General features: G+C 69.8%; 164 protein-coding genes, 2 tRNA genes and 2 pseudogenes (1 of these 168 running past the window's edge). 75 read left to right on the top strand and 93 right to left on the bottom strand.

Translation table 11 applies throughout. The annotated features are described in order from the left end of the window. Window positions 1-179: 179 nt before the first annotated feature. From G6O68_RS02910 to G6O68_RS02885, 6 genes are all read right to left on the bottom strand, one after another. A complete protein-coding gene (locus tag G6O68_RS02910; protein WP_165244552.1) occupies window positions 180-830 on the bottom strand; it encodes an SLOG domain-containing protein in 651 nt (216 codons plus the stop codon). Beyond that, window positions 827-2,122, bottom strand: coding sequence for a toll/interleukin-1 receptor domain-containing protein (locus G6O68_RS02905; protein ID WP_165244550.1), 1,296 nt, complete (start codon window positions 2,120-2,122; stop codon window positions 827-829). The genes G6O68_RS02910 and G6O68_RS02905 overlap by 4 nt, the downstream gene beginning before the upstream one ends. 53 nt (window positions 2,123-2,175) lie before the next feature. Further along, complete coding sequence (locus G6O68_RS02900) at window positions 2,176-3,135, bottom strand: CBASS cGAMP-activated phospholipase (RefSeq protein WP_165244548.1); 960 nt, start codon at window positions 3,133-3,135, stop codon at window positions 2,176-2,178. Continuing rightward, complete coding sequence (locus G6O68_RS02895; RefSeq protein WP_165244546.1) at window positions 3,132-7,781, bottom strand: toll/interleukin-1 receptor domain-containing protein; 4,650 nt, start codon at window positions 7,779-7,781, stop codon at window positions 3,132-3,134. The genes G6O68_RS02900 and G6O68_RS02895 overlap by 4 nt, the downstream gene beginning before the upstream one ends. Window positions 7,782-8,365: 584 nt before the next feature. Next, window positions 8,366-9,388: a hypothetical protein gene (locus G6O68_RS02890; protein WP_165244544.1), complete on the bottom strand. Its 1,023-nt coding sequence runs from the start codon at window positions 9,386-9,388 to the stop codon at window positions 8,366-8,368. A 32-nt stretch (window positions 9,389-9,420) separates the two neighbouring features. Next, window positions 9,421-12,510, bottom strand: a complete 3,090-nt coding sequence (locus G6O68_RS02885; protein ID WP_165244542.1) for a HEAT repeat domain-containing protein — start codon at window positions 12,508-12,510, stop codon at window positions 9,421-9,423. Window positions 12,511-13,167: 657 nt separating this feature from the next. On the opposite strand from G6O68_RS02885, the pseudogene G6O68_RS33805 reads away from it, so the two are divergent. After that, window positions 13,168-13,942: pseudogene (locus G6O68_RS33805) on the top strand (IS3 family transposase); the annotation flags it as partial. A 28-nt stretch (window positions 13,943-13,970) separates the two neighbouring features. Here G6O68_RS33805 and G6O68_RS33160 read toward each other — a convergent pair. Both G6O68_RS33160 and G6O68_RS02875 read right to left on the bottom strand, forming a co-directional pair. Next, window positions 13,971-14,093 (bottom strand): hypothetical protein, encoded by a 123-nt coding sequence (locus G6O68_RS33160; RefSeq protein ID WP_261345584.1) that lies wholly within the window; start codon window positions 14,091-14,093, stop codon window positions 13,971-13,973. 64 nt (window positions 14,094-14,157) lie between these two features. After that, on the bottom strand, window positions 14,158-15,147 hold the full coding sequence (locus G6O68_RS02875) for an IS66 family transposase (protein WP_165244538.1): 990 nt from the start codon (window positions 15,145-15,147) through the stop codon (window positions 14,158-14,160). 131 nt (window positions 15,148-15,278) lie between these two features. Between G6O68_RS02875 and G6O68_RS02870 the strand changes: the two genes are divergently transcribed. Further along, a complete protein-coding gene (locus G6O68_RS02870; RefSeq protein WP_165244536.1) occupies window positions 15,279-16,112 on the top strand; it encodes an IS5 family transposase in 834 nt (277 codons plus the stop codon). 70 nt (window positions 16,113-16,182) lie between these two features. Here G6O68_RS02870 and G6O68_RS02865 read toward each other — a convergent pair whose 3' ends face one another. The 4 genes from G6O68_RS02865 to G6O68_RS02850 form a co-directional block, all read right to left on the bottom strand. Further along, a complete protein-coding gene (locus G6O68_RS02865) occupies window positions 16,183-17,337 on the bottom strand; it encodes a sialidase family protein (RefSeq protein ID WP_165244534.1) in 1,155 nt (384 codons plus the stop codon). Beyond that, window positions 17,334-21,371, bottom strand: a complete 4,038-nt coding sequence (locus G6O68_RS02860) for an efflux RND transporter permease subunit (protein WP_165244532.1) — start codon at window positions 21,369-21,371, stop codon at window positions 17,334-17,336. Before G6O68_RS02860 ends, G6O68_RS02865 begins: the two co-directional genes overlap by 4 nt. Before the next feature lie 15 nt (window positions 21,372-21,386). Then, a complete protein-coding gene (locus G6O68_RS02855; protein WP_240910993.1) occupies window positions 21,387-22,997 on the bottom strand; it encodes an efflux RND transporter periplasmic adaptor subunit in 1,611 nt (536 codons plus the stop codon). 283 nt (window positions 22,998-23,280) lie between these two features. Further along, window positions 23,281-23,754: a hypothetical protein gene (locus G6O68_RS02850; RefSeq protein WP_165244528.1), complete on the bottom strand. Its 474-nt coding sequence runs from the start codon at window positions 23,752-23,754 to the stop codon at window positions 23,281-23,283. Between the two features lie 321 nt (window positions 23,755-24,075). Between G6O68_RS02850 and G6O68_RS02845 the strand changes: the two genes are divergently transcribed. Then, window positions 24,076-25,659, top strand: coding sequence for a TolC family protein (locus G6O68_RS02845; RefSeq protein WP_165244526.1), 1,584 nt, complete (start codon window positions 24,076-24,078; stop codon window positions 25,657-25,659). Window positions 25,660-25,667: 8 nt separating this feature from the next. Here G6O68_RS02845 and G6O68_RS02840 read toward each other — a convergent pair whose 3' ends face one another. From G6O68_RS02840 to G6O68_RS02830, 3 genes and pseudogenes are all read right to left on the bottom strand, one after another. Continuing rightward, window positions 25,668-26,162 (bottom strand): hypothetical protein, encoded by a 495-nt coding sequence (locus G6O68_RS02840; RefSeq protein WP_165244524.1) that lies wholly within the window; start codon window positions 26,160-26,162, stop codon window positions 25,668-25,670. A gap of 166 nt (window positions 26,163-26,328) precedes the next feature. Then, entirely contained in the window at window positions 26,329-26,991 is a 663-nt protein-coding gene (locus G6O68_RS02835; RefSeq protein ID WP_165244522.1) for a DUF1559 family PulG-like putative transporter, read from the bottom strand. Between the two features lie 178 nt (window positions 26,992-27,169). Then, window positions 27,170-27,427, bottom strand: a pseudogene (locus G6O68_RS02830) (transposase); the annotation flags it as partial. A 1,171-nt stretch (window positions 27,428-28,598) separates the two neighbouring features. On the opposite strand from G6O68_RS02830, the gene G6O68_RS02825 reads away from it, so the two are divergent. From G6O68_RS02825 to G6O68_RS02790, 8 genes are all read left to right on the top strand, one after another. Continuing rightward, a complete protein-coding gene (locus G6O68_RS02825; protein ID WP_165244520.1) occupies window positions 28,599-28,802 on the top strand; it encodes a hypothetical protein in 204 nt (67 codons plus the stop codon). Beyond that, on the top strand, window positions 28,795-29,976 hold the full coding sequence (locus G6O68_RS02820; protein ID WP_165244518.1) for a hypothetical protein: 1,182 nt from the start codon (window positions 28,795-28,797) through the stop codon (window positions 29,974-29,976). Before G6O68_RS02825 ends, G6O68_RS02820 begins: the two co-directional genes overlap by 8 nt. A gap of 107 nt (window positions 29,977-30,083) precedes the next feature. Continuing rightward, complete coding sequence (locus G6O68_RS02815; protein WP_165244516.1) at window positions 30,084-32,102, top strand: AAA family ATPase; 2,019 nt, start codon at window positions 30,084-30,086, stop codon at window positions 32,100-32,102. 64 nt (window positions 32,103-32,166) lie between these two features. Next, entirely contained in the window at window positions 32,167-32,490 is a 324-nt protein-coding gene (locus tag G6O68_RS02810) for a hypothetical protein (RefSeq protein WP_165244514.1), read from the top strand. A gap of 29 nt (window positions 32,491-32,519) precedes the next feature. Continuing rightward, window positions 32,520-32,846 (top strand): hypothetical protein, encoded by a 327-nt coding sequence (locus G6O68_RS02805; protein ID WP_165244512.1) that lies wholly within the window; start codon window positions 32,520-32,522, stop codon window positions 32,844-32,846. A gap of 63 nt (window positions 32,847-32,909) precedes the next feature. Next, complete coding sequence (locus G6O68_RS02800) at window positions 32,910-33,494, top strand: DUF45 domain-containing protein (protein WP_165244509.1); 585 nt, start codon at window positions 32,910-32,912, stop codon at window positions 33,492-33,494. Window positions 33,495-33,553: 59 nt separating this feature from the next. Next, the gene (locus G6O68_RS02795; RefSeq protein ID WP_165244507.1) at window positions 33,554-33,916 is read left to right on the top strand and encodes an HNH endonuclease; all 363 of its coding nucleotides are present in this window, start codon (window positions 33,554-33,556) and stop codon (window positions 33,914-33,916) included. A gap of 377 nt (window positions 33,917-34,293) precedes the next feature. Continuing rightward, window positions 34,294-34,578 (top strand): DUF1580 domain-containing protein, encoded by a 285-nt coding sequence (locus tag G6O68_RS02790; protein ID WP_165244505.1) that lies wholly within the window; start codon window positions 34,294-34,296, stop codon window positions 34,576-34,578. A gap of 7 nt (window positions 34,579-34,585) precedes the next feature. On the opposite strand, the gene G6O68_RS02785 is transcribed toward G6O68_RS02790, so the two are convergent. Together G6O68_RS02785 and G6O68_RS02780 are read right to left on the bottom strand one after the other, a co-directional pair. Then, window positions 34,586-35,773 carry a tyrosine-type recombinase/integrase gene (locus G6O68_RS02785; RefSeq protein ID WP_165244503.1) on the bottom strand — a complete coding sequence of 396 codons (1,188 nt, stop codon included), beginning with the start codon at window positions 35,771-35,773 and terminating at the stop codon, window positions 34,586-34,588. Window positions 35,774-35,890: 117 nt separating this feature from the next. Next, window positions 35,891-35,962 (bottom strand) — tRNA-Gly (locus tag G6O68_RS02780). A gap of 278 nt (window positions 35,963-36,240) precedes the next feature. Between G6O68_RS02780 and G6O68_RS02775 the strand changes: the two genes are divergently transcribed. The 11 genes from G6O68_RS02775 (at window position 36,241) to G6O68_RS02725 (ending at window position 48,184) form a co-directional block, all read left to right on the top strand. After that, window positions 36,241-38,487, top strand: coding sequence for an ABC transporter ATP-binding protein (locus G6O68_RS02775; RefSeq protein ID WP_165244501.1), 2,247 nt, complete (start codon window positions 36,241-36,243; stop codon window positions 38,485-38,487). A 103-nt stretch (window positions 38,488-38,590) separates the two neighbouring features. Continuing rightward, window positions 38,591-38,664, top strand: a tRNA-Arg gene (locus G6O68_RS02770). Between the two features lie 245 nt (window positions 38,665-38,909). Continuing rightward, window positions 38,910-40,292, top strand: a complete 1,383-nt coding sequence (locus G6O68_RS02765; RefSeq protein WP_165244499.1) for a formylmethanofuran dehydrogenase subunit B — start codon at window positions 38,910-38,912, stop codon at window positions 40,290-40,292. Next, window positions 40,289-41,953, top strand: a complete 1,665-nt coding sequence (locus G6O68_RS02760) for a formylmethanofuran dehydrogenase subunit A (RefSeq protein WP_165244497.1) — start codon at window positions 40,289-40,291, stop codon at window positions 41,951-41,953. Before G6O68_RS02765 ends, G6O68_RS02760 begins: the two co-directional genes overlap by 4 nt. A gap of 35 nt (window positions 41,954-41,988) precedes the next feature. Continuing rightward, on the top strand, window positions 41,989-42,885 hold the full coding sequence (gene fhcD, locus G6O68_RS02755; RefSeq protein ID WP_165244495.1) for a formylmethanofuran--tetrahydromethanopterin N-formyltransferase: 897 nt from the start codon (window positions 41,989-41,991) through the stop codon (window positions 42,883-42,885). A 184-nt stretch (window positions 42,886-43,069) separates the two neighbouring features. Then, window positions 43,070-44,065, top strand: coding sequence for an SPFH domain-containing protein (locus tag G6O68_RS02750; RefSeq protein WP_165244493.1), 996 nt, complete (start codon window positions 43,070-43,072; stop codon window positions 44,063-44,065). A gap of 3 nt (window positions 44,066-44,068) precedes the next feature. Further along, the gene (locus G6O68_RS02745; RefSeq protein WP_165244491.1) at window positions 44,069-44,923 is read left to right on the top strand and encodes a formylmethanofuran dehydrogenase subunit C; all 855 of its coding nucleotides are present in this window, start codon (window positions 44,069-44,071) and stop codon (window positions 44,921-44,923) included. Between the two features lie 13 nt (window positions 44,924-44,936). Continuing rightward, complete coding sequence (mch, locus tag G6O68_RS02740; protein WP_165244489.1) at window positions 44,937-45,887, top strand: methenyltetrahydromethanopterin cyclohydrolase; 951 nt, start codon at window positions 44,937-44,939, stop codon at window positions 45,885-45,887. A 10-nt stretch (window positions 45,888-45,897) separates the two neighbouring features. Continuing rightward, window positions 45,898-46,785, top strand: a complete 888-nt coding sequence (locus tag G6O68_RS02735) for an ATP-grasp domain-containing protein (protein WP_165244487.1) — start codon at window positions 45,898-45,900, stop codon at window positions 46,783-46,785. Next, on the top strand, window positions 46,782-47,663 hold the full coding sequence (locus tag G6O68_RS02730; RefSeq protein ID WP_240910987.1) for a triphosphoribosyl-dephospho-CoA synthase: 882 nt from the start codon (window positions 46,782-46,784) through the stop codon (window positions 47,661-47,663). The genes G6O68_RS02735 and G6O68_RS02730 overlap by 4 nt, the downstream gene beginning before the upstream one ends. A 29-nt stretch (window positions 47,664-47,692) precedes the next feature. Then, complete coding sequence (locus G6O68_RS02725) at window positions 47,693-48,184, top strand: 6-pyruvoyl trahydropterin synthase family protein (protein ID WP_165244485.1); 492 nt, start codon at window positions 47,693-47,695, stop codon at window positions 48,182-48,184. On the opposite strand, the gene G6O68_RS02720 is transcribed toward G6O68_RS02725, so the two are convergent. After that, a complete protein-coding gene (locus tag G6O68_RS02720) occupies window positions 48,173-48,925 on the bottom strand; it encodes a HisA/HisF-related TIM barrel protein (protein WP_165244483.1) in 753 nt (250 codons plus the stop codon). The genes G6O68_RS02725 and G6O68_RS02720 overlap by 12 nt on opposite strands. Between G6O68_RS02720 and G6O68_RS02715 the strand changes: the two genes are divergently transcribed. From G6O68_RS02715 to G6O68_RS02700, 4 genes are all read left to right on the top strand, one after another. Beyond that, window positions 48,912-49,994, top strand: a complete 1,083-nt coding sequence (locus G6O68_RS02715) for an ATP-grasp domain-containing protein (RefSeq protein WP_165244481.1) — start codon at window positions 48,912-48,914, stop codon at window positions 49,992-49,994. The two genes, G6O68_RS02720 and G6O68_RS02715, sit on opposite strands and share 14 nt — an antisense overlap. Beyond that, entirely contained in the window at window positions 49,991-51,028 is a 1,038-nt protein-coding gene (locus G6O68_RS02710) for a hydantoinase/oxoprolinase family protein (protein WP_165244479.1), read from the top strand. Before G6O68_RS02715 ends, G6O68_RS02710 begins: the two co-directional genes overlap by 4 nt. Continuing rightward, entirely contained in the window at window positions 51,012-51,647 is a 636-nt protein-coding gene (locus tag G6O68_RS02705; RefSeq protein ID WP_165244477.1) for an amino acid kinase family protein, read from the top strand. Before G6O68_RS02710 ends, G6O68_RS02705 begins: the two co-directional genes overlap by 17 nt. Before the next feature lie 130 nt (window positions 51,648-51,777). Next, the gene (locus tag G6O68_RS02700) at window positions 51,778-52,089 is read left to right on the top strand and encodes a hypothetical protein (protein ID WP_165244475.1); all 312 of its coding nucleotides are present in this window, start codon (window positions 51,778-51,780) and stop codon (window positions 52,087-52,089) included. Window positions 52,090-52,107: 18 nt separating this feature from the next. Here the strand turns inward: G6O68_RS02700 and G6O68_RS02695 are convergent, their stop codons facing one another. From G6O68_RS02695 to G6O68_RS02675, 5 genes are all read right to left on the bottom strand, one after another. Beyond that, window positions 52,108-53,526, bottom strand: coding sequence for a DUF1501 domain-containing protein (locus tag G6O68_RS02695; RefSeq protein ID WP_165244473.1), 1,419 nt, complete (start codon window positions 53,524-53,526; stop codon window positions 52,108-52,110). A 32-nt stretch (window positions 53,527-53,558) separates the two neighbouring features. Continuing rightward, on the bottom strand, window positions 53,559-56,561 hold the full coding sequence (locus tag G6O68_RS02690; RefSeq protein WP_165244471.1) for a PSD1 and planctomycete cytochrome C domain-containing protein: 3,003 nt from the start codon (window positions 56,559-56,561) through the stop codon (window positions 53,559-53,561). 88 nt (window positions 56,562-56,649) lie between these two features. After that, the gene (locus G6O68_RS02685; RefSeq protein ID WP_165244469.1) at window positions 56,650-57,768 is read right to left on the bottom strand and encodes a D-TA family PLP-dependent enzyme; all 1,119 of its coding nucleotides are present in this window, start codon (window positions 57,766-57,768) and stop codon (window positions 56,650-56,652) included. Continuing rightward, window positions 57,765-59,087 (bottom strand): amidohydrolase, encoded by a 1,323-nt coding sequence (locus tag G6O68_RS02680; protein ID WP_165244467.1) that lies wholly within the window; start codon window positions 59,085-59,087, stop codon window positions 57,765-57,767. Before G6O68_RS02680 ends, G6O68_RS02685 begins: the two co-directional genes overlap by 4 nt. Before the next feature lie 23 nt (window positions 59,088-59,110). Further along, on the bottom strand, window positions 59,111-59,431 hold the full coding sequence (locus tag G6O68_RS02675) for a hypothetical protein (RefSeq protein WP_165244465.1): 321 nt from the start codon (window positions 59,429-59,431) through the stop codon (window positions 59,111-59,113). Window positions 59,432-59,646: 215 nt separating this feature from the next. Between G6O68_RS02675 and G6O68_RS02670 the strand changes: the two genes are divergently transcribed. From G6O68_RS02670 to G6O68_RS02650, 5 genes are all read left to right on the top strand, one after another. Then, the gene (locus tag G6O68_RS02670; protein ID WP_165244463.1) at window positions 59,647-60,423 is read left to right on the top strand and encodes an alpha/beta fold hydrolase; all 777 of its coding nucleotides are present in this window, start codon (window positions 59,647-59,649) and stop codon (window positions 60,421-60,423) included. A gap of 105 nt (window positions 60,424-60,528) precedes the next feature. Further along, a complete protein-coding gene (locus tag G6O68_RS02665; RefSeq protein ID WP_165244461.1) occupies window positions 60,529-61,737 on the top strand; it encodes a ribonuclease D in 1,209 nt (402 codons plus the stop codon). Window positions 61,738-61,739: 2 nt separating this feature from the next. Further along, window positions 61,740-62,576 carry a sugar phosphate isomerase/epimerase family protein gene (locus G6O68_RS02660; RefSeq protein WP_165244459.1) on the top strand — a complete coding sequence of 279 codons (837 nt, stop codon included), beginning with the start codon at window positions 61,740-61,742 and terminating at the stop codon, window positions 62,574-62,576. A gap of 179 nt (window positions 62,577-62,755) precedes the next feature. Then, window positions 62,756-63,514 carry a CvpA family protein gene (locus G6O68_RS02655; RefSeq protein WP_165244457.1) on the top strand — a complete coding sequence of 253 codons (759 nt, stop codon included), beginning with the start codon at window positions 62,756-62,758 and terminating at the stop codon, window positions 63,512-63,514. A gap of 82 nt (window positions 63,515-63,596) precedes the next feature. After that, the gene (locus tag G6O68_RS02650) at window positions 63,597-65,588 is read left to right on the top strand and encodes a DUF6798 domain-containing protein (RefSeq protein ID WP_165244455.1); all 1,992 of its coding nucleotides are present in this window, start codon (window positions 63,597-63,599) and stop codon (window positions 65,586-65,588) included. Here G6O68_RS02650 and G6O68_RS02645 read toward each other — a convergent pair. Next, window positions 65,546-66,175, bottom strand: coding sequence for a hypothetical protein (locus G6O68_RS02645; protein ID WP_165244453.1), 630 nt, complete (start codon window positions 66,173-66,175; stop codon window positions 65,546-65,548). The genes G6O68_RS02650 and G6O68_RS02645 overlap by 43 nt on opposite strands. Window positions 66,176-66,225: 50 nt before the next feature. After that, a protein-coding gene (gene prfB, locus G6O68_RS02640; RefSeq protein WP_240910984.1) for a peptide chain release factor 2 occupies window positions 66,226-67,348 on the bottom strand; the annotation gives its coding sequence in 2 pieces (ribosomal slippage) (window positions 66,226-67,278 and window positions 67,280-67,348; 1,122 coding nt in all). Between the two features lie 153 nt (window positions 67,349-67,501). On the opposite strand from prfB, the gene gluQRS reads away from it, so the two are divergent. Next, window positions 67,502-68,461, top strand: coding sequence for a tRNA glutamyl-Q(34) synthetase GluQRS (gene gluQRS, locus G6O68_RS02635; RefSeq protein WP_165244449.1), 960 nt, complete (start codon window positions 67,502-67,504; stop codon window positions 68,459-68,461). Between the two features lie 317 nt (window positions 68,462-68,778). Here the strand turns inward: gluQRS and G6O68_RS02630 are convergent, their stop codons facing one another. From G6O68_RS02630 to G6O68_RS02615, 4 genes are all read right to left on the bottom strand, one after another. Beyond that, window positions 68,779-70,542, bottom strand: coding sequence for an Ig-like domain repeat protein (locus tag G6O68_RS02630; RefSeq protein WP_165244447.1), 1,764 nt, complete (start codon window positions 70,540-70,542; stop codon window positions 68,779-68,781). Window positions 70,543-70,545: 3 nt separating this feature from the next. Then, window positions 70,546-73,491 carry a hypothetical protein gene (locus tag G6O68_RS02625; protein WP_165244445.1) on the bottom strand — a complete coding sequence of 982 codons (2,946 nt, stop codon included), beginning with the start codon at window positions 73,489-73,491 and terminating at the stop codon, window positions 70,546-70,548. Between the two features lie 386 nt (window positions 73,492-73,877). Then, the gene (locus G6O68_RS02620; protein WP_165244443.1) at window positions 73,878-75,035 is read right to left on the bottom strand and encodes a DUF362 domain-containing protein; all 1,158 of its coding nucleotides are present in this window, start codon (window positions 75,033-75,035) and stop codon (window positions 73,878-73,880) included. A 119-nt stretch (window positions 75,036-75,154) separates the two neighbouring features. Continuing rightward, on the bottom strand, window positions 75,155-75,685 hold the full coding sequence (locus G6O68_RS02615) for a hypothetical protein (protein WP_165244441.1): 531 nt from the start codon (window positions 75,683-75,685) through the stop codon (window positions 75,155-75,157). A gap of 124 nt (window positions 75,686-75,809) precedes the next feature. On the opposite strand from G6O68_RS02615, the gene G6O68_RS02610 reads away from it, so the two are divergent. Further along, window positions 75,810-76,307 (top strand): hypothetical protein, encoded by a 498-nt coding sequence (locus tag G6O68_RS02610; protein WP_165244439.1) that lies wholly within the window; start codon window positions 75,810-75,812, stop codon window positions 76,305-76,307. Window positions 76,308-76,728: 421 nt separating this feature from the next. Here the strand turns inward: G6O68_RS02610 and G6O68_RS02605 are convergent, their stop codons facing one another. The 4 genes from G6O68_RS02605 to G6O68_RS02590 form a co-directional block, all read right to left on the bottom strand. After that, window positions 76,729-77,484 (bottom strand): SDR family oxidoreductase, encoded by a 756-nt coding sequence (locus G6O68_RS02605; RefSeq protein ID WP_165244437.1) that lies wholly within the window; start codon window positions 77,482-77,484, stop codon window positions 76,729-76,731. A 30-nt stretch (window positions 77,485-77,514) separates the two neighbouring features. After that, entirely contained in the window at window positions 77,515-79,878 is a 2,364-nt protein-coding gene (locus tag G6O68_RS02600; protein ID WP_165244435.1) for a hypothetical protein, read from the bottom strand. Window positions 79,879-80,316: 438 nt separating this feature from the next. Beyond that, window positions 80,317-81,300 carry a hypothetical protein gene (locus tag G6O68_RS02595; protein WP_165244433.1) on the bottom strand — a complete coding sequence of 328 codons (984 nt, stop codon included), beginning with the start codon at window positions 81,298-81,300 and terminating at the stop codon, window positions 80,317-80,319. A 24-nt stretch (window positions 81,301-81,324) separates the two neighbouring features. Then, window positions 81,325-82,056: a hypothetical protein gene (locus G6O68_RS02590; RefSeq protein WP_165244431.1), complete on the bottom strand. Its 732-nt coding sequence runs from the start codon at window positions 82,054-82,056 to the stop codon at window positions 81,325-81,327. A 339-nt stretch (window positions 82,057-82,395) separates the two neighbouring features. On the opposite strand from G6O68_RS02590, the gene G6O68_RS02585 reads away from it, so the two are divergent. Further along, window positions 82,396-83,409 (top strand): threonine ammonia-lyase, encoded by a 1,014-nt coding sequence (locus tag G6O68_RS02585; RefSeq protein ID WP_165244429.1) that lies wholly within the window; start codon window positions 82,396-82,398, stop codon window positions 83,407-83,409. Window positions 83,410-83,464: 55 nt separating this feature from the next. Here the strand turns inward: G6O68_RS02585 and G6O68_RS02580 are convergent, their stop codons facing one another. The 5 genes from G6O68_RS02580 to G6O68_RS02560 all read right to left on the bottom strand — a co-directional run bounded on the left by G6O68_RS02580 (window position 83,465) and on the right by G6O68_RS02560 (window position 90,010). Then, window positions 83,465-85,033 (bottom strand): hypothetical protein, encoded by a 1,569-nt coding sequence (locus G6O68_RS02580; protein WP_165244427.1) that lies wholly within the window; start codon window positions 85,031-85,033, stop codon window positions 83,465-83,467. A gap of 144 nt (window positions 85,034-85,177) precedes the next feature. Next, window positions 85,178-86,521 carry a hypothetical protein gene (locus tag G6O68_RS02575; RefSeq protein ID WP_165244425.1) on the bottom strand — a complete coding sequence of 448 codons (1,344 nt, stop codon included), beginning with the start codon at window positions 86,519-86,521 and terminating at the stop codon, window positions 85,178-85,180. A 154-nt stretch (window positions 86,522-86,675) separates the two neighbouring features. Continuing rightward, on the bottom strand, window positions 86,676-87,659 hold the full coding sequence (locus tag G6O68_RS02570; protein WP_165244423.1) for a diguanylate cyclase: 984 nt from the start codon (window positions 87,657-87,659) through the stop codon (window positions 86,676-86,678). 175 nt (window positions 87,660-87,834) lie between these two features. Continuing rightward, window positions 87,835-89,565: a WD40 repeat domain-containing protein gene (locus G6O68_RS02565; RefSeq protein ID WP_165244421.1), complete on the bottom strand. Its 1,731-nt coding sequence runs from the start codon at window positions 89,563-89,565 to the stop codon at window positions 87,835-87,837. A gap of 172 nt (window positions 89,566-89,737) precedes the next feature. After that, entirely contained in the window at window positions 89,738-90,010 is a 273-nt protein-coding gene (locus G6O68_RS02560) for a hypothetical protein (RefSeq protein ID WP_165244419.1), read from the bottom strand. A 172-nt stretch (window positions 90,011-90,182) separates the two neighbouring features. On the opposite strand from G6O68_RS02560, the gene ybaK reads away from it, so the two are divergent. After that, entirely contained in the window at window positions 90,183-90,671 is a 489-nt protein-coding gene (gene ybaK / locus G6O68_RS02555; protein WP_206107995.1) for a Cys-tRNA(Pro) deacylase, read from the top strand. A gap of 46 nt (window positions 90,672-90,717) precedes the next feature. On the opposite strand, the gene G6O68_RS02550 is transcribed toward ybaK, so the two are convergent. Genes G6O68_RS02550 through G6O68_RS02540 form a run of 3 tightly spaced genes read right to left on the bottom strand, consistent with a single transcriptional unit; the run spans window position 90,718 to window position 93,843 of the window. Continuing rightward, the gene (locus tag G6O68_RS02550) at window positions 90,718-91,962 is read right to left on the bottom strand and encodes an NAD(P)/FAD-dependent oxidoreductase (protein ID WP_165244415.1); all 1,245 of its coding nucleotides are present in this window, start codon (window positions 91,960-91,962) and stop codon (window positions 90,718-90,720) included. Further along, window positions 91,959-92,912 (bottom strand): 4-hydroxyproline epimerase, encoded by a 954-nt coding sequence (locus tag G6O68_RS02545; protein ID WP_165244413.1) that lies wholly within the window; start codon window positions 92,910-92,912, stop codon window positions 91,959-91,961. Before G6O68_RS02545 ends, G6O68_RS02550 begins: the two co-directional genes overlap by 4 nt. A gap of 22 nt (window positions 92,913-92,934) precedes the next feature. Continuing rightward, window positions 92,935-93,843: a dihydrodipicolinate synthase family protein gene (locus G6O68_RS02540; RefSeq protein WP_165244411.1), complete on the bottom strand. Its 909-nt coding sequence runs from the start codon at window positions 93,841-93,843 to the stop codon at window positions 92,935-92,937. Between the two features lie 135 nt (window positions 93,844-93,978). Between G6O68_RS02540 and G6O68_RS02535 the strand changes: the two genes are divergently transcribed. Continuing rightward, window positions 93,979-96,258, top strand: a complete 2,280-nt coding sequence (locus G6O68_RS02535) for a S9 family peptidase (RefSeq protein ID WP_165244409.1) — start codon at window positions 93,979-93,981, stop codon at window positions 96,256-96,258. Between the two features lie 22 nt (window positions 96,259-96,280). On the opposite strand, the gene G6O68_RS02530 is transcribed toward G6O68_RS02535, so the two are convergent. The 13 genes from G6O68_RS02530 to G6O68_RS02470 all read right to left on the bottom strand — a co-directional run bounded on the left by G6O68_RS02530 (window position 96,281) and on the right by G6O68_RS02470 (window position 113,481). After that, complete coding sequence (locus G6O68_RS02530) at window positions 96,281-96,970, bottom strand: hypothetical protein (RefSeq protein ID WP_165244407.1); 690 nt, start codon at window positions 96,968-96,970, stop codon at window positions 96,281-96,283. 20 nt (window positions 96,971-96,990) lie between these two features. Further along, complete coding sequence (locus G6O68_RS02525; protein ID WP_165244405.1) at window positions 96,991-97,791, bottom strand: hypothetical protein; 801 nt, start codon at window positions 97,789-97,791, stop codon at window positions 96,991-96,993. Window positions 97,792-97,899: 108 nt separating this feature from the next. Further along, a complete protein-coding gene (locus G6O68_RS02520) occupies window positions 97,900-101,985 on the bottom strand; it encodes a HEAT repeat domain-containing protein (protein WP_165244403.1) in 4,086 nt (1,361 codons plus the stop codon). Window positions 101,986-102,040: 55 nt separating this feature from the next. Further along, entirely contained in the window at window positions 102,041-103,549 is a 1,509-nt protein-coding gene (locus G6O68_RS02515; RefSeq protein ID WP_165244401.1) for an amino acid permease, read from the bottom strand. Window positions 103,550-103,670: 121 nt separating this feature from the next. Then, complete coding sequence (locus G6O68_RS02510) at window positions 103,671-104,741, bottom strand: lysylphosphatidylglycerol synthase transmembrane domain-containing protein (RefSeq protein WP_165244655.1); 1,071 nt, start codon at window positions 104,739-104,741, stop codon at window positions 103,671-103,673. Window positions 104,742-104,785: 44 nt separating this feature from the next. Continuing rightward, the gene (hisB, locus tag G6O68_RS02505; RefSeq protein ID WP_165244399.1) at window positions 104,786-105,382 is read right to left on the bottom strand and encodes an imidazoleglycerol-phosphate dehydratase HisB; all 597 of its coding nucleotides are present in this window, start codon (window positions 105,380-105,382) and stop codon (window positions 104,786-104,788) included. A 72-nt stretch (window positions 105,383-105,454) separates the two neighbouring features. Continuing rightward, window positions 105,455-106,465: a histidinol-phosphate transaminase gene (gene hisC / locus G6O68_RS02500; protein WP_165244653.1), complete on the bottom strand. Its 1,011-nt coding sequence runs from the start codon at window positions 106,463-106,465 to the stop codon at window positions 105,455-105,457. Between the two features lie 82 nt (window positions 106,466-106,547). Beyond that, a complete protein-coding gene (locus G6O68_RS02495) occupies window positions 106,548-107,081 on the bottom strand; it encodes a GNAT family N-acetyltransferase (RefSeq protein ID WP_240910980.1) in 534 nt (177 codons plus the stop codon). Between the two features lie 33 nt (window positions 107,082-107,114). After that, window positions 107,115-108,473 carry a histidinol dehydrogenase gene (gene hisD / locus G6O68_RS02490; protein WP_165244397.1) on the bottom strand — a complete coding sequence of 453 codons (1,359 nt, stop codon included), beginning with the start codon at window positions 108,471-108,473 and terminating at the stop codon, window positions 107,115-107,117. 106 nt (window positions 108,474-108,579) lie between these two features. After that, a complete protein-coding gene (locus tag G6O68_RS02485; RefSeq protein WP_165244395.1) occupies window positions 108,580-109,452 on the bottom strand; it encodes a hypothetical protein in 873 nt (290 codons plus the stop codon). Then, window positions 109,430-110,770 carry an ammonia-forming cytochrome c nitrite reductase subunit c552 gene (locus G6O68_RS02480; protein ID WP_165244393.1) on the bottom strand — a complete coding sequence of 447 codons (1,341 nt, stop codon included), beginning with the start codon at window positions 110,768-110,770 and terminating at the stop codon, window positions 109,430-109,432. The genes G6O68_RS02485 and G6O68_RS02480 overlap by 23 nt, the downstream gene beginning before the upstream one ends. A gap of 369 nt (window positions 110,771-111,139) precedes the next feature. After that, window positions 111,140-112,183: a collagen-binding domain-containing protein gene (locus tag G6O68_RS02475; protein ID WP_165244391.1), complete on the bottom strand. Its 1,044-nt coding sequence runs from the start codon at window positions 112,181-112,183 to the stop codon at window positions 111,140-111,142. Window positions 112,184-112,434: 251 nt separating this feature from the next. Continuing rightward, the gene (locus G6O68_RS02470) at window positions 112,435-113,481 is read right to left on the bottom strand and encodes a collagen-binding domain-containing protein (RefSeq protein WP_165244649.1); all 1,047 of its coding nucleotides are present in this window, start codon (window positions 113,479-113,481) and stop codon (window positions 112,435-112,437) included. A gap of 376 nt (window positions 113,482-113,857) precedes the next feature. On the opposite strand from G6O68_RS02470, the gene G6O68_RS02465 reads away from it, so the two are divergent. The 4 genes from G6O68_RS02465 (at window position 113,858) to G6O68_RS02450 (ending at window position 119,825) form a co-directional block, all read left to right on the top strand. Next, window positions 113,858-116,776, top strand: a complete 2,919-nt coding sequence (locus tag G6O68_RS02465; protein WP_165244389.1) for a TPM domain-containing protein — start codon at window positions 113,858-113,860, stop codon at window positions 116,774-116,776. Between the two features lie 94 nt (window positions 116,777-116,870). Further along, window positions 116,871-117,638 carry a PspA/IM30 family protein gene (locus G6O68_RS02460; RefSeq protein WP_165244387.1) on the top strand — a complete coding sequence of 256 codons (768 nt, stop codon included), beginning with the start codon at window positions 116,871-116,873 and terminating at the stop codon, window positions 117,636-117,638. 54 nt (window positions 117,639-117,692) lie between these two features. Next, window positions 117,693-119,498 (top strand): ATP-binding protein, encoded by a 1,806-nt coding sequence (locus G6O68_RS02455; RefSeq protein WP_165244385.1) that lies wholly within the window; start codon window positions 117,693-117,695, stop codon window positions 119,496-119,498. A 24-nt stretch (window positions 119,499-119,522) separates the two neighbouring features. Beyond that, window positions 119,523-119,825: a hypothetical protein gene (locus G6O68_RS02450; protein WP_165244383.1), complete on the top strand. Its 303-nt coding sequence runs from the start codon at window positions 119,523-119,525 to the stop codon at window positions 119,823-119,825. A gap of 22 nt (window positions 119,826-119,847) precedes the next feature. On the opposite strand, the gene G6O68_RS02445 is transcribed toward G6O68_RS02450, so the two are convergent. Together G6O68_RS02445 and G6O68_RS33155 are read right to left on the bottom strand one after the other, a co-directional pair. Next, complete coding sequence (locus G6O68_RS02445; RefSeq protein ID WP_165244381.1) at window positions 119,848-121,803, bottom strand: prolyl oligopeptidase family serine peptidase; 1,956 nt, start codon at window positions 121,801-121,803, stop codon at window positions 119,848-119,850. A gap of 592 nt (window positions 121,804-122,395) precedes the next feature. Beyond that, window positions 122,396-124,570, bottom strand: coding sequence for a beta-galactosidase trimerization domain-containing protein (locus G6O68_RS33155; protein WP_261345583.1), 2,175 nt, complete (start codon window positions 124,568-124,570; stop codon window positions 122,396-122,398). 346 nt (window positions 124,571-124,916) lie between these two features. Between G6O68_RS33155 and G6O68_RS02425 the strand changes: the two genes are divergently transcribed. The 6 genes from G6O68_RS02425 (at window position 124,917) to G6O68_RS33150 (ending at window position 132,051) form a co-directional block, all read left to right on the top strand. Then, on the top strand, window positions 124,917-125,921 hold the full coding sequence (locus G6O68_RS02425; protein WP_165244379.1) for a heme-binding protein: 1,005 nt from the start codon (window positions 124,917-124,919) through the stop codon (window positions 125,919-125,921). 220 nt (window positions 125,922-126,141) lie between these two features. After that, on the top strand, window positions 126,142-128,346 hold the full coding sequence (locus tag G6O68_RS02420; protein WP_240910977.1) for a KUP/HAK/KT family potassium transporter: 2,205 nt from the start codon (window positions 126,142-126,144) through the stop codon (window positions 128,344-128,346). 67 nt (window positions 128,347-128,413) lie between these two features. Beyond that, complete coding sequence (locus tag G6O68_RS02415; RefSeq protein WP_165244377.1) at window positions 128,414-129,442, top strand: nuclease-related domain-containing protein; 1,029 nt, start codon at window positions 128,414-128,416, stop codon at window positions 129,440-129,442. Window positions 129,443-129,675: 233 nt separating this feature from the next. Then, complete coding sequence (locus tag G6O68_RS02410) at window positions 129,676-130,317, top strand: CHRD domain-containing protein (protein WP_165244375.1); 642 nt, start codon at window positions 129,676-129,678, stop codon at window positions 130,315-130,317. Between the two features lie 165 nt (window positions 130,318-130,482). Then, on the top strand, window positions 130,483-131,892 hold the full coding sequence (locus G6O68_RS02405) for an L-lactate MFS transporter (protein WP_165244373.1): 1,410 nt from the start codon (window positions 130,483-130,485) through the stop codon (window positions 131,890-131,892). A 33-nt stretch (window positions 131,893-131,925) separates the two neighbouring features. Further along, on the top strand, window positions 131,926-132,051 hold the full coding sequence (locus G6O68_RS33150; protein ID WP_261345582.1) for an MFS transporter small subunit: 126 nt from the start codon (window positions 131,926-131,928) through the stop codon (window positions 132,049-132,051). 36 nt (window positions 132,052-132,087) lie between these two features. Here the strand turns inward: G6O68_RS33150 and G6O68_RS02400 are convergent, their stop codons facing one another. Further along, entirely contained in the window at window positions 132,088-132,384 is a 297-nt protein-coding gene (locus G6O68_RS02400) for a hypothetical protein (RefSeq protein ID WP_165244371.1), read from the bottom strand. Between the two features lie 1,111 nt (window positions 132,385-133,495). Here G6O68_RS02400 and G6O68_RS02395 point away from each other — a divergent pair. The 4 genes from G6O68_RS02395 to G6O68_RS02380 are packed head-to-tail and all read left to right on the top strand — an operon-like array spanning window position 133,496 to window position 139,301. After that, window positions 133,496-135,193: a M28 family metallopeptidase gene (locus tag G6O68_RS02395; protein ID WP_165244369.1), complete on the top strand. Its 1,698-nt coding sequence runs from the start codon at window positions 133,496-133,498 to the stop codon at window positions 135,191-135,193. Further along, complete coding sequence (locus tag G6O68_RS02390; protein WP_165244367.1) at window positions 135,193-137,064, top strand: ArnT family glycosyltransferase; 1,872 nt, start codon at window positions 135,193-135,195, stop codon at window positions 137,062-137,064. The genes G6O68_RS02395 and G6O68_RS02390 overlap by 1 nt, the downstream gene beginning before the upstream one ends. 48 nt (window positions 137,065-137,112) lie before the next feature. Further along, the gene (locus G6O68_RS02385) at window positions 137,113-137,556 is read left to right on the top strand and encodes a DUF4262 domain-containing protein (protein WP_165244365.1); all 444 of its coding nucleotides are present in this window, start codon (window positions 137,113-137,115) and stop codon (window positions 137,554-137,556) included. 47 nt (window positions 137,557-137,603) lie between these two features. After that, a complete protein-coding gene (locus tag G6O68_RS02380; protein ID WP_165244363.1) occupies window positions 137,604-139,301 on the top strand; it encodes an ArnT family glycosyltransferase in 1,698 nt (565 codons plus the stop codon). Here the strand turns inward: G6O68_RS02380 and G6O68_RS02375 are convergent. The 3 genes from G6O68_RS02375 to G6O68_RS02365 form a co-directional block, all read right to left on the bottom strand. After that, window positions 139,252-140,412 carry a glycosyltransferase family 4 protein gene (locus G6O68_RS02375; RefSeq protein ID WP_165244360.1) on the bottom strand — a complete coding sequence of 387 codons (1,161 nt, stop codon included), beginning with the start codon at window positions 140,410-140,412 and terminating at the stop codon, window positions 139,252-139,254. The two genes, G6O68_RS02380 and G6O68_RS02375, sit on opposite strands and share 50 nt — an antisense overlap. 80 nt (window positions 140,413-140,492) lie before the next feature. Continuing rightward, window positions 140,493-141,791 carry an NADP-dependent isocitrate dehydrogenase gene (icd, locus tag G6O68_RS02370; protein ID WP_165244358.1) on the bottom strand — a complete coding sequence of 433 codons (1,299 nt, stop codon included), beginning with the start codon at window positions 141,789-141,791 and terminating at the stop codon, window positions 140,493-140,495. A gap of 186 nt (window positions 141,792-141,977) precedes the next feature. After that, the gene (locus G6O68_RS02365; protein WP_165244356.1) at window positions 141,978-143,141 is read right to left on the bottom strand and encodes an FIST signal transduction protein; all 1,164 of its coding nucleotides are present in this window, start codon (window positions 143,139-143,141) and stop codon (window positions 141,978-141,980) included. 343 nt (window positions 143,142-143,484) lie between these two features. Between G6O68_RS02365 and lepA the strand changes: the two genes are divergently transcribed. The 4 genes from lepA (at window position 143,485) to lptB (ending at window position 149,710) form a co-directional block, all read left to right on the top strand. Beyond that, complete coding sequence (gene lepA / locus G6O68_RS02360) at window positions 143,485-145,290, top strand: translation elongation factor 4 (RefSeq protein ID WP_165244354.1); 1,806 nt, start codon at window positions 143,485-143,487, stop codon at window positions 145,288-145,290. A 91-nt stretch (window positions 145,291-145,381) separates the two neighbouring features. Further along, a complete protein-coding gene (lepB, locus tag G6O68_RS02355) occupies window positions 145,382-146,833 on the top strand; it encodes a signal peptidase I (protein WP_165244352.1) in 1,452 nt (483 codons plus the stop codon). Between the two features lie 68 nt (window positions 146,834-146,901). After that, a complete protein-coding gene (gene lepB, locus G6O68_RS02350; RefSeq protein ID WP_165244350.1) occupies window positions 146,902-148,662 on the top strand; it encodes a signal peptidase I in 1,761 nt (586 codons plus the stop codon). Between the two features lie 67 nt (window positions 148,663-148,729). Further along, the gene (lptB, locus tag G6O68_RS02345; protein WP_165244348.1) at window positions 148,730-149,710 is read left to right on the top strand and encodes an LPS export ABC transporter ATP-binding protein; all 981 of its coding nucleotides are present in this window, start codon (window positions 148,730-148,732) and stop codon (window positions 149,708-149,710) included. Window positions 149,711-149,845: 135 nt separating this feature from the next. Here lptB and G6O68_RS02340 read toward each other — a convergent pair whose 3' ends face one another. The 4 genes from G6O68_RS02340 to leuS form a co-directional block, all read right to left on the bottom strand. Continuing rightward, a complete protein-coding gene (locus G6O68_RS02340; RefSeq protein ID WP_165244346.1) occupies window positions 149,846-150,064 on the bottom strand; it encodes a hypothetical protein in 219 nt (72 codons plus the stop codon). A gap of 1,057 nt (window positions 150,065-151,121) precedes the next feature. After that, entirely contained in the window at window positions 151,122-151,670 is a 549-nt protein-coding gene (locus G6O68_RS02335; RefSeq protein ID WP_165244344.1) for a hypothetical protein, read from the bottom strand. 228 nt (window positions 151,671-151,898) lie between these two features. Beyond that, window positions 151,899-152,429, bottom strand: coding sequence for a hypothetical protein (locus tag G6O68_RS02330; RefSeq protein ID WP_165244342.1), 531 nt, complete (start codon window positions 152,427-152,429; stop codon window positions 151,899-151,901). 707 nt (window positions 152,430-153,136) lie between these two features. After that, on the bottom strand, window positions 153,137-156,022 hold the full coding sequence (gene leuS / locus G6O68_RS02325; protein ID WP_165244340.1) for a leucine--tRNA ligase: 2,886 nt from the start codon (window positions 156,020-156,022) through the stop codon (window positions 153,137-153,139). 542 nt (window positions 156,023-156,564) lie between these two features. Between leuS and G6O68_RS02320 the strand changes: the two genes are divergently transcribed. Further along, window positions 156,565-157,782 carry a peptidoglycan recognition protein family protein gene (locus G6O68_RS02320; RefSeq protein ID WP_165244338.1) on the top strand — a complete coding sequence of 406 codons (1,218 nt, stop codon included), beginning with the start codon at window positions 156,565-156,567 and terminating at the stop codon, window positions 157,780-157,782. A gap of 45 nt (window positions 157,783-157,827) precedes the next feature. On the opposite strand, the gene G6O68_RS02315 is transcribed toward G6O68_RS02320, so the two are convergent. From G6O68_RS02315 to pyrR, 7 genes are all read right to left on the bottom strand, one after another. Next, on the bottom strand, window positions 157,828-158,385 hold the full coding sequence (locus G6O68_RS02315; protein ID WP_165244336.1) for an NUDIX domain-containing protein: 558 nt from the start codon (window positions 158,383-158,385) through the stop codon (window positions 157,828-157,830). Further along, window positions 158,382-159,263 carry a succinate--CoA ligase subunit alpha gene (gene sucD / locus G6O68_RS02310; protein ID WP_165244334.1) on the bottom strand — a complete coding sequence of 294 codons (882 nt, stop codon included), beginning with the start codon at window positions 159,261-159,263 and terminating at the stop codon, window positions 158,382-158,384. Before sucD ends, G6O68_RS02315 begins: the two co-directional genes overlap by 4 nt. Window positions 159,264-159,347: 84 nt before the next feature. Then, on the bottom strand, window positions 159,348-160,601 hold the full coding sequence (sucC, locus tag G6O68_RS02305; RefSeq protein WP_165244332.1) for an ADP-forming succinate--CoA ligase subunit beta: 1,254 nt from the start codon (window positions 160,599-160,601) through the stop codon (window positions 159,348-159,350). 163 nt (window positions 160,602-160,764) lie between these two features. After that, a complete protein-coding gene (locus tag G6O68_RS02300) occupies window positions 160,765-161,490 on the bottom strand; it encodes an NYN domain-containing protein (RefSeq protein ID WP_165244330.1) in 726 nt (241 codons plus the stop codon). A 114-nt stretch (window positions 161,491-161,604) separates the two neighbouring features. Continuing rightward, the gene (locus tag G6O68_RS02295) at window positions 161,605-162,912 is read right to left on the bottom strand and encodes a dihydroorotase (RefSeq protein WP_165244328.1); all 1,308 of its coding nucleotides are present in this window, start codon (window positions 162,910-162,912) and stop codon (window positions 161,605-161,607) included. 46 nt (window positions 162,913-162,958) lie between these two features. After that, the gene (locus G6O68_RS02290) at window positions 162,959-163,972 is read right to left on the bottom strand and encodes an aspartate carbamoyltransferase catalytic subunit (protein WP_165244326.1); all 1,014 of its coding nucleotides are present in this window, start codon (window positions 163,970-163,972) and stop codon (window positions 162,959-162,961) included. A gap of 14 nt (window positions 163,973-163,986) precedes the next feature. Continuing rightward, window positions 163,987-164,550, bottom strand: a complete 564-nt coding sequence (pyrR, locus tag G6O68_RS02285; protein WP_165244324.1) for a bifunctional pyr operon transcriptional regulator/uracil phosphoribosyltransferase PyrR — start codon at window positions 164,548-164,550, stop codon at window positions 163,987-163,989. Between the two features lie 233 nt (window positions 164,551-164,783). Here pyrR and G6O68_RS02280 point away from each other — a divergent pair, with 233 nt between their 5' ends. The 3 genes from G6O68_RS02280 to ispH all read left to right on the top strand — a co-directional run bounded on the left by G6O68_RS02280 (window position 164,784) and on the right by ispH (window position 167,214). Continuing rightward, window positions 164,784-165,299 (top strand): hypothetical protein, encoded by a 516-nt coding sequence (locus G6O68_RS02280; RefSeq protein ID WP_165244322.1) that lies wholly within the window; start codon window positions 164,784-164,786, stop codon window positions 165,297-165,299. 57 nt (window positions 165,300-165,356) lie between these two features. Then, on the top strand, window positions 165,357-166,163 hold the full coding sequence (locus tag G6O68_RS02275) for an alpha/beta hydrolase family esterase (RefSeq protein ID WP_206107994.1): 807 nt from the start codon (window positions 165,357-165,359) through the stop codon (window positions 166,161-166,163). Window positions 166,164-166,251: 88 nt separating this feature from the next. After that, the gene (gene ispH / locus G6O68_RS02270; RefSeq protein ID WP_165244320.1) at window positions 166,252-167,214 is read left to right on the top strand and encodes a 4-hydroxy-3-methylbut-2-enyl diphosphate reductase; all 963 of its coding nucleotides are present in this window, start codon (window positions 166,252-166,254) and stop codon (window positions 167,212-167,214) included. A gap of 34 nt (window positions 167,215-167,248) precedes the next feature. Here ispH and G6O68_RS02265 read toward each other — a convergent pair whose 3' ends face one another. Beyond that, window positions 167,249-168,046 (bottom strand): hypothetical protein, encoded by a 798-nt coding sequence (locus G6O68_RS02265; RefSeq protein WP_165244318.1) that lies wholly within the window; start codon window positions 168,044-168,046, stop codon window positions 167,249-167,251. A 97-nt stretch (window positions 168,047-168,143) separates the two neighbouring features. Beyond that, entirely contained in the window at window positions 168,144-168,569 is a 426-nt protein-coding gene (locus tag G6O68_RS02260) for a hypothetical protein (protein WP_165244316.1), read from the bottom strand. Between the two features lie 321 nt (window positions 168,570-168,890). Between G6O68_RS02260 and G6O68_RS02255 the strand changes: the two genes are divergently transcribed. Together G6O68_RS02255 and G6O68_RS02250 are read left to right on the top strand one after the other, a co-directional pair. Continuing rightward, window positions 168,891-169,910: a 3-oxoacyl-ACP synthase III family protein gene (locus tag G6O68_RS02255; protein ID WP_165244314.1), complete on the top strand. Its 1,020-nt coding sequence runs from the start codon at window positions 168,891-168,893 to the stop codon at window positions 169,908-169,910. A gap of 34 nt (window positions 169,911-169,944) precedes the next feature. Then, the gene (locus tag G6O68_RS02250) at window positions 169,945-170,502 is read left to right on the top strand and encodes a hypothetical protein (RefSeq protein ID WP_165244312.1); all 558 of its coding nucleotides are present in this window, start codon (window positions 169,945-169,947) and stop codon (window positions 170,500-170,502) included. Between the two features lie 112 nt (window positions 170,503-170,614). On the opposite strand, the gene G6O68_RS02245 is transcribed toward G6O68_RS02250, so the two are convergent. Both G6O68_RS02245 and G6O68_RS02240 read right to left on the bottom strand, forming a co-directional pair. Next, a complete protein-coding gene (locus G6O68_RS02245) occupies window positions 170,615-172,333 on the bottom strand; it encodes a hypothetical protein (RefSeq protein WP_165244310.1) in 1,719 nt (572 codons plus the stop codon). A 386-nt stretch (window positions 172,334-172,719) separates the two neighbouring features. Further along, window positions 172,720-173,082, bottom strand: coding sequence for an STAS domain-containing protein (locus tag G6O68_RS02240; protein WP_165244308.1), 363 nt, complete (start codon window positions 173,080-173,082; stop codon window positions 172,720-172,722). A 353-nt stretch (window positions 173,083-173,435) separates the two neighbouring features. On the opposite strand from G6O68_RS02240, the gene G6O68_RS02235 reads away from it, so the two are divergent. Both G6O68_RS02235 and G6O68_RS02230 read left to right on the top strand, forming a co-directional pair. Further along, entirely contained in the window at window positions 173,436-173,912 is a 477-nt protein-coding gene (locus tag G6O68_RS02235; RefSeq protein WP_165244306.1) for a DUF2760 domain-containing protein, read from the top strand. A gap of 44 nt (window positions 173,913-173,956) precedes the next feature. Next, on the top strand, window positions 173,957-175,774 hold the full coding sequence (locus G6O68_RS02230) for an Hsp70 family protein (protein WP_165244304.1): 1,818 nt from the start codon (window positions 173,957-173,959) through the stop codon (window positions 175,772-175,774). A 22-nt stretch (window positions 175,775-175,796) separates the two neighbouring features. On the opposite strand, the gene G6O68_RS02225 is transcribed toward G6O68_RS02230, so the two are convergent. From G6O68_RS02225 to G6O68_RS02205, 5 genes are all read right to left on the bottom strand, one after another. Continuing rightward, window positions 175,797-177,281 (bottom strand): lipocalin-like domain-containing protein, encoded by a 1,485-nt coding sequence (locus tag G6O68_RS02225; RefSeq protein ID WP_165244302.1) that lies wholly within the window; start codon window positions 177,279-177,281, stop codon window positions 175,797-175,799. 164 nt (window positions 177,282-177,445) lie between these two features. After that, window positions 177,446-177,976 (bottom strand): diacylglycerol kinase, encoded by a 531-nt coding sequence (locus G6O68_RS02220; protein ID WP_240910968.1) that lies wholly within the window; start codon window positions 177,974-177,976, stop codon window positions 177,446-177,448. Between the two features lie 61 nt (window positions 177,977-178,037). Next, entirely contained in the window at window positions 178,038-181,751 is a 3,714-nt protein-coding gene (locus tag G6O68_RS02215; RefSeq protein ID WP_165244300.1) for a hypothetical protein, read from the bottom strand. Between the two features lie 258 nt (window positions 181,752-182,009). Further along, window positions 182,010-182,390 (bottom strand): hypothetical protein, encoded by a 381-nt coding sequence (locus G6O68_RS02210; protein ID WP_165244298.1) that lies wholly within the window; start codon window positions 182,388-182,390, stop codon window positions 182,010-182,012. 78 nt (window positions 182,391-182,468) lie between these two features. Then, window positions 182,469-183,071, bottom strand: coding sequence for an HNH endonuclease (locus tag G6O68_RS02205; protein WP_165244296.1), 603 nt, complete (start codon window positions 183,069-183,071; stop codon window positions 182,469-182,471). A 251-nt stretch (window positions 183,072-183,322) separates the two neighbouring features. Between G6O68_RS02205 and G6O68_RS02200 the strand changes: the two genes are divergently transcribed. The 3 genes from G6O68_RS02200 to G6O68_RS02190 are packed head-to-tail and all read left to right on the top strand — an operon-like array spanning window position 183,323 to window position 186,470. Beyond that, window positions 183,323-184,597, top strand: coding sequence for a competence/damage-inducible protein A (locus G6O68_RS02200; protein WP_240910966.1), 1,275 nt, complete (start codon window positions 183,323-183,325; stop codon window positions 184,595-184,597). Further along, on the top strand, window positions 184,594-185,772 hold the full coding sequence (truD, locus tag G6O68_RS02195; RefSeq protein ID WP_165244294.1) for a tRNA pseudouridine(13) synthase TruD: 1,179 nt from the start codon (window positions 184,594-184,596) through the stop codon (window positions 185,770-185,772). The genes G6O68_RS02200 and truD overlap by 4 nt, the downstream gene beginning before the upstream one ends. Further along, a complete protein-coding gene (locus tag G6O68_RS02190) occupies window positions 185,769-186,470 on the top strand; it encodes an RluA family pseudouridine synthase (RefSeq protein WP_165244292.1) in 702 nt (233 codons plus the stop codon). Before truD ends, G6O68_RS02190 begins: the two co-directional genes overlap by 4 nt. Here the strand turns inward: G6O68_RS02190 and G6O68_RS02185 are convergent. Next, window positions 186,394-187,989 (bottom strand): fused DSP-PTPase phosphatase/NAD kinase-like protein, encoded by a 1,596-nt coding sequence (locus G6O68_RS02185; protein ID WP_165244290.1) that lies wholly within the window; start codon window positions 187,987-187,989, stop codon window positions 186,394-186,396. The two genes, G6O68_RS02190 and G6O68_RS02185, sit on opposite strands and share 77 nt — an antisense overlap. A gap of 674 nt (window positions 187,990-188,663) precedes the next feature. Here G6O68_RS02185 and G6O68_RS02180 point away from each other — a divergent pair. Genes G6O68_RS02180 through G6O68_RS02170 form a run of 3 tightly spaced genes read left to right on the top strand, consistent with a single transcriptional unit; the run spans window position 188,664 to window position 192,463 of the window. Then, on the top strand, window positions 188,664-189,893 hold the full coding sequence (locus G6O68_RS02180) for a 4-amino-4-deoxy-L-arabinose transferase (RefSeq protein WP_165244288.1): 1,230 nt from the start codon (window positions 188,664-188,666) through the stop codon (window positions 189,891-189,893). Then, window positions 189,887-191,395, top strand: coding sequence for a hypothetical protein (locus tag G6O68_RS02175; protein WP_165244286.1), 1,509 nt, complete (start codon window positions 189,887-189,889; stop codon window positions 191,393-191,395). The genes G6O68_RS02180 and G6O68_RS02175 overlap by 7 nt, the downstream gene beginning before the upstream one ends. 51 nt (window positions 191,396-191,446) lie before the next feature. Next, window positions 191,447-192,463 (top strand): Gfo/Idh/MocA family protein, encoded by a 1,017-nt coding sequence (locus G6O68_RS02170; protein ID WP_165244284.1) that lies wholly within the window; start codon window positions 191,447-191,449, stop codon window positions 192,461-192,463. 7 nt (window positions 192,464-192,470) lie between these two features. Here the strand turns inward: G6O68_RS02170 and G6O68_RS02165 are convergent, their stop codons facing one another. From G6O68_RS02165 to G6O68_RS02155, 3 genes are all read right to left on the bottom strand, one after another. Then, on the bottom strand, window positions 192,471-192,659 hold the full coding sequence (locus G6O68_RS02165) for a hypothetical protein (RefSeq protein ID WP_165244282.1): 189 nt from the start codon (window positions 192,657-192,659) through the stop codon (window positions 192,471-192,473). Then, entirely contained in the window at window positions 192,659-193,198 is a 540-nt protein-coding gene (locus G6O68_RS02160) for a DUF6677 family protein (protein ID WP_206107993.1), read from the bottom strand. The genes G6O68_RS02165 and G6O68_RS02160 overlap by 1 nt, the downstream gene beginning before the upstream one ends. 107 nt (window positions 193,199-193,305) lie before the next feature. Continuing rightward, window positions 193,306-194,088 carry a type II secretory pathway protein ExeA gene (locus G6O68_RS02155; RefSeq protein WP_165244280.1) on the bottom strand — a complete coding sequence of 261 codons (783 nt, stop codon included), beginning with the start codon at window positions 194,086-194,088 and terminating at the stop codon, window positions 193,306-193,308. Window positions 194,089-194,197: 109 nt separating this feature from the next. Between G6O68_RS02155 and G6O68_RS02150 the strand changes: the two genes are divergently transcribed. Next, window positions 194,198-194,911 (top strand): RsmE family RNA methyltransferase, encoded by a 714-nt coding sequence (locus G6O68_RS02150; protein WP_165244278.1) that lies wholly within the window; start codon window positions 194,198-194,200, stop codon window positions 194,909-194,911. Here the strand turns inward: G6O68_RS02150 and G6O68_RS02145 are convergent. After that, complete coding sequence (locus tag G6O68_RS02145; RefSeq protein ID WP_165244276.1) at window positions 194,896-195,309, bottom strand: VOC family protein; 414 nt, start codon at window positions 195,307-195,309, stop codon at window positions 194,896-194,898. The genes G6O68_RS02150 and G6O68_RS02145 overlap by 16 nt on opposite strands. A 100-nt stretch (window positions 195,310-195,409) precedes the next feature. Continuing rightward, window positions 195,410-196,405, bottom strand: coding sequence for an alpha/beta hydrolase (locus tag G6O68_RS02140; RefSeq protein WP_165244274.1), 996 nt, complete (start codon window positions 196,403-196,405; stop codon window positions 195,410-195,412). A gap of 97 nt (window positions 196,406-196,502) precedes the next feature. Between G6O68_RS02140 and G6O68_RS02135 the strand changes: the two genes are divergently transcribed. Together G6O68_RS02135 and G6O68_RS02130 are read left to right on the top strand one after the other, a co-directional pair. Then, window positions 196,503-197,570, top strand: coding sequence for a glycosyltransferase family 9 protein (locus G6O68_RS02135; RefSeq protein ID WP_165244272.1), 1,068 nt, complete (start codon window positions 196,503-196,505; stop codon window positions 197,568-197,570). Window positions 197,571-197,691: 121 nt separating this feature from the next. After that, window positions 197,692-200,568 (top strand): Hsp70 family protein, encoded by a 2,877-nt coding sequence (locus G6O68_RS02130; RefSeq protein WP_165244270.1) that lies wholly within the window; start codon window positions 197,692-197,694, stop codon window positions 200,566-200,568. Window position 200,569: 1 nt separating this feature from the next. Here the strand turns inward: G6O68_RS02130 and G6O68_RS02125 are convergent, their stop codons facing one another. Both G6O68_RS02125 and G6O68_RS02120 read right to left on the bottom strand, forming a co-directional pair. Beyond that, a complete protein-coding gene (locus G6O68_RS02125; protein WP_165244268.1) occupies window positions 200,570-201,901 on the bottom strand; it encodes an alpha/beta hydrolase in 1,332 nt (443 codons plus the stop codon). Window positions 201,902-202,015: 114 nt separating this feature from the next. Continuing rightward, entirely contained in the window at window positions 202,016-203,710 is a 1,695-nt protein-coding gene (locus G6O68_RS02120) for a thioredoxin-like domain-containing protein (protein WP_165244266.1), read from the bottom strand. 305 nt (window positions 203,711-204,015) lie between these two features. Between G6O68_RS02120 and G6O68_RS02115 the strand changes: the two genes are divergently transcribed. After that, window positions 204,016-204,996 carry a ribose-phosphate diphosphokinase gene (locus G6O68_RS02115; RefSeq protein ID WP_165244637.1) on the top strand — a complete coding sequence of 327 codons (981 nt, stop codon included), beginning with the start codon at window positions 204,016-204,018 and terminating at the stop codon, window positions 204,994-204,996. Window positions 204,997-205,353: 357 nt separating this feature from the next. Further along, window positions 205,354-206,082 carry an SGNH/GDSL hydrolase family protein gene (locus G6O68_RS02110; protein WP_165244264.1) on the top strand — a complete coding sequence of 243 codons (729 nt, stop codon included), beginning with the start codon at window positions 205,354-205,356 and terminating at the stop codon, window positions 206,080-206,082. Window positions 206,083-206,091: 9 nt separating this feature from the next. Here the strand turns inward: G6O68_RS02110 and kdsB are convergent, their stop codons facing one another. Continuing rightward, window positions 206,092-206,850, bottom strand: a complete 759-nt coding sequence (kdsB, locus tag G6O68_RS02105) for a 3-deoxy-manno-octulosonate cytidylyltransferase (protein WP_165244262.1) — start codon at window positions 206,848-206,850, stop codon at window positions 206,092-206,094. A 668-nt stretch (window positions 206,851-207,518) separates the two neighbouring features. Between kdsB and G6O68_RS02100 the strand changes: the two genes are divergently transcribed. Next, a complete protein-coding gene (locus G6O68_RS02100) occupies window positions 207,519-209,246 on the top strand; it encodes a S8 family peptidase (protein ID WP_165244260.1) in 1,728 nt (575 codons plus the stop codon). Window positions 209,247-209,374: 128 nt separating this feature from the next. Continuing rightward, complete coding sequence (locus tag G6O68_RS02095) at window positions 209,375-210,109, top strand: SDR family oxidoreductase (RefSeq protein WP_165244258.1); 735 nt, start codon at window positions 209,375-209,377, stop codon at window positions 210,107-210,109. 70 nt (window positions 210,110-210,179) lie between these two features. Here the strand turns inward: G6O68_RS02095 and G6O68_RS02090 are convergent, their stop codons facing one another. From G6O68_RS02090 to G6O68_RS02075, 4 genes are all read right to left on the bottom strand, one after another. Continuing rightward, complete coding sequence (locus G6O68_RS02090) at window positions 210,180-212,153, bottom strand: ABC transporter ATP-binding protein (RefSeq protein WP_165244255.1); 1,974 nt, start codon at window positions 212,151-212,153, stop codon at window positions 210,180-210,182. A 149-nt stretch (window positions 212,154-212,302) separates the two neighbouring features. Beyond that, window positions 212,303-213,115, bottom strand: a complete 813-nt coding sequence (locus G6O68_RS02085) for an ABC transporter permease (protein ID WP_165244253.1) — start codon at window positions 213,113-213,115, stop codon at window positions 212,303-212,305. Between the two features lie 78 nt (window positions 213,116-213,193). Further along, the gene (locus G6O68_RS02080) at window positions 213,194-213,472 is read right to left on the bottom strand and encodes an acylphosphatase (RefSeq protein WP_165244251.1); all 279 of its coding nucleotides are present in this window, start codon (window positions 213,470-213,472) and stop codon (window positions 213,194-213,196) included. 307 nt (window positions 213,473-213,779) lie between these two features. Continuing rightward, window positions 213,780-214,148, bottom strand: the 3' end of a protein-coding gene (locus tag G6O68_RS02075; RefSeq protein WP_165244249.1) for a hypothetical protein. 984 nt of this gene lie beyond the right edge of the window; 369 of the gene's 1,353 nt are visible here — the last part of the coding sequence; its start codon lies off the right edge, out of view; the stop codon is at window positions 213,780-213,782.

Genomic DNA, 214,148 nt, shown 5'->3' with positions numbered 1-214,148 from the left:
GATTGCCAGTACGGATCGGCCATCCCCGGGGCCCCCTTGGATGCGGCCGAATAACAGATTCGATGCCAGCCTGGCTGGGACATGAATTGGGCGACCGAGGCGTCTTTCGGACGGGTCCGGCCGAGATGCAGACCGGCTGGGTTGTCGAATGTCCATTTCTCCGGTCGAACTCAACGGCATCAAGGCGGCAGCAGCGAGCGGAACACGAAGCGATAGCGGCGGTCGCGCTCCAGCAGGCGTCGCGCGGCCGGCGGGTAGATCTGCGCGGAGCCGGCGTCGTCTATCAGGAGGCGGGCCGCGCCGCCGGTGGAGGCGACCAGCAAGGCGGGGGCGTTCGGATAGCTCGCCCGGAAGAGCCGCCACTCGTCCTCGATCCCCTGCATCCCGCCGATAAAGACTCCGGCGGAGTACTCGGGGAAATCGGGCGGGGCCGAGGGGTCGAGGACCTTCGACTCGTCGAGGACGCGCCGGACGATCATCGCGTCCCGCATCAAGGCCAGCGAGGCGTCGCGGCCGGGCCGGTCGAGGGGGACGGCCGGGGTCCAGACGAGGCGGTCCAGGCCCTGGAAGAAATGGGCCTCCTTCGGGACCTTCGTGGCGAAAAGGCGGGATTGGTAGATGAAGACGTCCCGGGCGAGCCCCAGGCTGTCGGCGTCCTCCCAGACCATGGGCGAGATCGCGGGGTGCCCCCCGAAGACGAGCGGGCGCGCGGGCAGCATGGCGCCGACGAGGGCCCGGACGGCCTCGCGGACGGCGATCGGCTCGACCGAGTACTTATGCGGATCCTTGTCCGGGACGCCGGCCGAGAGGAAGATCGGTGCTCGGTTCATGCCGTCCCTCCCGCGGTCTTCGCGGAGCTCAAAGCCTCGAGCCAACGTCCCAGGGGGTCGCCGACGCCGGATCCGCCGGGCGTCGCGGGGCCCTGGCGGTCGATCGACAGGGTCTTCAGGGGCAGGTGGCCGTTGAGCCAGGTCAGGTGGGCGGCGCGTTCGCTACGGACGCCCAGGCCGTCGAAGACCGCCCGGACGCGGCCGTCCCGCACCATCGCCAGGAGCGTCGGGGCGTCGACGCCGAGCAGTCGGAGGAGCCGGTCGGACAGCTCCCGCTCGTCGCGGTGGAGCGACCAGGCGTCGGGCAGCCCGATGAAGGGGAGGACGAGGCCGAGGGGGGCGGCGTCGACGTCCGTCTCGGCGGCCTTGCGGACGATCAGCGGGCCGATGACCTGGACGTCGATCCGCAGGTCGGGAGGGATCCGGGCCACGAGCTCGCCGACGACGCGGGTCCGCCGCGCGGCCAGGGAGGCGATGCGCACGTCCTCGGCGAGCGCGACGACGCGGGCGATCGCCCCGTCGCCGAGGCGGCCAGCGGGGCCGTGATCGCCGTCGACGAAGTCGGACGACTCCAGCTGCAGGCGGGTGCTCAGCTCGGTGCCCCTATAGGGCGAGTGCCCCGGCCAGACGAGCTGAAGCACGCCCAGGCCCAGGTTGTTGACCCGGACCAGCTCGTCGTTGACCCATCGCGAGCTCAGGGCCTCGGGGCTGTCCAGCAGCACGAGCAGGTCCATGTCGGCGAGCCGGTCCCAGAGGACGTCCTGGAACGGCTCGGCCGACTCGACCGAGGCGGTGTCGAGGAAGACGCGGTACTTCCGGTGCGAGAGGGCCTCGAACAGGGCCTCGGCCGTCGGCCGGGCGTCGGTCCTGCGGTAGCTGACGAACGCCTGCCGCAGGTCGCGCGTCAGCCGGAAGGAGCGGAGCACGTCGGCGGCGACCTGGGCGTCGTCCCATCGCAGGCCGTTCGTCGGCCGGAGGACCTCGGGGACGAGCTCGCCGAAACGGCCGATGTCCTCGACCAGCGGCAGGATCGGGGCGCCGACGGCCCGCAGGCGTTCGAGCAGGTCGAGGTGGGCCGGATCGGCGTCGGCCTCGCCGCCGAACCAGAGGCCGGCCGAATAGGCGGCGTACTCGTCGAAACCGGCGAGGTCGGTCGGGTCGACGACCAGGAGGTCCTCGTCCGGGTCGAGGCCTAGGTCGGCGAACCCCTTCCTCAGGCCGAGGCCGACGGTGTCCGGGTAGCGGTCGGCCGAGGGGCCCAGCACCGCGAGTTGGTAGCGAAGATTCTTCACGCGGGTCCTCCGTAAGATCAGCACCGGCGTCGACGAGCTTCCTCGGCGGACGCTCACGCGAGCGGCGTGTACGGCTCGGTCGGGTCGCCGTTCAGGAACTGCTCTCGCACCACGCGCATGTTCTCGTTCAGCTCGGCGATCACGCGGCCCCTGGAGGCGACGTCCCGGGCGGCGGCGGCGGCGTCCATGCTGTACGCCTGGGCGGGCACCACGTAGTCGATCCTGTGGAACAGGCCGCGCTTCAGGAGGCAGAAGGCCGTGTTCACCGCCGACTGGGCCTGGCCGAACATGAAGGTGTCGACGAGCTTCGGCGCCCAGCCGAGCAGGCCGCGGAGCTTGCCGGGGTCGTCGATGAGGAACGGGTAGTTGGTCGTGCTGATGCTCAGCATGCGGACGTCCTCCGGGGCCCGGCCCAGGAAGTCCATCGCCTCGACCAGGCCGACGACGGCCGGGCAGTTCGCCCACATCCCGCCGTCGATGAACGTCCCCAGGCCGGGGATGACGTGCGCGGGGAAGAAGGTCGGGGCCGCCGAGGTCGCCAGCGCCGCGTCCAGCGCCGGCAGGTCCGCGTTGGCCCGGGCGTTCTCGTGATGCGGCGTCTTGAAGAGGTAGACCTTGCCCGTGTTCACGTCGTACGAGGGGATCACCAGCCGCGTCTTCGCCTCCTTCAGCGGCCGGTCGCCGACGACCCCCTCGACGGCCGCACGCAGCCCCGCGTTCGAGTACTTAGGCCGGAACAGGTCCTTCGCTCGCCCGATCCACCCTTGCATGCCCGTGCGCCTCGGGAAGATCTTCGGCCCCTCGGTCTCGTAGAAGGCGCTGATCTGCTCGGCCGTGGCCCCCATGGCCAGCCCGATCGCGATGATGCCGCCGGTCGAGGTCCCCGTAATCAGGTCGAAGTGGTCGACGACCCTGCGGCCGGTCGCCCGCTCGAACGCCGCCAGCGCCGCGGCCGGGAACGCCCCCATCATGCCGCCGCCGTCGATGCTCAGGATGCGGAAAGGCTTGCTCATCTTTCGCCTTCTTTTTCGAGGTGGTGATTCTCCCACGCCACGGCCGCATTCTTCTCTTCCCCGGTTAGGTCGTGCGGCCAGGGGTGGGACCGGATGGTGCGGCGGTAGGGGGCGCTCTGTGGGAAGTCCGGGAAGCAATCCGCCCATTCCGCCCGCGTGAAGTTGCGGTTGGCGATCGCTTGGGCTTGGCTGAGCCAGGAGGTAGGGTCAGCGTCGAGCAAGAACACCCCGTTGTTGACTGGGGATGTGGCGTTGTACCCTACCGCGAGGATCCCAGTCGCGTCGAAAGCCAGACCTCGGATGCTCCCCTTCTTGACGTCGAGCGACATGGTCCGCTGCCTACGGCCCTTGGCGTCGAACAAGACCACACCCCAACTGGCACCACCGACGCGTCCATACCCCACTGCCAGGGCGTCCTTCGGGCCGAACGCCACGGTGTTGACGTAGCCTTCTGGCACCGCCAAATACCTCGCAGCTGCCGATCGGTCGTCCATCTCGAACAGTGCGACGCCGCCACTCCCGCCGACTCCCCCGTATCCGGCCGCGAGTAGACCCGAGCGATTGATCGACACGCCGGTGACATATATCGTCGGGATCTCGGCAGTCCTTAGACGGCGGCCTTTAGTGTCGAAGAAGACGACTCCGCCACTCGGGAGGTCGCTTTCGCCCCCATCTCTGGAGTAGGCGACGGCGAAACCCTCACCTGGGCCGTACGCCACGCCGGTCACGTGGCCCTCCGGGACCTCCACGTTGCTGGTCAAGCGACCCGTCGCGTCGATCAAGGCGACGCCACCGCGAGCGTCGACTCCTTCGCCGGTTGCGTACGCCGCAGCCACGGTACCGCTCGAGTCGCAGGCTACGCTTGTAACCGGCCCCCAAGGAATTTCCAGGAGGCCCGACCGATGGACTTCGGCGTCAAATTGGACCACGCCGCCACGGGCGACGTCATTCTCGCATCTTTCAAATTCGACCCCGACGGCGAGGACTCCTCGCGGGCTGAACGCCACGCTCCTCACGTACCCCTCGTTGATCGCCGGAGATGCATCGCGGCCAGGCCGCCCGTCAACGTCCAGAAGCGATACGACATCCCCTCCTCGCTTGCGCCTGTGCCCCACTGCGAGAATCCCAGATGGATTGAAAGCGACGCTCGAAACGGTGCCCTCGAGTGGAGTTGCCGGCCGCTGTCGCCTCGCTGGATCTAGCAGAACGACTCCACCTAAACCATTATCTCGCAGGTTGGGTGCATAACCTGCCGCAAGGATCCCGCGCGGACCAAAGCTAACGCAATTGACGCGGCCCTCTGCTATCTTCATCGGGGCTGATCCAGACCGACGGCCCGCGGCGTCGAACACGACTATCCCGCCCCCACGGGCCGCATCGTTATATGTAACGGCGATGTCTCCGTTGGGCCCGATCCGGGCGTGGCCCACGTGGCCCTCCTCGACCCTCAGCGGGAGGTTCCCAACTCTGCGACCTTCGCCGTCGAAGCGGACGACTCCGCTGCCGGAGTCGGTTATGTAAGCTGCTGTGAGAGTCTCGCTCGGTCCAAAAGACACAGAGAGTACAAAGCCTTCGGGGACGTCGAGATGCTTGCGGCCGCCCGGATTGAATAGGATCACGCCACCGCGGGCCTCATGTCCCTCGCCGCGTGCGTAGCCCACGGCGAGGCCGGGATTCTCGCCCGACGCCAAGACCACGTCTCGAACGTAGCCCTCCGGAACGTCATGACTGGAGACTTTGCGACCGTTGATCTCGAACAGGATCACGCCACCGCCGGCCTCGGAGTCGTCTTCATGCCGAGGTCCGAAGCCGGCTGCGAAAGCCCCGGCCGCGTCGACAGCCACGCTGGTCACTGGACCCTCTGCGACGTCCACAGTTCTGAACAAGTGTCCAGACCGATCGAACAGCGCGACGCCTCCTCGGGCATCCGCCCCCTCGCCGCGGCTATAACCCGCGACGAGCATGAGATCTTTTCCTGGGGCGAATGCCATGTCTATAACATGAGCCTCCGCGACTAACAGGGGATCTAAATGGAGACGTTTTCCTTCCGAATCGAACAAGGCAATCGTCCCGCCTTGACTCACGGCGAGCGTGCCGCCCGAGTCGAAGGCCACGGAACCGACGCCACCCTCCGGGACGTGGCTGAAGCGAACCACTTCCGGACGCTCGTCCAAGGCATGTTGCAGGCTGGCGCGGGCTTCGATCGTGTCAGGGCCACGCGAGGCTTCGACAGCTAGAAGCAACGCCCGATCCAGCCGTAGCGGCCTCGCCGCCTCCGAGAGCGCCGCCAGTCGCCGCGACTCGGCGATCCTCTCGTTGCTCTCAGCGTCGATCCTTGCCGAGTTGGCCCAGTAACCCAGGCCGCAGGCGGAGATGAGGAGGAGGCACGCAGCCCCCGCCACGCGTTGGTAACGGCGACCGAGACGGCGTTCCCGTTCCGCCGCCCGGCGCTGGCCCTCCGCCGATGTGAGAGCCTCTTCGGCCCTCCGACGCTCGGCGTCCTCTCGTTTGACGGCTTCGGTGGTCGCCCTCTCGGCCTCCAACGTCCTCCCCTGTTCGGCCCTCTCTCGCGCCTCCGCCTCTCGGGCTCGAGCCGCCTCCGCTTCGGCCCGCGCCGTCTCGGCCTGCTGACGAAGTTCCGCCTCTTCGGCTCGTTTTCGCTCAGCCTCGGCCGCCTCCTCGGCCGCCTCACGCAGGCGACGCTGCTGCTCGGCTTCGTCCTGCGTCCGCTGTCGCTCGGCCTCCTCGCCGGTGCCCAGGAACGCAACCTCCAAGGCGCTGAGCTCGTCGCGGTGTGCGGAGGCCCACTCACGAGCCAGCGCCAGCTGCGCCCCCGCGTAGAGGTAATCGGCCTTGTGCTCGGAGGCGGCCCCGGACCACTCTCGGGCCGTCTCGGCCAGCCGGTCGCGGATGCGCATCCCGGCGCGGTCGGCCTCGATCCAGCCGCGGAGCCTGGACCAGCCGCGGATGAGGGCCTCGTGGGCGACCTCGATCGAGCCGCCGCCGCCGGCGTCCGTCGTGACCAGCCGGGCCGCGCCGCCGGAGAGGGCCTGGATCAGGCGGCGGAAGGCGGCGGCCCGCCCCGGGTCGTCGGGCAGCAGCCCGTCGTAGGAGATTCGCCGCTTGGTGTCCTCGGCCCCCTCGCCCGGCTGCACGAGTCGCAGGAAGAGGCGTCGGCTGAGCTCCTGGTCCTCGGGGTCGAGGCCGAGGTAGACTTCCTCCGCCCGATTCTCGAGCACCCGCTCGACGCCCCGGCGCTCGCCGTGCTCGTCGGTCCCCAGCGCCTCATACGACGCCAGGGTGAGTCGACGGACGTCTCGCTTCTTCCATAGCTCGGTCAGGGCGAACTGCAGGAGCGGCAGGGACCCCGCCTGGCCCCTCACGTCGGCCAGGAGGCGTTCGGTCAACGCCGGCTCGACCTCGCAGCCGGCCAGGAACGCCGGCCGCTCGATCGCCTCGCGAAGCTCAGCGGGCGTCATGAAGCCGACCAGCTGCTGATGGGAGCCGAGCGCGGCGGCGAGCCGGGGCGACGCCGCGCAACGGCCGAGGAAGTCGGAGCGCATCGTGAGCACGACGACTACGCGGCCCCCGGGGGCGGACGCCGCGTGGAGCAGGTTGGCGACGAAAGCGTCGCGGGACTTCTCGAATCGGGCCTTCGCGTGGTCGTCCTGCGGCCGATGCGTGAAGATCTCCTCGAACTGGTCCACGACGATCAGGAGCCGGCGGCCCTCGGGCTCCGGGGCGAACTTCAGGCCGGCGTAGCGGTCGAGCGCGGCCGGGGCCTCGTCCCCGTCGCCTTGAAGGTCGACGAGCAGCTCCTTCTGCTCCGCCGCCTCGGAGAGCGACGCGTCGGGCCGGACCTCCGCGCGCAGCAGAGGGACGAGCTTCTCGGCGAGGTTCTTCAACGGGTCGCCCCCGGGGCGGAGGATGGCGACAGGCCAGCTCGCGCTCCCTTCGATCGCCCCCTCTTTCAAGCTCGGCACAAGCCCCGCCAGGACGACGGACGACTTGCCGCTGCCCGATGGGCCGAGCACGGCCAGCAGCCGCACGCCGTCGGCCGAGCGGACCTCGCGCCGCAGTTCGCTGGCCAGCCAGCCTGTCAGCGCGGCGCGGCCGAAGAAGTACTTCGCATCCCCCGGCCCGAACGCCTCCAGCCCGCGATACGGGCACTTCCCCTCGTAGGGCGACACGTCCGTCGCCCGGGGCTTGACGCCCGTGACGCCCCAGACCAGGCCCCGGAAGGCCGCCTCGTCGTCGAGGGTCTTGAGGAACTCGACCCAGGAGGCGTTGATCAGGAACTCCAGGAGCGCTACGTCCCCGCGGCGCGGCCGCTCGGCGCCCGGCAGCAGCACCGGGACGACCGGGAACGACTCCTCGCGGGCCCGCCGGTCGATCGCGACCTGGAGCTCCTGCTTCTGCCAGGGCCCGAGGCCGCTGGGGCCGAGGAAGACCACGCAGGACTTGCTGTCGCGCAGGCCCTCGGCCAACGCCGCCTGGAACTCGCGGCCCGGGGCCAGCTCCCACTCCTCCAGGTACAGCTCCAACCCCTCGGCCCTGAGCCGCTCGGCGAGCTGACGCACGGCCGGGCGATCCGCCGAGTTGTATGACAGGAAGGCGTGGTAGCGCTTCTGATCGTTGTTCGACATGGCGGCTCGCTCGAAGTCCCGATCGAAAGTCGATTGATATGGCGGGAATCCGCCGTCGGCGCGGGTCCAGGATACGCGATCGATTGCACTCGGCACCACACAATCATCGCAAGAGTTCCGAATTCTTCGGCGAAGGATCACTTCGGAAGCGGCACCTTGCACAAAGTCGGCGGCCGGCCGCGAATGCCTGATCGTCGCCGTCGCGTTCTCCGAGGCGAAGTCCACGCGCGAGTCGCGAGCGGGCAGACCGGCGAGATGCTTGCCGGCCCTTCGCCTCGACTGCGAGAGGGGGGCGACGTCGACGCGCTGGCCGAGCATCATGCGGGCGAGGGCCTCCAGGGCACGCCTGAGCACCTTGTGGACGCCGTCAGCGGAGCGGACCGCCCACCAGCATCGCGCCTTGCGCGAGCCCGCCCTGGAGACGGCCTCCAGGCCCGTCTTCGACGTCTCGCGGATTGTCGCCTTCAACTCGCCCCGGGCGGCCTCGGCGGCGACGACCCCGCCGGGCTGGACGGCGGCCAGGCTGAGGGCGTCGGTCACGACGAAGCAGGCGTCGAGCAGGGCATGCTCGGCTCCGCCGGTGGTTATGGCGCAGCCGTAGCGGCCCTCCGCTCGAAAGCCAGACGTTCGAGTATTAGATCGGCGATCTCCTTGGCGGGTCGGTCTGCGATGAATACGTAGCCGTCGCCCGGGAGGACGCCCAGTTCATTCCCCTGCTCCTGACGAAGTAGCGATTCGTCGAAGGCGAGGAGCATGATGCGGTGTTCATCGACGGTCTGGATCAACTGGCGGATGGATCGCCACTCAAGGCCGCACCACCGCTTCCCCTCGTAGTCGCGATCCAGGAAGACAACGATCAATTCCGAGTCGATTTGATAGAGCTTCGGCAGATAGAGATCGAGGTTGAAACGGGCGAGTTCGGCCTCGTGGAAGCTGTCATAGAGAACCCTTCCCTTTCCCAGTCTTCCGGCGAGAATCGCGGCCAACTCGCCCACGAATCCGCGACGTTCGCCGGGGAACGAGAAGGCGACCGCGAATCGTCTATGAAGCCCGTCTTCCGCACTCGCCGACGGGGATCCATCAGGCTTCGGGGGCTCCTGTCGACGGGCCGGCCTCGGTCGTTGAAAGAACGGCGCGGATGGGAACATCATCAGGCCAATCGACAGGTAGAGGGGGACGCTCGAGAGCAAGAGGGCCGTGTCGAGCCGTTGCCGACCTAGGACTACGCCCGAGCGTAGGAGGGCGTAGGTGACTGCGACAAGTAGTGGGATCGCCGTTTTGAAGCCCATGCAAGCGTAGAAGCGAGCCCGCGGGATCGGGTCGTCCGCCGGCCCAAGCTGTAAGATCCGAGCGAGCCACGACGTGTGGAGCAAGAGAATCGGAATCGCCGCGAGATGCAGGAGCCACAACCCCTCGACGACCTCCTGCCAGCCGAGTGCGGGGGCGTCCGAAGCTTCGCCCTGCATCGCGATCAGAAGGAAGAACCCTGCGAGCAGCAAGAGGGCCCCAGCAGTCGCGACATAGGTCAGGCTCCTGCGACCCCGGTCTAGGCCGACGAAATTCTCGTGGGGCGAGGAGGTTGAGTCTCGGTTCACGGGATCGGCCATGGCATGCACTCCGATCGAACGGAGGCTTAATGTCATCGTCCAGAAGGCTGGAGGGGAGAGAGCAACTCGCCAAGTCCGGCATCCATGAGGTTCTTCTCCCACGTCTCTCCTCGCATCTTTGGGTCGATGCGCCCGGCTCGCGGCCGTTCAAGGTCGAAGACGACGACCCAGACCATGCCGTCGTCGATAGGATGCCCCTTCATCGAGCGAGGGAGAGCCATGACCACCGAGTTCATGTCGACGGCGGAGTTCCAGCCGAACGGGTTGAGCGCCATGTCGTCCGTCAGTCCTCCCGACCAGGTCGCGTCCACCTGGCTGGGAGGCCGGTCCGCGGTCGGCCTGATCATCACCATGACCATGCGATATCGCCCGGGTGCCTTGGTGATCAACCGGGTCAGGCATTCCTTCCACGTTCGAGGCGGATAGAGCTTCTTGAGCCCGACCAACTCGGCCCTTTCGCTGACACTGAGCCTCGTCCCGTCCCCGTGGATCGGTTCGATCTCGGTAATAAGCACCAGGCAGGTCTCGGGATCGATCGCCTCCGAGCTATCCCCATGAGCGCCTTTTGGGGAGGGTACCATATAGTAGATGTTTCCATATTCGCGGATCAAGAGCCTCGCGATTTTTACGATGACATCGTCCCACACGGCGTCGGGCCGTCCAATGGCCTCGTCTGGGAGAGGGATGGGCGTATTCCCGGGCGGCGGAGGCCAGAGCGGAGTCGTTCGAGCCGGAGCGGATGGGGCCTGAGGCGCAGGCGATATCGGCGCATCTGGATAGATCCATTGCCATATAGCCGCCTGGATCGCGCGGCGGACCGAGGGGTCTGGATCCGGAAGATGCTGCAACAGACGTGAGGCTTGACGGAAATCGAGGGTGAGGCCAAGTTGTACGAGCCCCTTCGCCGCCTTCAGACGTTCCGTTGGATCCGGGTGATCAAGCCGTTCGAGGAATTCGTCGGCCAATGCTCGTGAGATTGCGCGACTCTGTGGCGTGATGAAGACCGATACCAGGAAGCCACGGAAAATCCTCGGATCGAGATTCACGGGTGGCGGTTCCTCGGAAGCTGTCAGGGCGGTACGCCATGCATCTCGCACCGTCGGCGAGTCGCCGAGGAGCCGCTCCAACTCCGCGGCAAACCTTGACAGGAAGTGTCGGTCGCCGTCAAGATTCTGCACGGCCTGCCATGCCGCCATGAGCGGCTCGATCCGGCAACGCCGGATGGCTCCGGCATTCATAATGGCCGACGCCACGATTTTCTTGGTGGCGGCGTCTGCACCCTCCAACCCCATTGCCAGAGCTTCCAAAATTGCATCGACTCGCGCTTCGGCAGGGAGCGGGAACTGGGGCGCAACATTCGGAGGGGGTTGAAAACCATAGAGCCCCAACTCCCCGAGCATCTGGGCGGCCACCTGCCGATCCTTCATGTCGTCCGATGTCACACGCACTCGCAACCGACCGATTAAATCCTGCCAGACGCGATCGGACATCAGTCGCATTTGCGACTGTTGCACGGCGATTCCAAGGCGATCCAGCATCGCGTACAGCGCCGGCTCGCCGGCTCGCACATGATCGGCCAGCGCGTCGATGTATCGCGGCTGATGGTCGTCGTCCATACGGAACCCGATGGGCAAGGTCAGGACTATAGTCTCACGGACGGCCGGATCGGAATCGTTGAGGCCCTTGAGCAATGCGTCGAATAGCTGGCCGAGAATCCGTGAGCTCATAAGCGGCGAGCGGGCGGGAGGCTGCGGCCGATTCAAGTCGATGGGGAGACCCAGTGGGAGTGACGCTTTCTCGGGCTGTGACAGTATCGCCCACTTGACGAGGGTCGCGGAGATAGTGGCGACGATAGGGGGTTCTCTCCGGTCGAAGCGTTCGAGAACGGCGTGCAGTAGGGGACCTCGCTCGGCGTGGGAGAGGGACGGCATCAATACAGCGGCCTCGTGGAGCGTCTGGGGGACTTCCGCCGACGTCCCAGACTTGATCGACTTAAGTACGCCCGGCAAGAGGGGGCGGGCTTGATCGGGAGTGAGCGTCACGCCCAGAGATAATGCCAGGGGGATGGCCTGTTTCCGGAGGGCAGCATTTCCAGACGCGATCGCATTCGATAGGAGCCCGGCGAGATTGGGCCCGCTTCCGCGCCCGAAGACTGCAGCGTCGCGAAGCCATTCGTAGGCGATCTCGCCGACGAGTTGATCCGGGCCAGTGGCGGAAGTCCATAAAAGCGATACAGCCCCCGTATCGTCGGGGACCACGCGGAGCAGAGTCGCCTCGATATGAAGCCTGCGCAATGGGTCGGTCTCGGCGTTCGCCAGCCTTCGAAGCGTGGGCGTGCCCGACGAGGCGTAGACGCCCATGCGGCCGATCACCTCCAGCGTGGCGACACGTAGCTCGGGATCGGTCTGAGAGGCTTCGACACGCCCCAACAATGCATCCACGAGACGTCCGAGTTGTGCCGGTGATGAGGAGGTCAAGGGCTGCCAAGGGGCGACCTGGCCCGGCTTCATTGGTGGATCCGGCGGACGAACCCAAAATCGATGACGGCTCCAGGCGTCGACCGCGGGCAATACTCTCGCCCAGGTCGCGTCTCTCCCGTTCCCCGCCGCCCAGGCGAGACCAGAACTCGGGTCGAATCCGACCTGAACCGCCATCGAGACGATGGCCTGAGCGACGGCCGACGCGTCGGCACGGTCGGACGAGCGTAGGATGAGCCAAGCGGCCGGATCGGGGTGCCTGGGGTCTATTCTCGTCACGGCGATGGCCGTTCTGAACAGCCAATCGTCGTCCTTCGGATCCGGCGGGGGGCCTTCAAGGATCGGCAAGGCATCGGCTGCCGCAGCCGTCCCATATTCAGTCAGGGCCGCCAGTGCAGCCAGCCGGACAGCCGGCAGAGGATCCTTCAGCAGTCCCGCCAGGCGAGGCAAGGTTTCGGGCACGGCCCAGGGAGCCAACTCGCGTAGAGCCGAAGCCGCCTGGAACCGCGCCTCGGGGTCCGGATCAGTCAGATGCTCCGTGAGGTTAGGCACCAGGGTCGTGTTAAGCCAGCGACTGATCCTGATCCATCGAAGGCCTTCCGCCCAAACCCGACCATTCTTGTCGCTCAGGGCGGCAAAGATCACGCCCGGCTCTCGGAGCGACTTTCCGAATCTCGTCATGCCGTCACGCCGAACCTCATAGTCGGGGTCGCCTTGTGCAGTCCTTCGGAGGGCGGCCAGGAAGGGTTCATAGGTTGGGTCCTGCCAAGGATCCGGACGAATGATAGGAATCGGCAAGGTGTTTGGAGCTATCGGAGTTGCAACAATGGGCGCTTGGGCGACGGCCGAATCTCTGGAAATCACGTGCGAGCAAATCACCAGTACTGTCCAGAGGAAGGGCGGCGAGACTCTCGCCAAACCCCGGTCCGGCCGTAGTCGCCCGAAGTGAAAGGCCATGGTGGGAACTTCTCCGATGTCTCTCGGCCTGGAATGTTTAACGGAACGCGAATTCGACCGGCATGCTTCGGATCAGATCCTTCACACCCGCGACTTTCAAGCGATCGCACTCAAACATCATCGTATTTTAAACGCTCACGGGACGACAAGGCCGTGCCCCAAATCAAATGCAGACATCAATATATGTCATTTGTCAATCGACAGCCGGTCCGGTTTGATTGTGCGAGGTATTGGGCAACGCAACGACTAGGTTCTATCTGACGGCTTGAGGAGGCGGAAGATGGACTTCCCCACGAATGGCGAGCGCTCCGATAAGAGCGTAAGCTCAGCGTGAGGAGGACAGCGATGGCAAAGACACGACGGACGTTCACCCCCGAATTCAAGGTCCGGGCCGTCCAGTTCGTCACCGAGCAGGGCAAGAGCATCGCCGAGGTCGAGGTGCACGCGACCTCGACCTCGGCGAGAGCCTGCTGCGGAGCTGGAAGACGGCGCTCGCCGCGAGCGGCGCTCCGGCCTTCCCCGGCAGTGGCAACCCGCCGGCCCTGGAGGAGGAGCTGCGCCGCCTCCGGGCCGAGAACAAGCGGCTGACGATGGAGCGCGACTTCCTGAAAAAAGCGACGGCCTTCCTCGCCGGGGAGTCGTCATGAGGTACGACTTCGTCGAACGCCATCGGGGCCGATGGCCGGTCCGGCTCATGTGCCCGGTCCTGGCCGTCTCCCCGGGCGGTTGTTACGACCGGCGGGGGAGGCCGCGGAGCGACAGGACGCTGAGACGCGAGGCCCCGGCCGTCGCCATCAGGGTGGTCCATGCCGAAGTCAAGGCCCGTTACGGCGGCCCGCGCATCCGCGCCGAGTTGGCGGCTCGGGGCGAGGCGTGCTGCGTCGACACGGCGGCCAAGCTGATGCGCGAGCACGGGGTCGCCGCCAAGACCAAGCGGAAGTTCCGGTGCACGACCGACTCGAACCACGACCGCCCGGTGGCCGAGAACGTCGTGGGCCGGCAGTTCGAGCCGGCGGAGGCGAACCAGGTCTGGACGGCCGACATCACCTACATCCCAACCCGCGCAGGGTGGCTGTACCTGTCGGCGGTGGAGGACCTCTACTCCCGGCAGATCGTCGGCTGATGGAGCGACGATCGCAGGCCGAGCGTCAGGCGGCGAAAGCGGCCTGGTCGGACCTGAAGTCGTTCTGAACTCGGGTGCGGGCGCGGATCGCCGAGGCGACGCCGTCCGAGCGGCAGCGGATCTTGCAGCTGCTGATCGAGCGGGTCATAGTCGGGGAGGACTCGCTGGAGATCCGGCACGTGATCCCGCTGGGTCGGATCGGGGGGGAGCCGTCAGGCCCGGGCCCGGAGGAGCCGTCGAGGCCGAGCGATGGGGAGGATCGCGGAACCGAGGAGACGCCGGCGAATCGGCCGGTTTGTCGATTGCGTTCGGATGGTGTGGGCCCAACAGGCCTGGCGCCTCTCGGCCGGAAGGTGTGAGTACGCCGAGTAGCGGTCCGAGGTCACGACCCACGGCGGCGACCGGCCCATCAGCTCGGCGAAGGCGTCGCGGCCGCGACTCGCGGCGACCCGGAAGGCGGCCAGCCTCCTGGTCGTGGCCGTCCAGAGCCAGCCCCGGTCGCGCCCCTGGCGCCAGCTCGTCTCGTCGACGTCGGCGGGGAGTTCGCGGATATGTTCGACCACCTCGGCGTGGATCGGGGCCGGGGCCTCGGCCGTGCGACGCTCCAATTCGCAGACCGACGCCGGGCCGATCGGCAGGCCGAAGAGCCACTCCATCACGCGGGCGACGCGTCGCTTGCTCATCCGGCCGTCGCCCGCGAGCGCGGCGCAGACGGCCTGCGTCCGAGGCCCGTAGCCGAGTTCGGCCTCGTCCGGAAGTTCGCCGCAGCTCGACGCCCCGCAATGTGGACAGCTCAACCGGTGGGTTCGATATTCGACGACGCGCGGCCTGACCTCGGGGACCTCGAAGACCTGGCGGACGATCGGCCCGGGGTCGTCGCCGGCGAGGGCCTCGCCGCAGCGTCGGCGGCGGTCGGGCTTCGCGTCGACCACCTCGTCGGCCTCAAGCCGGATGCGATCGTTCCGCCGATGCCCAGGCTGCCCGCCCCGCCTTCGACCCGACGGCCTCCGCTGCTGGGCCGGCTTGAGATGCGGCGGGTCGCTCGACGGCGGCCGCGACGAGTTCGACGAGTCCTGCTCCAGGCTCGCCTTCAGATCGGCGATCTGGACCTCGAAAGCCGCGATCACGACCGCCAGGACGGCCTGCGCCTCCGGCGGGATCACGTCCCACGTCGCCTGCGGTATGCAACCTGGACGCTTCACGCCTCGAGGATTCTCAGGCCGCCGGACGCTTGTCAAGTACCGGCCCGTGAACGGTTACGGGTGCCGGGCGGGCGTGCTGAGTGACTGTCCCATAAGTGGACCGGACGGGTGTCGAGCGGCGTAGAAGGGCGATGAGAACGCACCACTACCCGAGCGACGTCACCGACGAGCAATGGGCCCTGATCGAGCCGCTCATCCCCGTCTATACCGGCGGACGGCCCCGCAAGACCGACGTACGGGACGTCCTCGACGCCGTGCTCTACCTGCTCCGGACCGGCTGCCAGTGGCGTTACCTGCCGGAGAACTTCCCGCCCCGGAGCACCGTCTGGAGATACTTCGACGAGTGGCGGTCGAATGGCACGCTCGACCGCGTCCACGACTCTCTACGCCGCAAGGTGCGGACGAAGGAGAAGCCGTACCGCCCCCGGACCACGGCGAGCGTCGACAGTCAGTCGGTCGACACGACTTCCGGCGGCGAGGAGCGGGGCCGCGACAACGCCAAGAACGTCGACGGGCGGAAGCGTCACATCGTCGTGGATTCCATGGGTTTGCTGCTGGCCGTCCTGGTCACGGCGGCCTCGGTCGACGACGCCAAGGCGGCCGCCGACCTGTCCGCCCGGCTGGACGGCCAGCCGATGGGCAAGGTCACGCGGATGTTCGCCGACTCGAAGTACCACAACTTCAAGCTCCACGAGTGGGTCGAGGAGCATGCGGGTTGGGAGCTGGAGATCATCCGCCGCCCCGAGGGGGCGAAGGGCTGGGTGCTCCTGCCGATCCGCTGGCCGGTCGAGCGGACGTTCGCCTGGCTGGGCCGCTGCCGCCGCCTGACCAAGGACCGCGAGAAGACCGTGCTGTCGTCCGAGGCGTTCATCAAACTGGCGATGATCCAACTGATGCTCCATCGGCTCCTCCCTTCGAACGTCGTCGACCCGGAGTTCCGCTATCCCCGGCCTATGGCGGCGTAGTTCCACATATGGGACAGACTCTTACGCCCCCGACCGGCCCTACCCCATGCCCGGCCGGGGCGTATTTCGTTCAGCGAGGGGCGTCTCCCCCACCCGTCGCGAGCACCCGGGCCGCGATGCCGCCCTGGCTCGATTTATCCTCCCAGACGGCGACCACCGGGCCGCGCCCGCCGGGGGCGGAGGCGACCACGGGATCGTTGGCGTTCTCCGCCAGGGTCGTCGGGGCCCCGCCCCGGGGCGTGAGGGCCAGGAGCCTTCCCGGACGTTGTTGGAGCCAGACCGAGTAGGCGCCGCCCGGCCCGGCCGCGGTCCAGCCCTGGACCCCGCGGCCCAGCTCGCGCTCGCGCTCGCCCGGCCTTGCGGCGAAGGTCGAGCCGGCCCTCATCCAGACCGTCTCGACCCGGCCGTCGGGCCCGACGGCGACGGCGCCGCCGTCCATGGGGCAGGCGTTGAGCGGCCAGGTGCCGCGGCCGAGCTTCGCCGCCGGGCCGAAGCTCTTCCCGCCGTCGGCGGAGCTCGCGAGGAACAGGTCGCGGGCCCCTGCGAGCGAGTTGCGCCACATCACGTGGAGAGCGCCGTCGGGGGCGAAGGCCGCCGAGGGGTGGCAGCACTCGCAGACGCTCTTCTCGGGCGAGCGGTAGACGAGGACGTCCGGCTCCCAGCTCTTGCCGCCGTCGTGCGACGCGGCACCGTAGACCTCGGTCCGCCCGTTCCGTAAGTCGAGCCAGGTGGCGAAGACCTTCCCGCCCGGGCCCGACGCCATCCCGTGGAGGCCTTCGCGGGCGGAGCTCGCGACGGAGTTCACCCGCGTCGGCCCCTCCCAGCTCTTCCCGCCGTTGGTCGAGCGCCAGGCGAGGACGTCCCCGTCCCGACCCCCGCCCTCATCGCCGCCGACGGCCGTGACGACCACCGCGTCCTCGGTCGCGGCGACCCGCGGCCCGCGCCGCATCCCGAGGGCCAGCGACCCGACCGAGTCGACCGTCGAGACCTGGAACGACCCCCCTCGGTCGGTCGAGACGGCCAGGCGCACGGTGCGGCCCACGCCGAAGGCGACGTAGATCCGACCGGCCGGGTCCACCGCCGCCTGCGGTTGCTTGCCCTCCCGGTCGGGACCGTCCGGGGCGACCAAGCGCACCGTCCCGCCGTCCCCCCGGCCCGCGGCGGAGGCGATCGCGCCGAGCCAGGCGAGCATTGCGGCCGGGAACAACACCCTTCGACGCATCATGAACCTCGGGATGAAGAGACCAGGGCCCCGTCTTCGGAGGCGGCCGGGACGACCCCGACGCGATCCTCGAAGACGCTCAAGTGATGGATCTTCCGCCACTGCCACTTCTTGACGGCGAAGTAGAGGACCGGGAGGAAGACGTCGATGACCTCGTCGGCGATGAGCAGGCCGCCCAAGACCGGCGCGGCCATGGGGCGGATGACCTCGGAGCCGACCCCGGTTGCCCAGAGCATCGGCGCGATCGAGATGATCGTGGTCCCCTCGGTCAGGAGCTTCGGCCGCAGGCGGTGGATGGCGCCGTCCAGGATGGCCTCCTTGAGCTCCGCGGTGGAGCCGATGCCCTCGAGCCCCCCTCGCTCCTCGATCGCCTCCCGGAGGTAGACGAGCATCACGATGCCGGTCTCGGTGGCCATGCCGAAGCAGGCGATGTAGCCGACCCAGACGGCGACCGAGAAGTTGAAGCCGAAGAGCCACTGGAACATCGCCCCCCCGGCGAGCGCCCCGAGCACGGCCGTCATCATCAGCATCGCGTCGATCCAGCTCTTGTAGGTCAAATAGAGGATGAGCACGATGACCGCGATGACCGCCGGGAAGACGAGCTGCAAGGTCTTGCGGGTCTTGAGCTCGTTCTCGAACTGGCCCGACCACTCGACGTACATCCCCGGGGGGAGCTTGACCTCGTCGGCGACGACGCGGCGGGCCTCCTCGACGAACCCGACCTCGTCGCGGCCCGTGACCGTGAGCTGGACGTAGGCCCGGAGCAGGCCGTTCTCGCTCTTGATCATCGACGGGCCCTCGACCACCCGGACGCTCGCGACCTGAGAAAGCGGGATCTGGGTCGGCTGGGTTCCGGATCCGGACGCCGGGGCGCCGCCGGAAGCCCCGGCCATGCCCATCCCGCCCGGGGCGTCCGAGCCCGCGGCGGCCGAGCCCCGGGCCGCGATGAGCGTATGCTTCAGGGCCTCCTCGTCGGTCCGGAAGTCCCGGGCGTAGCGGACCCGGACCGGGAACCGCCTGCGCCCCTCGACGGTCGTCGTGAGCGGCTTGCCGCCCATCGCCACCTCGACCACGTCCTGCACGTCGCCCACCTGGATGCCGTAGCGGGCCGCCTTCTCGCGGTCGATGTCGATCTCGACGTAGCCCTTGCCGACGATCTGGTCCGGGACGACGCCGTTGGCGCCCCGCACCCCGCGCAGCACCCGGGCCACCTCCTGGCTCACCCGCTGGATCTCGTCCAGGTCGTCGCCGAAAACCTTGACGCCGACAGGCGTGCGGACGCCCGTGGCGAGCATCTCGATCCGGTTGATGATCGGCTGGGTGAAGATGTTCCCCCAGCCGGGCACCTGGAGCGCCGTGCCCATCTCGTCGACCAGGTCCTGCTTCGACTTCTGCCAGAGGAAGAGCCGGTCGGAGAAGGGCTTCTCGAGCGAGGCCTGGAGGGCGGCGAGTCCTCCCGACGCGGCCGCCCTGAGCGTGAGCTTCTTGGCCTCGCCCCGCTTGACGAGCTCGTCCACCGCCGCCTCCGAGCCCACGGCCACGGCCCGGTCGAAAAGCTCCCAGTTGAGGGACTTCATCCGCTCCTCGAGCTTCTCCTCGTGGGCCCGGACGATCTGGTCGGTGATCCGGGTGAAGAGCGTCTCCCGGCCGGTGCCGAGGAGCTCGCCCGCCGCTTCGGCGGCCCGCTCCCAGGGCCCCGGCGGGGGCGAGAGGAGGTCCGGGCGGTCCTCGAGGGCCCCGAGGGCGATGAGCCGCTTCGATGCGTCCTTCACGAGGGCGGTCACGTCGTCGAACCGCGGCTCGAGCGTGAGCCGTCCGCCGTGGACGACGCCGAGTTCCTTCGCGAGGTCCTCGCGTTCCGTCGGCGTGAGCTTGCGGGGGACGAGGGTCGGGTCGACCCGGGCCAAGAGCGAGTCGACAGCCTCGCCCGCGAGCACGGAGCCGAGCGCCGGGCGGTATTCCTTGATCCGGAGGAGGGCCAGGTCCCGGAGCGACTGGTCGACCTTGGCGACGACCTCCATCGCCGCCTCGTTCAGGAGGACGTCCCGCTCCCCCTTGGTCGCCGGGGGCTCGAGCAGGCCCTTCGACTCGAGCGAGGCGAGGGCGGCCCTCGTCTGAAAGAGCGCGTCCTCGAACTCCATTTTCCGCTTCGGCCAGAGCCCGCGGTCGCGGAGGTTGATGATCGTCTCGACCATGTCGAGCGGCGACGGGTCGGTCGCCGTCTCCGCCCGCCCGGCCTTGCCGACCACCGTGAGCACCTCGGGGAAGCCGCGCAGGACCGCGTCCCGGGCCTTCAGGTCTTGCGCCGCCTGGGTCACCGACATCCTCGGGACCGAGGTCGGCATGTCGAGGATCGAGCCCTCGTCGAGCGGCGGCATGAACTCGCTCCCGAGCCGGGTCGAGGCGAGGTAGCCGCAGCCGAGGATCACCGCGAAAAGCCAGCAGACGAGCGTCGTCCGGTCCATCAGCCAGGAGAGCATCGGCTTGAAGATGGTGATCATCGTCCGCACCAGCCAGCTGTCGTCCTCGCCCTTGATCCGCCCCCGGAGGAAGATCGGGATGAGGGCCGGGACGAGCGTGATGGCCAGGACGGCGACGCCGATCAGGGCGAACGTCTTGGTCCAGGCCAGCGGGTGGAACATCTTCCCCGACCGGCCGGTCAGGGCGAACACGGGGAGGAACGAGAGGATGGTGATGAGGATCGAGAAGAAGATGGGCCGACCGACCGTGCGGCAGGCCGGGATGATGACGTCGAGCGCGTCGCCGCGAACGGGCTGGTCGCCGAACTTCCGCGTGAGGTGATGAGCGGCGTTCTCGGTCATGACGACGGCCTGGTCCTCCAGGATGCCGACCGAGATGGCGATCCCGGCGAGGCTCATGATGTTCGACGGGATGCCGAAGATCTTCATCATGAGGAAGCTGAAGAGGATCGCCAGCGGCAGCGTGATGGAGACGACGAACGCCCCGCCCAGGTGCCCCATGATGAGCACGATCATCACCGTCGAGATGATGATCTCCTCCTTGACCGTGTCCGAGACCGTCTCCAGCGCCTTGTTGATGAGCGGCGTGCGGTCGTAGAAGGGGACGATCCGGACGCCTTCGGGCAGGCCCGCCGAGAGGGTCGTGATCTTCTCCTTGACCCGACGCGTCACCTCCAGCGGGTTCTCGCCGAAGCGCATCATCACCACGCCGCCGACCACCTCCCTGCCGTCCTTCTCGAGCACGCTCCGCTTGAAGCCGGGGCCCATCTGGACCGCGGCGACGGTCTGCAGGTAGATGGGGACGCCGCCGCGCTCGGCGACCACCGTCTTTTTGAGGTCCTCGACGTCCTTGATCCAGCCGACCGAGCGGATGAGGTACTCGGCGTTCCCCTTGTGGATCACCCGGCCGCCCACGGCCGAGTTGGAGCGCTGGACGGCCGAATAGACCTCGCCCAGGCTGATGCCGTAGGAGCGGAGCCTGGTCGGGTCGAGGTCGACCTGGTACTCGCGCGGGGCCCCGCCGACCGAGGCGACCTCGGCCACGCCGGGGACGGAGTTCAGCTGGTAGCGGACGTACCAGTCCTGGATGGCCCGCAGCTCGCCCAGGTCGGTCTCGTCGCCCTCGACGGTGTACCAGAAGATCTGGCCGACGGCCGTGGCGTCCGGGGCCATGTAGGGGGTGACCCCCTCGGGCATCTCGGGTGCGACGGTCGCCAGGCGCTCCAGCACCCGCTGGCGGGCGAAGTAGTAGTCGACCGAGTCGTCGAAGATCACGTTGATCATCGAGAAGTTGAACTCGCTCGACGAGCGGACGACCTTCACCCCGGCCAGGCCCTGGAGCTTGGTGGTCAGGGGATACGTGACCTGGTCCTCGATCTCATGGGGGCTTCGGCCCATCCAGTCGGTGAAGACGATCACCTGGTTCTCGGACTGGTCCGGGATGGCGTCGACGGGCATCGTCAAGAGCGCGCGGACCCCCGCGATCCCGACGACGATCGACGCGAGGATGACGAGGAAGCGGTTCCTGATGGACCACTCGACGATGCCTTCGATCATGGCTAGGCCGCCTTGTCAGTGCCGGTGGGGCGCCGCGACGGGCGTCGCGGCCGACCGGGCCGCGGCGTCCTTCGGGGCGGAGGGCTCGTCGCGCCCCGCGGCGCTCTTCGGGTTCAGACGATTCTCGGCGTCGATGAGGAACGACCCGGCGGTGGCGACCTTCTCGCCCGAGGAGAGGCCGTCGAGCACCGGATAGCGGTCCCCGGAGACCGGGCCCAGGACGACCTCCCGCCCCTCGAAGACCCCCGGGTCGGTCTCGACGTAGACGACCTTCCGGGTCCCGGCGTCGATGACCGCCGACTCGGGCACGGTGAGCACCTCGTCCTTCGGCGCGGGCTCGAGCCGGGCGAGGTATCGGGCCGGTTCGGCCTTGAGCTTCGGCGGGCACGCCTCGCAGCACGTCCAGACCTTCGCGCCCTCGACGTCGGCGGAGACCGGATCCCCCATCGCCCCGAGCTTCAGGGTCGTCACCGGGCAGATCTTCTGCTCCTCCACGGTGAAGCTCGCCCGTTTCGTGCGGGGCTCCTCCGGGCCCGCGGCGGCGAGCCGGGACCGGAAGGGGGGCGTGTCCGCGACCGAGACGTCGAACTTCACCGTCGCGAACATCCCCGGCCGCAGGCGGAGGTCGGCGTTCTCGAGGTCGTAGCGGACGTCGACCGTGCGGGTCTGGGGGTTCAGCACCGGGGCGATGAACGCCACCGCCCCCCGGAAGGTCTCGCCGGGATAGGCCTCGACCGCGGCCTCGACCGCCTGGCCCACCTTCAGGAGCGCGAACTGGTCCTCGTAGACCTGCGCCTGGACCCAGACGCGGCTCAGGTCGGCGATCTCGAACATCGCCTCGCCCTCGGCGACGTACTGCCCCTCGAAGACGTTCTTGCGGATGACGACGCCGCCGATCGGCGAGAGGATTGAGACGTTCTGCTCGGCCTTGCCGCCGGCGAGGATCTGGTCGACCTGCTGCGCCGTGATGCCCCAGCGGGAGAGCTTCTCGCGGGCGTGGCCCACCATCTCCTCCTGGGTCCCGAGCAGCGTGCGGCCGAGGGCGCTCCGGGCCTGGGGCCGCTCCTTGGCCGAACTCTGGGCGAGCAGCAGCTCGCGGACCGCCTGGTGGAGCTCCGGGGCGTAGAGCTCGGCGAGCGGCTCTCCGGCCTTCACCGAGTCGCCGTTGAAGTTCACGTGGAGCTTCTCGAGCCGGGACAGGCCCTTGATCTTAGATGAGATCCGCGCGAGCCGCCGCTCGTCGTAGGCGACCGAGCCGACCGTGACGACCGACTGCGCCAGCGGGGCGTAGGAGACCTCGCTCGTCTCGATCCCGGCTTGGGCGACGCGCATCGGGGCCAGCGCCAGGCGGGAGACGACCCCCGGGGGGAGCGTCTCTTTCTCGCCGACCTTGCGCTTCGACAGCGGCATCCCGCAGATGGGGCAGCTCCCGGGCCCCGGCTGGACGACCGTCGGGTGCATCGGGCAGTAGTACTCGACGTCGGAGGCCGCCGCGTGGACGCCGCCCGGCGGCCGGGCCCACTTCTCGTAGTGGTTCCAGATGGTGTCCCAATAGCCGAACACCAGGCCCGTCCCGGCCATGAGCGCGATGAAGCGGAGCCGGAGCTCGACGACCTTCATCACCATCCGGAATTTCCGCCAACCGGTGAGCGGCGGCTCCGGCGGGGCCAGGGGGGCACGCGCAGCTTCATCGGGGAGAGCCGCGTCCGGCTCGCGAGCATTCGTTTCGGAAGGCATAGGGACCATCCCATGTGACGGCCGGAAGGCGCAGGCCCGGGCCGGGTTTCATCCGCGGTTCGAAGTAGAAATGGGCTTTAGCGGCGGGGTGCCGGAGCGTGACCCGCGGGCGGAGCGGGGACTCTGGCGCGAGGCGACGGGCGAGACGAGAGACGTCTTGCCGAGGAGGGGCTCAAACGAGCAGGTGGAGCGTGCGCAGATAGAGCGGGGACTTCGGCGGGCTCGCGTTGGCGGAAACGAGCCGGGACGCCGGTGGGGAGACCCGCGGGGTGGGGGCTAGGTACGCGACGGCTTCGTCGCGCCCCTGATCGTTGCGGCTCTCATCGGTGGAACGGGAGTCGGACTTCCTCGCCGGTGCGGCGGGAGTCTGTGCGCGGCACTCGCAGGAGGAGGCCGTCCGGGGCGCCTCGAACGTCGTCGAGGACGCCGACCATTCCATGCGCTCGGGGCGGTCGACCCCGAGGAGCGGAGCCGACGACTCGACCGGGCCGCAGCAGCGGCAATCGGCCGCGGGGCTCGCCGCACAGCACGCCTTGGGCGATGCGACTTCGGCGCACGCCTCGGCCGGGCGGCCGACCGACACCATCCCCGCGAACGCCAAGACGGCGAACAGCAGGAGCATCGGCGGTCGTTGGCGAGCGGTCATGTCGGACCGGCCCCTCGGGTGTGGAGCGGAGCTAGGAAAGGGTCGGGCGATGCAACTCATTCTACCGCGCAAGCCTTTGATGACAAGCTCGGTCTAATTTCGGCGGTTCTTGAATCAAAATCAGCCATGCCCGGAACGCCTTTATGCCTCCGGATTCGGCGTCGTTCGCGGCCCGCGTCAAACACGGGAAAATCGGCGCACTCGGGACATTCGTGCCAAGCGGCGACGCTCGTCCGGCCGATGTAACTCCGGGCTCATTGATATCGGCGTCGCCGGTTGCGCGGCAGTACGCGCGGGGCGGCACATGGAGGAAGCCCGGCGATGAGACGGAATCGGTTCCCAACCCTGGCCGGAGTCCTCTTCTTCGGGGCCGTCGGTTGCACGCAGGCGTCGAAGCGACCCGAGCCGCCGGTGGCCTCGGGCCTCCGGGCGAAGGCCGCCAAGTACGACGGGTCGGTCTCACCGACCGCCCTCCACCCGCCGCACGGACCCGGCCCGGGCGAGCCCGCGGCCGCCGCCCTCGCCCCCGCGGCGGAGGGGCCTTTCGAGCTCTCGGGGCCGCAACCGGTCGACGCCTACGTCCGCCGGGCGCTCGCCGAGAACCGGACCGTCCAGGCGGCCTATCACAACGTCCGGTCGCTCGAACACCGCATCCCCCAGGCGACGACGCTCGACGACCCGGTGGTCTCGAACACGATCTTCCCGATCCCCGCGGTCGCCCCCCAGTATTCGCTCATGGGGTACAACCCGTACAACGTCACCCTCGCCCAGCAGTTCCCGTGGTGCGGGACGCTCAGGCTCCGGGGCGAGGTCGCCGCGCGCGACGTGCAGGTCGCCCTGGCCGAGCTGGCCGCGGCGCAGCTCGATACGGCGGCGGCCGTCAAGCGGGCCTATTTCGACCTCTACGCGAGCCAGAGGACCGAGGAGATCCTGGCCGAGAACCGCGACATCCTCGAAGACTTCAGGACCCTCGCGAAATCCCGGGTCGAGACCGGGGGCACGGTGCAGGACGTGCTCCGGGCCGAGGTCCTGCTGAGCGAGCTCGACCGGGAAGCCGCCAACGTCCGCCAGGGGATCGCCACCGCCCGGGCGTCGCTCGCCCGGCAGCTCCACGCGAGCCCCGAGAGCGACCTGGCGACCCTGCCCGAACTGCCGCGGGCCGAGGCGCCCGTCGAGATGGAGCGGCTCTATCAGCTCGCGCGCGCCGTGCGCCCCGAGCTCAGGGGCCGACTCGCGGCCGTCGCTAGGGACGAGAAGGCGGTCGAGCTCGCCAAGAAGCGGTTCTATCCGAACGTCACGCTGGGGCTCACCTACATGGACATGCAGAAACGCAACGCCGAGATGCCGGAGACGGCCGGCGGCATGCCGAACGTCGGGCTCTTCGTCGGGTTCAACCTGCCGGTCTACCGGGACAAGTACAGGGCGGGGGTGCTCGAGGCCGAGGAGCGGACCAAGGCCGACGCGAAGCTCTACGAGGCCCAGCGCGACGAGACCTTCGCGGAGATCAAGGACTTCATGGTGCAGGCCAAGGTGCAGCAGGACGTCCTGAAGCTCCTGCGCGACCAGATCCTCCCCCGCACGAACTCCACGCTTGAGCTCGCGCGCAGCGACTACGCCAAGGGGAACGTCGACGTCGCCACGGTCTTCTCCGCCTTGCGCGAGGTGCTCCAGGTCCAGCTCCAGGCCGCCCAGGTGGAAGGTGAGCTCGGGAAGGCCTTGGCCTCGCTCGAACGCGCCGTCGGTGCCGAGATCAACGAGTATCCACCCGCGGCGGAGGCGGGCGCCGCGACTCCGACGCCGCCCCCGGCCGAGGGCCCGGGGCCGTTCCAAGCGGAGGCCCCGACGAGCCCTGAGGCGGGGGGACGGCCCGGGCCGGTCAAGCCCGAGCCGCTCGAGGCCCGGTAGGACCGGCGTCACATCGACATGCCCGCCCCGGGGGTCGCGGCCGGGACCGGGCTCGGCGGCTGGCGGAACGGGTAGCCGAAGCTCGGCGGCATCACCCCCATGCCGCCGAGGCCCGCGGGGCGCCGCCCCATCCCGCTCCCGACCCGCATCCCGCCCGGGGAGCCGAGGGACGAAGAGGCCCGGGCGCCGAGGTCTCGACCCATCCCGCCCGAGAGCGGGGAGAGGCTGAACGAGGTCCGGGCGGACCCCATGGCCGCGCTCGGCCGCGATCGGAACGCGAGCGAGTTTCCCCCGCCCTCCCGCGAGGGCATGAAGCCCTCGAACATCCCGCCGTACGGGATGATCATCGAGCCGCCGCCTCCCATCCCTGGATTCGAGTAGACGGGCGCGGCACCGTAGCCGCCGAGGGAGCCGGTGCTTCCGAGGCCCTGCGCCTCGGCCGCGGTGGAGGAGAGCGCCGCCGCGGCGAAAAGCGCCAGGGCCCTACGAGTGCGGAATTTCATGACGTCGTCCTTTGTCGAAGCCGGTCTTGGCAGCCGACCGGAAGCTCTGAGCCCCGGATAAAGGATCGGCAGACCCGATGCCAAACTCCTGACGTCGCAGCCGCGGGAACCGCCCGCCAAGGAACTCGCCCGCCCATCGGGCTCTCTCGTCCCCGGCGCCGCTCCCTTAATATTGGTCGGCCCCCACGACCTCGCCCCCCGCGCGGGTCGCCAGGGCCTGGTAGACGCCGGGCGAGATCGAATCCTTGACGAAACGGACCGAGCCGTCGCCGAACAGGAAATTCACGCCGCCTGGATGGCGGCTGTAATAGTCCTCGACGTGCGCCCTCGAGTGGTTCGGCGTGCGCGGCCCGTCCTCGGTGCCCACCGGGCCGAGGATCATGGTGAACGACTCCTCGGGGTCGACACTGTACTGGTCGTTGCCGCCCTCGAACGACGACGTCTTGTGGAGCCAGCCGCCGATCGCGCGGCCCGTCCAGGTGGCGTAGCTCAGGTTGTGGCTCCGCTCGCCCGCCATGAAGGTCGGGCTCGACCCGTCCCGGAGGTCGGCGAACGTCATGTGGCTGTTCCGGAAGAGCACGCCGTCGCCCGCGCCGGGGGCTTCCCCGACCTCGCCGGTGCCGTACATCCCCACGTAGTTGGCCGAGGCGACCGTGTAAACGGTGTTCGCGTTGGCCGCGTCGCGTACGGGGATCAGCTCCTTCACGCCGTCGGACGGGCAGAGATACGAGTTGAAGCGGACGAGCTGGGCGGTGGCGTTGGTTTGGTAGGTCATCGCCTCGAGGGCGTCGACCCGTGCCCGTGCGGTGACGACGACTCGGTAGGTCATCGCGACTTCTTCGCTTCGAGAATCTCCCTCATCTCGGCCAGCATGTCCTCGGCTGGAGAGACGCGGCCCGCCTTCATGTCTTCAACCGAGGCCTTCAGGGCGTCCATCCGCTCGACTCGCTCCGCTATTTCAGGTTCATCCGGCTGAAGCGTGCGCCGGACCGGCGTAGCCGGCTGTTTCATCCGACGAGTTCATAACGCGTCTCGTGCAACGCCAGGATCTTGAGCCTGAAGAACTCGCGGTCGCGGAATCCGTACGCCTGGCGTTTCATAGTCTTGATCTTGTTGTTGGTCCCCTCCAAGGGGCCTGACGTGATGTAGGCGTCGTAGTCGGCCAGAAGGCCGTCGGGGTGCATGTCCAGCGTCCGCGCCAGCTGCTCAAGCTGGGCGACGCCCGAAGCGTCGGCCCGTCGGATCCAATCGTTGAGGAACGCGGCGGCGAACCGTCGGCCGCGTGTCTGGCGTCAAATAGAATTCCCAGCCCCCTGGCCTCGACGGTGGCGAGTTCGAGCCAGCTGACGACGTGCCACCAGATCGACGCCCGCTCCGCCAGGAGCCGCTCGATCGCCGTCGGGTCCTCACCTTCCATGTCGACGCGGACCTCGTCGATGGTCTTCAGGACCGCCTCCCGGGCGAGGAGATGCCCCCCGGGCGGCTTGCGGGCGAGCGTCCTCCGGAGCCACTCGGCCGACGATCCGCAGCGTCGGGTCATCTCCTCCCCGTGGCCAAGGTCGGAGAGCAGGGCGTGGACCTGCGGGAGGCAGGATTCGTCCCGCTTCCCCTCGCGTACGAGGACTCGATTCGTCTCCGCCCCGGGGGGCCGGGGCCTTGACGCCCCCCTAGCGGCCGTCCGGACCGGTCGCAAGCCATGCCGATGGGCCGGCACGCCGCGACAGGAGGTGCGATCGTCCCCACGCCGCTCGCGTCCCCGCTCGGCCGCCGGCCTGGACGGCCCAGCGACGGGAGGGGGAAAGCCCTTCCGCTGGGTGCGCTTGCGCGCAGCCGTCTCCAAGCGGGCGGTCGGGGGGATGTCCCGAGGGCGGGAGATGGGGCGGGCCGGGAACGGGTGGGGGTGCTGGATGCGGGAGGTGGGAGGGGGCGAGAATCCACCGCGCCTATATATCCCATTGTGCATGACCCAGAACATGGAAAAGCCTTACGCGGCAATGACTTGTATTGGGTCACATCATTTCGGAACATCTGACCCATTTCCCCGACAGTTGTCAAACCTGGGTCCCTGGCTGGGCTGGCGGCCCTTCCTGCCTGACCCACCCCTGGAACGGCCGAAGATGGCGTCCGCAAATGTTCTGGGTCAGATGTTCATAAATGATGTGACCCAATACAAACCACCATCATGTAACACATTACGTCGGCTGGGTCATCAGACAAGGGGATCATAGGGAACCACCAATCCTGGGTACCGGTTCTCACCAGGATTGGCCTGGATCGGGCCGCCCGTCCCTGGTCCGGCGCCGGCTCGCCCTTCTCCGGGAGAAAGTTTCCAGAATTATCGTCCCCAATTCTTGTAATCCTTGGAAAGTACTGAGATACTATAAGTAGAGAGCAGTGACAACGACTGACAATCGACCACCACCAAGGAGTCCACCCATGTCCGACCCGACCCCCGACGCCCCTAAGCCGGCCCGCAAGGGAAGCAAGCAACGGCCGGTCGTTCTTTCCGAGGCCGACATGGTCGTCCTCGAACGCTGGATCCGGCACCGCTACCCGGGCGGGGCGTCGATGACCCAAATTTTCAAGGACTTCCTCTACGGGGCGATCCAATCGCTCCCCCCGGAGGCCGACCGTGGCTGAACAGGACCCCGCCCCCATCCGCCGCGGCCTCCTCCTGGAGTGGCCCGCCGTCGTCACGGACGACCCCCAGCTGCACTACAAAGCCCGCTCGGTCGTCCTGGCCAGGGCCACCTCCCGCGTCCCCATCCTTCTGGAAGAGGGCCTCCGCTGGATTGGGGCTGGGTACACGGTCCAACTCCTGATGCGTTGCATCGATGACGGCAAGCACCCTTACGACGAGGCCTGGCACCTCCGCGGGATCAACTCCGAGTCCGCCTTCCGGGCCGCCGTCAAGGAGCGCCCCTGGTCGAACCTGGCCGTCATCACCGGCCCCGGCACGGGTCCCGACGGCTCCTGGCTGGTGACCTGCGAGGCCGACGCTGACAAGGCCGACCCCTGGGGTCCGAGCCGGGCCGACGCCTTCGCCCAGCACGCCGACTTCCTCGGCCCGATGCCTTCGACGCCCGCCCTCGAGTCCAGGCGCGGTCCCAAGATCCTGGCGACGATCCCGACCGAGTTCGGCGCGGCCTTCCACGAGCTCCTCTCGAGTCCCACCTACGACAGCCACCCCCGCGTCGAGCTCCACCTCGGGGGATACAAGCGGAAGGGCGGCGAGCTGGTCAGGAAGGCGTCGAGCTACATCTGCGCCCCCTCCGAGTGCGGCCGGGTGGAACGGGTCACGACCGACCCGACGCTGGTCGCCGCCATGCTCCCCGACGAGCTCCTCGACCGGCTCGCCCGGATCGGCGGCGAGCTGCACGCCGCCGACGTCGCCGAACGGCTCGAGCGGGCCGCCAGGCGGGCCGAGCGGGGCTTCGACCTCGACGACCTGGACGACGACGAGGAGGCGTCCTGGAGGGCCTACCGCGACGCTCGGATCGAGGAGGACTTCGAGAAGAAGGTCGGGCCGGCGATCGAGGGCCACGGCGGCTCCAACGCGACCTTCCACGCGGCCTGCCTCGTGATCGAGGCCGGCGTCGAGGACGAGGACGAGCAGCTCGAGTTGCTCGAGCGTTACAACGACCTCTACGCCGACCCGCCGTGGGACGAGGAGGGCCTGCTTCACAAGCTCGAGGGCGCCAGGGCGGCCGTCGGCTCGAAGCGGGCGATGGAGGACCGGCTCCGGGAGGCCTGGGCCCGGGGCTACGCCCGGAAGTTCGACTCGGCCTCCGGGCGCTTCTCGGGCTCCTGGTAAGTTCGGAGGAACCCGGCGGCCACTGCGGCCGCCGCGAACGGATTCGCAAAGAAAAAATCCCCGGGCGCCTGTGGCGGGCGACCGGGGAAACGAAAGGAAAACCAGCTGTGATTGATCATACCACGCCCACCGCGTCCGGCAACGCGGAACACCGCGCCGATTCCGCAGCCCCCAACGGCCACCCCCACGCCGCCCCCGGCTGGGTTCCCCCGCCGCCCCCCTTCGGGGCCGCCGGCCGGACCGGCCCGATCCCCCCGCCGCCCGACGAGGGCCCCCCGCCGACGTCCGGAGGCTGGAAGGCCGCGGCCGAGGAGAAGGACCGCCGCGAGGCCGAAGCGAAGGCCGCCGAGGAGGCCGCCAAGGCCGCCCGGGAGTCGGCCAGGGCCGCCGGCGGCGACCGCAAGGCCCGCGAGGGCCGCAAGCACCGCGACGCCTTCGTGGAGTCCCTGAAGGCCTCGGGCTACAAGGGCCGCAAGCCGAAGCAGGTCGCCGAGGCCCTGGGCAGGCTCACGCACCTCTGGCCCGACTGGCTGATCCGGGGCGAGATGAGCATGCTCAAGTCCCCCCCGAAGCACGGCAAGACCCGGACGTACCTCAGCCTCATCAAGGCGATGCACCGGGACGACGCCTGGCCGGACGGGGCCCCCAACGAGCACGTCGGGGCGAAGGCCCTGATCCTGCCCTACGACAAGAACACGCTCGAGATCGAGGAGGAGCTGGAGCGGCTCGGGATCCAGGACGCCGTCACGATCCCGAACGACCCCGAGGACGAGACCGGGTCGCGGGTCTTCGACCTCGAGGACGAGAGGCTCCCGCTCACGATCGAGTACCTGGTCGACGACGACCCGAGCTACAAGCTGCTGGTCGTGGACACGCTGACCTACGCGTCCAACCTCAGCCTCAACAAGCCCGACGAGATGAAGCGGATGCTCGACCCGCTCATGGACGTCGCGACCCGGAAGGGCCTCTCGCTGCTCGTCCTGATCCACCAGAACGCCCAGGGCGGGGCCCTCGGCCGCCGCATCCTCGAGCGGGCCCGGATCCTCTGGTCGCTGGAGAGGTTGAACGAGGGCGACATCGAGCACCTCCGCCTGAAGGTCGACGAGACGAACCTCCCCCGCAGGCCGGCCCTGCTCGTCACCCACGCCGAGGCCGGAGTCGAGTTCTCGCCCGCCTACGACGACGGCTCCAGGCCCGCCGAGGCCGAGGACGCGTTCGCCCGGTGGCTCGTCGGGTACCTCCGGGGTCGCGACGAGGCGCCCAGCTACTACGACGTCCTGAAGGCCGCCGGCCCCGAGCGCGTCGGCGAGGCCGACGCCGACGGCCGCCCGAAGAATCGGAGGATCCTCGACCGCGCCGTCAAGCGGATCAACAGGGGGGCCCCCAGCCTCGCGGACCTGGGCCGGATCCGGATCGCCGAGGACCCCCGCACGCTGCCCGGCCGCACGAAGCCGCTGACCTACTACACGGTCCGCAGCCTCGACGCCGACGACGCCGTCGCCGCGTTCGCCCGGGTCGCCCTGGTCCCCGGACCCCCGACGCCCTGGGAGGAAGTCGCCTCGACGTACGACCGCTGGGCCTCGGAGGAAGGCAGGCCCCCCGTCGCGCCCAGCGAGGTCCGCTCCGGGGTCGTCGCCGCCCGTCCCGACGCCGCCGGTCGCTTCTGCCGGCTGTCGTTGGTCCCGGCCCCCACGACCACCGAAGCCGCCCCCCCGACGCCCCCTCCGGCCCCCCCGCCGGACCCCGACTCCCCCCTCGAGCAGGCCCGCCGCATCATGGCCCAGCGGGCCGCCGCCAGGGCCGCCGCCGAGCCCGTCGCCCCGACGCCCGAGCCGATCGTCGAAGAGGTCTCCGAGCCGGCCCCCGAACCGGTCGCCCCCGCCGCCAAGCTCCCTCGCTTGATCAAGGCCGGCCTCGACTGCTTCCCGGGCCTCCACCCCGAGCTCCGCCCCGACCACCGCGGCGGCTGGACGCTCCGGCTCCTGGGCGTCCCCGGGCACGTCCCGGTCTCGATCCCCGGCCACCTCTCCCCCGCCGACCAGGCCGACAGGATCGACCTGATTTGCCAGATGGCCGAGGAAGCCATGCCCCCCGCCGAGTCCGGCGACCGCGACCAGTCGTTCTGACCCTCCCCCCACGCCCCGCCCACGTCGGTCGGGGCCCTCCTCCTCGAACCAGGAGACCCGCACCATGGACCCCACCATCGCCGAACTCGAAGTCGAACACGCCGCCCGCCTCGCCGCCGTCTACGCCCGCAACAACGCCCGCCGCGCCGCCGACCCCGTCGCCTACGTCCTCGACTCCACCTGGCCGAGCGAAGTCGAATACGACGTCTTCTCGGGCTGCTTCGTCGAGATCGCCGGCGGCCGCCTCGTCGCCCGCCTCGACTACGAGGACGGCACGGCCCAGCACCTCAGCCTCCCGATCCAGCTCCCGGCCGACCCCGAGGCCGCCGCCGCCCTGGTCCTCCGCCTGCTCCAGGAATTCCACGAGCGCGTCCTCGCCTCGGCCTGATCCCTTCCCCCAACGAAAAGGAACAGACCATGTCCACCACCACCGCCCCCAGCGTCAGCCTCTACACCACCCCCGGCCACGTCGACCCCGCCCTCCACGGCGCCCTCGCGGCGAGGCTGGTCGAGGACGTCATGGACGCCGTCGACGAGGCCGCCCAGAAGTACCCCGACGTCCGCATCGCGGCCCGCGTCGTCCGCGAGATCGCCGGCCCGATGCTGGCCGTCGACTTCGCTAGCGACCCTTACTCCGACACCTGCCGGATGTTCCCGGCCGGCCTCCCGGGGTGCATCGTCCGCCGGGACGTCCTGGAGCAGGCCGAGAGCATGAACCCGAAGCCGACCGCCCCCTCCGCCTGACCCTTCTCTTCCCTCGCCCCGCCCATCCTGGGCGGGGCCCCCTTCCACCCCCAGGAGCCCGCCATGGACCCCACCATCGCCGAACCCGCCCCCCGCCACCTCCTTTACGCCCTGCCGCGCCACGGCATCCTGGGTGTGCAAGGCCGTCGGTCCGACCGCCTCCTCGCCCGCCGTCTCCGAACGGCCGTCCAGGCCGCCTGGCGTCGCTTCTCCCCTGGAGAGCGTCGCGGCATCCTGGATTACTGGGACGACGACTTCTACGTCGACTGGCGCAATCCCGACGGGTCGCCGTACGACCTCGAGGGGCCGCTCCCGTACATCTCCCTGGTCGACCCCGTCGACCTCAGGCACAACATCACGGGGGTCCATTGCTGGGGCGTGTGCAGCTGCGAGGGCCACGTTCTGCGGTTCGCGCGGGACGTGGCCGAGATGCCCGACCGGATCTTCGAGCAGATCGTCGCCCACGAGCTGCTCCACGTCGCGCAGTACGCCGAGGGGGTCGGCGCGAGGACGCCCGAGGAGCTGGCTGACGCCGAGTGCGACGTCCACCTGCGGATGCTCGACCACGACTACGACATCGAGGAGTACGCCGAATGGTGCGAGGACAACTGGTCGCTGGCCGCCCGGTTCGACCGCTCGGCCCCCTAAGCCTGACTTCCCGCTTCGCACCCGACGACAGACCCCCCGAACGAGCGAGGAAGCTCGCCATGAACACAAGCGCCGCCATCGCCCCCGCCCGCCCAGCCGTCGCCCGCATCTCCCCCCTAGGCTCCCCCGCCGGCATGCCCGGCGACTCCGAGACCTGGCGGGGCGTCCCCGCCGAGCCCGCGCTGCAGGCCTCCGACCTGGGCCGGTTCCGCCGGGCCCGGGACTGCCGGATCCTCAGGAGGCGGCTCGATACTTCCGGCTATCGCCAGGTCACCTGCGGCCACCGCACCATCCTGTCGCATCGTCTGGTCGCGGAAGCCGTCCACGGTCCCGCCCCGACGGGTCGCCCCGAGGTCGATCACTTCGACGGGGTCAAGACCGCCGACGCCCCGTCGAAATTGGAGTGGGTCTCACACTGCTAGAACATCCGACGGGCCTCGGCCCTCGGGCTGCTCATCCGGGGGGCCCGCCACCGCGACGCCAAGCTCTCCGAGGACCACGTCCGCGCGATCCGCTGCTGGCTGTCGCCGCGTCGCGAGAGCTACCGGGCGATAGCCCTCGATTACGGAGTCGACCCCCATCTCGATCAGGCGGATCCAGACCGGCCGCGCGTGGGCCTGGGTCCGCTGAAGGTGCAACTAGTGAACATAATTTTGAATCCTGACAATCTAATTCCACCGCCCGGCCCGCCGCCGGGCGTGGTCGCGCCAGGTTGGGCTACGTGCAGATCGGGGCGTCCGCTTAGAAGTCTTGCATGGCCACCGCGGATCGCAGGGGGCCGCACCGAGGAGACGCCGACGTGACCGACCCGCAACAGCCCCTCACCGTCGCCCAGGCCGCCAGGTTCTATCCCGGCGGCACCCACACAGGCACGATCATCCGGCACATCACCCGGGGCGTCCGGACGCCGCAGGGCGTCGTCAAGCTCGAGGCCTCCAGGATGGGGGGGAGGTGGACGACCACCATCGAGGCCATCGAGCGGTTCAGGTCGGCCTGCACCGTGAGGTCCGGCGGGGAGGCCCGCCCGTCGCGGACGTCCTCCCACGCCAAGGCCGAGGCCTACCTGGACGCCATCGGCCTCTGAGCGGCGGTCACCCCACGGCCCGCGCCACCTCGCGGGCCAGTCCGTCGAGCCGTTCGGCGTAAAGTTGCGTCGTGTCCGCCTTGGCGTGGCCGAGCACCGCCTGGGCCGCCTCCAGGCCGAACTCCCGGCGGACCATCGACGCGGCCGCGTGCCGCAGCTGGAGGGGCGACCAGCGGTGCCGCTTCCGCCACGCCTTCAGCTCCTCGGCCTCCATCGGGGTCGGCCGTCTGGTCCTGGTGAACCGGGCGCCCGAAAGCCTCGGGTGGGGGAACGCCCGATCGCAGGCCCGGGCGATCGCCTGGGCGTAGGCCCGGCGGTCGTACCGGTTCCGGATCCTCCGAGCGCCGGGACGGGCCGACTCGGCGGGGTCGAACAGGTACTTCGAAGGAGCGCGACCCAGGAAGGGCGAGAGCACGGCCTGCGCCCTGGGCCCGATCGCGATCATGCGGTCGTCGCCCCGATGGGAGCCCTTATGCCCGCGCGGCCGGTACACCCACGGGTCCGACGACCGGTCCAGGTCCTCGCCCCGCATCGCCAGCACCTCCCCGACCCGGCACCCCGAGAGGTACTGGACCCGGACCATCGCGGCCACCGCCGCCGGCATGTGAGGCAGGGCCGCCTCGACGTCCGCGAGGGCCACGGGCCCGATCCCGGGGGCCTCCGGGGCGGTGGTCCGGTTCCTGCGCAGCGGCTCGATCGTCATGAGGTCGGCGTGGGTCGCGGTCGGGACCAGCCGCTCCGAGGCCGCCCACTTCCAGACCCGACGGACGCGATTGATCCGGGCGTTGATCGTGGACCGGCTCAACCCCGAGTCGACCATCGCCGCCCGCACGGCCTTCAACTCGTCCTGCCGAAACTCCGCCGCGGGGAGGTCGCCGTAGAGCCGACGGACGGGCCGGAGGGCGTCCTTGAAGTTGTCGGCCTCGCCGGTCGGGGCGCCGGTCGAGGAGAGGTAGTAGCGGACGGCGTGCATCATGAACGCCGCGACGACCTCGGACACGGAGCACGTCAGCGGGGCCACGGCCGGCCGCCTGTCGCGGGCGAGCCATTCCGCGATCGTCCGTTCATACTTGGACCGGCACTCGAGGGTGCCGAACTTGCCGAGGAACATCTGCCTGCCGTCGATCCGGACGTAACCGTGACCGGACGACTTGTGGAGCTTCAGCTCGGGGATGGGGGATTTCGACCTGGGCATGCGAGCCTCCAGAGCGGCCCGCGTCGTGGAAATTCCACGTCCGCGGAAAGCTTTCGGGGCCGCACACCGTCCGTCCGGTGGTACGCAAACCTTGCGTTCGGCTGGGGTTGTGTCGAGAGCGGGCGAGGGGATTCGAACCCCTGACGTCCAGCTTGGGAAGCTGGCATTCTACCACTGAATTACGCCCGCGGATTCGAGAAGGAGTTGGGATCTTCCCGAGATGGCGGAATCATACCAGCCTTCCAGCGCGTCGGCAAGGGGGCCAGGGGGCGGGGACGGGTCATTTCCTCGCGGGGATGGACAGGAATCGGGCGGACTGGAGAAAGGTCGGAGGCCGGCTAACTCGAATTGCCCCCCTTCGCCGATCATGGTAAGCATACACCCCCTCGACGCTCTGGCGGCCATGAAACGACGTCGCTAAAGCATGGATGCTCGTCGGGATTCCTGTCTCATGGGCGCGGGTCGACATGAAGAACTTCGTACGGCTGGTGAGGTTCGCTTGGCCTTATCGCTATCGATTCGGCGTCTCGGTCGCCTGTGCGTTGATGGTCGCCCTGTTGTCGTTCTTGGAACTGGGAGCCGTGCTCCCCGTCCTCAAGGTCCTGATCAACAACGACAACCCTCAGCGATGGATCTCGACCAAGATCGACTCCATCGCCGAGGACATCGAGCGGCTGGACGCCCAGCGGCAGGAGCTGACGCGGGTCGATCGGGCGTTCGCCACGGTCGGGAGCGTGTCGGCCCCGCTGAGCGGGCGTTTTCAGGAGCTTGAGGCCCTCAAGAAGGAGATCCAGGACGACCTGGAAACCCGCGAGCGGCGCGTGGCCTTGCCGGATCAGCACCAATCCTCCTCCCAATTCCTGGTCGAGGAGATGGGCAAGATCCAGCTCCGGAAGCGCGATCAGCGCATCGCCGAGGCGCGATGGAGCGAGCTCAGTCAGGGCAGCCGTTGGCTGCACGAAGCCGATCGACGCTCGCTCGACCGCCGCGTCGCCGCGATCGAGCGCGAGCGAAGGAACGAGGTCTGGTGGCAGCAGCTCTATCAGGGCGTGAAGCCGGCCGTGTACGAGTATCTGCCCTCGGACCAGTTCCGCACCCTGGGCATGCTGATGGGGCTGGTCCTCATCGGCGTGATGATCAAGGGGCTCTTCACCTTCTGCCAGGAGGTCTTGGTGGCCGACGTCATGCAGCACACGCTGTTCGACGTCCGCAACCTGTTCTTCCGGCGGACGACCAACCTGGACCTGGCGAGCTTCTCGGAGCAGGGCTCCTCGGACCTGATGGCCCGATTCACCAACGACATGGACTCGTTCGGCCAGGGCCTGAACACGATCCTCAGCAAGATGATCCGCGAGCCGCTGCGCGCGGTGATCTGCATGACCGGGGCCTTCTGGTTCAACTGGCGGCTCACCTGCCTGACGCTCGTGGTCGTCCCGATCTCCGCGTACACGACTTATCGAGTCGGTCGGATCATGAAGCGAGCGGTCCGCCGGTCGCTGGAGAGCATGTCGTCGATCTACAAGATCCTCCAGGAGACGTTCCAGGGGATCAAGGTCGTCAAGGCCTTCGGCATGGAGCGCGTGGAGCGTCGGCGGTTCTTCCTGGAGACCAAGAACTTCTACAAGAAGAGCATCCGGGTCGCGATGATCGACTCGATGTCGGACCCCGTCCTCGAGATGTTGACGCTCGTCACCGTGGCGATCGCCCTCCTCTCGGGATCGTACCTGGTGCTCAAGCAGTCGATCTTCCTGGAGATCGGCCCCTTCAAGCTGCAGTTGGCGTCGCAGGTCATGGCGATCGAGGACCTGCTGGCTCTCTACGCGATCATGGCCGGGGTCTCCGACCCGATCCGGAAGCTCTCGAACGTGCATTCCAAGCTCCAGCGGGCCGCCGCGGCGTCCGACCGGATCTGCATCCTGATGGATCGCGAGCCCCAGGTCGCCGAGTCGCCCCGGGCCGTGCAGTCGCCGATCCATCGCAAGACGATCGAGTTCGACGGCGTCCATTTCTCCTACACGGGGCGGGAGTCCCTGCTGAAGGGGATCACGCTGACCGTCCGCCACGGCGAGACGATCGCGCTGGTCGGGCCCAACGGCTGCGGCAAGTCGACCCTGATGAGCCTGCTGCCACGGTTCTGGGACGTCGACTCCGGAGCGATCCGGATCGACGGCGTGGACGTCCGCGAGATCCGCGGCCGAAGCCTGCGGCGGATGATCGGCATCGTCCCCCAGGAGACGATCCTGTTCCAGGACACGATCGCGCGGAACATCGCCTACGGAGACCCTGGCGCGAACCGGGAGGCGATCATCAAGGCCGCCGAGCGGTCGTACGCCCACCAGTTCATCATGACCTTGCCGGACGGCTACGACACGGTCATCGGCGAGCGCGGCCACGGGCTGTCCGGCGGCCAGCGCCAGCGGATCGCCCTGGCCCGGGCGATGCTACGCGACCCCTCCATCCTGATCCTCGACGAGGCCACCAGCGCGGTCGACATCCAGGACGAGGCCCTGATCCGTCGGGCGATCGAGGAGTTCTCGAAGGGGAGGACGACCTTCCTGATCTCCCACAGCATGGGGACGATCCAGTTCGCCGACCGGATCGTCCTGATCGACGACGGCCGCATCGCCGCCGTCGGCACCGATCAGGAGCTGATGCGGACCAGCCCCCTCTACCGCCGCCTCCACGACATCCATTACCACCGCGAGAGCGCGTGAAGCGATTGTCAGGCCGGGACTTGCGTCCTCCCCGGAAACTCGGGACGCCGGCCCCTTGCCAAGCCGGCCCGCCCGGGATATCATGGGCTCGTTCGTCACACCCGCACCCGTAGCTCAATTGGATAGAGCATCGGTCTACGGAACCGAAGGTTATAGGTTCGAATCCTATCGGGTGTACTTCGGCGGGCCTCGATTTCTTCGAGGTCGCCCCAGGTCGTGGGCGAGGGATCCGGCTCCCTTCCCCGATCTCCTTTCCCAGACCTGCGAATCGCCGACCTCAGGCGATCTGTCGGGACGGCAACGGCTCGACGATCTCTGCGAATTCTTCGGATTCCAGTCCGCAGAAGCCGAGGTTGGGCTGTTGCGAGCGCGGGCCCAGTCCCCGATCATGGGGCCGATCGAGGTCACCTGGGAGGCGGGCGATGCCCAACGGCTTGATATCGCGGAAATCCATTCATGACGACGCGGCCTCAGGGTCGTCGACGTCGTACACCTGCACTCACTGCGGTTGTCTCTGCGACGACCTGGAGCTGGTCCTCTCCGAAGGTCGGGTGGTCGAGGCCCGTTCGGCCTGCGAGACGGCTCGGCCTCGGCTGGTCGGGCTCTCGACGACGCCCGCGGCGTCGCCCTCGCCGCGGGTCCAGGGGCGGGAAGTCGGCCGCGAGCAGGCCGTGACCGAGGCCGCCCGGATCCTCGCCGGATCCAGGGCAGCCCTTGTGATGGGATTCCGCCGATCGACGAACGAGACCGTCCGCACCGGTGTCGCCCTGGCGGATCGGATCGGCGCAACGATCGAGGTGGGGGATGAGGCGGCTTCCTGGCCCCGGCTCGCCGCGATGCAGCGCGTCGGGAGCGTCGGCGCCACGCTCGGCGAGGTCAAGAACCGCGCGGACGTCGTCGTCTTCTGGTGCGCCGATCCGATGACCACCAACCCCAGGCATGGGGAGCGGTATTCCGCCGACGTCGAGGGGCGGTTCGTCCCCGAGGGCCGGAGTGGTCGTCGCGTCGTCGTCGTCGACGAGAGGCCGACCGCCACGGCGGGAGGCGCCGACGTCTTCCTGAAGGTGCGGCCGGAGGCCGAGCTGAACGTCCTGCTCGTGCTGCGGGCGCTGGTGCGGGAAGTCCCGGTCGATGCCCATCGGGTCGAGGAGGCGACCGGCTGCTCGCTCGCCGACCTGCAAGGACTCGCGGAGCTTCTCCAGGGCGCGCGGTACGGGGCCTGGTTCTCCGGGGGCCTCGCCGGTCGCGGGCCGATCGCGGAAGCCGAGTCGCGGCACCAGACCGTGACGGGGCTGATCCGCGAGTTGAACCGGAAGACGCGGTTCGTCGCGGTGGGGCTCGGCGAGGCGGGCAATTCGCATGGCGCGGAGTCGGTGCTCGCCTGGCAGTCCGGTTTCGCGCCCGGCGTAGACTTCGGCGTAGGCTTCCCCGAGTCGCTACCGGGGGAATCGACGGCGGCCGGTCGCCTGGCCCGGGGTGAGTTCGATGCGGCGATCCTGGTGGGCGGACCCGCCTACGACGCCCTTCCTGAAGGCTCGCGCGCACGGCTGGCGACGAGGCCCTGGATTTTCCTCGGCGATCGGGACCATGAGGCGTTCGAGCTGGCCACGATCGCTCTCCCCTCGGCGACTGCGGGGATCGACGAGGCCGGGACGTTCACGCGCGTCGACGGCGTCTCGCTGCCCGTCCGGGCCCTCCGCCCAGCCTCCTCGCCGACCGAGGGGGAGTGGATCGACGCCTTGATGGAGGCCGTCGGACTGAGCGGACGGGATGCGGGCGCCCCTGGATCGGAGGCGGGCCGATGAGCAGCCTGCGGATCGCGGGGGGGAGGATCATCGACCCGGCCAACGGCGTGGACGATCGCGTGGGCGACCTCTGGATAGAGGACGGCCGCATCGTCGCCGCGCCCGCCGACCCGGACGCCCGGGCGGACCGGACGATCGACGCGCGGGGCTACGTCGTGATGCCCGGCGGGGTGGACGTCCATTCGCACATCGCCGGGTCGAAGGTCAACGCCGCGCGGATCATGCGGCCCGAGGAGCGTCGGGGCGAGGATCGCGTCATGCGACGCTGGCGCGGCTTCCGGTCGGGGACGATCGGCAGTGTCCCCAGTTCGTTCACGACGGGATATCAGTACGCGGGCCTGGGCTACACGACGGCCGTCGACGCGGCCATCCCCCCCCTGGGGGCGCGGCACGCCCACGCGGAGTTCGGCGACGTCCCGCTCGTCGACAAGGCCATGCTCGTCCTGATGGGGAACAACCACGCGATCCTCGACGCCCTCCGCGAGGACGACCCCGCGCGCGTGCAGCGGACGGTCGCTTGGCTGCTGGACTCGGCGAAGGGGTTCGGCGTGAAGGCTGTGAACCCCGGCGGCGTCGAGCAATGGAAGCAGGGCGGGGGCCGGATCGCCGGCTGGGACGATCGCGTCGACCACTTCGACGTCAGCCCGCGCCAGATCGTCGTCGCGCTGGCGAAGGCGGTCGACGCCCTGGGCCTGCCGCACCCCTTGCACCTCCACGGCCTGAACCTGGGGCTGCCCGGCAACTGGACCCACGCCCTGGAAGGGATGAAGGCGCTAGACGGCCATCGCGTCCACCTGGCGCACGTCCAGTTCCACAGCTACGGCGGCACGCCCGAGGATCCCGGGGGGATCGATGCGCAGGTCGGGCCGCTGGCGGACTACGTGAATACGCACGCCGGGATCACCGTCGACGTCGGCCAGGTGATGTTCGGCGACACGACGAGCATGACCGCCGACGGCCCCACCGGACACTACCTGGCGAACCTGCTGGGGCGGAAGTGGTACAACCACGACGTCGAGCAGGAGGACGGCTGCGGGGTCTCACCGATCGAGTACCAGGACAAGAATTTCATCCACGGGCTGCAATGGGCGATCGGCCTGGAGTGGTTCCTGCGCGTGGAGGACCCCTGGCGGGTCGCGATGTCGACCGACCACCCCAACGGCGCCTCGTTCCGATCGTACCCGGACGTGATCGCGCTGCTGATGGACAAGAACCTGCGTGACGAGTCGCTGGCTCGACTCCCCGAGAAGGTGCGGACGCGTTCCGCGCTGGGCGACCTGTCGCGCGAGTACTCGCTGGCCGAGATCGCGATCGTCACCCGCGCCGGGCCGGCCCGCATCCTCGGCTTGCTTCATAAAGGACATCTCGGCCCCGGCGCCGACGGCGACGTGACGATCTACGCGCCGGACGACGATCGTCGGCGGATGTTCGCGCTGCCCCGGTGGGTGATCAAGGGTGGTGAAGTCGTCGTGGACGACGGCGAGTTGCGGTCGGCACCCATCGGGTCGACGCTATTCACCGAACTGGAAGTCGACGCCGCGACGCGATCCGAGATGGGTCGGAAGCTCGCGGCGGAGGCGTCGTTCCATCCTTCGAGCTTCGGCCTCGGGCTCGACGACATGGCCGAACCCCGCGCCGTCTCCCGGCCGACGCCGGGCTGATCCCGCCCCGACCTGGGCCCTGCGAGTACCTGACGATGCAGCTCGACGGCGTGACGATCGTGGATACGTTCGCGGAGGCCTTCCCGATGACCGCCGCGCGGGCGATCGTGACGGCCGACTCGACCCGATGGGCCGAGATCGCCGGCCGGACGATCTCGGGGTACGCGACGAGCGTCATCGGCTGCGACGCGGAGGTCGCCGTGGAGCGTCGGCTCTCGCCGAAGGAGACCCCCGACGGCCGGCCCGGCGTCAGCGTGCTGGCCTTCGCGTTCAGCCGCGAGGCGCTGGAGAAGGCCCTGGTGAACCGGGTCGGCCAGTGCGTGATGACCTGCCCGACGACGGCCTGCTACAACGGCCTGCCGCTGGGGGAGAAGACGATCGTCGTCGGCGGCAAGCTCCGCTATTTCGGCGACGGCTGGCAGATCGCCAAGCGGCTCGCCGGCCGCCGCTACTGGCGGCTCCCGGTGATGGACGGCGAGTTCGTCTGCGAGGAGAGCTTCGGCACGGTGAAGGGGGTGGCCGGCGGCAACGTCATCTTCCTGGGGACCGACCCGGCCGGCGCGCTCGCGGCGGCCGAGGAGGCCGTGGCCGTGATGCGCGGGGTGGAGGGGGTGATCCTGCCGTTCCCAGGGGGCATCGCCCGGTCGGGCTCGAAGGTCGGCAGCAAGTACAAGGCGCTGCGGGCCAGCACCAACACGGCCTACGCGCCGAGCCTCCGGGGCCTGACGCCGACCGACCTGCCGGCGGACGTGCGTTGCGCCTACGAGATCGTCATCGACGGCCTGACGCTGGAGGCCGTCGAGCGGGCCACGGCCGAGGGGCTCCGCGCCGGGGCCAAGTCGTCCCACGGCGTGGTCGCGGCGACGGCCGGCAACTACGGCGGCAAGCTCGGGCCGTATCACATCCGGCTGCACGACGTCCTGAACCGATGAGCGAATCGTGCCGAATCCGTCCGCGGACGGGGGCGGTTTCCCGCAAGAACGCCGGAACCCCGGCGAATAGACGCCTGCCATGGATTATGGTGTTCATGGCGTCGGGGACGAGGCGGCGTCGGCCGGCTCGGTGTCCTCGTAAAGACGGTGCCGCCGCGTCCGCGTGCTGGAGAGGGCTCAAATCATGGAATACCTGATCGGCTTCTTCGTCTTCCTGTTCGTGGGGGGGATCCTGTTCCTGATCTTCGGCCCCTTCTTCACGGTCCAGCAGCAATCGGCCGCGATCGTGCAGAGGTTCGGGAAGTTCGTGCGGGTGGGCCTGCCGGGGCTGAACTTCAAGCTGCCGATCCTGGAGACGGTCGCCGGCCGGATCAACCTGCGGGTCCAGCAGCTCGACGTCCGGGTCGAGACCAAGACCGAGGACAACGTCTTCGTGCTCGTGGTCGTCTCGGTGCAGTACGCGGTCCTGCCGGACAAGGTCTACGACGCCTACTACCGGCTCATGGACCCGCACACCCAGATGTCGGCCTTCATCTTCGACGTCGTCCGAGCCCGGGTCCCCCGGCAGAAGCTCGACGACGTGTTCGAGAAGAAGGACGAGATCGCCGACGCCGTGAAGAACGAGCTGGCGCACGTCATGTACGACTTCGGCTACGGCATCGTGAAGGCGCTGGTGACCGACATCGAGCCCGACCGCAAGGTCAAAGAGGCGATGAACGAGATCAACGCCGCCCAGCGGATGCGGATCGCCGCCACCGAGAAGGGCGAGGCCGACCGGATCCTCAAGGTCAAGTCGGCCGAGGCCGAGGCCCAGAGCAAGGCGCTGCAGGGCAAGGGCATCGCCGACCAGCGTCGGGCCATCGTCGAGGGGCTCCGCGAGTCGGTCGACGAGTTCCAGAAGAGCGTCCCGGGCACGAGCCCGCAGGACGTGATGAATCTGGTGCTCATGACCCAGTACTTCGACACGCTGAAGGAGATCGGGGCCACGTCGCGGAGCAACACGATCCTCATCCCGCACACCCCCGGCAACCTCAACGACCTCACCACCCAGATGCGCGACGCCATGATCAGCGCCGAGTTGGTCACGCAGGAATCCCGCGTAAGGCCCCGGAAGGAGAGCGCGAACGACGTGACGCACGTGGACTCCTCGGGGCGCGGGCGCGACGATCGGAACCACTGACCCATGGCGATGACGCTGCGATGGCGGTCGTCGACCGATCTCCCGGTCGACGGCTCGCCCCTGAAACCCGAAACCTTCCGCGGGCTGGCGTCGACCGACGCCGCCCGCATCGCCTTGCGCGTCGGCAACCAGACGGCCGAGCTGGGCGATCTGTTCGAGGTCGACGGCGACCCGGCCGACGAGGGACTTGTCCTGGAAGGCGACCTGCGCGTCGTCTCGCGGATCGGCCTGGGCATGGCCGCCGGGACGCTCCGCGTCCGGGGCGACGTGGGCTTCCGGTTCGCCGCCGAGATGACCGGAGGCCTGGCGGAACTGGAAGGTTCTTGCCTGGACTGGGCCGGGGCCGAGATGGGCGGCGGGACGCTGCGGATCCGCGGCGACGCCGGCCGAGGGCTGGGGGCGGCCTACCCCGGCAGCCGACGCGGGATGCGCGAGGGGATGATCCTCGTCGACGGCGACGCCGGAGATGACGCCGGGATGCTCCTCCGCCGGGGGCTGATCGCCGTGCGCGGGGCGGTCGGCTCGGGCCTCGGTCGCGGCATGATCGCCGGGACGATCTTCGCCTGCGGCGCGGTGGGCGGCCCGGCGGGCGTGGGGATGAAGCGTGGGACGCTCGTGCTGCTGGGATCGGACGATGCGGCGCCTGTCGTTCCCGCGACCTTCGCGTTCGCCGGGGGGTTCACGTTCCCCTACCTCACGCTGTATCAGAACCACCTGGCCGACTGCGGTTTTGAGATGCCCACCTCGGTATCCTCGGCGCGGCTGGACCGCTACAATGGCGACCTGGCGAACGGCGGGCAGGGGGAGATCCTGGCCGCGCCGGCCCGCCCGGTCCTGAAGGTGGTTTCGCCCTCCTGAGGCCTCCCCCGCCATGACTTCGACCCTCAACGCCCGCGCCGCCCAGATCGTCGAGACGATGACCGCCGGAGCCCAAGAACGCCGGATCGCCCGCCACGAGATCGACGGCGGCGGCCTGTTCCTCGACTGCGGGATCAAGGCCCGGGGCGGGCTCCAGGCGGGGCTCGACCTGGCGCGGGTCTGCCTCGGCGGTCTGGCCGAGGTGTCGCTGCCGATGGGCGAGCTCGTCGGCCGCGCGGTCCCGCTCGTCCAGGTCTGGTCCGATCACCCGGTGCGGGCGTGCCTGGCCAGCCAGTACGCCGGCTGGGCGCTCTCGGAGGGGAAGTTCTTCGCGATGGGCTCCGGCCCGATGCGGGCCGTGCGGGGCAAGGAAGCGGTCTTCGACGCCATCGGCTTCCGCGAGGAGTCGGAGTCGGTGATCGGCGTGCTGGAGACCCGCAAGGCGCCCACGCCCCAGATCGTGGCCCGGATCGCCGAGGAGTGCGGCGTCGAGCCGTGGAACGTCACCCTGCTCGCCGCCCCCACGGCGAGCCTGGCCGGCGGCGTCCAGATCGTCGCCCGCTCGGTCGAGACCGCGCTCCACAAGCTGGCCGAGCTGAAGTTCGACCTCGGACGGGTCGTGTCCGGTCAGGGGGCCGCGCCGCTGCCGCCGATCGCCCGCGACGACCTCGCCGCCATCGGCCGCACGAACGACGCCATCCTCTACGGCGCCCGGGTGATCCTCCACGTCACTGGCGACGACGAATCGCTCCGGGAGGTCGGCCCGCGCGTCCCCTCGTCGGCCTCGCACGACTTCGGCGAGCCCTTCGCCGCGATCTTCGCCCGCTACAACAACGACTTCTACGCCGTCGACCCCCACCTCTTCAGCCCCGCCGAGGTCGTCTTCCAGAACCTCGACACCGGCCGCTCCCACGCCTTCGGCTCCCCCAAGCCCGAGATCGTCGCACGGTCCTTCTGGGATTGATCGCCGCGCCATGACGACCTTCGCCGCCTTGGTCTCCGGTACGGGATGGCACGTCCAGGACCTGTTGCGCGCGGCGGGCACCCTGGACGTCGTGCTGCACGTCCTGCCGTTCGGCGAGGTCGAGGCGTCGATCGGATCCGGATCGGGTCGCGTGTCGGCTGACGGCGTGGCGCTCGACGGCCTCGACGGCGTCCTGGTGCGGATGATGCCGCCGGGGGGGCTGGAGCCGGTGGTCTTCCGCATGGACGCGCTCCATCGGCTGGAATCGCTCGGGGTGCCGATCTGGAACCCTCCCCGGGCGGTGGAGGCCTCGGTCGACAAGTACCTCACGCTGAGCCTCGTGGAACGTCGGGGGCTGCCGATCCCCCCGACCTGGGTCGGGCAGACGGCGGCCTCGGCGATGGCGGCGTTCGACGAGTTGGGAGGTGACGTGGTGGTCAAGCCGCTCTTCGGCTCGGAAGGGCGGGGGCTGATGCGCGTCGGGCATCGCGAGTTGGCCTGGCGATGCTTCCACGCCCTGGAACGCCTGGGCTCGGTGATTTATCTCCAGCGCTGGATCCGCCACCCCGGCCACGACCTGCGGCTTTTCGTCCTCGGGGGTCGCGTCCTGGGTGCGATGCGGCGGACCGCCCAGGGGGGCGAGTGGCGGACCAACATCGCGATCGGCGGGCGGGCCGAGGCCTGGACTCCGGACGCCGAGGCCGAACGCCTGGCCGTCGCCGCCGCCGAGGCCGTCGGGGCCGTGTTCGCCGGCGTGGACCTGATCGAGGACCTGGACCAGGGCCGTCGCGTCCTGATCGAGGTCAACGCCGTGCCCGGCTGGCGGGCCCTGACCCAGGCGACGGGCGTCGACGTGGCCGCGGCGCTCCTGGATTCATTCCGGGAGGCCGTGCGGTGAACGAGCTCTCGGTCGGCAAGCTCGCGCAGGTCGCCTGCCTGATGGAAGCAACCGCCCGGAAGCCGGGGAACGTCCACAGGTTCGCCGACTTCTCGGACCTGGATTATCTCGACTTCCTGCTCGCCGCGGCGGCCGTAGCCGACCCGCTCGATCGCGCGGCGGAGGGCGTGGGCGCGGCCGTCTTGGCGGCGACCGAGGCGACCCGGAGCGTCGTCGCGACCAACGCCAACCTGGGGATCGTCCTCCTCCTCGCCCCGATGGCCGCCGTCCTTCGCTCGACGTCTCTTGAAGACGGCCTGCCGCGCGTGCTGGCGTCGACGACCGTCGAGGACGCTCGGCTCGTCTATCGGGCGATCCGCCTGGCGAACCCCGGCGGCCTGGGACGCGCCCGGGAGCAGGACGTGGCCGACGAGCCGACGATCACCCTCCGCGACGCGATGATCCTGGCCGCCGACCGCGACCTGATCGCCCTCCAGTACGCCGAAGATTTCCGTCAGGTGCTCGGTGAGGGCCTGCCCGCCCTCGGGCGCCGCCTGGGCGCGGGCCGGCCGCTGGAGGTAGCGATCGTCGGAGTCGCGCTCGAACTGCTTGCGAGCCACCCCGATTCGCTGATCGCAAGGAAGACCGACCAGGCGACGGCCCGCGAGGCGTCGCGACGCGCCCGCCTCGTGCTCGACGCCGGCTGGCCCGACGCAGCCGACGGGGTCGCGAGCCTTCGCGACCTGGACCTCTGGATGCGGGCGGATCGGAACCTTCGGAATCCCGGGACGACGGCGGACCTGGTCGCGGCGGTCTTGTTCGCCGCGCTCCGCGAAGGGACAATCGAGCTGCCTCGCCCGGCCGGGCCTTCGTCCTGGTCGGGCGGACTCGCGTTCTGAACCTCTCCCGTCTCCGAGGAACGCCCACCGTGCCCGCCTCGCGATTCAAGGTCCGCGTCACCAAGGATTACCTGGTCTTCTCGTCGGGGCACTTCATCACCTTCGACGGCGACCATTGCGAGCGCATCCACGGCCACAACTACCGAGTCGCCGTGGAGGTCGACGGCGAGCTCGACCCCAACGCCTACGTGGTCGATTTCATCGCCCTCCGGGACATGACCCGTGCGATCGTGGACGAACTCGACCACCGCATGCTCCTGCCCGATCGGAGCCCGCTCATCGCCGTCGAGGCCGTCGGCCCCAACACGGTGGCCCGCTTCGGCGACCGATTCTGGAGCTTCCCCACCGACGAGTGCGTCATCCTGCCGATCGACAACACGACGGCCGAACGCCTCGCCGAATACATCGCCGGCCGCCTCCTCCAGGCAATGCGAGGCAAAGAGTGGGCCGACCCCCGAGCGGTCCGCGTCGAGGTCGAGGAATGCTTCGGCCAGTCGGCCGAGATCGAGCTAACCCTCTGAAACGAGGCCGAGCCGCTCCAGGCCCGATCGGCCGATGCGGCCGTCGTGGAGCGCCGAGCCGACGAGCACGGCCGACGCGCCGCAATCTCGGCATCGCTCGACGTCCTCGATCGTGGAGATGCCGCCGCCGACCGCGATCTCGGAGTCGGGATGCGTCGCGAGCAGGGCGTCGAGCAGCCCCGCCGTGCCCGTCCCCGAGCCTCGCCCGACGCGGCTCAGGTCGAGGAGGATGAGCCGACGGACGCCTATGCCGAGGATCCGACGCCCCAGGGCGATCGCGTCCGACTCGGGCCAGGCGTCGGCGGTCGGCGTGATCGGGCGGCCGTCGCGAAGGTCAAGGCTGACGATCAGTCGTTCGGGGCCGGCGACGGCCAGCGTCCGGGCGAGGGCGTCCGGCCCGTGCAGCGACTCCAGGCCGGCGACGACGTGAAGGCGCTCGATCGGCAGCAACCCGTCGAGATCGCGCTCATCGTGAAGCCCCGCGTCGAGCCAGAGATCCATCTCCAGGCCCGCCACCTCTCGGTAGAGCGCGAGATCGCCCCGGCGTACCGTGATCGCGTCGAGGTCGGCCAGGTAGACCGCGTTCAGGCCGAGTGCCTCGCGAAAGGACCGCGCCAGTTCCCGGGGGGCGGGGTCGGCGTGTAAGATGCTCCGCAACGGCCGATACCGCGCGCGGTCGCCGCCGATCGCATGCACGGCCCGACCGCCCAGGACGTCGAGCACCGGAATGAGCTGGAACATCGACCCCACGACGACCTCGCCCGTCCCCCGCACCGTCCTGATCCACGAGTTCGTCACCGGCGGCGGGATGGCCGGCGAGACCCTGCCGCAATCCTGGGCCAGCGAAGGCGCCGCGATGCGCCGGGCGCTCGCCTCGGAATTCGCCGCAGCCGCCACGCCGACCCGCGTCCTGGTCACCATCGACCCACGCCTGCCCCGCGACGACAAGCCCTGGGAGAGCGTCGAGGTCGATTCGCTCGAACGGCTGGAGGCTCTCGCCGTTCGGGCTGATTATACGCTCTTGATCGCTCCCGAGACGGGCGGGGTGCTGGAATCCCTGACCCGTCGCCTCGGCCGGACGGGCTGCCCGTTGCTGGGCTCCGAACCCGAGGCGGTCGCACTCACCGGCGACAAGGCCGCCCTCGGAGAATGGCTGGACCGTCAAGTGGTTCCGACGCCTCGCTCCGCGATCCTGGAAGTCGGGTGGGCGGTGCCCGACGGTTGGCCGTTCCCTTCGGTGGTCAAGCCGATCGACGGCGCGGGGAGCCTGGAAACTTATCGCGTCGACCGGCCGGACGAGTCGGCGGAGCTTGCGGGGGCGGGGGGGCCTCGCCTGCTCCAGGAATTCGTCCCCGGCGTCGCGATGAGCGCGACGTTCCTCGTTCGCGGGGGCCGGGCCCGGTTGATCGCTGTCGGCGAGCAGCGGATCGCGCTCCGCGACGGTCGATTCTCATACGAGGGTGGCACCCTGCCACGGCGATATCCCGAGGCCGTTCCGATCGCGAAGGCGGCCGTGGAGTCGATCGCGGGCCTTCGCGGGCTCGTCGGCGTCGATTTCATCCTGGACGTCGAGCACGGGCGGGTGGTCGTCCTGGAGATCAACCCGAGGCCGACGACGTCCTGCGTCGGCCTGGGTCGGGTCTTATCCCCGGGCCTGATCGCCGAAGCCTGGTTGGCCCCCGAGCCCGAGGAGTGGGATCGGCTGATGGATCGGATCGAGGTCGAGATCGACGCGGCCGCCGCCGTCGGTTTCGACGCGTCCGGTCGAACCTGGGCGGTCGGCGAATCGGTGGAGGCGGTCCGGTCATGAAGACCACCTGGCTCGCGATCGACGTCGGCGGGGCGAACCTGAAGGCGGCCCATTCGGACGGTTCCGCGCGATCGTCGCCATACCCGGTCTGGAAGCAACCCGAGCGGCTGGCCGGGGCGATCGCCGAACTGGCGTCGTCGTTCCCGCCGTTCGATCGCGTGGCGGCGACCATGACCGCCGAGCTTTGCGACTGCTTCGAGACCAAACGCGAGGGCGTGCTCCGGGTCGTCGCCGCGCTCTCCGAGGCCCTGCCGGGCCGGCCGGTCGCCTTCTGGGGGACCGACGGGCGGTTCCATGACGAGGCCTCGATCCGAGGCCGACCGCTCGTCGCCGCGGCTTCGAACTGGCTGGCCCTCGCGACCGTCGCGGCCCGATCGGTGGGGGACGCGCGAGGCCTCCTGATCGACGTCGGCACGACGACGACCGACCTGATCCCACTGGTGGGCGGCCGCGTCGCGGCGCGCGGTCGGACGGACCTGGATCGCCTTCAGAACGCCGAGCTGGTTTACGCCGGCGTCGCCAGGACGCCCGTCTGCTCGCTCGCGGTCGCGCTGCCGTTCCGGGGCGAGCCGACGGGCCTGGCGGCCGAGTTCTTCGCCACGACGCGGGACGTCTATATCACGCTCGGCGACCTGCCCCCCGACGCCGACGACCGCTCGACGGCTGATGGGCGTCCCGCCACCCTCGAACGGGCCCGGGAACGCCTGGCTCGGATGGTCTGCGCCGATCGCGAGTCGTGCACCCCTGACGAGGTGGAGGCCCTGGCGCGGGCCGCCGACGAGGCCTTGAGCGAACGGCTCGTCGCGGCGGCGGGGCGGGCCTGCGCGGCGACCATCGGTCGGCCGGAAGTGGCCGTCGTGTCGGGATCGGGCGAGTTCCTGGCCCGTCGCGTGGCCGAGGCGGTCGTGGCGCCCGGCGGCTCGATCCGTCCGCTCGGCGGGCTCTGGGGCGCGGGCGGCTCCGTCGCCGCGTGCGCGCACGCGTTGATCGAACTGGTGACGGGAAGGGGGCCCGGCCATGGCGTCGAAGCTTGAGGGTCGGCCCCTCCTCGTCGTGAAGGTCGGGGGAAGCCTGCTCGACTGGCCGAAGCTGACGGTGCGGCTGGAGAAGTTCCTGGACTCCGAAGTCGCGAGGGAAGGGGGGCCGAAACCGCGAGTCGTCCTCATCGTCGGAGGCGGTCCCGTCGCCGACGCGATTCGGGCGCTCGACGAGGTCCACGGCCTCAGCGCTAAGAGGGCCCACCGCCTGGCCCTCGGCGCGATGGACCTCACGGCCGAACTCCTCGCGGGCGGGCTTTCCGGGGGACTTTTGGTCCGCTCCCTGGGGGAACTCCCCGGGGCCTGGAAGGCGGGCAGGCGGCCGGTTCTCGCCGTGCGACGATACATGGAGGAGGTCGACGAGGCGGGGGACTCCCCCTTGCCGGTCTCCTGGCGGACGACGTCCGACTCGATCGCCGCCCGGATCGCCGATCGATTGGGGGCCGACCGACTGATCCTGCTCAAGAGCGCCTCGCCCGTCGCTTCGACGCGCCGCGAGGCGGCCGAGGTCGACCTGGTCGATCCGGTCTTCCCCGAGGCTTCGTCGCGGCTGGGCCGGGTGGAAGTCGTCGCCTTTCGCGAGCCGGACCGGCCGATCCGCACTCTCGAAGCGTGAACGCTTGACCGGGCGCGGGGCCTCGCGGACAATCGCGGTGCGGCCGGGATCGAGGTCGGGGCCGGAGAGGCTTCGCGGCGATCCGGCTCGGCACGTTTGAACCCCGACGCCCGGACTGGACGAATCGACGATGGCCCAACCTCGACTGGTCGCCCTGGACCACCCCGACCTGCCCCCGTATCCGTTGTCGCCCCGGCTCCGCTCGCAACTCGTCTATTTCCAGTCGGGGCCGGACGCTCCCGAGCATCCGGCGCACCTGGGCGAGGGCGAGTACTGGTTCGATCGCGATGAGGTCACCAAGTGGGTGATGGAGGGCGTCTTCTACCTCGTCTCGCCGCTCGACACCGAGAAGGCGACCGAGGTCGAGCTCACCGAGGAGCAGGATTCGCTCCTGGTCTGGCTGGAGACTCACAAGGTGCGGCACGCCCGCGTCGAGGAGTGAGCCGACGCCGCGGGCGGCTCAGGCGAGGATCGGCGTGACCAACTCGCCGTGGACGTCGGTCAGCCGCATGTCCCGGCCGCCGAAGCGGAAGGTCAGCCTCTTGTGGTCCAGGCCCAGGAGGTGCAGCATCGTGGCGTGGAGGTCGTACATCGCCACCTTGTCGACGACCGCGTGGTATCCGTAGTCGTCCGTCTCGCCGTGGGTCACGCCCCCCTTGATCCCGCCGCCCGCCAGCCACACGGTGAAGCCGAAGGGGTTGTGGTCGCGGCCGTCGCTCCCCTGGGCCATCGGCGTGCGGCCGAATTCGCCCCCCCAGAAGACCAGCGTGGAGTCCAGCAGTCCGCGCCCCTTCAGGTCGGCGAGGAGGCCGGAGATCGGCCGGTCCACCGCGCGGGCGTTCCGCTCGTGGCCCTCCTTCAGCTTGGAGTGCTGGTCCCACCGATCGTGCCCCACCGACGGGCAGAGGACCTCGACGAACCGCACCCCGCGCTCGACGAGCCGGCGGGCGATCAGGCATTCGCGGGCGAAGATCCGGGTCGGCTCGAAGGCGTCGTCCAGCCCGTACAGGCTCCGGGTGGCGGGCGACTCGCCGTCCAGCCGCATCAGGTCGGGGACCGCCGACTGCATCCTGTACGCCAGCTCGTAGTTGGCGATCGCGGCCTCCATCGCGTCGGGCCGGCCCTTGCGATCGGCGACGCCCCGGTCCAGGTCGCGGATCAGGTCGAGCTTGCGGAGCTGCCCGCCGGGCGCGGACTCGGCGGGGCGGATGTTGGCGACGGCCTCCGCGGAGGGGCGGAAGACCGAGCCCTGGAACGTGGCGGGGAGGAAGCCGTTGCTGAAGCAGTCCTGGCCGCCGGGCGGGATCAGGCCGCCGTTCAGGACGACGAAGCCGGGCAAGTCCTCGCTCTCGGTGCCCAGGCCGTACGTCGTCCAGGCCCCGTGGCTCGGCCTCCCCTGGAGGCCGCTGCCTGTGTGCAGGAAGTAGTTGGCCGCCGTGTGCTCGGAGAACTCCGAGGTCATCGAACGGATGATCGCCAGGTCGTCGACGTGGCGGGCGACGTGGGGAAACAGGTCGCTCACCGGGGCGCCGCACTCGCCGTAGCGGTTGAACTTCCACGGGGACCTGAGCACCGCCCCGACGTTGTTGAACTGGGTCGGAGCGGTCTTCACGGCGATGGGCTTGCCGTGCTCGCGATCGAGGCGGGGCTTGGGGTCGAACGTGTCCATCTGGGACGGGCCGCCGTCCATGTACAGGAAGATCACGCTCCGGGCCTTCGCCGGGTGGTGGAGGCCTGTCGCGCCAGCCGGGCCGGCCGCATCGGCGCCGAAGGCCGGCTCGCGCAGCAGCGCCGAGAGGGCCATCGCGCCGAAACCGTTGGCGCATCGGGCGAGCATGGCTCGGCGATCGATCGGGGCTGAGAAGCGGCCGCAATGCATGGAGAAGGCTCCGCGAGGACGCGCCCCGGCGATCAGTCGACGTAGACGAATTCCTTGACGTTGAACAAGGCGTGGCCGAGATCCCCCCAGACGGCCCTCGGAGAGGACGGCTCCGATCGCCGCCGAGCCGCCAGGAAGGAGACGCAGCGGGCGACCTCGTCGGCCGTCGGCGCTCGCCCGAAGGCCTGGCGATAGAGCCGGTCGATCCGCGAAGCGTCGGACGCGTCGGGCCCGCCTTCGGCCAGGAGCCGGGCCGCCCAGGAGTCGGCCAGATCCAGCACCAGCGGGTCGTTCAGGAGGGTGAGGGCCTGGGCCGGCACGTTCGAGGCGTGGCGACGGCCGATCGTCGTGAACGGCACGGGCGCGTCGAAGACCTGGAACATGGGATTCAGGAAGTTGCGCCTGACCTGGAGATAGAGGCTGCGGCGGCCGTCGCCGTCGAGAGGGCCGCTGGCGGCGGGGCGTCCCCGCCCCTCCATGAACGGCGAGAGGTGAGGCGCCACGCTCGGCCCGCCCAACCGCGAATCGAGACGTCCCGAGACGACGAGCAGGGCGTCGCGCACGGCCTCGGCTTCCAGGCGTCGGACGTTCATCCGGTGGAGCAGGGCGTTGGTCGGATCGGCCTGGTCCGCCTCCGTCGTCGATCGGCTGCTCATCCGGTAGGCGGCCGAGCCGAGGATCAGCCGGTGCACGGCCTTGATCGACCAGCCGCGACGGATGAACTCCGAGGCGAGCCAGTCGAGCAACTCCGGGTGGCTCGGGGCCTGGCCCATCGCGCCGAAGTCGTCGGTCGAACGGACGAGGCCCTCGCCGAAGTGCTGCTTCCAGATCCGATTGACCAGGACTCGGGGGAGCAGCGGATTGGAGGCGGCGTCGACCATCGTGCGGGCCAGGTCGAGCCGCCCGCTGCCGGTCGACGAAGCCTCCGGGGCGGCCCCGCCCAGCACGGCCAGGAGACGCCGGGGGACGGCTTCGCCCAGTGATTTCGGGCTCCCGCGAAGCATCAGGGACTCATCCTCCCCGTCGCCGTCGATCGCCGCGAGGGCCAGCGTCGGGTCGGGGAGTCGCGCCGCCAACTCGCGGTACTCGGCCAGCGTCGAGGCGATGCGCGAGGCCAGGGGGGAGTCGACGGCCTCCAATTCACGGAGCAGCGTCTTCAGGGCGATGTTTCGCGCCGCGACGGCCTCGGCGGGGCGGCCCGCGTCGTCGGACTCGCGGACCCCGAGCAGGGCGAGCCAGCCGCGACCGTCGACCGGGTTGGTCGTCGCCCCGGTGAACTCGGCCGCGGCGCCGTCGCAAGCCTCGATGTACGCGCGGTGCCCGATCCAGGCCCGGACGTCGAAGTTGATCCAGGCGGTCTCCTGAGAGTCCAGTCGGCGGGTCAGGCCGCCGTAGATCGGGTCTCGGACCTTCTCGAAGCCGTCGATCACGATATTGACCCGCGAGGCGACCCCTGACGCCAGGACCTGCAGAAACGGCTTCCCGATGGTGAACGTCGGCGAGCGGGCGACCCCCTGGAGTCGGTCCGCCGTCAGGCCGCTGTGGAGGGAACCTGCGGGGGCCTCGATCAGCCTCGAGTCGTCCTCGCGGAGGTCGATGCGGAACGCCGTCGGCCGGGTCGCGATCGCGAAGGCGTCTCCGGAGGCCTTCCAGGCGTGGAGGTCCGCCGGCGGGAAGTCGCCTGCCGAAGGTGGTGCCGGGATGGCTCGGCCGAGAACCGCCTCGACCTCGTCCCTCCGGGGCGATTCCAGGCGCGATGCGGCCTCGCCGAGCCGGTCGGCCAGGGCTCTCTTGCGGGCGTTCAGGTCCGCGACGATCGGGGCGATCCGGACGTCGGAATCCAGGAACGCCTGCTGGTGTCGAGTGCTCCGCAGGAAGCCGGCCAGAGCGTAGTAGTCGCGGGCGCTGATCGGGTCGAACTTGTGGTCGTGGCAGCGGGCGCAGCTCACGGTCAGGCCGAGGAACGTCTTGCTGAGCACGTCGATCTGGTTGTCGACCCGCCGCACCCCCTCGTCGCGGACGTCGATCGGCGAGTGGACCCCCTCGCCCAGCCAGTAGAAGCCGGTCCCCTGGATCGACTCGTTCGACCCGTCGGCCGGATTCCGGCGCGGCGAGGGGAGCAGGTCGCCGGCCACCTGCTCGACGACGAACCGGTCGTAGGGGAGGTCGAGGTTGAAGGCCCGAACGACGTAGTCGCGATAGCGCCAGGCGTTGAGCAGGTCGTAGTCGAACTCATGGCCCGCGGTCTCGGCGAACCGGACGAGGTCCAGCCAGTGCCGCCCCCAACGCTCGCCGTATCGCGGGCTCGCCAGGAGCCGCTCGACCAGCCGATCGTAGGCGTCGGGCGCGTCGTCGGATTCGAACGCCGCGACTTCCTCGGGTGTCGGCGGCAGGCCGATCAGGTCGAAGGTCAGGCGACGGATCAGGGTCCGCCGAGCGGCCTCCTCGGCCGGGGCCAGGCCGCGAGCCTCCAGGGCCGAGAGCAGGAAGAGGTCGATGGGGTTGCGCGGCCAGTCGGCGAGCGCACCCGCCACGGCGGGCGGCGACACGTCCCGGATCGGCTGGAAGCTCCAGAACCGAGCCCGACGGGCGAACTCCGAGGAGCCGTCGAGGCCCGCACGCACGGTCGTGGCGGCCTCCTTCGACTCCACGCCCCAGGGCACCCCGCGCTCGACCCACCGGGTCAGGACCTCGATCTCGGCCGGCGGCAGCTTGGACTTCGGCGGCATCTGGAGGTCGCCGTAGCGGATCGCCTCGACGAGCAGGCTGGACTCGACGTCGCCAGGCTCGACGGCGGGGCCCGTCGTCCCGCCCTCCAGGACGGCCGCTCGCGAATCCAGCCGCAGTTCGCCCTTCTGCTTCTCCGGGCCGTGGCAGCCGAAGCAACGCTCGACGAGGATCGGCCTGACCTGCTTCTCGAAGAACTCGACCATCGCGGGGTCGGCCGTTGCGTCGACCTCGTCGCCGCGGAGGGCTCCGTGCATCAGGCCGACGAGGAAGACCAGGGCCGGCCAGGGTGCTCGTCCTCGCATCATGGATCAGCCCCGAGAAGGAAGACGCGCATGGCCGCGCCGCCGAATGATCAACAAAGATCGTACAAGGAGAAGCAGAGTTCCGCCACGATTAGAATCGGAGATGGCGGTCGCGCGCGGTGATCTCCCACTCGTCCACGACCCGGCCGTCGACGACGACGAGGGCGCGGCGGTGCAGGGCGGAGGTCGGGCAGACGTGCGCGGGGATCGCCAGGAGGGGCTCGCCCAGGCGGAGGCGGTCGGCCGAGGGGGAGTCGAGGACGAGGTGCTCCTCGCTGTGGCCGACGACCCTCGCGTCGGGGAAGGCGGGGAAGAACGCGCGGGCGCCGGCGGGGTCGGCGGCGACCGCCTTGTGGCCGAGATCCAGGCAGACGCGGCCGGCGCGGGGGCGGCTCACCACGCGGGTCAGCAGCAGCGCGGCGGGCGTGAAGGGGAGGTCCGGGTACTTCGTCGCGTAGTTGTGGTCGTGGTAGATCACCGTGCCGGGCGAGCACTCGGCGCCGGGGGCGTGGAAGGCGGCGTGGACCGGGAACGAGGGCGTCCCCCCCAGCACCAGGCGGGGGGTCGGAAGGCCGAGGGCCGTCAGGCGGTCGCGGAACGCGAGCACGAGCGCCTCGACGTCCTGGGCGTCGCGGGTGCGAGTCGCCAGGTCGGGATCGTTGACGTGCCCGTCGTAGGCGTGGAGGCCGTCCGGCTCCAGGCCAGGGAGGCCGGCGACCGTCTCGTAGAGCCTGAGGGCCGACTCGCCCGGCTCGATCCCGGTACGGCCCATGCCGACGTCCAGGTCGACGAGCGTGGGGATCGGGCGGCCGAGGTTGCAGGCGGCCTCGGCGAGCGCCCGGGCCGCCTCGGGCGCGTCGACCGTGGCGCGGAAGGTCGTCGCGGGGAAGGCGGCGGCCAGGCGGACGAACCGGGCGACGTTCGGGCCGACCAGGGGGTACGCGAGCAGGACGTCCGGCGCGCCGGCCTCGGCCAGCATCTCGGCCTCGGCGATCGTCGCGCACTTGTGCTTGCGGACGCCTCGGCCCAGGGCCATCCGGATCACGTCGGCCGATTTATGGGTTTTGGCGTGAGGGCGGAGCCGGTCGACGCCGCCGGCGACCTGGATCATCGCCTCCAGGTTCCGCTCCAGGAGGTCGCGGAAGATCAGGAGCGACGGGCTCTCCAACGCCTCGGGCTCTTCCAGCCGGTAGGGCGGGCTTTCGATCATGGCCGGGCCCTCGGCGGCAGGAGGCCCGTCACCGCGGCGGTCATCGCGCGGACGCCGGCGGCGATGCTCGCCTCGGCTTCGGGGTGGTAGAGGCTCGAATGGAGGCTCGGCAGGTCCGTCCCCTTCGCCTCGGCCTCTTCGATCCGCTCGCGGGGCACGGTCCCGATCCAGAACATCATGATGGGCACGCCGTCGCGGGCGTAGAGCGCGAAGTCCTCGGCGCCCATGACGGGGTCGGTCAGGACCACGTGCTCGTCACCGAGGGCCCGCTTCAGGAACGGCGAGACCCGCTCGACGAGCGCCGGGTCGTTCGAGGTCGCGGGCGTAGTCCCGATGACCTCGACGCTCGGCTCCGGGGCCTTGTGGGCCTGCGCCAACGCCTTGACCCGGCGTTCGATCCCCTCGACGAGCTGGAGCCGGACCGACTCCTTGTAGGACCGTAGCGTGAGCTGGAGCTTGACCTCGTCGGGGACGATGTTGTGCTTGGACCCGCCGTGGATCGAGCCCACCGTGACGACGGCGGGGTCGATCGGCTGGACCTCGCGGCTGACGATCGTCTGGAAGTCCAGCACGGCCAGCGCGGCCAGGACGATCGGGTCAACGGTCTTGTGCGGGAAGGCGCCGTGGCCCCCCTTGCCGCGAATGGTCACGTCGAGCGACGTCGAATTGGCGAGCATCGGGCCCGGCCGGAAGTACACGTCGCCGACCGCGCCGTCGGCCTTGCAATGCAACGCGAGGGCGAAGTCCGGCTTCGGGAACCGCGTGTAGAGCCCGTCGTCCAACATCGCACGGGCACCGTCGATGGCCTCCTCGGCGGGCTGGGCGACCAGGACGACCGTGCCGGACCAGGCTTCCTTGTGCTCGGCGAGCCAGGTCGCGGTGGCGATGAAGCAGGTCATGTGGACGTCGTGGCCGCAGGCGTGCATCACGGCCACGTCACGGCCCTGGGGGTCGACGCCGCGGGCCTTGCTGGCGTAGGGGAGCCCGGTCTCCTCCTCAACCGGGAGCGCGTCCATGTCGGTCCGGATCAGGACGACGGGCCCGGGTCCGTTCTCCAGCACTCCGACCACGCCGTGACCGCCGACGCCGGGGGTCGCCTTCGCCCCCAGCTTCGTCAGCTCCTCGGCCATCCTCGCCGCGGTCTGCACCTCCCGCCGGGACAGCTCGGGGTTCCGGTGGAGGTGGGTGTACAGCCCCAGAAGAGCGTCCCGCTTCGCTTCGAGCCACGGGCCGATCGGCCCCGGCGCGGGGGGATCGGCCGCGTTGGACGCAAGGGGAATGGCGAGTATCAGGAATCCGGCGAGCAGGGCGGATCGCATGGCGGGGGCTCCCTCGGGGTTCGTCACTCGAGCCCGTGCTGCTTCTGCCAGGCGACCGCCTTGGCGTGCTCGGCCTCGGGGATCTTCCCGCAGCGCTGGAAGATCACGGAGAGGGCGGTGTAGCTGAAGGCGTCCTCGGGCTCCAGCTCGACGACCTTCTGGGCGTGCTCGATGGCCTTGTCGGCCTCGGCGAGGTCGGCGTAAAGCTTGGCGAGCATGCCGTGACCGATGGCGAAGGCGGGGTCGGCGGCGACGGCCTCTTCGAGCTTGGCGACGGCGCCGGGCTTGTCGCCCTGGTCGCGGAGGTCGACGGCCTGGTCGTAGAGCTGATCGGGGGTCGGCATGGGACGATCCTGCGGGGGAGGGGGTCGGCGGCGGCCGCGACGGAGACGGCCGCCAGGAGATCATTCTAGGCGGATGGGGCCGCTCCCGCCAGCGCGACGGGCAGGACCGGCCCGGTCGCGAGCCGAGGTTCCTCGCGTTTCGGACGGACACCGACTAGAATAAGAGAGGCGTCCCCGCGGCGGGGGCTCGGAGCCTGAGTACCCGAGGGGCGGACATGCTGCTGGCATTCACCGATGAAGGTGCGGGTCCGGTCGTAGTGCTCCTGCACGGTTTCCCCCTGAGCCGGACCATGTGGTCCGCCCAGATCGGCGAGCTGAGCCGCTCGTTCCGGGTCATCGCGCCCGACCTCCGCGGCCATGGCGAGTCCCCCGCCCCCGACGCCGTCTACACCATGGAGCAGATGGCCGAGGACGTGGTAGAACTGCTGGACGGCCTGGGGGTCACGGAGCCGGTCGTCGTGGGCGGGCTCTCGATGGGGGGCTACGTCGCCCTGGCCCTGGCGCTGAAGCATCCCGGGCGGATCCGGGGCCTGATCCTGGCCGACACCCGCGCCGCCGCCGACTCGCCCGAGGCGGCCCGCCAGCGCGAGGAGACGGCCGGGGCGGTGCTCCGCGCCGGCCACGCCGGCGTGCTGGTCGAGGCGATGCTCCCGAAGCTCTTCGCCGCCTCGACGATCCGGGAACGGCCGGCGGTCGTCGCCCCGATGCGCGCCGCGATGGAGGCCACCTCGGCCTCCGGGGTCGCCGGGGCGCTGCGGGGGATGGCCGGCCGACCGGACCGCCGCGAGGAGCTGAAGTCGATCGCCGCGCCGACGCTGGTGGCGGTCGGCGACCAGGACGTGGTCTCGCCGCCCGACGAGGCGAAGGCCATCGCCGAGGCGCTCCCGAACGCCCGGCTCGCGGTCATCCCGGGGGCGGGGCATCTCGCGCCTTACGAGAACCCCGAGGCGTTCAACGCGGCGGCGCTCGAATTCCTCCGGAGCCTGAGCTGAGGCGTCCTTCCTTCCAACGAGAACGGGTCCGGAACCGCACGTCGCCGGCGGATTTCGCGAGCGGCCCTCGAAACGGGTCCCGGGCGACGGCGGGGTGCATGGTCCATGCCTGATACGCGCGAAGAGAGCCTCGTGGCCACGGCGGCCGGGCTGCAAGATCTGGTCGATCACATCCGCGAGGAGGGCCGATTCGGCTTCGACACCGAATTCGTCTCGGAGGACACCTTCGAGCCGGTCCTCTGCCTGATCCAGGTCGCGACCTCGCGACGCCTGGCCGTCGTCGACCCCCAATCGGTGGGCGACCTGGAAGCCTTCTGGGCCCTGGTCCTCGACCCGGCGATCGAGGTCGTCATGCACGCCGCCGGCGAGGACATGCGGATCTGCCTGATGAGCACCGGCAGCCTGCCGCGTCGGGTGTTCGACGTCCAGATCGCCGCCGGCCTGGTCGGCTACAGCTACCCCCTCTCGCACACCAACATCGTGGGCCAGATCCTCCGCGTGACCCTCTCCGGGAGCGAGACCCGGACCGACTGGCGGCGTCGGCCGCTGACCTCGGCGCAGGTCCGCTACGCCCTCGACGACGTCCGCTTCCTGCTGGACCTTCAGGACCGCCTCACCGCCGAGCTGGACCGGCTGGGCCGCCGCGAGTGGGCGGAGGCCGAGTTTCGCGACTTCATGTCCTCGGTCGAGGAGCGGGCCGACCAGGACCGCTGGCGGCGGCTCCCCGGCCTCCATCAGCTCAACCGACGCGCCCTGGAGGCCGCACGCCGGCTCTCGGGCTGGCGCGAGGACGAGGCCCGTCGCCAGAACCGGCCGATGCGACAGGTCATGCGCGACGACCTCCTGGTGGCCGTCGCCAAGCGGATGCCGACCAGCCGACGCGACCTGGAGGCCCTCCGCGACTTCAACCGGCCGGGCCTCCTCCAGCGCGGCAATGAGATCCTGGCGGCCGTCGAGGCGGCGCGCGGCGTGCCCGACGACCAGCTCCCGGAACTGGCCCCCCGCCACGACGACGCCCCCGGCGCGTCCACGGTCGCCAACCTGCTGGCGGCGGCGCTGGCCCAGTGCTGCCTGGAGAACAAGGTGGCCGGCTCGCTCGTCGCCAACAACTCCGACCTGAAGCGGCTGATCCGATGGCGGCTGGACGGCTGCCCCGAAGGCCGCCTCCCCGCCCTGGCCGAAGGCTGGCGCGGCGAGCTTTGCGGCAAGCTGCTGCTGGACGTCCTGGACGGCCGCCGGGCGCTCCGAGTGGTCGACCCGACCAGCGAGTTCCCGGTGTCCCTGGAACCGATTCGAACCGAAGAGAAGGCTTGAGGATGACACGGATTCTGAGCTGCTTCAGCAATTGTTACGGCCCCGCCGGGGTCCGACCCGCCGTCGAGTTGATCCGCCAGGCGGGCATCGACCACCTGGAACTCGCCCTCCGCGGCCACGACTTCGGCGGCCTGGTGATCCCCGAGTCCGCCGTCGTGACCGAGAAGGCCGACGACGCCACAGCCCAGGCCTTCGTCGACCACCTGGCGAAGCACGAGGTCCAGGTCAGCGGCTGCAACGTCGGCGGGGCGGACATGCGGACCGACGAGGGGACGGCCCTCACCGAGCGCCGGATCCGGTTCGCCGCGAAGTGGTTCCACGTCCCGATCTGCGTCACGGGCGCCGGACAGCCGGCCGACGACGACCAGCGCCGGTCGGTGATCGCCAACCTCCGGCGGCTGGGCGACGTGGCTTCCGAGGTGGGGGTGACCCTTGCCCTGGAGACCCACAAGGGCCCGACCCAGAACGCCGAGGCCATGCTCGCCCTGATGGAAGACGTGAGCCACCCCCACGTCCTGCTGAACTTCGACACCGGCAACATCGCCTATTACAACGCGGGCGTGGACCCCTGCGACGAGCTGGAGAAGGTCAAGGAGCTCGTCCGCAACGTCCACGTCAAGGACAACCGGGGCGGCCTCGAAGAGTGGTACTTCCCGGCCGTCGGCGACGGCGGCGCGGTCGACTTCGCGCGGGTCCGCTCGATTCTGGACGGCGTGGGCTACCAGGGTGCCTACACGATCGAGATCGAGGGGATCGGCGGCGAACCCGAGCCGGGCCTGGAGGAGCGCCAACGGCGGATCGCCCGCAGCGTCGCGCACCTCAAGGGCCTGGGATACTGAAGCCACGCCCCATCTCCGGCATTCCCCCGCGTTGGCTCCAGATTTCCTCAAGCCCCAGCCTCGTCCGACCGATGTGGTCGAATACGGCACATGATGGACATCCGGGATACAAGAAGACGCCGCGTTCGGCGAACAACCTGACAACGGGTACGTCGACACTCGGTGGGGAGGCAGGGGACATGGGGCTGGATTTGGCCTTGGGCGCGGTCGTCCTGATCGCCGCGATCCGCGGCTGGCTGCGAGGCTTCGTCAGCCAGGCCGTGCGGATCGCCGGGTTCGTGGCCTGCTTCTACCTGGCCGACCCGGTGCGCGACCAGGCGAGGCCCCACGTCCTGGCCCGGCTCCCTAAGGTCGACCCGGCCCTGATGGAACGCATCCTCTGGTGGTGCTCGGCCGCGGCGTCGTACATCGTGGTCGTCGGCGTGACCATGCTGCTCATCAAGCTGGCGCGACGCCCGGACGCCACCGGGAAGGTGGAAGCCCGGCGCGACAACCAGTTCGCCGGCTTCCTCCTGGGCGCCGCCAAGGGGGCGTTGGTCTCCGTGTTCCTGCTCTCCGGCGTCCAGAAATACGCCGACGCCCTGGCCGGGCGGTTCGACTGGGCGGCGGGGGTGATGGAACGCTCCAGGACCCTCGAATGGAACCGACGCTACGAGCCGGCCCCGAAGATCTGGGAGTCGCCGCCCGTCCGTCGGTTCGTCGAGCACATCCAGCGCAACGGCCTGGGGGCCCCGCCCGACGCCGACCCGGGCGCGACCCCGATCCCGGCCGAGGCCTCCGACGGCCAGGTCGCGTCCGCCCGCATCCCGGAGGTCGTCCGGCCGACTCCCCGGCTGGAGATGCCGGACTTCGACGCGGACACGCTCGCCGACCTGGAGCGCTTCAAGGCCGAGCGCGACGCCCGTCGCTCGCGGTCCCCCGAGCCCGACTGGCGTTGACCGACCCCGCCGCCGGATTACACTCGCCGGCCGGAGGGAGCCCCGCGCGGGGCGATCGCGGGGCCTCGCGAGGGTCGGAAGGATGGCGGAGGTTCTCGGCATCGAGGGACGCGAGTCGACACGCCTCGCCCCGGCGTGGGGGCTCGTCCTGCTCGTCCTCGGCCTCTACCTGACCCTCAAGGGCTATCACAGCTTCGACGGGGACCAGGCCCACAGGCTGCCGATCCTCCTGCACGGGCTCGATCCTTCGGTCTACGCCGGCGACCCCTTCGTGCGGTCGTTCGACGCCTTCAACCCGCATCGCGGGACGCTCGGCCTGATCGGGACGCTGGCCCGAGTCCTCGGCCTGCCGGCGGCGATCGCCGGGTTGTTCGCACTGACCTTCTTGGTCACCGTCCGGAGCTTCCACCGGCTGGCGGTCGCCGCCCGGCCCGGAGCGACCGAAGCCGTGGGCTGGGCGGGCGTCGTCCTGCTACTGGCCGCGAAGGCCGGGAACATCGGCACCAACCACCTGTTCGAGGCCATGCTGCTGGACCGGCTGATGGCCCTGGCCCTGGGTTGGTGGGCCACGGCCGCCGTGGTCGTCGATCCGGGCCGGGGCTGGCGGACCGCCGCCATGGCGCTCGGGGGTGCGGCGATCGTCCATCCCTCGATGGGGCTTCAGCTGGCGCTGGTGCTCGCCGGGGCCTGGACCGCCTGGGCCCTGTTCCCGGGCCGATCCGCCACGTCATGGCGGCTGGCGATCCGGGCGATCGCGGCGACGGGACTGGCGATCGTGCCGGGCCTGGTCCTGAACCTCGCCCCGTTCGGCAACCTCCGCGAGGGCTTGCCCCCCGAGACTTTTCGGCTCCTGACCGTCGAGCTTCAGAGCCCCCAGCACATGCTCCCCCACCTCTGGCGACAGCCCCAGTGGCTGGCTGCGGTCGGATACCTGGCGCTGGCGGTCGTGGCCCTGATCCCCTACCGACCCGAGGGCGAGCCGACCGAGCCCACCCACGACGACGCCCCACGCTTCCGCCTGGTCCTGATTCTGGGCGTGGTGATGGCGTGGCTGGCGGCGTCCTGGGTGGCGGTGGAGGTCGCGCGGCACGTTGGGGCGACGGTCTTCCAGCCGTTCCGGGTTGCGACCTACGGGCGAGGGCTCTGCCTGGCCCTGGCGAGCGGCCACGTCGTCGCGCTCTGGCGGCGGGGCGACTGGACCGGACGCCTGCGCGCCGTCCTGATCCCGGCGGCCTGCACCGGGGACTGGCTGTTCGCGACGGTCGCCGCGGTCGAGGTCGTGATGACCCTCCTGGACTCGGCCGGCGATCGCGCGGGGCGTCGGGTCCGCTCGGCCGTCCTGCTGGGGCTGCTGGCCTGGACCGGGTCGTTCCTGGCGAGGCACGACACCGAGCGAGGCGAGCGGATCCTCGCGGGGGCGGCGGCCCTGGGGCTCGCGTTGTCGGTCGTTCCTCGGGGACCGGCCCGACCTTCCCTCCGATGGACGCCTCGGCGGTTCCGCCTGGCGACGGCCGCCGCCTGGGCCTTGCCGACGGCGGCGCTCGCGGCGGGGCTGATCCCGGCCGAGCACCCCTGGTCGGAGTCGAGACTCGTCCGGAGCCTGGTGGCGCGTTGCCGGTTCTCCCCGAGGCCGATCGACGACGTCGAGCGGCTGGCGTCGTGGTGTCGCGAGAACACGCCGACCTCGGCCCGGTTCGTGGGGCCTCCGGGTCCGAAGGGCTTCCGCCTGTGGTCGCGCCGCGACTGGGCCTTCAATCGGGCGGGCAGCCCGTACCACGCCGAGGGCATCCACGACTGGTACGAGCGGTTCCGCGACCACGTCGGCTTCGACGGCCCCCCCGAGGCGTTCGTCCGGGCTTACCTCGACGGCCGCCACCGGCTGGAGGCCCGCTACGACGCGATGACCGACGAGCAACTCGCCGATCTGGCGATCCGTCAGGGGGCGGATCACGTCGTGGCCGCGTCCGACCGCCCGGTCGACGTCGCGCGAGGGCCGCTGATCCGACTGCATCAGCAGGGCGAGTATGCGGTCTATCGCGTCCGATCCGAGCGGCTGGCCCAGGTCCAGAGGTAGCGGAGCCGATGGGTGAACGCGCCAGGGATGAGGCCCGCAAGGGCCTGCGCCTGGACGGCCCGCGGCCCACGCTCCGCGACGGCGAGCCGGGAGGCGTCGGCCGAGGCCAGGCTCACGAGCGTCTCGGAGCCGGCGCCCAGCGTCCAGCGGATCGCGGCGTCGTCGGCCGCCTGGATCTCGCCCGCCCCGAGGCGGACGTCGTAGGTCGCGGCGAGTCCGAGGACGGCGTCGCGGCAGCGGTCGGCCACGTCGAAGTCGAGGGTCGTCGCCCCATCGTCGTCGGTCGACACGGTGAGCACGGCCGAGAAGTGGTGGCGGTGCCGCAGTCCGGTCAGCAGCAACCGGACCCGACGCGGCTCGTCGTCGAACGGGTGGTGCTGCACTTCTTGATAGACCGGGCTGAGCACCCGGGCGGGGTCGTCCGAGGCCGGATCGCCCTCGATCGCCGCGACGAGGGGAGGGCCCTCGGGCGGGCCGATCTCGTGCGTCCAGCGATCGCCCGAACGACGAAAAACGATCCGGACGCAGGCCGTCCGGATCGTCACGAGTTCGTCGTCCTGTTCGAGGTCCCACGATGCGCCGGCCATGGCGGTCCGCGCCCCTTTCCGATGCGATCCCGGTCAGCCCGGCGGACGGGTCATTTCTTGCCGGCGTCGGCGCCCTTCTCCAGCTTCATCCGGAGGTACGACTCGATGAAGCCGTCGAGGCCGCCGTCGAGCACGGCGCGGGGGTTGCCGACTTCGTGGCCGGTCCGGGCGTCCTTGACCAGCTGATAAGGCTGGAGGACGTAGGATCGGATCTGGCTGCCGAAGCTGACCTCGCCCTTCTCGTCGTACTTCTTGGCGTACTCGGCCTCGCGCTTCTCCTCTTCCATACGGATGAGCTTGGCCTTGAGGTTGGCCAGCGCGATGGCGTCGTTCTTGTGCTGGGAGCGCTCGCCCCGGGACTCGGCGGCGACGCCCGTCGGCAAGTGCGTGTAACGCACGGCCGACTCGGTCTTGTTCTGGTGCTGGCCGCCGGGGCCGCCGGCCCGGAACACGTCGCGCTTCAGCTCGTCGTCCTTCAGGACGATGTCGATGGTGTCGTCGACCTCGGGGATCACGTCCACGGACGCGAACGAGGTCTGGCGACGGGCCGCCGAGTCGTACGGGCTGATGCGGACCAGGCGGTGCACGCCGGTCTCGCCGCGGAGGTTGCCGTAGGCGTACCCTCCCTTGATGTAGATCGTGACCTCGGCGACGCCCGCCGCCCCGCCGTCTTCACGGTCGGTGATCTGCGAGGTGAAGCCTCGGTTCTCGGCCCACATCAGGTACATGCGCATGAGCATCTCGGCCCAGTCGCAGGCCTCGGTGCCGCCGGCGCCGGCGTGGATCGTGACGATGGCGTTGCAGTGGTCGTTCGGGCCGCTGAGCATCGACTGCAGCTCGAACGCGGCGAAGTCCTTCTCCGCCTTCTCGGTGGCGGTCCGGACGTCGGCGTCGAATTCGTCGGTCTCCAGCTCGTCGGCCATCTCGATGGCGCCGGCCAGGTCGTGGGCCTGCTTGATGAGGTCCTCAAACGGCTTGAGGACGCCGTTGAGCGTCTTCAACTCGGCGATGACCGCCTTGGCCTTTTCCTGGTCGTTCCAGAACGACGGCCCTTCCATCTCGGACTGGAGGGCGTCGCGGCGAGTCTCCTTTTCGCCCAAGTCAAAGAGAGTCTCGTAAATGGATGATCCGATCGATCACGGCCTTGGCCGATCGCTTCAATTCCGCGTCCACGGCGAGACTCTCCTGGCAAAGGGGCGGGGCGGGCGGCCGGCGGTCTGGCGGGCAGGCGCGACGACCCGATAAACTCAGGACCATTAGAACCGAAGGCCCCGGCGGGAACCAGACCAGTCGCCGTCTCCCGGGGGACGGAGCGGGGCCGCGAGCATGACGTTACGACAGGACCGAAGGCCGGGCGCGGGGCGTCTGGCCCCCTCGCCGACCGGCGGCCTCCACGTCGGCCACGCGCGGACGTTCCTGCTCGCCTGGCTGGCCGCCCGACGCGCCGGCGGGCCGGTGATCCTGAGGATCGAGGACCTCGACGCCTCTCGGGTCCGCCCCGAGGCGGCCGACGCCGCCCTCGTGGACCTCCGCTGGCTGGGGCTCGATTGGGACGAAGGGCCCGACCACGGGGGGCCGCGAGGACCCTACGTCCAGTCGGAGCGTCGGGCCCTCTACGACGAGGCTCTCGACCGCCTCAAGGCCGACGAGCGGGTCTATCCCTGCACCTGCACCCGGGCCGACGTCGAGCGGGCCGCCGCCGCTCCCCACGCCGAGGACGAGGGGCCGACCTACCCCGGCGCCTGCGCGGGACGATCCGCGGCCGACGCCCCGGCCCTGGGCGACCGCCCGTTCGCCTGGCGGTTCCGGGTCCCCGCCGGACCGGTCGCCTGGGACGACCTGCACCTCGGCCGTCGCGAGGTCGACCCCGCGCGGCTCGGCGGCGACTTCCTCGTCGGCCGAAACGGGATCGGCCCCGGCTATCAGCTCGCGGTCGTGGTCGACGACGCGCTCATGGGCGTGGACCAGGTGGTCCGAGGCGACGACCTCGTCCCGAGCACGCCCCGACAGATCCTCCTCTACCGCGCCCTCGGCTGGACACCTCCCGATTTCGCCCACGTCCCCCTGGTCGTCGGGCCCGACGGCCGCCGCCTCGCCAAGCGCGACGGCTCGATCAAGCTGGCGACCCTCCGCGAGCGCGGCGTCGACCCCCGCCTCCTTATCGGGACCCTCGCCCAATCCTGCGGCTGGACGACGTCCGACGAGCCCTCATCGCCTTCCGACTGGATCGGCGCCCTCGACCTGGCGATCCTTCCCGAAAAACCCTGGACTGTCTCGTTCCCTTGAACGCGTACAGGTCCCCCTCGCCCCGTCCGGTCGCCCGGCTCGCGATTGGGTTCGTTTGCGAACGAAGCCAATTGGCGTTTTTGCCATAAGCATCATGTCGATAAGGTTTTGGCGAGTAATTCGGCGGCCGGAATTGGCTTCGTTCGGCGCGCTTTCGATGTCGCCGACCGCGCGGAAAACCGGGAGGGACGTCCGGTGGGGCGGGCCGGAAGACCGCGCCTGCCGGAAGTCCTCCATCCTCGATTATGGTCCGCATCGGGGGACTGCGACGGGCGAAAACGCGAAACCGCCCATTTCGACGCATCCGGACCGCGGGCCTACTCCGACGCCTGGAGGCGGATCCGGGGCCGCTGCGGCGGGGTGGCCGGAAAGCGGGCGCGATTCGGGGCGATCCGGCCGGCCGCGAACCTCGGCGAACGCCCGCGGAAGGGGGCCGGCCCCCGCGTCGGGGAGGGGGCCACGCGGGAGAGCGATCCGTCGCGGGAGAACCAGACGGGGATCGGGAGGCGGCCCATCAGGCGGACGGACTCCTCGCCCGGGCCGTCGAAGAGGACGATCCCCCGGAGCGAGCGGCTGGGGAAGCTCGCGTCGTAGATCACGCCGGTCCCGGCCTGGACGACCTGGACCTGCACGAAGCGGCCCCGCTGGGCTGGTCGTACCAGGATCTGGAGCACCTCGCCGGCCGCGGCCCCGCCGACGTCGAGCACCGACGGCGAGGGCCGGGGCCGGGGCGACGTCGTGGGAGGTCCCGGCTCGATCGCGGCCCGCGCGACCTCCTGGAGGACCGTGGGCGAGAAGTCGGCGAGGAAACGCGCGTCGCCCGCGTAGTAGGCCTGGATCGAGCGGACGCCGGGCGCCAATCCGGCGAGTTGGAAGCTGGCCCGCCCGTTCACCAGGGGCGCCGCCGCCAGCAGCGTCGAGCCGTCGAGCAGCCAGACGGTCCCCGTCGGGACCCCGTCGCCGGGATTCGCCGCCGAGACGATCACGGTGAAGCCGACGGGCTGGCCCACGACCGAGGCCGGCTGCGAGGTCGCGAGCGTCGCCGTCGCCGCCAGCGTGGCCGGGGCCAGAGCCGCCGGGCCCTGATAGGTGAACGTCTGGTAGGCCGGGGCGGCCTGGTCGTAGCCGTCCACGTCGAGGGCCAGGCTGCCTACCCGATAGGAGTGGCCCGAGATCAGGGCCGAGGCCGGCAGCCGCAGCCGCCACGAGATCGTCCCCTCGGCCGTGAGCTGGATCGGCGAGGCGCTCGCGATGAAGTGGAAGCCGTTCCAGTAGAGTCCGGTGTCAAGGTCCTGGACGCTGACGAGCACCCCCTTCACGGCCGAGGCGCCCCGAGGGCTGGAGGCCGTCCCGCTCAGGCTGTTGGTCACGAGCGGGCCGACCGTCCGGCCCCCCGCCGGATAGACCGGGGTCGAGGATGCGGGGGAGGCGTCCAGGCCCTGGAACGTGAAATCGACGTCGGAGACCCGGTGCCAGGCGTCCGCGACGGTGACGGCCCGCAGGGTCGGCGTGCTGGCGCCGTAGCCCCCCGGCGTCTGGATCGCGACCCGGTACGAGCCCGGCTCCAGGTTCAGGAAGCCGTAGCGGCCGCGGGAGTCGGACCGGGTCCAGAGCTCGCCCGGATCGAGGCGGCCGTCGCCGTCGAGGTCGAGGAACACCGTCGCGCCGGCGAGGGGGGCGGCGGACCCCCGGGCGGCCACCGTCCCGACGATCGACGCCGACGGGGTCAGCTCGTAGTTGATCGAGGCAGGCCGGCCTCCGGTGTAGGTCGCCGCGGCGGCCGCGGGGGCGTCGAGCTTGTAGCCGGCCGGCACGATCAGGCGGATCACGAAAGAGAGCGGGGAGCCCGGGCTCGCCGGCTGGTCGCTGCGGAAGGCGTAGCTCCCGTCCTCCCGCGTGACGACCTCCTGCGAGGGGGTCGCGGGGAGGTTGTTCGGGTCGGCCCCGTAGAAGATCTGCACGGTCGCGCCGGCGACCGGCCGGCCCGCCGCGGCGACCTGGCCCGTCGCGACCGGATCAAAGGTCACCGAGGACGAGGAGACCGCGGAGAAGACCGGCGGATTCCAGCCGTCCTCCACCATCGCTTAGATGTAGTAGGAGCCGACGAAGGCCCGCGACGGCTTCCAGTCCAAGGCGGCCGCGAACGAGCCGTCGGCGGCGACCGAGAGCCCCCCCTTGATCGGGCTCGCCGCCCCCAGGAAGATCCCCTGGCGGCCGGTCGGCGAGGTCGTCGCGTAGAACGAGACCGTCAGGTCGTCGGCCAGCGGGGCCGCGATCAGGCCGGTGACCGAGAGGGTCGTCCCGTCCATCGCGAGCGCCGGGCCCGCCGTCGCCGCGGAGACCTGAGGCTGGCGGAACATGAACGAGTTGGTGGCGGTCGGCGTCGCGGAGGTCCAACTCGACCCGTAGAGGAGGGCGTACTCGCCGGCCGGCAGCGTCTGGCCCCCGGTCGCCTGGATCAGGACGGCGATCGTCGTCGGGGTGTCCTGGCGGATGATGAAATTCGCGGTGACGTTGGTGCCCGGGAACGTGAACGGTTGCGGGGTGTTCAGCGGGGAGAGCGTGGGGGCCAGGGCGAGGACCCCGGTCATCCTGCCGGCCGTCGCGGGGGGGAGGAGGAGGAAGACGTCGCCGGGGAAGTTCGCCGACGGGCTCGTCATCAGAAGCGAAACCGTCGTCGCCGCCGGTGGGACGTGCAGGACCGAGGAAGGGACCAGCCCCGAGATCCCCTTCGTGAAGTATCCCGAGACGTACTGCGGGCCGTACTGATTGTTGACGTTGTTGGGGGGCAGGCTGAGCTGGTCCTCCACCTGCTGCACGCCGTCGTCGCCGATCAGCGAGAACGAGCCCGAGTCGATGCTGCCGTCGATGGCGTACTCGAAGCCGACCGACTGGTCCCATCCCAGGATCGAGATTGTGTCCCAGGCCGCGATGAAGCCGCTCGGGGAGCCACCGTCATTGAGGTACTTGAACGCGAAGTTCATGCTGGCGATCGTGTCGCCGCCGATCACGGGGACGGCCTCGGGAACCTCGACGGACGCGGAGGCGACGAGCAGGAAGTCGCCGCCGCTGTCGAACTGGACGGTCCCGTACAGGTCGAAGACTCCGTCGAGTAGGCTGAGGGACGCGGTCAGCGAGTAATCCCCCGCGCCCCAGTCGGCCGTCAGCGAGCCGGTGCCGGACCCGATGATCCCGTCGGCCACCGTCACCTGGACGTCGGTGAGGGTCAGCTTGCTGGCGTCGATCAGGAAGTCGCCGCTCGCCGAGATGATGGCGACGGACTGGCCGTTGATCGTGACGTGCGGCCCGTAATCGACGGCGATCGACCCGGCGATCGTCAGGACGCCCGTCGCGATGTTCTCGATCGTCGTGGAAAAGCTCGTCAGGAACAGCCCCGAAGGCCCAAGCTCGATCCCCTGGCTCGTCCCGGCCGCGTATTCGACCCCGATCTGGTCCACCTCGCCGTTGAGGAAGTCGATCGAAGCGCCGACGCTCCAGCCCCCCGAGAAGGCCAGCACCAGCGAAGCGTCGAAGGTCGTGCGCGCGGGGGTCTGGTCGAAGACAAGCTCGAACTGGCGGATGGTGGCCGCGCCGAGGGGGACGTCGCTGAGGTCGAGCTTCAGGCCGTGGAGCGAGACTGCCCCGCTCGCGGTGTCGATCTGGATGCCGCCGTGATCGAGGTCGGCCGAGGTCTCGAACGCGCCGGCCAGCTTCACCTTCAGGTCGCCGACGATCTCCACCGTCGAGGTCGAGCGCGAGTACGACACGTGCAGGTCGCGCGGCGCGATGTTCAGGCCGAACAGGCTGAACGAGCCGTTCAGCGTGACGTCGACGTCCTCGACGACGCCTTCCTCGACGACCAGGCCGGGCTGGGCCCTGTCGCCGAGCGTCGCCGCGACGCCGTCGAAGACCCGGTCGTTGGTACCGTCGAACGCCTGCGAGGCCGAGGTCAAGGAGACCTGCCCGTACATGACGAACCGATCGATCGACTTGCTGGGATCGTTCTGGTATTCGAAGACGAGCCCCGGGGACGCCAGCGTCAGGCCGAAGAGGCTGAACGAGGCGTCCACCGTCATGTCGAGCCGGGTCAGGTCGCCGTCGACGATCACGAGCCCCGCCGTCGAGCTTCCGCCCGCCGTGCCGCCGAACTCCACCGAGACGTCGTTCGGCTTCGTCCCGTTCGCATCGTCCTGGACGAGCTGGAAGCCGGCCCCGCCGGTCATGGTGAAGGTCGAGGACGCCTGCGTGAAGGTCATGACGAGGTCGTCGGCGGTGAAATCGAGCGAGGCGACGGTCACCGCGCCCTGCACCGCCATGTCGAGCGACTGGATCGAGCCATTTTGGAAGACGAGCCCGGCCGTCGACCTCCCCTTCGACGTCGAGCCTCCCCACGCGACCTGGACCGTGGAGCCCGAGGCGGTGAACGTCGTGGAGCCCGTCACCGTGAAGACGTCGTTCCCCCCGGTCGAGGCGTAGGCGATGCTCAGGTCGTCGGCGTCGAAGGTCACCCCGCCGATCGCGACCGATCCGTTCAGCGTCGCGTCGACGCCTGTCAGCGAGACGCCCGAAGCGGCGATGACGACCGAGTTGGGTCCGTCGACGGCCACGGTGAGGCCGGCCACCGACAGAGTCCCCTGGAGCTGGATCTGGGGAAGGTCGCCCGCATCTTTCGCCAGCCGGATCCGGCCCAGTTCGAAGCCGACCCCCGCCACCTGGAACGTCAGGCCGTCGGCGTCCGCCAGCCCCTCGTCGAGCAGCGAGTCGAGGTCGAAGTCGTTCGAGCCCTGGAACAGCGGGATCGAAGCCCCGGACAGGACCGCCGAGACCTGGCCGTCGACCGAGAACGAGGGGTCGGCGTCGGCGTCGACGGCGACGCCGCCGGTCAGTTGCAGGATGGGGGTGAAGACGCCGGCGCCCGGCTCGAATCCCACCGCCACCGTCCCCGTGGACGAGTAGGTCGTGCCGCTCTGGTTGAATCCCCCGAGGGCCACGAACTGCAGCCCGTCGACCGTGATCGTCGAGGCCGTCAAGAGCCGACGATCCTCGAGCTGTTCCAGAAGGCAGGCCGCCCGCGTGCGGCGATTCGCCTTCGACCTCGACCGGGGGACGGATCCTCGACGCCCCGCGACCCCCAGGGGGGAACGGCCTCGACTCGTAATCATGGAGGTTCGTCTCGTTGGGATGACGGCGCCCGCACGCTCCCGGCCCAACCCCGCATCGTCGGCCGCCGGCATCGAGCGAAGAGCGGCCCTCCGCGGAGGCCTCCCGCGTCTTGATTCACGCCCGCCTGGGGAGAACCTCCTCGGACGAGGAAACCGTACGACACCCCCGGTCAGATGAGACCTTTCACGTCGCGATGAGTCGAGAAATCGACCGGGGTGGGGGGGCCCACCCCGCGGTCGCGATTCTTGAAGGCTCAGTCGTTGCGCTGGAGGGGCTGCCAGCCGTAGGGGTGGCGCGCTTCCTTGAGGGGGAGGCCGACGACCTCGATCCGGCTCGGGTCGTGGTCGCCCAGGCCGAGTTCGGCGGCGATCGCCAGGTGGTTGTCGCCGGGGAAGGGGCCCGTGCCGGACGCGGCCATCGGGTCGTAGCCCATGACGCTCGTCGCGACCGCGTCGGTGCAGACCGGGTTGCGCCCGGCGATGATCAGCCCGGGCTCCTGAGCCTTGAGGCCGCCGGGGACCCAGGGACCTTCGCCGCCCGAGCAGCTCTCGATCCCGTCGAGGATCACCAGGTCGATCGGCCGGATGCCCACCGAATCGACGGCGTGCCGGGGCACGCGGAAGGTCGGCCGCCGGGGCGAGTCGGGGGCCAGCTCCTGGGGAAGGCCGTCGGCGGGACGCTCGCGGCCGTCGTGGAACATGGCGCGGCTGCGCGTGCTGCGCTCGTTCTGCTCATGCTGGCCGTAGAGCGCGATCGGCGTGACGCCGAAGTTGTTCTTCATCCCCAGCGTGACGCCGGCCGTCGCATGGTTTTTCAGCTTGGCCAGAGAGATGTAGACGTCGCAATCCACGTATGAGTGGTTGACGTGGTACGCCGGGAAGAGCGAGCCCCCCCAGGGGACCTTGACCTCGTGGTACTTGTTCCCCTTGCCGAGGTTCCGGGTGTCCTCGAACTCGACGGGGGTCTTCGTCGCGGTCAAGGCGTTCAGATCCCAGCCGGCCGCGTGGAGATACGGCTCGAATTCCTGGTTCTGGTGCGTGCTCTCCAGGAACCGGATCCGGCGGGCCCCGGCGCGATCCAGGAGCGCGGCGGTGGCCAGGACCATCGACGGGTGGACCTGATACGTCCGGTTGGCGGGCTTGCCGAGCGTGTCCTGACGGACGTCGCCGACCAGGTTGACCTTCACGGCGACCGTCTTGCCCTCCACGAGCGGGCGGAGGCCGCCGATCTTGTCCATGAGCGACTCCAGCTCGCGGAGCACGGCCGCTGGGTCGTAACTCTTGCAACGACCGATCCCGACCGGGGCCGTGGGCCGGGCCGGCGCGGCTCGCAGCGTCCCGTCGAGCATCGGGATCAGCAGCGAGGCCCCGGCGAGGTTCAGGAATTCCCGGCGGCTGCGTTCCGATCCCATGGCGATCCTCCGGCGTCCGAGAAGGGGGGCGAGGAGAGAGGAGCCGCGGCGGCCACGCCGCTCGGGTCCCTGGATGGTACTTCGTCGCTCCTGGGGCGGCAACTCCCGTGCCGGCCGCGTCAGGCTCGGTCGTGCAAGTCGATCGCCCATCCGTCCTTGACGAGATCGGGGACGAGCCAACGCGAGGCTCGGCGGTGGGCCCAGCGGATCGTCTCGGGCCGTCGCGCCGCCTCGGTGCAGAGCCGTGATGGGCGGGGGGTGACGCCGACTCGCCCGAGGTCCAGCCGATCGGCGTCCCAGCAGGTCTGGATCGTCGGGTCGGGATGCGTCCGCTCGTGGGTGTGCCCGGCGCACGCTCGATGCAGGAGTTCGAAGGCCGGATCGGGTAATTCGAACGCGCGGCCCCGGAGCGTGCGGGCGAAATCGGCGGCGCGGGGGCCGTGGTCCGGGTCGTATCCGTCGTCGAACCGTCGCGAATCGTGCAGGAGGGCGAACAGCCGCACGACCGCGACGTCGGCGCCGGTTTCTTCGGCCAGCCGGAGGCCGTTCTCCAGGACCCGAGCCCAGTGGGCGACGCCGTGGATGCCGTCCCGGCGGAGGGCGTATCCTTCCAGGACCGCCCGAATGATGGAAGGCTCGTCGATCCGCATCGTGCGAGGGCTCCGCGGGCGGGCCGCGACGGCGGACCCTGGCCCGGCTTTCTGGACTATGGTATGCCTGGATCCGGGGCGGATTCATTCTATCCAATCCTGCCGATTCGAGGGGGCCGACGACATGGAATCGAAAGCGACCGAGCCCATCAGCCTCGCCAAGGCCCTCTCGGTGAAGAATCGCCTGGCCGGCCGGCTCGCCCAGGCGCGGGTGAACATCGAGGCCTACAACAGCGTGCTGTCGGGGCAGCGTGAGGAGGAGGGCCGGAGGACCGTGGACGCCCGGGCCGAGCTGGATCGGTTCCTGCGCCTTCAAGAAGCCCTGGTGGCCGTCAAGGCGGCCGTCCAGCGGGCGAACGTCGCCATCTACGAGGACGTGCTTCGCCTGGCCGAGAAGAAGTCGCTCATCCAGATGCTCAACGGCCTGAACACCAAGCACGGCGCCGAGCCGGGATACAACGGCGTCGAGTACCGCTTCGTCGCAACGATCGCCAAGCCCGAGGTCCTCGACATGGTGAGGCGACTCGAAGCCGAGATCGACAAGCTGCAGGATCGGCTGAACCAGTACAACGCCACGACCCAGGTCGACCTTCCGAGGAGCGTCCTCGACCTGGCCGGCTAGCAAGCCACACGATCGGTCGGCCGCGACCAGGGGGGGCGGCGGGGAAGCCCGCCGTCGTTCGGCCTTCGGGCCGAAACCTTCATCACGATGCCGATGCCGCTTCAAACCTCATCGCTCATCGGGTCAAGGCTCAACTCGCAAGGCTCAACCTTCAAAATACCCTTGCGTCGGGGTCGGCCGGTCGTGTCTCGGAAATCGGGCCCTGGATCGTCCATCGAGGGCAGACCGATGAAAGATCTGTGGCGCATCGGCCTCGTCGTCCTGGGGCTCGTCGGGCCGTCTCGTTCCTCGGTCACGCCCGGAAGTATGGCTGCAACGGCGTGGTCGTCAGCGCCGACAAGCTGAGCTTCCAGGATCGGATTCCGGAGCACGATTTCCGGTACGTCGCCCGGCGGGCGGAGGGTCGCGGCTCGGGCCTCGGTCAGATCTCCTGGGCGTGCGGCCGGATGGAGACGGACACGACGTCGCAGCGGCTCGGCTGGTCGAGGCAGTAGATTACGCAGGCGGCGATGTCTTCCGCCTTGAGCATCTCGCCGCTCTCGGCCTTGGCCTCGTGCGTGTCCTTGCCGGGCTGCATGTCGGTCCCCACCGCGCCGGGCTCGATCAGCGAGACCTTGATCCCGTGCTTGTTGACCTCCTTCCGGAGCGACTCGCTGAACCCCTGGATGCCCGCCTTGGTCGCGACATAGACCGAGCTGCCGACTTCGCGGACGTCGGCGCTCATGGAGCCGACGTTGACGATGTGGCCGCCGCCGGCGGCCTTCATGCGGCGGACGGCCTCGCGGGTGCAGGCCATGTAGCCGATCAGGTTGGTGCGGACGACGTACTCCCAGTCGTCGTCGCCGTCCTCGGCGATGGAGCCGGCCCCGAGGGCCGCGTTGTTCACCAGGACGTCGACGCGACCGAACAGGCGGTCGGCCTCGGCGAAGAGCCGGACCACGTCCTCGCGGCGGCTCATGTCGGCGATCAGGCCGTGGACGTCGTCGCCGGCCTTCCGCAGGGCGGCCATCGCGTCGTCCAGCTCGGCCCGACCCCGGCCGCAGGCGAGGACCTTCGCCCCCCGTCCGGCGAGGGCGATCGCCGTCGCCCGGCCGATCCCCGTGGTCCCTCCGGTGACGACGACCGCCTTGCCGGCGAGGCTCCGGGCCGGACCGTCGGGCCGTGCGTTTCTCGGCATGTCGCGGCTCCTTATTCGGGTGCTGGGGCGTCAGTTGTGAGCTTCCTCGCGGGTGCGGGCCTGGGCGCCTTCCTTCGCTTCCGTCTCGGCCTTGGGCCGGACCTTGGAGGCGGACCGGGGCTTGCGGATCCGGCCCTCGCACTTCCAGGTCAGGCTCGCCACCGCGTCACCCGGCAGATTGAAGGCGATCCCCCCGAACTCGACGAGCCGGGCCTCGATCGGTTTCTTCCGGCCCTCGACCGTGAGCCGGACCTCGGGGAGCGGCGTGGTCTGGTCGGCGACGACCCGGACCTCGCAGCGGCACCGGCGGTCGCCGAGGATGCGGAGCCGGGCCTTCCCCGAGGCGCGTCCCCCCTCCATCTCCTCCAGCACGGCGGGATAGTCGCACCGAAGGATCAGGCCGGGCCCCGCCATCTCGAAGCAGTGGCGGGTCGCGAAGACCATCGGCGCGGCCGCGCCGTAGACTTCCTGACCGACCGTCCCGGCCTGCGACCAGCCGTCGGCCAGGTCCTCGACGGGGATGGAGAGCTGCCGGTTCAGGTGGCCGGAGGTGGGCTTCGCCGCCAGGGCCCCGGACGGCAGCTCGGCGGGGTAGTGGTACCAGGCGCGGTCGAGGACGTACTTGCAGTATTCCGGGAGCAGGACCCGCACGGCCGGGAGGACGTCGTCGCCGGCCTCGCGAAGGTACTCATGGAACGCCGCGAGCACCTCCAGCTCCTCGTAGATCGCCAGATAGGGGGCGTCCTGGAGCGGGGGGAGGCCGAGATACGTGCTGTAGTCCTTGGCGTGTCCGTAGCTGCACTCCCAGAGCCAGAAATTCCGGACGATGTTCGCCAGGCAGACCAGGCTCAACTCGGCGAACAGGGGGTCGCCCGTCTCGCGCGAGAGCCGGAGCAACGCGGCGGCCCCGAACGCCGTGTTGTTGAACTGATAGCCCAGGTTGAACCCCAGCCCGCGGAGCGGCCGGGCCGCGGCCTCCGCCTCGTTGAGGAACCGGCGCTCGCCGGTCATGTCCCATGCCTGGAGCATGAGGTGGGCGAATTGCGCCCCGACGTCGTTCTCGCCCCCCCGGCCCGGGGCCGACTCGGCCTTGATCACCTCCAGGGTGCGGAGGTCGTAGAAGACGGGCCAGCGATACTCGAATCGCCTCGCGGCCTTGATCACGTAGTCGATCGAGCCCAGGAACAGCCGCCTCGCTTCCGCGTCTCCCATCAGGGCGAGCCGCGAGAGGTTCATGAGGGAGTGGTGCAGGTACCAGGAGTCCATGATGTCCGGGCCCATGTGCTCCTCGCGGCCCTTGAGCAGGTCCTCGTCGCCGGGGAGCCATCGCCGGATCGTCCCCAGGTCCTCGTCGAAGAAGGTCGGGAGATTCGCCCTCAGGGCGGCGATCAGGGGCAGGTCGTCCAGGCCTCGCGATCGGGCGTACTCGACCAGCGGGACGAGGACGGCGAGCTGCACCATGCTCTCCGGCGGCCGATCGTCGGCCCCGACGTAGGCGAGCAGGTAGCGATGGCCCCGCTTCTCGACGTAACACTCCGGAGAGTGGGTCAGCGTGCGGAGCGTCTCCTCCACGCGTCGCGGCCAGTCGCGGTAGATCGGCTCGGGGCGATCCAGGGCCAGGTAGACCTCGGCGTACAGCTCCAGGAACCGCCGGGCGACGGCGAGGTCGTCGTCGGGCGCGTCCTGCTCGGCGAGGACGTGGGCGTCGGACAGGACCACCTCGACCCCCGGCGCGAGGGCCTTGCCGGCGGCGGGGGGGGGCGAGAAGCCCAGCTCGGGCCATTCGCCCGACACGCGGTCGCCGGGGGAGGTCTCGGTCGCCTCGCAATAATCGTTGAGCTGCGTGAGATTCTGGACGTAGAAGAACGAGGCGGGCTCGGGGCGGGTGATCGTGGCGTAGATCAGGCCCGCGCGAGTCCCCTTCTGCGCCGCGTGGACGACTCCCTTCGTGCCGAGTGGGTCGCCGTCGGCGTCGAGCGGGACGACGTCGCGCGGCCAGAAGGGGACGATCAGGGGCGTGGTCGGTCGAATCGAAGTCCGCCAGTGCAACCGACGGCGCCGGGCGTGGGGCAACTCGATGCGCACCCTCGACGAGCCGACGACCGAGTCGAGCCGGACCTCGATCGAGGACTCGTCGCGCGATTCCACCTCAATCGCGACGGCCCCGCCCGGCGCGTAGGCCGAGAGGAAGGCGACGCGGGCGCCCGACGCCCATGTCGCCACGATCCAGAGCGACCCGCCGCCGTGATGGACCGCGTACTTTACGCCGTCGGCCTCGGCTTCGAGCAGAGCCTCGCCTTCCAGCCGGCGGATCTCGTCGCGGGCGAGGAGGAGCCAGGGGCTCACTCCCACGACGGGTGCCTCGTCCGGCGCGGCGGTCGTTCCCATCACCATCTCGGGGGCCCTCTGGAAGATGAAAGGTCGGCCGGCCCGGCGGCGAGGATCCACGCCCGCGCCGGGTAGGCGCGGCCGTACCCGTAGATTGAAGGCTGTATGCGGTCGGTCGTCCCGGTTCGGCTTCGGGCGACGTTCGCCGAGGAAGCCCAGTGGCGCATCCGATCGGTCTTGTCACGCAAGAACCACGCCACCGGCTCGACCGACAGGCAGGAGGGGCTCGCGTCCGCCCCGGGGCGCAGTTGACGACTCGCGCCGCTGGAGCCCGGACGGGGCCCGGGACCGGGTCGTGGAAGGCCTCCGGAACCGCCGGGGGCGAGCCTACGGCCAGGGAAAGGGACCTTCGGCGGCGTCATCGACGCCGGAAGCCCCGCACGGCCTCAGGGGGAGGGCGCGACTGCGACGAGGGGTCGGGCCGCGAGGGCCGGAGGCCTGGGCTCAGCGCACCCGGATGGTGCCGAGGACGGCCCGGTCGTTGGTGGCGTCGGAATCCCTGCCCTGGAAGATCGCGACCACGCGATACGACGACGGCGGCGTGCCCGACGGCACCGTGTAGGTCAGGTCGCCCGACCAGTGGCTGAACGGCTCGAACCGGCCCCACGAGAAGGTGCCGATCTCGATCGTCGCGCCGGACGAGGTTTCTTCGAGCACGACCCGAAAGGTCGGTCCCTCGAAGGGGAAGACCGAGCTGAGGTTCTCGACGGTGAAGTCGCGGATCGCCACGTCCGCCCCGCGCGCGACGGTCGTGGGCGAGAGGCTGGCGTAGACCTTGCTCGACCGGCCGTTGCGGATCGGGAAGACGCCCATGTCCCGGATCGGGGTGGGGAGCGGGTTGAACTTCTGGGCCGCCGATCGGATCCAGCCCACCTTGTCGTCGTTGTGGAGGACGTCGCTCACCACGCCGCCCGCGGTCATGACCGCGAGCCCGCGATCCTCGTGGTCGAGCGTCGCCGCGTGGCCCAGCTCGTGCAGCGCGATCTCCTGGAAGCCCAGGTTGTAGGGGACGGCGGTCTGGGGCGCGAACAGGGTGATCCCGGGGTTGAAGAACATGTCGGACTCGAGGAGACGCCCACAAGTGCCGTCCGTCCAGGTGACGGTCCAGCCAGCGGTCCCCGCCCACGAGAGCCCGTAGTGGCGGTTGAGGTCGGCCTCGGTCAGCCATCCGATCACGCTTTGACCGTCCTGGCCCACGGGCGTGGTGCGGCTGCGCGTCCGGTTGATGCTGAACAGCGGGTGGACGCGGTCCCACTTGGCGGACTGGGCGACGACGAGGTCGACCCAGAACTCAGAGTTGAAGTGATAGGCCCTCATCTCGTAGCGGCGATCATGGAAGCCGCAGTAGACGTAGGCCGAGGCCGACGAGACGGCCAGCGATCCGGCCGCGAGCAGGGCCGTCGCGAGGATGCGTCGCCGAGGCGTCATGGGTCGGTTCTCCTCGAATGAAGGCTACCGCCTCGCGGCGTCCTGGACGGCCTTGACGAAGTCGTCCAGCCGCATCGGCTCCTCGCCCGGCCGGCCCCCCTCGTCGGCGCGCCGGACCGAGACGATCGAGCCGGTCGTGGTGGGGTCGTCGGCCGCGACGGCGCCGCGCTCGCGGGCCTTCCCGTCGCCGGGGAGTTCGGCGGCGGCGTCGCCCTCGCGGACGCGGCCCTCTTCGACGGCGACGATCGGATAGCCCTCGTACGAGTAGACGACGCCCCGCTCGACCCGGAAGACCCCGCGACGATTCCCGGTGACGGGGTTGTAGGTGGTTCGCGCCAGGTCGGTGAAGACGAAATAGCTCCGCTCGGGGGCGAAAGCCGGCATGCCCGAGGCCGTCAAGGTCCGCTCGCCGATCGTGCCCCCCAGGGTGGTCAGGGTCACGTCCTTCGTCGCCGGGTCGCCGACCACGACCCGCTCCACCGCGAACTTGTTCCGGGTGACGATCATCCCCCGCCGGTCCATCTCGGGCGTCGCGGCGACGACCTTGCCGACGAAGATGAAAGGCGATCCGGCGGCGAGGCCCTCCAGGTCGTCCGCGGGCGGAGTCATCGGCTTGCCCCCCCCCTCGGCGGCCGCGTCCGGGTCGGCGGACTCGACCCCCTCGCCCCCCGGCGCGGGGGGATCAGCGCCCTGGCCGCCGCACGCCAGGCCGATGACGAGAGTCGCCGGAGACAGGAGCCAGGTCCAGGGTCTCATGGCCGCGCCTTCGTTCGAGCCTCGACCGCCCGGGGGCCGCCCCGGCGGTCGGGAAATTTCAAGCCAAGCGGATATGAAGTGCGCGTTGATGCTATCCGCCTCGACGGCCCTCCGCAAACGGAATCGCCGATTTCCGCCGAGAATCCAAGCGCACGATCGGGAGCCGGGTGTTTCGCGACGCTCTCGAGGGCGGGGCCGATCGGGTCGGGCGGGTTTTTCGATGGACACGACGGGGCGAGCCGCTTCCAATGCGTCTTCCGCGGGACCGCACCCCCATGCGACCCTGCCCCTCGCGTCAGGTCGCGGGGGCCGGGCCGAAGCTCGAAGGAATCGACCGAAATGACCGTCCGCTCGACCAGCATCGCCGACCTCCACGACGCGGAGGCGGTCGTCCGCCGGCACCTCTCCCCGGTCCCCCTGATCCGGTCGTACGCGCTCGAGCGGAGGCTGGGGCTCCCGGAGTCGCGGCGGGTGTGGTTGAAGGATTACGGCTGGACGCCTTGCGGTTCGTTCAAGCTGCTGGGGGCCTTGAACTGGATGGCCGCCCATGCGGAGCAGCTCGGCGATCGTCCCGTCGCCGCGCATTCGTCCGGGAACTTCGCCTCCGGAATCGCGTTCGCGGGGATGCGGTACGGCCGTCGGGTCATCGTGGTGATGCCGGAGACGGCCCCTCGGGTCAAGTTCGAGCTGACCCGGTCGTTCGGGGCCGAGATCCGAACGTACGACATCGCGCGCGACCACCTGACCGGCGAGCGCGACCGCCTGACGCGGGAGATCGCCGAGGTCGAGGGGGCCGTCCAGGCCTCGCCCTACGACGACCCCGACGTGATCGCGGGGAACGGCGTGGGCGCCCTGGAGATCGCCCGCGCCTTGCAGGAGGACGGGCGGGAGCTGTCGCATTTCGTCTGCCCCGTCAGCGGGGGCGGCCTGATGGCGGGGCACGCGCTGGGGATCGCCGACGCCTTCCCGGACGCCCGGATCGTCGGCGTGGAGCCTGCCGGAGCCGACGACTTCCGACGCTCGCTCTCAGTGGGGGAACGGGTGCGGCTGGAGCGCCCCGCCAGCATCTGCGACGGCTTGCTCTCCTACGACGTCGGGGTGCACAACTGGCCGATCCTGCGCCGGCTCGTCCCGGAATCGCTGGCGATCCCCGACGAGGCGGTCCGGCGGGCGATGCGCTGGATCTTCGACCATCACGGGCTGCGCACCGAGCCATCCGGGGCGATCGCCCTGGTCCCCTTGCTGGCCGGGATGATCGACCTGGGCGAGCGAGGCGACGTGGTGGTGGTCGTCAGCGGGCGCAACGCCGACCCGGGATCCTTCGCGGATTGGATCGACGTGCCGCCTTTGTGAATCGATCCGGTCGCCGAGGGGGCTCGCAGCGGACGCCCCCTCGGCGATCGACGGCTCAGGCCTTGAGCAGTTCCAGGGCCTGGGCGACGCCGGGGGCGGGGCGGCCGCATTCGCTCGCGGTGACGCGGGCGAGGGCGACGAGCTGCCGCCACCGGAAGGCCGGCCGGGTGGAGGCGAACTCCTCGCGGACGGTGTTGTAGTACTTCTCGCCGTGGAGCGCGCCGTCTTCGCTCACGGCGTACTTCAGCATCAGGGCGAACGCCGGCGCGGGGTCGTGGCCGAGCGCGCCGTAGCGGTGGACGAAGGCCGAGGCGATCTCCTGCTGGTTGGCCCGGATCGCGGACTCGGTCTCGGCCAGCAGGACCCTCGGGTCTTCGACGGTCACCCCGTCGAGGTACTCGGCGAGGGGGCGAGGGGTCCACTTGAGGAACTCGCCGCCGCGACCCATGCGGTCGCGGGCGACTTCGTAGCCGGCGAGGATCAGGCAGGCCGCGGCGTTGCGCGGGTTGGCGACGCGGGCCATGTTCCGCCAGGCGTTGACGGCGTCGCTGGCGTGGACGCCGATCGAGTCGCCGTGGACGCTCCCCGGCGGCTTGCCGGGCGCGGCGTAGCGTTCGGGGCGGCCGGCGTCGCGGAGCACCAGCTGGTTCGCGGCCAGGGCGACGGCCTCGCCCACGTCGAGCGGGTCGATCCCCTCGGCGAGCGCCGCGGCCACGGCGTCGGCGGCGGCCGGCGGGGACGACTCGAAGATCGTCCGGCACATCGACGCCACCCATTCGTCGCCCGGCCGCGTGGTCCCCGGGGACGTGCGGGGCAGGTGATGCTGGTCGAACAGCCTGGGCAGGAGCGCGCGGGGGCCTTCGGTCTCGGCCGCGTGGTTGCTCTGGCGTTCGTTCTTGACGCAGTAGCGGACCGACTGCCGCAGCATCGTGTGAGCCTGGTCCTTGCCCACGAGGTCGAGCAGCTCCCAGGCGCGGTAGGGGAGGACGACCCGGTGGACCTCCGTCTCGTCCTCGACGGTCGTGAGCAGGCTGTTGAACGCGTCCTCGGGCGTCCCCGCGGCGATCGCGGCGAAGGTGCGCTCGGCCTCGTCCAGGTCTCGCCGGCGCACGGCGTCGCGCAGGCCCTCGCCCGGGTCCTGGCCCGCCGAGAGGACGCCCGGCCGGACGGCTCGCAGCTTTTCCGACGGGGCGCCGCCGTGCTCCTGGATGCGATTCGTGTTGCGGTGCAGGACCTTAAGCACCGGGAGCGCGCGACGGTCCTCGGGCATCTGGCCCGCCATGTGGTACGCCGGGGCGAGGGCCATCAGCGTATGGAAGCCGATGTAGTCCTCGCCGCCGAACGTCCGCGCGTTGGCGAGCGCCGCGGCGGCCGTGAGCCGTTTCAGGTCGACCCCTTCCCGGAGCTTGTCGACCAGCACCGGGACGATCCGCCCGGCCGGCGTGTCCTGCATCAGCCCGACGAGGGGGTCGAGGTCCCCGAAGGTGATCCTCCCGCCCTCGTCGCCGTCGGCCCAGGCCGGCGTGAGGCCCATGTCGAGGGCCGTGCCGAGCCCGACGCTCGCGACCAGCATGCCTCGACCGACGTTCCCGAAGAAGTCTCGGCGCGTGCGACCCGTGCCCATCGTCTGCGTCCTTTCCCGTGGAGAGAGCGGGATATCCGACGACCCCGACGAGCGCCATCCTACGAGGCCTCGTCGGGATAAGCCAATCGGAAATCCCTCGAATCCACCGATCGAAGACGGCGCTAGGTCAGGCCGGGCAGGGTGTCACCATTCGCCGATCGGGCAGCGCTCGTAGGGAAGCCTGGCCTTCACGTTCGTGAAGCAGCCGCAGACGCGGCAGCGGATGCCGGTGTGGTGCGGGCAGGTCCGGCACTTCGCCAGGCGGTCCCGGTACGAGTCCGTCGTCGTCGTCCGCATCCCGGAGCCCAGGAACAGGGCCATCGCCCTGCCCGCCGACTGGGCCATGCGGAGGACGCCCGGCCCATCCTCGCCGTCTGCGGCGTGGGCGGGGTCGATCGCGGCCCCCTCGCGATAGCGATTCGCCTGGGCCTCGTACCAGGACGCTTCGGGCCGGCCGATCGAGCGCAGGAGGGCGATGGAGGCCTCGGCCCTCGCCGCCGCCAGGTCGGGCCGGCCCGACTCGGCCGCGGCGATCGCCCGCCGCCAGTGGATCCGCGCCTCGTGACGAGGATCGCCCGCGGCTCGCGCCGCCTCCCCCGCGCGGTCCAGCGCCGTCGCGGCCCCGTCCGGATCTCCATACTTCGCCCGCAGTTCGGCGATCCGTTCCAACACCGCCGTCTTCGCGGAGCCGTCGTCCAGCCCTTCGGCCAGCGAGAAGGCGGATGCCAGGGACCGTCGCGAGTCCTCGGCGAGGCCACGCGCCGCCTGGATATGGCCCAGGTCGACGAGCACCTCGGCTTCCCGGGCCCGGTCGCCCGCCTCGCGGCCGGCGCGGAGCGCCTGCTCGAGCAGCTCGACGGCGCCGTCGGCGTCGCCGGCCTTCCCCCGCAGCACCCCGAGATCGGCCAGGGCCGCGGCCTCCCCGCGTCGATCGCCGCGGCGGCGAGCCGCGTCGAGCAGCCGGGCGGCCGTCGCCGCCTGGTCCTCGGTCCCCGCGTCGACGTCGGGGTTCGTCCCGGCGTCCGTCGCCGGCCCGAGGCCCGAGGCCAGCACCAGGCGATCGCCGAGGCGACGGAGCAGGACGTCCGCCGACCAGACTTCCCGCAATCGCCGATCGTCGAGCGGCCCGCTGCCGTCCTCCGCCCAGGCCAGCGCCAGGTCGGCCCGACGCCCGCCGCAACGCTCGGCCTTCCCGCCGTCCGGCATCCTCCATGTCGAGTCGGAACGTCTCGCGGCGATCGCCCCGACGAGCCGCGCGAGCAGGCCCTCGGACGCCCGACGGCGGGTGCGGACGGCCGTGGCCGTCGTCCAGCAGACCCCGCGCTCGACCCGGACTTCGCCGCGATGCGCCGTGCCGACGCGATCCCAGTACTGGTAGGCGGCCTCCTGATCCAGTCGCACCCACAAGACGACCCGGCCGTCCTCGCCGACCGATTCCAGCACGACGCCGTCGTCGAGGGTCAGCCCCCTCCAGTCGAAGCCGTTCATCAGGCCGGCCCGCCTTTCACGCCCGGTCGGGCGCCAGCGCGACGCGATCGGAGTGGACGCCGCTGTGTCGAAATGTCCGGCTTTTCCCCGGCCCGGTCAAGCTTTTTCGGCGCGAGGCGAGGCCGCTCCGCCGATCGGTGAACGTGGGCCGCCCTCAACCGGCGTGTTCGACGCGGTCGCGCCCGGCGGCCTTGGCGTCGTAGAGGGCGCGGTCGGCCTGGGCGAGGATCTCGCTGGCGGGGCGCCCCAGGTCGGGAACCATCGTCGCGCAGCCGATGGTCAGGGTCAAGGTCGGGCCCGCGCCCGGCGCGCCGTGGGCGAGCCGCTTGAGGCGGAGCCTTTCGCTCACGATCCCCGCCATGGCGACGGCCCCGACGCGGTCGGTCTCCGGGAGGATGGCGGCGAACTCCTCGCCGCCGTAGCGGGCCGCGAGGTCGCCGGGGCGCGCGACCGCTCCCTGGATCGTCCGTGCGACTTCCCGAAGGCAGTCGTCGCCCGCCAGATGGCCGTGGAAGTCGTTGTACTTCTTGAAGTGATCCACGTCGAGCAGGAGGACCGAGAGAGGTGCGCCCGTTCGCGCGTGCCGGTCCCATTCCCTCGCAAGCGTCTGATCGAAGTGGCGGCGGTTGCTCACGCCGGTCAGGCCGTCGGTGGTCGCCTGGGCCTGGAGCAATCGGTTCGCCTCCTGGAGCCTCAACTCGGCGAGTTTCCGCTTGGTGACGTCGTCGTGCGTGACCACGATGTAGCCCCGCGAGCCGGCGAGGAACCGGGTGATGCGGAGCGTGAACCACTGGTCCTCGGTCGGGGAGTGGCAGGGATATTCGAGCTCGAAGCCGGGCAGGCGGCCCCGGCCGACGTCTCGGATGGCCGCCGCGATCAGGTGGGCCTGCTCGCTGCAGGGGCCGGAGGCTGCCTCGCAGATTCTCAGGTAGTTCACGCCGGGCCCGCAGTGGCTCTCGATCAGCCCATTGCGGGTGGCGAAGGCGTTCCAGGCGGCGTTCACGGCCAGGATCTCGCCGTCCGGCCGGAGGATGGCGATGTGCGAGAGCAGCGAGTCGAGCGTCCTCTGGAAGAAGTTGCTGACGCCGGCCCGCTTCGCTTCGCCGATGCGGTGTGAGCCGGCGGGTCTGGTAGGCATCGTACGTTGATCCTCATCGATCGGAGCAAGCTGCGTCTGCGTGTCGTCTTCTAGAATGGATAGGTCACGATCGGCCCCTCGGTGGCGGCCGCACCGCCACGCAACCTCCGGGATTCCGCGACGATCGATCGTCGATGCGGCTCGGCCGGGGGAGCTTTCTTCGGGCCGATCGCGGTCAGCGGCCGGGCGATTGGCCTTCGAAGTTCAACTCCATGCCGACGCACCGCCCCCCGGAACGGAGCGAGACGACCGCGACCACGCCGTCCCCCCCCGTCGGCGCGAACGGCATCTCGGCTCGCGCGGGGGCCGGCCCGACGCGGATGACGCCGTGGCCGGCAGCCGTCTGGACCTCGATCGACGGACGGTTCGGGTCGTCGTTCTCATCGGCGACGAGGGCGGTCGCGAAGGCCTCGACGTCGCAGATCCCGATCATCGCGCTGTCGGTCCCCGTCTCGCCGAGGACCTCGCCCCCCTCGATCGGCGAGGCGGCCTCCGGGCGGACGCGCAATCGTCCGACGAATCGATTGCGCCCGCGGGAGACCCCGATCCCTTCGACGAGGTAGGACCCCGGGGCGACCTTCGCGACGCAGCCGTCCTCGGCGTTGGGCAGCAGCGGGTCGCCGGCCCAGAGCGAGCCGGTCGTCACCTCGAGCGTGGCGAGCGGCAGCCAATCGGTCCGCTCGCCCCCGCTCGCCTGCCGGTCCTGGTCCGGGCGGGGGGTCGAGAGGAAGTCGACGAGGGTTGCGGGAGGCTTGCTCGGGCCGGCCTTCGGTTTCGGGGCCTTCTTCGGCGTCTTGGGTTCGCCGCCGTTCTCCGTTACGGCGAGCTCCATGACGAACAGGGCCGGCCTGGAGGCCTGGAAGGTCACCGCGGCGAGGCGCGGCCCGGTCGGATCGAGGCTCAATCCCGGCATGGCCCGGGGCGAGACCTTGACCTTGCCCGCAAGGGCGCGCGAGGCGAGGCGCCAGAACGCCACCACGCCGTTGTCCAGGGCGATGCCGAGGAGTGGATCGCCGCCCCCGCCGAAAGTCAGGGCGTCCGCGATGCCGGGCAGGCTCACATCGTCCTCCTCGACGGCCGGTCCGCCCGGGTCGAACGGGCGGCAGGTCCGGAGTCGACCGGTACGAGAGAGGCTCGCGACCCGGCCCCCGTCGGGCAGCCCGACATGACGCCACAGGTCGCCCCCGTCGAGCTTCAGGCGGGCCGTGATGCACGCGGAGCTAGGAGCCCAACCGAGCAGGGAGGTCGCCGAGCCGGTGGCGAGCGACCCGCCGTCGGGCGACCAGGCGATGAAATCCACGTTCTCCCGCGCCGGCGGTCGCAATTCCGTGAATGCCGCGCCGTCCAGGTCGAAAATCTTCGCCGAGCAATCCCAGCAGCCCGCCGCCAGGCGTCGGCCCTCAGGGTCGAAAGCGAGTGCGCCTACGCGGGTGCGATCGGCCGGGACGCCGGGGACCAGCTCGCGGAAGGGCGGCCGCATCGGGGGGTGTTCCGCGATCCGAACGAGCGAGGGCAGGGCGTGGACGTCGATGACATTGGCCTCGCCGAATCCGAGGGCCACGAAGCGTCCGTCCGGGGAGCAGGCGATCGCGTCCAGCAGGCCCTTGCGGGTCTCCACCCGGGCGCGGAGCCGCCCGTCGGCCGCATCGAAGCAATCCAGCCGGCCCGTCCCACCCCAAGCCCCGCCGGTCGCGAGGACGAGGTCGCCCGCCGGGCTGAAGGTCACGTTCGTGGGCCAGTCTTCGGCCGAGCCGAGGGAGATCTTGCGGAGGATCTTCATGGAGGTCCCTCGATCCGCGGCGGGCGTCGACGAGAACGCCTCTCCGACGAAGCGGCGATCCCAGGGCCGACGGTGGTCGCGGACCGCGACGTCGATGATCGGCCGGGTCGCACGATTATGGACCATCGGAGGGCATTCACCAACGGAGACGGCCTTCCATTCCGGCGATGGGCGTCGCGACCTCACGGTTTGGGAGGCGGTCGCCGTCTTGGCGCAGGACGGGATCTCGCTCCACGAGAGGAGCGAGGCCGGGGATCGTCCTGAACCCCGGCCCATGCCCTGACGACGCGGATTCCGTTCACGCGTGCGATTGTTCGAGGCAGACCAGCAGGTTTGCGGCGGCGACGGTGATGAAGCAGAGAGTCCCATAGAAGGCGCGGAAGAGCCAGGCTCCGGGGGCGTCGGCCGGATGGATGAACCCGAGCGCGAAGAAGACCACGGCGAGGGCCAGCGCGACGGCCGCGGGGGCCCGATACACGGAGGTCGAGCGGCCCTGCTCGACATTCGCGAGGAGCACGGCCAGCGGCAGGATCAGGGCGATGACCAAGGCGTAGGCGAGGACGGTCGTCATTGTCCAGTCTCCCGAGCGTTTCGACGTTTCCCCTTCCGCCCCGTAGATGGACTTCGGGTTCCGGGGTGTGACAGGGATTTTTCCCGGCTTCCGCGATTGGCCGGCCATCGGAGCGACGGTAAGCTCGCAAGGCTCGGGACGGTTGGGTTTTCCGGCTTTCGGAGGGTCTGGGGTGGCGATCGCGAAGACCAACGCCGTGCGGCTGCTGGATCGGCTGGAGATCCCGTACGAGTTGCGGGATTATGAGGTGGACCCCGACGATCTGCTCGCCGAGTCGGTCGCGCGGAAGATCGGCCTGCCGCCCGAGCAGGTCTTCAAGACGCTCGTGGCCCGGGGCGACAAACAGGGCGTCTGCCTGGCTGTCGTCCCGGCCGATTGCGAGCTGGACCTGAAGGCCCTGGCGAAGGCGACCGGGGACAAGAAGATCGACACCGTCCCCTTGAAAGAGGTCGAGCCGCTCACCGGCTACATCCGCGGCGGGGTCACCGCGATGGCCTGCAAGAAGCCCTATCCTACGTTCCTGGAGGAGACGGCCGAGCTGTTCGACGTGATCTCGGTCTCGGCCGGCGTGCGGGGCGTGCAGGTGCTGCTGGCCCCCGGCGACTACGTCCGGGCCGTCGGCGCCAGATTGGCGGCGATCGCCAAGTCCAGGGCGGGGTGACCTCGAACGGATCCGCTCTCGGGGGAGAGGGCGTCGACCCGGGTCGTCAGAACCGGGTCGCGCGGTAGGGCTTGAGGTCCAGGTGGGGCGGCCGATCGTCGAGGATCTCGGCGACGAGCCTTCCGGTGCCGGTGGCCATCGAGAGCCCCAGCATGTTGTGGCCGGCGGCGACGACGACGTTGCCGATCGCCGGGGCGCGATCGATGATCGGCAGGCCGTCGTAGGTCATCGGCCGCCACCCGAACCAGGTCGACTCGATCGGCGCGGCCTCGGGCTCACGGAGGAACGGCGCGGCGCCGTCGCGGAGGAGCTGGAGCCGCGCGGGGGCGATGGATTCGTCGTAGCCGGCGAACTCCATGGTCGATCCCAGGCGGTAGCCGGCGGCGAACGGCGTGACGGCGACGTGCGACTCCGGGAAAATCATCGGCGTCTCGGGGCAGATCGAAGGCCGGGGCATGGTCAGGCTGTACCCCTTGCCGGGCTGGATCGGGATCTTGCAGCCGAGGCCGTCGTTCAGCTTCGGCGTCCAGGCTCCGGCGGCCATCACGAAGGCGTCGGCCGGGATCTCGCCCCGGCTCGTCCGTACGGCCGAAGCCCTCCCCTGGCTCCTCGTGAAGCCCTCGAACGCGCAGCCCTCCAGGAACGTCCCGCCCGATCCCTCGACGGTCGAGCGCCAGGCCGCCATCAGCTTGTCGGGCCGGAGGTGGGCGTCCTCGGGGTAGTGCCAGCCGCCGGCGAGGCCCGGCTTGAGCGCCGGTTCGAGGTCGCGAACCGCGTCGCCGTCGAAGCGTCGGGCGGGGCGGCCGAACCGCTCGCCCAGGAGGGCGTCGGTCTTCGCGTAGGCTTCGAATTTCTTCCGGTCCCGGTAGACGAAGAAGAGCCCGCGCTCGCGCCAGTCGCAATCCAGCCCCTCGTCGGCCATGAGTTGCTGGTAGAGCGAGCGGGACGAATCCAGGAGGACCTGGATCCCCGCGGCGGCTTGCAGCATGTCGCGTTCGTTGCAACGTCGGGCGAAGCGGAACAGCCACGACCAGAGGGCCGGGTCGAGACGGGGCTTGATCTTGAAGGCGGCGTCCTTGCGGAAGAGCGAGGCGAGGCCTTCGGCCACGACGCCGGGCTCGGTCAGCGGCAGGACGTGGCTGGGGCAGACGTAGCCGCAGTTCCCCGCCGAGCTGCCGCCGCCGATCGTCCCGCGGTCGATGACCGTGACGTCCCAGCCGGACTTGTTGAGGTAGTAGGCGCACGAGGTCCCGACGACCCCGCCGCCGACGACGACGACGCGATGGCTCATGATCGGATGCCCGAACCGAAGGGGTCGCGGCGGTCGACCAGGAGGGTCGACTCGGCCGTGATGTAGGCCGTCCCGCGGATCCGGGGGCGGACGCCCCCCTCCACGATCCGCGCGGAACCCTCGAAGACGCTGCCGACTACGCTCTCCTGCCGCCAGGCCCGCCCTTCGGCGAGCTTGCCGTCGGCGACCAGGCAGGCGAGCTTGGCGCTCGTCCCGGTGCCGCAAGGCGACCGGTCGTACGCCTTGCCGGGGCAGAGGACGAAGTTGCGGCCGTCGGCCGCCGCGCTCGACGGGGGGCCGAACAGCTCGACGTGGTCGATCTCGCCGCCGTCGTCGCCCCGGACGTCGTGGGCCGCGAGCGCCTGGCGGATCCGCCAGGAGACGTCGGTCAGCCGCTCGACGTTCCCCGCGTCGATCCGCTCGCCGTGGTCGTCGACCAGGAAGAACCAGTTCCCCCCCCAGGCCACGTCGCCGACATAGGGGCGGAGTCCCGGGACGTCGACCGCCACCCCTTTCGCGGCGCGGCGGCTGACGACGTTCTCGACGGCGACGGAGCCGTCGGCCTCCAGCTCCATCGTCACGTCGCCCACGGGGGTCTCGACCCGATGGACGCCGGGGCCGATCCGGCCCAGATGGGCGAGGGTCGCCCCCAGGCCGATCGTCCCATGGCCGCACATGCCGAGATAGCCGATGTTGTTGAAGAAGATGACGCCGGCCGCCGCCTCGGGGCTCGTCGGCTCGCAGAGCAGGGCGCCCACGACCACGTCCGACCCGCGCGGCTCGTTGACCACGCAGGAGCGGAAGTCGTCGTGACGTTCGCGGAAGACGGCGAGACGTTCGGCCATCGTCCCCCGGCCGAGGTCGGGGCCGCCGGCGACGACGACGCGGGTCGGCTCGCCGCCGGTGTGGGAGTCGATGACCTGGATCCGGCGAAATTCGGTCTGCGGCATGGCCCGGCGTCCCTCGCTTGCGTCAGTCCGCGACCTGGACCCGGGGGCGTTCGGCGATCCCCTTGCGGATGATCGCGAGGATCCGCTCGCGTTCCTCGCCGGCGATCGGCAAGCGGGGGCCGCGGACGGTCTCGGAACCGTATCCGCACTCCTGCACCGCCAGCTTGATGTACTGGACGAGCTTGGGATACGTATCCAGGTGCAGGAGCGGCATGTACCAGCGGTAGACCTCGGTCGCCTCGGCCCAGCGGCCGGCCTCGGCCAGGTCCCACAGGAGCCGGTTCTCGGCCGGGAAGGCGTTCACCAGGCCCGAGACCCAGCCCGTCGCCCCCAACATCAGGCTCTCCAGCACCAGGTCGTCGACGCCGGCGAGCAGCGTGTAGCGGTCGCCGCAGGCGTTGATCAGGTCGGTGATCCGCCGCACGTCCTCGGACGATTCCTTGATCGCGACCAGGGTCGGCACGTCGGCCAGCTCCTGGAACATCGCCGGGGTGATGTCCACGCCGTAGGTGACCGGGTTGTTGTAGACCATGATCGGCAGGTCGGAGGCCGAGGCTACGCCGCGGAAGTGGGCGATCGTCTCCTCCGGGGCGGTCTTGTAGACCATCGGCGGCAGGACCATCAGCCCGTCCACGCCGATGACCTTGGCGTCGGCCGCATACCGGCTCGCGAGCTTCGTCGTGTACTCGGCCACACCGGTCAGCACCGGGATCCTGCCGGCGACGTGGTCCACGGTGGCCCGCAGTACCTCGAGCTTCTCGGGATACTCCAGCGAGCAGTTCTCGCCGACGGTGCCGAGCATGATCAGCCCGTGGAGGCCGGCGTCGATCATTTTGTCGACGTGCGCCAGCGTCGCCTTGATGTTCAGCGACTGATCGGAATGGAACTGGGTCGTCGCCGCGGCGAACACGCCGCGCCATGCGCTCGTCATCCTCTCGCCCCTTCGCTCGTCGGATCCGGATGCTGTTCCTGGCGTCGCTCTCCCGCGTCATACTATCCGAGAATCGGTATTTGTTCGATCGCCAACCGGTCGAGAATCGCAAGTCGCTGGAGCCCGGATCGATCCATGCATCAAGATTCAGCCCCCCGCTGTCAGCTTCTCGCCGTCGCCCTCCTCGTCGCGGTTTCGGCCTTTTCTGGCGTCGTCCGAGCGGGCGACGAGGGCTCGAAGGCCGCCTACGACCGCGCCGACGCCCTGTACGAGAAGGTTCGCGACAAGGTCTTCAAGGCGTGCGTACGCCCCACCTGGCTCCCCCAGGGCCGTCGATTCTGGTATCGCAACGACCTGCCCGACGACGCCCGCCAGTATCTGTACGTCGACGCCGAGAAGGGCGAACGCCGGCCGGCCTTCGACCACGCCAAGCTGGCCGAGGCCCTCTCGCAGAAGGCCGGCAGGCCGCTGGACGCCGCGCAGCTGGCCCTCGACGACTTCACTATCGCCGAGGACGGCGCGGTCCACTTCGGCTTCGAAGGCAAGTCGCACCAATTCGACGCGGCCGGCGAGCTGACCGAGGCCCCGAAGCCGGCCGCCTCCGCCTCGGCGGCGACGCCCCCGGGACGCGAGCGGCGTCGGCCCCCCGACGAAAGCACTCGGTCGTCGCCACGCGGAGAGGACTCGCCGGACGGCAAGTTCTCGGTCGTGGTCCGCGACGACAACCTGATCCTCCGAGCCAAGGCCGGCGGCGAGGAGACGCGCCTCACCTTCGAGGGGTCCGACGTCGACTCCTACGAGCGCGGCGTCTACTGGTCGCCCGACTCGAAACGGTTCGTGGCGATCCGCACCGCGAAGGGGTCGGACCACAAGGTCCACATGGTCGCCTCGGCGCCGAACGATCAGCTCCAGCCGAAGCTGGTCACGCACGACTACCTCAAGCCCGGCGATCAGGTCCCGATCTCCAGGCCCCGCCTGTTCGACGTCGAGGCCCGCAAGGAGATCCCGATCGCGCCCGACCTGGCCCCGAACCCCTGGAGCCTCGACGGCTTCCGCTGGGAGCCCGACTCCGCCCGGTTCTCGTTCCTGTACAACCAGCGTGGGCATCAGGTGATGCGGCTGATCGCCGTCGAGGCCGCGACCGGCAAGGCCGCCGCCGTCGTCGACGAACAGCCCGAGACGTTCTTCTGCTACTCCTCCAAGCTGTTCGACCGCCGATTGGAGAAGTCGTCCGAGCTGATCTGGATGTCCGAGCGCGACGGCTGGAATCACCTCTACCTGATCGACCTGAAGGACGGACGGGTCAAGAATCCGATCACCTCCGGCCGATGGGTCGTCCGGGGCGTGGACCGCGTCGACGAGGAGAAGCGTCAGGTCTGGTTCCGCGCCGGCGGCATCCACCCCGATCAGGACCCTTACCACATCCACTTCGCCCGCGTGAACTTCGACGGCACGGGCCTCATCCACCTGACCACCGGCGACGGCAATCATGAGGTTGAGTACTCGCCGGATCGGGAGTTCTACCTCGACACCTATTCCCGCGTGGACCTGCCGCCGATCGTCGAGCTGCGAAGGTCGTGCGACGGCGGCCTCGTCTTGGAGCTGGAGCGGGCCGACGTCTCCCGGCTGGAGGCGACCGGCTGGAAGGCTCCGGAACGGTTCGTCGCCAAGGGCCGCGACGGCGAGACCGACATTCACGGCGTGATCTTCCGCCCCGGCGACTACAGGCCGGACGGCAAGTACCCGGTGATCGAGCAGATCTACGCCGGCCCGCACGGCTCGTTCGTCCCCAAGCGGTTCGCCCCGATCCACGCCCACCGGGTGCTCGCGGAGCTGGGATTCATCGTGGTCCAGATCGACGGCATGGGGACCAACGACCGCTCCAAGGCGTTCCAGGACGTCTCGTGGAAGAACCTGATCGACTCCGGCTTCCCCGACCGCATCCTCTGGATGAAGGCCGCCGCCGAGAAGGACCCCGCGATGGACCTGACTCGCGTGGGGATCTACGGCGGCTCGGCCGGCGGCCAGAGCGCCCTGGCGGCGCTCCTGACCCACGGCGACTTCTACAAGGTGGGCGTCGCCGACTGCGGCTGCCATGACAATCGCATGGACAAGATCTGGTGGAACGAGCAGTGGATGGGATGGCCCGTCGGCCCCCACTACGCCGAGCAGTCGAACGTCACCCTGGCACCCAAGCTGACCGGGAAGCTGCTGCTGACCGTCGGCGAGCTGGACCGGAACGTCGACCCGGCGTCGACGATGCAGGTCGTCGACGCGCTCATCAAGGCCGACAAGGACTTTGACCTCGTCGTCTTCCCCGGCGCGGACCACGGTGCGGGGGGGAGCCCATACGGCGAACGTCGGCGCCGCGACTTCTTCGTCCGCCACCTCCTGGGCGTCGAGCCTCGGAGATGACGGAGCGGCCCGGGGCGTCCCCTCATCGCGAGCCGAGGAGGACGCCCCAGACCATCTCCATCACGACGACGTAGGCGTTGCTCCACCCTTCCTCGCGGAAGAACTGGGTCGGCCGGGTGGGCTCGCCGATGAACGGCCGCAGGATCCAGCCCATCTGGATCCCCACGAAGACGTACAATACGAGCCAAGCCCGTAGCATCGGGCCGTGCAGCGGGTTGCCGGCGATCAGCTCGCGGTAGTTCCGCCTGAGCAACGCCTGGGCGCCGAAGCTGGCCGTCGCGAACATCAGGCCGTTGAGCAGCACCGCCGGCCTGTAATCGATCCCCGAGGCGTACGCGAAGGCCGTCAAGGGCGCGAGCGCGGCCAGGATCACCGTGAGCCCCGCCTGCGTCGAGGCGAGCGCGGCGACCACGCGAGGGAAGTCGTCCCGGAGGCCGAACAGCGTGTTGAACACGAAGAACGTCGGCAGGCAGATCGCGAACGACGCGCCGAGCAGCAACGGGACCTTGATCGCGGAATAGGCCATCTGAAGCGGTCGGGCCGCCGGCGGATCGCCGTACGAGCCCATTGCGGCCCCGTAGGCCAGGCCGAAGACGACCAGGATCGCCAGCCGCCATCGCCACGAGACGGGCCGCGCCGGCGGCCCCTCCGCGCCGCGGCCCGTCCCTTCGCGAAGCACGTCGTCGGCCCGGGAGAGCAGGGTGAGGCTCATCGTGCTTCCCCCCTGGTCGCTCAGGAGAAGAGGGAGTGCAAGGCCTGGAAGACGGCCTCGAAGAAGTTCGACCGGCGGTCCCGGAACCACGAGAACGGCACGTCCGGATTGCCGATGAACGGCCTCAGCACCCATCCCATCTGGGCCCCCACCAGCCCGAACAGCACCAGCCAGAGCCGGAAGATCGTCTTGACGTGCCGACCCAGGAACTCGTCCGACGGCGGCCGGATCGCCGCCGGCTTCTCCTCCGAGGGCTCGGCCCGGATCTCCTCCAAAAGCTGCGCCGAGCTGAGCCGCTGGAGCGTCTGGAGCAGGAACATCTGCCCGAGGAATCCCGCCACGGCGAACACCGCGACGTTGAAGAGCACCATGAACGGATAGCTCGTCGTGCAGGCCGAGAAGAAGGCTACGATCGGCCCCAGCGAGGCCAGCACCGCCACGTTCACCCCCAACGTCGCCGTCAGCAGTCGGACGACCGACCCGAACGTGAGCCGCGAGCCCACCAGGGCGTTGAAGACGTAGAGGGAAGGGAGTGTCACGAGCAGCGTGAGGTAGAACAGGAGCGGCACCTTCACCATGCTCGCGAGCACCTGCGCCGGCGCGGGGCCGTTCTTCGAGAACATCGCGAACGTCCCCATGCAGAAGCCGTAGGCCACGCACAGGAGCACGATCACCCGCGACAGCCGCCCCGGGTCGATCGGCAGGCCGCCTTCCCGAAGCGCGTTCGGACGCGTCCGATCGCCGCGGAGGATCAGGTCCAGCTCGCGGAAGCCCCTCCCCCAAGCCGACCGCTTCTCCCCCCCGGACTCGACGATGGCCATCCCGCGATCCTCCCGAGATTCAGGTCGGCGAACGGTGTCTTTGCGACGTAAAGCTGAATGACTTTGCCAGGCAAAGACGCCGTTGTCAATCGGGCGGTCCGCCCGGTTTCAGGGATTCTCGGGCGGTCCGCCCCGCGGCGAGGCCTGTCGGATCCAACCCAGGATCGCGCGGTAGGCGGGGTCGTCGTCCGACTCCCATCGCGTCCCGCCGACGTGGGTCGGGCCGTCGGGGGAGGGCGCCGCCGGGTCGTCCTCGCGGGCCTGGGGGCTGCGAGGCTTGCGGAGGAGCGGGCTCGACTCGGGCCGGGCGAGGTTCACGACCTTGAGCGCGGAGGCGAAATTCGCGGCGACGTCCGCGTCGGTCGGCCCGGCCTCGCGGGGCTCCGACAGGCGGAAAATCGCGTGGTTCGCGTGGCAGTCGATGCAGGCGTTGCCGTCCGCGGACGGCCTGGAGAACCAGGGATTCACGTCGCGGCGGAACGTGTCCAGGTCGAGGACGGCCGGGCGATCGGCCGCGACGTCGGCGGCCACGGCCGCCGGCTCGAAACCCGAGGCGCGGAGCAGCGCGTCGACCCGCGCGGCGAACGCCTCGTCCCCGGCGACCGCCTTGACGCGAGGAGCCAGCGTGGGGTGACGCGGGAGCAGGCGGTTGTGCTTCACCACGTCGAGCGCGTCGGAGCGGACGTTGGCGTCGGGGTCGAGCAACAGCGAGGCCAGCCGTTCCATCGCGTCGCCGCGATCCCAGAACGACGCGCGGGTCGCGGTGGCGGCCAGGCCGAGCCGGCGGATCCTTGGCGAGGGGTCGACCAGGGCTCGCGACAGGGCTGGGTACGTCGCGGCGCCCTCGTCGGAACTCGCCTCGATCAGCCCGGCGTAGGCCTGTTCACGGATCGCCTCGGAGTCATCCTCGGCCGCCTTGCGGAGGTGTTCGAGCACCAGCTCGCTCGCCTCTGCTCCTCCCCGAGCGGCCTGACGACCCAGGATCATCCGGATCGCCTCGGCCTTGCGGGGAGCGTCGTACCCGGGCCAGCCTCGGCCAATCGCGGCGAGGATCTCGGCGTCGGTCAGATCAAGGCGATCCAGGACCGGCAGCAGCTCGGGCGAGGCTTCGGGCCGCGTCGCGAGCTTCCGCACGGCCGCGAGGATCTCCGCCCGCCCGGCGAGCGGCCCGTTGCGGCCGAGCGCGGCGATCAGGGCCGGTCGGGCTTCGGGCGAGTCGGCGAGCAGTCGGGAGATCGCGGCGACGCGATCCGGATCGTCCTCCGCGCCGGCGAGGCTCGTCTCGTCCCGCACGATCCGGATGGCTTCGGCGCGAGCGTCGGCGTCCGGTCCTTCCAGCTCGCGGAGCACGGCCGCCTGGATCGTCGCGTCCCGAGACCTTGCCGGGAGCTTGAAGAAGCTCGCGAGCTGGAGCGACTGGCGACGACCGGGGCCGTCCGGGGGGGCGTCGAGCAGCGGGGCGAACGCGGCCTCCAGGCTTTCGAGGGGCGGTTCGTCCAGGAATCCGAATTCGCGGTCGTTGCCGACGTCCACGGCGTTTTCCGGCTGTCGTGCGTAGGTCCTCCCCCGGAGGAAAGACCCGTCGAACGCCTGGAGGACGCCGGCCCGCTGGAGATCGCCGCCGTCCCGCAGGGCGGCCAGGATCGGGCCGAGGAGGACGTCGCGCTCGGTCGCCCGGCGTCCTTCCAGGACGCTCCGCTGCACCGATTCGGGCAGCACCGCCAGGTTGCGCCGGAGGCTCACGCCGCCTCCAAGATTCTCGTCGAGCATGATGTACAGGTTCTCGCTCAGGTTCCGCCGCTGGAGCGAGGCCGTCTCCACTGCCAGGCGTTCGAGGAACGTCGCGACGATCTTCGCGCGGAGCGAGGGGTCGGCCGTGCTGTAGAACGAGCGGCGGAGGGCGCGGACGGCCTCGAATCGGGCGAGGAAGTCCGAGTCGCCCGCCCGTTCCAGCAAGGGCGGCGACAGCTCGGGTCGTGACGCCAGGTCGCCGGCCTGATAGGCGAAGATCCACACCGCGCCGCGACGGGCTCGGGGATCCGGGTCGCTCAAAGCTCGTGCGATCGACTCGACCTCATGTCCCTGGCGAGCCAGGCGTCGCAGGGCCACGGCCGCCGCGCGACGGACCAGTTTGGAGGGATCGCCCAGCCTGCGCGCCAACGGCTCCATCGCCTCAGCGTGATCTAGCCGCCCGAGGCAGCTCGCTGCCGAGGCCCGCGTCAGGGATGACGGGTGATCCAGCAGCGGGACGATCGCGGCCAGGAACTTCGCCGCTTCCGCCTCGGGGACGTCCCAGAGGTTCTCCAGGTCGTCGAGCGTGTGGGCGGGCGAATCGAGGCGGGGGAGCCGGGCGGGGCCACGGTCGCGGTTCCCCCACGAGGTCATCGGGGCCTCGGGACGCGGGAAGGCGCGGGCGAGTGCCATGACGGCGTATCGAGTCTCGCGCATCGGCGTCCGGAAGTTCTCGTGCGTGCCGTCCTGGAACCAGCCGCCGAACTCCTGCTGGGTGGCGAGCAGATACTTCAAGGCCCGGGCGATGGCCGGATGGTCGCGGGTGAGCCCGGTTTCGAGCAACGCGTCGACGAGCTGACCGGTGGCGTAGACGGCGCTCGGGCCGGGGCCGGAGTCGGATTCGTGCCAGCCGCCGTCCTCGTTCTGCAGCGCGAGCAGCGCGCCGGTCTCGCGCCGGATCTTGCCGGCGTTCGCCTCGCGGTCGAAGCGGCTCCAGGCGACGAGGCGGTGGATGCGGTCCTGGAGCGATTCGACCTGCCGGTCGGCCTGACGGCTGGAGGTCAGCGCGGCGATGTGGGCGGCGGTCCGGGCGTAGTCGTCGCGGCCGGTGCGCCGGGCCAGCTCCGCGAGCACCTTCTGGTCGCGCCAGGCCTGGCTGAACTTGCTCTCGGCCGGGACGACGTTCTGCTCGTCCTCGGGGAGCGTGGTCCGATCCGACCAGGCGGCCTGGAGGAAGGGGCCGAAACGTTCGAGCGCGGCGGTCTCCCGGCCGGAGACCTCGCGTTCGAAGTCGGCGAGGAGTCCTCCCTGTTCGCCCTGGGCTTCGAGCGGCGTCGCGATGTAGCGCTGCCAGGACAGGCCGGCGCCGCCGTCGAGGGGAGTCGGCGAGTCGGCGATGCGGTCCATCAGGTACTGCAGGCCGTCGCGCGACTGGATCGCGTAGCCCGCCCGATGGGCGGCCAGGGCCGCCTCGGCGGGGTAGCTCGTGGCGTGGCAGCCGGTGCATCGCAGGCTCGTCTCGTGGAGGTTGGTCGATCGGACGAACCGGTTCCCCTCGCGCGGGACCTGCGCCAGCCAGGCGTCGCCGGCGTTGAGGATGTAATGGAGGCCGGCCTCGACGGCCTCCGTCGGATCCTCGAACGGCGGGACCTCGGAGACCCGCGTCCGCAGGACGTACGCCGGGTGGTTGGCATTCACCCGCAGGTAATACACGCCCGGCTCGAAGGTCCGCACGAGGTTTTTGGAGTAGCGTTCGCGCTCCCGGTCGTGGACGATCTCCATCGGGTCCTTGCCGGCGAGGTACGGCCTCGGCTCGCCGTCCACGACGGTATAGACCCGCAAGTCGGCCGAGACGTCGCGGTCGAGCAGGTCGAGCGTGAAGGTGACGAGGGTCGGCTTCTCGAAAGCCACCTCGAACCGGAACCAATCCACGCCCTCGCGACCCTCTTGTTCGTGGTCCAGATACTCGACGTCGTCGGCCGAGCCGTGGACGGGACGACCGAGGATCAAGGGGCTGGCGGACCGCCAGTCGTCGTTGGGCTCGGCCTCGAACGCGGCCGGATCGTCGTTAGCGAGGTCGTCGCGCCGCCAGTCGACGAGGACCGGGGTCGGCTCGCGAGCGAGCGACTTCGAACGGACCAGGCGGATCCCGGCGGGGCCGTTGACGGTCGGGCGAAAGGGGAGGTAGACGTCGGGGTCGCCGGCGTGCAGGTCCTTGCGGAACCGAAAACCGCCGGGGCCGTCGAACTGGACGGTCAGGCGGTCGTCGTCGGCCGGCGACGCGAGGGAGACGAGCAACTCGTAGCGATGGCCGGCCTGCAGCTCGCCGAAGCCGCGCACCCAGGTCTCGCCCGGGGCGATCGCGGGCTCGACCCGGAGCGTTTCGTCGGCGAGCGCGGCGGCGGTCGAGACCAGGACGAGGAACGAGCTCAGGATGCGTCGAGGCGATGGCAGCGAAAGCATGGTGCCGGTCCTTGTCGCTCCGTCGTGGAAGGTCGCCCTCCCATTGTAGGGGCGATCAGGCGGCCGGAGGAACCGTCGTCGAGCCCACGGCGACCGGCTGGCGGTTCAGGAGCGAATGCCGGCGGCTGTAACCCAGGTAGATCACCAGCCCCAGCGCTAGCCAGACCAGGAGTCGGATCCAGTTGTCCCACCCGAGGAAGAACATCAGGCTGCCGTTGATGAGGATGCCCATCGACGAGACGAACCCGACGAACGGGACTCGGAATGAGCGCTGAAGCTCGGGGCTGGTGACCCGGAGGATCCAGACGGCGGCCGAGACGACCACGAAGGCGAACAAGGTGCCGATGCTGACAAGGTCGGCCAGGAATTCCAGCGGCGCGAGCGCGCCCCCCAACGCCACCACGACGCCGACGAGGATCGTCGATTTCCATGGGGTGCGGAACCGCGGGTGGACCGCACCGAAGAACCCGATCGGCAGGAGGCCGTCGCGCGACATCGCCAGCAGCACGCGGGGTTGGCTCAGGTTGCCGACGAGCAGGGAGCTGGTCATGCCGGCGAGGATCCCCAGGGTGACCATCGTGCCGGCGAATGTCAGCCCCTTGGCCTGGAGCGCGGCGGCCAGGGGGGCGGTCAGGTCGAGTTCGGTGTAGGGGATCATCCCCGTGAGCACGGCCGCCGTGGAGGCGTAGAGGATCGTGACGATGACCAGGGCCCCGATGATGCCGATGGGCATGTCCCGGCGCGGGTTGCGGGCCTCCTCGGCGTGGGTCGAGATCGAGTCGAAGCCGATGTAGGCGATGAAGATCTTCGCCGAGCCCGCCGCCACCCCCTTCCAGCCGTGCTCCTCGTGCAGGAAGGGCGTCCAGTTGGCAGGGTCGATGTACGAGGCCCCCGCGCCGATGAGCGTGAGGATGACGCCGATGTTCAGGAGGACCATCGCCACGTTCAGCCCCGCACTCTCGCGGATGCCCACGACCAGGACGGCCGTGATGGCGAGCGTGATCAGCACCGCCGGCATGTTGAACCAGGCGACGACCTGTTCGCCGCCGGGCAGGCTCACGCGATTCAGGATGAACCGGCCGTCGACGTAGTCCCAGGGCGAATGCAGGAGCCTCGGGTCGAGGTGGACGTGGAACAGATTGCGGAGGATCGAGTCGAAGTAGCCGGACCAGCCGTTGGCGACGAAGCACGAGCCGACCGCGAACTCCAGGATCAGGTCCCAGCCGATGATCCAGGCGGCCAGCTCGCCCAGCGTGGCGTACGCATAGGTATACGCACTGCCGGCCACGGGCACCATGCTCGCCAGTTCCGCGTAGCAGAGGGCGGCGAACCCGCAGCCGATGGAGGCGATCAGGAAGCAGAGGACGATCGAGGGCCCCGCCGTGTTCCGGGCGACGATGCCGGTCTGGACGTAGAGCCCGGCGCCGATCGTGGCGCCCACCCCCAGCGCGATGAGCGAGAACGGGCCCAGCCTTCGATCGAGGCGGTCCCCCTCGGCGTGCATCTCGTCGATCAGGAGGGACACCGGCTTCCGTCGGAACCAGGGGCTGGAGAACCATCGCATGCGTCGAGCCTGCCTTCCGAATCGCGTCGTCGCTCCTGGCGAGCGGCCGGTGGAAGGAGACAAGCGTACGCAAACGGGCACCCGCGGTAAAGCCGGGGACGCACCCGCCGCCGCTCGGATTTCAGGGGGAGGTCGGCGCCGCGTCTTCCAGCTCGCCTTCGATCATCTCCTGCTCGATCTCATGGGCGGCGGCGGTGAGCCCGCGGACCTCCTTGAGATTCGCCAGGTAGACGATCGCCCCGGTGAGGCCGCAGGCGTACATCAGCACCCGGAACGCCATCATCGCCAGGGCCCCGCTGGGATGCCCCACCAGCTTCAGGAGCTGATCGGCGACCCCCTCGCTCAGGCCGAGCGCGCCGAAGGGGAGCGGCACGGCCATGGTGAACAGCGTCAGCGGGCCCATCAGGAAGTGCTGGCCCAGGGTCGTCGTCATCTCGGGGAAGAGCATCCGGCCCATCAGGTAGAACGCGAAGACGTTCATCGAGTGGCCGACGACCGACAGCCCCAGCGCCAGCACGACCACTCCCAACCGCGAGCGGTACGTCGTGGACATGGCGTCCAGCTCGGAGACGACGGTGCCGAGCTTGCCGTGGTGGGGCCCGATCGAGCCGGGGAAGAGTCGCGAGAAGACCCGTCCGAAGATCGCCCCGAGCATCAGGAAGCCCAGGCCCGTGGCGACCCAGGCCGCCAGGATCAGGCGGCGGACCTCGGGGGTGGCCAGCGCCCAGGCCGCGATGCCGGCGACCGAGGCCAGCACGAACAGGCCCAGCAGGCCCAGGATCCGGTCGATCACCATCGAGGCGACGGCCTGCGTCTTGCGGATCCGCATCCGGACCAGGTAAGCCGCCTTGATCAGGTCGCCGCCGACCGCTCCCGGGATCACCAGGTTGAAGACGTAACCGATGAACCCGAGGAGGAACGTCGACCGCAGCGTGAATCGGGGCTCGATCACCTTCACGAGCGCGTACCAGCGCACGAAGGTCAGCATCACGCTGACCTGGAAGATGACGATGCCGACCAGCAGCAGCCGCAGGTCCAGCTTGCGCGAGAAGACCTCCAGGATCTTGGCCCGGTTCTGGTGGACCACCAGGGCCAGCAGCCCGAACGCCAGCGCGATCAGGCCGAGGTTCACCAGCGTCCCGACGTGGGATTTCTTGGGCCGTTCCGGCGCCGATTCCAGGGTGTCGACCATGCTCACGAGGGGCCTCCGATGCGTCGTCGTTTCGAATCCGTCCGTCAGATCGTGCCCTTGGTCGAGGGGACCTCGCCGGTGCGGGGGTCGCGCTCGGCGGCGTCGCGGATCGCGCGGGCGAGGCCCTTGAAGATCGCCTCGGCGACGTGGTGCGAGTTGCGGCCGTAGTGCAGCAGGACGTGCAGGTTCATCCGGCCGTTGGTGGCGACGGCGTGCCAGAAGTCGGCCACCAGCTCGCTGTCGAAGCCGCCGATCTTGGGGGTCGGCATCGGCGCGTTCCAGACCCAGTAGGGGCGGCCCCCCAGGTCGACCGCGCAGGTGACCAGCGTCTCGTCCATCGGCAGGATGCAGTGGCCGTAGCGGCGGATCCCGGCCTTCTTGCCGAGCGCCTGGTCGATCGCCAGGCCCAGGCAGATGCCGATGTCCTCGGTCGAGTGGTGGTCGTCGACGTGCGTGTCGCCCTGGCAGGTCACGGAGAGGTCGACCAACGCGTGACGCGCGAACAGCTCCAGCATGTGGTCGAGGAAGCCGATGCCCGTGGCCAGCTCGACGCGGCCCTGGCCGTCGAGGTTCAGCGACAGGCGGATGTCGGTCTCGCGGGTCTTGCGTGCGATCTCGGCGACGCGCGGGGGTTCGCTCACGGCTCTCGGTCCCGGCCTGGGGGTCGTGTTCTGGATCTCGGGGGCGATTGTAGCCGATCGCCGGGCCGGCGGTCAGGGGAGATCGGCCAGGACTTGCAGCAGGCGGTCGATCTCGGCGTCGGTCCCCACGCTGATCCGCAGGCCGGCGGGGTAGCCGGGATAGCGCATCAGGCGGACGAACACGCTCCGACGCTTCAGCTCCTGGAACGTCGACTCGGCCGGGGGGCCGCCGGTCGTCCAGACGAAGTTGGCCTGGCTGTCGGTCACGTCTCGGCCCATCGCCCGCAGGGACGAGGTGAGGCGATCGCGGGTGGAGAGAATCTTCGAACGCGTCTCATCCAGGTACGCCTGATCCTCCAGCGCGGCCTGGCCGGCGGCGAGGCTCAGGGCGTCGCAGTTGTAGGAATCCTTGACCTTTTTCAGCTCGGCGACGATCGCGGCGTCGGCGATCAGGTAGCCCAGGCGCAGCCCGGCCAGGCTGTACCCCTTGCTGAACGAGCGGGTGACGATGACGTTTCGATGCTCTTTCAGCAAGCCGATGCAGTTCTCGCGCGCGAAGTCGCCGTAGGCCTCGTCGACGACCAGCGGGCAGTCCAGCCGGCTCGCGAGCGCGGCGACCTCGGACGGCGGGATCGCGGTGCCCGAGGGGCTGTTGGGATTCGCGAGGTAGACGAGCTTCACGCCCGGCTTCAGAAATCCGTCGAGATCCAGCCGCCAGTCCTCGGTGAACGGGACGAGGTGAGTCCGGCCGTCCTGCAGGGCGGCGAGGGTGGAGTAGAGCAGGTAGCTGGGGGTCGGGTAGGCGGCGAGGTCGCCGGGGCCGACGAACGTGCGTGTGAGGATCGTCAGCACGTCGTCCGAGCCGTTGCCGGCCAGGATCATGTCGGGCTCGACCCCGTGGAGGGCGGCGGCCGTCCGTCGGAAGGCCAGGCCGGTCGGGTCGGGGTAGAGGCGGAGGCGGTCGTTTACGGCGTCGATCAGGGCCTGCTTGGCGCGGGGGGAAGGGGGGTAGGGGTTCTCGTTGGTGTTCAGCTTGATGAACGAGCCCCCCTGGGGCTGCTCGCCGGGGACGTAGCCCTCCATCCGGGCGATGTGGGGCAGGACGAAACGACGAGGCTCCGCGGGACTTTCCACCTTCGAGGGCTCCTTGATCGGTCGCGTTCGGTCAGGCTTTCGGCGCTTCCTCGGCCAGGCGGTCGAGCGGCTCGTCGGCGATCCGGTAGGTGATCCACTCGTCGAGCGGCCCTGCGCCGAGGGACTTGTAGAAGCCGATCGCGGGCTCGTTCCAGTCGAGAACGGCCCATTCCAGGCGGCCGCACCCGCGCTCGCGGGCGAGCTTCGCCAGGCAGCCCAGGAGGGCCTTGCCGATTCCCCGGCCGCGGTGCTCGGGCTGGACGAACAGATCTTCCAGATAGATGCCGGGCTGGCCGCGGAACGTCGAGAAGGTGTGGAAGAACAGGGCCATCCCCACCGCGACCCCCTCGATCTCGGCGATCAAAACCTCGGCGTAAGGGCGGGGGCCGAACAGGTGCTTCCGGAAGTCCTCGGCGGTCGCCTTGGCGAACTGGTCGAGCTTCTCGTAGATCGCCAGCTCGCGGATCAGGTTCGCGATCGTCGCCGAGTCGTCCGGGACGGCCGGGCGGATCGTGAACGGCGGCCGCTTACGGGGCGTGACGGGGGTGGGGTCGGGCTGGCTCACGGTCGTCGGCTCCTGCAGGCGGGGCGTTTGGCGTCAGTCCCGATCGAGCCGGACGTCGACGCTGGATCGGTGCGCGGTCAGGCCCTCGACGTCGGCCAGCCGTCGGACGTCGGGCGCGAGGGCGGCGAGGCCCCGGCGGTCGACGCCGATCAGGCTCGTCCGCCGCAGGAAGTCGTTGGCCGAGAGGCCGGAGGCCCATCGCGCCGTGCCGCTCGTCGGCAGGACGTGCGAAGGGCCCGCGGCGTAGTCGCCGAGGGCGACCGGCGTCAGGTGGCCGAGGAACATCGCCCCGGCGATGTCCAGCGCCGGGGCCAGACGCTCCGGGTCGGCCGTCGAGACGTGGAGGTGCTCGGGGGCGAACAGGTTCGAGAGCGCGACAGCCTCGGCCTCGTCGCGGCATTCGATCAGGGCGCCGAACCGCTCCAGGCTGTCGCGCGCCAGGTCGCCCCGGCTGAGGCGGGCGAGCTGGGCGTCGAGGGCGGCCTGCACCCTGTCGGCGAGGCCCGGGGCCCACGTCAGGAGGATGCTCGCGCCCGGGGAGTGCTCGGCCTGGCTGAGGAGGTCGGCGGCGATGAATTCGGGGTCGGCCGTCTCGTCGGCGATCAGGACGACCTCGCTGGGGCCGGCGATGCTGTCGATGTCGACCTCGCCAAAGACGTACTTCTTGGCCAGGGCGACGAACAGGTTGCCGGGGCCGACGATCTTGTCGACCGGGGCGATCCCCTCGACGCCGTACGCCAGCGCCGCCACGGCCTGCGCGCCGCCGACGCGGTGCACCTCGGTCACGCCGAGTTCGCGGCAGGCGGCCAGCAGCTCGGCGTTGTAGCCGCCGAACTTCGTGGGGGGGACCACCACCGCGATCTCGGCGACCCCCGCCGCCTGCGCCGGGACCACGGTCATCAGGAGGGTCGACGGATAGGCCGCCGCACCGCCGGGGACGCAGACGCCGACGCGGCGGAGCGGCGTGTACCTCAGCCCAAGCTTCAGGCCCGGCTTCGGCTCGATGTGGACGTCCTTGCTGAGGATCGCCCGCTGGTAGGCCAGCACGTTCTCGCGAATCCGGGCGATCGTCGCCAGGTATTCGGGGTCGGCCTGGCGATGGGCCTCGTCCAGCTCGGCCTCGGAGACGCGGACCTCGTGGGGCTTCAGGTCGACCTTGTCGAGCTTGCGGGTGTAGTCGAGGACGGCTTCGAGGCCCCGGCTCGCGACGTGGTCGCAGATCCGCTCGACGACCTGGGGCGGGGAGAGGGGCTCGCCGAACACGGCGACGGTCCGCGCCCGGCCTTCCGGGCTGACGACGTTCCCCTTCGGACTCAGCTCGCGTCGGAGGGAGGCGACGGCCTCCCGGGCGTCGTCGCGGGCGCAGTCGATTCGGCGGATTGGGACGCTCAAGGTGCTCGCTCACGATCTCGAGGCCGGCGGGATTCTCGCAGACTCCATTATCGCCCTTCGCCGCGATCCTGCAACGGCGGCGGGTCGAAACGGGGCCGCGAGGGGCTCAACCGGCCTCGGCCTCGGGGGCCGCGGCCAGCCCCCAGAGGCCCAGCAGGCCGAGGATCGCCAGGTCCGCGAACAGCAGCGGGGCGAACGCCGGCGCTCCGTACAGGAACGACCCCCAGATCGTCCCCGACGACCTCGCGAGGTTCGCCTCGACGTGCAGGTAGAACCCGACCACTCCGACCAGGATCTGAGCGACCATCACCCCGGCCGCGAGCCGTCGCAGGGGGGCGTTCCGAGGCGCGGCGAGGACGCCGACGAGGAACCCGAACGCGACCGCCGCCGAGACTACGCCGGCCCATTCGCTCGGCCGGAAGAAGCCGTTCTGGGCGTGGTCGGCCAGGCTGAGGACGAAGTTCCCCGCCCAGCCGCCGGCCGCCAGGACGACGACCCAGCCGGCCCATTCCTCCGACCGGACGTCGACCATCCGGCCGAGCAGGACCAGGAGGCCCAGCCCCGCATAGGCCAGCGGCGCGGCGAAGGGGGCCGTGTAGACGAGGTTCTTGAGCGTCATCTCCTCGAAGAAGTCGCCCCGGAGGTGGAGGATCAGGCCGGCCACGCCGACGATCAGCGACCCCCCGCCCACAAGCAAGCCGATCGAGCGAGCGAGGGCCGACCGCCACCGGGCCACGCCGGCCGGAGGTCGTCGCCGGGTCGCCGGCTCGGGGCCGCCGATCAGCATGGCGAGCAGGAGCAAGGGCGCGCAGGCCAGCGAGAAGGCGACCGGAATGTACTCGGCCGGGTGCTCGAACGCGTTGATCGCGTGCGCCACGGCCACGTCGACGGCCAGGAAGCCGATGTTTCCGATCGCGAACAGCTCGACCCAGAACGGCGGGCGGGCCGGCCATCCTTTATCGCGAAGCTGCCGAAGCATGGGTCTCGCCTCCCGGCTCGTCGGCGGCTCCCGACTTGAAGACGTCGTCCGGCAGGTCGGCGGCCTTCGGGGCCTCGGCCGGCTGGTGCTTCGCGGCCCGCTCCCGGATCTCCTCGGCGGACTTCTTCAGCTCGGTCATCTTGCTGACGATCTCGTAGTAGCCGTGCCACTGGACGAAGTCGGCACCGCCCATGTAGGCGCCGTGCTTGGCGGTCCGGCCGCCGTAGTGCCACAGGTCGAAGTGGATGTACTCGATCGGCTCGTCGAACGGCTCGTCGGTGAGCAACCCCTCCTTCCGGAGGCCGGCGATGATCGTGTCGGCCTCCTTGACGAGCTTGTTGGTCGAGCGGACGACCCCTTCGGCCTCGCCGTAGAACTGGGCGATCTTGGGGTTGGTGTGGCACTTCAGGCAGATCGCCTTCATGTTCCGACGCCCTTCCTCGAACTTGGGGCGGCGGTCGGATACCGGGGCGAAGAGGAAGTACGACAGCCGTTCGGTCACGTCGTGGGTGAACTTCTCCCCCTCCAGCCCGCTCATGTGGCAGGTGGCGCAGGTGGGAACGGGCATGTCGGCGGTGTTGAGCTTCTCGGGGCGGGCGGCCAGATTCATGACCTGCCGCTGGGAGTTGAACAGCACGCCGTGCTTCGACTCGTGATAGATCTCCAGCTGCGAGTGGTCCGGCCCCATGTGGCACTGGCCGCAGGTCTCGGGGAGGCGGGCCAGCTCGACCGAAGCGACGTGTCGAGCGTGGCAGGCCGTGCAGGAGCCGATGGAGCCGTCGGGGTTGGGCCGGCCGACGTCGTGGCACTGGCGGCAGCCCTTGTTGACGGCCGCGACCCCCTCGACGGCCGTCAGCGGGTGCGCGGGGCGGTCCACGGCCCCCTTGTGGACGGCCTCGCTGAAGGCGATCTGCTCGGGCGTGAAGTCGGCCGTGCCAGAGACGGCGGCCCACGCCGGCGCGGCGTGCCGGCTCTTCAGGTACTCGTCGAACTGCTTGGGGTGGCAGCCCTGGCAGTTGGCCGAGGTCAGCTTCTTGGTGATCGTGAAGCCCTTGTGGTCATACGGCTCCTGGCCCTTGCTCGGCTGGTGGCAGTCCAGGCAGTTGACGCCGGCCTTGCTGTGCCGGCTCATCTCATACTCGTGCACCACGGCCGAGGTCTCGTGGCGGTGGCAGTCGGCGCACTTGCCGGTGGCCTTCACGAGGTCGGCCGTAGGCCTCGCGATCTCTTGCCTCGGCCTCCGGGATTGCAGCATGAAGGCCGACACGATGAGCGCCGTGCTGAGCATGACGGCGATGAACAATCCGCGGAACGACATGGTCGTCTCCCGGCTGGTCCCTATCTCGGTGCGTCGACGAAGTGGACGGGTCCGCCGACGAGCCCCCGGCCTCGCCCCGGCCGGTGAAAGGGGGGGCGCTCGCACGATCGGGGACCTGAAGTTTGACGCCTCGCCTTGCGGAAGGCGATCGCGGGGGGGCGACGTCGCCCGGCCCCTCCTGGGGAGAGTCGGGCCGAGGCTCGAGCCCTGTCCAGTCATTTCAGGCTACACCGACGGGATCGCCCGGCCAAGGGCCTGCCGACGGTCGAGACCTCGACTCGAGGTCTCGACCGTCGGCGCGCGGCGAGGCCCTCGCGACGTTTCGCGAGGGCCTCGCCATCGGAACGGCCGGGACGGGTCGTCCTGACTTCAGACTCGTCGCCTGATCCGCCAGGCCGCCCCGCAGAGGACGGCCAGGCCGGCCATCGCCAGGCCGGAGGGCTCGGGGGTGCTCGGGATCGGGACGGATTCGATCCGCACCGTCGAGGGGTCGTACCCGGCGTACAGCGGCCCTCGGATCCCGGCCCCCATCCCATCCTTGTAACTGGTGCCGAACGATTTGACGAAGACCGATCCGTCGATGGTGTTGTTGTCGGTCAGCAGGGCGTCGGGGGCGAGGAGCGTGCCGGCGAAGTTGTTGCGGTTGAGGTCGATCTCCCCGGCCTCGTAGAAGTTCCAGAGGATGTTCGAGAACGAGGTGCGGAACGCGCCGTCGAAATTCAGGCCGTTGCGGAAATCGAGGTCCACGCCGCTCACGTTGAAGACGACCGACTGGCCCTCGCCGAACTTGTAGCCGTTGAGGTCCAGCGAGAAGCCCCGGACCTTGTTGTTCTCGAACAGCCGCTCGCCGTCGACGTGGAAGACCGCGTTGCCGTTCGAGTCCACCGTCATCACGGTGAACCGCGCGGTGTCGACCTGCTTCGTCGACAGGACGACCGACTGGCCTTCGTCTTTCATCTCCTTGAAGGCCTGCGAGGAGGCTTTCAGCTCCTTGTCGTCCGAGGCCGCGAACCCGGCCGCCCCGGGATCGACCTTGACGACCCCCCCGTCGCGGGCCGAGACGATCCTGGCCTTGTTGTCGGACGCCCCGTTGATCGTGCCGCCGATCACGCCGTCGCCCCGGAGGATCTTGACGGTCTCCGGGTTCTTGCCCGCCTTCACGTCGCCGCCCACCAGCAGGGACGGATACTTCAGCTCGGGGGAACTCGGCTTCGAGGCGACCTCGAACGAATTCTGGACGTACAGGCCGCCCCCGACCCGCACGGTCCCCTGGACGTTGTGGCCCGCGTAGAGGTCGCCGGTGGTGACCAGGCTCCAGTTCGTCAGCAGGTCCGCCCGCGACGGCGTGGCGGCGACCGTCGAAGCCATGGTCGTCAGGGAGAGGATCAAACCGACCTTCGCACGCTTCGTCATACGACTCTCCGTAGGCCCGCGACGGCGATCACGGAGGAGGGCCCCTTCGGCTCCGAAGGGTGGCCGGTCTTTCCTCGCCCGCGACGTCATCGTCTCCTCAACCATTAGGCCGCGGATGAAAGGATGGCAAGAATTCCCGCCAGATCGCGAGCCGGCGACGGCGCGGCGAGACGCCAGGCGCCGCCGCGCAGCGAAAAGCCCCCGCGTGGTCGCGAGGGCCTCGTGGTCGATCGGCCGTCGTCGAGCGTCGCTCAGGCCGATCGGCGGCGGCCCTTCCAGGCCGCGCCCGCGAGGACGGCCAGGCCGGCCATCGCCAGGCTGGAGGGCTCGGGGACTGCGGTCGTCCCGGGGACGTAGCCGCGGTAGTACGGGGTGTGGACCTCGGCCCGCATGCCGTTGCCGTACTGGGTGCCCAGGTTCTTGACGAAGACGGAGCCCTGGGTGGTGTTCATGTTCGTGAGCGTCGCGTCGGGCGCGAGCAGGGCGCCGTGGAAGTTGCTGTTGTTGAGGTTGATCGTCTCGGCTTCGTAGAAGTTCCAGATGATGTTCGCGACCGAGCCGACGAAGCCGTCGGTGAAATTGTAGGACTTGGCGAAGTCGATGTTCACGCCGCTGACGTTGAAGATCACCGACTCGCCGTCCTGGAACGTGTGGCCGTTCAGGTAGAGCGAGACCTGCTGGACCTTCGCGTTCTCGAAGAGCGACTCGCCGTCGAGGTTGAACACGGCGTTGCCGAGGGCGTCGAAGTTCGCGCTCGTCAGGGTGAACGAGGCCGGCCCGTCCTGGCCGGCGGGGGACGGGATCACGACCGTCCCGCCGGTGGACGCCATCGCCAGGAATCCGGCCGAGTTCGCCTTCAACTCGGCGTAGTCGGCCGCCCCGATTCCCGCGACCGACGAGTCGAAGCCGACCGTCCCGCCCTGCGACTGGGAGACGACGATGGCCTGGCCGTTCTGGTTCTTGTTCGTGGTCCCGCCGTTGACCGTGCCGCCGATCACCGCGCCGCCGTTGTTGACCTTCACGGTCCCGGGGTTGGGGTTCTGCTGGGCGGTGTAGATGCTGCCGCCGACCACGAGCGCGGGTCCCGAGGGGACTCCCAGGTTGGCCGCGGCCTCGAAGGTGTTCTGGACGTACATGTTCCCGCCGACCCGGACGCCCCCCTGGGCGTCGTTCGCGGCGTACAGGTTGCCGGTCGTGATCAAGTTCCAGGTGGTGAGGAGGTCGGCTCTGGCCGTCATCGGAGAGGAGACGGCGCCCAGGATGCAGAGGCCCAACACATGCTTCGCGAACTTCTTCATGGAGACTCCAGGAGATTCAGTTCATGGCTCGGGGCCGAGACGGCCCGGCGTCCACACGACGTAGAGTCGAGCCGCGTCGCCGCGACCCCGGGGTCGCATGGATGCATACCAATCAATGGCCCGCCCCCCGCCGACTTCAAGGGACGGTGATCCGAAACAACTCGGAGAAGGGGCCTCGACGGCCGCGTGGTGATTTCATGCACTTCGGCGTCGGCTCCGCGAGACGTTTCGGGATCGAATCGGGGACACCTGCCAGGTTGAAGAACGCATGCGGCGGGGATACTCTGGCTGGGTCCTCATCTCGGAACCGGGCCCGAGGACCGACTCGCGCCCGCTCCGGGCCCTTTCGTCAGGTCAGGTTAGGTCAGGTGGGCCGATGCTCATGGGCTCGAACGCTCCGACGACGCGCCGGACGCCTCGTCTCTCGCCGGTCCTTTTCGGGCCGATGGTCCTCGTCGCGACCTTCGGCCTCGCCGCCGAGCCGACGCCCTTGCCCCGGTTCACGGGCGAGCGGCTCTACGTCGCCGGCGTCCCCGACCGTTACGAGCCGGTGGCGAAGGCGATCCAGGCCCTCGAAGCGCGGTCGGATCGGACTTATTACGTCGCCGTGGTGAAGTCCGCCGGCGACGGGGAGCACGCGACGCTCGACTACGCCGAGCGGCTCCGCGACGCCTGGCGCGCCGAGGCGAAGGGCCAGGACCTGTCCCTCGACCCCGAGCGGGCGACGATCGTGGTGACGGCGCTGGACAATCGCCAGGTGGTCACCCTGCCCGGCGCGACGCTCGCCGGGCGGTACGGGCTGACGGGGGCGGCGATCGACGCCGAGATCGTCAGGCCGAAGTTCATCCCGCTCGCCCGGCAGGGGGAGTATCCGGAGGCGCTGGTCGCGCTCCTGACCGGCATCGACGAGTTCGTCGCGGCGCGGACCGCCGAGCAGGCCCCCGTCGCGCTCGTCCCGGCGGCCCCGAGCGAGGTCGCGGCTCCAACCTCGACGACCGCGAGCAGGGCGGTCGAGGCTCCCTTGCCTTCGCCCTCGACGTCGGGTCGGGATGCGGCCTGGGCCGTCGTCGGGTCGTTCGTCGCCATCGCGCTGATCGCGGCGGGCCTGGTCTGGGCGGGGAGGCGTCGGGCCCGGGGGGCGTTCCGCTCGAAGCTCAAGGATTACAAGGGGAAGGCCGTCGCGATGATGGATCGGCTCGATGGGCTGAAGGCCCGGATCGGGTCGCTCCCCGTGGAGGACCCGGACTTCACCGAGCCGATGACCGGGGACACGCTCAGCCTCTACGAGAAGGTCCAGGAAGACCTGCGACGGCTCTGGGACCGCTGGCTGGAGGTCATGGACGTCGTCGACAAGGCGGAGAAGCAGGCCGCTCGCGGGTCCTCCGCGGTGGCCGAGGCCGACAAGTTGGTCTCGGACGCGAAGGTCTTCGACGAGGTCGAGCAGGGCGCGCAGGCGTGCGCCGTCGTCATGGACCGGCTCAACGCCTCGCACGAGGAGGCCCGGGCGGCCGCGCGGGCGCTTTCGGAGGGCCGTGCCCGCGCGAGCGAGGCCGTGGAGGCCGTGCGGTCCGCCGGCCTGCCGATCGTCCCCTACCAACCCGAGATCGACCGCCTCGCCGCCCAGTCGGGTCGGGCCGAAGCCCTGATCGTCCCCGACCCCATCGGCTCGAAGGCCGTCCTGGACCAGGCCCGGGCCGACGCCGAGGCGCTGGGCCGGCGGGCGTCGGACGTGGCCGCGCGGCTGGCCGACGGCCGGGAGGTCGAGCAGGGCCTTGAGAAGCTCCGGGCCGAGATCGCCGAGCATCGCCGGGGCGGACTGACGCTGGCCGAGGAAGGGGGCGACCCCGACCCGACCGAGGCCCAGGCCGACCTAGCCCTGGATCGGCTGCGAGCGGCCCTGCAGGCCGGCGACCCGGAGCTGGCGGCGGCCGAGCTGAAAGCCGCCCGGGAGCGGCTCGATCAGGCCCGGGGCGTGCTCGACGCGGTGCTCCGCGCCCGGGCGGGCGTCGAGCGGGGCCTGCCCGAATCCCGTCGCGAGACGAAACGGCTGCGCGAGGCCATGACGCAATACGCCGCCTTCGAGCAGGAGCTGCGGCGCGAGTTCGCCCCGGCCTCGTGGCGGGCCGTCGAGGGGCACCTGACCCAGGCGAAGGCCCTGCTGGAGACGTTCGACGGCAAGGCCGACGAGGTCGAACAGGCCGCCGATTCGAAGGCGCAGAAGTATCTGCTCGCCGCCCGCCTGCTCGGCCGACTCAACCAGGAGCAGAAGGCGGCCTTCCAGCTGATGAACGCCGTCGGCGAACAGCTCGTCGGGCTCAAGGGGGTCCGAGAAGAGGCGAAGGGCCTGGCGGAGGAGGTGGCCGCCCGGGACCGCGAGGTCCGCCGCTTCTTCAAGCAGTACGACCACGTCGTCGGCCCGCAGGCCCGGGCGAGCCTGGCGGCTGCCGTCGACGCCGGTGCCACGGCCCTCCGGGCGACCTCGACTTCCCTCCCCGACTGGCCCGCCGCGCGCAAGGCGCTGGCCCAGGCCCGCGAGGAGTTCGGCATCGCCCGCTCCCAGGCCCAGTCGGACCTGGACGTCTACCAGGTCCTGACCAAGGAATACGACGAGGCCCGCGAGCACGCCGCCCGCGTGGAGGCCTTCCTCGCCGGGCACGGCGAGGACCGGCCGGCGGCCAACCAGCATTTCCGACGCGCCGAGGAGATCCTCAACCTGGTGGGCAGCGACAGCACCCGCGTGGGGAACGAGTGGCCCAAGCTGCTCGACCAGGTCCGGGGCGCCCGTCGCGACCTGGATTACTCCGAGCGGCTCGCGCAGGAGGACCTCCGGCTCGCGCGCCGGGCGGAGTCCGAGATCGCCGAGGCCGCGCGGGCGCTCCGCGAGGGGCGGACGTTCCTCTCGATGGGGGTGGGGCTCGACACCAGGCCGGCCGAGGGGCTGCTGGACCAGGCCCAGTCGCTCTACCACGCGCAGGACTACGAGCAGGCGATCCGCGCCGCCGGGGCCTCGCTCCAGCAGGTGCGGCAGGCCCACCAGGCGGCCGTCCAGCAGTCCTACGTCCGCCAGATGCAGGTCGAGGCCGAGCAGCGGCGGCGGGCGGTCGCGATGCGGAACTTTGGCATGGGAGCTGCGATAGGTGCGGCGGGGGCCTCCCTCGGCGGCTTCGCCTCCGCCGAGGAGGCCGTCGAGCCGTCCCGCAACCTCGCGGACGGACGCGAGGGCGATTCCCCCCCGCCCAGTCCGGAGGCTTCCGCCGGCTCCTGGTCGGCCGAGGCCAGCGAGTCCACCTGGTGAACAACAGACCGGCCCAACATTCGGGATCGACCATCGAAGACGATACGGGACGGACGGGTTTCCCTTCACTCCACGACGAAGCACGGGTGACGCCATGATCCTCGGAAAGCTCTGGAACGCCATCGCCGCCCAGTTCAACAAGCTCGCCAACGCGGTCCGGGGCTACGACCCGATCGCCGAGATGCAGCTGGAATACGACCGTTCGGTGGAGCAGCTCAAGGAGGGTCGGGAGGGCCTGGCCCAGTATCGCGCCCTGGTCGAGCGGGTGCAGCGCCAGGTCGACAACCACTCCAAGGTGGTCGCCACCCTGGAGGCCAAGGTCAAGGCGTTCCTCAACGCCGGCGACCGCGAGGGGGCCGCCAAGTTCGCCCTGGACCTCCGCCGCGCCAAGGAGGACATGTCCGAGAACGAGAAGCAGCTCGGCCTCCATGAGCAGGCGTATCAGAACAATTTGCTGAAGATCAAGCACGCCGTCGAGAAGCTGGAGTCGGTCAAGCACAAGATCACCAAGTACGACGCCGACCTCAAGATGAGCCGGGCCGAGGCCGAGCTGTCGCAGATCGCCACCCAGTTCAACTTCAACGTCACCACCGATTTCGGCCAGGCCGAGCAGATCATCCAGGACCAGATCGACCGCAATCGGGGCCGGGTCCGCGTGGCGGCCGACCTGTCGGGCGAAGGGGTCGAGGACATCAAGCACGAGATGGCGATCGAGAAGAACCTCGCCGAGGACGCGCTTCGCGATTTCGAGAAGGAGAACGGCCTGGCGACCCCCGAGACCGTGGGCGCCGGCCCGGCCGACAAGCAGCTGGGCCCCGCGGCCCGGACCAAGCAGCTCGAGCCGCTCCCCGAGCTTCCCTGAGCCGATCGGACCCGGCCCGGCCCCGAAATTCCTCCCCCATCGAGGCACGAACCCGTGAGCACCGATCCCTCGGCCGTCGAGACCGTCGCGCCGGCCCTGCTGAATCCGGAGAAGGCGGCCGTGGTCCCCGCGTGGTTCCCCAACTGGGCGCGGGAGCTGGCCGAGCAGTTCTATGCCGGGGCGAGCTGCCTGTTCGTGCTCCACGGCAACGTCCACGACCTCGTCCCCCAGTCCGGCGACGCCCCGACGACGTACGGGAGCGTCGCCGACTTCCTCACGTCCCAGCTCTTCGGGAACTGGGACGTCGTCCTCCGGCACGACCTCAGCCACGGCCTCCGGGTCTTCGCCGGGGCCGACGGCGAGCGCCTGCGGAAGATGATCGGCCGCCTCTCCGAGCGGATCGGCGAGCCCAAGACTTGGCCCCGCGACCCGGACGCGATCCTCGACCTTCTGGACCGGCTCATCCAATCGAACCTGATGCAGGACGACCCGGCCAAGCGGCTGAGCCTAGCCGTGGTGTTCGACCACGCCCAGTACCTCGCTCCGTCGAGCGAGCTGGCGCAGCTCTCGGGGCCGCTGGGCTCGCGGCTGGTCCGGCTCCTCTCGTGGGCCCAGAACCCGTACATCAAGCGCAACAACATGGCCTTCTGCCTGATGTCGGACCAGCTCGCCGAGGTGAACGAGCGGCTGGTGGGCAGCCCGCACGTCGCCGCCCTGAACGTCCCGATGCCCGACGCCCCGCAGCGGCGGGCGTTCGCCGAGTGGTTCGACGGCCGCGACGGCAAGCTCGGGAACCTCACCGACTTCAGCCCGGAGCAGTTAGCCGACCTCACCAGCGGCCTCAACCTCGTCAGCCTGGAACGCCTGCTGGTCCTCGCCGAGAGGGCCCACGCGAAGCTCGACGCCGACAGCCTCAAGAAGCTCAAGAAGGGGCTCATCGAACGCCAGGCTCGCGGGCTGGTGGAGTTCGTCGAGCCGCCGCACACGATGGACGACTTCGTCGGCAACGACGGCGTCAAGGAGCGGCTCATCGAGGACGCCAAGCTGCTGGCCAAGGGCCGCCTCGACGCCGCGCCGATGGGCTACCTGATCTGCGGGCCGGTGGGGACCGGCAAGACCTACCTGGCCGAGTGCTTCGCCGGCTCGGTCGGCGTCCCGTGCGTCAAGCTCCGGAACTTCCGCTCCAAATACGTCGGCGAGACCGAGGGGAACCTGGAACAGCTCCTCTCGGTGCTCCGCGCGATGGGCCCGGTCGTGGTGGTGATCGATGAGGCCGACGCGGCGCTCGGCAACCGCGAGGGTGGCGGCGATTCGGGCACGTCGAGCCGGGTCTTCTCGATGATCGCCAGCCAGATGGGGGACACCCGCTATCGCGGCAAGCTCATCTGGATGCTCCTCACGAGCCGCCCCGACCTGCTCCCCATCGACCTCAAACGACAGGGGAGGGCGGAGGTCCACCTCCCGCTGTTCAACCCGCCCGACGACGACGAGGTCCGCGAGATGTTCCTCGCCATGGCCCGCAAGAACAAGTTCCGGATGGAGCCCTCGCTCCTGCCCGAGGGCTTGTCCAAGCGCGGCTACAGCGGGGCCGACATCGAGGGCATCGTCCTCTCGGCCAAGCGATTCGCCCTCACCCAGGATCGCGAGCAGGCGACGGCCGAGGACCTGAAGCGGGCGCTCGACGACTTCGTCCCCTCCGCCCAGGGGCTGGAGAAGGAGAAGCAGGAGCTGGCCGCCGTGCTCGAATGCACTTCCAAATCATTCCTCCCCGAGGCGTGGAGGAAGCGGTTGGAAAAGCCCGACGCGCGGGCCGAACTCCAGGAACGCATGGCCGCCATCCGGCGCGTCATCGAGGAATAACAGAACGGAACGGAGCGAGACTCGATGTCCAAATCCAAGACCCGCACGCCCTGGCTCGACGACGAGGGCGACTCCACGATGGTCCACGAGTACGCCGCCCAGCTGGGCGGTTTCATGGACGCCATGGCCGACGGCAAGGTCGAGAAGCACGAACTTCAGTCCCAGGAGGCCCGGGTTGTCGAGCTGATGAAGAAGATCGAGCCCCAGCTCGACCCGGACCTCCACGAAGACGTGACCCGGCTGCTCTGCGAGCTGTCCGCCTACAACATCATGCACACCTTCCACAGCCTGCTCGACGCCGCCCCGAAGACCAAGTTCCGGGGATGACGCCGACCGTTCGCCCCGATGCTCACTCCCACGACTCGTCGAAGAACCCATCCGCGACGACCTCCTCATCGGGGTCGATGCGGAACACGGCGAAATCGGCGAGGTGGGGGTAGAGCAGGGCGTTCGTCCCGCGATACTCCTTCTCCCCGAACGTGTGGCCCGAGTTGAAGACGACGTATCGCAGCGGGTTGCGGGGGTTGGCCTGGATCAGGGCGGGGGCGTGGCCCGCGGGATAGGTGGCACCTCGGAGTATCAATTCCGAGGCGGTCCACGAGACGCCGATCGCGGGCGCCAGCTTCCGGATCCAGGCGTTCGAGCCGGGGTCGCCGAACAGGATCAGGTTGTGGGTCTCGATGTCCCGCTCGGTGACCTCGACGTCGTCCTTCACGATCAGCCGCCCTCGCATCCAGCGCTCCCATTCCTCGGCGAACCGCCCAAGCCGGGCCTCCGCCCACTTCTGGACGCGCGGGTCGTTCGGCGTTCCGCTCCCCCGGACGCACAGGAACGGGCCGGTGAAGGCGTCGTCGATCGGCCCCTGGACGCCCGGGTGCTTCGCGCGATCCGCGTTCGCCTCGATCGCGCGGGCCTGGCCGGCGTCGAGCCTCTCCCAGCCTTGGCCCCCTTTCCGGAAGGCGACCTCGGGGGCCTCGCCGGGCGAATCCCGGAGTGGGAACTCGCGGCCGTCGAGGTGGACCTTCGCCGCCGCGCTTCGGGACACGGTCAGGACGGCGACATTGCTCGTCGCGACGTCCGCCACGTCGCCCGCCAGGTCGGCGTCGAGCGTGGTCCGGGCGTAGTGCTCGCCGAGGCGCTGGATCTTGAGCCAGCCGGACTCGGGGTATTTCAGGGTGTAGGTGACGAACCTGATGCGCGAGGGGAGCGGGTCGGTCCCCTTCGCGGCCCGCTCGTCGTGGAAGGCCCTCAGCAGGCTCGCGCTCGCCTTGTCGATCGCGTGGCCCATGTCCTTGCCGACGATCCGGCGGAAGTCGAGGCCCTCGGCGGTCGTCACCAGTCCCTCGGTCTTCATGACGACGCCCTGGGCCTGCAGCGCCCCCAGGATGTTCAGCGAGGCCTGGGCCTGCGAGTCCTTCTCGCCGCCGTAGCCGGCGATGGGGACGTTGAAGGCGTTGCGGGCGTAATCGACCGCGTCATAGATCCGCAGGAGCTTGCGGGTGGTCTCGGAAGGATCCCGCAGCTTGGCGTAGCGGATCGTCTCGGTGAACCCCGCGCCGGCCTCGACGGACGACCACCGACTCGGGTGGTGCAAGCCCAGGTGCCAGGCACCCGCGCCCCCCATGGAGAAGCCTCGTAACACGACGCGGCGTTCGTCGACCCGGTAGTTCCGCCGGACGGCCTCGACGGCCTCGAAGACGTCCGCCTCGCCGGCCCAGCGATAGGCGTTGTTGCCTCGCCCGTAGACGTGGAGCACGAGGCCGGTCTGCCCCTCCGGCGCGGGCTTGCCGTCGTGGGCGTCGAAGAATCGGACTTCGCTGATCCGACCGTCGCGGCCGTGCAGGACCACGTCGAGCCGATGCGGGCCCGCGCCCGCCGCGGCCGGAGGCACGAGGACCGCATAAGGCTGGACGGAACCGTCGAGTCGTGAGCGATAGCCTCGGACCACGCCGCCCGCCGCCTCGGCCCAGGGAGCCCGGCCCTCGGAGAGGGACTTCGCCCGTTCCAGCCCCTTGTCCAGCATCTTCAGCGTCCGGGCCGGGTCGCGGAGGTCGAAGAACTCGTCGTGGCGCAGGGCCCACTCGGCCGCCTTCCGCGCGATTTCGACGTCGGCCACCATGTCGGCGTTGCGGTCCGCCAGAGAGCCCAGCGCTTCCCCCAGCTCGGCGGTCCTGGCCGCGATCGCCTCACGCTCGGCCTCCGTCGGCCGGATCGGCCCGGGCTCCTTCGTCGCCTGCCAACCCCAGGCTGTCCCGGCCACGACCAGGGCCCACGCCCAACCCGCCACGATCGCTGTCCGTCTCATCACGATCTTCCGCCTCGCTGGATAGGACCTTTTGACGCTCCTCACGCAACTCCACCCAGATGCGAGGGAAGATCTTCGGGGGCCACGGGTTCGGAGACCGCATGGACCGCCCGGGGATCTCGGCGACGGCGCGGGAGCGGCCCGACGCCGATCCACGGATTCGCAGAACCCGGGGACCCCGGTTCGGCCCTCTCGAAGTTCTGGTTTCGGTGGAGTCGGGTGAGGAGTGTCGCTTTTTTGTATGCGGTTTCCGGCCGAGCGAAGGAGGATTCTAACCCGACGGCCCGTCGAACGCCCGGCGCCTGCGATCTAGCGAAGGCCCTCCGAACTGGCTTCGATTGGGTTCGTTCGTTCGATGCCGATTTGGCTTCTTGCAATTGTAAGGTGTTTTGTGGTTGGTGCTTGCGGGTGTGATGATGCACCCGGAGATTGGGTTCGTTCGGCGAAAAAGCCACATATCGCCGCGTCGGATCGGTGAGGGATGCGGCGGTTTTCTCCGGGCCGTGGCGCACGATGCCCCAGCCTTTACCATGGACCGGGATCGCGAGATGGGGAGGCTTGACGCGCCCGGCGCTCCGATCCGTCGCGACGATCAATACTCGATCACGATCACGTCGTGGATGTCGTCCACGACGGCCGACACGCCGGCGGCGTCGAGGGTCACGATCGAGGCGGGCTTGCCCGCCCGAGCCAGCCGGGGCGGGGCGTCCAGGACGATCCGGGCGCGGTACGTCGGGGCGTCCTCGATGAGGCCGGGGATGACGAAGGGCCGGTTCGCGGGGGGCGTGGTCGTCGGCGACGGCGCGCCGGCGATGAGGTGGACGCGGAGGGTCCGGGAGCTTGGCTCGTCGGTGACGACCAATTCCACGAAGGTCGGCGCCGACACGCGGACGCGCGGGCTCGGATGGAGCAGCCGGACGGCGTTGGCCAGCAGCTTCCGCGCCTCGACGATCGGGTGTTCGCCTGCCGTGGCGGCGTCGGGCGAGCCCGCGAAGGTCAACACCCGTCCTCGTCCCACGTCGTGGATCAGGACGGCCGGGCCCACGGCCTCCCCCGCGCTCATCGGCCACAAGGTCCCTTCCTTCCCCTGCTTCTGGCGGACCGTTCGGTGCGGCGCGTGGAGCCTGCCGACGGGCACCGCCGTCGTGGCCTCGTAGACGACGGCCGGCCCCTCGACGAGGAACGGCCAGTCCGGTTCGAGGCCGTCGATCATCGGCGGGGTCGCGTCGCCGGGGAACCGCATGTGGACGTCTTCCTCGTCGAGCCGGCGGACGAGCCGGCCGCCGATCAGGCCTTCCATCGACGAATCCTCGCGAGGCTCCCCGCGCCAGCCCAGGACCCCGGTCCATCCGGTGACGATCAGCCGACCGCCGGCCTCGACGTAGGCCCGGAACCGCGCGACCTCCTCGTCCGACAGGACCGCGACGTTGGGGAGGATCACCACGGGGAAAGCCGCCAGCGACTCGGCCGTCGCGTTCTCGTCGAGGGCGACGCCCCAGGGGATGTGCTCCAGTACCAGCGCCCGATGCGCGCCCTGGAACGCGCGGAAGGCGCGGGCCGGCTTCTCGCGCCCGTACCAGTCGCGGGTGCGCGAGGAGAAGTAGATCCCGACGTCCCGCACCGGCGTGCCCGCCAGGTCGGCCTGGCCGGCCCGGGCCTCGCGGAAGGCCTCGCCGATGCGGCGGTAAGCGACCGGGTCGAGCGCGCCGTCGTAGCCCGTCTTGTCCACCATCGTCACGAACGCGCCGTGGGCCAGGAGCGTGGAAAGCTCCCAGCGGATGTCGTTCAGCGGCCGGGTCGTCTGGTCGTGGTACATCCTCACCCCGCGCTGGATGGCGACCTGGAAAGGCCGACCCGGCGTCGCGGCGCGGTAGAACTCGGCGTTGAGGCCCACGCCCAGCGTGCTGAACCCCCAGACGCCGGTCTCCCCGGTCAGGAAGTCGCCGTTGCCGCCGTGCTGCACCGGACGCTGGCCGACTTCGAAGGAGAAGGGCGGGTTGCCGTGGTAGTTGAAGTCCACCGTCGCCTCGGGCTTGAGGTCCTTGACGTGGCGGTAGAGTTCGCGTTCAAACCGCCGGCTGGTCTCGTATCGAAAGGCGAGCATGCGATCCCAGGACTCGTCCCAGGTCGGGCCGGAGGGGGGGGCGGAGCCGTACTCGGCTTCGAAGAGCTTGCGGCAGGCGTCGCACCAGCAGCCGTAGGGGGTGCCGAAGCCCTGGTCGAGCATGTCGACGTGGAAGCCGTCGATCCCGTAGGCGAGCATCTCGCCGGTCAGGGCCTTGAGCGTCTCCAGGTAGCCCGAGTTGAGGCAGAAGCGGCCGGGGATCGCGGCGCCGTCGGCGGCGCGCATCGCGAACTCGGGATGCTCGGCCAGGTAACGTCCACCCTGCTGGACGACGCAGTAGGCGATCACGGGCAGGCCGTGGCGAGCCGCCTCGTCGACGGTCTCGCGGAGCACGTCGCGGTTGTCGAGGCCGGGGCACTTGGCGACCACCTTGGAGTCGTAGTAGGCGTACTCGCCGTCGCGCGCCCAGATGACCACGTATTCGGCGTCCGCCTCCACGCAGCGGCGGACGACCTCGCGGCCGTTGAACCGCGCCGCGTAGCCCACGTCGGACGGGTCCGAGCCGAACTGCGAGCCGGTGGGTCCCACCTCGATCCCGAGGAGCGTCCGCCGATACCAGGGCGAGGGCTCGCCGCCGATCGCCGCCGCGCCGGTGGAGACGAAGAAGGCGAGGGCCGCCGTCCGAAGGTCGCGGGTTCGCATCGGGAGATCCCTGGGTTGGGGGCTGCGGGAGCGGACGGCGCGATTACAGCCCGACGGGCCGTCGAAATCAAGCGGCCCGAGCCGCGGCGGGATCGGGAGGCGGCTCGTGAACGTCCCGCCGATGAGGAAATACGGAGATGTCCCCGACCCCGGCGGGCCCCTTGACCGCGGCGGGGGGCGACCTACGATGGGAGCGAGGTCGGACGGTCCGGAGGCCCGAGCAGGGCCGTCGCCGGGCTCGAAACCGAGGGTCGCGGCGGGCGTCGGTTCGCGGCCGTCTCCAGGGCCGAAGCGGACCCGCTCGTGGAAATGATCCTCGGGTCCGATCGGCCACCAGGAGACGCCGATGAAGATCGACCGCGCCCGAATCGTGGTCCTCGCCCTGGCCCTCGCGTCGGCCCCGACCGCGACCCTCGCGGCCGACGACGAGACCGATCGCGACCTGAAGGCCCTGCAAGGGACCTGGACGCGCACCTCGCCCGAAGGGGTGGAGACGACCTACTCCTTCGAAGGCAAGACGCTCAAGATCGAGGCCCCGTCCCGGTCGTACACCATGGAGATCGCCCTCGACCCCGCCGCCAAACCCGAGAAGACCCTGGACTTCAAGATCGTCGAGGGTCCGGAAGACGCCAAGGGGAAGACCTCGCCGGGCATCTACAAGTTCGAGGGCGACGACACGCTGGTGTTCTGTTTCCGGCCCCAGGGCGATCGTCCCGCCAAGTTCGAGCAGGTGGGATTCGAGCAATTCCTCACCGTCCTGAAGCGCAAGCCGAAGGCCGAGGAGCCGAAGGCCCTCGAGCCGAAGGACGCCGACGCCCCGCTCCCCGAAGGCTGGCCCGACGCGACCAAACCCGGGGCGATCGAGGTCAAGCGGTATCCGGCCTACCGGAGCGCCGTGAACCGGTCGAAGGAGGGGATGGATCGGCTGTTCATGCCCCTGTTCTTCCACATCACCCAGCGGAAGATCGCCATGACCGCGCCGGTGGTCATGACCTACGACCCCGAGGCGGCCGGGGCCGACGCCGACGGCAGGGGCGCGAAGGGCGAGGCCGCGATGGAATTCCTCTACCGCAGCCCGACGCAGGGCGAGGCCGGCAAGGGCCTGGGCCCGGTGGAGGTGGAGGATCGGCCCGAGACGACCGTGGTCAGCCTGGGCCTCCAGGGTCGGACGAACGACGCCCGGTTCCGCGAGGGGATCGCCAGCCTCCGCGCCTGGCTGGGCGAGCACAAGGCCGAGTGGGTCGAGGCGGGTCCCCCGAGGCTCCTGGGCTACCACGGCCCCATGACGCCGAACGCTCGTCAACTTTACGAGGTGCAGATCCCCGTCCGCCCCGCGTCGGAGGCGAAGTGACCCGTCGACGCACGTCTTGAGGGCGGGTCGGCCGGCGATCGCCTCTTGACCGGGAGGCGACGGTCTCCGCATCCTTGGTGCCTTGGACCTCGTCGTCCGGGATCGAAGCCGGGCGGCGAGGGGAAGGCTGGTCGATCCGCCCCGAGCCTCGGACTCCTCCCTGATCTGGGCGGGAGGCGAGGCGGCCGGTCGGATCGGAGACGCGAGCGGAGGACGGGTCGTGGTTTCGGCTGAACAGGACGGGTCCGGCCATTCGCACTCGGGGGCGGGCTTCTTCACCCGGATGCGCGAGGCGACGGGCACGGTCTACGGGGACATCGGCACGTCCGTCCTCTACACCCTGATGGAGATCACCCGCGAGACGGTCTCGCTGAAGCACCACGCGCACGGCGAGGAGCTGACGAAGCTGCTCGAACCCGGGGGCGACCTCGTCTCGGCGGGCGAGGTCCTGGGCGGGCTCAGCCTGGTCTTCTGGGCGCTCATCTTCCTGACGATCAAGTACGACCTGATCATCATGAAGGCCGACAACCACGGCGAGGGGGGGACCTTCGCCCTCTGGGGCCTGCTCAAGGGAGCCGCCGCGAAGGTCGTGGGCCTCGGCTTCATCGGCTACCTCGTCGTCGCGGCCGCCGGACTGCTGGCGGCCGACGGCGTGATCACCCCGCCGATCAGCATGCTGGGCGCCTACGAGCCGCTCGGCGAGAGCCTGGCGGTCGCCGCGACGATCGTCAGCCTTTTCGTCCTGTTCAAGCCGCAATGGCGCGGGACCAGCCAGGTCGGGGGCCTTTTCGGCTGGTTCATGGTGCTCGTCTGGTTCCCCTGGATCGCCGTGAAGGGGGCGCCCTGGATCCTGGAGCGGCCCGAGGTCTTCCTCGCGTTCAACCCGTTGTACGCGATCCGATTCCTGGCCGACTTCCCGGGCGTCGGGTTCCTGGTCATCCTCGGCGTGGTGGTGCTGGCGATCACGGGGGGCGAGGCCAAGTACGCGGACATCGGCCACTTCGCCAGGCGGGGGGAGAGCCAGGTCGGCGAGGGTCAGAGCGTCGACCCGCGCGACTCCGGCCGACGCCCCGTCATGTACTCGTGGCTGGTCCTCGTCTTCCCCTGCCTGATCCTCAACTACGCGGGGCAGGCGGGCTATCTGCTGTCCAGGGGGGTGCCGCCGCGTGCGAACACCTTCTACGCCCTGACCCCGAAGACCGGCGACGGCGACATGGACGCCCTCATCCTGGGCGTGGACATGGTGATCTCGGCCATCGCAGCGTTCATCGCCTCGCAGGCCCTGATCACGGGGATGTTCTCGATCGTGAAGCAGGCGATCGCGATGGGGTTCTGCCCCCGGTTCGCCGTCTTCTTCACGAGCCGCGAGGCGGAAGGTCAGGTGTACATCCCGGCGATCAACTGGGCGATGTTCGTCGGCTGCGTCGCGATCACGCTGATCTTCCGGACGTCGGGGAACCTGGCGGCGGCCTACGGCATCGCGGTCACCGGGACGATGGGGATCACCACGCTCACCTTCGGCTACGTCGCCCACTACCGATGGGGATGGAGCGTCGCCAAGGCGACGGCGATCTGTGCGCCGATCCTAGCGGTGGACCTGCTGTTCTTCGTCAGCAACCTGATGAAGTTCACCCACGGCGGCTACTACCCGGTCGCCATCGCCGCCGCGCTCGTCGCGGTCATGCTGACCTGGCAGTGGGGCCGGGGCGAGCTGGCGCGGGCGTTCTACGCCTTCGGCGTGCAGGGGGGCAAGAAGATGGGCTGGCTCGTCGCCCTCCGCGAGAAGGTCGACGAGATCCAGCTCTCGATCCAGGAGAACCTGCCGCTGGCGAGGACCCTCGTGCAGGGCCGCCGGCGGCTGGTGGAGACCGATCGCGCGTTCGTCTTCCTCTGCTCGCGGCCGATCCACGACCTGAACGAGTACGTGCCGGTCTCGCTCCGCGTCTTCCTCAAGAAGTACGGCGTGCTCCCCGCCCACATCACGCTCTTCCACGTCAAGCAACTGACCGTGGCCGAGGGCGAGAAGGGCGCCAACCGGTTCCAGGTGTACGACCTGGGCCGGAACATCGTCTCCATCTCCGCGACCTACGGCTACATGGAGCAGCCCGACATCCGCGGCGCGCTCCGCGAGCTGCAGGTCCGGGGCGAGATCAACATCCCCTCCGATCGCTGGATCATCGAGTCCGGCGAGGAGGAGATCATCACGGGCGACGACCTGCCCCTGTTCCGGATGCTCCGGATCCACTTCTTCCGGTTCATCCTCCGCCTGTCCACGCCGGCCCACAAGTTCCTCGGGCTGGGCTACGACGCCGGGGTCTCCAAGGAGATCATCCCGGTCGTCTTCAGCAGGGAAGGGGTCAAGGTCACCCTCCCCGAGCTGGAGATCAACGAGCCCGAGCCCTCGCCGATCGTCTCCATGCCCTGAACGGGCCGCGAGACGGCGGCGGCCGGACGGCACCGCATTCGCTCCCCCTCCTGCGGACGAGCGCGGGATGAACGAAACGGGCGAGGTGGGAGGATCGATGTCGAATTCGCTCTGGAGCCGGCTGCAAGCGTGGCGGAAGCTGGGCAAGGCCCGGCCGCGTAATGAGGACCCCGAGGACGTCGGGGGGCGCCAGGCGGAGCGCTTCCTCGACGCGCTGGTGGGGTCCCATTTCCACTTCAAGGACGCGGACCTGTACCCGAACAAGCGGGTGCCGGCCGGGCGTCGCCGCCGCGAGATCGACCTGATCGTCGTCACGCCGACGCGGATCCACGTCATCGAGGTCAAGAACTGGTCCGGTACGCTCGCCCGCGAAGGCGACCGATGGGTGCAGACGAACCGGAGCGGCCGGCGCATCGAGCACCCCGACCTCGTCGCCGACAACCGCGACAAGAACCTCGCCCTCGTCGACTACCTGAACGCAAAGGGCGCCGGTCTCGACCCCCGCCAGGCCGGGACCTACCTGGCGAACAAGGTCGTCTTCATGAACCCGAGGCTGACCATCGCGACCCCGGCGATCCGCGAGAATCCCGACGTGCTGGAGTACGCCCGGCTCCAATCCTACCTGAAGGCCCAGAAGCGCTCGACCTTCGGCCAGGCCGTGCTGGCGTCCGTGGCCGAATGGTGCCTGGGCGCCGAAGGCTCCGGGGCGTTCATCGAGGGGCGACTGGGACGGCTGCCGCCCGAGAAGGTCCGCGCGATCACCGAGGCGGTGGACGAGCTGGCCACCTGGGACTCGCTCGGCTTCCTGGGGACGAAGGTCCTCAACGGCGACCTGCTCGCCCTCCGCGTGGGGGGCGAGGAATACCGCGGCGACGACCTCGGCCGTCGGACGACGATCCGGGTCCGCTGGACGCGCAACCGGTGGCTCGGCCTCTTCAAGGCGCTCACAGGGCTGGGGAAGCTCGGGAAAGTCGACCTGCCCGGGCGTCGCGGACTGGCTCTCGACCCGGCCGACACGGTCCTCTTCCACGCCGTGGGCGACCCCCAGCCCAGCAGTCTCCCCCTGATCGAGATCGACCGGATCGTCCTCGGCTGACGCGGCGTCGGCGGCCTCAGCGGGCGAGAGCCCGCTGGGTTCTGGGAGGGATGGGCGTTTCTTTTTCCTCCCAGTCCAGCCGGACCCATTCGTCGGATCGATCGCTCCGGTACGGAAAACGACGCCGGGCGTCGGGAACACGTTGCCGCCGAACATCTGTGCGCGGTAGCCTGCCGCACGTCGTCACATCATTCGAATCGGCAGGCCTTGAAATTTTGAAGGGACGGTCGGCCATGACGCCGCTCCGCATCGCCCTCTTCGCGCCTCTACTCCTTCTGGCCGCCGGATCGCCCGGGCGGGCGGCCATGATCTTCACCGCGACCCTCACCCACGACCAGGAGACGACCCAGGGGACGCTCGTGACGTCCACCGGCGATCCGAGGCCGCTCTCCTACGGCACGGCCACGCTCGTCCTGAACGACGCCCGGACGGAGCTGTCGCTCAGCGTGACGATCTTCAATATCGACGTCACCGGGTCGCAGACCGCCGACTCGAACGACAACCTCCTCGCCGCCCACATCCACGTCGGGGCTGGGCCCGGCTCCAACGCGCCGGTCCGCTGGGGATTCTTCGGCGCGCCCGACAACGACGTCAACCCGGACGACCTGGTGGTCAGCCCGTTCGTCTCCGGGGTCGGCGGGACCTTCACCAGCGTCTGGAACCTGCCCGAAGGGAACGCGGGCACGACGCTGACTTCCAATCTGCCCGCGATCCTGGACGGGCTCTCGTACCTCAACTTCCACACGGTCCAGTTCCCGGGCGGTGAGATCCGGGGCCAGATCCTGGCGGTTCCGGAGCCCACGAGCCTGGCCTTGATGGGCATCGGGCTCGCGGGCCTCGGCGGCCTCGCCGTCCGCCGTCGAAGCGCCTCCTGACGGCGCCACGCCCGGGGAACTCTCACGGAGCCTCGCCCGTCAACCGACCGGCGGGGCTCTCGCCTGCGCATTGAACTCGCCGCGGCCTTCGGATTATCCTTTGGGTCCCCGTCCGTGGTCCCTCGCGACCGATTCGGGCGATTCCGGGTCCCAGGAAGCAGCCTCATGCCTCTCGATGAATCCGCCGGCGGGAAGCCCGCCGACGCCCCGGCCCGCCGCAAGCCTTCGATCCTCGACCGCGAACGCACGATCGCCCCGCCGGGCTTCAATCGCTGGCTGATCCCGCCGGCCGCGATGGCCGTCCACCTGTGCATCGGCGAGGTCTACGGGTTCAGCGTCTTCAACGTGCCGCTGACCCGTCTAATCGGGATCGAGTCGTCCGTCGAGGGGCGGGATTGGACGATCCCCCAGGTCGGTTGGTGCTACTCGATCGCCCTGATCATGCTGGGGCTGTCGGCGGCGGTCCTGGGCCGATGGGTGGAGCGGGCGGGGCCGAGGCGGACGATCGTCGCGAGCGCGGTGTGCTTCTGCGGGGGCCTGGCGATCTCCGGACTGGCGGTGAAGCTGCACAGCCTGCCGCTGCTCTACGTGGGATACGGGATCGTCGGCGGGGTGGGGCTGGGGCTCGGCTACATCGCACCCGTCTCCACGCTGGTGAAGTGGTTCCCCGACCGGCCCGGCATGGCGACCGGCCTGGCGATCATGGGCTTCGGCGGCGGCGCGCTCGTCGGGGCCCCGCTCGGCGTGGAGCTGATGAGCCGGTTCAAATCGGCCTCCTCGACGGGCGTGATGGAAACCTTCCTGGTGATGGCCCTCGCCTACCTGGCCTTCATGCTGTTCGGGGCGTTCACGATCCGGGTCCCGGCGCCGGGGTGGCGGCCGGAAGGTTACGTCCCGACCGCGAGGCCGAAGCGGCTGGTCACTCACGCCGACGTGTCGCTGGACCACGCCTGGCGGACGCCCCAGTTCTGGCTGCTCTGGATGGTGCTCTGCCTGAACGTCACGGCGGGGATCGGGATCCTGGGCCAGGCCTCGCTGATCTGCCAGGACATGTTCGGCGTCTCGGCGGCGGTGGGGGGCGGGTTCGCGGGCCTGCTCAGCCTGTCGAACATGGGGGGAAGGTTCCTCTGGTCGTCGGCCTCGGACTACCTGGGCCGGAAGGGCGTCTACGTCGTCTTCTTCCTGCTCGGGGCCGTGCTCTACGCCCTCTTGCCGACGATCCAGCGCCAGCAGAGCGTGGCCCTGTTCGTCATGGCGACGGCCCTGATCATCTCGATGTACGGCGGCGGGTTCGCCACGACCCCCGCATACCTCCGCGACCTGTTCGGCTCGATGCACCTGGGCGCCATCCACGGCCGGTTGATCACGGCCTGGTCGATGGCGGCGGTGGTCGGCCCGCAGCTCGTCAACTACATCTCGACGTACCGCATCGAGCGCGGCGTCCCGAGGGCCGAGGCGTACAACGCCACCATGTACCTGATGTCCGGCCTGCTCCTCGTCGGCCTGGCCTGCAACCTCCTCATCCGGCCGGTCGACGAGCGATTCCACCACGACGCGACGAACCCCACGTCCTGATCGACCGCCCCATCCTCGACTCGGGAACGAACCATGGAACCGACCCCGAAGCCGTCCTCGCCGCTCCGCGTCGCCCTCTCGTGGCTCGTCGTCCTGGTCCCTCTGGGCTGGGGCGTGGTGCAGAGCGTGATGAAGTCGCTGCCGCTGTTCCGGGGGTGAGCGACCCAGGATCGCGGCGGCCCCGCCGCTTCCCTGCTAGACGGTGCCCAAGGCGACCCTCCCAAGCTCCGCCTCCGCGAGCAAGCCTCGCAACTTGACGCTCAAGCTTTCTGGCGTCGCCTCGTCGATATTCACCAGGGCCAGCTTGGGGCCGTTGCCGGCCGCCGAGATCGCGTCGGCGCTGATCGGCAGGACGACCAGCCGTGGGCCGGAGTGGAATCGGTTCCAGGATTCGCTCGACCCGTCGTCGCGGACCAGCTCCACGCTGGGCGGCGCGGACTGTCCGGCGAACAGGAGCGTTCCGTGGCCCGACGCGTCCGTCGCGTCGGGCATCAGGATCTTGGCGGGGAAGGGTTAGCCTCGCCATCGCCCGACAGAAGGTGGGGTAATCCCGCCACGACCTTCCGGGCGCCAGGATGTAGCCGCCGTCGGCCGCATCGAGCGGGAGTCCGCGTTCCACGCCGTTGACCTTGAAGGGGACGAAGACCGATTTCGATCGAGCGATCCCGTAGTGGACTTCCAGGGCTCCCGGTTCCTTGAGATGGAGGATGAACAGTCCCACCTGCCGCAGCAGACGCCGCTTGACCGCGGCGACGGCCCGAGACCTGAGCGAAAGCCCCGGCCTATGTCGAACGCCACGAGCCGAGCCCGGCCGGACGGGGCGAGCGTCCGTAGCGCGCAAAGCAAGAACAACAGCCCCGTGGACTGGTTGAAGAAGATCGCATCGCTCCGGAAGCCTTCGCGATAGAGCCGCAAAGCCCCCGCAAGGACGCGCAGGGGGCCGCGGGGCCGGGAGTCGAACGGAACGATCTGGAGCTCGGCCCCTCGTGAGCGCGTCGGCAGGTCGGGCAGGTCCGATAGGACACGAAATGCTCAGTCCTGTGCCCAGGAATCGGCTTCAACCGCCGTCACGGAACGCGAGGTCCTTGGCCTTAGTTCGCACTCGGGATCTTTCATGGTGTGAAACCGCCCCTTTTTCCTGCGGTCCAGCACGCTGCAGGACGCAGTATCGAGCCATTCGAATTGTCGGGTAAGGGTCGCGATCGGAATGTTTCCAAACTTCGACACGAGATGAGCTGCTTGCGCCTGGGAACCGTCTCGCGAATCGAGATCCGAACCGGGCTGCAGGGGCCTCAGGATTCCGCGACGAGAAGCGTTGCGAAGGCTGGCCGATGTCCTGCAAGATCCCCCATGTCACATCTCGCGTTTCTCCAAGATACTCCGACGCCCGGCGCGGCATGTCGACCGAGGTCCCAGCGGACGGACGCTTCAAGCGGGCGGGATCGCGTTTCGGGCGGCGAACGACCTGTCGAGAATGGGGGATCCGGGTCGAGTGGCCGCCGGCTGAGAGACGGTCGCAGCCGAAGCTTCTGCGGCGTATGATGGAACACCTGCGCCGCGGCGATGAACGGGACGAAACGGGTTTGGGCGAGGGGGTCAGCGGATGAGATATCACGTCGGGGGATCGCTCGCGACGGCGGCGTTCGCCGTTTCGGTCACTGTCTCCGGGGCGGCCGACGATCGGCTGAAGCCGGGGTTGGAGGCGATCCAGGCGGATGGCCTGCTGAAGCAGATCCAGGTGCTTGCGTCCGACGAGTTCGAGGGCCGCGGCCCCGGCACGCCGGGCGAGGAGAAGACCGCGGCTTATCTCATCGACCAGTTCAAGGCGATGGGGCTCAAGCCGGGGAATCCCGACGGCACATATGAGCAGGCCGTCCCGCTGGTCGGCTTCCAGGCGACCGAGGTCAAGGGGGCCTTCCAGGCTCCGAACGGGGAGCTGGCGTTGGAGTTCCCCAGGACGTTCGTCGCGGTCTCGCGGCGGCTGGCGCCCGAGGTCAAGGTGGAGAACTCGGACGCCGTGTTCGTCGGCTACGGGGTCGTCGCGCCGGAGTACGGCTGGGACGACTTCAAGGGGGTCGACGTCCGGGGCAAGACCCTCATCATGCTCGTCAACGACCCGGCAATCCCCGACCCCAAGGACCCGAACGGGCTCGACCCGGCGATGTTCAAGGGGAAGGCGATGACCTACTACGGGCGCTGGACCTACAAGTACGAGATCGCCGCCGAGAAGGGGGCCGCCGCCGCCATCCTGATCCACGAGGAAGGCCCGGCCGGCTACCCGTTCGCCGTCGTCCAGGGGAGCTGGAGCCGCGAGAACTTCGGGATCGACGAGCCCGAGCAGGAAGGCGTCCCGCCACGCCCGGCCGTTGAGGGCTGGATCGACGTCGACACCGCCGGCAAGCTGATGCAGGCCTGCGGCCAGGACCTCGCGGCGCTCAAGAAGGCGGCCCTAGCCCGCGACTTCCAGCCCGTCCCGCTCAACGCCAAGGCCGAGTTCGCCATCAAGACCGACCTCCGCAAGGTCCGCTCTCGCAACCTCGTCGCCCGGGTCGACGGGGCCGATCCGTTCGTCAAGGACGAGATGGTCGTCTACACCGCGCATTGGGATCACCTCGGCCGCGACGCCAAGGCGGAAGGGGACCAGATCTACAACGGCGCGATCGACAACGCCTCGGGCGTGGCCACCGTGCTGGAGATCGCCCGGGCCTACACCAAGCTCCGGCCGCCGACGAGGCGGTCCGCCCTCTTTCTGTTCGTCACCGCCGAGGAGAAGGGCCTGCTGGGCTCCAAGTACTACGCCAGCCACCCGCTCTACCCGCTGGAGAAGACCCTGGCGAACATCAACATCGACGGCATCAACGCCTGGGGCCCGACGTCGGACGTCATCAGCATCGGCATGGGCCAGTCCGACCTGGATGACCGGCTGATCGAGGCCGCCAAGGGGCAGGGCCGCGTGGTGAAGCCCGACGCCGAGCCGGAGAAGGGGGCGTACTACCGATCCGACCACTTCGAGTTCGCCAAGAAGGGGGTCCCGGCGCTCGATCCCGAAGGGGGTCGCGAGTTCATCGGCAAGCCGCCGGAATACGGCAAGCAGAAGCAGGACGAGTACACCGAGAAGGACTATCACAAGCCCAGCGACCAGGTCAAACCCGACTGGGACCTCTCGGGCGCGGTGCAGGACGCTCGGCTGATCTTCGAGGTCGGCGTCCGCGTCGGCGACGGCGATCGCTGGCCCGAGTGGCGGGCCGACAGCGAGTTCCGGGCCCGTCGCGAGGCCATGCTCAAGGCGACCAAGCCCTGATGGACGGTTCCAACACCCGCCGGGTCGCCGCGGGGTGCGGTGCCCTGGCCCTGATCCTCGTCGGCGCCTGGGCCGATCACGCGTTCGGCTGGATCACGCCCGCGTTCGACTTCGTCGCCCACCAGTTCTACGAGGTGCCGATGCTGGCGCGCGTCCGCCGGCCGTCGCAGCTCGTCCTGGTGCGCTGGCACCTGGCGATCGGCGCGACGCTGGCGGCCGTCGCGCTGATCGCTTCACCCCGGCTCGGTCGCGAGGCGAGGCTCGCGACGGCGATCTTCCTCGTCGCCTACGCGATCCGCGCCGGGGCCTGGATCTGCGGGGGGAACGTGCCGCTCGTCCCGGGCGACAGCAGCCACTACCTGGAGGTCGCGACCTCGGTCTATCGAGGCGAGGGGCCGGTCAAGCACTACGTCGAGAGCTTCTTCAACGACTACCCGCGCATCCGCGCCAACCAGGGGGTGCTCGACGACTGGGCCACCCCGCTCGACGCCTACGTCCGCGCGGCGGTCTACAGGCTGGTCGGCGTGGTCCCCGGCGAGTCGTTCGAGGCGACCGTGGCCGTGGGGAAGGGGACGAGCTTCGTCATCAACTTGCTGGCCCTCCCCGCGCTCTACGGCCTGGCCCGGCGCCGGTTCGGGCCGAGGGTCGCGCTCGTCTCGCTGGCGATCCTCGCCGTGCTCCCCGTCCACGCGATCTACGCGGGCTTCGTGCTGCGCGAGAGCCTCGTCGCCCTGACGGCGATCCTGGCCGTCTGGACGATCGTCGAGGCCTGGAACGCGTCGCGAGGGCGCACGGCCCTGGCCTGGACGCTCGCGGCGGGCGTCTGCGGCGGGCTGGCGATCCTGGCGCGAAACACGGGGCTGGCGCTCGTCGCCGCTTCGGGGCTGCACGCGCTCCTCCGGATGCGACGCCGGCCGCTCTTGATCCTGCTCTGGGCGGGCCTGATCGCGCTGATGATCGCGCCGTGGGCGCTGGCGACTCTGAACGAGTACGGGCGGCCCTTCTACTCGTATACGAACTTGTTCGAGTACAACTTCTCGTGGACCGTGCACCACTACGAGCAGGGGAACACGAAGCCCTCGCAGTTCTACACCTGGGCCAACGCCCCCGAGATCGTCCGGGTGAAAGTGAAGTCGCTGATCATCATCGGCTTCTACTCGACGATGATCGTCGGGCTGCCGTTCGCGGCGTCGTACCTGTACCGTCTCCGGAAGGCGGGACGCGAAGAACCGGGTCGCGACGTGGACTGGCTGTCGGCGACGATCTTCGCCGTGTTCGTCGCGGCGACGGTCAAGAGCATCGCCGACGTCACGCAGGTCGCGCAGCTCGCCCGGTACTACCTGCCGGTCTACCTGGTGATGATCCCGACGGCCGCGGCGGGAGTCGTCCGCTGGGTCGAGCAGCTCAAGGTCGATCGTCGCGCCTTCGCCTGGCTGGGCGCGACCTACGTCGCGCTCCTCTGGGCCGACCCGACCTGGGCCTACGACGCCTCGTGGTTCTCCAAGCCTTATCAGCTCCACTGGCCCGCCTTAAGGGAGGCCGGCGACTGGATCAAGGAGCATCCCGAAGCCGTCCCGCCCGAGGCCCGAGTCATGACCTGGTTTCCCTGGGAGATGCGAGTCGCGGCCGACCGGCCGACCGTCCTCATGCCCCGCAACTACAGCGCGGTGCGAATCGAGGAAGTGGCTCGCCAGTACGGCGTCACGCACATCCTCTGGGGTTCGTTCGAGCCCCCCGAGCACGTCGACCCCGAGACCTGGGGCCCCTACCTCGATCAGGTGCGGACGTCGCTCGGTGTGACCCCGGCGAAGGAGTTATTCCGGTCGTCGCGAGGGTCGATGTACCCGGTCCGGCTTTATCGAATTCGATAGGCGAATCGTCGTCGATGGACGATAGGTCTCTACCCCTGGAGCCGCGAGATGTCCGAGGTCGAGCGCACGACACGCGAATCGATCGCCCGTCACGGCTGGCACGTCATCAAGGTGCCGGATGACGCCGAAGGGCCTGGCTTCGCTTACAACATCGGATTTCATATGACGTTCGACCATCCGGAGGTCATCGTCTTCGGCCTCGATCTGGACATCATGCACCGAATGATCAACAACCTCGGATTCGAGCTGAGGGCCGGCGCGCGATTCGGGCCGGGGGATCGCTGTTCCGAAGTCCTCGAGACGTGCGAGGTCGCATTTCAGGCCGTCGCGCGTCGGCACTATGATGAGTACTTCGGGTTCGGGATCCGTATTCAGGGCGAAGCGTTCGAGGCCATCCAGATGTGCTGGCCGGACGCAAGGGGTCGATTCCCCTGGGAGTCGGGCTTCTCCTCGGCAGGCGGGATCGAACTGCCGAGGCTCGACGTCGACTGAGGTCGGGCTGATCTTTACGAGCCGCAAGCCCCGGGGCTCTCCGCGATATGCGCAAGTCGATTTTGATCCTGCTCGCCATCCTGGCCTTCGACGTCTGGTACCGCTCGCACACCTTCGGGCCGACGGTCGTCGACGCCACCGGAATGCGATTGTGGCCGGCGGCGGTCGGGCCGTCGGAGCCGCTGGACTGCGACGAGGCGATCTACGCGCACATGGGGCGGCGGATCCTGGCAGGGGACGTGCTGTATCGGGACCTGACCGAGAACAAGCCGCCGCTTGGCTACTGGCTCTACGCCACGCCGATCGCGATCCTCGGCTACAACGAGACGGCGATCCGGCTGTTCCCGATCCCCTACGTCCTGGCGACCATCGCGATCGTCTGGTGGATCGGCGTGCGGCTTTCGGGGCCTCTGGCGGGGGGCCTGGCGGCGTTCCTGTTCGCCGTCCTGAGCACCGATCCCTACCTGTTCGGTAATGGGTCGAACCTCGAACATCTCATGAACTTCTTCGCCATCGCCTCGCTCGGGCTGATGATCCGGGGCTGGGAACGCGGCGGGACCTGGCCCTTCGTCCTGGCCGGGGTCACGATCGGGGCGGCGACGCTGGTGAAACAGGTCGCCATCCTGCCCTTCGGCGTCTACCTGGCGGCGTTGGTGCTGAGGCCGATGGGCTCGCGATGGAAATCGCTGGGGGCGATCAGCCTGGGCCTCTTGGGGACGCTCGGGGCTGCGGCCCTGGTCCTGGTCGCGCAGGGGGCGGGTGTCTCGGCTTATGACGACATCGTCCGGTTCGGTCGGGCGATGGCCACCGACCTGCCGCCGGAGCCGGGCGCGCCGTCCGGGTGGGTCCGCTGGCTGACGGGAAACGCCGATCCCCAGGGGGCCTTGCCCTGGCCCTTCGGGAAGACGGCCTATCTCGTCTGGTGGGCGGGCGGGAGCTGGCCCGCCTGGGTGGCGTTGTTCCCCTGCCTAGCCCACGTCGCGTTCGCCCCGACGACCTCGGCGACGCGGCGGCTGCTCGCGGCCTGGACGGCGGCGACGATGGCCGAGGTCGTCCTCCCCGGCATGTACTGGCCCCATTACTATCTGCTGGCGACGCCCGGCCTGGCGCTGGCGATGGCGATCACCGGGGCCGACTGCCTGGCCGGGCTGCGGGCGAAGGTCAGGCCGTCGGACCTCGCCGGCGCGGGCGTGGTCGTGCTGGCGACCCTCGGCACACTGTACCTCCAGACTCGCGACTATCTGCTCTGCCCGCCGCAGGAGCTGACCACCCGCTACAAGGGGGGAGGGCAGTGGGTGGTGCTGCGCGAGCTGGGCCGCGAGCTGGATCGTCGCAAGGTCGTGTTCGAGAATCCCGGCCTGTTCGTCTGGGGCTGGCAGAGCCCCTTGTTCTTCTACGGCAGGCTCGACCAGGCCAGCCGGCACCTCTTCACCGACAACCTCCTGCGCGACTACGCGGACAAGCCGCACCCGCTGATCACGCCTCGCGTGGCCGAGATCCTCGAAGACCTGAAGGCGAAGCGGCCCCCGCTGATCTTCGTCGGGTATCCGCCGTTCCCCGCGCTCCGGTCGTTCCTGATCGAGGGCTACCTTCCGTCGCGACTGGTGCCGACCGGTAACGGCCTGGGGCTGTGGGTTGCGAAGGACCATTACGCCGCGTTCGAGAACTTCGACGGCCCCGGCACGGCGGGCCCGCTCAAGGCGCTTGCGGGGCCGGCTGGGGGAGGCCCCGGGCCGGGTCGATGACCTGGGCGTAGCGGTCGCGGAGCCCGTCCATGATGGCGTCCCAGCTCTGAGATTCGGCGTAGGCCCGCGCGGCCGCCGCGAGTCGGAGACGCAGGTCGGCGTGGTCGACGAGGCGGAGGAGAGCGGCGGCGAAGGCGTCGGCCGGGGCGTCGGGGTCGACGAGGAGGCCGGTCTCGCCGTCGCGGACGATCTCGCCCACGCCCCCGGCGCGGAGGGCGACGACCGGCAGGCCGGACGCCATCGCTTCGAGCACGACGTTGCCGAACGTCTCCGTCGTGCTCGTGAACGCGAAGACGTCGCCCGCGGCGTAGTGGTCGGCCAGGTCGTCCCCCACGCGATAGCCCGCGAACCGCGCCGAGCCCTTCATCCGTGCTTCCAGCCCCTCGCGCGAGGGTCCGTCGCCGACGAACAGGATGCGGACCCTGGGCCGCCTCTCGGCGACGATCGCGAGGGCGTCGGCCAGGTACTCGACGTTCTTCTCGGGCGCGATCCGACTGACGTAGGTCAGGACCACGTCGTCGGGCTTCCAGCCGAACGCCCGGCGGACCGCGTCGCGGCCCGGGCGGTCGGGGCGGAAGAACGAGGCGTCGACCCCCCGGGGCCAGAGGACCAGGCGCTCGAAGCCCCGGCCCTCAAGCTGGGCGATGGTCGTTCTCGAGGGGACGTAGGTTTCGCGCGTCCGGTTGTGGAACCATCGCAGGTAGCGCCAGATCAGGGAGCGCGCCCAGCCGACGCCGTAGTGGGCGCTGTACTGGTCGAAGTTGGTGTGGAAGCTGGAGACGATCGGGATCGACCGCCGGCCGGCGAGGCGGAGGACGCTGAGGCCCAGGAACGCCTCGGTCGCGACGTGAATGACGTCGGGCTCGAAGGCGTCGATCGCGCGATGCGCCCGGCCGAAGGGGGGCAGGGGGAGCCGCAGCTCCTTGTAGAAGGGCATGCTGATCGACCAGACCCGGCAGGCGTCGGGCCGGTCGGGGCGGTCGCCGTAGTCGGGATAGACGATCTGCACGGCGTCGCCGTGCTCGCCGAGGCGGCGGACCAGCTCCCCCAGGGTGCGCGAGACGCCGTTCACCTGGGGGGGGAAGGTGTCGGTGACGAGGGTCACTCGCATCGGTCGATCTCTCATCGTCGAGAAGGAGTGCCGGGGGCGCGAGGGACGCCCCCGGCGCGATCGATCCGATGCCGATCGGCTCACATCTTGGAGATGACGGCCGTGGCGAACTCGCTGCACTTGACCTGCTTCGCGCCTTCCATCAGGCGGGCGAAGTCGTAGGTGACGGTCTTCTGCTCGATGGCCCCGTCCATGCCCTTGATGATCAGGTCGGCGGCCTCGTTCCAGCCCATGTAGCGGAGCATCATCTCGCCGGAGAGGATGACCGAGCCGGGGTTGACCTGGTCGAGGTCGGCGTACTTGGGGGCCGTGCCGTGGGTGGCTTCGAAGACGGCGTGGCCGGTCAGGTAGTTGATGTTGCCGCCCGGGGCGATGCCGATGCCGCCGACCTGCGCGGCCAGGGCGTCCGAGAGGTAGTCGCCGTTGAGGTTCATCGTGGCGATGACGTCGAAGTCGGTCGGCCGGGTGAGGATCTGCTGGAGCGTGATGTCGGCGATGGCGTCCTTGACGAGCAGTTTGCCGGCGTCGAGCGCGGCCTTCTGCTCGGCGTTGGCGGCGGCCTCGCCCTTGGCGGCCTTGGTGTGCTCCCACTGGTCCCAGGTGTAGGTCTTGTCGCCGAACTCGCGCTCGGCCAGCGCGTAGCCGTAGTTGCGGAACGCCCCCTCGGTGAACTTCATGATGTTCCCCTTGTGGACGAGCGTCAGGCTCTTGCGGCCGTTGGCCAGGGCGTACTCGATGGCCGACCGGATCAGCCGCTCGCTCCCCTCGCTGGAGATCGGCTTGACGCCGACGCCCGAGGTCTCGGGGAAGCGGATCTTCTTGTAAGAGCCCGGGAAGTTGTCCTTGATGAAGCCGATCAGCTTCTTGGCGTCGTCGCTGCCGGCCTCGAACTCGATGCCTGCATAGACGTCCTCGGTGTTCTCCCGAAAGATCACCATGTCGACCTTCTCGGGGTGCTTCACGGGCGAGGGGACGCCCTTGAACCAGCGCACCGGGCGGAGGCAGACGTAGAGGTCGAGCATCTGGCGGAGGGCCACGTTCAGCGAGCGGATGCCGCCGCCGATCGGCGTGGTCAGCGGCCCCTTGATGCCGACGAGGTAGTCGCGGAAGGCGTCGACGGTCTCGTCGGGCAGCCAGGTGTTCAGCAGGGAGTGGGCCTTGCCGCCGGCGTAGACCTCCATCCACTTGATCTGCTTCTTGCCGCCGTACGCCTTCTCGACGGCCGCGTCGAGGACGCGGACGCTGGCGCGCCAGATGTCGGGGCCGGTGCCGTCGCCCTCGATGAAGGGGATGATCGGGTGGTCCGGGACGGTCAGCCTGCCACCCTGGATCGTGATCTTCTCCCCACCCGCCGGAGCCTCGGCTTTCGGGCTCGCCATGAAACTCTCTCCTGACTCGTTCTCGTTGAGGACCGTCGGACGCGGCGACGCTTGCGCGCGTCTCGACTCATCGCGCTCCGCCGGGGGCCGTGGGGCCCGCGCGCGGCGAACGGGGACGGGGCCGTCGCGGCCCATCCGGCCGGTCGATCATGGCAGAATCGCCGAGAGGCGGCAAGGGCGGGGGCGTCAGGCCTCGGGGCGCTCAAACACGGCGACGCTCGCGGTGTAGCCGTGGATGAAGTTCTGGCCGCCGACCGGGCCCAGCTCGCCCATCGCGAAGAAACCCGCGACCGGGATCGGCCCCAGGATCTCGCGGATCACCGTGACGTCGTGGTTCGGGGCCCCGAACAGGCGGCTCCCCCGGCCGTTGCAGGTGAACAGCAGCGCCCCCGCCGGGACCCCCGCTCCGCCCCCCCGGGGCACGCGGGCCAGGCTCTCCCGCAGGTCCTCGTCGGCCGTCTCGGCGTCGCGGACGTGGAACTGGACCGTCTGCCCCACGCGGATCAGGTCGCTGATCTGCATCGAGCCCGACTCGTCGGCGCCGACCACGTTGCTGACCAGGAAGTCCCCCCGGTGGAACGACTCCTGGTACTCGTTGATCACCCGGCCGATGTGCAACCCCTCCTGGACCTTCTCCACGTCCTCCTGGGGGAGCGTCAGGAAGACCTCGCGGAGCGATTCGAGCGCCGGGCGGCGGCCCAACTCGCGGATGACGTTCTGCTCGGCCTTGGTGACGAGCATGGTGCGGCCGATCGGCCGGCAGCCCTGGCTCACCACCGTCCGGATCGCGATCGGCCCGGAAAGCCGCATGGCGACTGCGCCGTCGGTGTAGGCCTCCCCGTCGAGCAGGAGCCGGTTCGCCCCCGGCTCGGCCCCGCCGCTGGCCATCCCGCCGACGATCCGGAGCCCGGGATGGTGCTCGTTCGCCAGCTTGAGCAGGTCGTTGATCCCGAAGCTGAACGGGTCGGCCAGCAGGATCAGGGTCGATTCGGAGGGATTCTCCAGCGCGTCGAGCGAATGTCGGAGCGAGCCGCCGCCGGGGTCGAACCGCACGGCCTGGATCTCCACCCCGGGGCTGGTCAGCGACCAGACGGCCAGCGCCGGCTTCCCCTCGACCTCCTGGTCGTCCCCCGCCACCCCCTCGCCGGTGCAGCCGAGGACGTGCCGGGTGCGACCTTGCTCCAGGAACGCCTGCGAGAGCTTGCCCAGCACGCTTGCGTGATGGCGGGAGCTGAAGATCACGGTGAGGTCGGCCGGGGTCCCGTCCGGGTCGGCTTCCAGGCGCTCGAGGATCTGGTGGAACGCCGTGCTGGCGCTCCGGGCCGTGGAGAGGGCCGAGACGCATTTCATGGCCGCACCTGCCTGGAGTGAGGGCCCCGACGACCACGTCCGCCCCGCGAAACGGCCGGCGCGGCGGGGGTAGAGCCGGGACGACGATCCTGGGAGTCCGCATAAGCCGACTTCTCGCGACGCCGTCCACCCAATATAATCATTAGGGGGCGGACCCTCCACCGGAACAATCGCCGCCGAGGCGTCGAGGCCCAGAGGCCACCCCCCGCTCCCCCTCGACGCCGGCCCCGCGAGGGCGTGCCGCCAACGTGACCCCCATCCCGACCCGACCGCTCCGCCTGGACGCCGAGGACCGACGCACGTCGCGTTCGGGACGACCGATCCACGTCATCGGACCTGATACATGGCCTTCGACCCCAAGTACATCCGCAACTTCTCGATCGTCGCCCACATTGACCACGGCAAGAGCACCCTGGCCGACCAGCTCCTGCTCCAGTCGGGCGCGATCAGCCAGCGCGAGTTCCGCGAGCAGCTGCTCGACGACATGGACCTCGAGCGGGAGCGGGGGATCACCATCAAGGCCCGGGCCGTGGCGATCAACTACGTCCACGAAGGCCGGAACTACGAACTGAACCTGATCGACACCCCCGGCCACGTCGACTTCCACTACGAGGTCTCCCGCAGCCTCGCCGCGTGCGAGGGCGCCATCCTCCTCGTCGACGCCACCCAGGGGGTCCAGGCCCAGACCGTCGCCAACGCCTACCTCGCCGTGGCCGGCGACCTGGCGATCGTCCCGGCCCTCAACAAGATCGACATGCAAGCGGCCCGCCCGGACGAGATCAAGGAAGAGATCATGACCACGCTGGGCATCGACCCGAGCGAGGTCCTCTCGGTCAGCGGCAAGACCGGCATCGGCGTCCCCGACCTGTTCCGCGCCATCATCGAACGGGTCCCGCCGCCGGCCGGCGACCCGAACAAGCCCCTGCGCGCCCTGATCTTCGACTCCAAGTTCGACGACTACCAGGGCGTCGTCGTGTACGTCCGGGTCGTCGACGGCCTGCTCAAGGTCGGCCAGAAGATCCGCCTGATGGCCGGCGACTCCGACTACGAGGTCATCGGCCTGGGCCGGTTCCGCCCCCGCGAAGTCGCCTGCGACGAGCTGGGGGTCGGCCAGGTCGGCTACATCAACGCCAACATCAAGAAGCTGTCCGACGTGCGGATCGGCGACACCGTCACCCAGGTCCCGAACCCGGCGACCGAGATCCTGCCGGGCTACCAGGAGCCGGTCCAGGTCGTCTACTGCGGCCTCTTCCCGGCCTCGCACAACCAGTTCGACGACCTCCGCACGGCGCTCCAGAAGCTCGCCCTGAACGACTGCAGCTTCACGTTCGAGCCCGAGTCGTCCGACGCCCTGGGCTTCGGCTTCCGCTGCGGCTTCCTGGGCATGCTCCACATGGAGATCGTCCAGCAGCGTCTGGAGCGCGAGAGCAACCTCGCGCTCGTCCAGACCGCGCCCAACGTCACCTACGAGATCCTGACGAACCGGGGGGAGACGCTGCACATCTCCAACCCCACGAGGATCCCCGACCCGGGCGAGATCGAGGAGTTCCGCGAGCCGATCGCCAAGATCAACTTCATCCTGCCGACCGAGAACATCGGCGCGATCATGCAGCTGTGCGAGGACCGCCGCGGCACGTACATCAAGACCGAGTACCTCTCGACCACGCGCGCCATCCTCACGTATGAGCTGCCGATGGCCGAGATGATCTACGACCTGTACGACAAGCTGAAGAGCGCGACCCGCGGCTACGGGACGATGGACTACGAGGTGATGGGCTACCGAGCCGACGACCTCTGCCGGCTCGACATCCTCGTCGCCGGCCAGAAGGTCGACGCCCTGTCGATCGTGGTGCACCGGGCCCAGGCCGACCGCCGCGGCCGGAAGCTCGTCAAGAAGCTCAAGGCGGAGATCGACCGCCACCAGTTCGAGGTGGCCATCCAGGCCGCCATCGGCAGCCGGGTGATCGCCCGCGAGAGCATCTCGGCCCTCCGCAAGAACGTCACCGCCAAGTGCTACGGCGGCGACATCTCCCGGAAGCGCAAGCTCCTGGAGAAGCAGAAGGAGGGCAAGAAGCGTATGAAGCAGGTGGGCAACGTGGAAATCTCCCAGGACGCGTTCCTGTCCGTCCTCGACGACAGCGAGGATTGAGCGGGGATGGTCGAGGGCCCGCGTCGCCGGGCCTCCCGGACCCGGCGCGCGGGCCCGGCGTCGCCTCAACCCGAGAGTGGACGATCCCTTCATGGACGCGACCCCCGATACACCCGCACCGCAGCTCGTCGAGGAGCCCTCGACGGCCGGGGTGCCGCGCCAGACGGTCGACCTGCTGGTCGCCCTCTGCCTGGGGGTCCTCCTCTTCCGCACCTTCTCGGCCGAGGCGTACGTCGTCCCCACCGGCTCGATGGCCCCGACGCTCCTGGGCCATCACCGCGAGCTGACCTGCCCCAACTGCAAGTTCCCGTTCGACGTGGGGCTGGACGACGAGGCCCCGCCGGCCCGCCCCGTCTGCCCCAACTGCGGGCGATCCGGGTTCGACCGCGAGCCCGTCGTCACCTCGAACGGCGACCGCGTGCTGGTCCAGAAGTTCCTGTACGACTTCCGGGCCCCCGAGCGCTGGGAGGTCGCCGTGTTCCACTATCCGGGCGACCCCACCCAGGCGTATGTGAAGCGCGTGGTGGGCCTCCCCGGCGAGTCGATCCGGATCGCCGGCGGCGACGTCTGGGTCGACGGCGTGGTGGCCCGCAAGGGGCCGGAAGACGTCCGCGCCATGAGGATGCTCGTGCACGACAGCCGGTTCACCCCCGCCGACTCCGACCGCTACCCGCGCTGGTCGTTTCGCCGAGGGGCCTCGCTCCAGGGCGACCCGACCGGATGGTCCCAGGGGCCGGACGGGTTCCGTCGCGAGCCGACCAATCCCCCCGGCGACGGCGACGACTGGATCGTCTACCGCAACTGGGACCCCGGGCTCGGCCGCTACGCCCCGATCCGCGACTACTACGGTTACAACGGCGGCGACGTCCGCTCCGACAACCCCGTGGCCGACGTCGGCCTGGAAGCCCGGGTGGCCCTGGGCGAAGGCGTGGATTCGCTGGTCCTCAGCCTCCGGTCGGCCGGCGACCGCTTCGTCGTCCGCGTCCCCACCCGCGCCGACGAACCCGTCGAGGTCACGCGCAACGGGGCGGCCCGGAAGGTCTTCGCCCTGGCCAACCCGCTGGCCGCGGCCGAGGCCGGCGGGATGCACACCGTCGAGGCCTCGCTGTTCGACGACCGGCTGATGGTCGCCGTCGACGGATCGCCCCTGTTCGAGCCCCTGGATTACGACGACCCGTCCGAGGCCCGCTGGAACGACGAGTCTCCGGCGGCGATCGGCGTGCGCGGCGGCTCGGCCCACGTCCCCGAGGTGCGGATCTACCGCGACGTCCATTACACCGGCTCGCTGGGGGCGGCGCACCGCCGACCGCACGGCGTCCTGGAGCCCTACCGGCTCAAGTCGGGGGAGTACTTCGTGCTCGGGGACAACAGCCCGGTCTCGAACGATTCCCGCTTCTGGACCCAGGGGCCGGTCGTGCCGCGCTCGCTCTTCCTGGGCAAGCCGTTCTTGGTGCACCTGCCCGGCAAGGTGGTGGCCCTGGAGGTCTTCGGGAGGTCGCTGTACTGGATTCCCGACCCGAGGCGAATTCGTTACATTCACTGAATGGCCCGCCCGGAACCCGCCTCCGGCCCCCCGAACCCCGCCGCACTCGGCTGAGAGACCCAACCATCATGGGACGGACCGCCGCCTCGAACGCCGCCAGCCCCGCCTCGAGGACGACCGGGGCCGCGACCGACCCCCGCCGCAAGCAGGGGGCCGAGGCCCGATCCGGCGACGGCTTCCGCGAGACCCTGGAGGCGCTCGTCGTCGCGGCGGTCGCCGCGCTGGTCGTCCGGGGCTTCGAGGCCCAGGCCTTCGTCATCCCCACCGGGTCGATGGCCCCGACGCTGATGGGACGGCACAAGGAGGTCGCCTGCCCGCAGTGCGGCTTCGTCTTCGCCGTCAACGCCTCCGAGGAAGTCGAGGGGAGCCCGCCGCGACGCCCCGTCTACTCCGGCGTCTGCGTGAACTGCCGACACCAGGCCACCAAGCTCGACGAGGCCCCGAGCTTCAAAGGGGACCGGATCCTGGTCTCGATGTTCCCCTACGACCTGCCCAGCCTGCCGGGGGCCTCGCCGCCGGAGCGTTACGACGTCGTCGTCTTCCGCTATCCCGAGGAGCCCGAGGTCAGCTACATCAAGCGGCTCATCGGCCTCCCCGGCGAGACCGTCCGGGTCCACCACGGCGACATCTACATCAAGCCCCGCGGGGCGTCCGACTTCCGCCTCCAGCGCAAGCCGCTCGATCACCTGACGGGGATGCAGATCGCCGTCTACGACGACCGCCACCAGCCCCGCGCGCTCCGCGATCGGGCCGAGTGGCGGCGCTGGCGGCCCGAGCCGGCCGACTCCGGCTGGCAGGTCGGCGAGTCGGGTGTGAGCCTGTATCGCGTCGAGAAGCCGACCGACGACTGGGCCGAACTCCGCTACCACCACCTCGTCCCCGAGCCCGAGCAGTGGGAGTCGCTCCTGAACGATCGGACGCCGTCGCGAGGCCCCCGGGCGACCCTGATCACCGACTTCTACTCGTACAACACGAATCTCTCGGCCGAGAACTCCGACCTGCTCTCGCCTCGCGGGGACACCCGCAACGCCTGGCTCCAGCCCCACTGGGTGGGCGACCTGACCCTGGCCGTCGACCTGGACGTGCAGTCCGACAAGGGCGAGATCCGTCTGGAGCTGGTGAAGGCGGGGGCCCCGTATCGAGCCTTCATCGACCTCGCCACCGGCAAGGGTCGATTCTGTCGAGGCAAGCACATCCTGGCCGAGTTCGATTCCCCGATGATCGGGCCGGGACGCCGACGCCTGGAGTTCGGCAACGTCGATGACCGATTGACGCTGCTGGTCGACGGCAAGTCGGTCGACGGCGACGGCGTGACTTACGAGACGGGGGAAGAGGCCCCGATCCCGACCGAGGAGGACCTCGCGCCCGCGGCCGTCGCAGTCCGGGGCGGGATCGTTTCGGCGAGCGACCTTGTCCTGAAACGCGATATCTACTATACCCAGACGCCGGGGTACACCGACTACGGCCCGGTCTGGGAAGATCGGGAGCCCCGACGGCCGTCCGAACTGTTCGACTTCCTCTCCAACCCCGCCCGGTTCCCCAACCTGGCGCGTGTCCGGAGCGAAGAGTACGAGCTGGGGGACGATCGGTTCCTGATGATGGGCGACAACAGCCCTCGGAGCAAGGACAGCCGCGGTTGGGATTCGTTCGATCGGGGCTGGGACACGGTCGACCGCCAGTCCTGGGAGGTTCCCCGGAGCCTGGTGACAGGGAAGGCGTTCTTCGTCTACTGGCCGCACGGCGTGCCGTTCGGCCCGAGCATCCCGGTGAGCCACGACTTCCGCGTGCCCTTCCGCCCCTACTTCGAGCGCATGCGGTGGATCCGATGACGCCCCGCATCCCGAGCTGACCCGAACCGAATCGAACCGCGTCCCGCGATCACGGAGGATCGAAGCGATGGCCCTGCTGGAAGTCCGCGCCCTGGAGAAGTGGTACGGCCGTCGCCAGGTGGTGAACGGGGTCGAGTTCGACGTCGACCAGGGCGAGGTCGTGGGCCTCCTCGGGCCCAACGGAGCCGGCAAGACCACCAGCTTCCGCATGACCATCGGCCTCATCGACGCCGACGGCGGCACCGTCATGTTCGACGGCCGCGACGTCACCAGGCTCCCGATGTACCTCCGGGCCCGCGCCGGGATGGGCTACCTCGCCCAGGATTCGAGCGTCTTCCGCCAGCTCACGGTCGAGCAGAACCTGATGGCGATCCTCGAAACCCGCCGCGACATGACCCGCAAGCAGCGCCGGGAGCGGCTCGACGACCTGGTCGACCGCTTCGGCCTGGGCAAGATCCGCAAGACCAAGGCCCACATGGTCTCCGGCGGCGAACGTCGGCGGACCGAGATCGCCCGCGCCCTGATCACCGACCCCAAGCTGATCATGCTCGACGAGCCGTTCGCCGGCATCGACCCCAAGACGGTCGGCGAGATCCAGGAGCAGATCCGCGACCTGGTCGACACCTTCCACATCGGGATCCTGCTGACCGACCACCAGTTCCGCGAGACCCTGGAAGTCACCGACCGCTGCTACGTCATCCGCGAGGGCCGAGTCTTCGCCTACGGCAACCGCGAGGAGATCCTCAACAACGCCGACGTCCGCCGCTACTACATCGGCGAGCGCTTCGACGGCGGCCATCTCATGGACTCCCAGCGCCCGGTCATGTCGATCTCCCGCACCCAGCCCTCGCTCCCGCCGACGCCGCCGCCGCCTCCGCCGCCCCAGCAGGTCAAGCCCGCCCCCCCGGCCGTCGAACGGGACGATCCGGAAACCGTCCGAACCGAGATCGTCGACGAGTCCCGCGGCTACATTCCCGGCGGGTCACACTCGATCCAGGTCAACCAGATCCCGCCCGACTTCAACGTCGACGACCTCTACGAGAAATGACCGGGGCCGCCCAATGGGCCTTCCCGTAGCAGAAGGACAAAAACAACGCGTAGCGGGCCGAGTCTCGAGAACACACGTTCTTGGAACGCCCTGTCGAGGAGATCCCTTCATGGCCCGCGAACCGATCAAGGGCCCTCAGGAGGTCGGAGGGTAGGCTGCGGCTTGACACCACGCCATCTCGTCTTTGGCCCAGCAACCGAACACCCAATCGGGGCCGACCTCCGTCGACAGGTCGGTGACCTTCCCGTCGTGCCAGCGATGCGAGGTCTTGCAGCCGGCGTGGACCGCCTCCGGCAGGAAGACCTCGGGTAGCCGAAAGCCATAGCTGGTCCCATAGCCCATGGCGAGGACCACCCCAGTCTCCGGGTGGACCAGGACCGGAGTGCCGCAGAGGACGCGGCGGCGGCCGTCGGATAGACCGTGCCCTAACTGGTCCCAAACCCTTTCGACTACCTCCGGGTGGCTCCCGCATCCGATGTAGGCATCGTAAGGGTCGCAGAAGGCTTCGAGACCGACTATTGAGGCGCTGCTGCCCCGTTTTCTACATAACCACGCGCCGACGCCGGCGTTTGCGGGGTGACCCAAGATCGAGTCCATTTGAAGCGGCCTCATTCAGAACGAAGTCTCGTAGGGTGGGCACCGTCCACGTCATCATGCATAAAATCGCGGTGGGCGGTGCCCACCCTACGAGACTCCAGCCATCGGATGACCCGTCCCCGAAGTGCCCCACGCGGGCGAGGCACATACCAAACCCGTGCCCCGCAGTCCCGACAGGAGGCGAGCCAGATCTGCGAGGCGTACAGAGGGACCCACAGCTCATCAAAATGGACGGCCCCCCACCGCTGGTAACCCCACGGATACTTGAATCGCTCGACCCTTCGCCGGAGGCTGCCACATCGAGGACAAGGGCGTGGAAGGGACCGTGCCATATCTGATAGTTGACCTCCGCCCTGACGTAAGCTAGGTCGAATGCCACCTTCTCAATCGTAGCGTAGCTTGCCGAGTCTCGTAGGGTGGGCACCGCCCACCTCAACATAGATAAACTCGCCGTGAGCGGTGCCCACCCTACCAGGCTCCCCCGGCCCCGCCGACCCAGCGATCGGCCCCCGCCGTCCCGAAGCCGCCGGTCGTCGAGCCTAACGATCCTGAGACCGTCCGGACCGAGATCGTCGACGAGTCCCGCGGCTACATCTCCGGCGGGTCGCACTCGATCCAGGTCAACCAGATCCCCCCCGACTTCAACGTCGACGACCTCTACGACAAATGACCTGGGCTGCAAGTTGGCCTTCCCGCAGCAGAGGGAAAAAAACGACGCTAAGCCGGCGAGTCTCAAGAGCACTCGATTTTGGGACGGGGGTCTGCTACCGGAAGTTCGCGTTAGCCTGAACGCGAACTGTCACAGTCGGTGGAGCTAAGTAATGGGAATCCCGTACTCGTCCAGAACAAAGCCGTGCCCAACACCGTAGTTGCTCGACTCATAGAGTTTGAAATCGATAACGACGGACTGAGTCCGGACTCCGAAATTGCGATTCTCGAAGACTGGGTAGTAGCCGTCACCGAGGCCGGATCGGAGTACGATCTGGTTCCCGCTTGCGATGGCGATTTCGCCGCTATCGACGATTAAGCCTTTCGTGAGATCGGGGCGGATATCGTTGAAAATCCTCAGGCGGCAGGTCGTGGTCCAGCGAGGGCGAACGAAGGGGATGATGACGCAAGCCGTGATCGGCCCAAGTCGATGCGACCACTCGTAAGCGTAGACCGGATAAAGGCCGTCCTCGATGTTTATACGCAACTCAGCGACCTCATCGACCCAGGCTGGGTCGGCCACACGCAGTGATCGGCCGACTACGCGGACTTCGTCGAGCAGCACGCGACTGGTCGAGATGGTGAGGTCATTCCGGACAAACTCGATGGTCTTCGGAGCCGTGCCGGCAATCTTATAGGGCAGTCGTCTGCTCATCGAACCATCCTCCGTCAATCCCTGCGCAAGAGTCCGAAGGTCATGGACGATCTTCCACGACTCCCGAGGATCCACCGTCCCATTCCGATCTTGGTCTCCTCGGCGCGCAGCATCCTCCGGCTGGAGGATGCACACGAAGCCCAGTAGATTGGACACCGCCCACGTTCTATAAACATGCGATGGGTGGTGCCGATCCCACTCGATCGCTGATCCCGGCGCGTCACGAGGTTAGGCGACCCCGACACGAAGTTCGACGACCCTTTCTATGCCCTGGCGTGATAACTCGCGGCGAAGCCGAATCCCATCCACCAGGGCCAATTCCGCGACCCCAAAACGCGAGAACCGGCCCTTGCTCGCCAATTCGCGGGCTGTTGCAACTCCGACCTCGGTGCCGTGACTTAGGACGATGGCCGCGACAACCGCATCAAGGTCTTGATGGCCATACAACTCAACCCGCTCAACAACCGAACTCTGTAGCCGAGCGAGAGCCGACGGCGGTGCCGAGCCCTCCAAGGCCGCTTCCTTGAAGTGCGATGTGTGCTGCACCGACAGCCAATGAAAGAGGGTCTCGTCTGACGCACCGTCCTCCTGCTGCCAACTTATGAAATAAGGGCATCGAGCGGCCGACAGCTCGACCCGGACCTCTTCGACATCGCCACCATCGCGGAGGGCGGCAGCCTCGACGCTCATGACCCGACGGCCCAGCCACTCGGACCATATGCCGACCGACCACTCGATGACCCGCTCAGTATGGATCACGGCACTCCTCCCACCCAATGCCAAGTCCCGTAGGGTAGGCAGAGTCCACCTCATCACATAAACCCGAGGTGATCGGTCCCCGCCCAATAGGACTCTACCTCGCAGTGTCAGACGGGACCGCTCTTCCCTCGAGGCGAGCCGACCTTGCGGGCCTTCTTCTCCGCTCTCATCAGCGCATCCGCCTCTTCGGCCGTCGGTATGGTCCGCTCGGTTTGGATAGTGTGCCAGCACCCACAGTTGGGGTCGGGGCAGCCGCAAGACGTCACCGTCACGGGGTGGCGTGTCAGCCCCTCCCTTTTTTGGAAGGCGTTCGTGCGATGCTCACTCTTAACCGTATCGAGAATCGCATTACGTCGAAGAAACTTGCCAGACATCGCCATAAGGCTCCCTTGCCTACCTTTTCCAGCCTAGCGAACCCGTCGGTAGAGCGAACGCCATGATACTTTCAAGGGCGTCCGTCGGGCTGTCGCAAAAACGCCCGTTCTCGGCACGACCCCTTGGAGTGAGGGAAGCTCGACGAGTAGGCTTGTCTGAGGGATCGCAATAGTCGTTCCAGAATCAACATCCCAAGCATCCGCCCAGTCGATGAGTTCCGAGGCAAACCGGTTCCCGTTTCAGCTCGATGACGCACCGCTCGGCGCGTAGCATCCCCTGGGTCGAGGATGCGCGTCAATCGGGGGAAGCGACGCCCGCCATGCGACAGCGGCTCAGTTCGCCACGAAGTTGATCAGCTTGCCGGGGACGACGACGACCTTGCGGACGGTCTTTCCCGCGAGGAGGGCAGCGATCCGCTCGTCGGCGCGGGCGACCGCCTCGATGGCCTGGGCGTCGGCGTCGGCGGGGACGACGACCTTGCCACGCAGCTTGCCGAGGATCTGGACGGGGATCTCGACCTCGTCGTCCTTGAGGAGCGCCGGATCGAACGTCGGCCAGGGCTCGTAGGAGAGGGTGCCCTCGTGGCCGAGGACCTCCCAGAGTTCCTCGGCGGCGTGCGGGGCCATCGGCGCGAGCAGGAGCGTGAACGTCTCCATCGCGGCTATCGGCCGGACTTCGGCGCCGGTGAAGGCGTTGACGAACTCCATCAGGCGGCTGACCGCCGTGTTGAACCGGAGGGCGTCGTAGTCGTCGCCCACGGCGGCCACCGTCCGGGCGATCAGCTTGGCCTGCTCGGCGGTCGGCGGCGTGTCCTTCACGCGAGGGTCGAGGCTCACTTCCTCGGCCTCGGCGTCCACGATCATCCGCCAGGCGCGGCCGAGGAACCGGTAGACCCCCTCGACGCCGTTCATGCTCCAGGGCTTCACCGCTTCGAGCGGGCCCATGAACATCTCGTAGAGCCGGAGGCTGTCGGCGCCGTACTCGGAAACCACGACGTCCGGGTTGATGACGTTGCCGCGCGCCTTCGACATCTTGTGGGCGCGGGCGTCGACCCGGACCTCGGGGGCCTCCTTGACGACGAAGCCCTCGCCCTTCTTGACGACCTGATCGTCCGAGAGCTTGACGACCTCGAGCGGCGTCCCCGTCGCGGCCTCCCCCTTGCGGAAGACGCCGTGGTCGGCGTGCTCGACCTGCGTCGCGGCGACCCACGCTCCCGAAGCGTCGCGGAAGCCGGTGTACTCGGTCTCGCCGAGGATCATCCCCTGGTTGACCAGCCGCTGGAACGGCTCGGGCGTGCTGACCAGGCCGCGATCGAAGAGGACCTTGTGCCAGAAACGGCTGTAGAGCAGGTGGAGCACCGCGTGCTCGGCCCCGCCGACGTACAGGTCGACCGGCAGCCAGTACTTCTCCTTCTCGGGGTCCCAGGGGCGCTCGGTGTTCCTGGGATCGATGTAGCGGAGGTAGTACCAGCACGAGCCGGCCCACTGAGGCATCGTGTTGGTCTCGCGGCGATACGTCTCGGAGTAGCGGACCCAGTCCTTCGCCTTGCTGAGCGGGGGCTCGGGGTTGCCGGTCGGCTTGAAGTCGTCCAGCTCCGGCAGCAGGACCGGCAGCTCGTCCTCGCCGACGGCGAAGACCCGGTCGGACTCGTCCAGCACGATCGGGAAGGGCTCGCCCCAGTACCGCTGGCGGGAGAACAGCCAGTCGCGGAGCTTGTAGTTCACAGCCTTCTTGCCCATCCCCAGCTCGGCCAGCCGGGCGGTGATCGCCGGCTTCGCCTCGGCCGTGGGGAGGCCGTCGAGCGCGAACAATTCGTTGCTCGACCCGATCGCGACCCCTTCGTCGTGGAAGACGTCGGCGAACGCGCCGGGGTCGGCCTTGAAGGCTTCGAGGAGGGCGGCGGGCTCGGCTTCCTTGAGCTGCGCCGGGGCGTTGGCGGCGAGCCAGGCGGCGGGGGGCTCGACGACCGGGACGATCGGCAGGCCGAAGGTCTTCGCGAAGGCGAAGTCGCGCTCGTCGTGGGCGGGGACGGCCATGATGGCGCCGGTACCGTAGCCCATCAAAACGTAGTCGGCGATCCAGACGGGGATCTTCGCGCCGGTGACGGGGTTCACGGCGAAGCCTCCGGTGGCGACGCCGGTCTTGGTCTTCGCCAGGTCGGTCCGGTCGAGGTCGCTCTTGAAACGGGCCTGTTCGCGGTACTTCGCGACGGCCTCGGCCTGATCCGGCGTGGTGATGCGGTCGACCAGCGGGTGCTCGGGGGCGAGCACCATGTAGGTCGCGCCGAACAGGGTGTCGGGCCGGGTGGTGTAGACCCGGATCACGTCGGCGGCGGGCTTCTCGGGGAAGGGGCCGGCGGCGCGGGGGGCGGGGTCATCGCCCAGGACGATGGCGAAGTCGACCTCGGCCCCCTCGCTGCGGCCGACCCAGTTGCGCTGCATGTCCTTGATGGGCTTGGGCCAGTCGACGTGCTCGATGTCGTCGACCAGGCGGTCGCCGTAGGCGGTGATGCGGAGCATCCACTGGGTCAGGGGCATGCGGACGACCGGGTGGTTGCCGCGCTCGCTCTTGCCGTCGATGACCTCCTCGTTCGCAAGCACGGTCCCCAGGGCGGGGCACCAGTTGACGGGGACCTCGGCGCGGTAGGCCAGGCGCTTCGAGTCGCGGTAGGCGGCGGCGTCGACGCTGTCGGGGATGGGCAGCTCGGCGATGGGGCGGCCCTTGCCCTTGCGGGCGCGGCCGTCGGCGTCGGTCCATGCGAACTCCGGGTCGTACCAGGTGTCGTGGATCTTGAGGAAGATCCACTGCGTCCATCGATAATAGTCGGGGGACGTGGTGTCGACCTCGCGGGACCAGTCGTAGGAGAACCCCAGCGACTTGATCTGCCGCCGGAAGTTGTCGATGTTCGCCTGGGTGGTGATGCGGGGGTGGGTGTTGGTCTGGACGGCGTACTGCTCGGCGGGGAGGCCGAAGGCGTCCCAGCCCATCGGGTGCAGGACGTTGTAGCCCTTCATCCGCTTGTAGCGGCAGACGATGTCGGTGGCCGTGTAGCCCTCGGGATGGCCCACGTGGAGGCCGGCGCCGCTGGGGTAGGGGAACATGTCGAGGACGTAGAGCTTGGGCCGCTCGCGGTCGAGGTCGGGGGTCGCGAACGTCTGCTTCTGCTCCCAGTAGGCCTGCCACTTGGGCTCGATCCGCTGAGGGTGGTACGCGGGCATAAGGATGACTCTCCGGCGCGAAGCGGGGCGCGCCTCGACCTCTCGACTCGTCTCGTGTCGCCTGGTCCATCGAAAACGGCCCGCCGAGACGCCGGGGGCCGGGGGACCGATCGAAAAGTCGAGCATACCGATTCCTCATCGCGATCGCCAGCTTGCCCGCCGCCGGCGCGGCGCCGGACGTCGCGACGCGCGCGACCGGCCCGACCCTTCGCCGCCGGAGAACCGCCTCGATCCGCCCAGTCGGCCCAGCCCGCGCGTCCGCCCGCTCGACATGTGTAAGAATGCTGAACCTTGCAACCGTTTGAATTTCTTACAAGGGCCGCGCGGCCTCGCGAGGTCCAGGACTTGAGGATTTCCCCGAAAAACTCGCGGGTTTTCCGCACGTCGGCCGATCGTCTTGTAGACTTCAATCGAAGTCGGGATTTCCGGCCCTCGCCTCGATCGCTTCGGCCGATGGTTCGGCATCGCTCTTGCGATTGAGGGAAATCGAGGCTCGACTCGGGACGTCGAGCGAATGACCGGCCCGATCAGGAGATGGGACAATGGCCACGAGAGAATCGGCCCCGATCGTTGTACGCGCCCGACGCGCGTGGGTCGCCGCTGCGGTCGTCGGCGCCCTGCTGACGACGTCCGCCGGCTGCAAGCACAGGCGTTCCGTCCTGCGTCCGGTGATGCCGGCGCCCCGCGTCATGGCGGCCCCCGGCTGCAGCAACTGCGGACCCGGCGGCGCGTCCGTCGTCACCGAGCCCGGCGCGGCGGTGATCCGCGAAGGGTCCTCGCCCGGCCTCTCGGGCGAACCCGTCATCAACCAGCCGGGAGGCGCGGTCGATTCGAGCGTCCCCCGCCTCGATTCGCCGTCGCTGCTCGACCCGGCGTCGAGCACCCGCCGGGCCCCGTCGAGCAGCGAAGTCCCGCCCAAGGCGACGATCGACGAGCCGGGCCTGGACCTCGCGCCGGCCGCGAGCACCAGCCGGTCGCGCAGCCTCCGGCCTCCGATCGAGTCCACGCCCAAGGCGGCCCCGGAACTCTCCGCCCCGGCCCCGGCCCCCACCTCGATGACCCCGAGCGGCGGCGACCGGCTCCGCACCGCGTCGACCTCGGGCGTCGTCCGGCGGGCGAGCGCCCAGGACCCCTTGCAGGCCTTCTTCGCCCCCGAGGCGGCCGACGACCTGTTCTTCCCGAACAAGGCCGACCGCCCCTGGAAGTACATCGTCGTCCACCACAGCGCGACCGAGACCGGCTCGTATGACCAGATCGACGGCGAGCATCGCAAGCTGCTGGGCTTCGACGGCTGCGGCTACCACTTCGTGATCGGCAACGGCACCGGCAGCGGCGACGGCCAGATCGAGGTCGCCCAGCGCTGGGTGAACCAGAAGCACGGCGTCCACTGCCGCAACGCCCGCCGGGCGGACATCGACGAGTACGGCATCGGCGTCTGCCTGATCGGCGACTTCGAGAAGGCCGCGCCGACCCCGCGCCAGATGGCCGCGCTCAAGGCGCTGACGGCCCACCTGAGCGAGCGCTATCGGATCGAGCAGGACCGCGTCGAGACCCACGCCCACGTCGCGGCGACCGAGACGGTGTGCCCCGGCAAGCACTTCCCGACCGACGGCACTGAAGTCCCGTCCGCCCGCCGCTCGCAGGCCCAGGCCGACGCCACGCCCTCGCCGAGCCCGACCGCCACCCGTCGCCACGTCCCGACCGCCTGGCGGCTCCGCGAGGCCGCCCCCACGCCCGCCGCCGAGGCCCCGGTCCGCTGAGGACGGCGGCCGCCGTCCCCGACTCCGACCCGCAGGGAAGCGGGTTCAGGGCTTCCCGCCGAGGCGACGGGTCGCCTCGTACAGGATGGCTATGACCGACATCGAGTCGGTGATCTCCCCCGCCTGGAGCATCCGCCAGGCCTCGTCCCACGGCACGCGACGGACGTCGAGCCGTTCGGACCCCTCGGGCTCGCTCTCACCCGGCGTGAGTTCGGTCGCCCGGAAGATATAGGCCAGCTCGTCGCTCACCGAGTTCGACAGGTGGCTGGTGCCGATCTGTTCGAGCCGGCCGCAGGTGAGCCCGGTCTCCTCCTTCAGCTCGCGGATCGCAGTCGCCTCGGGCGACTCGTCCACGGGGCCCCCCCCTTCGGGGATCTCCCACGAGTAATCGCCGAGCGGATAGCGATGCTGGCCGACGAGCCAGACCGAGCCGTCGTCCTCGACGGGGAGGACGCCCACGGCCCGGTTCCGGAACTCGACGACCCCGTAGATCCCGGGCTCTCCGTCGGGACGGAGGACCTGGTCTTCCCGGACGCGGATCCACGGGTTCTCGTAGATGAGCCGCGAGCCGAGGGTCTTCCAGGGGTTTTCGGGCTGGCTCACGCGCCGATGGCCTCTTTGAGGGCCAGGCCCATGTCGGCCGGGCTCTTGGCCACGCGGATGCCCGCCGCTTCCAGGGCGGCGATCTTGTCGGACGCCTTGCCGGAGCCGCCGGAGATGATCGCGCCGGCGTGGCCCATGCGCTTGCCCGGGGGGGCGGTCTGGCCGGCGATGAACGCGGCCATCGGCTTGGTGAACTTGCCGGACGCCTTGTATTCGGCGGCCTGCTCCTCGGCGTTGCCGCCGATCTCGCCCATCATCAGCACGGCGTCGGTGTCGGGGTCGTTCTCGAACATCTCCAGCACGTCGACGAAGCTCGTGCCGTTGACCGGGTCGCCGCCGATCCCCACGCAGGTGCTCTGGCCGATTCCCAGGTTGGTGAGCTGCCAGACCCCTTCGTACGTCAGGGTGCCCGACCGGCTGACGAGGCCGACGCGGCCCGGCTTGTGGATGTAACCCGGCATGATGCCGATCTTGCACTGGCCGGGGGTGATGACGCCGGGGCAGTTGGGGCCGATCAGCCGGACCTCGGGGTGATAGGCCTTCAGATAGGCCACGGCGCGGGCCATGTCGAGGACGGGGGTCCCCTCGGTGATGGCGATGATCACCGCGATTCCGGCGTCGGCCGCCTCCATCACCGCGTCGGCCGCGCCGGGGGCGGGGACGAAGATCATGGTGGCGTTGGCACCGGTCTTCTTGACGGCCTCCTCGCAGCTGTCGAAGACCGGGACGCCGACGGCGGTCTCGCCGCCGCGGCCGGGGGTGACGCCGCCGACGAGGTTCGTGCCGTAGGCCTTGCACTGCTCCGAGTGGAACGCGCCCGACTTGCCGGTGATGCCCTGGCAAATGAGTCGCGTGTCTTTACCGACCAGGATGCTCATGGGATTCGATTCCGTGGATTCGTTCGTGCGGGATGGGCCCGGCGATCGTCGCGCGACGGCCGGGGTCTGTCTTGGGGGTGGGGGTCAGGCGACGTGCCGCTTGGCGGCGGCGACGACCTTCTGGGCCGCGTCGGTCAGGCCGACGGCGGTGATGATCTTGCGGCCGCTCTTCTCCAGCAGTTCCTTGCCCAGCTCGGAGTTCGTCCCTTCGAGGCGGACGACCAGCGGCACGCGGAAGTCGATCTCGTCGTAGGCGGCCAGCAGCGCCTTGGCGATGATGTCGCACTGCATGATGCCGCCGAAGATGTTGACGAGGACGGCGTTGACCTTGGGGGAGGAGAGGAGGATGCGGAAGGCTTCGAGCACCTGGTCCTTGTCGGCCCCGCCGCCGACGTCGAGGAAGTTCGCCGGCTCGCCGCCGTGGTATTTGATCAGGTCCATCGTGCTCATGGCGAGGCCCGCGCCATTGACGAGGCAGGCGATGTCGCCGTCGAGGCTGACGAACGAGAGGCCCGAGCGCGCGGCGCGGAGTTCGGACGGGTCTTCCTCGTCCTCGTCGACCAGCCCGGCCAGGTCCTTGTGGCGGAACATGGCGTTGTCGTCGAAGTTCAGCTTGCAGTCGAGCGCCAGCACGTCCCCCTTGTCGGTGACGATCAGGGGGTTGATCTCGGCGAGCGAGGCGTCGGATTCGAGGACGAACTTGACGAAGTTCTTGAGGAAGACGACGCCCTTCTTGGCCGTCGCGCCGGTGAGGCCCAGGCCCTTGCAGATCCGGCGGGCCTGGAAGTCCATCAGGCCGAGCCCGACGTCGACCGGCTCGCGGAGGATCTTCTCCGGGGTCTCCTCGGCCACCTTCTCGATTTCGACGCCGCCTTCGGTCGTCGCCATGACGACCGGCCGCTTGAGGTTGCGGTCGATGGCGACGCCCAGGTACAGCTCGCGGGCGATGTCGTGGCCGACGGTGATGAGCACCTTCTTGATCGCCTGGCCCTCGGCGCCGGTCTGGTAGGTGACCAGCGTCTTGCCGAGCATGCTTGCGGCGGCCTTCTCGGCCTCGGCGGCCGACTTGACGAGCTGCACGCCCTTGGCCATGCCGTCGGGCCGGGGCTTCTCGCCGCTGGCGATCGCCAGGGCCTCGGCGCGGTCGACCTCGGGGCCGACGGCGACGCCCTTGCCGCGTCCGCCGGCGTGGACCTGGGCCTTCACGACGACCAGGCCGCCGCCCAACGCCTCGTACGCCTTCGCGGCCTCGCCGGCCGTCGTGACGACGATCCCGGCGGGCACCGCCACGCCGGCCTTGCCGAGAAGTTCCTTGGCCTGATACTCATGAACCTTCATTCAAAACGGCCCTGATTCCAAGAAGTCAGCGCGGGAACGGCGGCATCGACCGAGTTCGCCGGCGGGGAATGATAGGCATGTTTGTACCGCGCCGCGAACGTCCCCGCCAAGGGGCGCAGGCGGGAACCCGGGGGATGCGGGCCCTGCGATCGCCGCACGCCGATCAGCCTTCCCGGTCGATCTCGCGCTGGATGGCGGCGATGTCGGCGTCGGTGAGCATCGCGTGGCGGAGGTTGGGCACCTCGTCGAGCGCCAGGTCGGGGGGCCTGACGACGTGACGGCGGTCCGGAGCGGGGGGCAGGGGCTTCGCGGCGGCCTTGCCGGGCCTCGCCGCGGCCTTGCCGGCCTTCGGCGGCCGGGAGACGGCGGGCGGCTCGACGTCGATTGCGCCGAAGACCTCCTGCCAGTAGGCGCGTTCGGCTTCGTCGAGGACGGGGGCGTCGCGAACGGCCTCCGGGTCGGGCCCGGGGACGATGGCCGGACGCTTCTCGTAGGCCAGGGTGGGCATCCGGTCCAGGAAGTCGTCGGCCTTCACGGCGCGGGCCTTCCGGCTGGTCGCGGCCTTGCGAACCTCGCGGTCGTTGGAGACGACGGTGAGGGCCTTGGGGGTCGAGTGGCGGGCGAGGATCCGCTCGATCCGGGCGTCGGCGCTGGCGTCGGCCAGGGCGAAGATCACCGTGATCCCCCGGTAGACCGACTCGACCGGGAAGTCCGCCGGGGGCTGGTTGGCGTCGAACACGACGGTCGTCTCGCCCGCCAATTCGCCGAGCGACCGCGCCAGGTGGTCGAGGAACCGCTGTCGGGCGTCGCGGAACCGGTGCCGGCCCATCTTGGAGTCGACGACCCCGGCGGCGTGCATCACGTTGTATCCGTCGATCAGCCAGCGCATCGCTACGCACACCCGGGACTTCGCCGTTCGCTCACAAGGACCCGAATGAAGTGTAGGGGCGCGGCGGCTCGATTCCAAGTCGCTGCGAGACCGCGACTTGGAGGAGCGACCGGGTCAAGCGGATTGGACGTCGGATTCCCGCACGATCCCGCCGAGGGTGTGGCGGATCTCGCCGTCGACGATCACGGTGTGGGCGCGGCCGCGGACTTCCCAGCCGGCGTAGGGGGTGTTGCGGCTCTTGCTGCGGAACTGGGCCGGGTCGATGGTCCAGGACGTGGTCGGGTCGATGATCGTCACGTCGGCGTCGACGCCCGGGGCGAGCGTCCCCTTTGGGAGGTTCAGGAGCTTCGCCGGGTTGATCGTCAGGTAGCGGATCGCCTGCGACCACGATAGGTGGCCAGGTTCGATCAGGTGGGTGACGGTGATCGGCAGCAAGGTTTCCAGGCCGACGATCCCGAACGGGGCCTGGTCCAGCTCGCGCATCTTCTTCTCGCGGGCGTGGGGGGCGTGGTCGGTGCAGAGGACCTCGATCGCCCCGTCCTTGAGCCCATCGATGACGGCGGCGACGTCCTCCGCGGTGCGGAGTGGCGGGTTCATCTTGTAGTTGGAGTCGAACGAGCGCAGCTTCTCGTCGGTCAGGCTGAAGTGGTGCGGGCAGGCCTCGGCCGTGACCCGGATGCCGCGCTTCTTGCCCTCGCGGACCAGCTCCACGGCGCGGGCGGTCGAGATGTGCTGGATGTGGAGCCGACCGCCGGTGATCTCGGCCAGGCGGATGTCTCGGGCGACCATAATGTCCTCGGCCGCGGCGGGCATGCCCCCCAGGCCGAGCCGCATGGACTCGAACCCCTCGTTCATGACGCCGCCCACGGTCAGCTCCATGACCTGGCAGTGCTGCATGATGACGAGGTCGAACATCTTCGAGTATTCGAGGGCCCGGCGCATCAGGCCGGCGTTGGAGACCGGGGCGCCGTCGTCGGTGAACGCGACCGCGCCGCCGGCGACGAGCTGGCCGAGCCCCGCCAGCTCCTCCCCCTTGCGTCCCTTGCTCACGCAGCCGACCGGGTAGACGTTCGCCTGACGGGCGCGACGCCCTTGCAGCACGACGAACTCGGCCGTGGCCTGGGTGTCGATCGGCGGGAGCGTGTTGGGCATGCAGGCGACCGAGGTCACGCCGCCGGCCAGGGCCGAGGCCGCCCCCGTGGCGATCGTCTCGTCCTCCTCCTGGCCCGGCTCGCGCAGGTGGACGTGGCAGTCGATCAGGCCGGGGGCGACGATGAGGTTCCGGGCGTCGACCACGATGTCGGGCTTCGCGCCTCCGCCGTCGGCCGCGATCTTGCCGTCGGCGATCCAGAGGTCCCCGACCTGGTCGAGGTCCCGAGAGGGGTCGATGATCCTTCCGCCGGTGATCTGGATGGTCGGCAAGGCGAGGGTCCTTGGGGTTCGTCGGCCTTCGTTCGGAGCGGCGCGGTCAATCCCCCGAGGGGGCGGCGGCCATCTTCCCGGTGAGGAGGTAGAGCACGGCCATGCGGACGGCCAGGCCGTTGGTCACCTGGTCGAGGATGGCCGAGTGCTTGCCGTCGGCGACCTCGGGCGTCAGCTCGACCCCCCGGTTGATCGGCCCCGGGGCCAGGATCAGGAGGTCCGGCTTGGCCTTTCGCACGCGTTCCTGGGTCATCATGTAGAAGTGCGAGTACTCACCGACCGAAGGGAAGAGGCCCCCTTGCTGACGCTCGAACTGGATCCGGAGGACGTTGATCACGTCGCAGCGGGGGAGGACGTCTTCCAGCCGGTAGGCGACCTCGCAGCCGAGCCTCTCCATCCCCTTCGGGACGAGGGTCGGCGGGCCGCAGAGGATGACCTTGGCGCCGAGCTTCAGCAGGCCCCAGATGTTCGAGCGGGCCACGCGGGAGTGGCCGATGTCGCCCAGCAGCGCGACGGTCAACCCTTCGATCCTCCCCTTGGCCCGGCGGATCGTCATGAGGTCCAGGAGCGCCTGGGTCGGGTGCTCGTGGGCGCCGTCGCCGGCGTTGATGATCGCCGAGCCGACGTGCTGCGAGAGCAGGTGGGGCGCGCCGGGGGTCGGGTGGCGGACGACCATGAGGTCGCAGCCCATCGCCTCGATGTTCTTGGCGGTGTCGATGAAGGTCTCCCCCTTGGACAGGCTGGAGACGCTCGCGGTGAAGTCCTGGGTGTCGGCCGAGAGCCGCTTGGCGGCGAGGCTGAAGCTGGTCCGGGTGCGGGTCGAGTTCTCGAAGAACAAGTTGAAGACGACCCGGCCCTGGAGTGCGGGCACCTTCTTGCGGCTCCGTTTGGAGATCTCCGAGAAGGACTCGGCCGTGTCCAGGACGGCGTAGATCTCCTCGCGTGAGAGGTCTTCGAGGCCGAGCAGGTGCTTGCGGGTCCAGACGGTGGGGGGCGTCGCGGGATCGGGCCCGCCGGCGGAGGGAGGGCGCGAATCGGCGGCGGGCGAGGCGGTCGTCACGGGAAAGGCTCCTCTCAGGAGGGGGAGAGGTGGGAGGGCGAGGCGGCGGGGGTCCGGACGATCTCCTCGACCGGGTCGACGGGCCGGAGGCGGACCTGCACGCGGTCGCGGAGGTCGGTTTCCAGCTTCAGGCCGACCACGTCGGGCTGGATCGGCAGCTCGCGCCCGCCGCGGTCGACGAGCACGGCCAGCCGGATCCGCGAAGGCCGCCCCAGGTCGCACACGGCGTTGATCGCGGCGCGGATCGTCCGGCCGGTGAACAGCACGTCGTCGACCAGGACGACGTCGGCGCCGTCCACGTCGAACGGGATCTCGGTGCCATGGAGCACCGGCCAGCGCCGGACCTGGTCGAGATCGTCGCGGTAGAGCGTGATGTCCACGGCCCCGACGACGATCGGCCCGTGTCCCTTGGCGGCGGCCTCGGCGGCCAGTCGTTGCGCCAGGGGGACGCCCCGGGACCGGACGCCGACGAGCCGCACGGGCGTCTCGGGCGTGGCGCCGTCCCAGATCCGCCCGGCCATCGCCTGGATCAACCGGCCGGTCTCCCCGGCGTCGCAAACCCGAACGTCTTCGCTCATCAAGACCACCCCTGTCACGCCTCGGGCGCGTCGTCTCCCGCCAGAGCGAAGTCTAGCAGACCGATGCGCGGCCGGACAAGCGACGCGGAGGCCCCCGGCTACCGGCGTGTGCGGTCGTGAGGGATGATCTTGTCGATCCGCCGGGCCGAGGGATGATTGCAAACCGCAGGGATCGCCGCGAGGCTGGAGGAGTGGGGCTCCGTGGAAACGCTGCCGTCGAGCGAGGAGGCGACATGTCCGGCGAACTGTTCGTCTATTCGGCGAAGCCCGCCCTGACCACATTCGACCTGAGGCGTCAGGCGGAGTGGGAGGGTCACGAACTCCGTCTTCTCGACCTGGTGCCGGCCAGGGACGTATCCTCGACTGCGCCTCCCGGCTTACCGCTCTCCGACATCATCTGTACGACGGTGCTGGCATGGCCCTCGACCGACCTTGAACGGACGCGGGATGTGAACCAGGCATTCGAAGCGGGGGACGAGGATACGATTCGAGGTCTGCTCAACTACCGTCGTCCGCTCTTGATCCCCCATTGCACGCTCTCCTGCTTCGAACAGCCGTCCAACGACCTGACCTTCGAGCCGGGGCAGGAGGAGGAGATCCTTGCCTACGCGCCCAGGCATCGCGGACGCCGGGCCCGGACCCATTATCGGTTCAGCGTCTCGCGATATGATTCCCAGGAGACGCAGCTCGTCAGGGAGTTCCTGATCGACCTGATCCGCGGGATAACCGGCGGGGTGCGCAGCGAGTAGGGTACGGCCGTCGAACGCGGTTTCGGCACAAAAAGGCCTAATCGAGCTGGGGTCGACATGACGCGAAGAACGCTGACGGCGAGTCTGATAGCGGTGCTGCTCGCGGCGCACGCCCCGGCCTTCGCGCAGGTGCAGACGGGCGGGCCGCTCAGGCCGCTTCAGTGGGAGGTTGCGGGGGCGTCGCGGACGGCCTTCGTGCACAGGCCCGTCAGGATGGAAGGGGCCCCGGTCGTCTTCGCCTGGCACGGGCACGGCGGCCGGGCGCGTTATTTCGCGGCGGCCTGCGCATTCGAGCGGCTCTGGCCCGAGGCGGTCGTGGTCTATCCCCAGGGGCTGGCGACGAAGGGCCGGGTCTCCGACCCCGAGGGGAAGGAGGCGGGCTGGCAGTTCGAGGTCGGGCAGGAGGACGATCGGGACCTGAAATTCTTCGACGCGATGCTGGCGACGTTCGGCGAGTCCGGGGCGGACGCGAAACGGGTCTACTCGACCGGGCACTCGAACGGCGGGCGGTTCAGTTACCTGCTCTGGGCGGCGCGACCGGATCGGGTTGCTGCTGTGGCCCCTTGCGCCAGCCAGGCGCTGGAGCGGGTCGAACGGCTGGAGCCGAAGCCTTGCCTGCACATCGCCGGGGAGGGGGATGCCATCGCACCGTACGAGGGCCAGCGGGCCGGCATGGATCGGGCCAAGCGGGACAACGCCTGCGAGGCGAAGGGCCGCCCCTGGGGCCCGGGAGGCGTGGCGACGCGGTTCCCCTCGAAGCTCGGGGCGCCGTTCGTCGAGTACGTCCACCCGGGCGGGCATGAGTTCCCGAAGGTCGCACCGGAGTTGATCGTGAGATTTTTTCAGGAGGTCGGCGGGGAGTGAGGGGGCCGCGTTCCGTCTTCCCGGAAAGCGCCGTCGTCCGTTAGGATGAGGCCGGAACATCCGCCCTTGTCGAGGAGCCTCCGCGCCGATGAAAATCCTCCTGGCCAACCCCCGAGGCTTCTGCGCGGGGGTCAACATGGCGATCGAATGCCTGGAACGCGCGCTCGAATTCTTCGGGCCGCCGGTGTACGTCTACCACGAGATCGTGCACAACAAGTACGTCGTCGATCGCTTCTCCCGCCAGGGGACCGTCTTCGTCGAGACGCTCGACGAGGTGCCCGAAAGGTCGCCGCTCCTCTACAGCGCCCACGGGGTCTCGCCCGAGATCCGCAGCCAGGCCAAGGCCCGCCGCCTGCTGGCGATCGACGCCACCTGCCCGCTCGTGACCAAGGTCCACCTGGAGGCGATCAAGTACGCCAAGGCCGGCTACACGATCGTCCTGATCGGCCACGAGGGGCACGACGAGGTGATCGGCACGATGGGCGAGGCGCCCGAGCAGATGGTCCTGGTCGAGACCGCCGAGGACGTGGAACGGCTGGAGCTGCCCGACCCGGAGAAGGTCGCCTACCTGACCCAGACCACCCTGAGCGTTGACGACGCCAACATCGTGATCGCCGCGCTCCGCAAGAAATTCCCGAAGATCAACAACCCGCCCAAGGACGACATCTGCTACGCGACCCAGAACCGCCAGGTCGCCGTCCGCGAGCTGGCCGCGAGGGCCGACGTGGTCCTGGTCCTCGGCAGCCAGAACAGCTCGAACAGCCGCCGGCTCGCCGAGATCGCCCTCTCCATGGGCATCTCGTCGCACCTGATCGACGGCGTGTCCGAGATTCAGCCCGAGTGGTTCGAAGGGGTCGAAACGGTCCTCATTACGGCCGGCGCCAGCGCGCCCGAGAACGTGGTCCAGGAGTGCGTCGACTACCTCCAGACCACCTTCGCGGCGACAATCGACGAGGCCGTCGTCCGCGAGGAGGACGTCCACTTCCCGCTACCGCGCTCGCTCCGCGAGCTGCTCGCCACCGGCGAGCCGCCGGCCGCCGCCCGCACCTGAACGTGACATCTCGACGACGGCCCGCCCGGCCGAATTACAGGACGGCCGGGCGATCCCCGACGGGCCCGAGGGCGTCGGCGGCGGTCGCGTCGCGGAAGACGCCGAGCCGCTCCTCCTCCTGCCGCTCGCCCGAATCTTCGGCGGCGGTCAGGCCTACCTCCTGATGGCCGCGACGCACGGCCGACACCACCAGCGCGGTGACCTGGATCAGGCAGATCGTGTGGATCATGGTGTTGCCCATCCAGAGGAGTTGCGCGTGCAGCGTGAACCGCGGGTTCGGCTGCACGGGCCACCCCGCCTGGAGGTTGGCGGTCTCGCAGAAGAGCATCAGCCAGACCACGGCCCCGGTGGCGGCCAGGGATCGGGTCGACTTCGACGATTCCTCGGCCGGCTCGACCCCCAGATGCGCCAGGAACGCGCCCGACAGGCTCGCCAGGAGCGCGAACTCGGCCCAGCCGAGCGCCGTGCCGAGCTGGAGGCGGAACCAGGCGTGCTCGCCTCGCATCATCGGATCGCCCTGGTCCAGGAACCAGCTACCCACGTCCACCAGGCACATGGTGAGGAGCAGCCCCGCCCGACGCTGCCAACTCGGGTTGCTCCAGGCACCCCAGAGCACGGTGGAACCGGCGAGCGTGGCCCACGGTGTGACCGTGGCCACCAGCGAGATCAGGCCGCTGCGGTCGACGAGCATGAGCAGCCGGGGGTCGCCGAAGCGGCCGACGAGCCAGAGGACGTCGACGAGGCAGGCCGGGACGAGGCCGACCGCCAGGAGGAAGAAGCCCAGGCGGCAGATCCGGTAGGTCTTGGCGAAGTCGTGTCGCGGTTCGATCATACGGCGGCTCGCCCCTCTCGCGGAGTCCCGGCGGCGGGTCGTCATCGTTGAACGTGGCGACCATCGTACCCCGGGGCTGGCCGCCCCGCCAAGCCTTTCAGGCGACCTCCTCGGGACCTGACCCGGCCGGGCCGAAGACCAGGCCGGCCTCTCCCCAGGCGGACGGCGGCGGGTCGGGAAGCTCGACCTCGACGACCAGGAGATTCCGGGGTTCCAGGGGAGGTAGGTCGACGACCAGGCGACCGGGGGCCGTCCGGCGACAGGGCAGGGACTCGCCGTCGAGGGCGATCGACCGCACGCCGTCGGCGGCCTCGAGCACGAGGAAGGCGCGGAGCGGGCCCTCGCCTCGCGCCGCGGGCCTGCCGAATCGCCGCGAGAGCGTCAACCGGCGGGGGGCCCGTCCCGAGGGCCAGGGGAAGGACGCCCAGTCGACCGGGAGATCGACGCGGAAGGGTGCGCCGTCGGGGTCGTCGGGGTCGATCGCCTGCCAGGCGGCGCGGAGGCGGATGGCATGTTCGGCCACGTCGCGGGCCCTCCTTCGAGGCCGATTCGGGGGCGTCGGCGACGGCCCCAAATTTCGCATTGCTATGGTCGCGTAGGTCGATAAACAGTATATTCCGATTCTTCCCTGTGCCACCCTCGTCATAATCGGCGTCTCGCGATGCGCCGGGGGATTGCGACGAGCGCGCCAGCACGTCGATCGGCGGCATCTCGCGACCGGGCCGCGGCCCCGCCCGTCAGGCCCCGTCACCTCGATCCTTGAGAGAACCAAAGCAGCATGGCCGTTACTAATGGTGAGATCGGCGGAGTCCGAGTCGCGGCGTCCGAGCCCCGTCCCTCGACCATGAGCAACGGACAGGCGCATATCCAGCCTCGGACCCGCTCCCTGACCGGCGTGCAGATCCTGGGGACCGGCAGCTACGTCCCGGACAACGTGGTCACGAACCTGGACCTCCGGGATTCGCTGGGCTTCGATCCCGAGTGGATCGTCAACCGGACGGGCATCCACGAGCGCCGCTTCGCCCTCCCCCACCAGGCCACCAGCGACCTCTGCGCCGAGGCCGCCGCCCGCTGCCTCCGCAACGCCGACTGCGACCCCGCCGACGTCGACCTTTTGGTGCTCGCCACCTTCACGCCCGACATGGCGTTTCCGTCGACGGCCAATCTCGTCCAGGACCGGCTCAAGCTCAACTGCGCGGGGTTCGACATCCAGGCGGCCTGCGCCGGGTTCGTCTTCGCGCTGGTGATCGGCTCGCAGTTCGTCGCCGCCGGGACCGGCAAGCGCGTCCTGGTGGTCGGCGGCGACTGCAACAGCCGGGTCATCAACCCCGGCGACCAGAAGAGCTACCCGCTGTTCGGCGACGGCGCCGGCGCGGTGCTGCTCGGGCCCGGGACGAAGGAGCAGGGGCTCCTCGCCTACCAGATCGGCTCGGACGGCTCGGGCTCGGACCTGCTGACCCGCCCCGCCGGCGGCAGCCGGATGCCCCCCACCGCCGAGACGGTGGAGCAGGGTCTGCACTACCTGACGATGGACGGCCGGGCGATCTTCAAGTGGGCCGTCCGCATCCTGGCGGACTCCACCCTCTCGGTCCTGGGCCACGCCGGCCAGACCGTGGGCGACGTCCGCTGGTTCGTCCCGCACCAGGCCAACGTCCGGATCATCCACTCCGCCAGCGACGTCCTGGGCTTCCACCGCGATGCGGTGTTCAAGAACCTGGAGCGCTACGGAAACACCTCCGCCGGCTCCGTCCCGATCGCCCTCGACGAGATCAACCGGGCCGGGAACCTGCAGAGCGGCGACCTGATGCTGACCTCGGGATTCGGCTCGGGCCTGAACTGGGGCACCGTGCTCTTCCGCTGGTGAGTCGCTCGACCATCGAGGAAGCGAGGGCGATCCGATGGACGGCCTCCTGCTCAAGCTCCTCGAAGATCACACCGGTCGCGCCGGCTTCTGGTTCGTGAAGCTGTTCCGGCCGATCCGCCAGGACCTCGACCGGCTGGCGTGGTGCTTCGAGGGGCCGCCCTGGATGGGGGCCCTCTCGGGATTCGACTATTCCGTCTTCCTGAGGCCCGAAGACGGCGACGACAACGCCTATCTTTGGCGACCGGGCAGCCTGTTTCGCTACGCGGACCGTTTCGTAGAGCAGGACATCTGCCTCTGGGCCATCGAACCGACCCGGGAGGATCCCCTGCGAGTCGCCTCGCTCTACCATAAGGCCTCGTGGAAGACCTGCGACGATGTCATCCGAGAACATGCCCGGGTCTGGCTGATCTACACCGACTCGTCCTGCTGGGAGATCTACTCCCGCAAGCCCGGCCTGCTGGATCGCGTTCGCGAGGGACTGGACGGGAAGCCATCCGTGGAAGTCTATCAGGCTCGAGACGATCGACGCCGAGAGGCGTACCGCACGGCCGGGCTCGGCCGTATTTGGGACAATTTCCATCCGTCGCGATGACGACCCGATAGGGATCACGTTGTCGCGAGGCGGCCAAACGAGCGAGGCGTCCCGGCCGAGGGTTCGGCGGGGACGCCTCGCGGGCGTTTCGGGCTTTCGCTCGACCGGTCGATCAGGGGGCGATGGGCAGGCGGCCGACCTTGCGGCGGGCGAAGACGCCGGCGCCGAACTGGCTGAGGGCGTTGCGGCCGTCGGTGTCGTAAGCCTTGCCGGTGACGTGGCCGGTGATCGACCCGTCGCCGAAGACGGCGCCCTGGCGGTAGTCGTTGTTCACCGGCTGGGCCGAGGCCGTGACGACGCTATTGATCAGGTCGCCTTGCTGCCGGTACGAGCCGATCCGGCTGGGGCTGCGGGAGGCCTGGAGCCCCTGGCGATAGGCCTGGTAGTCGAACCCGCTGGCGATCGCGCTGTTGAGCTGATTGCCGTCGATGTTGACGTGGTCGATGGAGCCGGTGGTGGTGACCGAGGAATTGGTCACGGCCATGCCGGGGGCCTGCGTGTAGGTCGGGTAGCCGATCCGCCGCAGGAAGACGTAGTCGGGATTCTGGGCCGCGATCGTGGAGACCCCGTTGCTCTTGGCCACCATCGATCCCAGGGTGCGACCGCGGATCGCCCCGCCGAGGAGGCCGGCGGCGGGATAGCCCGTGGAGCCGGCCGGGGTGCCATAGTAGGTGGCGGGGAGGAGGATCGTCTGGGTGTCGGGGTTTTCCTCGGTCGCCGGGGTCTGGGTCGAGGCCGTGTAGACGGCCGTCGGGTCGCCCAGGCCGCGGTTGAACCGCAGCTTGCCGATCGGCCCGTTGACGTCGAGGGCGAGGCCGTCGGCCACGCCGCCGAATTCGGCCCGGCGGAGGTGGGACAGGCCGCTGGTCGACGACGTGAACGGCGTCGTGTCGCGCTGGGCGGTGAAGTTCCGGGCCGAGCCGCGGACCTTCAGGTTGTTCACCCCGACGGCCTGGAGCGAGGTCCGGCCGGTGGTGCCGACGATGTTGTACAGGAACTGGTAGGCGGCCGGCGGCGGGCCCGAGGTCGGCACTCCGCTCCAGACCTCGATCGTCCCCTGCTGGGTGCCGGTGACGTAATTCGGCGGCAGGGCCGACTGCGTGGCCGAGACGATGCTGAACTCCTGCACCACGCCGTTGACCGAGAACTGGATCCAGGGCGTCGTGACCGGCGCGGTCGGGATGGTCCCGTCCTCGCTGTTGTAGACCGAGTTGTAGATCGAGTCGAGGTAGATCGACGGCTTGACCCTGAGCGGCGAATTCGCCTGGCCGATCTGGATCTGGTAGGGCGAGGGGTTGCCGGCGGTGTCGAACAGGCCGATGACGTCGTGGAACTCCAGGACCTGGACGCCGCCGTAGAGGAAGACGCCGGTCTGCTCGACGACGGCCGGGGTGACCATGCTCGTCAGGTCGAACCCGTTGAGCTGGATCGACCGCACGCCCTCGGCGGCGATCAGGCGGTTGAACCGCACGGTGCCGCTCGTCGTCGTCCGGGTGGAGGCGACGGTCGAGCCGGTGACGTAGGTGGAGTTGAGGCTCGATCCGACGATCTGGATCGTCGCGATGTCGTCGTCGAGCGCGCCGTCGTTGGGCGTCGTATCCGTGACGATGACCTTGCCCGGGCCGTGGACGGTGATCGTCCATTCGTTGCCCGAGCGGTCCTTGCCGGTGACGATCTTGCCCTCGTTGCTCACCAGGGCGTTGGTCACGTCGTGCTGGCGATACAGGGAGTAGGCGGAGACCGACCCCTCCCGCACGTTGGTCACGGGGTTGCGGACGTAGAGGTCCGTGGGGACGTACAGCGACGGATACGCCCCGATGTTGGCAGTCATCAACTGCCGGCTCTCCAGGACCTCGAGCCCCGAAATCCGGCCGCGCCGGGCCGAGGTGGACCGGCTGGACCCTCTCCGCATGCTACCCATGGAAGACTCCCTTCCCCAGCGGCCCGATCCCCCGGGTCGGCCTTCGGTCGCACGACCGAGGAGCGACGCGGCGGGCCACCCTCCGTGATTCGGTTGGTCATCCGGCCTGACGGACAGACGCGCGTCTCGATCGGGCGAGCACCGCCCCCCGCTCAGGACGGGGGGCCGGACGCGTCGCTCGGGTACGATTCGCTTACGTCTCTCTTGTTCGGCGGCCGTGGAAGGCCGACTTCATAGGTCCCGGGAAGATGGGGCGTCCGGGGGGCCGAGAGAATCGAGGGGAACGGAAGGGCGGGTTAGACCGAAGGGGCGGGACGGAGCTGTTCAACGGCCGCCGGCTCGTCCTCGATGATGAGGAAGTAGCGATCCAGCTTCATGATATGGAGCAATCCCTGGACGGCGGACTGCAGCCCGAAGAGCGCGATCTTCCCCTCGCGGGTCTCGACCCGACGCTTCAGGCCGACGAGGATCGCCACGCCGGAACTCGAGAGATAATCGACTCGGCTCATATCGAGGGCCACGCGCGGCTCGGTCCGTTCCTGGACGATTTCGAAGAGGGCGTCGCGAAGCGGGGTGTTCCGGAAGTCGTTGAGTCCCGATGGATCGGTGAACGCGACGATCAGGACGCCGGATTCATCACGCGTGTTGAAAGTGCTCATGACGACGACTCTTCCTCCGGCGGCGCAACTCGGTCATCGATCCCGGATCCGATCCCTCCCCGGCGCGAGGGTCGGCCGGGACGGCCCGTCGGCCCGAATCCGCGGCCTCACGCGAGGGCCTGGCAGGGCTCGGGCACATTCGGGGATCCGTTTCCATCTTACCGCGCGTTTTCCCCTCGCCGCAATTTGTGGACTCTAGCATATTCGAGGCGGACCCGGCCTGCGCGTTTTCTCCACGGCGGGGGGATGTTAAGATCGGTGGTCCGCACGGTCGAGGGGACCCCTTCGATCGCGAACCGCCCCGGCCCGGCATACCGGGCCTGCGACGACCCTGACCCTGCGAGGGATCACGCTTGAACCGCTTCTGGCTGGCGCTACGGACCTTCTGGCGCACCCTGACGGAGGCCGACTTCGCGGCCAGGGTGGAGCCCCTCTTCTCGGACCGGCCCTCCGGCCCGGACCTCCGGATCCTCGCGGTCCTCCAGCGGGACGGCCGCCTCGTCGACTTCCTGGAGGAGGACATCGACGCCTACGCCGACGCCCAGATCGGCGCCGCGGTGCGGGACATCCATCGCGGCTGTCGCAAGACGCTGCACGAGTACCTCACCATCGAGCCGATCCTGCCGGGCGAAGAAGAGTCGCCGGTGCGGGTGCCGGCGGACTTCGATCCCGCGGCCGTCCGCCTGATCGGCAACGTCGACGGCTCGCCGCCGTTCCAGGGCGTGTTGAAGCACCACGGCTGGCGGGTCCGCTCGGTCCACCTGCCGGTCCTCCCCGTCGCCCGCGACGATTCCTCGGTCCTCTCGCCGGCCGAGGTCGAGATCCCCTGAATCGGCCGAGCGACCATCACGTCCCTAGAGAGGGTAGCTAAGGCATGTCGCGATACGTCGTGGGCGTCGACCTGGGGACCACCAACACCTCCCTGGCCTTCGCCGAGACGGCCGCCGGGGGCGATCCGGCGGATACGTCGCCGATCGAGCAGCTGCCGATCCCGCAGGTCGTCGGGCTCAACGACGTCGCCGCCCGGCCGCTGCTGCCGTCTTTCCTCTACCTCGCGGCGCCCAAGGAGTTCCCGGCTGGGGCGCTCGACCTCCCCTGGAAGGCCTCGGCCGACCGCGCGGCGGGCGTCTTCGCGCGCGAGCACGGGGCGAAATCGCCAGGCCGCCTGATCAGCTCCGCCAAGAGCTGGCTCTCGCACGCCGGGGTGGACCGACGCTCGGCCATCCTCCCATGGTCGGCCCCGCCCGAGGTGGAACGGATCTCGCCGGTCGAGGCGTCGGCGGCCTACCTGGAGCACCTGCGAGAAGCCTGGAACGCGAGCCCGGCGGGGAAGGGGGCCGGGGACCGCCTGGAGGAACAGGAGGTCTTGCTGACCGTGCCGGCCTCGTTCGACGCGGTCGCCCGCGAGCTGACCGTCGAGGCCGCGACCCGCGCCGGGCTGGCGAACGTCACGCTCATCGAGGAGCCTCAGGCCGCCTTCTACGCGTGGCTGGCGATGGCCGGCGAGCGCTGGCGGAAGCAGGTCAAGGTCGGCGACGTGGTCCTCGTCTGCGACGTCGGCGGCGGCACCACCGACTTCACCCTGATCGCCGTGACCGAGGAGGACGGCGACCTGTCCCTCGCCCGCCTGGCCGTCGGCGAGCACATCCTGCTCGGCGGCGACAATATGGACCTCGCCCTGGCCTACGCCGTCGCCGCGACGCTGCCCAAGGGTATGGAAGGGCTCGACGCCGTTCAGCGGGTGGCACTCGGCCACGCCTGCCGCGCCGCCAAGGAGACGCTGTTCGCCGAGCCGAAGAAGAAGTCGGCCCCGGTCACGATCCTGGGCCGAGGCTCCAAGGTCATCGGCGGCTCGATCAAGGCTGAGTTGGAGCGCGAGATGCTGAACCAGGTCCTGGTGGACGGCTTCCTGCCGTTCTGCGAGCCGACCGACCAGCCCGCGCGAGGGCGTCGCGTCGGCCTGACCGAGATCGGCCTGCCTTATGCGGCCGATCCCGCGATCACCCGGCACCTGGCCCGTTTTCTCGGCCGACAGGCGGGCTCGCTGCACGCCTCGGGGTCGATGATCCTGCCCTCCGCCGTCCTCTTCAACGGCGGCGTTTTCAAGGCCGACGTGCTCCGCGAGCGGGTCCTGGAAGTCCTCTCGAAGTGGGCCGGTCAGGCGGTTCCCGAGCTGAAGTCGGACGACCTGGACCTGGCCGTGGCTCGCGGCGCCGCCTATTACGGCCAGGTCCGGCGCGGCAAGGGGGTCCGCATCCGGGGGGGCGTGGCGCGGTCGTACTACGTCGGCCTGGAGACCTCTGCGCCGGCCGTGCCGGGCGTGGCGCCCGAGTTGAAGGCCCTGTGCGTGGTGCCGATGGGGATGGAGGAGGGGACCCAGGCCGACGTGCCCGGTCCCGAGCTGGGCCTGGTCGTTGGCGAGTCGGCCGTCTTCCGCTTCCTCAGCTCGACCACCCGTCGGGACGACGCCGTCGGCGCGATGGTCGAGCGCTGGAACCCGGAGGAGATCCAGGAGCTGGCCCCGATGGAGACCGCCCTGCCGGTCGAGGGCGATCTCGAAGGGGCCACGGTCCCGGTGCGTCTCCATTCGCACGTCAACGAGGTCGGCACGCTGGAGCTTTCCTGCCTGAGCACCCGCGACGACCGCCGCTGGAAGCTGGAGTTCAACGTCCGCGAGCCGGGGGCCGACTGAGCGGCCGCATCCCGGCACCCGGTCACTGGGCCAGGCTGCGGCTGACCGCCAGGTAAGTCGGGCGCATCTTCTTGAAGTCTTCTTCGGGCCCGTAGGCCAGGACCGAGACGCGGCGGTTGCGGGTCAAGGTCGTGACGTGGTAGCCCTTGAGCTTGCCGCCGAAGAGGCCGGCCGACGCGGTGAAGACTGAGATCCGCCCCTCGCCGAGTCCCGAGTCCTTGAAGACCTCGGCCTTCCCCTCCTGGTAATCGCCCAAGTCCTCGGTGCCGGTCTTGGCGAAGTGCTCGTGGGCCTTCTGCACCGGCGCGAACTCGCTCCCTTCTTCGAAGTCGGAGGGGTTGGACGAGTCGGAGCCCGAGATCAGCGAGCCGGTCACGTCGGCGTAGACCACGATCTTGAACGGGTCCTTCTCCAGGTTGATATAGGAGTAGGTGTTGTCGGGCCGGCCGCCGGTCTGGGCGGTCCAGCCGGGGGGATGGCGAAGCTTGAACGCGCCGTCCTTGGCCCCGAACTCGACCGAGGCCAGCGCCTTGTCGGCTTCGGGGTCGGCCTGACGCTCGCCCACGTCGACGAGGTCCTTCGCGGCGGCGGCCTTCGCCTTGGTCTCGCCGACGGCGTCGGGCTGGCGGAACTGGCGCACGAGGTCCACCAGGAGCTTCCCGGAATCGGCGTCGATCAGGGCCAGGGTGGCGCGATCGAGCCTGAACCGGTACTCGCGGTCCACCTCGTCGCCCTCCTCGTCCTTGAACTTGAAGAGCAGCTTGTTGCCCTTCACGCTGTAGGTCCCGGACATCGGCTTGGAGTCGTCGATCGCCATCGTCGCGCGTTTGGCGGCGTCGAGCGTCAGCGAATAGGCCGTATACGTGAGCGATTGGCCGATCTCGTGCTCGACCATCGAGCCCTTCCAGACGCCGACGATCGAGGCCGGCTTCAAGAAGAGGTCGTACATCATGTAGCCGACCCCGCCCAGGAGCCCGATGCCCACCGCCGCGACCACCGCGATCACCCGGCGATCGAGCGCGTCGGGGTCCTTCGCCCCCTTTTTTTTCTTCTTGCCGGCCTTCTTCTTCGGCTTCGGGGCGCCATTGCCGGAATCGGCGGACGCGACCGGAAGGGGTGCCAGGCGGGCGAGCGGCGGGGACGAAGCCTCGACGAGTTCGAGGTCGTCGAACAGCCCCGGGCCGGGGCCGTCCGCCGGGGCGGAGGCGGCGCGGGGGGCGCCGGCGGCCTTCGCTTTCGAGGCCGATGCGGCCTGCGATCGGGCCTGAACCTTATCCTGGGATCGCGCCGGCTTGGCCTGGCCGTGCTCCACGTAGCCGCGTCCCACGAGTTCCCGGGCGATCTTGTCGGCGGCGGCGTGCGCGGCGGTCTCGCTAGGAAGCGCCTGCTCCTGGCGCGTGGTCGAGCCGTCGGGCTTCATCCGCACGACGGCGAGCTTCGAGCCCTGCAACTCCAGAACCACCACTTTCCGGTCGGCCGCGGTCCCGAGGCTGAACCTGCGCGTCATCGCGGGGCCCCTTCCCTGGCGGGGGAGACACCGAACGAGGGGGACCGGGGCGGGGGCCGAGAGGCCTCCCAGACGCCTCGCATCTCATCCATCGTCCGCGTGCGTGACAATATGCAAATCGCACCGGCGGATTTCAAGGGTGCAGGCGGGCGTGTGGCGTGGGATCAACCCCACCAGCCGAACAGCTCGGCGAGCTTCGTCGTCAGCACCACGGCGGTGATCGCCCCCGAGGTGAAGGCGACGACCAGGACGCCGGCCGCGGCGATCTCTCGGGCGATCGTCAGCCGGGGCTCGTCGGGGTCGCCGATGGCCCGGGCCAGAGTGTCCACGGCGCTGTGGCAGAGCTCGGCGAGGAGCACCAGGCTCCCCCCCAGGACCAGCAGGCACCACCCCCACAGGTTGACCTGGAGGACGGCGGCGATGATGACGATGAGCACGCCGCGATAGAGGTGGGCGTAGAAGCTCGAGTCCCCCCGGATGGCCTGCTTCAGGCCCCGGAGGCCGGCGTACAGCTTCCCCTTCGTCCCTCGCCGGTCGGCCTGCGAGGAGATCCCGGGAACGTCTTCGAGCTGGAGCCGGAGCCTCCGCTCGTCGAACTCGGGGACGGGCAGGAGCCCCCGGGGCGTCGGCTCCTCGATCATGGCGAGCGTCGCCTGGGGAGTCTTCGGGTTCGGCCGAGCGTTCGAGTCGGGCATGGTTACGTCGCCTCTGTCCTCGCGTCCGCGGTACGGTTCGTTCGCCGCGCGTCCCTCGGGATTATTGCACCGGGGCCAGGCGCGAGTCGAACTGGTTGAGCCCCACGCCCGAGCCGAGCCGGAGCATCGGCGCGAGCCTCGGCGTGATCTGGAAGGCGAACATGTAGCTCTGGCGCTGGGGGTCGACCGAGAGCCCGAGCGAGAACAGGTAGTCCGCCCCGATCCGGGTGAACGAGAACATCGAGCCGAGCGAGATCTCGTTGCCGAAGTCGTACGAGGTCGAGTAGGTGCCGTACCACTTCGGGCTCATCCAGTAGTTGATCGCCGTGTTGAGGGCGGAGGTCTGGATCGGCCCGGTGTTGATGACGCTGTAGCCGATGAACACGCTACCCCGGGGGGGCCTCGACAGCGAGACGCCGGTGGTGATGATGTTCAGCCCCTTGGGGTTGAAGCCCGGAACGTTGTAGTTGTCGAGCGGCTCGCTCCCCACGAGGTTCCAGTAGTCGAACGTGCCCGTCGAGATGATGCTCGTGCGGTCGCCCAGGAACCACTGGTAGTTGTACATCGTCTGGCCGAACGGCTTGCCGAAGTTGTCGCGCTCGGCGTAGGGGAAGAGGGTGGTCGAGGCGTCCAGGGTCATCCAGTCCACGATCCGACGCTTCCCCTCGGGCCCGCGCTTGGTCTGCAGCCGCTGGTGGACGCCGAAGTTGAACGTGTCCATCGACGCCAGGACGTCGGTCGACCCGGTGATCGGCGAGAACGCGCGGCGGAGGATCAGGTGCCGGGGGTCGTAGGGCTGCGGCAGGACGCCGTTCTGCCAGCTCGTGATCGCGAAGTAGCGGCGGACCTCCTCGTACGAATTGTCGTCGAGGTCGTCCTGCACGGCGATGTTCTGGAGCCGGACGTTCGAGTACGAGGTCCGGTAGTCGCCGAAGAAGCTGACCTTGTTGTTCAGGCCGTGGATGTTGAGCAGTTCGTTGTCGACGCCGGGATAGACCTTCCACATGGTGGTCTCGGCGCGGACGCCGGCGGCGCCCCAGATGCGGCCCAGCGACCCGACGCTCTGCTGGCGGTTGGGCCCGCCGCCGATCTGGTCGGTCCAGCCGATCGCCTGCCCCTGGACGTAAGGGTTGATCCGCACCACGTCGCCCAGGTTGAGCGGCAGGCTCAGCTCGTGGTTGGTGAAGGCCCGGCCGGCCTCGAAGACGCCGCTGGTGTTCGAGATCGGGTCGGTCGGGATGAACGCGAACAGGTTCGGGTTGTTCACCATGATGTCGGTGTGCGTGTTCGCGTAGTTCACGCCCGAGTGCTGGTAGTGGACCAGGCGGTTGCCGAAGAGTGTGTCGCCCAGCCGGTAGTAGTCGAACCGGGGGAGCCACTGGGACTCGGTCTGGAAGTCCATCAGGTTGGCCTCGGCCCAGAGGCTGGCCGACCAGTTGTTCTTCTGATACTGGCCGTAGAGCAGCGTCTCCTGGTCCATGCCGATGTCGTAGAGCCGCTTGTAGTACTCTTCCAGGAAGTAGCGGTCGGAGCTGTAGGCCATCTCGGCCTGGATCCGGAAGTCCTCGAAGCGATGCGCCTCGTCGTCGGGGAGCAGCCGCTGCATGTGGCGGATGTTGAACCGGCCGCGGATGTCCTGGAAGGCCGGCACCCCGGAGCGCTGATAACCCTTGCTCCCCGCGCCGGCGGGGCCGTTGGTGACGATCGCCGGGCCGGAGCCCAGGATGTCGATCCCCTTGTCCTGGAGCCCCCAGATGTCGAAGTAGCCGAAGTAGTCGCGGGCGAAGCTGGGCTCGACGTTCCGGTTGCGGTGGTACGGGTCGAGCACGTCGTTGATCAGGTCGGAGCCGAACCAGCCCAGCTCGCTGCCGAGCGCGGGGAAGGTCTTGGTCCGCGCGCTCAGGTAGTCGATGTCGATGTTCCAGTTGTCGATCTGGTTGGGCCGGCGGAGGCCGAACAGCTTGAACCCGTTCCAGTCGGTGAGGAGCTGCTGGCCGAAGTAGTTGTTGGTCCGGAAGCCGATCATCCGCAGGGGCGGGTCGAGTTCGTCGGCCTCGCCGGTGAACCGGGGCCAGTAGAAGATCGGCACGGGGCCCATGTAGAACAGGTTCGTCCGGGCGTCGTAGCGCCAGACCTGGTCGCGGACGGTCGCCCCCCCGGGGCCGGTCAGGGGCTTGCCGTTGACCGGGTCGGTGGCCTCGGTGGAGGACCGGCTGAGGGTGATCGAGCGGTTGTAGATCTTGTAGGCGGGGTCGGGGAAGCGGCTGCCGGTCGAGACGGCGCGGTCGGCGCGGATCTCGGGGTCGGGGCTGAGGACGAGCGAGCCGTCCTCCTGGCGGACCACGGCGCGGAACTGCTCGATCCGCGGGGCCTTCATCTTCATCGGGCTGATGAGGTTGGGGGCGAAGATGTCGGCCTGGGCCTGCACGGCCATGAGCTTGTCGGTGACGAAGTCGTAGTAGATCTTGTCGGCGCGGAAGGTGCGCTGGTCGGCCTTGCCGGCGAACTTGTTCTCGTCCTGGCGGAGGATGACGTTCCCCTCCAGGTAGATCTCCATCGGCTGGGTGGGGTTCTCGATGCGTTCGCCTTGAGGGCCGATCATGCCCTCGCCCTTCGGATCCGGGTGGCGCCAGATGACGGCGCTCTCGGCCTCGATGTCGACGGTGCCGAGCTGCGGCGTGGTCGCGACGACGTTCACGCCGCCGCGGATGATGATGGTATGGGACCCTTCGGAGCGGAACTCCTTCACGTCCAGCGGCCGCCCGCTGCGCGGGAAGATCCAGGTGACGCGCTGGCTGCCCGGATTCACCGGGGGCTTGAACATCGGCGGCGGCGCCAGCGGGTTGGGCTCGGGGGCCGGGGCGTGGGGCTCGTCGGCGCGCAGGGGGGGCGCGGGCTCGTCCTCCATGTCCCCCGGGAGCGGCTCCAGGGCCGGCGCGGGGGAGGGGTCGAAGTCGTCGCGGAGCCCGGGGGCGTCGTCGCGCAGGTCGGGCACCTGGACCTCGGGCTCGATCTCGCCCTCGATCGGGGGCAGGTCGATGATCGGAGGGTCCTCGGCCTCGATGCGCGGGGCGGGCCGGCCGCCGTCCTGAGCGGGGCGGACCTCGGGATCGCGGCCCGGAGCGGGCGTCGTCGCTTCGTCCTCGTCATCTTCGTCGGCCGGGACGAGTGCCTGGGCCTCGACGATCAGCGGGTCGGCCGGCCTCGGGGCCGCGGCCGCCGGGGCTCCGGTCGGCACGCCGGCCTGGTCGACGACCTCGCGGGGCAGGGGCCCCGGGGGCGGCGCGACGGCCGGGGCCTGGGCCGGGAAGTCGGCGCGGGCGACCAGGTCCATCCCCTTCGGCGGGGCGTCCAGTTGGTGGACCTTGGACAGGATGCGCACGTCGCGGACGGTCTGGAGGACGGCGCGGCCGAGCTTGCGGGGGGGGGCGTCGGCCGTCGGCGCGCGCACCTCCCCCTCGGCGTACAGCTCGGCCTGATAGACCGTGGCGTCGTCGAGCGCCTGCTGGGTGATGCGGACGACCAGGCCGGCCGCGGTCACGCCGCGGCCGGCCTGGACCGCCGACGCGGCCCCCGACAGGACGACCCAGCGCCCGTCGGGCGCGTCCCAGACGATCGCGGTGGTCGCCGCCAGGTCGATCGGCTCGGCCTGGCCCGGTTGGGCCTGGCGCGGGTCGTCGGCCGCGGCGGCGAGGCCGCGGAGCGAGGCCGCAAGGATGAACCCGAACCACACGCGGAGACGCGTGCGACGTCTGGGTTGGTCGTGCTCGCGCACGGTGCCTCCCGGGGATTCCACCGACGTGACGAAGCGGGCGGCCGTCCCTGGCCGGATCCGCGGGCAACCGTCGCCCTCGCCTCGATCAAAGGGCCCGGCCGGGATTCGCGGACGCCGATCGGCGGCTCGCGGTCGCTCGGACGTGGCTTTCCCCCGCGGTCGCGCCCGAGACGGGCGGCAGATGGGAGCGGGGTTCGGATCGGGACGGGGACGCGAAAGGACGTTCGCGGGGGAAAGTATCCCGCGTCCCGATTCCGGTCAAGGCGAGATGGCGCGGGGGCTGTCCGTCGGGTCTTGATCTCGGTGGCGGGCGTACCAGGTAGGCAGCGGGTCCGCATACCCGGGAAACATCCGCTCGATCGAATCCAGCTCGGCGTCCGTCCACATCTCGTTGTGGACGAATGTCGTCAGGACCAGGGCGTGCGAGGTCTCGCAGCGTAGCATGTAGGTCATGCCTCCGACGGTCAGGAGACGCCCCGAGCCCGCGGGGGCCGTGATCTTTCGGCCTCGCGCCGGTCCCACGCCGTCATAGGTCGCGATTCCCGGCTGGCAGGGATAGATGACCGCGAGAGCCGACAGGAGCGGAAGCGCCCCTGTCAAAAACCAGAAACACGCCTTCTTCGTCGGGCCGAATCCCATAGCCTGCTCCCTATTCGCCGAGGGCCGCCCCCGACTCCCTCCGCGACCCCGGCGGGCCGGGGTCGCGGGCGGGGGCTGTCAGTCGGAGTCGAGCAGGGGGACGTTCCAGTAGGCGTCGGACAGGAACCGGGACCAGCTCGCGATCCGGACGGTCGAGGCGTCGTACAGCGGCTTCCAGGCCGGCCGGAAGGGGGGCCGCCGGAGCTTCATCGCCGCCTGCTCGGGCGTGCGATTGGCCTTGCGCGAATTGCAGGCGACGCAGGCGAGGACGCAGTTCTCCCAGGTCGTCTGGCCTCCCTGGGCCCGGGGGAGGACGTGGTCGATCGTCAGCTCCTCGGTCCCCGGCCGCCCGCCGCAGTACTGGCAGGTGACGTGGTCGCGCTTGAACAGGTTGCGGCGGCTGAAGGTGACCGTGTTGAACCGGGGCCGATCGTGTCGCGTGAGGGTGAGAACCTCGGGGACGCGGAGGCGGAACCGGACGGTCCGGATGAACGGCTCGCCGTCGCGAGGGGCCATCTTGGCCCAGTCCGTCCAGGAATACAGCTGGAAGTCGTCGGGGTCGACGACGTGCGCCGCCTCGTTCCACAGCAGCACCAGCGCCCGCGCCACCGGGGCGACGTGGACCGGCTGCCAGTGGCGATTGAGAACGAGTGTGGGCCGTTGCAGTACGCTCACCCCCATGATCGAGGCTCTCCACTCACGCCGAGGTTGCGAGGAGGACGGATGCCGCGTCGTTCGGATTCGGGAAGCTCTGGCCGCATCCCATGATAACCGATCGCCCGGGGGCTTCCGCAACCACCCCGCCCCGCGTCGCGGCTCCCTCCAGACGCGGCCGGGCTATCGCAAGTTCGAGTCGGACTATAGATTGAATCGTTCGGCCGTCGCGCCGGTCGTCTCCGACGCCGCGGGCCGCATCGTCCGGGAGTCCCTCGATGGCGTTGAAGGCGGAGATCATCTCGATCGGCAGCGAGCTGGTCAGCGGGCAGAACCTGGACACGAACAGCCGGTGGCTGAGCGGCGAGCTGGGCTCGCTGGGGATCGCCACGGGGTTCCACACCACCATTGGCGACGACATGGACGACAACGTCGCCGCGTTCCGGATCGCCGCCGAACGGGCCGACCTCGTCCTGACCACCGGCGGCCTCGGTCCGACCCAGGACGACCTAACCCGCGACGCCCTGGCGCTCGCCGCCGGCGTGGGCCTGCGCGAAGACCCCGATTCGCTCGCGGCCATCGCCGCGTTGTTCGCCCGCCGCAACCGGCCGATGGCCGAGCGCAACCGCGTCCAGGCCCGGATCCCCGAAGGGGCCGAGGCGCTGCCGAACCCCGTCGGGACCGCGCCGGGGATCTGGATGACCATCGGCCGCGCCGCCTTCGCCGCGATGCCCGGCGTCCCCTCCGAGATGCGCCGGATGTTCCACGACCAGGTCGTCCCCCGGCTCCGCCAGCGGCACTGGGTCGAGAAAGCCATCGTCTATCGCAAGATCGCGCTCTTCGGCAAGGGGGAGTCCGAGATCGAGGCCGAGGCCCTCGACCTGACCGCGCGCGGCCATACGCCCGAGGTCGGCATCACCGCCAGCGACGCCACCATCCGCTTCCGGATCCGCGGCGAGGGCCTCACCCCCGAGGCCGCCTGGGCCCAGACCGAAGAGACCGCCGCCCTCATCCGCGCCCGGTTCGGCTCGCTGATCGTCGGCGAGGACTCGGCCGACGTCGCCGACGCGCTCGTGGACCAGCTGAAGCGCACCGGCGCGACCCTGGCGACGGCCGAGTCCTGCACCGGCGGACTCGTCGCCCACCTGATCACGGCCATCCCCGGCGTCAGCGCCCATTACCTCGGCGGCGTCGTCAGCTACGCCAACGAGGCCAAGACGGCCATGCTGGGCGTCCCCCCCGAGCTGATCCGCGAGCACGGCGCGGTCGGCGCCGAGGTCGCCGCGGCCATGGCCCAGGGGGCCCGCGAGCGGTTCGACTCGGACCTCGCCATCAGCACCACGGGCGTCGCCGGGCCTGACGGCGGGACGGCCGAGAAGCCCGTCGGCCTCGTCTACCTCGGCCTGGCGAGCCGCGACAAGGTGATGACCCGGCGGATCGACGTCGGCCCCGAGCAGCCTCGCGACGTCATCCAGCGCCGTTCCTCGAAGCAGGCCCTCAACTGGGCCCGGCTCGTCCTCCTCTCCCAGCCCGATCGGATCGTTTCGCGATGAAGCTCAAGCGCCAGCCCGAGGACTTCCAGGTCGAAGAGATGCCGAGCGTCACGCCCGGGCCGAAGGGGAGATACACGTTCTACCGCCTCTCCAAGGTCGGGGTCGGGACCATCGAGGCCGTCGAGTCCATCTGCCGGCGCTGGAACATCCCCAGCGGCCGGGTCGGCTACGGTGGGCTCAAGGACCGACACGCGGCGACCGTCCAGTACCTGACGATCTTCGAGGGGCCCGACCACGCGATCCATCAGCCGAACCTGAACCTGGAGCCGCTCGGCCGCCTCGAACGCGCGTACGGCCCCCAGGACTTCACCGGCAACCGCTTCATCCTGGTGCTCCGCGACATGACCGAGGCCGCCGCGGCCGAGGCCGGCCGGCAGCTCGCGGCGGTCGCGAACGACGGGGTGCCGAACTACTTCGACGACCAGCGCTTCGGCTCGGTCGGCTACTCGGGCGAGTTCATCGGCCACGCCTGGCTCAAGGGGGACTACGAGAAGGCCCTGAAGCTCGCCCTCGCCGAGCCCAACCCCTTCGACCGGGCCGACACCAAGGTCCGCAAGGCCGCCCTTCAAGAGCACTGGGGGAACTGGCCCGAGGCCAAGGCCGCGCTCGACCGCTCGTCCGAGCGGAGCATCGTCACCTACCTCGTCGACCACCCGACCGATTTCTCCGGGGCGTTCGCCAGGGTCAAGCGCGACCTGCGCGGGCTCTATTTCTCGGCCTTTCAGAGCTGGCTCTGGAACCTGATGCTCGCCGGCTGGATCTCTCGGAACACGCGGCCCGAGCAGCGCGTGCTCGTGGATTTGAAGGTCGGGGCACTGCCGTTCCCGGTCGGGCTCGACCCCGATCAACGGAAGGCGATCGACGCCGAGCCCTTGCCGCTGCCTTCCTCGCGGACGCCGCCGCCCGAGGGCCCTCTCGGCGAGATCGCCGCCGAGGCGCTGGGCGGCTTCGACCTCGCCTGGGCCGACGTGCGGGTCAAGAAGCTCAAGGACGTCTTCTTCTCCAAGGGGACGCGACGGGCGATCCTGGCCGTCGACGAAGTCCGCTCCGAGACGTTCGACGATCCGCTCCACAAGGGCAAGCAGGCCGTTCGCCTGGAGTTCGCGCTGCCGAAGGGGGCCTACGCGACCATGCTGGTCAAGCGGCTCACCGAGGCCTCCGGGACCGACGCATGACGCCCGAGATCCTGTTCGAGGACAACCACTGCCTCGTCCTGAACAAGCCGGCGGGGATGCTCTCGCAGGGGGATGAGACGGGGGAGCCCAGCCTCGTCTCCTGGACGACGGACTACTGGAAGGTGAAGTACCGCAAGCCGGGGAACGTCTTCGTCGGCCTGGTGCACCGCCTGGACCGACCGACCTCGGGCGTCGTGCTGCTGGCGAGGACGAGCAAGGCCGCGGGGAGGCTCTCCGACCAGTTCCGGACGGGAGACGTGTCCAAGCTCTACTGGGCGATCGTCGAGGGGCGTCCCGGCGAGGCCGAAGGGGAGTGGGTCGACCACCTGGAGAAGGACCACGCGACGAATCGCGTCCGGGTGACCGAGGCGGGCGTGGGGAAGTTCGCGCGGGTGGCCTATGAGGTGCTGGCCGAGGGGGCGGGGATGAGCAAGCTGGCCCTCCGGCCGTCGACCGGGCGGAGCCATCAGTTGCGGGTCCAGCTGGCGGAGCGGGGGTTGCCGATCGTCGGCGATCGGAAGTACGGCTCGACGCGGCTGGTGCGGGCGCTCGACGGCGAGACGCGGATCGCGCTGCACGCGCGGGAATTGACCTTCCGGCATCCGACCCTGGGCGACTCGGTCAGGATCGAGGCGCCGGTCCAGGCAGACTGGCCCGAGTCTTCGCCCGGATGGTGGGGATCGACGAGCGGCCGATGAACGCCAGGCGGAAGCCGAGGCCGGTCACGAGCATGGCGGCGAACGGCTGCCAGATCTCGGCTGCCGAGGTGGAAGCGAGGCGGACGCGGTCGGACAAGACGGGAGGCGCCGTCGCGGGGGCGGCGGCGATGACGCGCTCGCCGACCGCGGCCTGAGCCGGATGCCTGGGCGCCGGGGCCGTCTTCACGTCGTCGGTCGGGGAGGCGGGGGCGGCCGGGGTGGGCCCGAGGCGGGAATCGACGTATTCGCGGGTCGCCTTCCACGAGTCGGCGTCGACCAGGCCGATGCTCTCGGCCTCGCGACGGGCGACGTCCCAGGCGGCCTTGTCGTTGAGGACGCGGCGGATGTACCAGAGGGCCCCGGCCACCCGACCGTCTTCGTCGAAGAAGTAGAGCGGGCGGGCGGAGTCGAGGGCCAGCTCGTCGGCGAAACGGTCGAGGCGTTCGCGGTCGAGAGTCGCGAGGTCGATCGGGAACGAAACGTAGCGGAGCCCCCGCTTGGAGGCCTCGCCGATGAATTTCGGGTCGATCTTCGCGGAGTCGCGGAGGTCGAGCAGGGTACGGTAGCCCTTCTCGGCCAGCCAGCCGAGGCCGACCGTCGAGGGGACGCTGCCGCCGGCCAACTTGAGGTCGACGGCGGCGAACCGCGCGACGCCGAGGGCCCCCTGGGACGCCTCGGCGGCGTCGGGGGCCGGAGCGGCGGCCGCGGAGGCGAGCGCCGAGGCGGGAGGCGCCTCGGGGCCGGTCCCGCCCTCCGCACGACCAGGAGCCTGGTCGTGCGGGGAGGCCGACGCCGCGGTGGGCGTCGGCGTCGGGGCGGGGTCGTTGGTTTTCGCGGCGGCCGGGGCGACGGGGGGGCTGTCGCCGCGGCCGGGATTCTCGGCGGGGGGGACGTCGAGGGCCGGCAGGTTGTCGAAGACGCTGCCGGCCTCGTCGCGGGCCTTGGCCGCGGTCGGGGTCGTCCGCGAGGCGGCCGGGGTCGAGACGAGCGAGTGCGTCAGGTCCACGCCCGGGTTCTGCACCGGGCGATAGCCGGAGGGCCGGCGGACGCCGCTGTTGGTGGCCCCGGATCGCGAGGGGGCCGATCCGGGCTGGGCCGACGGCAAGGGCTCCAGGTCCGAGGGGAGGTCGGTCGAAGGCGCGACCGTGGACGGGATGGAGCCTCCCGGGGCGACGATCGTGGCGGGGGCGCCCAGGGGGACGGCGGGGGCGATCACGCCGACCGGCGCGGCGTAATCCATCGGGGCGTCGCAGCCCGCCGTGCCGCAGCCGTCGCCGCAGAGGCCCGAACCGCCCCGGAGCCGTTGGAAGGGCTGCATGATCCGGCTCGTCGCCCGGGCGGGGAAGCCGCAGGGGCTGAAGAGGCCGCATCCCGAACCGAAGCCGCCGGAGCGGCAGCCGGTCTGGAGCATCGTGGCGGCGATCAGGGCGCCCAGCGCGACGGCCTTCGCCGCTCGCCGACGGCCCGACGGCCGGGCGCGGGTGAGCCCACGCTCCCGCAACCAGCTCAAGCTGAACATCGCATGAATCTCCCGTGTGAAATGGGACCGATGCACGAACGCCCCTCGCGGGCCGCCCTCCGCTCGTCGAAGCGCGGCCGGGGGGGCCGGCCCGACGTCCTCGGCGCGCGCCCCTCTCACTGTCCCGGGGTCGGCGAGGGGGGACGCCGACGTCTCGCGACGCGACGGACCCTCGCCTGGGGACGTGACGGAGCCCGCCCGCGGCATGCAGAATGGAGCGCGCATCGGGAGTTCTCGGGGTGCCGGATCAAGTGGTCGAAGTTTCCCCACGCTGCCGACGATCGCAACACAAGCCGCGAGCGAGGCCGACGCGAGGGGCCCGATCTCCGAGGATCTGGCCCGTCCGGCGGCTTCCCGACGCGGCGAGACGCCCCGGCTGCCCGGGGCCGCGATCGTCGCGACGACCCTTCGGATTCGGGCCGTCACGGAACCTTAGCCGATGATCCAGGCGTTGCCAAAGAATCCGGAGGGGTTCTACAATGGGCGCGTAAGTCCAGTTCGTTAAGTCGGTAAAGTTTCCCAGGCTTCACGCGAAAACCAGCCTGATGACCCCTTCGCGACCTGTGCGACCGACAGAGTCTCCGCCTTCGTCAAAGCTTCGCCTCGGGGCGTACGCGGCCGTCGGGGTTCTCGCCCTGGGGATCTTCGGCGCCGGGTCGTTCGACGCGCCCTTCGTGGACGAGTACGCCTACATCTCGCAGGCTTACTACACGGACGTGCTGCTGTCGGGAGACCGGGACGATCGCGTCTGGCTGGACTTCCCGGCTTACGACCTCGTCCCGCTCCCGAAGTACGCCATCGGCCTGGCCCTCCTGGTCGCGGGCGAGCCGAGGCCGGGCCCCGAGGCCGCCCGATCCTGGTACCGCGACACGTCGAGCCGGTTCGGCCCCCCCCGAATGCTGACGGTCGCGCGCATCCCTTCGATCCTCCTCGGGGCGGCGGGGTGCCTCGCGCTCGCCGCCCTCGGGGCGGCGGCGTTCGACCTCCGCGTCGGCGTGGCGGCCGGGCTGCTGCTCGCGCTCAATCCGCTCTACGCGCTGCATGCGCACCGGGCGATGTCCGAGGCCCCTTGCGAGGCCTTCCTTTTGATCGCCCTGGCGTTGGCGCTGGGGGCCTGGCGCCGCGCGGTCGCGGGGAAGGCGGGGTGGGCGATGTTCGCCTTGCTCGCGGGGTCGGGCGTGGCGATCGGGCTCTCGGTGCTGGCCAAGTTCAACGGATTGCTCGCCCTCATGACTTTGGCCTCCTGGGTTCTGATCGCATGGGGTATCGCCGCGATCCGACGCACCGCCTGGCTCTGGTACGCGCTCGGCTCCTCGCTCGCGGCGGCGGTCGCGGTCGCGGTCTTCCTGATGCTCAACCCGTACATGACAGCCCGGCCGACGTCCCCCCTGAATGAGGACGCGCGGCGGATCGCCGACCAGGGCGCCTGGGAGCGATTCCGCTTCCTGATCGACCACCGCCGGACGATGTCGGCCAGCCAGCAGGTCGCGTTCCCGCATAACGCCCTGACGCGCCTGGGCGACCGCGCGCGGGTGGTCGCCGCGCAGGGCTTCGGGCGCTTCGGGCCGTTCGGGCCTCGGAAGTCGGATTCGACCCGACGCTACGACCTGGCGCAGGATTGGGGCGCCTTCGTCTGGCTGCCGCTCGGCCTGGCCGGGCTGGGCTACGCCCTGTTCTTCGGCCGGAAGCAGTTGCAGGACGGCTCGCCGCCGACGTCCTGGGCGATCGCCGCGTGGGCCGTGATCGCCCTGGCGGTGGTGACGCTCTACCTGCCGATGGCCTGGGATCGCTACCAACTGCCGATCCAGGCGCCGTTCGCCCTTCTGGCGGCCTCGGCGGTCTTCGGCGTTTGGGACGGGCTCCGGCTGCTCGTTGGTTCCCGGAAGGAGTTGGGGGCGTGGTGAGGGATCGCGCCTGGCTGCGGACGGGACTCGGCGTCTTCCTTGTGCTGATGGGGAGCTACGCCTTCTTCTGGCACTCGCGGGACTGGAACACGGCCAGCCGGCTGATGCTGACCTACGCCCTGGTCGATCGGGGGAGCCTGGCGATCGACGGCCTGGAGGACCAGACCGGCGATCGCGCCTTCCATGAGGGCCGTTACTTCAGCGACAAGCTTCCGGGTTACCCGCTGCTGGCGAGCGTCCCTTACGGCCTGATGCGATACGCGTTTGGGGCGAAGCCGCACCCCCTGGGGGGCCCCGCACTGGCCTTCTGGCCCTCGGACTACGGGGTGACGCTGGCGACCTCGGGCCTGCTCACCGCCGCGACGGCGGTCGTCCTCATGGGCCTGGCCCTCGACCTGGGAGCCTCCCGACGCGCGGCCGTCCTCGTGGCGCTGACCTATGGTCTGGCAACGCCGGCCTACGTCTACGCGACGCTCGCCTACGGGCATCAGGCGTCGGCCTTCGCCCTGCTGGCCTCGTTCGCGCTGCTGTCCCGGACGGGGACCTCGCGCGACGGGCCGAGGGCGTTCGCGGCCGGGCTGCTGGCGTCGTACGCGGCCGCGATCGAGCTGCAGGTCGGGCCGGTTTCCGCGGTGCTGGGGTTCTTCTTGATCGCCCAGTGCGTCTCGGGGGCCCGCCGCTGGGACGCGACGGCGGCCTTCGGGGTCGGCGCGCTGATCCCGGCGCTGCTGCTCTTGCTCTACAACATGCTGGCGTTCGGGAACCCCTTCGACATGGGGTATTTCCACCATGCCACGGCCCAATTCGCGCGCGTCCACAGCCGGGAGAATCCGCTGGGCCTTCAAGGTCCCGACTGGAGCCGCGTCGTTCCTCTCCTCTGGGGACGGCACCGCGGGCTCCTTTTCTACGCCCCAATCCTGACGCTGGCACCCTTCGGATGGGCGTTACTGTTCGCGAGGAGGCGGTGGGGAGTCGCGATCGTCTCTCTGGCGGCGACGGCGGCGGTCTTCGGGGTGAACCTGAGCTACCCGGAGTGGACCGGCGGTTGGTCGACGGGCCCGCGCCTGCTCGTGCCGCTCCTGCCATTCGCGATGCTCCCGGTCGCGGCGTTGCTCGCCGCCCCGGGCGCCCGGGGACGCGTCGCGATCGTCGCGGCGGCCAGCCTTGGCCTGGCCGGCGCGGCGCTGATGCTGCTGTTCCAGGGGGTCGGGGCGCGGCTGCCGCAGGACGTGCTGGATCCGCTGATCGAGGTGGTCTGGCCCCTGTGGACGGGTCTCGGCGCGCCGCCGCGCTGGTGGACCGGCGAGCGATTCACGCGGACCCTCACGGGCTTGCTGGCGGGTCCCAGGCTGACCGAACTTCCCGCGACGTGGCAATGGGTCCAGTTCCTCCCCCTGGTCGTCTTCCAGGCGGCCGGCGCGGCGTGGCTGCTGCGGGCGGGCGAGGAGCCTGGGGACGAGCGCGAGGTCCAGCCGGGAGACTCCGGCGAGCCGGTCCTGTAGAATCCGGGGCTCGATGAGGTCGCCCCCCGTCTTTGGGAAAGGTCCAGCAAGATGACGCAGATCGGCTTTGGGATCGTCGGGCCGGGCTACATCGCGGGCGTGATCGCGGAGGCCCTCGACGAGGCCTCGAACGCCCGATTGTCCGCGGTCTCCAGCCGTCGGATCGAGAACGCCAGGAAGTTCACCGAGGGGCGGCCGGGCGTCGCGGCGATCGAGGGCTTCGAGAACCTGCTGGCGCGCCCCGACGTGGACGCGGTGTACGTCGCCACCCCCACGGCCGCCAAGGAAGAGATCGCCCTGGCGGCGATCGCGGCGGGTAAGCACGTCCTGGTCGACAAGCCGTTCCGCGACCGGGCCTCGGTGCTGCGGATGACCGAGGCCGCCGCCACGGCCGGGCTGGTGTTCATGGACGCGACCCACTTCGTCCACCATCCGCGGACGGCGGCTTTCCAGGCGGCGATCCCGGGAAAGATCGGCTCGCCCCGATCGCTGCACACGGCCTTCTACTTCCCGTTCAGCGACCGCGCGAACATCCGGTTCGACCCCAAGCAGGAGCCGATGACCGCGCTGGGGGACATGGCCTGGTACTCGATGCGGGCCGTGGTGGAGTATCTCCGCCCCGAGGGTGCGGTCACGAAGGCCGTCGTGGTCCCCGAACATGACGCCGAGACGAACGCCATCGTCCGGGCCTCGGGCTTGATCGCCTTCGAGGACGGCCGGGTCTCGACGTTCGACGTCGGTTATACGGCCGGGACGATCGTCATGGACCTGCAGCTCCTGGGGACTACGGGCGTCCTGCAGATGGACGACTTCGTCCTCGATTGGGAGAGCAGCTCGGTCTTCAAGGCATCGGGCGACAAGGTCGGGTACGTCCACCGCACCGGCATGGCGACGCGGAAGGACCTGTCGTTCGTCCCAACCCCGCCGAGGATCGCCCAGGAGGCGGCGATGATCGAGGACTTCGCGACGCTGGTCGCTTCCGGCGACGCCCGCGAGCGGGCCGCGCACGCCGAGGCCACGGCGAAGACGCAGGGCTATCTCGACTCGCTCTGGGCGTCGATGGGCTGATGCAGCGTCAGCTCTGGGTGTTGACCAGCAGGAGGACGGCGGTCGTGCCGACCAGGGCGGCGAGGATCCAGAGGCAGAGCCGCAGCGACCGCATCCAGATCACCGGCCACGACTCGTACCGCGAGGCCGTGTAGACCAGGCTGATGGCGACGACCAGGGGCAGGATCAGCCAGTAGATGTTCGACGGGGCGTTCATCAGGCTGCGCCTCCCGCGTGGGCGTTGGTGGGGGCGTCGGCCGGGATCGCGACCGTCTCGGGCTCGTCCCCCCGGCCGTAGGCGGGGCCTTCATAGGCGTCGTAGATCGCCAGGACGTTCAGCAGGCCGGCGACCGTCGTGTAGATGGTGCCGATCTCGTAGAGCTTGCCCAGCCGCAGGTGCAGGCCGTTGATGACGTTCTGCGACGGCTCCGCCATGAAGCCCCACAGGAAGTTCGTGCCGGGGCGGAAGTGTTCGATGGTCGCCTGGATCAGGGCGGGGAGCGCGGCGAGGCCGACGAAGAACTGGCCGACGTAATGGAGCATGAACCGTTCGGTGTTGAGCGGGCTTACCCAGCGCCAGTAGACGTCCTTGCCCTCGCCGAGGATGAACCCGGCGACGTAGAGCCCGAGGATGCAGGTCCCGTACAGCCAGCCCTTTCCGGTCCGGCCCTGGTAGAAATGTCCCAGGCCGGGGACGAGCCAGGCGAGGAAGGCGGCTCGGGCCGGGTCGCGGAGGGGGACGGGGTTTTCACTCATGTCGGGCGAACCTGACCTGGGCTTCGGCGTGTTGGGATCCCTGGACTTGCGTCAAGTCTAGCATCCCGGAGGGGGCTTGATCCAGCCCGACCGGCCCCGTCCGCACTTCACTCCGTCGGGACCCGGCACTCGCCCGCGACGCCCTCGACGACCTCGGACGAGACGGCTTCCAGGCCGCGTGACGCCGCCGCCGCCAGCGCCAGCGAGGCCAGGCGGTCGAGCCCCCTCGGCACGCCTCGTGACGCCGCGTGCAGCCGCACGGCGGCGCGACGGGTGAACAGGGCGTCGGCGCAGCCCGCCGCCGCGAGCTTCCCCGTCAGGTAGGATTGGGCCTCCGAGAAGGTCAGGGGCGCCAGCCGGATCGCCAGCGTCCAGGGGCCGGGGGAGTCCGGGTCCTCGTCGTCAGGGTCGTCGCGCCGAACCAGGATCGCGGTCGCCCCGGCGATCCGGGCGAGGCGTTCGAGGTCGCGGCGGGACGCGGGGTCGAGCGCCTCGCAGCCGTCGACGGCCAGGACGACCCGACGTCCCTGGAGCGTGCAGACCCGGGCCGCGCGTTCGAGCCGCCGCCAGCTCGACGCGCGATCGTCGCCGGCGGGCCCGGGGGGCCGGCCGTCGATCCGGTCGGCCAGGTCGCGCCAGAGCGAAGAGGCGTCGATCGCGGCCTCGGCCCGCGCGATCCGGCGGTCGGCCCGGCTGGCCTCGGCGAGCGTCTGCGCCAGCACGGCGGATTTTCCCAGACCCTCGCCCGCCGCAAGCACGGCCAGCGGCTGGCCGGCCTCGATCGTGTAGAGCAGGCGGTCGACGGCCTCGCGATGACCGGCCAGGGGGACGAACGACGACGGCTCATCGAGGAACGGGTCGCGGCTCAGGCCCCAATGTCGCGTCCACATGGTCTTGCGTCCCTCGCCGGCGGTGGTTCTTTACGGCCCGCGTCGCCGAATCTTATCCTGGGGTTCGCGCCCGGCCCGATCGTCGGGCGGGACGGCCAGGAGTCTCCCCGTGTCGCAGCGTTTCTACTGCCCGCAGCCGCCCATCGACGGCCGGTTCCGCCTCGATCCCGACGAGTCCCGACACCTGACCCGGGTGTGCCGGCACGGGGTGGGGGACCTCGTCGAACTCTTCGACGGCCGGGGGTTCGCCACCGCCGCCCGCGTGGTCGCCGCCAGCAAGGATGCGGCCCTGCTGGAAGCGGAGGGCGATCCGATCGTCCGGCCGGCGTCCCCTTGCTCGATCGAGATCGGCTCGGCCGTGCCCAAGGGCGACCGGTTCGACTGGCTCGTGGAGAAGGCCGTGGAGCTGGGCGTCGACCGGGTCGTCCCGCTGGTCACGGAGCGTTCCGTGGTCGACCCGCGCGGTTCGAAGCTGGATCGCCTGCGGCGGACGATCGTGGAGGCGTCGAAGCAGTCCGGGCGGAGTCGGCTCATGGACCTCGCGGCCCCCGAAGACCTGGCGACGTACCTCGCCCGCGCCGAGGGGCTGCGGCTGGTTGCCGACCCGTCGGGCGTACCGTTCGAAGCCTGGCCCGCGATCGCGGCGGGCTCGACGGTGCGACTGGTCGTGGGGCCGGAAGGGGGCCTGACGGACGAGGAGGTCGCGCTCGCCCGCGAGCGGGGCTGGTCGCCGGTGCGGCTGGCCGCGCCGATCCTTCGGGTCGAGACCGCCGCACTGGCCGGGGCCGCCGCGATCCTCGCCCGGGCTCAGCCGGTCCACTGACCGCCCGAGTTGTCCTGATAGACCGACCAGACGAAGCCGTCCGGGTCGCGGAGGGCGAACTCGCGCCAGCCCCACTCCTGGTCGGTCGGCTCGCCGGAGACGCTGAGCATGGCCCCTTCGTCCATGCATTTCTGGAAGAAGGCGTCGACGTCCTCGACCTGGAGTTGCAGGTGGATGCCCACGCCGAGCCGGGCGTCGGCGAACTCCTCGGAGTGGGCCTCCTGGGCGTGGAGCATGATCGTGAAGGCGTCGATCCGCAGGATGGCCAGGCTGTAGGGGCCGTTCTCCTGCTCGGCGTGGACCTGGAGGATCTCCGCGCCGACGACCTCGTTGTAGAACTCCAGCGAACGTCGAACGTCCTTCACGTAGAGGAAGACGCTCGTCACGGAGGCCGTCATGGCATGACCCTTTCCGCATGAGACGATGGCTCGGGCTCGGTCCCGATTTCGCGGCAGGATACCCCCAAGCCCCCGATCTGACAATCGCGACCCCGGCGGCTCAGGGTGCGGCCGCCTCCTCGCCCGGAGGGGCCTCGCCCCCCAGAAACGCGACGGTCCGGCGCATGGCCGGCAGCAGGTAGCCGGCGGCCGAGTAGTGGCCGCAGTCGTACCAGACGATCGGCGGCCGGTCCCCCGCCTCCCAGAGCGCCCGGGCCGAGGCCGGCGGGATCACCTCGTCGACGTTCCCGGCGATCATCAGGACCCGCTTGCCGGCCATCCCGGCGGCGTAGGTCAGCGGGTCGTAGGGGTCGGTCAGCGTCTTCAGGTCGGCGACGGTCTTGCCGGCGGCCGACCAGGCCTCGCGAAACGGGGCCGTCTCGGGCATTTCCCACAGGACATTCGCCAGGTCGCCGCCGGCCAGCAACAGCGCCGCGGTCCGGATGTCGGGGTCGACCGAAACGACCAATGACGAGACGATCCCCCCCAGGCTGATCCCGGTCACCCCCAGTCGCTCGGGGTCGACGTTCGGCCGCGAGGCCAGCCACCGCGAGGCCCGACGGACGTCGCAGACGCCCTGGCGCATCGATGTCATCGTCCGCTCGATGTCGTCCGACAGGAACTTGCGGGGGACGGGCCCGGGGCCCCCCTCGGGCCGACGCTCGCCGTAGTAGGGGAGCTTCACGAACAGGGCCGCGATCCCCCGATCGGCCAGGCGGGCGGCCAGGTAGCGGGAGAGGGGGAAGTCCGATCCCAGGATGTGCAGCACCACCACCGCCGGCCGCTTCCCCGGGAAGCCGACCGGGTCGAAGTACTCGGCGTGGACCGTGTTGTTGGCCTCGTCGGGGGTCTCGATCGGCGAGGGGAACGTCACCTTGGACACCGTGTAACGGCCGGCCTGGTAGACCGGGGTCCGCTCGTAGGCGAAGGTGGCCGGGGCCAGCCGGAACGGTTCCGGGACCGAGGCCTCCCGCGCATCGGGGCGGAAGGCGACCTCGCCGCGCTCGGGGGCGCCCAGTCCGAGGATCGTCCCTAAGACCAACGAAGCGACGAACATCGGCGGGTGCTCCGTGCAAAGCCGGGTTGTCGGAAAAGGGGGGCCGGGCTAATCTACGGCCCCCTCTGGAAGTTACGGGAAAGGGAGTTCCCCGGCTATGGGATCGTTGTCGGAAATCGTCGGCCGCCGTCCGCCGGGACGGATCTGCATCATCAAGCCCAGCTCGCTGGGGGACGTGGTCCACTCGCTCCCCATCCTCCCCGAGCTTCGCCGGCTCTGGCCGCAGGCCCATCTCAGCTGGGTGGTGAGCGGGTCGTTCCGGAGCCTCCTGGAAGGCCGGGAGGACCTGGACCGGGTGATCCCCTACGACAAAGGGCCGTCGGGCGTCTCGTGGCGGGGGCTCAAGGGCCTGGCCCGGCTGGCCTCGACCCTGGCGCGGGAGCGGTTCGACCTGACGATCGACCTCCAGGGGCTACTCCGCTCGGGCCTGATGACGGCCGCGACCCGGGCCCCGATCCGCGTGGGGATGGCGGACGCTCGCGAGGGGGCGGGCCGTTTCTACACCCACACGATCGAGGCCCCGAGGGCCAGCGTCCACGCGGTCGATCGGGTCATGGTGGCGGCCGAGGCCCTCGGGGGGCGGCGATCGGAGCCCGAGTTCTCGCTGCCGATCCGCGAGGAGGACGAGGCCTGGGCCGTGCGAACGCTGGCCGGCGTCGCGCGGCCGACGCTGGTGTTGAACGTCGGCTCGCGTTGGCTGACCAAGCGCTGGCCGGTCCGGCACTTCGCCGAGGTCGCGCGGCGGGCCGTCGCCGAGTTCGGAGCGGGGGTCGTGGCCGTCGGGGCCCCCGAGGACCGCGAGCTGGTCGACGGGCTCCGCGCGAGCCTTGGCCGGACGCCTGTCCTGGACCTCTGCGGGGCGACCTCGCTGCTCCAGCTCGCGGCCCTGGCCCGTCGGACGGACCTCTACCTGTCCAACGACACCGGGCCGATCCACCTGGCGGCGGCGGTCGGGGCCCATGTCGTCGGCGTCTACACCTGCACCGACCCGAAGCTCACCGGGCCGTACGGCCCTCGCGCGGCCGTCGTGAGGAGCTGCGTCTGGTGCGCCCCCAGCTTCCTCAAGAACTGCGACCGGCTGGAATGCCACGACGAGGTCAGCCCCGACCGCGTCTGGGCGGTTGTCCGTCCGAGGCTGATCCGCGCCGTCGGCTCGGCGGCCTGAGCGAGCGGCGGGGCCCGGGGCGTCCCATCGTCTGCGACGTTGGACCGCGCCGTCGTCCGCACTTATGATGGAGCGGCGGGCGGTCGAAGTGTGTCGGGGCGACGGGCGGCAAGGGCATCGGATGACGCGTTCACGGTACATCGTCGGGATCGACCTGGGGACCACCAACAGCGCCGTGTCGTACGTCGACACCAAGGGGAGGGAGCGCCCGGCGGCCGACATTCGGGCGTTCGAGGTCCCGCAACTCGTGGCGCCCGGCGAGACCGCGCCCCGGCCCATGCTGCCGTCATTCGTCTACCTCGCGGGCGGGCCGGAGCTGCCGCCTGGGGCCTCGCATCTGCCGTGGAAGGAAGGCTCCGATCGGATCGTCGGCGAATTCGCGCGGCTCCAGGGGGCGAAGGTCCCCAGCCGCCTGGTCTCCAGCGCCAAGAGCTGGCTCTGCCACCCGGGCGTCGATCGCGAAGCCGCGATCCTGCCGTGGGGCGGCCCGCCCGAGGTCAGGAAAGTCTCGCCCGTCGAGGCCTCGGCCGACTTCCTGATCCATATCCGGGACGCCTGGAACCACGCCATAGCCGGCGACGACCCGGCTCATCGGCTGGAGAAGCAGGAGATCGTCCTGACGGTCCCCGCCTCCTTCGACGAGGCGGCCCGCGAGCTGACCGTCGAGGCCGCCAAACGCGCCGGCCTGGAGTCGATCACGCTCCTGGAGGAGCCGCAGGCGGCCTTCTACTGCTGGATCGTCACCCATCAGGACCGCTGGCAGCGCGAGGTCCGCGCCGGCGAGCTGATCCTGGTTTGCGACATCGGCGGGGGCACGACCGACTTCAGCCTCATCACCGTGGCCGAGACCCCCACCGGCCCGGGCTTCCGGCGGGTCGCGGTGGGCGACCACCTGATGCTCGGCGGCGACAACATCGACCTCGCGCTGGCCCACCACGTCGAGAAGAAGCTCGGCGGCCTGCGGCTGGACGGCGAGCAGTGGAGCGCCCTGCGGTTCGCCTGCCGAACGGCCAAGGAGAAGCTGCTGATCCAGCAGTCCCCCCTCCTGGAACGCTGGCCGGTGACGATCGCCGGCCGAGGCTCGCGGATCATCGGCGGCAGCATCCAGTCCGAGCTGACCCGCGACGAGGTGCGTCGGATCGCCCTCGACGGCTTCTTCCCCCAGGTCGGCCGCGACGAGGAGCCGGAGCGCGGCGCGCGGAGCGGGCTCCAGGAATTCGGCCTGCCGTTCGTCGCCGACCCGGCCGTGCCGAAGCACCTGTCCGCGTTCCTGCGGCGGCACCAGACCCACGCGGTCGGGCAGGGGGAGGACGCCTCGGCGGATCGCCCCGCGCGGCCGGACGCCATCCTGTTCAACGGCGGCACCCTCACGCCCGACACGATCCGCGACCGGCTGGTGCAGGTCGTCGCTTCGTGGTTCGCCGACGATCCGGGCCCGCCCTACGCCCCCCGCGTGCTGGCGAACGCCTCCCTCGACCTGGCCGTGGCCCACGGCGCGGCGTACTACGGCGTGGTCCGGCGCGGCGGCGGCATCCGGATCGGCGGCGGCACCGCCCGGTCGTTCTACGTCGGCTTCGAGGGGGACCGGCCCGACCGCCCCTGGCTCTGCGTCGTCCCCCGCGACGCCGAAGAAGGGGACGAGATCAAGATCGAGGGCCGCGACTTCGACCTTTTGATGGGCCAGCCGGTCGTCTTCCCGCTGGCGAGCAGCTCGGTCCGCCCCGACGACAAGCCGGGCGACCTCGCCCCCGCCGACCCCGACTCGATCCTGGAGCTGCCGCCGCTCCAGAGCCTGATGCGGGTCGGCCGGAAGGCGAAGTCCGAACGCGCGGCCGTCAATCTGGCGGCGCGGGTGACCGAGGTGGGCACCATCGAGCTGTGGTGCCAGGCCAGGTCCGACGACCGACGCTGGCGGCTCCAGATCCAGCTCCGGGGGGCCGCCGACGCCGCAACCTCGCGCGGCACGGTGGCCGACGCCGAGACCGACCGGATCGTGGTGGAGCAGGGGGAGCTGGATGCGGCCGTGGCGGCGATCCGGTCGGCCTTCGAGGCCCCGGCCTCGGCCGCGAACGCCGACGACGGCCCGGCGCGTCTGGTCAAGAAGCTGGAGGAGATCCTGGACGTCGGCCGAGACGGTTGGCCCCCCTCCGCCCTCCGGGCCTTCTGGGAGCCCCTCCGCGACCTGGCCGACCACCGCCTTAAGAGCCCGCGCCACGAGTCGCGCTGGTTCAACCTGGCGGGTTACGCCCTCCGTCCCGGCCGCGGCTTCCCGCTCGACGAGCTGCGCATCAAGGCCCTCTGGCCGGCCTTTCACCTGGGGGTGAAGCACGCCAGGGACGTCCAGTGCTGGGCCGAATGGTGGATCCTCTGGCGACGCGTGGCCGCCGGCCTGACCCGGGCCCACCACGACGAGATCCTGCGGCGGCTCGCCCCGTTCCTGAACCCGCCCAAGGGCTCGACGCCGTCGAAGAAGGCCGGCCGGCCCAAGCCCGAGGCCCACGAGCTGGCCGAGATGTGGCGATGCGCAGCGAGCCTGGAACGGGTCCCGGCCGAGGTCAAGGAGACGCTCGGCGGCGTCCTCGCCAAGGACCTGGCCCGGCCTTCGTCTTCCATCCCGGGCCACGCCCTCTGGTGCCTGGGCCGCCTCGGCGCCCGGGTCCCCCTGTACGGGCCGGCGAACACCGTGGTCCGCCGCGAGGCCGCCGAGCGCTGGGTCGAGGCGCTCGCCGGCCGCGAATACGCCCCGGGGCGCGAGTCGGCCGATGCGGCGTTCGCCCTCGGCCAGATCGCACGCTACTCCGGCGACCGCGTCCGCGACCTCGCCGACCCGGTCCGCGACAAGGCCCTTGAAGCCCTGATGCGCCTCGGCGCCGACGAGGCCGCCCTGCTCCCCGTCCGCGAGTACCACGAGCTGGAAGCCGCCCAGGAAGGCCAGGCCCTCGGCGACTCGCTCCCCATCGGCCTCCGCCTGCGGAGTTCGGCGGAGCCCGAGGCCTGACTCATTCCCGGCGCCCGGAGAGGCCCAGGATCCAGCCCGCCACGTCCTCGATGACTCGGAGGTCGACGAAACCCGGCTTCTCATACTCGGCGGGGACCGCCTTCCCCTCGCCGGTCTGGAAGCCGTGGTTGAGGTCGGGGTAGAGCTTGAGCGTGGCGTTGGGGCGGCCGTCGAGGGCGCGGCGGAAGAGGTCGAAGTCGGCCTCGGTCACCTGATAGTCTCGGCCTCCCTGGAGGACCAGGACGGGAAGGTCCGGCGACTCGGCCAGGAGCCTGTCCGGGTGGAGGGCGTCCATTGTCTTCCAGTAGCGTAGGGGGACGCCCAGCAGGGTCTCGTCGTCCTTCGCCGTCCCGGCCTTCATCCGGGAGATCACGTCATCGAGCTTGGCGTCGACCTCGGCGAGGCCCTTGGCGCGTTCGGGGTCGACCTTCTTGATGTGATCGACCTGCTCGCGGACCATCTCGGCGGCGGGGCGTGCCGAGGCGGCCAGCAGGACAACGCCTGCGAGCCGGCCGTCCTGCTTCGCGACGGTCGGCGCCGCCGTCCCCCCCAGGCTGTGGCCCAAAACGACGATCCGGTCGGGGTCGATCCGCTTCCAGCCCCGCGCCTTGGCGACGGCCGCCAGCGCGTCGTCGATCACCTCGTCCTGGACAGCCACGGCGTCTCGGACCTTGGGGTCGGCGTAGCGGAGTTTGTGGGCGTGAGTCCGCTTCTCGTAGCGGAGGACGGCCACGCCCCGGCTCGCCAGGCCATGGGCCAGGTCGCGGAACGGGGCGTTGGGGCCGATCGTCTCGTCGCGATCGTGGGGACCCGAACCCTGGAGCAGGATCGCCAGCGGGGCCTTCTCGACACCCTTCGGACGGGTCAGGGTCCCCGACAGCGGCCAGCCCTCGGCACCCACCGTCACCTCCTCCTCGTCGTATTTCGAGGGGTCGGCGTACGGGGGTTCGGGCTTCGCGACCGCCTCGCCCTTCGCCTTCTCGGCGGGGACGAGGAAGAAGCCCTCCACCTTGCCCTCGGCGTCGAAGCTCACCAGGGCGTCGAGCGCGGTCGCCCGGAACTGGCAGCGGATCTTCGCCCGCCGCGAGGCTCCGACGCGGTCCTCCCTCGGCTCGCCCATCGACTGGATCGGACCGAGCTGCTTCTCCAGGCCCGCCCAGACCTGGGCGAGCTTCTCCTTCGGCAGGGCTGTGGCCATCTTCGGGCTGAAGTTCGCGTGGGCGTCCTCGAACTTCGAAGCCTGGCAAAGCTCCAGGAACTTGCGGGCGTCGTCCTTCACGTCGCCGGCCCAGGCGCACGTGGTCAGCAGCAGCATCGGCAGCAGGCGCGGCATCGGACCCATCCTCCCCAGGTTTCGCGGCGGATCGCCGGCCGGGCCGGCGTTGTATTTAGAGATTCGTCTAAACACGGCGGATCTTCAATCCGCTCCCGGCCGGCCGCCGCGATTTCAGGGGGCGGGGGCAGGGGCAGGCTCGGGGGCGGCGGGGGGCTTGAGATCGGGGATCTCCAGGACTCGGACGGCCTTCGTGGCGAGGTCGACGACCTTGACTTGGTGGTGGTTCGTGTCGGCGATATAGAGCTTGCCGCCCGAGGCGCTCAGGCCGCCCGGCTCGAAGAGCTTGGCCGCGCCCTCGGCGTCCTCGCCGCCGAGGAACGTCCGGACTTCGGCGGTCTTGGGGTCGCAGGCCTTGATCTTGCTGTTGTAGGTGTCGGCGATGTAGAGCTTGCCGTCGGCGAAGGCGAGCCCGAGGCAGTGCTGGAGCCGGACGACGTCCGCGCCCGCGCCGTCGCGGTCGCCGAAGTCGAAGAGGCCCTTGCCGACCACGCGGCCGACCCGGGGCTTCTCCGTCCGGAGGCCGGAGATCACGCGCACGCCGGAGACCTCGGAGTCCGCGATGAAGAGATTCCGACCGTCGGTCGCGAGGCCGCTGGGCTGGGCGAACCGGGAGTCGGCGAGGGTGCCGTCCTGGATGTTCTCGAAGCCCGAGCCGGCGAACCAGCGGACGTCGCCCGACTCGGGTTCGAAGGCGTAGATCTGGTGGGTGCCGGCCATCGCGATGTAGATCGTCCGCGCGCCGGGGACCTGGATCACGTCCCACGGGCTGGAGATCGACGAGGTCTTGCCGGGCCCCACGAAGGGCTCGCGGGGGTCGCGGTCGGACTGCTTGCCGTCGCCGACGACGGTCGTCACGGTCCTGGCCTTCAGATCCACGGCGCGAATGGCGTGGTTCTCGGTGTCGGCGACGTAGAGCACGTCGCCCTCCAGGCACATCCCCTGCTGGCGGTTAAACCGGGCCGTGGCGAAGTCGCCGTCGACGAGACCCGCGCCGCCGTCGCCGATCAGGACGGGGTTCTTGCCGTCGAGGTCGGTCTGGACGATCCGATTGTGCCCGGTGTCGGAGATGAACAGTCGGTTCGATTTGGCGTCGGCCACGATCTTGCCCGGGAAGAGCAGGGGCTTGTCGGCGTACTGGCTCTCCTCGGTCGGGAAGGCCATCGGCTTCTCGTTCAGCTTGCCGGCCTTGCGGAAGGTGTCGGCGATCTTGCCGATGGCGAAGTCGAACAGCTCGTAGCGGCCTTCGCCGCCGATGGCGGTGATCAGGTTGCCGTCTTCGTCCCGGCCGAAGGCGACGACCTTGCCGTCGGGGTCGATCAGGACCCGAGTGGGCCAGCTGTTCACGCCGAAGCGTTCCCAGATCACCATGTCGGCGTCGTTGGCGACGGGGTGCTTGATCCGGTACTCGGCCACCTTGCGGCGGATGTTCTCGGTGTTCCGCTCGGCGTCGAACTTGCCGGAGTGGATCCCGATCACCACCAGTTCGTTCTTGTACTTCTGCTCGAGCTTCTCCAGGTCGGGGAGGATGTGGTGGCAGTTGATGCAGCAGTAGGTCCAGAAGTCGAGCAGGACGACCTTCCCCTTGAGCGACGCCAGGTCGATCGGGCCCGAGTTGATCCAGCCGACGGCGCCGTCGAAGCTGGGGGCTGGAGCCTGCGCGAGCGAGACCGTCCGGATCGTCGGATGGGCGACGTCCGGCCGCGACGGCCGGTCGTTGCTCGAATACCACGCGGAGAGCGCGAGCGCGCCCGCCGCCAGGGCGACCCAGCCGAGGGACGCGTTCCGCTCCGATCGCCGACGCTGCATGGTCCATCCTCCTGTTGGCGAAAACTCAAGGCGTGTCGAACGATGCGGGACGGGGGCCCGCTCGGGGGATTGTAAACGATCCGAGGCGGGCGGAAGAACCCCGGGCCGCCGGGGCGTTCGTCGCAGCGACATTCGTCGATGCGTCTGGGGGTCGTCCGGGTGGCCCCGAGGGTTGAGGGGTGTTAAGATCGAGTGTCGACGGCCCGGATCGGGAGGCGGGGTCGTCGGACGCGATCGCGGCGGCGATCGCGGCGGCCCCCACCATTCCTCCTCCCGAAACCGGGGCGGACATCGTGAGCAAGGACATGTCGCTGATCTGCTCGTCGGCCGAGCGAGTCGACCCTTACGGCGAGCTGAAGGTGTTCGCCGGCAGCGCGAGCGGGTCGTTCGCCGAGGCCATCGCCGAGCACCTGGGAGCCGGCATGGCGAAGGCGGAGACCAAGACGTTCAGCGAGGGCTGCGTCTTCGTCCGGGTCCTGGAGAACGTCCGCGGGCGGGACGTCTACATCATCCAGGGGTCCGAATACCCGGTCAACGACAACTTCATGGAGCTGCTCTTCTGGATCGACGCCTTCAAGCGGGCGAGCGCCACCCAGGTGACGGCCGTCATCCCCTTCTTCTCCTACGCGAAGGGGGACAAGAAGGACGAGCCCCGCGTCTCCATCCGCGCCCGCGTCTGCGCCGACTGCATCGAGGCCGCCGGGGCCGACCGCGTCCTGACGATGGACCTGCACAGCCCGCAGATCCAGGGCTTCTTCCGCATCCCGGTCGACCACCTCTACGCCATGCCGGTCCTCGCGGACTACTTCCGGCGCAAGGAGATCCCGGATCTCGTGGTGGCCGCGCCCGACGTGGGCTTCGGCAAGCAGGCCTACAAGTTCGCCGAGATGATGCACGCGCCCGTCATCTTCGGCAACAAGGTGCGTCGGGGGCACGACGAAAAGGCCGAGATGCTCGACATCGTCGGCGAGGTGAAGGACCGGAACGTCCTCATCGTCGACGACTTCACCATCACGGGCGGGACCCTCATCGAGATGGCCGTCGCCTGCAAGGAGCGCGGGGCCAAGGACGTCTACGCCTGCGTCTCGCACGGGGTCTTCTCCAAGGGGTCCGCCGAGAAGCTCGCCCGCTCGCCGATCAAGGAGCTGGTGATGACCGACACGATCGGCTACCGCTTCGAGCCTCTGGCCCCGTGCGTCAAGGTCGTGAGCGTCGCCGGCCTCTTCGCCGACGCCATCATGTCCATCCACCGCCGCGAGAGCGTCAGCCGGCTGTTCAACTACTGACCTCCGAAGCGCCGACGGATTGGCTTCGAAATCGGGTTCGTTCGCGCGCGCCGAAACGCCGAAACCTCGACATAAGTTTAGAATAACGTGCAACTTGCGTCTCGTCGGTGATTGGCTTCGTTCGGCGCGTTTCGTGAGTCCCCGTCATCGTCCCTGCCCGGTCGAGCGGCGGCGGGACGTTCCGGCGCTTGCACCTCTGCGGCGCGCAAGGGGCCGTTATGGGGACAATGGCCCGGATCGATCGAATGGCGAGCGGAGTCGTGGCCTTTGAGAAGCGGCCGGAGGGCGGGTGACAGGGCGGCCGGAGGTGGGATAATCGGGCGGGGATCGCCGCTACTATCCTACTTCGAGGCCGTCTTGAGCCATCACAACTGGTCGAGCATCGGGCTCCTGTTCCTGGCGACGTTCGCGTGGGCGGCCCCGGCCGGTGCCGACGAGCGGCCGGGCGTGCGTGCGGAGGACGTCCGCAGGATCCTCTTCCTGGGCAACAGCCTCACCCACCACGGCCCGAAGGCCGACATCGACTGGCACGGCGACTGGGGCATGGCCGCGACCGCGCCGGAGAAGGATTACGTCCATCTCGTCGCCGCGGGGATGGCGGAACGGACCGGCCGAGCGCCGGAGATCCGGGTCCGCAACCTCGCCGAGTTCGAACGCCATTATGCGACTTGGGACGTCGAGCACGAACTGAAGGACCTCTTCGCCTTCGACGCCGACATGGTGGTCCTGGCCATCGGCGAGAACGTCCCGGGGATCGATTCCGAGGCGGCCGGGGAGCGATTCAAGTCGGGCGTGGCGAGGATCCTCGCGGGCGCGCGATCCCCGAAGCGACCCATCATCCTCGTGCGGAGTTGCTTCTGGGCGGACGAGGCGAAGGACCGCCGGCTCCGCGAGGCGAGCGACGAGGCCGGCGCGATCTTCGTGAACGCCTGGCCGCTGGGCCGCGACGAAGCCAACGCGGCGCGATCGGAGCGGCCTTACAAGCACGCCGGGGTCGGCGGCCATCCCGGCGATCGGGGGATGAAGGCATTGGCCGATCTGATCCTGCGGGCCGTCCCCGGGCGCGAGACCGCGCAGAATCGCTGACCCGACCGCTCAGGCCCCGTGGCGGCGGCGGTGGCGTTCGACGAAGCGGCGGTAGTCCTCTGGGGTGTCGATGCCGATGCTGGGCTCGTCGACGATCCCGAGGGCGATGGGGAGGCCGGCTTCCAGGACGCGGAGCTGTTCGAGCTTCTCGGCGGCCTCCAGCGGCGACCGCGGGAGTTCGCCGATCCGCAGCAGGAAGTCGCGGCGGTAGGCGTAGATCCCCAGGTGGAGGAGCGCCGCGGGGGCGGCCGGGTCGGCGAAGTCGGGGGCGGCGTCGCGGTGGAAGGGGATCGGGCTGCGCGAGAAGTAGAGCGCGCGGCCGCGGGTCGAGGCGACGACCTTGACGCAGGAGGGGTCGCGGTAGACGGCCTCGTCGCGGATCGGGGTGGCGAGGGTCGCCATCGGCGCATCCGGATCCTCTTGCAAGAGCGTGATCAAGCGATCGATTGACGATCCTTCGATCTCGGGCTCGTCCCCCTGGACGTTGACGATGATCGCGGCGTTGGAGATCGTCGCGGCCACCTCGGCCACGCGGTCGGTGCCCGTCGGGTGGTCGGCGCGGGTCATGGCGACCTCGCCGCCGAAGGCCCGCACGGCGTCGGCGATGCGGTCGTCGTCGGTGGCGACGATGACGCGTCGCAGGGATTTCGCGCGTCGCGCGGCCTCGACGACGTGCTGGATGAGCGGCTTCCCGGTGTCGGATAGAAGGGGTTTGCCGGGCAGTCGGGTCGAAGCGAACCGCGCCGGGATCACGGCTGCATTTTCCATTTTTCCTGCGGTCCCCGGCTCGCCCCGATTCCGATACAAGGCTCACCGGGAGAGAACCGATTCTCAACCGGGACCTGACCGAGGCGACCTCAATCTAGTGCGTCCCAAGAGGGGACGCAAGACGGATCGGGGCCGGCGCGGGAGGTGGCGGAAGGTCGCGGTCGGCGCTGAGGCCGATCGGGCGCGGAAGCCGAGCCGGCGCGTCAAGGACGTGCGTCGGCGGGGCGGCCCGGATGGGCCGGCCCGGAATGGTCGGGCGTACTGGACGCGCCCGGCCGCCGCTCAGGAGGACGAAGCCGAATCGATGGCCCCGCGCCGAGGCCGAGGGTGTCCCCAGACCCCCGGACCGGAGCCCGGACCGTCGTCGATTCACCGCGCCCGGGCCGACGGCTCCGGGGCGAGGGAGAAGGCCGCCGCGCGACGCCCACGGGCCGAGCGCGACGGCGAGGCTCCGTCGCCCCCGCGTCGTCACTCGGGCCGAACAACTTGTCACGCGCTCTGCGGGGCCGCGTCCGGGAACCCTCCCGGCCGGGGCCCCCCGGGCCCGAAAGCGCCGCCGGATGCGTCCGGCGTCGCGATCGCGGCCCGCCATGGAAGGGGGGCGTTCACACTCCGAATCGCGGGGCGGCCAGCCAATGGCATGGCGGCCGTCTGGGGAGATTGGTCTCATGGCATGGACCCTGACTGGCCACGACAGCCGGGATTCTCGACGCAGGCAGCGGCCGGCGATCGAGCAGCTCGACGCCCGCCGCCTGCTCTCGACGGGGCTCGCGGGGGCCCTCCCCAAGCACGCCGCCGTCCGGCACGCCGACGCCGCGCAACGGGTCCGGCCCGGCGCGGCGCAGCAGGCCCAGGCCCGGCCGCGGGGGGGGATGGACGGGGGCGTCCAGGACCTGAGGATCGTCCGAGGCGGCGCGGTCGCGCCTCCTCAGCGGCCCGCCCTCCGCAGGGCGGCCGAGACGGCCGAGGCGACCTCGGCCCCCGCCGGGACCCTCGCCACAGGCCCGGCCACGGCCTTCGACCCGATCATCGGCTCGGCCCAGGTCCGTAACACCTACAACGTCGACGGCTCCGGCCTGACGGTGGCGGTGATCGACACCGGGGTCAACTACAACAGCGCGAGCCTCGGCGGCGGCTACGGCCCCAACGCTCGGGTGATCGCCGGCTACGACTTTGGCGACAAGGACGCGGACCCGATCGCCTCGTCCTCGCAGCACGGGACGGCCGTCGCCGGCCTGATCGCCGGGGCCGACGCGAACCACCTGGGCGTCGCGCCGGGCGTCGACATCGTGGCCCTGAAGGTCACCGGCCCGAACAACACGGCCGACACCAACGATATCGCCGACGCGCTGCAGTGGGTGGTCGACCACCACGCCGAGTACAACATCAGCGTGGTCAACGTCTCGCTGTCCAACGGCAAGAACTACGCCCGCAACTGGTTCGCCCAGGACAACGGCGTGGGCCAGCGGATGACCCAGCTCGTCCAGCAGCTGAAGGACCTGAAGATCGCGGTCGTCGCGGCCACGGGCAACAGCTTCACCGGGCAGCAGGGCGAGGGCTTCACCGCGGTCCTCGACGGCGTGATCAGCGTCACCGCCAGCGACTCGTCCGACAGGCTCCTCGCCAACGCCCAGCGGCTCGGCGTGGAGTACGGCGGCTCGACGGCCACCGACCTCGCCGCCCCCGGCGCGGGGCTCGCCGCCCTGATCGACGGTTCGAGCTACTCGAACGTCGAGGGGACCAGCTTCGCCGCCCCGCTCGTCTCGGGCTCGATCGTCCTCCTGCAGTCGATCTACAAATCACGGTTCGGCTCGCTCCCGACGGTCGACCAGCTCGAGGGGTGGCTGGAACAGGGGGCGAAGACGATCCGCGACGACGTGACCGGCATCGAACTCGGCCGGCTCGACGTCCTCAAGTCGGCCTCGCTCGTGCCGGGCGGGTCCACTCCCAAGCCGGCGCCGACGCCGACCCCCACGCCGGCGCCGACCCCGCCCGTCGTCGTGATCCCGCCGGCCGAGCAGGTTCTCATCCCGCCGACGACGCCGGTCGATTACACGCCGGTGACCCCGACCGCCCCCAAGCCGACGCCGACGCCGACGCCGACTCCCACCCCGACCCCGACCCCGACCCCGACCACGCCGACCCCCGAGCCGACCCTCCCGGGGCCGGTGGGAAACGGCGGGGCCGAGGAGACGCCGACGTTCCTCGAGCTGCCGGTCTACCTGAACGGCAAGCCCGTGGAGGAGCTGACGGCGAGCACCGTCGACGAGGCCGCCTCGTCGACCAGGCTCGCGAAGGCCGACGTCGGTCAGCTGCTGCTCGCGATGAGCAAGTGGGCCGGCTCGTCCGGCGGCTTCCGGTCCGTCAGGGCCTGGAGCGTCTCCTCGGCTAAGTGAGCCGCGATGCGAGCGGAGGCGGCCCGTCGTTCGCACGGGCCGGCCTTCCGCGATACAATCCGGGACGATCTCAGGCCCCGCGCCGGTCTTCGAGCGCGGGGCCTTCGTCTTTTGAGGAAGGATGCACCATGAGTCGGAAGCCGGAGACCGCGGTCGTCACGGGCGCGGGGAGCGGGATCGGGAGGGGCGTGGCCGAAGCCCTGGCGGCGCTCGGGCTGAAGGTCGCGCTGGTGGGCCGCGATCGATCCAAGCTGGAGGCCACGAAGGGGCTGTTGAACGTCGCCGACGACCGCGCGCTGGTCGTCCCCTGCGACGTTACCGATCGCGAGGCGGTGGCGAAGGCCGCGGCGGAGATCGAGAAGGCCTTCGGCCGGATCGACGTCCTGGTCTGCAACGCCGGGACGAACGTGCGCAACCGCGGACTCGACGTGCTCACGCCCGAGGATTGGGACGCCATGCTGGCGACCAACCTGACCGGCCCCTTCAACGTGCTCCGCGCGATCCTGCCGGGGATGCGCGAGCGGAAGGACGGGCTGGTGATCCAGATCTGCTCGCTGTCCGGCCTGCGGGCGAGCACGCTGGGCGGGGCGGGGTACTCGGCCTCGAAGTTCGGCCAGGCCGCGCTGGGGCTCTGCCTGGGCCGCGAGGCCCGCGAGGAAGGCATCCGCTCGACGGTGATCTATCCCGGCGAGGTCAACACGCCGATACTCGACGCCCGCCCCGTGAAAGTCCCCGATGCGCGGAAGGCGGCGATCCTCCAGCCCGAGGACGTGGCGGCGGCGGTCAAGTTCCTGGTGGAGCTGAACCCCCGCGCCCGAGTGCCCGAACTAGTCCTCACGCCGACGGTCGACGACTTCTGCTGACGGGGGCCAGCCCGAAGGAGGCCCGGCGACCCTCGCGGTCGCCGGGGATCCTCGCCGAGATGGATCGGGATCAGCCGGCGACCTGGCCCGCCTCGATCTCGCCGGTGGCGTACTCGTTGAACTCGGTGTACAGGATGTGGCGGTAGAGCTTGCTCTCGGCCTGGAGCTTCGAGGGCGTGGCCATCGCCTCCACCCGGCCGTTGTGCAGCAGGATGACGTTGTCGGCCGATCGGATCGTCGACAGCCGGTGGGCGATCACGATCACCGTGCGATTGGCGGCGAGTCGGGCGAGAGTGTCGTCCAGCAGGAGCTTGACCTCGTCGTCGACGGGGGTGGCCAACTCCTCGACGATCAGGATCGACGGATCGTGGAGGTACGCGCGAGCCAGCGCGAGGCGGAGCTGCTCGTCGGGCTTGAGATAATGCCCCAGGGGGCCGACGACCGTGTCGTAGCCGTGGGGGAGGTCCTGGATGAAGTAGTGGGCGTGGGCCAGTTTGGCGGCCTCGATCACGCGCTGGAGGGTGTTGCGCGGATCGCCCAGGCCGATGTTCACCAGGATGGAGTCGGTGAAGACGAGGTCGGCCTGGAGGACCATCGCGGCCTGGGCGCGGACCGATTCCAGGGTCATCTCGCGGAGGTCGCGGCCGTCGATCAGCACGCGGCCGGCCTGGGGGTCGATCAGGCGGGGGATGAGGCAGGCGAGGGCGAGCTTCGAGTCCTCGTCGAGTCCCACGACGACGGTGCGGCCGCCGGCGGGGATCTCGGCCGAGAGCCGATCCAGGAGCATCCGGCCGGATCGACTTTCGAGCGTGACGTCCTCGAAGACGATCGCCTGGCGGAGCGGCGGCAGGAACTCGGCACCGACGTTCTGGTGCAGCTCGGGCGACCGGGCCAGGAACTCGAAGATCTCGGCCGCCGAGCGGTCGGCGTGGCGGATCGCCTTGCGCATCCGGTCCCATTCCAGGATCGGGAGGGCCAGGCCGGCGAGCGAGGTCAGGAGGATCAGCATCGTGGCGAGCGAGATCTGCCCCCTCACCAGCACGTTGTAGCCGAGCAGGCCGAAGGCCGTGGCCAGCGCGGCGCCGTAGAGCAGGGCGGAGGTCGTCGAGAGCCGGCCGTGGGTCAGCATCCGGCGGACGTCGGCCGCGCGGTAGCTCTCCAGGTGGTCGTCGAACCGGCCCCGGTCGTAGTCCTCGACGCCGTAGATCCGCACCGTCCGCAGCAGTCCGAGATCCTCGTGGAGCAGGCAGAGCTGGATCGAGGCGTCGCGCAGGGCGACGTCGTATGCGGAGCGGGCGTCCCGGTTCAGGATCCGGGCGATGAGGTAGACCAGCAAGCCGAGCGAGGCCAGGAACAGGGTGAGCACGGGCGAGGTGGACAGCGCGATGGCGGCCAGGCCGGCCCCCAGGACGATCATGCCGGGACGGACGCGGAAGTCGGCCGTCAGGGCGTCGCGGATGTCGTTGACCTCGCGGGTCCAGATGTTGACCACCGGGCCCACGCCCTCGGTGGGGAGCGACGACTGGCCCAGCCGGTACATCTGGCGGTGGATCTGGTGTCGAAGGTTGGTGGCGAGGTCGGCCACGGCCGAGGCGACCAGCGACCGGCGGACCTGCGCCGTCATCGCCAGCAGGAGGATGAGCGCCAGGCCCGAGGCCAGCAGGGTCGCCAGCGCGCCGAGGTTGTTCCTCAGGGGCGGCAACACGCGGGTGAGGCCGGCGAGCAGGCGGGCCCCGATCCGGTGCACGGGATTCGGGCTGTCCAGGTTCGCGGCGATGAGCGGGAAGACGCCGGAGTCGGCGTATTCATAGGTCTGGTCCGATTCGCCGACCTGGCGGCTCAGCGTCCACGACGGCAGCCGATCGGCCGCCGAGCGGGCGATCAGGACCTCCCCCCGGGAGGACAGGAGAGAGACGAAGAGGGCCGCCGTGATCAGCAGCAGAAGGACCAGGAGCGCTTCGCCGGCGCCGAGCAGCCTGGCGAACAGGGGGGAGCGGCTTGCGCTCAGGATCTTCTTGGCGCGCAAATAGGCTTCGGCTTGCATGCGGGAGGCTCCCCCCCAAGGGGTCCAGGGCCGGAAATCGGGTCTGCGCTCCGTCTCGCCGCGGACCATCCCGCCCCCCGGAGGGGTCGCGGAGGCCGGCGGGCCGACGCCGGGAAGGCGAAGGGCCCGCCGCGCCGTCCGGTTCGGTCTCAGGCCAAATCGCGATCCTCGAAGAGGAGGAACGCGAAGAAGAGCGCCGCTCCACTGTACAACACGCAGCAGCCGAGCGCCGGGAGAACGTAGCCGACCCAGGGGATCACGGCCCCGGTGGCGATCGAAGGGCCGGCGTTGAACAGCTCAAGCGGAGGCAGAACCCAGGCGAAGAGCTGGGCCATGAAGTGGATGAGCTGCTGGCCGTTCTGGGTCGCCGTCACCAGCACCGGGCTGAGGTGGCCCAGGAAGAAGACCATGATGCAGATGATCAGGTTGACGAGCATCGGCAGCCGGGTCGAGAGCGCCACGCTGATCGACGTCAGGATGGTGACCTCGAAGAAGCCCAACACGAGGCCCGGCAGGACCTGGAGCACCTGGCCCAGCCGCATTCCGCTCTCCAACGTCCCGGCCGACTCGCGGAGGTCATAGGGGATCTTGTACCAGACCCCGCCGGCGAACAGCCCGCCCAGGATCACGTAGAGCACCAGCACCCCCATCAGGATGCCCAGGAGCTTGCCGACGATGAACTGGCGGCGGTTGATCGGCTTGGAGAGCAGCGTGATGGCGGTCTTGCCCTCGATCTCCTCGGCCACCGTCGAGCTGGACGTCAAGAGCGCCAGCAGCATGCAGAAGAACGAGATCGTGGTCAGTCCGGTGTCCTTGTACATCTTGATGTCTTCGCCGAACGTGAAGTACGGCACGAAGATCGTGCCGACCAGCAGCGCGGCGGCGAAGAAGGCGATGACGAAGAAGGCCGGCTGGCGGATCGTTTCCTTGGCCGTCGCGAGGGCGATGGTGATGGATTTCATGAGTGCTCTGGTCGGGAGAAAGGATCGAGGGGCCGAGATCAGGGACGCGGGACGGATGAGGGCGGAGCGGTCTCGGGATCAGTAGCGGACGCCGAATTCTTCCAGCGGCGGTTCGCCGACGGGGAGCGGCGACGAGTCGACGTCGCGGATGAAGCCCCCCAGGTCGGACCGGATCGCCTCGACGAAGCCGTCGATCATGGGCCCGTCCCCCTCGGCGACCACCTCGACCTGGCCGTCGGGCAGGTTGCGGACGTAACCCGCGACCTCGAAGCCTCGGGCCAGCCAGCTCGTCGTCGCTCGGAAGCCGACGCCCTGGACTCGTCCCGAGAATAGGATGCGCCTGCGTTCAAGAGCCATGTCGAGGTCGCGACTCGGTCGGGGACGTCGCCGGCCGGAATCCGGGCCCGGTCGTGCGAGGGGACGCAAACGCCCCCGTCACGACATCTTAGCGGTTTCGACGGGGCCCGGGCAAGGGGCCGAAGCCCTCCTCCGGGACGTGGTCGGCCGCAATCGGAGCGTGAACCCCGGCGAGACGCCCCGGATGCTACGACGGTCGACGCGCGAAGGTTCGGGGCGGACTCGCGTTTCCGGAACGAGAAGGGGCGGCGACGAGGCCAGATGCCCGCCGCCGCCCCGGATTCAGTCTCGGGTGGACCGAAACGGCTCAGAGGCCGTTGAGGTCGACGCCGGCGATCTGGGCCTGGCCGGCCTGGATCGAGAGGACGGCGGAACGCGCGGGGCCGATGCCGACGGCCTCGAACGGGACGATCGGCGAGCCGGCCGAGGTCCCGGCGCGGACGCTGAGGCCCGCGACGGTGAACGGCAGGCGGTTGTCGACCCGCAGCGTGGTGCTGGCCGCGGTCCGCTTGGCCGGCTTGACGGTCACGAAGCGGGCGACCAGCTCCTGCTCGACCAGCCGGACGAGCGTCTGCGAGTCCAGCACGGCCATCGACGAGGCGTCCTTGATGGCCGCCTTGCCCAGCGGACGCCACTGGTCGTCCTGGAGGGTGTACCCAACCTGCAGGCGGCCGAG

This window comes from Paludisphaera soli (assembly GCF_011064595.1).
GTDB classification, from domain to species: Bacteria; Planctomycetota; Planctomycetia; order Isosphaerales; family Isosphaeraceae; genus Paludisphaera; species Paludisphaera soli.
Note: the sequence above shows the minus strand (reverse complement) of the source record. Positions and strands in the feature narration are given on the sequence as shown.

What these genes read in the sequence shown, in the direction of transcription:
- G6O68_RS02910 (WP_165244552.1), bottom strand. Translation starts at nt 830, where the DNA reads ATGAACCGAGCACCGATCTTCCTCTCGGCCGGCGTCCCGGACAAGGAT.
- G6O68_RS02900 (WP_165244548.1), bottom strand. Translation starts at nt 3,135, where the DNA reads ATGAGCAAGCCTTTCCGCATCCTGAGCATCGACGGCGGCGGCATGATG.
- G6O68_RS02895 (WP_165244546.1), bottom strand. Translation starts at nt 7,781, where the DNA reads ATGTCGAACAACGATCAGAAGCGCTACCACGCCTTCCTGTCATACAAC.
- G6O68_RS02890 (WP_165244544.1), bottom strand. Translation starts at nt 9,388, where the DNA reads ATGGCCGATCCCGTGAACCGAGACTCAACCTCCTCGCCCCACGAGAAT.
- G6O68_RS33160 (WP_261345584.1), bottom strand. Translation starts at nt 14,093, where the DNA reads ATGACCCGCTCGATCAGCAGCTGCAAGATCCGCTGCCGCTCGGACGGC.
- G6O68_RS02870 (WP_165244536.1), top strand. Translation starts at nt 15,279, where the DNA reads ATGAGAACGCACCACTACCCGAGCGACGTCACCGACGAGCAATGGGCC.
- G6O68_RS02865 (WP_165244534.1), bottom strand. Translation starts at nt 17,337, where the DNA reads ATGATGCGTCGAAGGGTGTTGTTCCCGGCCGCAATGCTCGCCTGGCTC.
- G6O68_RS02860 (WP_165244532.1), bottom strand. Translation starts at nt 21,371, where the DNA reads ATGATCGAAGGCATCGTCGAGTGGTCCATCAGGAACCGCTTCCTCGTC.
- G6O68_RS02855 (WP_240910993.1), bottom strand. Translation starts at nt 22,997, where the DNA reads ATGGTGATGAAGGTCGTCGAGCTCCGGCTCCGCTTCATCGCGCTCATG.
- G6O68_RS02850 (WP_165244528.1), bottom strand. Translation starts at nt 23,754, where the DNA reads ATGACCGCTCGCCAACGACCGCCGATGCTCCTGCTGTTCGCCGTCTTG.
- G6O68_RS02845 (WP_165244526.1), top strand. Translation starts at nt 24,076, where the DNA reads ATGAGACGGAATCGGTTCCCAACCCTGGCCGGAGTCCTCTTCTTCGGG.
- G6O68_RS02840 (WP_165244524.1), bottom strand. Translation starts at nt 26,162, where the DNA reads ATGAAATTCCGCACTCGTAGGGCCCTGGCGCTTTTCGCCGCGGCGGCG.
- G6O68_RS02835 (WP_165244522.1), bottom strand. Translation starts at nt 26,991, where the DNA reads ATGACCTACCGAGTCGTCGTCACCGCACGGGCACGGGTCGACGCCCTC.
- G6O68_RS02825 (WP_165244520.1), top strand. Translation starts at nt 28,599, where the DNA reads ATGTCCGACCCGACCCCCGACGCCCCTAAGCCGGCCCGCAAGGGAAGC.
- G6O68_RS02810 (WP_165244514.1), top strand. Translation starts at nt 32,167, where the DNA reads ATGGACCCCACCATCGCCGAACTCGAAGTCGAACACGCCGCCCGCCTC.
- G6O68_RS02805 (WP_165244512.1), top strand. Translation starts at nt 32,520, where the DNA reads ATGTCCACCACCACCGCCCCCAGCGTCAGCCTCTACACCACCCCCGGC.
- G6O68_RS02800 (WP_165244509.1), top strand. Translation starts at nt 32,910, where the DNA reads ATGGACCCCACCATCGCCGAACCCGCCCCCCGCCACCTCCTTTACGCC.
- G6O68_RS02795 (WP_165244507.1), top strand. Translation starts at nt 33,554, where the DNA reads ATGAACACAAGCGCCGCCATCGCCCCCGCCCGCCCAGCCGTCGCCCGC.
- G6O68_RS02785 (WP_165244503.1), bottom strand. Translation starts at nt 35,773, where the DNA reads ATGCCCAGGTCGAAATCCCCCATCCCCGAGCTGAAGCTCCACAAGTCG.
- G6O68_RS02775 (WP_165244501.1), top strand. Translation starts at nt 36,241, where the DNA reads ATGAAGAACTTCGTACGGCTGGTGAGGTTCGCTTGGCCTTATCGCTAT.
- G6O68_RS02765 (WP_165244499.1), top strand. Translation starts at nt 38,910, where the DNA reads ATGCCCAACGGCTTGATATCGCGGAAATCCATTCATGACGACGCGGCC.
- G6O68_RS02760 (WP_165244497.1), top strand. Translation starts at nt 40,289, where the DNA reads ATGAGCAGCCTGCGGATCGCGGGGGGGAGGATCATCGACCCGGCCAAC.
- fhcD (WP_165244495.1), top strand. Translation starts at nt 41,989, where the DNA reads ATGCAGCTCGACGGCGTGACGATCGTGGATACGTTCGCGGAGGCCTTC.
- G6O68_RS02750 (WP_165244493.1), top strand. Translation starts at nt 43,070, where the DNA reads ATGGAATACCTGATCGGCTTCTTCGTCTTCCTGTTCGTGGGGGGGATC.
- G6O68_RS02745 (WP_165244491.1), top strand. Translation starts at nt 44,069, where the DNA reads ATGGCGATGACGCTGCGATGGCGGTCGTCGACCGATCTCCCGGTCGAC.
- mch (WP_165244489.1), top strand. Translation starts at nt 44,937, where the DNA reads ATGACTTCGACCCTCAACGCCCGCGCCGCCCAGATCGTCGAGACGATG.
- G6O68_RS02735 (WP_165244487.1), top strand. Translation starts at nt 45,898, where the DNA reads ATGACGACCTTCGCCGCCTTGGTCTCCGGTACGGGATGGCACGTCCAG.
- G6O68_RS02715 (WP_165244481.1), top strand. Translation starts at nt 48,912, where the DNA reads ATGAGCTGGAACATCGACCCCACGACGACCTCGCCCGTCCCCCGCACC.
- G6O68_RS02720 (WP_165244483.1), bottom strand. Translation starts at nt 48,925, where the DNA reads ATGTTCCAGCTCATTCCGGTGCTCGACGTCCTGGGCGGTCGGGCCGTG.
- G6O68_RS02710 (WP_165244479.1), top strand. Translation starts at nt 49,991, where the DNA reads ATGAAGACCACCTGGCTCGCGATCGACGTCGGCGGGGCGAACCTGAAG.
- G6O68_RS02705 (WP_165244477.1), top strand. Translation starts at nt 51,012, where the DNA reads ATGGCGTCGAAGCTTGAGGGTCGGCCCCTCCTCGTCGTGAAGGTCGGG.
- G6O68_RS02700 (WP_165244475.1), top strand. Translation starts at nt 51,778, where the DNA reads ATGGCCCAACCTCGACTGGTCGCCCTGGACCACCCCGACCTGCCCCCG.
- G6O68_RS02695 (WP_165244473.1), bottom strand. Translation starts at nt 53,526, where the DNA reads ATGCATTGCGGCCGCTTCTCAGCCCCGATCGATCGCCGAGCCATGCTC.
- G6O68_RS02690 (WP_165244471.1), bottom strand. Translation starts at nt 56,561, where the DNA reads ATGATGCGAGGACGAGCACCCTGGCCGGCCCTGGTCTTCCTCGTCGGC.
- G6O68_RS02685 (WP_165244469.1), bottom strand. Translation starts at nt 57,768, where the DNA reads ATGATCGAAAGCCCGCCCTACCGGCTGGAAGAGCCCGAGGCGTTGGAG.
- G6O68_RS02680 (WP_165244467.1), bottom strand. Translation starts at nt 59,087, where the DNA reads ATGCGATCCGCCCTGCTCGCCGGATTCCTGATACTCGCCATTCCCCTT.
- G6O68_RS02675 (WP_165244465.1), bottom strand. Translation starts at nt 59,431, where the DNA reads ATGCCGACCCCCGATCAGCTCTACGACCAGGCCGTCGACCTCCGCGAC.
- G6O68_RS02670 (WP_165244463.1), top strand. Translation starts at nt 59,647, where the DNA reads ATGCTGCTGGCATTCACCGATGAAGGTGCGGGTCCGGTCGTAGTGCTC.
- G6O68_RS02665 (WP_165244461.1), top strand. Translation starts at nt 60,529, where the DNA reads ATGCCTGATACGCGCGAAGAGAGCCTCGTGGCCACGGCGGCCGGGCTG.
- G6O68_RS02660 (WP_165244459.1), top strand. Translation starts at nt 61,740, where the DNA reads ATGACACGGATTCTGAGCTGCTTCAGCAATTGTTACGGCCCCGCCGGG.
- G6O68_RS02655 (WP_165244457.1), top strand. Translation starts at nt 62,756, where the DNA reads ATGGGGCTGGATTTGGCCTTGGGCGCGGTCGTCCTGATCGCCGCGATC.
- G6O68_RS02650 (WP_165244455.1), top strand. Translation starts at nt 63,597, where the DNA reads ATGGCGGAGGTTCTCGGCATCGAGGGACGCGAGTCGACACGCCTCGCC.
- G6O68_RS02645 (WP_165244453.1), bottom strand. Translation starts at nt 66,175, where the DNA reads ATGGCCGGCGCATCGTGGGACCTCGAACAGGACGACGAACTCGTGACG.
- gluQRS (WP_165244449.1), top strand. Translation starts at nt 67,502, where the DNA reads ATGACGTTACGACAGGACCGAAGGCCGGGCGCGGGGCGTCTGGCCCCC.
- G6O68_RS02630 (WP_165244447.1), bottom strand. Translation starts at nt 70,542, where the DNA reads ATGGTGGAGGACGGCTGGAATCCGCCGGTCTTCTCCGCGGTCTCCTCG.
- G6O68_RS02620 (WP_165244443.1), bottom strand. Translation starts at nt 75,035, where the DNA reads ATGGGATCGGAACGCAGCCGCCGGGAATTCCTGAACCTCGCCGGGGCC.
- G6O68_RS02615 (WP_165244441.1), bottom strand. Translation starts at nt 75,685, where the DNA reads ATGCGGATCGACGAGCCTTCCATCATTCGGGCGGTCCTGGAAGGATAC.
- G6O68_RS02610 (WP_165244439.1), top strand. Translation starts at nt 75,810, where the DNA reads ATGGAATCGAAAGCGACCGAGCCCATCAGCCTCGCCAAGGCCCTCTCG.
- G6O68_RS02605 (WP_165244437.1), bottom strand. Translation starts at nt 77,484, where the DNA reads ATGCCGAGAAACGCACGGCCCGACGGTCCGGCCCGGAGCCTCGCCGGC.
- G6O68_RS02600 (WP_165244435.1), bottom strand. Translation starts at nt 79,878, where the DNA reads ATGGTGATGGGAACGACCGCCGCGCCGGACGAGGCACCCGTCGTGGGA.
- G6O68_RS02595 (WP_165244433.1), bottom strand. Translation starts at nt 81,300, where the DNA reads ATGACGCCTCGGCGACGCATCCTCGCGACGGCCCTGCTCGCGGCCGGA.
- G6O68_RS02590 (WP_165244431.1), bottom strand. Translation starts at nt 82,056, where the DNA reads ATGAGACCCTGGACCTGGCTCCTGTCTCCGGCGACTCTCGTCATCGGC.
- G6O68_RS02585 (WP_165244429.1), top strand. Translation starts at nt 82,396, where the DNA reads ATGACCGTCCGCTCGACCAGCATCGCCGACCTCCACGACGCGGAGGCG.
- G6O68_RS02580 (WP_165244427.1), bottom strand. Translation starts at nt 85,033, where the DNA reads ATGGGCACGGGTCGCACGCGCCGAGACTTCTTCGGGAACGTCGGTCGA.
- G6O68_RS02575 (WP_165244425.1), bottom strand. Translation starts at nt 86,521, where the DNA reads ATGAACGGCTTCGACTGGAGGGGGCTGACCCTCGACGACGGCGTCGTG.
- G6O68_RS02570 (WP_165244423.1), bottom strand. Translation starts at nt 87,659, where the DNA reads ATGCCTACCAGACCCGCCGGCTCACACCGCATCGGCGAAGCGAAGCGG.
- G6O68_RS02565 (WP_165244421.1), bottom strand. Translation starts at nt 89,565, where the DNA reads ATGGTCCATAATCGTGCGACCCGGCCGATCATCGACGTCGCGGTCCGC.
- G6O68_RS02560 (WP_165244419.1), bottom strand. Translation starts at nt 90,010, where the DNA reads ATGACGACCGTCCTCGCCTACGCCTTGGTCATCGCCCTGATCCTGCCG.
- G6O68_RS02550 (WP_165244415.1), bottom strand. Translation starts at nt 91,962, where the DNA reads ATGAGCCATCGCGTCGTCGTCGTCGGCGGCGGGGTCGTCGGGACCTCG.
- G6O68_RS02545 (WP_165244413.1), bottom strand. Translation starts at nt 92,912, where the DNA reads ATGCCGCAGACCGAATTTCGCCGGATCCAGGTCATCGACTCCCACACC.
- G6O68_RS02540 (WP_165244411.1), bottom strand. Translation starts at nt 93,843, where the DNA reads ATGACGAGCGCATGGCGCGGCGTGTTCGCCGCGGCGACGACCCAGTTC.
- G6O68_RS02535 (WP_165244409.1), top strand. Translation starts at nt 93,979, where the DNA reads ATGCATCAAGATTCAGCCCCCCGCTGTCAGCTTCTCGCCGTCGCCCTC.
- G6O68_RS02530 (WP_165244407.1), bottom strand. Translation starts at nt 96,970, where the DNA reads ATGAGCCTCACCCTGCTCTCCCGGGCCGACGACGTGCTTCGCGAAGGG.
- G6O68_RS02525 (WP_165244405.1), bottom strand. Translation starts at nt 97,791, where the DNA reads ATGGCCATCGTCGAGTCCGGGGGGGAGAAGCGGTCGGCTTGGGGGAGG.
- G6O68_RS02520 (WP_165244403.1), bottom strand. Translation starts at nt 101,985, where the DNA reads ATGCTTTCGCTGCCATCGCCTCGACGCATCCTGAGCTCGTTCCTCGTC.
- G6O68_RS02515 (WP_165244401.1), bottom strand. Translation starts at nt 103,549, where the DNA reads ATGCGATGGTTCTCCAGCCCCTGGTTCCGACGGAAGCCGGTGTCCCTC.
- G6O68_RS02510 (WP_165244655.1), bottom strand. Translation starts at nt 104,741, where the DNA reads ATGGTCGACACCCTGGAATCGGCGCCGGAACGGCCCAAGAAATCCCAC.
- hisC (WP_165244653.1), bottom strand. Translation starts at nt 106,465, where the DNA reads ATGGAGGGCTACGTCCCCGGCGAGCAGCCCCAGGGGGGCTCGTTCATC.
- G6O68_RS02485 (WP_165244395.1), bottom strand. Translation starts at nt 109,452, where the DNA reads ATGCTTCGGCAGCTTCGCGATAAAGGATGGCCGGCCCGCCCGCCGTTC.
- G6O68_RS02480 (WP_165244393.1), bottom strand. Translation starts at nt 110,770, where the DNA reads ATGTCGTTCCGCGGATTGTTCATCGCCGTCATGCTCAGCACGGCGCTC.
- G6O68_RS02475 (WP_165244391.1), bottom strand. Translation starts at nt 112,183, where the DNA reads ATGACGAAGCGTGCGAAGGTCGGTTTGATCCTCTCCCTGACGACCATG.
- G6O68_RS02470 (WP_165244649.1), bottom strand. Translation starts at nt 113,481, where the DNA reads ATGAAGAAGTTCGCGAAGCATGTGTTGGGCCTCTGCATCCTGGGCGCC.
- G6O68_RS02465 (WP_165244389.1), top strand. Translation starts at nt 113,858, where the DNA reads ATGCTCATGGGCTCGAACGCTCCGACGACGCGCCGGACGCCTCGTCTC.
- G6O68_RS02460 (WP_165244387.1), top strand. Translation starts at nt 116,871, where the DNA reads ATGATCCTCGGAAAGCTCTGGAACGCCATCGCCGCCCAGTTCAACAAG.
- G6O68_RS02450 (WP_165244383.1), top strand. Translation starts at nt 119,523, where the DNA reads ATGTCCAAATCCAAGACCCGCACGCCCTGGCTCGACGACGAGGGCGAC.
- G6O68_RS02445 (WP_165244381.1), bottom strand. Translation starts at nt 121,803, where the DNA reads ATGAGACGGACAGCGATCGTGGCGGGTTGGGCGTGGGCCCTGGTCGTG.
- G6O68_RS33155 (WP_261345583.1), bottom strand. Translation starts at nt 124,570, where the DNA reads ATGCGAACCCGCGACCTTCGGACGGCGGCCCTCGCCTTCTTCGTCTCC.
- G6O68_RS02425 (WP_165244379.1), top strand. Translation starts at nt 124,917, where the DNA reads ATGAAGATCGACCGCGCCCGAATCGTGGTCCTCGCCCTGGCCCTCGCG.
- G6O68_RS02415 (WP_165244377.1), top strand. Translation starts at nt 128,414, where the DNA reads ATGAACGAAACGGGCGAGGTGGGAGGATCGATGTCGAATTCGCTCTGG.
- G6O68_RS02410 (WP_165244375.1), top strand. Translation starts at nt 129,676, where the DNA reads ATGACGCCGCTCCGCATCGCCCTCTTCGCGCCTCTACTCCTTCTGGCC.
- G6O68_RS02405 (WP_165244373.1), top strand. Translation starts at nt 130,483, where the DNA reads ATGCCTCTCGATGAATCCGCCGGCGGGAAGCCCGCCGACGCCCCGGCC.
- G6O68_RS33150 (WP_261345582.1), top strand. Translation starts at nt 131,926, where the DNA reads ATGGAACCGACCCCGAAGCCGTCCTCGCCGCTCCGCGTCGCCCTCTCG.
- G6O68_RS02400 (WP_165244371.1), bottom strand. Translation starts at nt 132,384, where the DNA reads ATGCCCGACGCGACGGACGCGTCGGGCCACGGAACGCTCCTGTTCGCC.
- G6O68_RS02395 (WP_165244369.1), top strand. Translation starts at nt 133,496, where the DNA reads ATGAGATATCACGTCGGGGGATCGCTCGCGACGGCGGCGTTCGCCGTT.
- G6O68_RS02390 (WP_165244367.1), top strand. Translation starts at nt 135,193, where the DNA reads ATGGACGGTTCCAACACCCGCCGGGTCGCCGCGGGGTGCGGTGCCCTG.
- G6O68_RS02385 (WP_165244365.1), top strand. Translation starts at nt 137,113, where the DNA reads ATGTCCGAGGTCGAGCGCACGACACGCGAATCGATCGCCCGTCACGGC.
- G6O68_RS02380 (WP_165244363.1), top strand. Translation starts at nt 137,604, where the DNA reads ATGCGCAAGTCGATTTTGATCCTGCTCGCCATCCTGGCCTTCGACGTC.
- G6O68_RS02375 (WP_165244360.1), bottom strand. Translation starts at nt 140,412, where the DNA reads ATGCGAGTGACCCTCGTCACCGACACCTTCCCCCCCCAGGTGAACGGC.
- icd (WP_165244358.1), bottom strand. Translation starts at nt 141,791, where the DNA reads ATGGCGAGCCCGAAAGCCGAGGCTCCGGCGGGTGGGGAGAAGATCACG.
- G6O68_RS02365 (WP_165244356.1), bottom strand. Translation starts at nt 143,141, where the DNA reads ATGAAATGCGTCTCGGCCCTCTCCACGGCCCGGAGCGCCAGCACGGCG.
- lepA (WP_165244354.1), top strand. Translation starts at nt 143,485, where the DNA reads ATGGCCTTCGACCCCAAGTACATCCGCAACTTCTCGATCGTCGCCCAC.
- lepB (WP_165244352.1), top strand. Translation starts at nt 145,382, where the DNA reads ATGGACGCGACCCCCGATACACCCGCACCGCAGCTCGTCGAGGAGCCC.
- lepB (WP_165244350.1), top strand. Translation starts at nt 146,902, where the DNA reads ATGGGACGGACCGCCGCCTCGAACGCCGCCAGCCCCGCCTCGAGGACG.
- lptB (WP_165244348.1), top strand. Translation starts at nt 148,730, where the DNA reads ATGGCCCTGCTGGAAGTCCGCGCCCTGGAGAAGTGGTACGGCCGTCGC.
- G6O68_RS02335 (WP_165244344.1), bottom strand. Translation starts at nt 151,670, where the DNA reads ATGAGCAGACGACTGCCCTATAAGATTGCCGGCACGGCTCCGAAGACC.
- leuS (WP_165244340.1), bottom strand. Translation starts at nt 156,022, where the DNA reads ATGCCCGCGTACCACCCTCAGCGGATCGAGCCCAAGTGGCAGGCCTAC.
- G6O68_RS02320 (WP_165244338.1), top strand. Translation starts at nt 156,565, where the DNA reads ATGGCCACGAGAGAATCGGCCCCGATCGTTGTACGCGCCCGACGCGCG.
- sucD (WP_165244334.1), bottom strand. Translation starts at nt 159,263, where the DNA reads ATGAGCATCCTGGTCGGTAAAGACACGCGACTCATTTGCCAGGGCATC.
- sucC (WP_165244332.1), bottom strand. Translation starts at nt 160,601, where the DNA reads ATGAAGGTTCATGAGTATCAGGCCAAGGAACTTCTCGGCAAGGCCGGC.
- G6O68_RS02300 (WP_165244330.1), bottom strand. Translation starts at nt 161,490, where the DNA reads ATGCGCTGGCTGATCGACGGATACAACGTGATGCACGCCGCCGGGGTC.
- pyrR (WP_165244324.1), bottom strand. Translation starts at nt 164,550, where the DNA reads ATGAGCGAAGACGTTCGGGTTTGCGACGCCGGGGAGACCGGCCGGTTG.
- G6O68_RS02280 (WP_165244322.1), top strand. Translation starts at nt 164,784, where the DNA reads ATGTCCGGCGAACTGTTCGTCTATTCGGCGAAGCCCGCCCTGACCACA.
- G6O68_RS02275 (WP_206107994.1), top strand. Translation starts at nt 165,357, where the DNA reads ATGACGCGAAGAACGCTGACGGCGAGTCTGATAGCGGTGCTGCTCGCG.
- ispH (WP_165244320.1), top strand. Translation starts at nt 166,252, where the DNA reads ATGAAAATCCTCCTGGCCAACCCCCGAGGCTTCTGCGCGGGGGTCAAC.
- G6O68_RS02265 (WP_165244318.1), bottom strand. Translation starts at nt 168,046, where the DNA reads ATGATCGAACCGCGACACGACTTCGCCAAGACCTACCGGATCTGCCGC.
- G6O68_RS02255 (WP_165244314.1), top strand. Translation starts at nt 168,891, where the DNA reads ATGAGCAACGGACAGGCGCATATCCAGCCTCGGACCCGCTCCCTGACC.
- G6O68_RS02250 (WP_165244312.1), top strand. Translation starts at nt 169,945, where the DNA reads ATGGACGGCCTCCTGCTCAAGCTCCTCGAAGATCACACCGGTCGCGCC.
- G6O68_RS02245 (WP_165244310.1), bottom strand. Translation starts at nt 172,333, where the DNA reads ATGACTGCCAACATCGGGGCGTATCCGTCGCTGTACGTCCCCACGGAC.
- G6O68_RS02240 (WP_165244308.1), bottom strand. Translation starts at nt 173,082, where the DNA reads ATGAGCACTTTCAACACGCGTGATGAATCCGGCGTCCTGATCGTCGCG.
- G6O68_RS02230 (WP_165244304.1), top strand. Translation starts at nt 173,957, where the DNA reads ATGTCGCGATACGTCGTGGGCGTCGACCTGGGGACCACCAACACCTCC.
- G6O68_RS02225 (WP_165244302.1), bottom strand. Translation starts at nt 177,281, where the DNA reads ATGACGCGCAGGTTCAGCCTCGGGACCGCGGCCGACCGGAAAGTGGTG.
- G6O68_RS02220 (WP_240910968.1), bottom strand. Translation starts at nt 177,976, where the DNA reads ATGCCCGACTCGAACGCTCGGCCGAACCCGAAGACTCCCCAGGCGACG.
- G6O68_RS02210 (WP_165244298.1), bottom strand. Translation starts at nt 182,390, where the DNA reads ATGGGATTCGGCCCGACGAAGAAGGCGTGTTTCTGGTTTTTGACAGGG.
- G6O68_RS02205 (WP_165244296.1), bottom strand. Translation starts at nt 183,071, where the DNA reads ATGGGGGTGAGCGTACTGCAACGGCCCACACTCGTTCTCAATCGCCAC.
- G6O68_RS02200 (WP_240910966.1), top strand. Translation starts at nt 183,323, where the DNA reads ATGGCGTTGAAGGCGGAGATCATCTCGATCGGCAGCGAGCTGGTCAGC.
- truD (WP_165244294.1), top strand. Translation starts at nt 184,594, where the DNA reads ATGAAGCTCAAGCGCCAGCCCGAGGACTTCCAGGTCGAAGAGATGCCG.
- G6O68_RS02190 (WP_165244292.1), top strand. Translation starts at nt 185,769, where the DNA reads ATGACGCCCGAGATCCTGTTCGAGGACAACCACTGCCTCGTCCTGAAC.
- G6O68_RS02185 (WP_165244290.1), bottom strand. Translation starts at nt 187,989, where the DNA reads ATGTTCAGCTTGAGCTGGTTGCGGGAGCGTGGGCTCACCCGCGCCCGG.
- G6O68_RS02170 (WP_165244284.1), top strand. Translation starts at nt 191,447, where the DNA reads ATGACGCAGATCGGCTTTGGGATCGTCGGGCCGGGCTACATCGCGGGC.
- G6O68_RS02165 (WP_165244282.1), bottom strand. Translation starts at nt 192,659, where the DNA reads ATGAACGCCCCGTCGAACATCTACTGGCTGATCCTGCCCCTGGTCGTC.
- G6O68_RS02160 (WP_206107993.1), bottom strand. Translation starts at nt 193,198, where the DNA reads ATGAGTGAAAACCCCGTCCCCCTCCGCGACCCGGCCCGAGCCGCCTTC.
- G6O68_RS02155 (WP_165244280.1), bottom strand. Translation starts at nt 194,088, where the DNA reads ATGTGGACGCGACATTGGGGCCTGAGCCGCGACCCGTTCCTCGATGAG.
- G6O68_RS02145 (WP_165244276.1), bottom strand. Translation starts at nt 195,309, where the DNA reads ATGACGGCCTCCGTGACGAGCGTCTTCCTCTACGTGAAGGACGTTCGA.
- G6O68_RS02140 (WP_165244274.1), bottom strand. Translation starts at nt 196,405, where the DNA reads ATGTTCGTCGCTTCGTTGGTCTTAGGGACGATCCTCGGACTGGGCGCC.
- G6O68_RS02135 (WP_165244272.1), top strand. Translation starts at nt 196,503, where the DNA reads ATGGGATCGTTGTCGGAAATCGTCGGCCGCCGTCCGCCGGGACGGATC.
- G6O68_RS02130 (WP_165244270.1), top strand. Translation starts at nt 197,692, where the DNA reads ATGACGCGTTCACGGTACATCGTCGGGATCGACCTGGGGACCACCAAC.
- G6O68_RS02125 (WP_165244268.1), bottom strand. Translation starts at nt 201,901, where the DNA reads ATGCCGCGCCTGCTGCCGATGCTGCTGCTGACCACGTGCGCCTGGGCC.
- G6O68_RS02120 (WP_165244266.1), bottom strand. Translation starts at nt 203,710, where the DNA reads ATGCAGCGTCGGCGATCGGAGCGGAACGCGTCCCTCGGCTGGGTCGCC.
- G6O68_RS02115 (WP_165244637.1), top strand. Translation starts at nt 204,016, where the DNA reads ATGTCGCTGATCTGCTCGTCGGCCGAGCGAGTCGACCCTTACGGCGAG.
- kdsB (WP_165244262.1), bottom strand. Translation starts at nt 206,850, where the DNA reads ATGGAAAATGCAGCCGTGATCCCGGCGCGGTTCGCTTCGACCCGACTG.
- G6O68_RS02100 (WP_165244260.1), top strand. Translation starts at nt 207,519, where the DNA reads ATGGCATGGACCCTGACTGGCCACGACAGCCGGGATTCTCGACGCAGG.
- G6O68_RS02095 (WP_165244258.1), top strand. Translation starts at nt 209,375, where the DNA reads ATGAGTCGGAAGCCGGAGACCGCGGTCGTCACGGGCGCGGGGAGCGGG.
- G6O68_RS02090 (WP_165244255.1), bottom strand. Translation starts at nt 212,153, where the DNA reads ATGCAAGCCGAAGCCTATTTGCGCGCCAAGAAGATCCTGAGCGCAAGC.
- G6O68_RS02085 (WP_165244253.1), bottom strand. Translation starts at nt 213,115, where the DNA reads ATGAAATCCATCACCATCGCCCTCGCGACGGCCAAGGAAACGATCCGC.
- G6O68_RS02080 (WP_165244251.1), bottom strand. Translation starts at nt 213,472, where the DNA reads ATGGCTCTTGAACGCAGGCGCATCCTATTCTCGGGACGAGTCCAGGGC.